This window comes from Rhizorhabdus argentea (genome assembly GCF_037861105.1).
GTDB classification, from domain to species: Bacteria; Pseudomonadota; Alphaproteobacteria; order Sphingomonadales; family Sphingomonadaceae; genus Rhizorhabdus; species Rhizorhabdus argentea.
In genome coordinates this window covers 1-223,863 of sequence record NZ_JBANFK010000003.1, presented here as the reverse complement: position 1 = coordinate 223,863, position 223,863 = coordinate 1, and the positions used below count along the sequence as shown (strand labels likewise).

Here is a 223,863-nt window from a genome sequence, read left to right as displayed (position 1 = left end):
CGCGACGAACACCGCCGACCCGCCGATATAAAAGCCGCGGGCGCCATCATGGACCAGTTCCAACTCCGCGGCGGGCCGGTGACCGCTGATCTGCTGCCCGCGCAGTCGCGCCTGGCTGGAGAGCGTCAGGCTTCCGCCCAACTGTGCGGCCGCGGGAGCCGTGGCAAGGACCGCTCCTAGAAGGGCGATGCTGAAGCTAGTCGCGGCTCGCCGATGCCATGGGCGCACGGCAGACAGCTTCGCATCCCGCCGCCTTGCCCTGCACCGTGGCAAGCGCATCGATGACCCCTCCTGCCGATTTGACGAACATGGATCGCCCCTGCCTATGCCCCCGCGCCTGCTTGATCAAGGCGACGAGGCCGCTCACATGCGCCGCCGCATAGGATGTTCCATCGACCAGCCCCCATCCCCCGCCAGGCCAGGTCGTCGGAATGTCCGCGGCGGGCGCCACATAGATGTCCCCGCGCCTCCCCGGTACCACGGTCCCGGACACGGCGATGATGCCAGGCCAGGATGCCGGGAAACCGCCATCCGGGCGACGGGTGTCATAGGCCGCGACGACGGAAGCGCCGCGTGCCATTGCCGCGTTCAGCAGCATCGCAAGCAACCGGTCCGATGGCCCCCCGAGACTGAGGTTGATGATCGGCGCCTTGTGATCGATGGCATAGTGCAAGGCCTTGGCAAGGCTCAGGCTGTCGCAAACGGCCACCCCACCGGACGAGCCGGTCTGCCAGCAGGCGCGCAGCCCGAGCAGTCGCGCGCCCGGCGCGATCCCCGCTATGCCAATCCGATCGTCGGCCCGCGCCGCAATAATGCCAGCGACCGCCGTTCCGTGGGCTTCGGCAGCCAAAGCGCGATCGCCGACGAGATTGACATTGGCGGCGATCTGCCCCGCCAGATCGGGGTGGTGCGCGTCGATGCCGCTGTCGATTACGGCGACCCGGATGCCGCGCCCCGTCGCCAGCCGGTGCAAGGCGTCGAGATGCCAGATCATCCTGGCGGGCTGGGCCGGGTAGAGCGGATCGTCATGTCCCGACCCTTGCTGCCTCTGGTCCCCCAGCGTCCTGTAGTCATGCATAGGCTGCGACCAGGCGACGTGACCGTCTTTCGAGACCTCCTCCGCCATCACATCCGCCGATACGCCCCTCGGCGCCAGCATCACGAAACAGTCGAGGTCGATCACCGGCATCATCCAATCCGTGATCAGCGTCAGATGATGGTCGCGCGCGATGCGCTGGGCCTGCCGCCTCAACTGGTTGCGGCCGATGCTGTTGCCATAGCCGCTGTCATAGGAACCGCCGGATCGGAAATGCGGCGGCGGAATGCGCAGCATCACCAGGATCTGATCTCCCTGGGCGGCATGGCCGACAACGGGTGTTGCGAGCATCACGAGCGTCGCGATCGGGGAGAGGAGCCGAAAGAGGCGGCGGATCATCGTCCCTGTCCCGGCCCAATCGGCTGGACCAGCATGACGCTGCGCCGCGTGCGCAAGTCCGCCAGCGCAGCGTCCCGCTGCGCTGGCGCGACGTCCAGCACATAGGCCCCAGCGGCGGTAGGACCATCGACCAGCCTCGCGCCCGCGCGGTGGAGAGTGAAGCGCATTTCCTGTTCCAGCGTGTCAGGCCGGAACATGATGATGAGATTGCCGCTGCCCCGCGAAGACGGGGCGCCAAGGGTCCGATAGTCGGCTTGAGGAGCGGCGGGCCAGAACAGCAAAACCGCCGCACACAGCAGTACGGCCTGCGCCGCGGCAAAGGCGGCCAGCGCCGGCCATGTCAGGGTGCGCCAAGCGTTGGGCAGGCTCCGTTTGGCCGTCTGATCGGGCGCGAGGCGGCGTTGCAGCTTTTCCCAGCCCAGGTCGGCCCGGATCGGCAGCTGCGCGATTTCCGCTTTCAGTCGCCTTTCTCGCTCGAGGGCAGCCCGGCATTGGGCGCAAGATCCAAGATGCGCGTCCACCGTGGCCCTGTCCTGGTCGTTCAGCTTGCCGATCGCATACCAGGGTATCAGCATTTCAATGGCCTGATGCGGATCGCTGAGAAAGGAAATGATGTCGGCCATGGGCTTTCAGATCCAGTCGCTGAAATCGCCGGCCAGTTCGCGTCGCAGATGCCGCCGGGCATGGAACATCCGCGTCTTCACCGTGTCCACCGGGCAATCCATGATCTCGGCGATCTCGCGATAGCCGATCTCGTGAAAATAGCTGAGGTCGACCACCGCCCGCTGTTCTGCCGAAAGGCTGGTCAGCGCATCCAGCAATGCCGCTCGCATCCTCCGGTCCCCGGCACTTTGCTCGGGCGAACGGTCGGGACTCATCCGGTTTTCCGCGCAGATATCCTCGACCGGCTCGTCCTGCTTGCGGAGCGCCTTCATCGCCTTGCGCCAGGCAATGGTGAACAGCCAGGTCGACAGCTTGGCTCTGCCGGAAAAACTGTCGGGACGGTTCCACAGCACCAGCAATGTGTCGTCCAGCACCTCCTCCACCAGATGCGGCCGTCGCAGGATGTTCATCAGAAATCGTCCCAGCCGCGGCTGATAGTCGCGATAGAGCGCCTCGAAGGCCTTGAGGTCCCGCCGCTTGATCCGGGCGAGCAGGCGCAAGTCTTCCTCGGCGCGCACGTACGCCTTGATTTCTCCCCGAGCCGCAGTCTCGACGGTCTCCAAAGGCGACTCCTTCGCACCGCTCCATGAGTGTGCGCCAGCCGGCTCCAAGGTTCAAAATTTTTTGCGAAGGCGGTGAACCAGCCACGCTGGCTAGCGACACTCATGCCCGTTCGAAGCGACAGAGGAGGCAGGCATGTCTCGTTGGCAATCCTTTACGGTGCTGGCCGCGCTCATCCTGACGTCATCGGCCGGGGCGCAATCCGCTGCGGACAGCTGGAACGGTGCTCGCCTGCTCACCATCCAGTTGTCGAGCTTCAAGTTCGAACCCTCCGATATCATCCTGGAGCATGGGCAACCCTACACGCTGCATTTCGTGAACAGCTCGTCGGGTGGGCATGATTTTGCCGGAAAAGATTTCTTCGCCCAGGCCCGTATCAAGCCCGAGGATGCCGCAAAAGTCAGCGGCGGGCGTGTGGAACTGGGCGGAGGGGAGAGCGTCGACGTGCATCTGATCGCGCCGCAGCCTGGCAAGTACAAGGTGCGCTGCACCCATTTCATGCACAGCATGTTCGGCATGACCGGGCGGATCGTGGTGCAGTGAAAACATGGCGCACTTTCATCGATCGGCTGGTCTGGGCCGACCCGCGCCGCCGAGCGCGCAAGCTGCTGCAATTCGCCGAAGTCGAGGCGCAGGGGGCGCGTGATCTCTTCCGCGCCGCAGAGGTTGCCGGCGACCCGCAGCTTCGGCGCCGCCTCTTCGCCCATGCACGGGACGAGGTGCGTCATGCCGCGCTGTTCCAGGCACGCGGGCTGGCCCTGCGGCGAACCATGGCTGACCCCGGTCCCGACCGCGTGCTGGGCGACGGGCTCGTCCCCGGCGAACGCGGCTTCGACCGGCTGGCGGTTGAGCAGGAAGGCATGGCCGGGCTGATGGCCTTCATCCATCTGTCGGAACAGGCGGCGTCACGCGCCTTTGCCGGCTATGGCGCGGTGCTGGACCATGATCCGGAAACGCAGGCGGTCATCCGCAAGGTCGCCCGCGATGAGGAGGGGCATATGCGCTATTCGCGCGCGGAACTTAGCCGCCTGACGCCGGACCATGCCCATAGAGCCCTGTGGTCCGCGCGGCTGCGCCGGTTCTGGCGAGCCTATCTCCGCCTGGCGCTGATCCTGGCCGACCTGATCTCGAGGATCATTCTGACGCTGCTCTATTTTCTGCTGCTGGCTCCATTTGCCTGGGTCGCGAAGCGGACGGCGCGAACGGAGGCGCCCGGCTGGCGCGACTGCAGCGCGCGCCCGCGCGACAAGGGGGGAGGGCAATATTGATGAAGATCCTTGGCATTTCCGCCTTCTACCACGATGCCGCCGCTGCCCTGCTGATCGATGGGCTGCCCGTTGCCGCCGTGCAGGAAGAGCGGCTTTCGCGATGCAAGAACGACCCCGCCTTCCCCCTGCTGGCGGCAGAGTGGTGCCTCGACCGGCCCGGGCTGGAACCCGAGCAACTGGACGCGGTGATCTTCTACGAACGCCCCGCGCTCAAGTTCGACCGGGTGTTGATGACCCTGTTGCGCGGTTTTCCGCACAGCTGGCGCATCTTCCCCAAGGCGATGAAGAACATGGTCGGGGAGAAATTATGGGTTCGCGGCATCATCGGCGCGCAGCTCGGAATCCCAACCCGCCGCGTCCATTTCGCGGAGCATCATCTTTCCCACGCCGCAGCAGCCTTCCTGACCGCACCAACGGAAAAGGCCGCGATCCTGACCGCCGACGGGGTAGGCGAATGGGCGACACTTACCGTGGGCCATGCCAGCAAGCGCACGGGCGGACCAGCGGAGATCACCCTGCTGCGGGAAGTGCACTTCCCCCATTCGCTTGGCCTCTTCTATTCGGCATTCACTGCCTGGCTGGGATTCCAGGTCAATGAGGGCGAATATAAGGTCATGGGCCTTGCCGCCTATGGCACGCCGCGCTTCGCCGATGACGTGCGGAGGATAATGCAACGGACACCCGACGGCGCCTTCGCGCTCGACCTCGGCTATTTCGATTATCATCGGGCGGTGGATTCCGCTTATTCCCGCCGCTTCGTGGAACTGTTCGGCCCGCCGCGCGACCGATTCGAACCGATCGATCTGGGCACCATCCAAGGGCGGCATTATGCCGATGTCGCGGCCAGCGCACAGACGGTGCTGGAGGAAGTGATCGTCGATATCGCCGCGTCGCTTCAAAAGGAAACCGGTCTTGCCGACCTCTGCCTTGGTGGCGGCGTTGCCCTGAACGGCGTCGCCAATGCCCGCATCTTGCGCGAGGCCGGGTTCGAACGGCTGTTCGTGCCATCCGCCCCCGGCGATGCGGGCTGCGCGCTGGGCGCGGCGCTCTGGGCCGACCGCATCCTTTTCGGCCAGCCGCATCGCGACTGCCCCGATCATCCCTTCTGGGGACCGGCGGTCGCGCCGGATGATCTTGCGCGCCTTGCTGCCGAGGACGGACTTCCGTTCGAACGGGCGGATGAAGCGGAGCTGATCGGTTGCGTGGCCGATGCCATCGGGCAAGGGTCCATAATCGGATGGATGGAGGGCGCGGCAGAATTCGGCCCCCGCGCGCTGGGCCATCGCAGCATTCTGGCCGATCCGGGCGATGCGACGATGCGCGACCGCATCAACCGCGACATCAAGTTCCGCGAATCCTTCCGCCCCTTCGCGCCGGTGGTGCCTGCCGAGCACGCGGCAACCTATTTCGACCTGTCCTCCGGCAGCGCTCGCCTTGGCCGGTTCATGTCCGGCGTTTTCCCGGTCCGGCCCGAATGGCGGAACAGGCTGAGCGCCGTCACCCATGTCGACGGCACCGCACGCGTCCAGATATTGGAGGCGGACATGGCACCACGCCTCCACGCGCTGCTCGAAGCCTATGGCCATCGGGGCGGGATACCGGTTCTGCTGAATACATCGTTCAACCTCGCCGGCGATCCGATCGTCACGAATGTCGCGGAAGGCTATTCGACATTCCGCCGGGCGGGGATTGATCTGCTCGTCGCGGACGATGTGGTCGTCCACCGCGATCGGGTCCGGCACGAACAATCCGTGGAGGCTATCGCATGATCCGGCGCAAGGGACGCCTGCGGCGTCAGCTCATCATTGTCGGCAGCGCATCCGGCACCATCACAGATCTGGTTCGCGGCATGTGGCACTCGCCGGGCGGGCGGCGATGGATGATCCCGCTGGTGGTCTTTCTCTGTTCGGTGGGCGTCATTCTGACACTGGCCGCCGGTGTGGAGGCCCTGGCGCCCTTCATCTATTCGATTTTCTAGTGATGGATCGCGGTGCGTTGTCCCTGCTCGCCTGCCCCGGCTGCGGCGGATCGCTCGACGGCGCGCTCTGCTGCCAGGACTGCCGGGCCAGCTATGAGGCGACCGACGGAATAGCCAATCTGCGACTGCCAGGCGATGTCCGAACCGAACGGGTGAGGAGCTTCTACGCGGTGGCGCCATTCCCCGGCTATCCGCCACGCGACAGCATCGATTGGTTGCGCGCCCGCGCCGAGCGCAGCCAGTTTGCGCGGCTCCTCGATGCGGCGATCCCCTATGATGCACGGATCGTGGAGGTGGGCTGCGGCACCGGTCAGATGAGCCTGTACCTCGCCCGGGGCGAGCGGATCGTAATCGCCGCCGATCTGTGCCGCGCCTCCCTGACGCTCGGTCGGGAGGCGGCGAAGCGCCTCGGGATCAGCCAGGTCGAGTTTGTCGAAACCGATGTGCATCATCCCGGGCTGCGAGCCGGAGCGTTCGATATCGTCTATTGCTCGGGCGTGCTGCATCATACGCCCGAGCCATGCGTCGCATTCAGTCGCCTCGCACGCCTTGCCCGGCCCGGCGGGTTGGTGATCGTCGGCTTGTACAACAGCTATGCGCGCCTGCCGCACAGGGCGAGGCGACTGATCGCGCGACTCAGCGGCTGGCGCTGGGTTCCCGGAGACCAGGTGCTTGCCGATCGCAGGCAGCAGCCCGAAAGATATCGAGCCTGGCTGCGCGACCAATATCATCATCCGGAAGAACATACGCATACCCTAGCGCAACTACGCCATTGGTTTTCGGCCAACGGCATCGAGTATATCCGGGCTGTGCCGAGCGCACTGCTAGGTCAGGAAGGCGGATCGCAGCAATTGACCGGCATCGAAGAGGACGGCTGGTGGCTGGAAGACATCCTGGCGCAACTGAGCTGGATTGGCAGGATAGCTGCAGAAGGTGGCATGTTCGTTGTGGTTGGTCGTGCGGAGTGCAGTCGGCATTGATATGCGCCTTGCGTTCGCTGTCCGCATATCCGTCAGACTCTCCAAATGGCGGCACCGGGAGCGGTTGGCCCACCACGTGGTGACGCCCCAAGCCCTTGATCGGACCAAGCCGTTTTCGAAAGATGGTGCCGATCCGGACGCGGCGCCTAGTATCTCCACCTCACAAGCCGGTCAGCGCTCGATCAAAATAGTTCCTGTTGCAGAGGCATGACTGGCTGGACCAGCTTCGCGACATTGACCGGGATCGCGCTCATGTGCGGCATGGCGCAGATAGCTTCGAAATTGCGGTCGGCGTCGATCAGGCGGTTGACGGCGCTTCCGCGCAGCGCGGGATCTTCCTCCTCATCCGGCAATCCTCCCCAGCCATGAGACATCGATATGACCCCGGCCCGAAGATCGGGGTCGACACCTGCCACCGCCCGAACACGCCCATGCGCTGACTCGAGTTCGATGAGATCGCCAGCTGCGATATCCATCGCGACAAGGTCCGCCGGGTTGAAAAAGGCTGGGTTATTCGGCGATCGAGCCAATATCGAGTGGATATTGACGCCCGTGCTGTTGAAAAAATCCCGGTGCCGGCGCGTCGTCACCAGATAGTCGTAGGTTTTGCCATCGCGACGCCAGCCTCCTTCTGCCGCCGCTGAATGCAGGAACCGCTCCATTTCTTCCGCCACGTCGGGCGCCATGACGTCGAAGCGGCCAATGTCGCCATCGAGGGCGGGTTGGACAACCACTCCGTCCATGTCCAGCATCAGCCCGTGAGGATGATCTTTCAGGTCGTCCAATGTATATTGGGCGTCGGCGAGATAGATGGAGATGAGCTCTTCCGCGGTGGGCGGCCGTTCGGACGACAGCTTTTGCCGGCCGTTGAAGGTAAGCTGATGCCCGAGACGGGCGGCAAGCGACCAGAACACATACCAGTCGTCGACCACTTCCGATCCGGCGGGCGGCGATATCACCGGGGGCGTGTAGATACCCCACGCACCCGGCCAGAAGGCATATCCCGGCTTCAGGTGAAACTGGATATCGTGGCGTTCGAACTGCATGGTCGGGGGAAGAACATAGTGCGCCAGCCGCGTCGTCGGCGTTTCCCACGGATCGATCGACACCAGCAGCTCGAGCGAGGCCAGCGCCTTGTGCGCGCTTTGCTGATCCGGCAGCGAGGTAAGGGGATTGCCGCCATCGACGATCAGCGCGCGGATCTGTCCCTCTCCGGGCGTCAATATCTCCTCGGCGAGCGTCCCGCTGCACCGTTCGCCGAAGAAATTATTGACGCCGCGGATCCGGCTCGGTCCGTCCTGGTCCCAGGGCCGCGTCGGCGGGATGACGCGCTCATGGATCGGGTAGCGCGGAATGACGGCGTCGACCGCATGAATGGCGTCGCCCGCGCGCAGGAACCGGCCGCAGATAACGTTGAGACAGTCCACCATCTGCTGCGCGAGATTGGAAAAGGGCGCCATATCCGTGCCCGTGCCCGCATAGGCCGCGCCGGTCCTGCCGTCGCGCCCGAACATCTCCGCCACGACGCGCAGCTGTCCAGGAAGCAGGCCGGCGCGCGCTTCGACATGCTCTTCGGTCAGGGGCGCGATCGCCTTGCGCAGCCGCGCCAGCGAGTCAGGATCGACGAACCGCGCGCAGAATTCCTTATCCTCCCAGCCCTCCTCCAGGATGATGCGCAGGATGCCACCGGCGATGGCGGCGTCCTGGCCCGGCAGCGGTTGAAGCGCGAGGTCGGCAAACTGCGCGGTCTCGGTCTTGCGCGGATCGATCACGATGAGCTTCAGCCCGCGGGCCTTGGCTTGCTTGAGCTGCTTTACCGGGTCGAAGGACAGGATTCCCGGGGCGCCAAGTGAAACCAGCGGATTGATGCCGATCAACAGGCATATGTCCATGTCGTCGAACGCCTGGAGGCCGGGAAGCCATGCGCCCATCCGTCCGACCGACACGAACTTCGATGGCTGGTCGATCGTGATCGAGGTGAAATATTGGCGTGAGCCGATGGCGGCCAGAAAGTCGCGTTGCGCCGAGGTGGTGGGGGCATTCATATTCGCCCCGTTACCGCAAAACACCGCAACCGCGTCGGCGCCATCCTGATCGACGATGGAGCCCAGCCTTTCACTGATTTCGCGCAGTGCATCCTCAAGGGCGATGTGCCGGAACGAACCATCGGGCATTCGCTTCATCGGGCGGAGGAGGCGCTTCTCCCCATGATGCGCCTCCTCGGCCTGCAAGCCCTTGAAGCACGCAAAGCCGGCGGTGAGCCGGTTATCCCGGTCGCCCCGTATCGAAACGATCCGGTCATCCTGGTCGATCGTCAGGCGCACGCCGCACCCGCCCGTGCACGTGCGGCAGAAGGAAATCGCTTCGCGCAAGGCCATGTGCCCCTCCAATATGCCATATTTCTATCGCGGCCGGCATCCTGTCCGCGCCGGACTCGGAATACACTTGTCGACCAAGTAGCCGGTGTTGTTCCGGACGGGAAGATCGAGCGGTGGAAGGCGATCTTTATCCTATTACCTCTCGCACGACCGGCAGGAGCGCCTCACAGGCGTCCTCATGTCTCGGAGGTGGATGCGCGCCCATGCCGCGCGCGATGAGGCATTCCGCCTGAGCGTCACAAAGCGTGGGTGCCGGGTGTCGATCCCGGTCCAGCCGGGTCGGGCTAACGAGTCGCAGGATACTGCCGTAAGTCACTGCTAGAGACCGAATCTTGAGGACTCGGCTGGCTGGGGCGGCAGGATTCGAACCTGCGAATGGCGGCACCAAAAGCCGCTGCCTTACCACTTGGCGACGCCCCAGCATCGCGTGGTGAGCGCGCTCTTATAGGGATCGCGGCCGCGATGGGAAGCCTCGAAGATCGGTTTTCCAACGGCAGCTTACCCTCTAAGGTAGGGGCATGACGATCCTGGTCACCGGCGCCGCCGGCTTCATCGGCATGCACTGCACCCTGCGCCTGCTCGCGCGCGGCGAGGCCGTCGTCGGCATCGATAATCTCAACGATTATTATTCGGTCCAACTCAAGCAGGACCGGATCGCCCAAGCCGAGGCAGCGGGTGGCAACTATCGATTCATTCGCGGCGACTTCGCCGACCACGAGGCGCTGGACGCAGCGCTGAACGGCGTGACATTCGACCGAATCATCCACCTAGGCGCCCAGGCCGGGGTCCGCTATTCGATCGAGAACCCACGCGCCTATGCCCAGAGCAATCTGGTCGGTCATCTCAACATGCTCGAACTGGCACGGCAGCGGGGCGCGAGCCATCTCGTCTATGCGTCCTCCTCGTCGGTCTATGGTGGCAATGACAGCCTGCCCTTCCGGGTCGAGGATCGGGTCGATCATCCGCTGTCGCTCTATGCCGCCACTAAGAAGGCGGACGAGCTGATGAGCGAAACCTATGCCCATCTTTATCGCCTGCCGCAGACCGGCCTGCGCTTCTTCACTGTCTATGGGCCGTGGGGCCGGCCCGATATGGCCCTGTGGCTGTTCACCGATGCGATCTTGCGAGATCGGCCGATCTCCGTGTTCAATGGCGGGGAGATGCGGCGCGACTTCACCTATATCGACGACATCGTCAGCGGCGTGATCGCCGCGCTCGATCGTCCCCCGCTCGATGACGGCCGTGAAAAAGCGGGCGGCAGCCGCTCGCCGCATGCGGTCTACAACATCGGTAACCACCGATCCGAGGAATTGACGCAGCTCATCGCGCTGATCGAGGATGCCTGCGGCAAGCCTGCGATCAAGCAGATGAAGCCGATGCAGCCAGGGGACGTGCGCGAGACCTTCGCGGACATCAGCGCGATCGAGCGCGACCTTGGCTTTCACCCCAAAACCAGCATAGCCGACGGCGTACCGCGCTTCGTCAACTGGTTCCGCGACTATCATGGAATATAGCGCGATGGGAGCGGATCCGATGCGTCGATGGCTCATTTCCGGCATGGCGCTGCTGAGCCTGGCCGCCTGCAGACAGCCGGAGCCGAAGCCGGCCGAGCAGGACACGAGTGGTGGTCCCCAGATCGCGACCAGCATCGACGACTATGCGCTGCCGGTGGATCGTTCGGCGGAGATTACCGCGATCGACGCGGCAACCGGAGATGCGGCGGGCATGCCCAAGGATGGCGGTCCAGTCATCGTCATGCCGAAACCAGAAGCGCAACCATCCGTTGAGGCCGCAGCCGCGCCGACCATCGCGGCTCCTGCGCCGGCAACGGCCGCACCGCTGGTGACGCCACCTGCGCCGCCACCGGCCACATCCGTTGCGGGCGACTGAGCCGGCAAGAAAGGCTGAACATCATGGATGAGGATGATCTGAAGGCTCGTGCGATCGCGCTATATGACCGTTTCACCCATGGCACACAGGACCGTCGCAGCTTCATGGCCGATATGACGCGGCTGGCGGGCAGCGCGGCGGCGGCGCAGATACTCGCCGCCTCGATTGCCGCCGACCCTGCCGCAGCCGCAGTGATCGCCGAGGACGACAAGCGTCTGAACGCCAGGATGGTACACTGGAAGGGCGCAAACGGGCACCAGCTATTCGGCTATATGGCTATCCCGAAAAAGCATGCGAAGAAGCCGGCGGCGGTGCTGGTGATCCACGAAAACCGCGGTCTGCAACCCTATACGCGGGACGTCGCGCGGCGGCTTGCAGTTGCGGGGTTTGTCGGCCTGGCGCTGGATTTCCTGTCGCCCCAGGGCGGCACGCCTGCCGATGAGGACAAGGCGCGCCAGATGATCGGTGCCCTGGATCTGGGCGCGGCCACCGCCGACGGGGTCGCGACGATCGACTGGCTGTCGACCCAGAAGCTGCTGAGCGGCAAGGTCGGTGCGGTCGGCTTCTGCTGGGGCGGCGCGATGGCAGACCGGCTCGCCGTGAACGCCGGCGCGGCGCTGAAGGCTGCCTGCGCCTTCTACGGCCCTCCCCCTCCGCCGGCCGATGCGGCCAGGGTAAAGGCGGCCATGCTGCTCCATTATGCCGGTACAGACGACCGGGTGAATGCCGGCGCAGGTCCATGGGTCGATGCACTTAGGGCAGCCGGGGTCGACGTCCGGCGGTTCGACTATCCGGGCACCCAGCACGCCTTTCACAACGACAGTTCGGCCGCGCGCTACGATGCCCAAGCGGCGAACCTCGCCTGGGATAGAACGATCGCGTTTTTCAAGGAGAAGCTGGCATGAGCGACGAGATAGTGTTCTATCATAATCCTCGCTCGCGAGCGCAGATGGCGCACTGGATGCTCGAAGAGGTCGGCGCGCCTTACCGGATCGTCCCGATCGATTTCGAGAAGGGCGAGAACCGCACGCCCGAGTTCCTGGCAATCAACCCAATGGGCAAGCTGCCGACGATCGTCCACCGCGGTGTCGCCGTCACCGAGACGGCGGCGATTATCGGTTATCTTGCCGATGCCTTCCCGACTGCAGGGCTCGCCCCAGCGCTCGACGATCCTGCGAGGGGGACCTGGTTTCGTTGGCTGGTGTTCGGCGCCAGCGCGTTCGAGCCGGCGCTGCTCGACACCATGATGAAGCGGCCGGAGGCGCCACGGGCCAACGTCGGCTATGGCAGCTACGACGAGGTGCTGGGGGCGCTCGAGACGATGCTGGAGCCAGGTCCGTGGATCCTCGGCGAAAGGTTCAGCGCCGCCGACGTTTATTTGGGAGCGGAGTTGGCTTGGGCAGCATCTTTTGGCGCGCCCGGCATCGTCGAGCGCCCCAGGTTGGCCGCCTATATCGAGCGCGCCAAGGCCCGCCCCGCATATCAGCGGACAATCAGCGCCTGAATTTCCAGGCGAGCCGGAAAATGCGCGGCCCGTCCACCAGGTAGCGGCGCCAGAGCCGCCTTGGATTACCCAGCAGCCGGTGCAGCCATTCGAGCGAGAGCCGCTGCATCCAGCGTGGCGCGCGTGCCGCCCGCCCGGTCAGGAAGTCGATCGCGGCGCCGATGCACAATGCGGTGCCGCGTGCGTCGGGCAGCGCCTTGATCGCGGCAGCGATCAGCTCCTGCTGGGGCGAGCCGACTGCGATCAGGATGAAGCGAGCGCCGCTATCGGCGGCAGTCCGGGCCGCTGCTTCGCGGGCAGCCGCATCGCTGCGCAAGTCCATAGGGGGAACATGCTGGACGACCTCTATATCGCGCCTGAGCGCGGCCAGCCTTTCGGCATCGCCAGGATGACCACCGATTACGCAGAGCCGGTCGCCGGGCGCCGCCACATCGATGATCAGCCGCCGGGTCAGGTCGCTTCCAGGCACGACCGGCAGCCTTATCCCCTGCAGCGAGGCGAGCAGCGACAACACCCTGCTATCGCACAGCCGCCACGCCGCATGACGATAGGCGCGCCGCTCTTCGCTATCGCGGCCGAGTTTGGACAACCGCACCACATGGTCGACATTGGGAGTCACAAGATAAGCGAAGGCCTTTTCGGCGGAGCGCTCCCGGAGCAGCTCGACCACCGCCGCTTCGTCGAGTTGTTCGAAGCTCAGGCCCAGATAGTCCATACCCACCCCACCCGGAGACCATAGCGGCGCGCGGACAAAGAAAAAGGCCCGGCGTTTCCGCCGGGCCCGAAAGATTGCGGCTATGCTACGATCAGCGTCGATCGCCCATGAAGCGCAGCAGGAACATGAACATGTTGATGAAATCGAGGTAGAGCGTCAGCGCGCCCATCACCACCGACTTGCCGACGAAATCAGTCCCCGACACATGATAATACATGCTCTTGATCTTCTGCGTGTCGTAGGCGGTAAGGCCGGCGAACAGCAGCACACCGATCGCGCTGATGACCAGGCTCATCATAGACGACTGCAGGAACAAGTTGATCAGCATCGCGACCAGCAGCCCGATGACGCCCATTATAAGGAAGGTGCCGAAGCCCGACAGATCCTTCTTGGTGGTATAGCCATAGAGGCTGAGGCCCGCGAACGCCGCCGCCGAGGCGAAGAAGGTCTGTGCAACCGACGCCTGGGTGTAGCTCACGAAGATCGTCGAGGTCGACAGACCCATCGACACAGCGAACGCCCAGAACAGTGCTTGGGCCGTGAACGTCGACAAGCGATTGATGCCGAAGCTCAGCACCATCACGAACGCGAGCGGCGACAGCACGATCAGCCAATTGAGCATGCCCAGCGACTGCAGATTGGCCGCAGCGATTTCGGGCGACTCATTGAAGCCCATCATCTGAGCGAAGAACAGCGCAACGACGCCCGTCAGCAGAACGCCCGACGCCATGTAATTATAGATCGAGAGCATGTAGGACCGCAGCCCAGCATCGAAAGCCGCCTCGGCCACACCGGCCCTTGTCGCGGCAGGCGCGGCAGTCGCTCGGGGGTCAGACCAGTTTGCCATGATGTAAAAACTCTCCAATGAAAGCGGCGGAATGCCACTCACCGAACAATATCGGCCTAACCCGAAGCTTTTTCAAGCGGATCACGCGTTAAACAGCGGGAACGCCCTTGCGTTACCGTCTCAGCTGGGGCGACAAGAGGCGATGCATCGGCTTTTCGTTGCCCTGCGCCCGCCGCGGCCGATCCGCGATGCGCTGCTCGCCGCAATGGGCGGGATTCAGGGTGCTCGCTGGCAGAGTGACGACCAGCTCCACCTGACGCTGCGCTTTATCGGGAATGTCGACCGCCACGTTGCCGAGGATATAGCCGCGGTGCTCGGCTCGGTTGCCCACCCCGCGATCACCGCCCGACTGGACGGCATCGGCTGCTTCGACCGCCGCGGGCGCATCGATACGATTTGGGCCGGCGTGGCGCCGCGCGACCCGCTGCGCTCGCTCCATGTCGCCGTGACAGGTGCACTGTCTCGCGCTGGCGTCGCACGGGAGGCCCGCGCCTACATGCCCCATATCACTATCGCGCGCTTTGCCCGTGGTTCCGAACCGCCGCTGCCGCTGCCGATGGACAATCTATGGCCTGCGCCGGTGGAAGCGCGGTTCGACCATTTCGTGCTGTACGAAAGCGAACTTGGCGCGGCGGGTGCGACCTATTCGGCTATCGCACGCTACCCGCTAGGCTGAGCCGCCCGCCCCACCGTCCAGCCATGGTCACCAGGCCAAGATCAGTGCGCCTTGACGATGCCGCACGCCAGGCGCCCGCCGGCATTGCCGGTCGGATCGGTCTTGTAGTCGTCCTGCCCGGCGTGGATCACGATCGCTGCTCCGTCGGCGTCCAACAGCGGCTCGCTGCCGCCTTCCAGCGTGGCGCCTTTGATCGTGGTGTCGAGCGTGCCGATGCCATCCGCACCGACCGTCATATTCGGCATGTCACCCATATGGGCGCCTGCGGGGTTGTCATGGCCATGCTGCTTCTTTTCCGGGTTCCAATGGCCGCCTGCGCTGGCGAAGTCCGGACCGGTACAGGTGCCGGTGGTGTGCACATGGACCGCATGCACGCCGGCCGGCAGGCCGACGCCTCTCACCTGTACATGAACGCCGTCCTTCGCCTGCATCAGCATGGCTTGGCCACGAGTCTGGCCCTGCGCATCGACGATGTCCGCCATGGCATGTCCGACAGCAGCGGATGCGGTGGCGGTGGCGAGCAACATGGCGCCGACAGCAACCAGAGACGTGCAAAAGGCGGATTTTGTCCGAGACATTCTCATCTCCTGTCAGGCTATTCGGGGCGGACACGATCATGCCGCATGGAGGGATGCGAATAAAGTCTCGACGCAAAGAAAAAGGGCTGACCCGAAGGCCAGCCCCAATTCTTGCAGTCATCGAGATCGATGACCGTACCGCTTACATGCCAGTGCCGAATGTAATTTCGACGCGGCGGTTCTGCGGCTCGCGGACACCGTCCGCGGTGTCGACCAGCGGGCGGCTTTCACCGAACGCTTCAGTCGCAATCGCGCTGTCCGGAACACCCTTACCGGCAAGGTAAGCCTTCACCGCGTCGGCACGACGCTGCGAGAGACCGACATTGTACTGGTCGCTGCCCGACTTGTCGGCGTGGCCAGCAAGCTGGACCCGCGCCTGGCCGGTCGTGGCATAGGCATTCGCGGCGTTGTCGAGGATCGAAGCAGCTTCCGCCGTGATGTCCGACTTATCCCAGTCGAAGAACACGATGAACGGACCCGGAGCTTCAGCCACCGGCGGCGGCGGAGGCGGAGGGGGCGGCGGAGGCGGAGGCGGAGGGGGCGGCGGCGGCGGCGGCGGAGCAGCCGGTTCGCCGAAGTTGTAGACGAGGCTCAGCAGCAAGCTGTGCGAGCGCCACTTGCCCTTATATTCCGCGTTGGCAACGTCGTGGGTCCTGACCTTGTCGACGTTGAAGAAGCGATACTTCAGGCCGACGTCGACATTGGTCGTCACCGGATAGCGGACACCGGCGATCGCCTGCCAGGCGAACTTGGAGTCGCTGTCGTTCAGGAAGTCGTTGCCCGAGACGTTGTAGCCCGAGAACTTGACGCGAGCGACACCGGCACCGCCGCCGAGATAACCCGAGATACCCTCCTCGCCGCCGAAGTCGAGCAGGCCGTTGACCATGAAGCTGAGCGCGCTGTTCTTGCCCGACGCTTCCGGATAAACTCCGTTAGGTGCGCCGACGCCGCCAGTATTGGCAGGCGTCCGCAGTGGCCCCGTCGTGATGCTGTTGACGCGATTGCGCTTGTAGCCGACTTCGCCTTCCAGACGGAACATGCCGAAGTCGTAGCCGACGATGCCATCGACATCCCAACCGGCCTTGGTATCAACAGTGGTCTGACCAGTACCCGCGCCCGGAAGCGTGGACGGGCCGACGTCGAACTTGATATCCTCCAGGATCATCGCGCCGCCTTCGACACCGACGTACCAGGCGTTATCACGAGCAAAGGCCGGCGCCGCGAGCGCGGTCGAAGCGAGCGCTGCCAGGATGGCTAGCTTGCGCATATAATTCCCCTTTCCAACAAGTTCCAATGCGGAACGTGTGTTTAACTAACCCATTCTCCCGGAGCCGTGCAAGCGGCTCCGTTTCCGGTGCGTACCGATGTGCACTGGAATTCCATTCCGGTAGCGCATCGGATTTCCCAGACAGCCGCTAAACGACCGTTTCGGCAAAGGGTTGCCTGACCCCTGAAAAATATCACGACTGTTCGTATATGTTGCACATATGCAACAGTGTGTAAGGTGATTATTTCGTCAAAGGAACGAGAATTTCGTTGGAGTGGACGGTTCCTGGTTCGAGAGGCGAATTATAATAGGCGTGCTCCGCCGTCCCGGCCGAAGATTTGCGCTGCGCCTTGATCCACCGCTGGAGCTCGGCCGTTTTTGCCGCGAACAGCCGATCGGTCGGCTTGCCCGGCACCGCGATCACCGCCACTTCCCGCGGCGGAATTTCATCGAGCAGGATGTCAGCACCGGGCGGCTCCATCTGCGCGCGATCCTGGCCCTCCGGCAATGGGAACCGGATGCGCCAGGCGCCTCCTCCGATGGGCAGCGTCAATACCGGCATCGTGATCGGAATCTCTTCGCCCTCGCGCCCTTCGCCGAACATGTAGCTGGCCAACAGGCCGAAGCCGTTGCCCAGCGCCCGGTCGCGGGAACCTTGCTGGATCGTTTCGATTATCGGAAGCGCCGGATAGCGGCGGATCTCAAAGGCGCCGTCGGTCAACACGCGTTCGTAACGCGGCGATTTGGCGGCCCGTTGCCTGAGGTAGATATAGGCCGCGCCGGCGGCGGCGGCCGTCGCCACGCCCGCCAGTATCTTGCCCCAACCGATCTTCGCCATGCGCACACACCTCCGCGCCGGCGGATACCCCGCGCCCCGATGAATTGCCAGTTGTTCGGGCTGGTCGGGGATCGAAGCGGGCCAGCTTACATGATTGCCAGCATTCGCAAGCGCGCGCATCATCCTGCCATTGCATAATTTTTCGCAGGATCATCATGTCCAAACCCACCGAAGCAGACCTCAGCGGCACCACGCCGCGTCGTCGCCCCAAGTCGGAGATCCTCGAGATCGGCGGCCGCCGCCTGAGACCATCCACGCTCATGATGGGCCATGGCTATGATCCGGCGCTGTCGGAAGGCGCCCTGAAGCCGCCGATCTTCCTCACCTCCACCTTCGTGTTCGAGAGCGCCGCGGCCGGAAAACGGCACTTCGAGGGCATCACAGGCAAGCGGCCAGGCGGCGCGGAGGGCCTCGTCTACTCGCGCTTCAACGGACCCGACCAGGAGATATTGGAGGATCGGCTGGGCATCTGGGAAGATGCGGAAGATGCGCTCAGCTTCTCCAGCGGCATGTCGGCCATCGCGACGCTGATGCTGGCCCTCGTCCAGCCCGGCGACGTTATCGTCCACTCCTCCCCACTATACGCCGCGACCGAAACGCTGATCGCGCGGATCCTCGGGCGCTTCGGGGTGTCCTGGCTGGATTTCCCGGCTGGCGCCACTGTCGAGGAAATCGGCGTCGTGCTCGAATCCGCCAAGGCCAAGGGCCGCCTGGCGTTCATCTATCTCGAAAGTCCCGCGAACCCCACCAATGCACTGGTGGACGTGGAGGGTGTCAGGGATGCCCGAGCTGCGCTGTTCGACGACGACGAGCGACCGCCGATCGTCATCGACAACACATTTTTGGGGCCGCTCTGGTCGAAACCCCTCAAACACGGCGCGGATTTGGTGGTCTACTCACTCACCAAATATGCGGGCGGACACAGCGACCTCGTCGCCGGCGGCGTGGTCGGCGCCAAGGCGCTGCTCGATCCGGTGCGCGCGATGCGGAACACGATCGGTACGATCACCGATCCGAACACCGCGTGGATGCTGCTGCGCTCGCTGGAAACGCTGGAACTCAGGATGAGTCGCGCCGGCGAAAATGCCGCCAAGGTGTGCGAATGGCTTCGGCACCAACCGCAGGTCGAGCGGGTCGCCTATCTCGGCTTTCTCGATCCCGGTTCACGACAGGCCGACATATTCGATCGCCACTGCGATGGCGCCGGATCGACTTTCTCTCTCTATCTGAAGGGTGGTGAAAGCGAGGCCTTCGCGTTTCTCGACGCTCTCAAAATTGCGAAGCTGGCGGTCAGCCTGGGCGGCACCGAGACGCTGGCGAGCCATCCAGCGGGAATGACCCATTTGTCGGTATCGGACGAGCGCAAGAAGGCGCTCGACATCGGCGACAATCTGGTGCGCATCTCGATCGGCATCGAGGATCCCGACGATCTGATCGCAGATTTCGACCAGGCGCTCAAGGCAATAGGCTGACCGGCTGCTCCACCGGCCGGGTGCTCACGGCCGTTGGAGCAGCGTCGGGACAAAGTTCCGTCGGAACGAAGCTCAACCGCGCGCGCCGCCCGAAGTTGCGGCGAAATAGGACATCATCGCGGTGGCGGCCGCGTCAGTGAGTTCGATGAACACGCGGCGACCATCAACCGGATCGGCCGCCCGCCGCAGCAATCCCGCCTCCGTGAGTTGCTTAATCCAGCGCAATGCGGTGGTCGCCGGGACTGCCGCGGCAATGCAGAGGCTGGACACTGCGACCGACCGGCCTTCGATCTTCGCTGCGCTCAGATCCAGCAGAATGTCCCATGCAGGATCGGCGAAAAGCCCGGCGCCGAAGAGATCGTCACGCAAGCGTCGCGCTCGTATCATCTCGCGGATCGCCCCCGCGCCGGATATCTCATCGTTGTCCACGCCCTGTGGCGGCGCACTACCCGCACTCGCGACCTCCGCCGCCAGCGACGACAGGACGCGTCCGATCTGTGCATCCTCCTCATCGCGAAAGCCTGACACCCGGGGCTCTGCAGCATCGTTGGTCTCGCGCAGCTCCAAAGGCTCTTTGAACAGCCGCCCTTGCATCATCATTGCGAGGGCCTCGGAATCCCGACCGACAAGCACGTCGACATTCTCATGCCCGATTCGTGCGGCGACGATATCCAGCAATGCCGGAGCAACCACCACGACGCTGGAAAACCGGCCAGCCGCGGCACCTTCCTCGACCATTCCAAACAGTTCGTCGAGCAGAGGGCCATGATCCCGGCTGACATCGACGATAACCAGCTCGACCCCGATCTGGCTGTCGAGCCGCTGCCTAGCTTCTCCGATCGGCAATGCCGCAGCAAGCCGCCCGCCAGCCCCCAGGACGCTCGCCGATGCCATGGCGATACCAACGTCGGTATCGCCGAACACCAAAACAGCCGGAGCATTGCTCCATTCCGACATCACGCAACCTCCAGCACGTCCCACAACATGCTCCGCCCCCGCGTGCGATGCCTGTACGAAAATTAGCGCGTCGTCGCGGCATGTCAGCCGGTATTTGGTCCGTTATGGATCAAGTCCCAGATCGGGAACATCGGCTGCGCGCGCTTCGTTCAAGCTCGAACCCGCACTTTCGGAAGGATCGTTGATGTCAGGGAAATATGGTGTACGCAACGGCGAGGGCCATCATGTGATCGCCGAGGATGATCCGCTGGCAATCAGTCTGCTCAAGCAGGAACATCATATATTCCGCACATTGTTCGACGAAGCCGAAGAGGCAGACCAACAACGTCTCGTTGCGATTGCGCGCGAACTCTGCATGCGGTTGATGGTCCACATGACCCTCGAAGAGGAAATCCTCTACCCCGCACTAAAGCTGATCATAGGCGATGATGAAGTCAACGAAGGCATCGTCGAACATCAGTCAGGCAAGCGAATTATCGCCGAGCTCGAGCAGCTCGAAGGCAGCGAGGAGCTTTTCAGCGCCAAGGTCCATGTGCTCGGCGAGGAGACTATCCACCATGTTGACGAAGAGGATGAAGACCTGTTCGAAGACGGAAAGGCCGCGCATGTCGATGGCAGGATCGATCTGAACGCGCTGGGCGAACGGTTACGTGCGCGACAAGCCGAACTTTATGACGAGATCGCAGCGACCGGGGACACCGGCAGGACCTGCGAAGCGCAGCCCGACGAGGTTGCCCGAGCGTAACGGGATCCACACAATTTACAGGGTGACGGCCGCCAGCGATCACGTCTCGATTGCTTCGTACAGAGCGAACTCGTCGAACAGGCGGGTGCCAAGAGCAGCCCCGAACGCCTCGCGAATCGACGTCAGCCGTCGCTCTGGCGCTCGATATCAGCGCCGACCGCGGACAGCTTTTCCTCAAGCCGTTCATAGCCGCGATCGAGGTGGTACACGCGATGCACCTGCGTTTCACCATCGGCGGCGAGGCCGGCGAGGATCAGGCTCATCGACGCCCGCAGATCGGTCGCCATTACTTCCGCGCCGATCAGCCGATCGACGCCCTTAACCACCGCAGTGCGGCCGTGAACCTGGATATCGGCTCCCATCCGCGCGAGCTCCGGCACGTGCATGTAGCGGTTTTCAAAGATCGTTTCCGTGAGCACGCTGGCGCCGCCGGCCAGCGCGAGCATCGCCATGAACTGCGCCTGCATGTCGGTCGGAAATGCCGGGAAAGGTGCCGTCGACAGCGTCAGCGCCTCCATCTTGCCGTCTGCGCGGACATGGATCCCACCGGGGACCTCTTCGATGCCCACCCCGGCGCTGCGCAGGCCGGCGAGGATCGCTTCCATGTCCTCGGCACGCGCTCCGGCAAGCAGCAGATCGCCACCGGTGATCGCAGCCGCACAGGCATAGCTGCCGGCTTCGATGCGGTCTGGCATCACCTCATAATCGGCGCCGTGCAGGCTGGTCTTGCCCTGAATAGTCAGCCGGTCGGTGCCGATGCCCTCGATCTCGGCGCCCATCGCGACGAGACAGCGGGCAAGGTCGACGATCTCCGGTTCGCGTGCGGCATTTTCCATTACCGTCTCGCCCCGCGCGAGCACCGCCGCCATCAGCGCATTCTCGGTTGCGCCGACCGATACCACCGGGAAACTGATCCGGCCCCCCGTCAAACCGCCGGAAGGCGCCGTCGCCTTGACATAGCCCGCGGCCAACTCGATTTCCGCACCGAGCGCTTCGAGCGCCTTCAGGTGCAGATCGATCGGTCGATTGCCGATCGCGCATCCGCCCGGCAGCGACACTTTCGCCTCACCGGCGCGAGCGAGCAGCGGACCCAGCACGAGGATCGACGCGCGCATCTTGCGGACGATGTCATAGGGGGCGACCGTCGATGCGATCGCCTTGGCTGACATTCGCATCCGGCGGCCGATGGTGTCGCCATTGCTGCGGCTGACGGTAGTCGACACGCCGAGTTCGTTGAGGAGATGGCCGAAGCTGTCGACATCCGCCAGACGCGGCAGATTCGTGAGCGTCAGCGGCTCCTCGCTGAGCAGCGCACAGGGCAGCAAGGTAAGGGCGGCGTTCTTTGCGCCCGATATCGGCAGGCGGCCGTGGAGGCGATTGCCGCCCCGTATAGTGATGCGATCCATTGCCTGCGTTTATCGCTTCGCGAGAAACGCGCAATTGTTTGTTAGCCACCAGACGTCGGGTGCCGAGGATCCGCTCGGCTTTCGCGCCTGCCGGTACGACGCCGCGATCGGCGAATGCCGAACGCCCCGCGTCTGGCGGCAATCAGCGGACCTTGAAGCGCTATGCCTTTTCAAGCGTACATTGCAGCGGATGCTGATTCTGGCGGGCGAAGTCGACGACCTGGCTCACCTTGGTCTCGGCGACCTCGTAGCTGAATACCCCACATACCCCGACGCCCTTCTGGTGAACGTGCAGCATGACACGGGTGGCGTCCTCGATGTTCATCCGGAAGAAGCGCTGTAGACACAGCACGACGAACTCCATCGGCGTATAGTCGTCATTCAGCATCAGAACCTTATAAGGTGCCGGCTTCTTGGTGCGCGTGCGCGTGCGCGTGGCGAGACCGAGACCCGTGCCGTTCTCGTCACCATCCTTGCGGATCGCCATGCTGATCGGGGCCGTAGAGGGGGTAAAATGACTCATCGTCGCGACGGGACTCACACATGGGCGGGGCATGCCACTGAATATGGCACCGGTGACGCCTTCGGCAAGGCCCTCGGTGAGTCATATCGCGCAGGGGTTCCCCGAAAAAACAAACCGGCCGCCCCCGCGAGGGGACGGCCGGTTGTTAATCGAACGCTAGATCGCGACGGCGATCAGAGCGACGCGGTCTTGATCTTCTCGGCCGCGAGCGCATAGCGGCTCGAAATCGGCTGGAAGACATCGCCGGCCAGCTTCAGCCAGGCTTCGCTCAGCTTGGAGGCCTCGGCCACCGCGCTGTCGAAAGCCGACTTGGCATAGTCGCTCTGGATCTGGAATAGCTCGGTCGGGGTCTTCACACCGGCGAGGCTCTTCATCGTCGCCGAAGCGGTCTCGAAGCTCTTCTTGCCATATTCAGCCATTTCTTGGCCGAGCGTTTCAGCACCCTTGGCTGCAGTCTTGGCAGAGGCAGCGAACGCCTCCATGTTGCCCTTGGTGAACTCGGAGAACTCTTCGCCGGCCTTGGCGGTCTTCTCGAGCGCAGCCTTCGCACGATCGTTGAAATCAGTAATCATCAATGTAACCTTTTCAGCAGCAGCCTTCGGCTTAGGTGGAACGGTAGTGGCCATCACGGACATTTCCTTCGTTTCCGGCGGTAACGCTGCCGGGGCGGCTTCAACCGGCGGCGCCGAAACACTGGCGACCGGCGACGAACTGGTTTGAGCGGCGGGACCCGTCGCTACAGGAGCAGGAGCAACCACGACCTTGGCGACCGCAGCGGCCGGAACAGGCTTGGGCGCTTCCACCACGGGAAGCGGCTTTGCTTCGATGGGGGCCGAAAGCGGTTCGAGCCGGACAGGGGCAGGAACCGGCTTCGGCGCGGCAGCTTCAGCCGTCACGGCCTTCGCCGGAGCCTTCTCCACTACGGCTGCCGGAGCCGGCTTGCTGGGGGCCGGAGGCGTGGCCGCTGCAGCAGGCTTGGTTTCAACCGCGGGTTTCGCGTCGGAAGTTTTCGACGAAACCGCCTTCGTGACCGCCGGCGCGGTACGAGCAACGTTCGGCGTGCGTGCTGGCTTGCCCTTGGTTGATCTCTTGTCCGTCATCGACTCGCTTCCAGCTTGGATGTTGCGACGCACAATAATCGATTCTGGAAGCAATGCAACAACTATGTTGCAGCGCAACATAGATCAGCAGGGTTCGGCAACATAGATCAACGGGCATGGTGATTTACGGCGAGAATTTGGAGCCGGCCCGCTCAATGCAAACAATGAGCGACCGGTAAAGTTCCGGCTAAATGAAATTATTGCACTGCGCTTGATCAGGCAATTAGCGCGTGCGGACGTAGCGCCCCGGTGCATCCTCGATCGCAGGCAGTGCACCCTGCCCGGGAATCCGCGCGTCCGCGACGGGAACCACGTCCGCGCCGAGCGACTCGATCCAGCGGCGCCAGTCCGGCCACCAGCTGCCCTTGGTTTCGACCGCCATGGCGTCGAATGCCGAAAGATCCGGAGCTGGCGTATCGCTTGTCCAATACTGATATTTATTGGCGTCGGGCGGATTAACCACACCAGCGATATGCCCCGAGCCTGCCAGCACGAAGCGAACCGGACCCGAAAGTTGTTCGGTCAGCTTCCACACGCTTCGGCATGGCGCAATATGATCCTCTCGGCCGGCCTGGACATAGGCCGGCGTTTCGATTCTTCTCAGATCGATCGGCACGCCGTCCACCGAGATCGCATCCGGCTGGACCAGCAGGTTATCGCGATAGAACTTTTCCAGATAGGCGCGATGCCATTTCGCCGGAAGGTTTGTCGTATCACCATTCCAGTGCAGCAGATCGAACGCGGGATAGTCCTCGCCCAGCAGATAATTCTGCACGACATAATTCCAGATCAGGTCGCGCCCGCGCAGCAAATTGAAGGTAAGCGCCATGTAGCGGCCATCGAGCACGCCTGATCCCTGGGTCAGCGTGTCGATCAGCTTGAGCTGCTCGTCATCGACGAAGAGATTGAGATCGCCCGCCTCGGCAAAATCGACCTGGGCAGTGAAGAAGGTCGCGCTCCTCACTTTCGAAGCCTCTCCCCTCGCCGCCAGATAGGCGAGGGTCATCGACAGGGCCGTTCCGGCGACGCAATAACCGATGGTGTGAACCTGCTCGACACCGAGCAGCTTGCGGACCGTATCGATGGCATCGACCTGCCCGCGCACGACATAATCGTCCATCGTCACGTCGGCCATCGTCTCGTCGGCCGATTTCCACGAGACGACGAACACCGACAGGCCCTGATCGACGGCCCAGCGGATGAAGCTGTTCCGAGGATTGAGATCGAGGATGTAGAAACGGTTGATCCAGGGCGGGAAGATAAGGAGCGGCGTCTCGAGCAGCTTATCGGTTGTCGGCGTATAGTGGATGAGCTGATAAAGCGGCGTTTCGTGGATGACCTTGCCGGGCGTCGCGGCAATGTTGACGCCGATCTCGAACGCTTCGGTATTGCTGTGGGTAAGTTGGCCCTTGCCCAGGTCCGCGAGCATATGCTCCAGGCCGCGCAGCAGGTTCTCGCCCCGCGTCTCGACGATGCGCTCCAGCACCAGCGGATTGGTCAGGGGGAAGTTCGAAGGGGACATTGCGTCCGAAAAGGTGCGCATCGCGAATTTCAGCTGCTCACGCTGACGCGGCTCCAATCCTTCTATCGCATCGATGCCTTTAAGCCAGGCGTCGCACATCAGCAGATAGGCATCCGCAATGATGCCGAAGATCGGCGTATCGCGCCACTGCGCCGCCTTGAAGCGGCGATCCTGCGCCGCATTGGCGCCGGGCTGGCCCTCGATCATCTTTCCGAAAAGACCGAGGCTCGACTTCATCAGTTCGCTCTGGTTGTCGGCGAGCTTCTCCGGATCCGCGAACATCGACAAGGACAGCGGCGGCAGCTTCAGCTCGGCCGGCGCGCTCGCCATCGTTTCGGCAACATGCTCCATCATCATCTGCTGCGCCTGCCCTAGCAGACCGGTCCAGTGCTGGACGTCCCCAAGCGAGGGCATTGCAAAGCTCTGATCGTCAGATGAAGCCTGCGGTTTGTCGCCAATCTCAGCCATGTCCAGCTCCCGACCAAGCTTTTTTCACGATGCGCCCTGCAAAGGGGCCGCAGAATCTGTATAGGTGACTATGGCGATCATGGGCGATCGAACCCCGTCCGCCAAGTCCGAAACCCAAAGGAATCGCAATGTCCGAGGAATTTTACCGCATCAAACGCCTGCCGCCCTATGTCATCGCCGAAGTGAACGCGATGCGGGCCGCGGCGCGAGCGCGGGGCGAGGACATCATCGATCTGGGCATGGGCAATCCCGATCTGCCGCCTCCGCCGCATGTGATCGACAAGCTGTGCGAAGTTGCGCGCAAGCCGGACGCGCATGGCTATTCCGCATCGAAGGGTATCGCGGGGCTGCGCAAGGCGCAGGCCGGTTATTATGCGCGACGCTTCGGCGTCGAGCTCGATCCCGACAGCGAGGTGGTCGTCACGCTCGGCTCCAAGGAAGGGCTCGCGAACCTGGCGCAGGCGATCACCGCGCCGGGCGACGTCGTGCTGGCGCCTAATCCCAGCTATCCGATCCACACCTTCGGCTTCATCATCGCAGGCGCCACCATCCGTTCGGTGCCGACCACGCCCGACGAGCGCTATTGGGAATCGCTGGACCGGGCTGTGAAGTTCACGGTGCCGAAGCCGTCCGTGCTGGTGGTCGGCTATCCGTCAAATCCCACCGCCGAGGTCGTTGATCTCGCCTTCTACGAGCGTCTTGTCGCCTGGGCGAAGGAACACAAGATCTGGGTGCTGTCCGATCTCGCCTATTCGGAACTCTATTATGACGGCCATCCGACGCCCTCGATCCTCCAGGTGCCGGGCGGCAAGGATGTGGCCGTCGAGTTCACCTCGATGTCGAAGACGTACAGCATGGCCGGCTGGCGAATGGGATTCGCGGTGGGCAACAAGCGGCTGATCGAGGCGCTGACCCGGGTAAAATCCTATCTCGATTACGGCGCCTTCACACCCATCCAGGCGGCGGCGGTGGCTGCGATCAACGGGCCACAGGACATCGTCGAGAAGAACCGCGAGCTCTACAAGCGCCGCCGCGACGTCCTGGTGGAGAGCTTCAGCCGCGCCGGATGGGATGTTCCACCCTCGCGGGCTTCGATGTTCTGCTGGGCGCCGCTGCCGCCGGCGGTGGCTCATCTCGGCAGCCTGGAGTTTTCGAAGCAACTGCTGACCCATGCCGGCGTCGCGGTCGCGCCGGGGGTCGGCTATGGTGAGGATGGCGAAGGTTTCGTCCGCATCGCGATGGTCGAGAACGAGCAGCGCATCCGCCAGGCGGCGCGCAACGTCAAACGCTACCTGCAGTCGATGGGCGTCAATATAAGCTCGCAGACCGCGGGATGACGACAGCACGGGGAGGCGTCCGACCGCCTCCCCGTCTGGCCCATCCGAAGCTCGAAGGGGAGCATATTCATGATGTCGGCCATGCCGTTCGCACCGGATGGGATAGCGCATAGCATCCAACTGGCGCTGGCGCCCTCGTTCCTGCTGACCGCGATCGGCGCGATCCTCGCGCTGCTGGCTGGGCGGCTTGGCCGCGTGGTCGACCGCTCGCGGTGGATCGAGCAGAATTATGCGCCGAAGGGCGATCCGCGTCACGAATGGCATGTCCAGCAGCTTCGCTGGATCGACCAGCGTATGCGATATGCGAACCGGGCCCTCATCCTCTGCACGGTCAGTGCGGTGCTGATATGTATCGTGATCGCCGGACTGTTCAGCGCCGCCCTGTTCAACCTCGCGCTCGGCCAAGCGATGGCGATCTCCTTCATCCTGGCGATGCTGCTGCTGATGAGCGGCCTCGGCAATTTCCTCTACGAAGTGCGGATATCGGTCCACGCCACGCGCATCCAGGACGATCTGCTCGAACGCAAATGACACGCGAGCGGATCTTCCTGCAGGCGGCGGTCAGCATCGCCTGCCTCGTCCCCATCCTCACCGGTCTGGACGGCGTACTACGGGGGGCAGCGATGTTCCGACTGGTCCCGGTTGCGCCCGATCTAGACAGCCATTTCCGTTATTTGTCGGGCATTTTTCTGATGCTGGGCCTAGCATTCGCCTCGACCGTTCCCGCAATCGAGCGAAAAGGCGCACGCTTCCGCCTCCTCGGTGCAATGGTCGTAACGGGCGGCTTCGCACGCGGGCTGAGTTGGGCGACGGTCGGAATGCCCGGGCTCGGTCATCGCCTTGGGCTGGGCATGGAACTGATCGTGGTGCCGCTGCTGATGCTGTGGCAGGCGCGGGTGGCGCATCTGTCTCGAAGTGCGGCCGGTTAACGCCTACGGACCCAATATCGTTTCGCAGCGTTATCATCTCCTCGATCCAGGAGAGAGACATGGTATCGCTCAAACTGCCACTAGCCGCCGTCATCCTGACAATTAGCGCCGTCGCGCCCGCCGTTGCCCAGGAGCAGATGCATCGCCGCACCGTCGTGACCCACAATGTCGTGACGCGGCATAGCGAGGAGCCTGGCTATCATCACGGCCACAGGGTCTGCTCCAAGCATTGGCGGCATCATCATCGCGTCCGCACCTGTCACTGGATACGCTGAGACGACTGAAGCACTGGCCGGAAATGAAAAGAGTTGCCGAGGCCTGAACCTCGGCAACCCTGAACATGGTCAGCGGCCGGAGTGCCGGCCCGGAGAACCCGTGGCGCGTTAGTCGCGCGTTCCCCGAACGGACAGAACCGACCTCCATGCTGAACCATGAGACATCGGATCACCTCCTTTCGCAATGTTAACGAGACCTGCAGCATCAGCCATCGGCACGATGCGAACAAGGCTTGTTTTACATTTTATTTTCGGCAATCTTCGATCGCTCGCGCCGGCTCCGCCCAGGCCGGAATGGCCAGGCTCGGCAAGCCTGGCGACGCCACCGCGATCCGCCCCCGGCTGAACGCCATCTGGTCCAGGAATGCGTCCATTGCGGCCAGGACGATGCCGGTCATCGGCAAACCGGCCTCTTCCAGATGCCCTGCCGGGAAGCGCCCGGTACCGCCCGAGGTAGTGATCGCGAGTTCGGTCGACACACCCGCTCTCATGATGGTGACGCGCCGTACGGCCGCATCGCACCGGACGATGAACTGGGGTGCCCCTGGCCCGCCGTAGACGGCGGAGGAGATCGGTGCGCCGGGAACATAGCGCCAGCTACCTGCCGTCAACGGCCAGTCCCGCCAATCGCCGCTATGGGGCGGCGGAACGGGTGCCGGCACAGGCGGAGGAACCGGCGCGGGCGGCGGCGGGGCCTGCACGCACGCGCTCAAGGCCAGCGGCAGCAGCAACAGGATCAGCTGCCTGAGGTCGATCGATCGGGATTCCATCAGCGATCCATGGCGGATCGCTTTGGCAATGGGAACCCCCGGCATTCCTCAGGCGCGACCGCGGCAGGCCCTGACGAGACGAACGACAGCGGCATCGACCGGCACGAGTGTCTTGTGCGTCGGCATCAGCTGGACTTCCATAGGCGTGCGACCATCGAGAGCGTTCAGGAACGGGTGCGCGGCCGGCAGCTTCATGCTGATCGTTCCGCCGCTGTCCCTGGCGTAGGTCGCGTCCATTAACAGCCTGACGTTCCCGACACGGAGTGCCTGCTGGTCGAAGTCGCCGGGCGAGCCCGTGCCGACCGCAATGAACTCGATCATCCGCGTCCGCGCATCGCAGGCGAACGCGAAATTCCATTGCCCGCCGTCGCGGCTGTAGATCGCACCGGGGCCGTCACCCAGTCGGGCGACATAATACCAGCGGTTGGGCTTTCGGGCGTCGATCGATGGCTGGACTGCGACGGTGGCGTGGGTCGAACCCTCGACGATCATAGCGGGCGCAGCAACCGGATCAGGAGCTCTTGGCTGTACCCTGCCCTGATCTGGCACAGCCGTATGAAGCGGCTCGCGCTCGAGCGACCGGCCAAGGGTGCAAGTGCCCAGCACCAGCGCGAGGATCAGCAGCGCGGCGGTGGTCGGCATCCGGCCGAACCGCCGGCGCCGCCGGATCAGGGTCGGCGGAGGATAGCCTGCGGGCGCTTCCATATCACTCGGCGTTGAACGCCGCCGCGTCGATGGCAACGGGCTTCACATTGGCGCTCTCCGATACGGAGAGCTGATAGGAGACGCTGGTCCGCTTCACCTCGGTATGTTCATCGTCGTCGATGGTCTGGGTGCGCAGATCATCGGTTTCGGGGAGCTGATTGGCCTTGATGATGCGGGTGAACGACTTGCAGTCCGGGGCGAGCTGGGGACCAAAGGCATATTGGATTCGATAGGTGCCGTCGGGCACGCCCTCGATCGTCATCGTCTCCATCTTGCGGAGGAAGAAGCTGGCCGCGAGCTTGCCGGTATCGGCGTGGCGAATCTTGACCAGCGCGTCGCCGCCGCCGCCATTGTCGATCTGGATGCTGTGGCCTTCTGCGGCAAGCTCCATGTCCCCCGCCAGCTTCTCGCCAGACGGCGGCGGGTCGATACATACCGGAACGCCCGGCTCGGGCGCCGCCGGCAGGCCCGCCGCGGCATCGGCCGCCGCGATCGCCGCGGCGCGCGACGGAGGATCGGCGGCGTGAGCGCCCGACGATGACAAGACGCTCGACGACATGATGACGGCCGCGCCGAGGCCGCTGCCCAGCCTGCCCAAATATCCAGCCATGTTTCCCAACCCCGTCCAGACGCCTGCAGGCGCCCCCGTTCGGTACTTTGCGCGATAAGCAGGCGCCGGGAAAGGGGTGAAAGGTAAAATCTGCCACGGTCCGGGCCCGTTTGGGCTTGTACTTGGCGCTTCCGCACGCGAGCATCGGGCAATGGAAGCCGATCCTCGCATCGATGCCTATATCGCGCGTGCCGCGCCCTTCGCCCAGCCGATCCTCAGCCATGTGCGGGCGATCGTCGCCCAAGCCTGTCCCGACGGCGAGGAAACCCTGAAATGGGGTTCGCCCAGCATCGTCTATCAAGGCAAGATCCTGTGCACGATGGCGGCCTTCAAGACCCATGCGACCTTCGGCTTCTGGCAAGGCAGGCTGGTGACAGGCCAGGCCACTGGTGAGCGGGAGGCTACCGCGATGGGCCAGTTCGGCCGCCTCACCAGCCTTACCGATCTGCCCGACGACGCATCGCTGGCTGCGATGGTGGCGAAGGCAATGGCGCTGATCGACAGCGGCGTCCCGATGCCGCGGCCGGTGAAGCACGCCAAGCCGCCGGCGGAGGTGCCCGAAGACCTTGCGGTGGCGCTTGCCGCGGCGCCGAAAGCTGCGGCCACCTTCGAGAGCTTCCCACCCGGGCAGCGCCGCGAATATATCGAGTGGATCATCGGCGCAAAACGGGCGGAAACCCGCCAGAAGCGCGTCGAAACGACGATCGCCCAGCTCATGGAGGGCAAGCGGCTCAACTGGAAATATGACCGCTGCTGAGATCGCGCACCTGTGCATCGATCGGCGGTGTGGCGGCGCTGGCCCTGGCGCTGACGGGCTGCATTCCAACGGTGCAGGCCCCGCGCGGCGGGAGACGCCCGCCAGTCGAGACTCCCGAGCGCTTCCGGCAGTGCGTCACGATGATGCGGGTAGAGGGCTCGCAGGTGCAGCCCCTGCCCGACCGCACATTCGCAAATGGCTGCTCGGCCACCTCGTCGGTGAAGCTGGTCGCGATTGGCATCCCGGTGACCGATCTCGGCGCCGTCAAATGCACGCTCGCCGCGCCTTTCGCGCGCTGGGTTCGGCAGGACGTGCCGCAGCTCGCCACGCGCTGGCTGGGCGGCTATGTCACCAGGATCGAGAGCTTCGGCTCGTTCGCCTGCCGTCCGATCAACAATCAGGCAGGCAACGGCCTGTCCGAACATGGCCGCGCCAATGCCATCGATATCGCCGCCTTCCAGCTGAGCGGCGGCCGGCGGATCACCGTCCGGGACGGCTGGAACAGCGCCGATCCGCAAGTTCGTGGCTTTCTCCGCGCGCTGCACAAAGCGGCGTGCGCGCGCTTCTCGGTCGTGTTGGGGCCGGAGGCAAATGCATTGCACCACGACCACTTTCATTTCGACATGGGCAGCGGACCCTATTGCCGATAGAAAGGTTGGCGTCTTTCGCGCGCTGTAACCGGATCTACTTAACCCCCATATACCAGTGAGATGATGGCAGACAGAAAAGTACCCCAGCGGGTGTTCGCCCGTGCCAAGGAAGACGCCGCCGTTGCCGAGACCGCGACGGAAACGCCGCAGACCACCAACAACAGCTACAAGCTCGCGTTCCAGGACACCGATTTCCTGCTGCGCGACGATCTGCGGCCGGTCCGGTTCCAGCTCGAACTGCTAAAGCCCGAGCTCCTGCTCGACGAGGCCAATATCGGATCGACGCTGGTGATGTACGGATCCGCCCGCATCCCCGCACCGGACAAGGCGGACGCGCTGGTGAAGGCCGCGGCGACCGAAGGCCAGCGGCATATGGCGGAGCGGCTTCGTGCTAAGAGCAGATATTATGACGAGGCCCGCAAGCTCGCGCAGATCGCCAGCCGGTGCCCGGACGACGCGGATGGCAAGCGCCAGTTCGTGGTCTGCTCGGGCGGGGGGCCCTCGATCATGGAAGCCGCCAATCGCGGCGCCGACGATGTCGGGGCGGAGTCGATCGGGCTGAATATCGTGTTGCCGTTCGAGCAGACACCGAACGCCTATGTCAGCCCGAAGCTGAGCTTCCAGTTCCATTATTTCGCGCTACGCAAGATGCATTTCCTGCTGCGCGCCCGCGCCGTCGCGGCATTCCCCGGCGGCTTCGGCACCTTCGACGAACTGTTCGAGCTGCTGACCCTGGTACAGACCGGCAAGATGGCGCAGCTGCCGATATTCCTGTTCGGCGAGGAGTTCTGGCGCAAGGTCGTCAACTTCGAGGGGCTGGTCGAGGAAGGAGTGATCAGCGAAAGCGACCTCAGCCTCTTCCGCTTCGTGGAAACGGCCGAGCAGGCATGGGACAAGCTGAGTCATTATTACGCAACCCGCGAGCGGGTCCATCTCCATCGGGATCCTCCGCCCAAGGTTGCCTAGGGCGTGCTTCGCGCTTTCTCCGACAGGCTGCGGAAGGTGACGGACCAGCGGGTCGCTGCCATTCCGGCGATGCCGTGCTCCCATTGGTGGCGCGCCTCGCCGCTGAGATGATAAACCGATCGCGGTGCCAGATCGATCGATGCGCGATCGAAGCCACGTTCCCGGCGGCGGCGGAAGCGAAGCTTCGCGGGCCGACCCAGCGAAACCCCCAGCACGTGCTCGAACACCGGCCGGTCGCGATGCCAACCGATGCCTGCCCCCGGATCGTAGCGGATCAGCAGGACATGGGCGAGCTGGTCGGCGGCAAGCCCGGCAAAGGCGGCGGCGCGTTCGCGTAGCGGCAGCAACCATGCCGGGATCGGCTCGGTCGGCGCGAAGCTCGCATCGTCGAAATCATAGCGCCAGCCGAAGGAAGCCGTCAGTCGCTTGCCGAGCCAGCCGTGGAAGCGAAACGGTGACAGCTCGACTTGATCAATCGCCGCGATCAACACTGCCTCCTCGGCCGGGGTGACGATCTCCTCGCGATAGCCGAGCCCCGGCAGCAGCTGCACACCAAACAGATCGCCGGTCATGGCTCAGGCGCGGGCTGCGCCCGTGATCGGCTTGCCTGCGATCGGCGCATCCTCCCCGCGCGAATAGGTGCCGACCAGCATGCCGGCGGCGAGCACCCGTCCGTTGAACGCGCGGACGAGGCCCGATCTGCCCGGATTAGCACCGATATCCAGCGTGTCGCTCAGCGCGAACAGCTGGAATACATAATCGTGCGAGCCGTGGCCGGTCGGCGGGTCCGGCGCCAACCACCCCTCCGCAAAATAGCTGTTGCGGCCGACATCGCGTCCGTCCGGCGTTCCGCCACCGTCGCGGACGATCGCGCCCTCGGCGAGGCGCCGTTCGTCTGCCGGCAGGTTCCACACCAGCGCATGGACCAACGGGTGCAACGCAGGGGCATCGGGGTCCTCGACGATCAGCGCCAAGCTCGACGTTCCGGCGGGCACGTTGTTCCACAGCAACGGTGGCGACACGCCCTCGCCATCGGCGGTGAAGCGCATCGGCAGGCGCGCGCCATTGGCAAAGGCCGGACTGGTGAGATCTATAACGCTTTCGCCCAGGACGAGTTCGGGCTGCGCGATCACGAGCTTCGAATGTCCGGCGCGGAAGTTCCGCAGCATACCGCCAATCCAGCCGGGAAGATGTTCGAGCATCGCCTTGCCTCCTTTGCGAGATGACAATGCTTTAGCAGGGATAAATGTCCGCTCAAGGAACGCTGCGCATCGCCGCTCATTTGCATGACGATGAAGATCGCAACCTATAACGTGAACGGGGTGAATGGCCGCCTGCCGGTGCTGCTGCGCTGGCTCGACGAAGCAAAGCCGGATATCGTCTGCCTGCAGGAACTGAAGGCGCCACAGGAGAAATTTCCCGCCGCAGCGGTCGAGGCGGCTGGCTATCGGGCGATCTGGCATGGCCAGAAAAGCTGGAACGGCGTGGCGATCCTGAGCCGTTGCGGCGAACCGGTGGAGACGCGGCGCGGTCTGCCCGGCGACCCCGGCGATCTCCACAGCCGCTATATCGAGGCGGCGGTGAACGGCTTGCTCATCGCCGGCCTCTACCTGCCGAACGGCAATCCGCGGCCGGGACCCAAATTCGACTATAAGCTCGCCTGGTTCGAACGCCTGATCGAGCATGCGGCCACCCTGATCGAGAATGGCGTCCCGGCCGTTCTCGCCGGCGATTTCAACGTGATGCCGACCGAACGCGACGTCTATAAACCGGAGCGCTGGCTCGACGATGCGCTGTTCGCGCCCGAAGTGCGGGCCGCCTATTTCCAGTTGCTCGGCCAGGGCTGGACCGACGCGTTGCGGACGCTGCATCCAGACGAGACGATCTACACCTTCTGGGACTATTTCCGGAACGCCTTCGCCCGCAATGCCGGCCTGCGCATCGATCATATCCTGCTCAGCCCTGTTTTGGCCGGCCGGCTGGCGGCGGCGGAGGTGGACAGCCATGTCCGCGGCTGGGAGAAGACCAGCGACCATGCCCCGGTGTGGATCGAGCTTGCGCCGGAGAAGAAGCACCGCCAACGGTGACGCCATGGACCTCGACGCGCTGCTGCACCATTATTTCGGAACCGACGATCTCGACATGCTCGACGATCAGGCGATCGAGTCGGGGCGCGAGCGCGTCGCCATCGCCTTCGGCACCGAGCGCGACACCGGCCGGCGCTTCGCGCTGTGGATCGTGCTGCACGCGCTCGGCGCCGCGCCCGATCCGTCGATCGCCTTCAAGAACGAAACCGATCGCAAGGCCGCCGAGGACTATGCCTGGGCAGCGACGCGCATAGGGCGGCGTTGACGGAAACCATTCCGCTCGCCCTCGCCCGCCGGATCGCGCTTGCCGCGCAGGGCTTTGGCGCAGCACGGCCCGCCATCGTGGGTCAGGCGCAGCTTCGGCGTGAGGTCGATCGGTTGGCGCTCCACCAGATCGACAGCGTCAGCGTTCTCGTGCGCGCACATTATCTGCCCGCCTTTTCGCGGCTCGGCGTCTATGACCGCGAACTGTTCGACCGCGCCGCATGGGGGCCGAAGCGTTCGCGCCGGATGTTCGAATATTGGGCGCACGAAGCTTCTCTGCTGCCGCTGGACCTCCATCCGCTGCTGCGCTGGCGCATGGCGGAGGCCGATCGCGGCGAGCGTGGCTGGTCTTCGCTGCGCGTCTTCGCCACCGAGCGGCGAGCCGAGGTCGACGCCGTGCTCGACCGCATTCGCGCCGAGGGGCCACTCGCAGCATCCGACTTCGAGGAGGGCAAAAGCCGTAGCGGCTGGTGGGAATGGGGCGACAGCAAGCGTAAACTCGAATGGCTGTTCTGGGCCGGCCACATCACCACTGCCACGCGGCGCAATAGTTTCGAACGGGTCTATGATCTCCCCGAACGGGTTATCCCCGCGGACATCCTGACATTGCCGACACCGGACAAGGCAGCGGCGCACCGTGCCCTGGTCGAACGCGCCGGCCGCGCGCTCGGTATCGCGACAGAGGCCGATCTCCGCGACTATTTCAGAACGGGTGTCGCGGATACAAAGGCAGCGATAAACGAGCTTTCGGAGGAAGGGCTCCTGGTCCCGGTCTGCGTCGTCGGATGGCGGCAGCCGGCATGGCTGCATCGCGTCGCGCGCCGGCCTCGCAGGATGGCGGCAAGGGCGTTGCTGGCACCGTTCGATCCGCTGATCTGGGAACGCGCGCGGACGGAGCGGCTGTTCGGCTTCCGCTACCGCATAGAGATCTACACACCCGCCGACCGCCGCCAGCACGGCTATTATGTCCTGCCTTTCCTGCTGGGCGATCGGCTGGTCGCGCGGGTCGACCTTAAGGCCGATCGCCAGGCTTCGCGCTTGCTCGTGCAATCGCTCCATCTCGAGTCCGGTGCTCCGGCAGAAACCGATGCCGAGCTGTGCGAGGAGCTGTCGGCGATGGCGCGGTGGCTCGACCTCGATAGCTTCGAGCGCCGCTGACCCGTCGGTCAACGCTTTACCGCGAGATGGTCGAGCGCAACGCCCCTTCAAACATCGCTTCGCTCGCCCTAAAGCGCTGTGATGGATTATCAGGTACATGTAATCGGCGGGGGGCTCGCCGGATCGGAAGCCGCGTGGCAGCTGGCGGAGGCGGGCATCCGGGTCCGCCTGTCGGAGATGCGCGGCATCGAAGCGACCCCTGCCCACCAGACCGACAGCCTGGCGGAGCTGGTCTGCTCGAACAGCTTCCGGTCGGACGATCCGAACAACGCGGTAGGCCTGCTCCACGCGGAGATGCGCGCGCTTGGATCGGTGATCCTGAGAACCGCCGACGCGCACCGCGTTCCCGCCGGCTCTGCGCTGGCGGTCGATCGCGAGGGCTATGCCGAGGGCGTCACCCACGCGATCAGTAGCCACCCTAATATCCAGCTGGTGCGCGAGAGGATCGACCAACTCCCCGCCGAACGTCCTACCATCGTCGCGACCGGTCCGCTCACCGCCCAGATGCTGGCAGGTTCGATCGGCGATGCGACCGGAGCCGATGCGCTGGCCTTCTTCGATGCCATCGCGCCGATCGTCCACCGGGACTCGATCGACATGGACATCGCCTGGATGGCCTCACGCTGGGACAAGGGCGAGACGAAGGACTATATCAACTGCCCGATGGACAAGGAGCAATATCTCGCCTTCCATCAGGCGCTGCTCGACGGCGAAAAGACCGAGTTCAAGGACTGGGAGAAGAACACGCCTTACTTCGACGGCTGCATGCCGATCGAGGTGATGGCCGAACGCGGCGTCGACACAATGCGCTATGGGCCGATGAAGCCGGTCGGGCTCGACAATCCCCGCACGGGCCGCTGGCCCTATGCCGTCGTCCAGCTGCGGCAGGACAACGCCCTGGGCACCTTGTGGAACATCGTCGGCTTCCAGACCAAGCTCAAGCATGGCGAGCAGGTGCGGCTGTTCCGCACCATCCCCGGGCTGGAAAAAGCCGAGTTCGCGCGGCTGGGCGGGCTCCACCGCAACACCTTCATACAGAGCCCGAAACTGCTCGATGAGCGGCTTCGGCTGAAGGCGCGGCCGCATATCCGCTTCGCCGGCCAGATCACCGGCTGCGAAGGCTATGTCGAGTCCGCGGCGATCGGGCTCCTGGCGGGGCGCTTTGCCGCGGCGGAACTGCTGGGCAAGGCCATCGCGCCGCCGCCGCTGACCACCGCACTCGGCGCGCTGCTCGGCCACATCACCGGCGGCGCCGACGCCGACAGCTACCAGCCGATGAACGTAAACTTCGGGCTATTTCCTCCCGTCGAAGGCGCGCGCGGAGGCCGCAAGCGCAAGGCCGATCGCAAGGCGATGTACGCCGAGCGCGCTGAAGAAGACCTGAGGGCGTGGATGGCGGCGAACCAGGAGTCTATCGCCGCCTGATCAGATGATTGAGGCTGGCGACCTGGCCGGTACGCGCATCCTGGCCCTGATCGCACTGCTGCTCCAGGTCGGCGCGGATCTTTTCCAGCTCCTTCTCGGTAAGATGCTCGATTCCGATATATTCGTTACGCGCTTCCCTGTGCGACCGGATCAGCTCGTCCAGCTTGGACTGCATAGACGCCGCGTCTCGGTTCTGGGCATTCTGGATCAGGAACACCATGAGGAAGGTAATGATCGTCGTGGTCGTGTTGACGATCAGTTGCCACGTATCGGAAAATCCGAAGATCGGTCCGGTGGCCGCCCATAGGATGATCGACGACAGCGCCGCTATGAAAGCGAGCGGCTGGCCGACGGCCGAGGCCAGTTTGCCGGCGATATGGGTAAACCAGCGATCCATATATGACGTCCTTCATTATCGCGCGATGAGCTCCGACCCGCGCTTCAGCGCGACCTTACCCTCGTCGGTACAGACCAGATAGGCCGGATTGTCAGGCGTGCCGCGCCGGACGATCCGTGCGCCCTCGATGGTGCGCTGGACCCGTCGCTCGAAGCGCTCGACGATCTCGCCATGCGCCGCGTGCGCGCCCCACTCCCAGCTGATCTTCTGGCCTGTGCGAAAGCTGTTCGCCATGCGGAGGAGCCTTTCGCCGGTCTAACCAATGATAAGGCGCGCTGTTCCGGTTGCCTTTGGTGCTCGACCCGCTAGAGGCGTGCCGATGGACGCTTCCCAGCTTCGCGTTGCCCTGTTCACCGGCAATTACAACTATGTCCGCGACGGCGCCAACCAGGCGCTGAACCGGCTTGTCGGCTATCTCCTCGGCCAGGGCGCCGCAGTCCGCATCTACTCGCCGACGGTGAAACAGCCCGCATTTCCCCCGACCGGCGAGTTGGTCAGCATACCGTCGCTGCCCGTACCGGGCCGAGCCGAATATCGCTTCCCGCTGATGATCCCGCCCAGCATCAAGCGCGACATCAAGCGCTTCGATCCGAATATCCTACATGTCGCCAGTCCGGAGATCCTCGGCCACCGCGCGGTGAGCCTCGCGCTGCGGCGCAAACTGCCGGTAGTGGCCTCGGTTCACACCCGCTTCGAGACATATTTCCGCTATTACGGCCTCGCGTTCCTCGAACCCGTGGTCGAAGCGCTGCTCCGCCGGTTCTACCGCCGCTGCGATGCGATCTTCGCGCCGTCGGAATCGATGGCGCAACTGCTCCGCGAACAGCGGATGAGCTATGATGTCGGCATATGGTCCCGTGGTATCGACCGGGGAATCTTCCAGCCTGGCCGGCGATGCCAGGATTGGCGGCACTCGCTCGGGGTTGCGCCCGACGACGTGGTGATCGGCTTCGTCGGCCGCTTGGTCATGGAAAAGGGCCTGGACGTCTTTGCCGACGCGATCGACCAGCTCGTCCGCCGCCAGGTAAGGCACAAGGTTCTGGTCGTCGGCGAGGGACCGGCCCGCGACTGGTTCGAGAAACGGCTGCCCGGAGCGATCTTCGTCGGCTTCCAGACAGGCGAGGAGCTCGGCCGCGCGGTCGCCTCGATGGACATGCTGTTCAATCCCTCGGTCACCGAGACCTTCGGCAATGTCACGCTTGAGGCGATGGCGGCACGGCTGCCGGTGGTCGCTGCACGCGCGACGGGCAGCGAGAGCCTCATCGAGGATGGGATCACGGGGCGGCTGATCCAGGCGGGCCGGACGCAAGCCTTTGCCGATGCGCTCCAGCATTTTTGCGAGGACGAAGCGCTGCGCCGCAGCGTCGGCGAGGCTGGTCTCAAGTCGAGTGCCCGCTATGGCTGGGATCAGGTGAACCAGGAGCTGGTCGATGCCTATCTGCGCATCGTCCGCCAGCATCGCGCGGGCGTGCGGCTGGCCCGGCAAAGCCCGGTGCCTTGATGAAGCTGGGGCAACGCCCCGGTACGTAATCCCGGCCTAGGCCGAGAGCTCGATGGTTTTTGCAAGCATCATTCGCCGTCCCCTCTGTGCGCCTGCCGATTGCGCGCCTATATCCGCTGCAATGGCCGATCTCTTTGCGCCCGAACCCTCCGCCGCCGTGCCCGCCGATGCCGCCCCGCTGGCCGAACGGCTGCGACCGCGCAGCCTCGATGAGGTGATCGGGCAGGAACATCTGACCGGACCGGATGGCGCGATCGGCCGGATGGTGGCTGCAGGCCGTCTGTCGTCCCTGGTGCTGTGGGGGCCTCCCGGTACCGGTAAGACGACGATCGCGCGCCTGCTCGCCGACGCCGTCGGGCTGCGCTTCGCGCCGGTGTCGGCGGTGTTCTCCGGCGTCGCCGATCTCAAGAAGATTTTTGCCGAGGCGCGCGAGCATGCCCGACTGGGCACCCGAACCCTGCTGTTCGTCGATGAGATCCACCGTTTCAATCGTGCGCAGCAGGACAGCTTCCTGCCCTATGTCGAGGACGGCACCGTCGTCCTGATCGGCGCTACCACCGAAAACCCTTCCTTCGAACTGAACGCCGCCTTGCTCAGCCGCGCACAGGTTCTGATCCTCAACCGGCTGGACGCTAAGGCCCTTGCCCGGCTGATCGCCCATGCGGAGGATGTCGAAGGCCGCGAACTGCCGCTCACCGACAACGCGCGCGCAGCGCTGGTCGCCTCGGCTGATGGCGATGGCCGCTTCCTGCTCAACCAGGTCGAGACGCTGTTCTCCATCGCGATAGATCATCCACTCGAGCCCGCCGAGCTGGCCGCGCTGCTCCACCGCCGCATGCCGGTCTATGACAAGGATCGCGAGGGCCATTACAACCTCATCTCCGCGCTTCACAAGTCGCTGCGCGGTTCGGACCCGCAGGCTTCGCTCTACTATCTTGCGCGGATGCTGACCGCGGGCGAGGAGCCGCTTTACGTCCTGCGCCGGCTGGTCCGCTTTGCCAGCGAGGATGTCGGCCTCGCTGATCCGCAGGCGCTGGTGCAGTGCCTCGCTGCCAAGGATGCCTATGACTTCCTGGGTTCGCCCGAAGGCGAGCTGGCGATCGTGCAGGCCTGCCTCTATCTCGCCACTGCGCCCAAATCCAACGCCGCCTATGCGGCACAGAAAGCGGCGTTCCGGTCAGCCCGCGACACCGGCTCGCTGAGTCCGCCCAAGACGATCCTCAACGCGCCTACCAGGCTGATGAAGGACATCGGCTACGGCAAGGGCTACGCCTATGACCATGATGCCGAAGACGCTTTCTCGGGTGACGATTACTGGCCCGAGGAGATGGGCGCCCAGGCCTATTATACTCCCTCTCCGCGCGGCTTCGAGGCCAAGATTGCCGAACGCCTCGCTTATTGGGAGAAGCTGCGCCAGGAGCGGCGGCAAGGATGAGCTCTGACGGGACCAAGCCCTCCGACTGGGAAGGCGTCACCGCCTGCGTCGCCGGCGCAGCCGCGGTCAGGGCCAACGGCAATGCCGTCACCTCCCCGGCGCGCTCTAGAAGCGGCTGAAGAAGAAGCAATGAATCGCCGCTTCAGTCGCTTCGCCTGCATCGACTGGTCGGGCGCCAAGGGCGAGCGGCAGAAAGGAATCGCGGTAGCGATCAGCGACGGGCCAGGGAGCACGCCGCGCCTCATCGAGCGGCCTTGGTCGCGCGAGGCGGTCCTGGAATGGCTGCTCGACCATGCCGCCCGCAGGAACGATCTGCTGGTCGGCATCGACTTCTCGGCCGCTCTGCCCTTCCTGGACGCCGACGCCTATTTTCCCGGCTGGACAGAAAGCCCGGCCGACGCGCGCGGGCTGTGGCGGCTCGTGGACGAAACCTGTCGGGACGAACCCCATCTGGGGGCCGGAACGCTGGTCGATCACCCCGAGGCCAGCCGCCACTTCCGCCGTCATGGCGGCCGGCAAGGCGATTTGTTCGGGGCGGGAAATGGCCGTCACCGCATCGTCGAACGGATCTGCCGCGATCAGCGCCATGCGCCCGCTACGAGCAGCTTCAATCTGGTCGGCGCGGCGCAAGTCGGCAAATCGAGCTTGACCGGCATGCGCCTGCTCCACAGGCTGAACGGACGCGTGCCGATCTGGCCGTTCGATCCGATTTCCGAGCAGGGACCGGTGATCGTCGAGCTCTACACCACGATTGCCGCGCGGCAGGCGGGCCTGGGCGGCGGCAGCAAGATGCGAGACGCCGAACGGCTGCGCGCGGCCCTCGCCGGCTATGGCATCGATCGGGTGCCGGTGCTGACCAACTATGACGATCACAGCACCGACGCGATCCTCACGTCCGCCTGGCTTGCCCAGGCCGCCCCGCGAGACGAGCTCTGGCACCCGCCTCTGCTCACGCCCGACATCGCCGCAGTCGAGGGCTGGACGTTCGGCATTCCTTGACGCAATAGGGGCGGCGTGTGCCGGCTTAGCTCAGCTGGTAGAGCAACCGCCTTGTAAGCGGTAGGTCAACGGTTCGAGTCCGTTAGCCGGCACCAGTAGATAGCTGTCCGACCCGGACACATAGGTAACAGATTGTACTAAGACATGGGTAACAACCCCGTCCGAACGGGTTGTCGAGGGTTGCGAGGAGCGCGCTTGGACCCCAAGAGAATCGCGATCGACGTCCGGGTGCTACCCTCTTGTTCAACAGCCTGCTAAGACAAGGACGCCTGCCATTCGAAGCGGGATCGAGGATGGGAATCGCGATGGGCGACAGGATTTTCGGAGGGCGAGATAGCGGCCGTAACCGGCGGAACACGCGGCACCGGCAAGGCGATAGCTCCTACCCCGCCGCGACGCTGCGAACGAAGTCGGCAGGCACCCGTGCACAATGTGCCGTTTCGGGAGCGGAATGGAGTGCCCATCTGGATCTGGGGAGCATGGCACAAATCTCCCCTTATTACACCGCGAGCGACCATAGCTTCCACCTGGTCCAACCCGCTGTTAGACGGCTCGGCTGAGAGGTGAGAATGTCGTCTGCGCCTCCCGATAATCGACGCATTGTCATCATTGAACATTTACAGGAAAAGGGAAAGTAGCCGTGAAAATCGAAGACCGCCTGGATATTCAGGATCTCGTGGCTCAATACGCATATTATGTCGACAGCTTGATGATTCCAGAGTGGGTGGCGTTGTTTGCGCCTGATGGCATCCTCGACGAGAGCGAGTTCGGCATGGGAAGGCACGAAGGCCACCAGGGTCTGACCGCTTATGGCGACGCGATCGCCAGCCGGGTCAAGCATCTCCTTCACCTGATGACGAATCACCTGATCTGGGATGCTGAGGAGAACAGCGCGCGCGGTACGTCCTTCGCCATCGTGGAATCGATGCAGAACACTGGCTCAAGGGCTCGCTATTTGGTAGAATATAACGATCAGTATCAAAGGATTGGAGACCGGTGGGTGTTTCAGGCGCGGTATCTGAAGAAAACCTTTCCGCCCGAAGTGATCGCCTCCTGAGTTCGGCCCTTCTCTCTGGCTATCAAATCCTTTGCGATGCCGCGCACTTCGGGAGAAGCGGCGTCGCACTGGAAATGATTTCACATACAGTGCAACGGAAGACGTTGTTGGCGAACATTGGGGCAAATAAGAGCACGGAAATCCTGGTATCTATGCTGGCGCCGGGTTTCTGAGCGCGGACAACCCGGTTAAATTGATCGCGCACTATACTCTTGCGCCAATGGGTCTAGCGCGAGCGGCTATGCCGTGCCGCATCGACGACGGGGGATGCCGTCGCGCACGGCACAAGCATAGCCTGCCGGAAGGCCGTTACCTCGCGACGGCGAGCGCATAGAAACCACCGGCAGAACAGATCAGCCTGGAGGCTGGGCTCCTTTACCGAAACGATAAGCGGAACCGGTGGCCTGAGGAAAGATCAGTTCGCTGCCGCGAGCTGTTTCGCAAAATGTTTATCGAGACTGCGGACAATCATCACATAAACATTGTCAAGCCAGGACGTAACGCCTTCAAGTGTTCCGCTCTCGTCCACGTCGAAGGTGGACTGGATGGTCATCTGACAGCTATTTTCCGAAATCGGATCCAGCGCCCAGCTCGCGATATAATTGCGTATGCCGTGAACGCAGCCATCGTTTGCATCATAATAGAGACGGTAAGCCACCTTGTCCGCCAGCATAAGAACTTCACGGTTCTCAAGTGGGAGACCGGATTCGACAGCATTTGCGCGCTTCATCACGCGCGTCCGAGGGATCGCGTCGACCTCCCCCTCCAGCGTCGACTTGGCGAGAACCGGCCCCTCGGCGTCGACATTGTCGATCCAGGAGATATCGCCCCAATCCATGAACAGATCCCAGACCGCGTCGATATTACCCCCGACCACACCGCTATAATATCTGGAACCCCGGGCAATACGCATCTCATCCATCCTTTCTTATGCCGGACCGCTAACGCGCGATGTTCGGCCGCCAAAGCGTGCGGCAATATTCTAATCCGCGTTTGGATAATATCAAATTTTTTCGTCCTGGCGATAGCCCATACGCACCATGGCCTGATGCTTGTCACGATGGCCTTCTACTCCGATCATACATATACCCGTCGCGACCCGTCGGTTAAATCGAGGCTTCCGCTCTGCCGAACAAATGCCGAGCTGTGAGGATCCGGAAATCGGATGTCGACGGAATTGACTATCATTGTCGCAATATGGAGTGCCACATGAGTGAAGTTGTCGTGACGCTGAACATGAAACTGAAACCCGAAGCTGCGGATGGATTCTGCGGCGTATTGCCCGATCAGATCAAGGACACCGCGCAGCGGCCGGGGTTCATAGACATTCAGATTGTCCGCCATAAGGACGATCCTAGCAACGTCCTCTTCATCGAACGATGGGCGTCCGAGCAGCACTTTCATGATTATGTCGCCTGGCGTACCGAGCGCGGGGACATGGACGGCGCCGCCGACCTCATGGTTGATGCGCCCAAGCTGGACTTCTGGCCGACGACCGCCGCGAAGGGCTGATCTATGCCGGGTGAGTGACTCGCCCGGCATCTCCGGCTTGCCCAACGAGATGGCCGGCCCCGCGGGCGCGATGCGCAGCGCTCCGGCTGCCGGATCAGAAACGCCGCGCAACAATGATAAATGTGCATCGGCATGTCACATTGCTGCCCGCTGCCTCGTCAGGTCCGCGAACCCCTGACACGAGGACACCGATCATGACTGGCCGTACCGATCCCTATGCCGCGGCGCCCGAACTGCTGAAAGCGTGGCTGAACTTTTCTAATCAGGTCGCCGCAAACGGTCTCGAAAAACCGTTGCTTGAACTGGTGAAGATCCGCGCGTCGCAGATAAACGGCTGCGCCAACTGCCTCAACATGCACAGCTATGAAGCGCGGCAGGCCGGCGAGTCGGAGCAGCGCATCGCGGTTCTTGCGGCATGGCATGAAGCCCCCCTTTATACCGAACGCGAGCGCGCGGCGCTCGCCTGGACCGAGCATCTGACGCTGGTTGCCGACAAGCGCGCGCCGCAGCATATCTATGACGCGCTGGACCTCCAGTTCAGCAAGGAGGAGCAGGTGAAGCTGACGATGATGATCAACGTCATCAATGGCTGGAACCGGCTGGCGGTCGGCTTCGACCTATTTGCGCCTGAGCTGGGCTGGAAGCAGTGAGCGATGTCGCGGCCTTCGACGCCCTGAGGCCCCGGCTGCTGCGCGTCGCCTACCGGATGCTCGGATCGATGGCAGATGCCGAGGACGTGGTGCAGGATGCCTGGCTACGCTGGGGAGCCAGCGATCGGGACAGCGTGCGCGTGCCGGAGGCGTTTCTGCGTCGCGTCGTCACCCGATTATGTCTCGACCAGCTCAAGTCGGCGCGGGCGCGGCGCGAGGAATATATCGGCCCCTGGCTGCCGGATCCGGTGATCGAGCCCGACGCGGTGGAAGACATCACGCTCCCCCTCATGCTGGCGCTCGAGCGGCTCTCTCCGCTCGAACGCGCCGCGTTCCTGCTCCACGACGTGTTCGGCGAGAGCTTCGACGACATCGCCGAGAGCATAGGGCGCGATTCCGCCGCCTGCCGGCAGCTTGCGAGCCGCGCCCGCGAGCATGTCCAGGCCGAGAAGCCGCGCTTCCCCGTCGAGCGCGCGCATGGGCTGGAGATCGCGCAAGCCTTCTTCGCGGCATCCCGCGGGGGCGAAATCGGGCGGCTGAGCGAGATGCTGGCGGAAGATGTCAGTCTCTATTCCGACGGCGGCGGCAAGCGGCCGGCGGCGGCGCGCGTCATGAGAGGATCGAGTGAAGTGACGCGAACCTTCGCCGCGATCGCGCGGCTGACGATCGGACGGACGGGAGAGTTGATCCGATACGCTTATGTTAACGGCCTGCCCGGCTTCGTCACGCGTGAAGCAGACGGGGTTCTCCAGACCACCGCGCTGCTGATCGAGAGCGGCCGGGTCAAAGCCGTTTATGTGATGCGCAACCCCGACAAGCTGCGCCATCTGGAAACACGGCTGAATTAGAGACGAGGGGCTGACTTACCAACACGGGAGAACGACGATGCAACGCCAGATCGTATCACGCGATGAATGGCAGATCGCGCGCAAGGCGCTGTTCGAGAAGGAGCGCGCCATGACTCGTGGTCGTAGGCTGCGGGAGCACGCCAATGCGTTTGCCCTGACTGGTGATCGGCAGTATACAGGTTTCATCGAGCGATAAGCTGTCGGAGGCGGAATGACGGCTACGACTTCTCTTCGCGACATACCGCTGGATAGCGCGGTGTGCCAAATCAATGCCTCGCTGGGTGCAGCTGAAGCGCAGCCAATCGTTCAGAGCTTTTTCGACGAAGTGACGAACACGGCGAGCCATGTCGTGTCCGACGCCCGAACACGAGCAGCTGCGATCATAGATCCGGTGCTTGATTTCGACTTCGCCTCGGGGCGGACTGGAACCGCTTCGGCGGACAAAATCCTCGCTTATGTTGCGGACAAAGACCTAACGGTCGAATGGCTGCTCGAGACGCATGCTCATGCCGACCATCTCTCGTCCGCTCCCTATCTTCAGGAACGGCTTGGAGGACGTACCGCAATTGGTAGAGCGATCACGGCGGTACAGGATCACTTCGGCGCGCTTTTCAACGATCGCGCTACGCTCGATCGGTCAGCCGCGCTCTTCGATCATCTGTTCGATGACGGCGACCTGTTCGAGATCGGCGACCTTAAGGCAAGCGTCCTTCACATACCCGGCCATACGCCAGCGGATCTCGGCTATGTGATCGGGAACAGCGTATTCTGCGGTGACACCCTGTTCATGCCCGATTTTGGAACTGCTCGCGCCGATTTTCCCGGCGGCGACGCACGGCAACTCTATCGATCGATCCGCCGCCTGCTCTGCTTGCCGCGAGAAACCCGTCTTTTCCTCTGCCATGACTATAAAGCGTCGGGACGCGACCAATTTTGCTGGGAAACGACCATCGGAGCGGAGTGCGACCATAACGTCCACGTTCGTGACGGCATCAGCGAAGACGCCTTCGTTGCCATGCGAACGGCACGGGACGCCACGCTCGACATGCCCAAGCTGGTTCTTCCGTCGATCCAGGTGAACATGCGCGGCGGTCGGCTGCCCTGTCCGGAATCTAACGGCACGCGCTACTTGAAAATCCCGTTGAACGCCTTTTGACGCGACATCCGTCCCGACCGCAGCTTGGATCCGGGCGGCGATCGAGGAGGTATTACCGGCTGCGCTGGTCAGCGGCGGATAATCGCAAAGTCGCGTCATTGCGTCGATCGCCTGCGAAAAAATCTCTTGAAAGAGCTCACCAGCTTCCTAGATTTTTTAACGCCGGACGCTGAAAACCGGGTCCGGTTGGGACATTTGAGGGCGTCGGCTCTCTCCGGCGCGTCTCATGCCCAAATTGCTCAATGTGGAGGATTTGGAGATGAGAACCACATTCGACTTCGCGCCGTTCAGGCGCTCGACGGTCGGCTTCGATCGTCTGTTCGATCTGCTCGAAACCGGCATGCGCAGTGACGGTACCGAGGGCTATCCGCCCTTCGATATCGAGCGGCAGGGAGAGGATAGCTACCGCATTACGCTCGCGGTAGCCGGCTTCCGCCCGGATGACATCGAAATCGTGGCGCAGCAGAACCAACTTACCGTCACGGCCAAGCGCGCCGAGGACAAGACCGAGGGCGAGTATCTGCACCGCGGTATCGCGACGCGGCCTTTCGAGCGGCGATTCGAACTTGCGGATTTCGTCGAGGTCAGCGCGGCGAGCTTCGACAATGGCCTGCTGAGGATCGACCTCCAGCGGGTTGTTCCCGATGCGATGAAACCGCGCAAGATCGAGATTGGCGGCAATGCTTCCGCCATTGATCGCCTCGAAGCACCCAAGGAAGGGGACCGTCAGGCGGCCTGATCGAACCATTGGCCCGCCGTCCGCTGGGCGGCGGGCTTCCATTATTTTCCAGCCATAAAGGAGATGACATCATGGCAATTCGTGATCTGATCCCCTGGAGCCGGCAGGAGAACCGGCTTCCCGCCACCGTCGGTGCTGAGCGCGACCGGGGCGACCACCCGCTGCTGTCTCTTCACCGCGAGGTGAACCGGCTGTTCGATGATGTCTTCCGCGGCTTCGGCGTGCCGTCGCTCGGAGGTTCCGAGCGCAGCCTGTCATGGCCGAACCTCGAACTGGGCGAAACGGACCGCGAAATCCGTGTCACCGCCGAACTGCCGGGCCTTGAGGAGAAGGATGTCGACATCACTCTCGAAGAAGGCGTTCTGACCCTGCGCGGCGAGAAGAAGTCCGAGGTCGAAGACAAGGACCGCGGCTATACCGAACGCAGCTACGGCCGTTTCGAGCGGCGGATCGGCCTTCCCCGCGGCGTCGAGCGGGACAAGGCGAGCGCGACGTTCAAGAACGGCGTGCTCACCATCACTTTGCCGAAATCGGAGGCGGCAAACGAAAATCGTCGCCATATTCCGATCAACTCGCAAGCCGCATGACAAGCCGGCCCGGGACCCTGCTCCCGGGCCGCGCGCTGTGCGCTTCCGGGCGCCACTACGGCGGCTTACGAAGCGAAGGCCGCTGATGAGAGGCACGCATCACTGAATGGATGGGCAGGAGGATGGCTCGGCCATTCAGTTTGAGATAACCCAGGGAAAGCGACCGAAGCATCACGCGCTTCGGAACGCTCGAATGAGACGGTTGAGGCGAGCGTTGGCAGCCGCTTCGCGTTGGCGGTCATAACTGGGAGAGATGTAAAATGCCTGGGTCGCTCGATAATAAAGCAGCATTGGTGACTGGTGCATCGGGTGGCATCGGCCGTGCCATCGCCAGTCGCCTTGCCGATGCAGGCGCCACAGTGGCAGTGCATTACAATAGCGGAGAGGAACGCGCCCTGGAGACCGTCGCCCTTATCGAGCGGGATGGGGGCAAGGCATTCGTCCTGCAGGCGGATCTCAGGGACGTCGGCTCCATCACGTCCATGTTCGGCGCGCTTGAGGATCAGCTCGCCCGCCGCGGCCATTCCGGACTGGACATTCTCGTCAACAATGCCGGAAAGGGCAGCGGCACGACGATCGCGCAGGTCGACGAGGCACTATTCGACCTCATGATCGATTCCAATATCAAGAGCACCTTCTTCGTCACCCAGGCAGCGCTGAAACAAATGCCGGATGGTGGCAGAATCATCAATATCTCATCGGTGGTGTCGATCGCCGCATATCCAGGCGCAGTGGCTTATTCTCTGGCGAAAGCAGCGGTCAACGCGTTCACTCGCTCGCTTGCCGCTGAGCTGGGGCCGCGCGGCATCGCCGTCAACGCGCTTGCGCCCGGGGCCACCGAGACCGCTCTACTCAGTCCGACTCTGCAGGATCCGACAATGGTGTCGTGGATACATCAGGCGACTGCAATGGGCCGCATCGGGCAGCCCGAAGACATCGCCGCCGTGGCTCTTTTCCTCGCCTCCCCGGAGGGTGGATGGATCACCGGCCAACTTTTGCAGGCGAGCGGCGGAATGCATCTATAGCTACCATTGCACTGCTTTCGATCCGACATGCGAAAACCAGAAGGAGTGAATGATGTTCAAAGTGATGTGGCTCATGAAGCGCAAGGAGGGGACATCCATGCAGGATTTTATTGAGTATTATGAAAGTCATCACGCAGTTCTGGGAGCCAAGTTATTTCAGGATAACAACTTGAAGCCGCTAAAATATGTGAGGAAATACCTTCATCCCATGAGCGATCCCATAGCTGAGGAGGATAATGCGCGCGAACCCGAATATGACGTTGCCATGGAAATGTGGTTCGAATCCCGTGGGGATTTCGACAGGCTGGTCGAGTTCTCGATGCAGGATGCAGTGAGCGAGATGATCATCGCCGACGAACAGCGGTTCCTTAATCGCGAGCAGAAAGCCGTCTTCATTCTTGAAGAGCACGAAACCAAATTCGAATAGGGCGAAGCAGCGCCCTTGGCCCGCGAAGGACCCTACATAGCCGGGCGGTATCAGCCCAGCATCTCCCGGCTCTCCGCGGTCCCGAAGATGATCACGGACACGCCCGTCCTTCCGAAGGTCACCCGATCATGCTCGCCCTGGGGCGAGGCAAAGGCGGCCTCAGCGGCCTCCTTGTCGTCGAACCAGAGGAAGGCGAGCCCATCCTGGCTAGGCTCGCCTTCCAGCTTGCCAGAGACGGCATCGAATGCGTCGGTCGGCGGATGGACGGTGTACCGGCGCAGGCCGGGCAACTTCTTGGCGATTTCCGCATGCTCTTCCAGCCACCAGCTGCGGAACTGGGCGCGGCTCCATTCGGGCGGGCGCTTCAACATGCCGACAATCGCGTACATGGACGGCCCTCCTCTCCTCTCGGCGACCAGGCGAATCTGCACTCCTTCGCGCGCTCCGTCAAATCGATGACGGCGACTGCCCGCAGGAAAGTCACGTCCCCCCTGCCCCATGGAACGCCTTTACCTTCAAGATAGTATTTCTGGAAGGGACGACGGAAATAGCCGCGGCGATCATGTCCACCAGATTGGCGATGTGCAGTTCGCAAGCTTCTCGACTTTCGTGGAAAGACATCGCCTCGACACGAGAGAGCCCCCACACGACATCCTGCCTTAATATCTCTCCACGGACCTTCAAGACGATTGGATCTACGCCCGGAATAGTTTTCATCAGGTCATAAGCCGCAACAAGTGCCGGCGAATACGATTCGAATTCTTCGGAAAAAGATTTGAACTTATCGATAGAAAATAACTGGGAAATGAAGCGTACCCAATAGCAGTTTCGCCAGTTGGAGAAGATCTCGTCCGCCATCGGATGAATCACGATGGACGCGATCGATTCCGGTGAGATCGGACATCCTGGACTACGGTTCACCGCCTTGAGCCGCTTCTCGCGCCTTGCGTTTATCGTCGATATGCGATGGCCGAGAATGGCGCGGATCAAGCCCTCTCTGGAACCGAAATGATAATGCGCGGCCGACTCGTTGCGCTGGCCGGAATCGATTGCGATCTGCCGCAGGGACGCGCCTTCCAGGCCGTGAAGCGCAAAGCGCCGCTCGGCGGCCACGATCATCGCCTCTTTGGTGCCAAGCGGTTTCACCGTCGCCGTCTTCGTCATTTTCCTGCGCCTGCCATCCGAGCCCGAACTTGTACGACCATGAAAAGGGGGCGGTAGAACAACTCCGGGCAGAATACCCATTCGGCCTTGCCTTCGATTAATGAATGTACATTAATTATCGCCATTAACAACCACCACATCCGAACCGATTTATGTAACGCTCGATCATCTGCCAAGGAAGCCAATTCCAGCAAGTCAGCCGACGCTCTCCTCCGGGAATGGCTTGCGGAACGCCCCATGACGGGGCGTGAGCTCTACCGGAAGTTCTCCCAGGGAAGGTCTGCAAACACAATTCATGGTACGCCCAAAGATGTGGCAGACATCATGGAAGAGTGGTTCCTCGGGGGCGTCGCCGACGGGTTCATGATGTTCTTTCCGCTAGTGAGCGGAATGTGTGACTTCGGCACGAAAATCGTGTCGGAGCTTCAGCGCCGCGGACTGTTCCGCACCGAATATGAAGGCACCACGCTGCGCGACCATCTTGGCTTGAAGCGTCCGCCCTTCCGCACTCATCCCTGAATAGTCGCCGCGCATTTTCCGGAGCGCCCTTGCGCCAGGGGCGCTCCGGGAGCTCCGGTCTAGATGACGAAAAAACCGTGGGTCCCGTCCCGCCTCAGTTGATCGACCAGTCCATATTCCCAGTCGAGGTAGGCTTGCATCTGCGCCGCGGCATTATCGGTGCCGACATAAGGACGCTTATAGATGTCATCCGGAGGTGAAAGCGCATCGAAGAAACCCGCTTCCAGCGGATATCCGGCGGCTGCCCAGGCGGCGGTGCCTCCCTTCAGCACGCGAACCTTCCTGTTCGTCTCCAGATCCGCGGCAGCAAATGTCGCCAGTGCGGCATCCGGCGACGTAAGCACAATATCCGCTGTCTCCGGCAGGGCTGCAATCGCCGCATCCAGCCGCGCTCGGATGGCGAAACGGGCGCCAGGCACATGTTCCGAGCGATGGGTCGTCGATGGCGCAAGGTCCACCACGATCGTTTGCGACGACCCAAGTGTCTGCGCCAGTTCCTTGACGGATATGAGGTCCACAGCGGGGAGCGATGGCAGGGTCGGCGTCCATGGACCGGTTGCCGCAGCCTCGTCCGCACGGCCTTCAACGACATAGACCTCCCAGCCCATCTGGGCGAGCCACGAGCCGCTCATGTGCGCGCGGACGCCGAGATTGTCCCAGAGGACGATGCGCGCGCCCCGCACCGGCGCGACCATATCGGTTTCCTGGACCAGCTGGCCGCCGGGCGCGCTTCGGAACCCTGGAACATGACCTGCGGCATATTCCTCGGGAGTGCGTACGTCGAAGCGATAGAGCGTGCGCGTGGCGTCCGCAGCAAGGAGCGCGACTTGTTCGCCAGTCAATACTTTCACGCCAGCGCGGTAAGAAACATCCCGCGCCCGTTCCAGCGCGGCGTTTCTGGCATCTTCCGCGACGTCTGGAGCGCAGCGCGACTGCCCATGCTCCAGTTCCAGTCCCGCAAGCGTCCACCCGATCGTGCCGTTGCACAGGGCGTAGATACGGTTGGGAAGGCCGGCGTTGATCAGCGATTGAGCGCCGATGATGCTCCGGGTTCGCCCGGCGCAATTGACGACGATCGTGGTATCTGGATCAGGCGCCAGCGCCTGAGCCCGCAGAACGAGCTCAGCACCCGGAACGCTGGTCCCCTTCGGAATGCTCATGACCTTGTATTCGTCGTATCTTCTGGCGTCCATGACCGCGACATCGGCATTCGCCCGCAGCATCGCATCGAGTTCCGGGGCCGGAAGGAGAGGCGTATGCCGCCGTCCCTCGACGACTTCACCAAAGGCCTTGCTATAGGAGTTAACGTCCTGAAAGAGCTCCCCGCCATCGGCGGCCCAACCTTTCAGACCACCCTGCAAGATGCGCGTGTTCCTATAGCCGAGTGCCGCTAACCTGCGGACGGCTGTGTCGACGAGCCCCTCGCCATCGTCATATACGACGACCAGGACTTGCTGGCGGGGCAGACGATCCAATGCCTCGATTTCCACGAGTCCGGCGGAAATCTGGGATGCGAAAAGCGGGTGGGAGAGCGCGAATGATGCCTCTTCGCGCACATCCAGCAAGGCAATCTCCTGCCGGGTCAACAGGTGCAACCGCACTTCGGCGGGGGTTATCGTTTCGGTCACTATTGTTCTTTCGACAGGTCCCAGAAGTTCGGGAGTGTGGAACTCGAATAGCCGGAGATGAAGGGCTTGGTGCTCCCATCCTGCTCATAGGCCAGCCGGGTTACTGCGCCGATGTTGGCGCCGTATACGTGGATGCTGATGGATGGGCGGTCCTCGTAAGAATTCCATACCCGATGGATATCGCCGGTCGCCGGCGAGAGCATTTCGACGTCGCCTGCATCGAGACGGACAGTCGGCCCGACAGCCCGGGGTATTCCGTCGTCATCAAGTTCATAACTCTGGTTGACCTCGGAGCCGCGCAGCATCCCGATCAGTCCCCAGGTTCCATGGTTGTGAATCGGCGTGGATTGGCCGGGGCCCCAGACGAAGCTGACCACCGAGAAGCGCTGCATGCTGTCGCAATGCAGCAGATATTGCTGGTAAGTTCGAGGGTTGGGAACAGCGAGGGCTGCGGGCAGCCAGTCGTCGTGCGAGACGAGTTCTGCCAACAGGGGCTTGGCCGTCGCCAGCAGGCTCTGCTCATCGCCAAGCTGCTGGACCGCTTGGGCAAGTGACACAACGAAGTGACGCAAACGGGCTATGCGAGGCGCGTCTGTCATGAACTCGGTTCCCTGATACAATCGTTGCACGGCATCAAAACAGCACCGCCGCCGCCCCTAGCGATAGGAGGAGGGCGACGACGGAGGCGCCGGCGATCACCATCAGTGGTTTTATACCACTGGAAAGCAGAGAGGCCAGCGGAGAGCTGATCCCCGCAGCTGTAATGGCGGAGGCGATCAGGATCGTCGCCAGACTACTCAGGACGGACCCCACAACCTTGGGGATCGCGAGGGTGGAGTTCACAATCACCAGCAAAAGAAATCCGACGAGAAACCAGGGCACCCTGCCGAACTTGCGGCGCTCTCCTCCATCCGCGAAATAAGCAACTACTGCGAGAACCGGCATGAGCAACGCGACGCGGCTCAGCTTTACGATGGTGGCGGTCTGGCCCGCTTTCTCAGAAAAAGAGTAACCGGCGCCGAGCGCCTGTGCGACATCGTGAATAGAAGCGCCGAGGAAAAAGCCGGCTTGCTGATCGTTAAGGCCGAGCGCGTGGGCCAGCATAGGATAAAGTGACATGCCGATCGCACTCACAGCGGCGATCCCGACGAGCACGATCGACAAGTGCGCCGGGTTTTCGCGGCGCGTGTTGAGCACCACCGAGAGCGCCGCTGCGGCCGATGCCCCGCAGATGGCGACGGCGCCGCCGGCAAGCGTGCCAAAGCTGTTGCGGAAACCCAGGACCCGCGCGAAAAAGATGCCAGAAAGCAGGGTAACCGTCGTGATGGCGGCCACCGCGCAAAGCGCAAGGGGACCGAGATCAGCGATTTGCGATGCAGTAATTCTTAGGCCGATCAACATGATACCGACCCGCAAAAGCGGATGCGTTGCGAAGCCCAGACCCTTGCGCAGGCGCGGATCCTGATTGAGGAAGCTGAGCGAGAGGCCGATCAGCAGCCCCATCAAGGCGAGGGGCGCGCCGTAGTGACTGGACAGGAAGCTGGCCGCAAGCACGGCAGCAGCCGTCACCGCGAGGCCTGGCCAGTAGTCTCTTAGCGAACTCGTCTCCTGCTCATAAAACTCGCAGTAGAGATCGGCCGCCGTCACAGAGGTGGAGTCCGCCTCGGGTAGGACAGTCGTCGTGCTGACCGGACGCATCTCCAGTATATTCCTCTCTTCGCCCTCGCACCTTCGCTGGCTCGTGGACGGGCTGTGGTGGCGGCGCAAATGAGAATCGTTAAAACGGATGTTGGGGATGCTCATGCGGCCGCATGCATATTCAGCCTTCCCGCCCGTTCCGCCTCCCGCCCGGCCGCGATCTGGCGCGTTCCCTCACGCCAAGCCCAGAAGGACCACCATCTGGATTTCGCACTTTGCACTACCTGCCCTCGCCCCGAGGAGCTCCCAAAAGAGTGCCTCCGCTCGCACGAAATGAGCAACGCTCATGAACAATCTTAGTATTATTCGATTGAGCGCGTGCCCCAATATTCTCATCAGCGCGAAGAGCGGGGGAAACATGCTGCCGGCTGATGCACTCAACGGAAATGCGGCTACCCCGCATTTAATGCTCAAGGGATTTAGCGATGTCGTTGAAACTTTATGTCGCACCTGGAAGCTGCGCGCTGGTGGCTTTGTGGGCCCTGGAGCGGACGGCAGTCGATTATGAGCTGGTTTCGCTGAATCTCGCAGCTGGAGATCAGCGCAGCGCAGCCTATCTCGCGATCAATCCGCACGGTCGGGTTCCCGCATTGGCGGTGGACGGTACGGTCATCACGGAACTCAACGCAGTCTTGACCTACCTGGCTGCGCGCTTCCCCGACTCCGGCATTCTTCCAATGCGCGATCCCATGCTGCTTGGCCGCGCAATGGAACTGCTGTGCTGGTTCTCCTCCACCATCCACGTCCATGTCGCGCAGACGTTGCGGGGCGAGCGCTTCACAGACGAGGCCGACGTCAAGGAGCGGCTGGCGGCATCCGGCAAGCAGCGACTGGCCTCCGCGCTCGCCGAGTTGGAGGAGCGGGTCGCGCAGTCCGGAAAATATCTCACGTCCGATCAGTTCAACGCTGTCGACATGTTCAGCGTCGTCATCTGGCGGTGGGCACAGAAGCTCCAAATCGACAGCTCGTCGCTCCCCTGCTGGGCGGATAAGATCCAGCGCGACATGGCCCGGCCTGAGGTCGTGCACGCGCTTGAACTGGAACGTTCTGCTCCACCCGCGAAATGGCAGGCCGAGACGGAGATGAGCTAGCCAACCGGTTCACGGACAACGCTGCGATCTCGATCTCTGCAGCAGCCGATCATGCTCGTCACGACCGACGTTTGGAGCAGCTCAATCTCAGGGCCATGCAGCTTGTGCGCGCAGCTTTGACAGCTTAGAAAGGACGGTCCTAGATGCCGCCATCTTGGCAGGAAGCAAGCCTCCTCTTCGGCGGAGGCGCCATCCCGGCGTGATCGGGGGAGGACTAGCAGGAAGCTCCTTCCGACGGACGGCGACATCGAGAATTGAGCCGCGATGACGTGGATGGGATTGACCGATGCAAGTGAACCTGCCCACCAATTTGCTGCGAAGTTTCGTAGCGATAGCCGACAATGGATCGATCGTGCGGGCCACCGAGAAGATTTTTCTTACTCAGTCCGCCCTCAGCCTGCAGATGAAGCGCCTGTCCGAGATCGTACAGGTTCCGCTCTTCAGGCGAGAACAGGGAACGCTGGTTCTCACATCGTCGGGCGAAAGGCTGTTGGATCTTGCGCGCCAGATCCTGGAACTGAACGATCACGCGGTTAAGAGCCTCGACCGAGCAGGTCTGAACGGGCCCGTCCGCATCGGCGTGGTCCAGGACTTCGGGGATGAAATTCTCTCTGGCGTGCTCGCGCGCTTCGTCCAGCTCAATCCGGGCGCAGAGCTTCAGATCCGGGTCGGAAATTCGCGTGAAATCAAGGAATTGTTTGCTACCCACCTGATCGACATCGCAGTCTACTACTCGATCGAGAGGGATGAGTTCACTGTTGCTCCGTCTCGCATGGTCTGGCTTGGCGATCCCAGGCTCGCCGAACGCGAGACGCTGCCGCTGGCTTTCATGACCCGGCCCTGTCTCGCACGCGACTGTGCCGTCGCTGCGCTCGAAGCCGCCAATCGGCCACATCAGGTGATCGTCGAAACATCGAACATTTCGGCTTTGCGGGTAGCGGTCGAGGCCGGTCTCGCCCTGACATGCCGATCATCCGCCTTTTTAGGGCACCGCTTCTCCGCCCTCGAGCTGGAGAGCCTCGCGCTGCCGACATTTTTTATCGCTGTCATGACCTCGCGCTCGGCCCATCGCGCGATCTCCGGGCTGGCTGACCTGATCACCGAGGCGATCGAAAATCTCGTTTGCCCCCCCTTTGATTTGGCAGCGGTTTACAGCAGCAAGGATACGCAGGACGCCTAGCGCCCGGTGTGGAATATCCGCCACGCATCTCGACGCTTCGGGCCATCGCCGACCCCCATCATGAATCATGCAAATGTCAGAGTTTGCAAAACTCACTTGATGCGGCCCGCCCTGTTCGAGCTACAGCTTCTAGCCTGAGTATTCAAAGCCCGAGCACATCGCACTGACAGGACGTCATAGGCGCTTTCGTCCACGAGAGGCAGGAATCACGAAATGCCTAAGATCTCTCGGCCCTCGCCTGCCCGTTCCCGCCATCGACTTGCCACTGCTGCCGCCAACCTTGCAGGTGCTGACGCTTATCCAGGCACCCACAGGAAGGCCGCGCGCCTTGACGAGGCAGGAGCGGAAACGCGCCTTCCTCTAGAATACCCATACGAAGCCGTTTGGAATCGGCCATGAGCTGTATTTCCAACGGTTCGAGGAGTGCCTCGGTGCCTTCCTGGCATTTCTTGCATCGTTGGGTACTGCCTCGCGGCAACATATCTGATCGGCTTCGCTTGGTGCTCCCAGGATCCGTCTATCGGTGCCGTTACGAACAAGGATCATCGTGATGGCGACCGAAGCGGAACCTGCATCAACTCTGACGGCGGTCGAGGAGCGACCGACCCGGCTAGTGCTGGCATCCACGGACGAATCGCCGCGGTGGAGTATGGCGTGGTATGCCTTGGGCATACTGTGCGTCGTCACGCTCCTGTCGCAGCTTGATCGGCACATCACGACGATTATTGTCACGCCGCTGAAGACCGAGTTCGCCATCAGCGACACGCAGTTCGCGCTTCTGCATGGCTATGGTTTCGCGATCACCTACGCTATTTTCGGTATTCCCTTCGGCAGGCTCGTCGATCGCAAGGACCGACGGAACATCATAATGTACGGGCTATTCGCGTGGAGCCTGCTCACGTCGCTGTCGGCGTTCGCAGGTAGCTACATCGAGTTGCTCCTACTGCGGACGGGTGTGGGCATCGGGGAAGCGGTACTCGGCCCCGCGGCCTATTCTCTCCTCATAGATTTTTTCGAGCCCAAACAGCGGGGCCGCGCCACGAGCATCTACTATGTGGCCATGTCATTGGGCTCGGGAGCCTCGCTTCTCCTTGGCGGAGCCTTGCTGAGCCTCATACCGCCAGCGGGCCTGGATATGGCAGGGCTGATAAAGCTGGAGCCGTGGCGCCTCCTGTTTCTGTTTGCGGGTCTGCCCGGCCTTTTTGGCTGTTTGCTCATGCTGACGATCAAAGAGCCTAAGAGGCGGAATGCGGTTCCCGGCGACAATGTCTCGCTCGGCGCATTTCTAAGCTATGTATGGGCACATAAAGCGCTGCTGATCCGGATCTCGGTCGCCAGCACGCTCATGGCGACAGCTGGTTACGGCACCGCCGCGTGGGCGCCGACTCTGCTTGAACGGCGCTTCGGCCTCCCGCCTGCAAGCACTGCATTGGGAATTGGTACGGCCATGATCGTTGGATCTGTGGCAGGCACGTTGCTTAGTGGCGCGATTTCGGATCGTATGATCGCACGCAGGCTCTTGAGCGCTCGAACCCGCCCCATGCTGTTCGGCTACTTGGCTCTGCTGCCTGCGTCCCTGTTCGGGCTGATGCCCGATCCCCGGCTCGCCATCCTGTGCTTTGGGGTGATCCTATTCAGTGTCGCGATGGCCCAGAGCGCAGCCCCTCTCGCGCTGCAGGAGGCGGTTCCAGCCAATATGCGCGGCCAGATCGTAGCGCTCCAGTTCCTGATATTGGCATTGTGCAGCATCGGCCTGGGTCCGGCTATCGTGGGCGTCCTTACGGATTCGGTTTTTCAGTCCAGCGAAATGCTGGGCTGGTCAATATTGGCGTTGATTCTTCCGATCTCCTTGATCGGCATAGTCGTGTGCGGCTTCGGCCTGACCGAGCGCGCTTACCAACTAACGGAAGCCAAAGATTGAGAAGCGAGCGGAGAACCAGGTGAAGTGCTGGTCCGAACAGAACCGGCAAGAAAGCTTCGATGAATGTCAGCGCAGAAGGACTAGGAGATGAATGCCAACGCTAAGTTCGATCCGAACAGCCTGATAGACCCGACGACTTGCGACCCGTGCGTCAATGATCCTGAATTCCCGTTTGAACAGTTCGTTACCCACTTCGTCAGCCAGGGCTCTGTCGTCCACGCCACAGTTTGGATATCGCAGGGGCGGGAGTTGAAGGGAACTGTCATTCTGAGCCCGCAGTGGTTCGGCGGCGACCGGCTGGAGAGCGTCATCATCCCGCTTATGACAGCGGGCATCAACGTGATGACCTTCCATCCCAGGGGCATGTGGGACAACCAGCACAAATACACGCTGACCGGTGCGGTGGACGATCTTCGGGCGGCAGCAGAGTATGTGCGATCGACCTGCGTCGGCGACATAAGGACGGCGAAAGGGCATGCGTGGCGCAGCGACGCTTCACGCATCGCCGTGATGGGATTGAGCGGTGGTGGCGGCAATGTGAGTTTGTCCGCATGCGCCGAGGATCCGCTGATCCAGTCCGCCATCGCGGTCGCTGCAAACAGCATGGCCGATTCACAGAATCTTGAATTGGCGGCGCAAATGAAGGTGCAGTTGGATGCGGTAAAGGCCCTGACCGCTGGTCGGGTAGACGTAGAGGGTACAATGAAGGCGATGACGCCAGCGGAAATCGATCGCATGAGGCCAACTGTCCAGGCGCATAGGCTTGTGGAGAAAAATATCCTTCTCGTCGGGGCGTTGAGAGACAGTGTCGCGCCTCTCGAAACCTGCCATAAGCCGATTGCCCAGGCGATGCGCGATGCTGGCGTGCGGGCATTCGACGAAGTGATCCTCGACTCCGATCACAGCTTTCTGACGAAGCGGATTGCCCTTGCCCGCCTGACTATACAATGGCTGCGGCAAAGATGCGGTTTTTAGCGCCAGCGACCGCTCCCGTCTCGTCGCGGTGGCGCGGATCTGGTCATGACATGCCCGGCTTGCGAGGTGGCCTAAGGGTTCGGACAACCTCGAGGCGGGAATAACAGACGCCAGACAGCGCCGGCGGGTGGCGAGCAACTATCATCTGGAGAATTGGCATGGCTCTCATGGATAAAAAGCAGGATACCGACGGTCTTTTGGATCCTGTCGAGCGGGTCCGATCCTTGCAGCCGCTGATCGCCGAATATGCCGGCATCGCGGAAGAGCAAGGCTGTATTGCGCCGCCTGTTTTCGACGCATTGAAGTCCGCCGGGCTTTTTCGGATGACCGTCGCGCGCCGCGCTGGCGGCGAAGGAGCATCGATGCGCACCTTCGTTGAAACGGTAGCCGAGATAGCCAAGACATGTGCCGGTTCTGCCTGGGCTTACGGCCTCGTCGCAGCAACGACCGGCATGGCGGCTTCCTTGCCGGAGGCACAGGCACAATTGCTTCGAGGAAGAGGCAACGGATTTAGTTGCTTCGTGGGGGCCAAGACCGGGATCGCCACCTGGTCTGAGGGCGGGTATCTCGTTTCGGGGCAATGGCCTTACGCTTCCGGATGCCTCCACGCCGACTGGGCATGTTGCGGCGTCTTGATCCGCGACGAAAACGGAGTGCAGGTGGGTTCCGGCAATGCCTTCCTCGATCTGTCGAATGAAAACGTCGAGATCATCAGGGACTGGAATGTGGCGGGGCTGTCGGCATCCGGCAGCAATAGGGTGAAGGCCGAAGGCCACTTCGTCCCCGCGGCCCTTGTCTTGCTCGACGACCACTTGGCGAACATGTCCAGCTTTATTGGGGAAGGCCACACCGAAGCACGCGATTTTTGGCCAGTCGAACCGCAGTTCGGGCTGACGGTCCTTCCCTCCATGCTGGGCGCGGCCGCTGGGATGTTCGAGGCTGTCCGGCAAAAGATGAACGAGCGCCCGATCATCGGCTGGCAATATCAGCGCCAATCCGATTCGGAACTCTTGCTGGCGAAGCTGGGAGAAGCCGCGATCAAGATCGATTCGGCATGGCTGCACGTATACCGCGCATGCGATATGTTGGACCACATTGCGCAGGAGCGCACCGTTTCCAAGATGGAGAAGGTCCGAACCCAGGCCGACTGCGGCTATGCCATGCGCCTGATACGCGAGGCGGGAGAAATATTGTTGGACATCGCCGGGCCGGGAGCATTCGCACTGACCAATACGATCCAGCGGCAGTGGCGGGACCTGAATGTCGGCTCGCGCCATAATGCGCTCAATGCCGGCCTCTCTCTGGAACTGCTCGGACGGGCTTTGACCGGGGGAAAATCAAACATCCGCAACATGCCGGAAATTTGATCCGTCGCAATCGGCGAGCCAGGCGGCGCATCATCTCACTTCAGATGCATGGGCAGCCCGGCCGCGACAAAGACCACGTTATCACAGATGCGGGCAACCGCCTGGTTGATCGAACCGGCCGCATCACGAAACCTTCTCGCCAGGGAATTGTCCGGCACGATACCGAGGCCGACTTCGTTGGAGACGAGGATGATCGCCCCATCGGCCGCAGCGATCGAGGCCTGCAACCGTTGCGCCTCCTGCTCGACGTCGCGTTCCGCAAGCAGAATGTTGGAGGTCCACAGCGTCAGGCAGTCGACCAGAAGGACGCGTCCGGCTCGCGCTTCGCTCAAGATGCACCCGGGAAGGTCGAGCGGCACCTCGATCGTCGACCAGCGATCGCCTCGATCTGCCCGGTGATGCGCGATGCGGTCCCGCATCTCCTCATCGAAAGGCTGGGCCGTTGCGACGAAGACCAACTCACCGGACCTCCCTTCAGCGCGTTCCTGTGCGTAGCGGCTCTTGCCGGATCGTGCTCCACCGAGAACCAGCAGCCGACCAGTTCCTTCCGCATTCATCAGGCGGCTCCCTTCGCAAGAGCGATGAGCCCATCAATGTCGACATGCTCCTCCAGCATCGCCGCAATCTCATCGAGCGCCTGGTCGACGGAGGCGCGATAATCGCGCCCTCCCCCATCGATCCCCAAGCGTGAGAGAAGCGCCCGGCGCTGATCGGGATCGGACAACAGGCCGTGCACATAGCTGCCCAGCACCATGCCGTCCCCACTGATTGCTCCATCGCTGCGGCCATCGTCGAAGATGGCAAGCGGCCGATGGGTGCCTGGGCCGCTCGTGTCGCCCATATGCATCTCATATCCCTCGAAGCTGGCACCCAGTGCCTCGCCCTTGACCGCCCGCAGCGCCTTGACCGGCGTGAGGACAGTCTCGACATCGAGCAAGCCAAGGCCGGCGACCGCCGCCGGCGCCCCTTCCAGTCCATCCGGATCGCGGATCTGCCTGCCCAGCATCTGATAACCGCCGCACAGGCCGAGAATCATCCCGCCGCGGCGATGGTGCGCCAGAATGTCGATATCCCAGCCCTCGGCGCGCATGGCGGTCATGTCGGCGAGCGTGGCCTTCGAACCAGCCAATATGATCAGCGCGGCGTCCGAGGGTATCGGCTGCCCAGGGGGTATCATGCGAAGTTCGACATCGGGCTCGAGCTTGAGCGGATCGAGGTCATCAAAGTTCGAGATGCGCGGGAGGATCGGGGAGGCGATCAGCTTTCGCCCCTCGCCGCCGGCGATCGGCTTTTCGAGGATGACCGCATCTTCGCTGGGCAGGCGCGCGGTCGCTGCCAGCCATGGCACCACGCCAAAGCCAGGCCAGCCGGATATCGCCTCGATCTGACGATAGCCGTCCTCGAACAGCGCCGGGTCGCCGCGAAACTTGTTGATGATAAAACCGCGGATCATTGCCGCGTCGGCGGCGTCGATGACCGCCTTGGTGCCGACGATGGCGGCGATGACCCCGCCCCTGTCGATGTCGCCGACCAGCAGCACGGGCACATCGGCCGCCCGGGCGAAACCCATATTGGCGATGTCGCCCGCGCGCAGGTTGATCTCCGCGGGCGACCCTGCCCCTTCAATGACGACGATATCGCACTGCGCCTGCAGCCGACGGTAGCTTGCCATCACTTCACCCAGCAGCGCGCCTCGCGCCTCGCGGAAATTGCCCGCGCCCAGCGTGCCGCGGACCTTGCCATTGACTATGAGCTGCGAAATGCGATCGGCCTGCGGCTTGAGCAGGACCGGATTCATGTCGCTGTGCGGTTCGACCCGCGCGGCGATCGCCTGGAGCGCCTGCGCCCGGCCGATTTCGCCCCCATCCACGGTGACGGCCGCGTTGTTCGACATATTCTGCGGCTTGAACGGGCGCACCCGCAGGCCACGATTGGCAAGCGCGCGGCAGATGCCGGCGACGAGCACCGACTTGCCGACATCCGAGCCGGTCCCCTGCAGCATCACAGCAGCCATGCGACGCCTCCTGCTATGAGCCAAAGGCACAGGCAAGCGCGCAGATAAACAAGCAGGCCGCGGTCGACATCCTTCGCGGTCGCATCGTGTCGGCCATCGCCGATCCACGGCTTCTCGTGCAGCACGTCGTCATAGACGATCGGGCCTGCCAGCCGCAGCCGCAGCACGCCCGCCATTGCGGCCTCCGGCCACCCGGCATTGGGCGAAGCATGTTTTCCGGCATCGCGCCACATCGTCCGCCAGCCGCCGAAACCGGCAACGCAGATTACGGCGCCCGACAGCCGCGCCGGTATCAGATTGAGCAGGTCGTCGGTGCGGGCCGCCGCCCAGCCGAAAGCGCGCCAACGCGGCTCGCGGTGGCCGATCATGCTGTCGGCAGTGTTGATTGCCTTGTAGATCCAGATGCCGGGCAGACCTCCCAGCACCAGCCAGAAACCGGGTGCGGCCACGCCATCGCAAAAGCTTTCGGCCAGGCTCTCTATCGCGGCGCGGGCGACGCCGGCCTCATCGAGGCCTTGGGTATCGCGGCCGACGATCATGCTCACGGCTTGGCGCGCAGCCTGAAGGTCGCCCGCCGCGAGGGCCGTCGCGATCGGACGGGCGTGATCGCAGAGGCTTCGTTGCGCAAGACCGGGGGCGCCCAGTACCGCGACCGCCAACCAGCCCCATAGGCCGAACAGCCCGAGCAGACCGCATTGCAGCGCGAACGCCAAGCCGCCGACGAGGAAGACCAGGATCAGGACAGTCACCATCCCGGCTGTACGGCGAAAGGCATCGCTCCGCCCCGGTCCATTCCAACGCGCATCGCACCAGGTTATGATCCGGGCGAAGGCGCCTACCGGATGCCCGACGCGTCGATATAGCCCCGCCGGCCAGCCGATCGCGGCGTCCAGGGCCAGCGCGGCGAGGGCCACCGGTTCAGCCATGGGCGAGCGCCCGGTCTAGTCGCGCCAGCGCCTCGTCACTGCCGGGCAGGCCTATCCGTAGCCAGTGCGGCTGATCGTCGAAAGGCCGGGTCAGGATCGACTGGCGCGCCAGCCCATCGAACAGCGCCGCGGCATCGGGAGTCTCTATCAAACGGAACAATGGGCAGTCGCCGATCGGGACGAAACCATGGCGGTGAAGAACCGCATCGAGGGCCTTCGCCTGCTGGCGCAAACGCTGCCGCGTCGCCTCGATCCACAGCTGGTCGCGATAGGCTGGCGTGCCGATCGCCAGCGCAGCGGCTGTTACCGGCCAGCTGCCGAGCTTGCGGCGGAAGCGCGAGATGATCTCGCGCGGACCCAGCACGAAACCGAGCCGCACACCCGCCAGCCCGAAGAATTTCCCGAAGGAGCGGAAGATGATCAACCGTCGGTCATCCCCGATCTGATCCGTCAGGCTCGTTGCCGGGGCAACATCCGCAAAGGCCTCATCGATCACCAGCCAATGTTCGGACCGCGCAGCCTGCGCCAGTTGCCCGCACAGCAGGTCTCGCCCGAAGGTCCGTCCATCCGGATTGTTCGGATTGGCCAGGATCAGGCTTTCCGACGGCCAGGGCAAAGCGCGCGCCTCGATAGCGACGCGAGACGTAACCAGCTCCGCATGGGTGCGATACGTCGGTGCAATATAGGCAGTTATCGCTACGCCGATGTCGCTCAGCAGCCGCAGGCCGATTTCCGTACCCGGCACGGCACAAACAAAGGCTGGATCGACGCTCAAATAGGCCGCAGCCGCTTCTTCGAGTTCGTCGAGGGCCGTTTGGTCGGGAAGGCGCTGCCAGTCGATATCCAGACTGGCCACCCCTGGCCATGGATCGGGATTGATGCCCGTCGATAGATCGAGCCACGCCTCGCCCCCATAAAAAGCGCGCGCCTCAGCCACTCGGCCGCCGTGAAACGTCCATTGGCTCATCGCAGCGCCGCCTCGGCGACCAGCGCGACGAGGAGTCCGGTTTCTACCAGCTCGATTCCCGCGCCATGCCCGTCGCCAGAGATCCCGCCGACCTTGCGTCCCAACCACCAGCTCCAGCCAGCGATCAGGATCGGCGCGGCGAGCAACGCGGGTGCGAACCATAGCCCGGCAATCAACAGCACGGTCCAGGCGGCTATATCGGCCGGCCGGATCACACCCCTGAACAGCGAACCGAGGCCATCATGCAGCGGCGGCAGCCAGCGCACCCACAGCAGCGGACCTATGCGCGCCGCGAAGGGCACCAAGATCAGCGCGACGAGCAGATCACGCTCGATCATCGCGTGAAGCAGGACGAACTTGACGATCAGTTGCAGGGCGATGGCGACCACGCCGAAGCTGCCGACATGCGGATCGGCGAGTACCGCGAGCAATCGCCTGCGATCCTTATGCGCCGCCCCGATGGCGTCTGCGAGGTCGGACAGTCCGTCGAGATGGAGCGCGCCGGTCACCAGCACCCAGGCGACCAGTCCGGCAACGGCTCCCGTCCACGAGTCGACATGCCTGCCGGCCCAGGCTGCCGCCATCACGAGTGCGCCGACCACCAGTCCGACAGCGGGAAACCAGCGAATCGACCGCGCGAACGCGTCTCCGTCGGCGCGGGCGTTGGGTGTCGGTAACCGGGTCAGGAATTGGAGCGCGAGGATGAAGCCGCTCACGGCCACAACCCCACAATCTGCGCCGCCGCCTTCTCGCCTGGCCACAGCTTCAGCGACAGCAGCGACGCGTAAGGCAGGTCGAACGCCCAGATCTGCCGCTGGTCGAAACAACACAGCACTCCCAAGGCAGCCCGCATCGCACCACCATGGGTGACCACCAATGTCGAGCCGGCAGAGACTTCCTTGATCGCGGCGCCGACCCGCGCAGTGAGGCTCGTCCATCGCTCGCCGTTCGGCGGAGCATGCGCATCGGGATCATCCCAGAAACGGCCGAGCGCGCCGGGATCGATCTCGCTTGCCGCACGGCCATCCCAGTCTCCGAAATCCAGTTCGCGCCATCGCGCATCCGTGATCAGCGGCCGTCCCGACAGGGCTGCAATGGCGTTGGCCGCTTTACCGGCGCGGCTCAGGTCAGAGGAAATCAGAACGTCGATCTCCAGATCGGCAACCTGATCGACGCAGGCGGCGATGCCCTCCGGCGTGGGCGCGACATCGGTACGGCCCATCATCCGCCCCGGAAGTTCGGGCGCGCCATGACGCAGGAGATGGAGCAGGACGCTCATTCGCGCCCTGCCACGCCCGCTTCGGCAAAGGTTGCCATGCCATCATGCGCGGCGAGCGCAGACCGGATGACGGCGACTGCGACTGCCGCACCACTCCCCTCGCCGAGCCGCATGTCCAGGCTGAGCAACGGCTGAAGGCCGAGCCGTTCGAGCAGCCGGATATGGCCTGGTTCGGCCGAGCGGTGTCCCGCAATGCAATGATCGACGATCGCCGGCGATGCGGCAGCAAGCGGTGCCAGGGCTGCGCAGCTGATGAAGCCGTCGAGCACGACCGGTATCCGCCGCTGCCGCGCCTCGATCACCGCGCCGGCGATCGCGGCGATTTCCCGGCCGCCCAGCCGCCGCAGCGTTTCGAATGCCGTCGCCGGGGCATCGCGATGAAAGGCGATGGCGCGATCGACCACGGCGCATTTTCGGCCGATGCCGGCATCGTCGACGCCGGTGCCCGGTCCGACCCATTCGGCCGCGGAACCTCCGAAGCTGCGCAGGCACAGCGCCGCGGCGGCGGTCGAATTGCCGATCCCCATTTCCCCGACAACGAGCAGATCGAGGTGGGGATCGACCGCCGCGCGCCCCGCCGACAATGCAGCAAGGCATTCGTCCTCGTCCATCGCGGGTGCGACGGTGAAATCGGCGGTCGGCCGGTCGAGATCGAGCGCGACGACCTTGAGCTCCAGTCCCGCAGCGCCCGCCAGCGCGTTGATCGCCGCGCCGCCCATCTCGAAATTGCCCACCATCTGGGCGGTGACTTCGGACGGGTAGGCGCTGACGCCATGGACCGTGAAACCGTGATTGCCGGCGAAAACCGCCACCCGGCCGCGATCGATCCGAGGCCGCGCACGTGCCTGCCAGCCGGCGAGGAAGATGGCGATATTCTCCAGCAGGCCGAGCGACCCAGCCGGCTTGGTGAGGTTCGCCTGCCGCGCACGCGCCGCGCCGATCGCGCCCTCGTCGGCCTGGGGGAGATCGACGAGAGCCGCCTCGAAGGCGGCACGATTTGGATATGCGCTCATTCGACGATGAACCCGGCAGGCGGGATGCGGGTAATGAAATGCCCCTTCACCCCCTGCGGCCATTTGGCGAACGGCACCCGTCCGTGCTCGCTCGCCGCATAATGGACTGCATAGTCAAGGATCGCTTGCGCCGCCTCTGCATCGGGCGTGAAGCGGCCGAGCACATAGCCGACCTTGCCCGGCGCGCGCAGGTGCACCGTGCAATGATCCGTGCAGGCGAACAGGCAGGGCATCTCGTGCACGTCGACCGTGTCATAGCCCGGGTCCGCGGCCTTGGCGGCACGCAACGCCTCGACCAGACGAGCACCGCCGAGCGCGCCATGACCGTCTTCGCGCGCTTCCTTGGAGAAACGACAGGTATTGCATACGACGATGGCTGGACCGTCGTTCACTGGCTTCAGCATTGGCTGTCTTCCATTGTAATATGCCGTGACGGAAGGCGTCAGGCTCAACGCGCGCTGACATGGGCTCGCCAATCCTGCCGGGACTGCCAGCCGCGACGCGCCAGTTCAGGGGTTTCGGAGGGAGTTTCGGCATAGCCGAGGCATAGCAATGCCATGAAGTGCCAGTGCGCCGGCGCGTCGAGCAGCTTCGCGACATGCGCTGGATCGACGATCGACACCCAGCCAAGGCCGACGCCACGGCTCTGCGCTGCAAGCCACAGGGTATGGATGGCCAGCACCGTAGAATAGCGCAGCGCCTCCGGCATGGTGGCGATGCCAAGGCCATGGCCTTGGTCCGGTTTCTCGTCCGAGAAGACCGCGAGGATCTCAGGGGCCTCGCGCAGCCCATGCAGCTTGAGCGACTGGTAGAGCGCGCTACGCTCATCGCCGTCATAGCGCTGGCCTGCCAGGCGCGCTGCCGCGTCGACATGATCGGCTAACTCCGATCGCAAGGCAGGCGTGCAGACGCGCACAAAACGCCACGGCTGGGCATTCCCCACCGATGGCGCGAGCTGAACCAGAGCGAACAGCCGGTCCATCTCGGCATCGTCGATCGGGCGGGTCTCGAAATACCGCACGTCGCGCCGCCAGACGAGCAGCCTCTCAATTGCCGAGGCATCAGGGAAACCCGCCAGAGGCGTGGCATCGGCGTCCATCAGAACTCGATACCCGCCTGCGCCTTGACGCCCTGCTCGCGGAACGGATGCTTGACGAGCGTCATCTCGGTAACGAGGTCGGCGGCTTCGATAAGGCGCTCCGGCGCGTTGCGGCCCGTAACGATGACATGCTTCGCCTCGGGCTTCACGCCGAGCACGTCGAGGACCTCATCGAGCGGCAGATAGTCGTAGCGCAGGACGATATTCAGCTCGTCGGCCAGCACCATGTCGTAAGCCGGATCGGCGACCATGCGTCGGACCTCATCCCACGCTTCGCGCGCCAGGGCGATGTCGCGGCTGCGGTCCTGCGTGTTCCAGGTGAAGCCCTCGCCCATCGGCTTGAATTCGACCTGCGACGGGAAAGCGTCGAACACGACCTTTTCGCCCGTCGTCATCGCACCCTTGACGAACTGGACGACACCGATCTTCTTGCCATGGCCGATCGCGCGAATGACCATGCCGAGCGCGGCGGTGGTCTTTCCCTTGCCCTTGCCGGTGTGGACGATCAGCAGGCCCTTCTCGATCGTCTTCGACGCAATGATCTTGTCGTGCGCCGCCTGCTTCTTCTTCATCTTTTCGGCGTGTTGTTCGTCGGTGCGTTCGACCATCGTCATGCTCCCTGGAGCTCGGCGAGCAAGAGGCCCGCGCTGTTGGATTTCGGTTTCCACATCCCGCGGTCGAGTGCCTCGGCAAGGCGGGCCGCAGTTTCGCGCAAGGCGGCGGGATTCGCTTCGGCCATGAACGCGCGCACCGTCTCGTCTTCGATGAAGGCGGCATGGACGGCGTCGAAATGATGGTCGCGCACCGCATGGGTGGTGGCGGCGAAGGCGAACAGATAATCGACCGAGGCGGCGATCTCGAACGCGCCCTTATAGCCGTGCCGCATCACCCCCGCGATCCATTTGGGATTGGTCACGCGTGCTCGCACGACACGGCCGATCTCGTCCTCCAGCGTGCGAACGACCGGCCGTTCGGGCCGGCTGTGATCGTTATGATAAGCGCGCGGGCGCTTGCCCGAGAGATGCTCGACAGCCGATGCGATACCGCCTTCGAACTGGTAATAATCGTCGCTGTCGAGCAAATCATGCTCGCGATTATCCTGATTTTGCACGACCGCGTCGGCCTGGATCAGCCGCTGCGTGAACAGCGCGCGTTCAGCGTCGCCTTCCACACCCGATCCATAGGCATAGCTGCCCCAGTCGAGATAGACATTCGCGAGATCGGCGCGGTCATGCCACAGCTTCTCGTCGATCATCGCCTGAAGCCCGGCGCCATAGGCACCCGGCTTGGATCCGAACACACGATAGCCCGCCCGCAACGCCGCCGGCTTGGCATCGCTGCCTTCGTCGATCAGCCGCGCGGTTTCGGCACGGTGGCGGGCGGCCGCAGGATTATCGTCGGCCGGCTCGTCGAGCGCCATCACCGCACGGGCGGCGGAATCGATCAGGTCGATCTGCTCGGGGAAGGCATCGCGGAAGAAGCCCGAGACGCGAAGCGTCACGTCGACCCGGGGCCGGCCGAGTTCGACAACCTTCATCACCTCGAAGCCGATCACCCGGCCCGAAGTCCAGTCCCAGCGCGGCCGCACGCCCATCAGCGCAAGCGCCTGGGCGATGTCGTCGCCGCCGGTTCGCATGTTCGCGGTGCCCCAGGCATTGAGCGCCATCGCGCGCGGATATTCGCCCTCGCGCTGGAAATAATCATCCACCAGTAGTTGCGCCGAGCGCCGGCCAAGCTCCCAGGCGGTCGCGGTCGGCACAGATCGGGTGTCGACCGAATAGAAATTGCGTCCGGTTGGCAGCACGTCCGGCCGCCCGCGCGTCGGCGCGCCCGACGGGCCCGGCTGGATGAAATGGCCATCGAGGCCGGCGAGCAAGGCGCCTCGTTCGGCATCGCCACAGGCATCGACCCGCCGCGACAGGTCGCCGAGCAGCATCTGCATGACCGCTTCAGACGCTGGCCCCGGCGGGATGGCGCCTTCGACCAGCGCACTTGCCAGGAGCTCCAGGCGCTCGATGGTATCGCCGTGTGTGCGCCAAGGGTCGATGGACAGCTTCATGAGCACGGCAGGCCGCGCACCTGCCCAGGCGTCGCCCATCGTGCAGTCGAGCGGATCGAAATCGAGCTTCAGGTCGTCGGCAAGTGCGCGAAGCAGCGAGGCCTGGCCTGGGAGGTCATGGCCGCGCGGCGTCCGGGCGAGCGCGATCAGCAAATCGGTGCGCAGCCGGCCCGCGGGGGACTGCGTGAAGACATGCAGCCCATCACGGATCTGCATTTCCTTCAGCTCGCACAGATAATTGTCGAGCGCCGCCAGCGCGTCTTCGCCCTCGCCGACAGCCCCTGCATCGGCGTCGAGTCCCTGGGAGCGGGCCAGCGCGAGGATTTCGCCCTTGAGATGATCGATCCGGCGCGGGTCCATGCCCGCCGCCAGATAATATTCGTCGACCAGCGCCTCGAGCTGCTTGAGCGGGCCATAGCTCTCCGCGCGCGTCAGTGGCGGCGTGAGATGGTCGATGATCGCCGCACCGATCCGCCGCTTCGCCTGGGTGCCCTCGCCGGGGTCGTTGACGATGAACGGATAGAGCTGCGGCACTGGCCCGGCACATATTTCGGGAAAGCAGTTCTCCGACAGCGCCAGCGCCTTGCCGGGCAGCCATTCGAGATTGCCGTGCTTACCGACATGGACGACCGCATGCGCGCCGAAATGCTGGTTCAGCCAGATATGGAAGGCGAGATAGCCATGCGGCGGGACCAGCGCCGGATCATGATAGCTGGTCTTGGGATCGATATCATAGCCGCGCGCCGGCTGGACCGCGACCACGACATTGCCGAAGCGATGAACCGGCAGCCGGAAGGCGCCGTTCCGGACGAACGGATCATCGATGGGGTTGCCCCAGCGTTCTGCGACTGCTGCCCGGACGGCCTCGGGAAGCGCATCGAAGGCGATATGATAGTCATCCAGCGACAGCGCGATCCCGCTCCGGTGACTGGCCGATCCCGGCGCGTTGGTCACGCCGGAGAGCATGATGTCCATCATCGCAGCACCGTGTGCAGGCGCGCCTTCCACCGCGTATCCGACGTCTCGCAGAGCCCCAAGGATCGCGGCGGCGCTGGCGGGCGTATCAAGACCCACGCCATTGCCGATCCGGCCGTCGCGATTGGGATAATTGGCGAGCACCAGCGCGATCCGCCGATCGGCCGCGGGCGTCCGGCGCAGCCGTGCCCAGCCGGCCGCGAGATCGGCGACGAAAGCTACCCGGTCGGGCGCGACGCGCGGCACGACGATACCGCACTCGGTGCGCTCGTCGAACCGCTCCGCCGCCTTGAATGCGACGGCGCGGGTGAACAGCCGACCATCGACCTCGGGCAGCGCGACGTTCATCGCCAGATCGCGGGTACCCAGGCCGCGAGGGCTTTCGCGCCAGCTCTTCTCTTCGACACCGGCAAAGACCGTCTGCAATATCGGGCAGTCCGCATTTTCGAGCACGCTGGTGAGCCGGTCGTCGCCCGGAGACGATGCCGCGAAGGACGTCGCGTTCAGGATTATGTCGGGCCGGATCTCACCGATCACACCGCGCAGCCAGTCGATCGCAAATGGCTCGCGCAGCGCGCGGACATGGACCGCGACAACGTTCAGCCCGCGCGCCTCCAGCGCCGCAACCAGTGCATCGACCGCTTCGAGCGTACCTGCCACGGTCAGCGCGCGGTAAAATGTGAACAAGGCAACCGGCTGGCCTTCGATCCAGCGCTTGCGGGCGTCGTCCAGCGTCGGCCGTTCATGCCCCGGCACGTGCAGTCCTGCATCGGCAACAGGCACGGGATCATCCGGCCGCCCGATGTCCTGGCCGACAAGCGCCGCAGCGTGACGCAGGAAGCTCACCGCGTTGGCTATCCCGCCCTGGCGCAGATAATCGCGCAGCCGGGTCAGCGTTTCGACCGGCAAGGTCGAGGCAGCATCGAGCGCGGGATCGGGTTCGCGTCCATCGGCGATCGCCGCGAAGGCGATGCCCTTCTCGCGCGCCACCCGAGCGATCTCGTCGACGCCATAGGGCCAATAGGCCTTTCCCCCGAGCAGCATGACGCAGACGAACCTCGCCTGCGCAATCACCTTCTCCACATAGAGATCGACCGAATAGGGATGCTTGAGCTGGAGCAGATTGGCCAGGCGGATCGTCGGCGCGCCCTCCCCCAGCATCCCGGCCGCCTGCGCGAAGCAGGCGAGTTCGCTGTCGGCCACGGTCAGGAAGACAATCTCGCCCGGCGACTGGGCGAGGTCGATCGCCTCGTCGCCATTGGAGACCGTTCCCGGCGTGGCAGCCAGAAGATGCATCAGGCGGCGACTCCGCCCAGCACCGCCAACAACGCCGCCTCGATCGCCGGCTGACGAAGGCCTTTTTGTCCGATCACGACGAGTTGCGACTGGCGCGCTTCCTGGGCGGTCCAGGCACGATCGAAATAATGCTGGATACGGGGGCCCACCGCCTGGATCACTAGCCGCGCCGGCTTGTCGCGAATTGCGATCATGCCCTTGATGCGCAGGATGTCGTGTGCCGCAATCTGCTCCGACATCGCCGCCAGCAAGGGCGCGACATCGTCTACCTCACCGCCCTTGACCACGAAGCTGTCGAAGTCGTCATGGTCATGATCGGGTTCGGCATCATGATGCGATGGCCGCGCCTGCAGGTCGTCTTCGGCTCCCGCGAACAGGCCGAGCAGCACAGTTGCATCGACCGCGCCATGATCGGCACGCACGATCTTCACGCCGCTGCGGGTATCCCCGGCAATATCGGCCTCGATCTTCGCAAGCGTCGCCGCATCGACCAGATCGGCCTTGTTGAGAATGACGAGATCCGCGCAAGCGAGCTGATCCTCGAACAATTCCTCGAGCGGGCTGTCATGATCGAGGGTCGGATCGGCCGCTCGGGCGAGCGCCAGCGCCGCTTCATCGGCAGCAAAGCGCCCCGCCGACACCGCATCGGCATCGATCAGCGCGATCACCCCGTCGACTGTCGAGCGGGTCCGGATCTCGGGCCATTGAAACGCCTTGAGCAACGGCTTGGGCAGCGCCAGGCCCGAGGTCTCGATGATGATATGCTCGGGCGGATTGGGGCGGTCGAGCAGCTTCTGCATCGTCGGCAGGAAATCGTCGGCGACGGTGCAGCAGATGCAGCCATTGGCGAGCTCGACGATGTCGTCGTCGGGGCACGCCTGGTCGTTGCAGCCCTTGAGCAACTCGCCATCGACGCCGACGTCGCCGAACTCGTTGACGATCAGCGCGAGTCGCCGGCCCCTCGCATTCTGCAGAAGATGGCGGATCAGCGTGGTCTTCCCGGCGCCGAGAAAGCCGGTGATCACCGTCGTCGGTATCTTGCTCATGCGCGGCGCTCCCATCGAGCGGCGGGCAAGCGGACAATATTGGCCTTCATCGGGATTCCCCGGCACCTGAGCGACATCGGTGACGGGGCTTACCGCTCGCGAGCACGAACGGCCGGCACGCGACGACGGGCGGGCGCCAAAGGCACCCATCGTCACACAACCGCGCGGCACCCGCCGCATCGTTCGTCGCTCAGACGGAAGAACCGTGCCCCGGCCAATCCCTGGACCAAAGCAAGAGCGACCAGACGCCGGCAGGTCTCCTGGCTCGCGGGTCGCAGCTCGATGTGCGCCTTCCCGGATCGGATCGATCCAGTGACCGTGCCCTTCCGGATGGAGGAGCACATGCACATCTCGCTCGCCGCTTACAGTTGCAGGGACAGCCGCGGATTTGGGAGGAACCTCCCGCACCGCATTCCCGTTTTAAGCCTCTTGCGAGGCACCGGCGCGATCTAATGGCAGGAGTTACCTCCTGCCTGACGCCGCTCATAACCACATTTGCGGGTCATACCAACTGCTCTTTGTGGCTCGGAGCGGCGCTTCCTAGAAGTTCATCCGGCCGCCGAGGCGCAAAGTGCGTGGCTCTACCACGCGGCTCAGCCGCCCCACGGCTGGTCCCGCTGTATCGAACGAGGGGATATAGGATTCGTAATAATAGGCGATGTCCTTGTCGCGGCTGTTGAGGACGTTGAGCACCTCGCCATAAATCTCGAAATGCCCCAGCTTGCGGGCTGCGCGCAGGTTGACAACCGTGCTGCCCGAGTCCCTGACGCTGTTGTCTTCGATCAGCGGATAGGGGCCGAGGTGGCGGACACGGATGCTAGCCTCCCACGGATCGAACACCAAAGCGACGCCGGCCGATGCGGCGTTTTCGAAGGCGTTCGGGATGCGGTCTCCATTGCCGTATCGCGACCGGCTCGCGGTATAGTTGCCGTCGATCGCCAACCAGGTCTTCGGCCGCCAGAATGCCACCAACTCATAGCCGCGGCGCTTGCTTGCGCCCGTAGGCTCGACCGCGTTGGAGTCGCCGATGAAGCGCAGTTCGCTGTCGACGTTCAACCACCAATAGGTCGCGGTCAGCGCAAAACCGGGCAATTGCCATCTAGCGCCGACTTCACGGCCTTCACCCCGCACGAGCACGGGCACCGGCGCCTCGGCGTTGACCGCGCCCCGCACATCGTTGGAATGAAAGCCGCGGCCCCAGTTGCCATAGAGCTCGAGCCGACGGGTCGGGGAGTAGGCTATCGACACCCTCGGTGAGAAGATTGCATCATTGCCATTGCCCTCTCCGGCGATGCCCGCCGCCTGGTCCTTCGCACGCACGACATAGTGGTAATAGTCGCCGCGCACGCCGCCGATCAGACGAAGGCCAGTGAAGGGCATCCAACTCGCCTCGCCGTATAGCGCTGCCGAGGCTTCCTCGACATGATGGCGACCAAGCGACGCGAGGAATAATCGTGCGCTCGTCCGATAGACGCCAACGTTGCCGATGTGATCGTATCGCTCTTCCGTGCCGAGAGACAAGGTGAGAGCCGGCGTCACGGTCCAGCGCTTCTCGCCCCGCGCACCAACGATCCAGCGCCTGTCGAATTGGCGGATTTGGGCGCTGGTCCCGTCGGGGTCGGTGTAGGTAGGATTGGAATACATCGACCAGTCGTAGAACTGGCCATAGAGGTTCGCGTGCCAGTCGGGCTGGCGAACCGCGACGTTGGCGACGAGCCGACTGGTCTCGCCGCGCGCGGTGGAGTCGGGCGAGCAGAAGACATCTCTGCAGATGGCGGAACCGATGATCCGCTCGGGTATCTGCTCGGTCGGGTGCCACGTTGCATGATAGGCATGAAACGACGCTTCGACCTGTCCCGCACCGGCGGGCGCCGTATATTTGGCGAAACCCGAGCCATGCCGCAGATGTTCGGGTGATTCCCAGGGACCGTTATAGATCTTGGCCTGCGCGACCAGCGTCAGCTTGCCTGAACCTGCGCCGCCTATCGTGCCGCCGGCCGCGATGCGGCCATAGCCGTACGAACCTCCCTCGACCGAGATCCATGGCGTAGCGAAGCCATCGATCGTCGTCATGTAAGCTGCGCCTGCCAGCGCGAAATCGCCGCCATCAGCGCGGTACGAGCCTTTACGGAAATCTTCGCGTGCGACGATTTCGGGGATGAGCCCGTTGAGGTCGAGATAGCCTTGGCCGTGACCGTGGGTACGCAAGTTCATCGGTACGCCATCGATATAGGTCGCGAAGTCGGAACCGTGATCGAGATTGAAACCGCGGAGGAAATATTGATTGGCCTTGCCGCTGCCCGAATGCTGGGCGGCGACCATGCCGGGCACTGCTTCAAGCAGTTCGGCGACACGCAACAAGGGGCGGACGAGCAGGTCAGCGCCGGCAATCGTGCCCTCGCTGGCCGCGTGCGCCACGCCGATCTTCGCCTCGCCGCGGCCGAAGACGACGATATCGCCGGCTGGTTCCGGCGCAGGCGCCGCCTGACCTTCCTGGGTCTGTGCCAATGCCGGTGTCGCGCTGCACGCAATGGCCATAGCTGCGCATCCAGGCCACCACATCCATAAACCGATGATGTTCTTCATTCCCGTCCCCGTCGGCGCCAAGCGACGTCGGGCCGGGGCGTGCCGTTCACGAACGGTCGGCGCGCACGACCGCCGGGCGCCCGAGGGCGACAGACGTGCGCATCCGTGCGGCCCCAGCCGCTCGTTCGTCGCTCAGACGGAAGAAACCGTGCCCCGGTCATCCCCTGGACCAAAGCAAGAGCGACCAGACGCCGGCAGGTCTCCTGGCTCGCGGGTCATCGCTCGATGCACGGCCTTCCCAGGCCTCGCATGACTTAGCGTCCGGCCCAGTGGCTGGCGGCTCGGGACATCTCGTCCGCACCGCACATGTGCATCGCGCTCGCCGCTTACAGTTGCAGGGACAGCTGCGGATTTGGGAGAAGCCCCCCGTACCGCATTCCCGTTTTAAGCCTCTTGCGAGGCACCGGCGCGATCTATGTCCCTGCACGGCCTTGCGGCACGGGCTTGGACGGGGCGGCCATTAGGCGAAGCGATACTGCGCCGCAAGGGGGGCGGCGCGCGCCAGCGATCAATCGACGTTGAGCGACTGAAGCCGCCAGATCCGGTTGAACGACATATGCGTCGCGGCGAGCGGCCCAATGTCGATCCGCATCGTCGATGCCGGAGACAGATCCAGCGCAGCCACGAGCGCTGCCCTGACGACCATCGGGTGGGTTATGGCCAGGATATGCGTGTTGCGCTCCGTCTGCGCCTGCAACCAGCGCGACACACGTGCGACGACATCGGACAGGCTTTCCCCACCGGGCGCACCTTTCGCCGGGTCGGCCAACCACGCCGAGAGCGCGCCTGCATCGCGCCGCTGGATCGCCTCGAAGCCCTGCCCTGCCCACGCGCCATGGTCGATGTCGCGCAGGCTGTCGACGACCGATGCATCGAGAGCCAACGCATTGGCGGTTTGTCGGGCAGCCAGGGCCGGGCTGACCATTACGAGTTCTACGCTGGCGGGCAGTTTATAGCCGGCCGCCTTGCGATTTCCGCCGTCGTCGAGTGGATCTCCCGGACCGGAAAAGCCGCCTTGGCGGGCCGAGGCCGTGGCCGCATGGCAGAGGAATGTCAGTCGGCTGGCCAGGGCTGGTCTCCATGGATCGTTGACGCTGTGGCGGATTTCGGCCTACAGCGATTCCTGCAATGACCGAGGAAGAAGCCGGTGTAATTCCGGCACGGTCGCGCCACTGTTATCGTCAGCCTTTGTCCGCTGTCGAGAGTCAGACCTTCCTCGGACCGATTGGAACACCGGCGGGACGCGGAATCCCGAAAGGAGCATGACAATGGCCACGGCAGCCCTTTTCGCAGACGACATCTTCATCCCGTTGCCGGGAACGGTGGTCATACCGCTGCGAGACATCGTGCCATGGGGTATTTTCGGAACGCTGCTGGCGATGATCTTCCTCTATTTCGTCAGCACCGAACAAGGTGCGCTGTCGCTGTTCAGCGGCATGTACGTTCATGAGTTCGTTCACGACGGACGCCATCTCCTCGGATTCCCCTGCCACTAAGGCGGGGGAATAGGTCATGGTCAGAGATTTGCTCGTTCGCGGGATGCTCGCCGGCATTCTCGCCGCGGTTCTCGTCACCTTGTTCGCGCGCGTCGTAGCTGAACCCCAGGTCGATCTCGCAATTGCCTACGAAGCCTCCCACGCGGCACACGAAGCGCATGACATGCCCGGCATGGTCACGACCGAAGATCCCGAGCTGGTCAGTCGCACCACCCAGAAAGGACTCGGCCTGCTCACCGCACTGACCTTGTATGGCGCGGCAGTCGGCGGCATCTTCGCGCTCGTATTTGCGCTCGTCTATGGACGTGCGGCATCCAGCGGACCGCGGTCATTGGCTCTTCTGTTGGCAATCGGCGCCTTCATCGCCATTGCGCTGGTTCCCGCGCTGAAATATCCGCCGACCCCGCCCGCCGTCGGCCAGCATGAAACCGTGGCTTTCCGGACCGTCGCCTATTTTTCGATGATCGCCCTGTCGCTCGTGGCCATGGTTATCGCGGTGAAGATAAGCCGGCTGCTCAGCGGTCGCCTCGGATCATTCAACGCCGCGCTGATCAGTGTGGCCGGCTACATTGCCATCGTCACCGCGGTGCAGTTCGCGCTACCGGCGATCGACGAAGTGCCGGCCGATTTCCCGGCCGTCGTGCTCTGGAACTTCCGCGTTGCGGCGATCGCACTTCAACTCGCATTGTGGGTGGTGATCGGGGTGGTCTTCGGGGCCGTGGCGGACCGCAGATTACGACGATCTGCCTCGCGCAGCCGATGAAGCGAGGGCTCTGCTCTTCAGTTGAACTTGTACCCCCGACCGATCGTACGGGGTTCGAACTGATCTGATCCAGACCTGACTCAGCAGGCCTGCCCTGCGGCTCGCCTGGCCAGCAGCAGCGCCCCGATCAGGCCCGCTTCCTGTCCCAGCACGGAGCCACGAATGATCTCGGCAAGGTCGGCGCTCTCTGCGAAATAGCCGGCGTTGATCCGCGCAGCGTGGGTCCTGACCCGTTGCAGGAGCCCAGGCGCGTTCATCACGCCGCCGCCGAAGACTATCCGGTTTGGCGAGAGCACGCTCATGACCGCTACCGCAAGATGGGCGAGGTACCAGGCTGCTATCTCATGTGCCGGGTGATCGGCCGCAAGGTCGGAGAGCTTTTGCCCCCACCGCGCCATAATTGCGGGACCACTGGCCAGCCCTTCGATGCAGCCGCCATGATGGGGACAGACGCCGGGAAAATCTTGATCGAGGGGATGACGGGGCGGGGCGATATGCCCCATTTCCGGATGTCGAAAACCATGTACGGGCAGCCCGGCGATAACGGCGCCGCCCCCAATGCCGGTCCCGATGGTGATGTAAACGAGGGTCGAGCGATCGCCGTCTGCCATCTCGGCGGCTTCGGCCATGGCAGCCGCGTTGACATCCGTGTCCAGTCCAACGGGGATAGCGAATTCTGATCGAAGGCTGGCCGCTGGCGACACGCCGCTCCATCCCTTCTTCGGCGTCCTCCGAAGCGCACCCCAATCCGGAGCGCCGGGATCCAGCTGCAGTGGGCCGAAACTGGCAACGCCGATCGAGGCCATCGGGCCGTGACGCGCCTGTGCCTCCTTGAAGAAGGTCAGCGTGGCATTCATAGTCGGGCCAGGGGCTTCGGTGGCTATCGAGGTCCGTTCCAGCCAAGGCTGGCCCGGCTTGCCGACCGAGCACAGGAATTTGGTGCCCCCTGCCTCGAGGCAGCCGTAGAGCAGATCCCCATCATTCTCCTGAACTGCTGGACGCTGCTCGTCAAAGGCCACGGTTGGCCCTGTCGGGGTTGCGTGATCGCTTGATATCATGGGCGCCAACTCCAGCTGAGCAGGAGCTCTATTTCTCCAGCTCAAGCCAGTCCTTCGTCGGCTGGTGATAGAGCATGTCGAAAACTTCGAGCTGCATCCCGGTCGGTTCGACCGCGTTCGAGTTCCAAAGCATGCCTACGCCAGCCTTGAGGATCGGATCGAACAGGATCAGCGAGCGATATCCGTCAACCGCTCCCCGATGACCGATCACCTCGCGGCCGGCATAATGCCAGATCCGCCAGCCGAGGCCGTAGGAAGCATCCTTGAGCACCTGGTCGAGTTCGCGCTGGCGGTGGACGGAGAAGGTGCGAATCCGCGGCGAATGCAGTTGGCGCAAAACCTTCGGCGACAGCACGCGGGGCGCTTCGCCCATCTGGGCGCGCATCCAGATGCCGAGATCAATGATCGACGAGTTGATCCCGCCGGCCGCCGGCGTCCTGTAATAGGCGTCCGCCACCTTCAGCTCGCGCCGGCCCTGATGGGGACGCGCCCAGCTCGGCGAAGACTCCAGGCCCTCGCGGGTCGTGGTCGCCGATTGCATCCCAAGGGGGCCGAATATCTCTTCCTGAACCAGCTGAGCATAGCTTTTGCGGCCGGCATGTTCGGCCGCTTCGCTAGCGGCGTCATAGGCGATGTTCTGATAGCTGTAGCATTTGCCCGGAGGGCACAGCAGCGGGATCTGGTTCAGCCGACTGCGGATCTCCTTCGGATCCTTGCCATCCTCCAGGTCGCGATCATAGGCGTTCTTCCAGATGCCCAGGCTCTGCGACAGGAGGTTGTCGATGGTCGCGACATTCTGCGCATCCTTCGGCAGCTTGAGCGATGGTGCCCAGCGCGAGACCGGGTCGCTCAGCGACAATTTCTTCTCTGCCGCCATCTTGGTGAGCAAGGTCGCGGCCACTCCCTTCGAAACGGATGCCCAGCGGAACACGGTATGCGCATCGACCGGCTTCCCCTCGGGCCCATCGGTGGTGACGCCATAGCCCTTGGCGAAGCTGATCTCGCCATTCTCGATGGTGACGATCGCGACACCCACCACCGACCGTTCGGCGGCAAGCTCACGCATCCGCTGATCGAGCCGGCGATAATCGATCCGGGTCGGGCCGCTCTTGCTGATGCCGATACGGCTGAGGTCGATCGACAGCCGGGCGACCGGCGGCCTGGCGGTCTCCTGCGTCCTGCGCAGATAAAACCCACCGGCAGCGAGAAAGGCGATCAGGAGCGCAACGAGGACCGCGCCGGCCACCACCAGCCCACGCTCGATCTGAACGACAGCGGGCACCTCTGCTTCCGGCGGAGCCAGCGAATTGGCCTTGATATCTTTATCGGACATGAGCGCGGGGACGGGACCAGCAGGCAGGAGGGACGGCAGGCATAGCAGGTCGGGTGGCGAACGCCCGCCCGGCCCACTGCCGCTCAACCCACGACATGCACCATCCAACGCGGCATCGAAAGACCGTCAGCTCAGATATTTGGCAGTGGTCTTCGACGCGAGCTCCTCTGCGGTGACACCCGGCGCCAGCTCGATCAGCCTGAACGGAGAATGGTGGTCGGGCCGCTGGAACACGGCGAGGTCGGTCACGATCATGTCAACCACGTTCTTGCCGGTCAGCGGCAGCGTGCAGGCCGGAATGAACTTCGGATCGCCGTTCTTCGACGTATGCTCCATCACCACGATGATCTTCTTGACGCCGGCAACGAGGTCCATGGCCCCCCCCATGCCCTTCACCATCTTTCCGGGGATCATCCAATTAGCGATGTCGCCCCCTTCGGAGACTTCCATCGCGCCGAGCACCGTCAGGTCGATATGACCGCCGCGGATCATCGCGAAGCTGTCGGCGCTGGAGAAGAAGCTCGTCGAGGGCAACTGGCTGATGGTCTGCTTGCCGGCGTTGATCAGGTCGGCATCCTCCTCGCCCTCGAAGGGGAAGGGACCGATGCCGAGCATACCGTTCTCGGATTGCAACGTCACCGTCATCCCTTCCGGGATGTTGTTTGCAACCAGTGTCGGGATGCCGATGCCGAGGTTGACGTAATAACCGTCCTGAAGCTCGCGCGCAGCGCGCGCCGCCATCTGATTGCGATCCCAGCCCTTCACTGCCGTGGCCATCTTGCTTGTCTCCCTTATGGCCTGATCGGCCGATCTCTTGTCCCAGGAAAAGCCTGGTCCCAGCTACACCTGACTCAGCGGAGGCAGCCGAGCGCCGCCCCACGCCGAGCGATCACGCCGCTTCGCGCGGCCGGGTCGTGCGGAACTCGATCTTCTTGTCATAGGGTGCGCCGAGCACGAGCCGCTTCACATAGATGCTGGGCAGGTGGATCTGGTCCGGATCGATGCTGCCGACCGGCACGATCTCCTCCACCTCGGCGACGCAGATCTTGCCTGCGGTCGCGGCCGGCTGGTTGAAGTTGCGCGCGGTCTTGCGGAACATCAGGTTGCCGCTTTCATCCGCTTTCCAGCCCTTGATGATCGACACATCGGCGCGAATGCCGCGCTCGAGCACATAAGTCTCGCCGTCGAACTCCTTGGTCTCCTTGCCTTCGGCGACAAGCGTGCCCACCCCGGTCTTGGTATAGAAGCCGGGAATGCCGGCGCCGCCGGCCCGCATCCGTTCGGCCAGCGTACCTTGCGGGGAGAACTCGACCTCGAGTTCACCGGAAAGATATTGCCGCTCGAACTCCTTGTTCTCGCCGACATAGGACGCGATCATCTTCCGGATCTGGCGGGTGCGCAGCAGCTTGCCGAGACCCTCGCCATCGATACCGGCATTGTTCGAGGCCGCGACCAGATCCTTCACGCCCGAAGCGACGATCGCATCGATCAGCCGTTCGGGAACGCCGCACAGGCCGAACCCCCCTGCACAGATCGTCATCCCGTCGAACAACAGTCCTTCCAGCGCGGCTTCGGCAGATGCATAAATCTTGGTCATGAACGTCTCCGGATCATCGCCGCCGCTCTACCCCCAGGGGGAAAGAGCGGTCAACGGTGCGATATGGATAAGCCTGTTTCAGCCAAGCCGCCGCGCACCGCAACGAAGATTCTGCGTGGGGGGTGAATATTTGACCGGAATTGCGCCATAAGCGAGCAATCCGGCGTTGACCGCCATTGGCTGTTTGATCGATCATCACGAACGTGCAGGAGGCCCACGATGATCAAGGAATTGGCGGAGATCGATATCAAGCCCGGCCATGAAGGCCCCTTCGAAGCTGCTATGGCGCAAGCCAGGAGCTTGTTCCTCGCATCGAAGGGCTGCCTCGCCTTCCGGCTTTATAGATCGATGGAGCAACCCAGCCGCTATCGGATGTTCGTCGAGTGGGAGACGATCGAGGACCACATGATCGAGTTCCGGAACTCCGATGCCTTCGTCGCCTGGCGGCGGCTGTGCGGTCTCTATTTCCTGCACCCTCCCCGGGTGGAGCATTTGACTGTCATCGTCGAGGGGCGGAATGAGGACGAGGAAATTGTCCATGCGATGGCTTTAGGATAGGGATCTCGCAATATTTCCGCGCCGCCATGGAATAAGCGCGACATCGGCGATTTCTGTGCCAGCGTTCGCCATGTAGAAGCGAGCTAAGGCCATGAAGCCTTGTTGCTACCCCGGCATCTTCTCGACGAACCAGACCCAGGCCTCGATGGCAGCGTACCCCAGCCCTGCCACGATCGCCACGCTCGCGATCATGACCGCGACACCCGCCAGGACGGCGATACCGTCGCGCGCCAACAGCCCGAGCGCGAACAAGGAGATCGCCGCCGCGGGCACCGCATTGCCGAGCGGAACCGGCAAGGCCAGCAGCACCGCAAGCGCGAGACAGAGCAGGCCGAGCATCCGCCGGCCCGCCAGCCCGGTGAGCGCGTCGAGGCGACGGCTGAGCAATATCTCCGCCCTTCGGGTCAACGGCCTGAGCCGCTCGACCGCCTTCGCGAATCTTTCGGTCGTCACCTCGCGACGGCGAATCCAGGCTGGCAGCCAGGGCCTGCGGACGCCCAGAACGAGCTGCGCAGAGAGGATGATCAGCGGCACCGATAGTGCGATATCGCAACCCGGCGGCAAAGGCAGCATGTTCGGGGCAGCCAGCAGGAAGATCAGGCCCGCAAAACATTTCTCGCCAAGGGTCGAGGTCAGGTCGTCGAGCGAGATGCGCGCCCCGGCGCAGCCCGATGCCAGCACGTCGAGAGTGTCGGTCAGCCGCGTAGCGGAAACCGGCGAGACGGCGCAGGCATTCGCATCGGCGGCGCGGGCGGCATCGGGGATAGTGGACACCCATGCTCAACCCCGCACAGCTTCGCGATGTTCCCGCGCCGTTGCTCGCGAACCTCCTCCACGCTACAATTTCGTCCATATCTCGGGCGGCACCGCTATCTACCGCGCGGTGACCGTCGGCACGCCGGGCGCCGCAGTACCGCCGCTCGATTTTCCTGCGCCACCCGCCGATCCGCGGCGCACGGGACGCCTATAGGCTCTATGGCATCACCGTCGACGTGACATGCCAATGTCACGCGAAATCGCTAGCAACCGGCGGCGGGTGTATGAGAAGGATCTGGTTGCGATGAAGAGATATGCCGCCACGTTATTCGCGCTTACAATGGCGGCCAGCGCCAATGCGGCTGCAGCCGGTACCATTGTGGGCGCCAAGGTGGAACGGACGGCCCCCGACGCGCTGACGATTGCTTGGCAGGACGACGATCCGATCGACCTGTTCGTCACGACAGATCCCGCCGGCGACATCACCAAGGCTCAACTGCTGTCGAACGACGATCGCGACGGGCACTTCGACCTTCCCTCCGCCGGGGTCCAGCGGCGTTATTTCCTGCTGCGCGACGAGCGGACCGGACGGACGACGACCGTGGCCGAGCGGCTGCTGCCGCTGGAGCGCGGATCCAATTTTCGCGATATCGGCGGTTACCCCGCGGCGGGCGGCCGGCATGTCCGCTGGGGCATGATCTACCGCTCCGGCGCTACGCCGCTGCTAAGCGATGCCGACGTCCAGCAGGTGCTGGCTCTCAGGCTTGCGAACCTTGTCGATCTGCGGTCGAGCGAGGAACGGGTCCTCGCCCCGACCCGACTCGACGGAATAGCCTATACTGCGGTCGGCTATCCGATAGGGGCGGTGATGAAGCCTTCGGCCGGCAGCGGCGAGTTGAAGAATGGCGGCGCAATATACCGCAACTTTCCGACGCTGCTGGCGCCGCAGCTTCGCATCGTGTTCGCCGATCTGCTCGCGAACAAGGGGCCGATCGCCTATAACTGCTCGGCAGGCCAGGATCGCACCGGCTTCGTGACGGCGATAATCCTGACCGCCCTCGGCACGCCGCGCGATAGCATTATCGCCGACTATCATCTCTCCACCCAATATCGCCGCCCCGTCAACGAACTGCCGAGGATCAACCTGGCCGCGCATCCCGGCGATCCCGTCGCCGCACTCCTCGCCAGATATCAGGACGATCCGCGCGCCGCAGTGCCCCAATCCCTGAAGGAAGCAGACGGCACGCCGTTCCTCGCAGCGGCTTTCGACGAGATCGAGAAGCGCTGGGGTTCGGTCGACATCTATCTCGCGCAGGAAATCGGCGTCGGCCAGACGGAGGTCGCCGCCCTCCGCCGCATCTACCTGCAGTAGCCGGACAAGCGGCCCATCGCTCTGCCAGGGCAGTCCGACAGCGCCAAGGCTCTAATATCCCTGGAACTTGCTTCTCCAGGGGAGTATTTTCAAATGGCGGGGGACTCGGAAAAGGAGGCTTTCATGCTTGTCGAATCCAACCTCGATGAGCTCACCGACCGGTCTCATCAACTCATCTCGTCCGCCCGTGTCGAGGGCACACCGATCTACAACCGGCAGGGCGAGAAGCTGGGCACCGTGCATTCGGTGATGATCCACAAGACCACCGGCCAGATCGCCTACGCCCTGCTCGCCTTTGGCGGCTTCTTCGGCATCGGCTCTCACGTCCACCCCATTCCGTGGCAGATGCTCACCTACGACCCCGCCCGCCACGGCTATGTGGTCGATGTCACGCGCGAGATGCTGGAAGACGCTCCCAGCCTGGAGCTGGACAAGAGCGACCGTCCGACCGAAAGCGAACGGCCGATGTACGACTATTGGAAGTTCGACGCCTATTGGTGAGCCGGTCGACTCTGAGGCGCAGTACGCCGCTTGAAGCAGGCGCCGAGAGCTGGCTAGATCAGCCCTGCCAGCGGGCTGGAGGGGTCGGCATACATGCGCCGTCCCATTCGCCCGGCGCGATAGGCGAGTCGTCCCGACTCCACCGCCAGCTTCATCGCCGTCGCCATCATCACCGGGTTTTTCGCCTCGGCGATGGCGGTATTCATCAGCACGCCCGCGCAGCCCAGCTCCATCGCCACCGCCGCCTCGGACGCTGTGCCGACGCCGGCGTCGACCAGCACCGGCAGCGTGGTGCCTTCGACGATCAGGCGGATCGTCACCTTGTTCTGGATGCCCAGCCCAGACCCGATCGGAGCACCCAGCGGCATGATCGCTACGGCGCCGGCATTTTCCAGCCGCTTGGCCGCAATCGGATCGTCGACGCAGTAGACCATTGGCTTGAAGCCTTCCTTCGCCAGGATCTCAGTTGCGCGTAGCGTCTCGACCATGTCGGGATAGAGCGTCTTGGCCTCACCCAGCACCTCGAGCTTGACGAGATCCCATCCGCCCGCCTCGCGCGCCAGCCGGAGCGTCCGGATCGCGTCCTCGCCGGTGAAGCAGCCAGCGGTGTTGGGCAGGTAGGTGATCCTCTTCGGGTCGATGAAGTCGGTCAGTATCGGCGCCTTGGGATCGGCGATGTTGACGCGGCGCACCGCGACGGTGACGATCTCGGCGCCCGACGCCTCGACCGCGGCTGCGTTTTGCGCGAAATCCTTGTACTTGCCGGTGCCCACGATCAGCCGCGAGCGGAACGTCCGTCCCGCCACCGTCCAGCTGTCGTCGTCCACCGTCACGCCATGATCTCCGCCGCCAACAAAATGGACGATCTCTAGATCGTCGCCATCCTCGACCTGCACCTGGCCCAGCGTCGAGCGCGGTACAACCTCAAGGTTGCGTTCAACCGCGACCTTGGTCGGCTCCAGCCCGAGCTCATTCGCAAGTTCGGCGATGGTCATGCCCGCGATGATGCGGCGATGCTCGCCGTTGATGCGGACCGAGATGGTGCCGTCGGGATTCATGTCGCCTCCAATGCGCTTTCGCTTTGCGTCTGCGCGCCATATAGGGGTGCCGGTCGCACCCTCGCAACGGAAAGGCTTGCCGCGTGGCGGATCGCCCGGTCATCTTCGTCCTCAATGGACCGAATCTCAACATGCTGGGCACGCGCGAACCCGAAATCTACGGATCGGATACGCTCGACGACATCGCCGGCATGCTGGAGGACCGCGCGCTCGAACTCGGACTGTCGATCGACATGCGCCAGTCGAATCATGAAGGACACCTGGTCGACTGGATCCAGGAAGCCAATGCCAGCGGGGCGAAGGCGGTGCTGATCAATCCGGGCGCCTATACCCACACGTCGATTGCACTGCATGACGCGATCAAGGGCGTCTCTGTTCCGGTGATCGAAGTGCATCTGTCGAACCCGCATGCCCGGGAGGCGTTTCGCCATGTCAGCTATGTCGGCCAGGCGGCGAGGGGCTCGATCATGGGGTTCGGCGTGCAATCCTACATGCTTGCGCTGGACGCCGCCGCCCGCATCTGACAATGGCGTCCGCCACGGATCAACTACCGAAGAGCAACTGATGGCCGATCAATCCCAGGGGAAAGCAATGCAGGTCGACCCGGAACTGGTGCGCCAGCTGGCGGTGCTCCTGGACGACACCAACCTGACCGAGATCGAAATCCAGGACGGCGAACGGCGGATCAGGGTCGCGCGGAACATAACCGTCGGCGCGGCGCCGACCTATGCGGCTCCGGCCGCCCCGCCTGCAGCGGCTCCGGTCGCAGCGCCGGCTCCTGAAGCCGCCGCGGATCATCCCGGCACCGTGAAGTCGCCGATGGTCGGCACCGTCTATCTCGCCGCCGAACCGGGCTCCAAGCAGTTCGCCTCCGTGGGCGACAAGGTAACGGCTGGGCAGACCCTGGTCATCGTCGAGGCGATGAAGGTGATGAACTCGATCGCCGCGCCGCGCGCCGGCACGGTCAAAGCGGTGCTGGTCGAGAACGGCCAGCCCGTGGAATACGACCAGCCCCTCATCGTCGTCGAGTAAGCGACGATGGCCATCAGCAAGGTCCTGATCGCGAACCGGGGCGAGATTGCGCTCCGCATCCACCGCGCCTGCCACGAGATGGGCATCCAGACGGTGGCGGTCCACTCCACTGCCGACGCCGATGCGATGCACGTCCGGCTTGCCGACCAGTCGGTCTGCATCGGCCCGGCGCCGGCTTCCGAAAGCTACCTCAACATCCCCAGCATCATCGCCGCCGCCGAGATTTCGGGCGCCGACGCGATCCATCCCGGCTACGGCTTCCTCTCGGAAAACGCGATGTTCGCCGAGATCGTCGAGTCCCATAACCTGATCTGGATCGGCCCGAAACCGGAGCATATCCGGACGATGGGCGACAAGATCGAAGCGAAGACCACTGCGGCGAAACTTGGCCTGCCGCTGGTGCCCGGTTCGCCCGGCCCGCTGACCTCGATCCACGAGGCACGCGAGATCGCGGCCGAGATCGGTTATCCGGTACTGATCAAGGCGGCATCGGGTGGCGGCGGACGCGGCATGAAGGTCGTGACCGAGGAGAGCCAGCTCGAGACCCTGATGGCGCAGGCCGGCTCCGAAGCGAAGTCGGCGTTCGGCGACGCGACCGTCTACATGGAAAAATATCTCGGCGATCCGCGCCACATCGAGTTCCAGGTGTTCGGCGACGGCAAGGGCAATGCGATCCATGTCGGCGAGCGCGACTGTTCGCTCCAGCGCCGCCACCAGAAGGTGCTCGAAGAGGCGCCCTCCCCGGTCATCACCCATGCGCAGCGCAACGAGATGGGCGCGATCGTCGCCCGCGCGATGGCCGACATGGGCTATCGCGGCGCCGGCACCATCGAGTTCCTCTACGAGAATGGCGAGTTCTACTTCATCGAGATGAACACCCGCCTGCAAGTCGAGCATCCGGTGACAGAGGCGATTACCGGCCTCGATTTGGTGCGCGAGCAGATCCGTATCGCCGAGGGTAAGCCGCTGTCGGTGACGCAGGAGGATCTGGAGTTCCGCGGACATGCAATCGAATGCCGGATTAATGCCGAAGACTGGAAGACCTTCGCGCCGAGTCCCGGCACGGTGAAGACGTTCCATGCACCTGGCGGCATGCACGTTCGCGTCGATAGCGGCATCTATGCCGGCTATCGCATTCCGCCTTATTATGATTCGATGATCGCAAAGCTGATCGTCTACGGCCGGGATCGCGCCGGCTGCATCCGCCGCCTTCGCCGCGCGCTCGAGGAGTTCGTCGTCGACGGCGTCAAGACGACGATCCCGATGCACCGCGCATTGCTCGACGAGCCGGACTTCCAGAACGGCAATTACACGATCAAGTGGCTTGAGGAGTGGCTGGCGACGCAGCAGGATCCCGCCGAATGAAGGCGACGATCTGGCATAATCCACGCTGCTCCAAATCGCGCGAGGCGCTGGCTATCCTGCAGGCTGCGCCGGGTGTCGAAGTCGAGATCGTGGACTATCTGAAGGAGCCGCCGAGCCGCGAGGCCATCGCCGCGCTCTACGCAAAGGCCGGCATGACCGCGTCGGAGGGACTCCGCAAGGCCGAGGACGGCGCCAAGGCGCTGAGGGGCGCCAACGATGACGCGATCCTCGACGCGATGGCCGCCAATCCCATCCTGATCGAACGCCCGCTGGTCGAAACCGCCAAGGGTGCAAGGCTGGGCCGTCCGCCCGAGAAGGTCCGCGAAATACTCTGAGCGGGATCGAGCCAGGAGGCGTCCTAGCTCGCCGATACGCGGCAAGGCGCTACTCGGTCAGGTCTTCCCACATGCCTTTCAGGCGAGCGAAAAAGCCGCTCGACCGCGGACTTTCCTCGCCTGTCTCGGTGGCGCGAAACTCTTCGAGCAATTCCTTCTGCCGTGCGGTCAAACGGGTCGGGGTCTCGACGTCGATCTGGATGACGAGGTCGCCATGACCGCGGCCGTTGAGCACCGGCATGCCGGCGCCGCGCTGGCGGATCTGCTTGCCCGACTGGATGCCGGCAGGAATGCGGATTTCGTGGCGTGCCCTGTCAAGACCGGGCACCTCGATCGTGCCGCCAAGCGCCGCCGTGGTGAAGCTGATCGGCGCCCGTGCGAACAGCGTAGTGCCGTCGCGCTCGAACAGCGCATGGTCCGCCAGGTGGAGGAAGATGTAGAGATCGCCAGGCGGACCGCCGCGAGCGCCAGCCTCGCCCTCGCCGGTAAGGCGAATGCGGGTCCCCTCGTCGACACCCGGCGGAATACGGACGTCGAGCGTCTTGGTCTTCTCGACCCGTCCTTCGCCGCGACACGCGTCGCATGGGTCGGAAATGACTTCTCCGGCGCCGTGGCAGGCAGGGCAGGCCCGCTCGACAACGAAGAAACCCTGCTGGGCGCGAACCTTGCCGTGGCCGCCGCAGGTCTTGCACGCCTGCGCGCCGGTTCCCGGCTTGGCGCCGGCACCGTTGCACTTGTCGCATTGTGCCGCGACATCGACCGTGACCGAGGCTTGTTTGCCGACATAGGCATCTTCCAGCGTGATCTCGAGGTCATAGCGCAGATCGGCGCCACGGCGGACGCTCGCTCGGCCACCACCGCCGCGGCCGCCGCCCATGAACTCGCCAAAGATGTTGTCGAAAATGTCCGAAAAGCCTTCGAAGCCGCCGCCGCGCTGGCCGCCGCCGCCATTCTCGAATGCCGCCTTGCCGAATCGGTCGTAGGCCGCGCGCTTCTGCGGGTCCTTCAGACAATCATAGGCTTCGCTAATCGCCTTGAACTTGGCCTCGGCCTCGCTCGATCCCGGATTGCGATCGGGATGAAATTGCATGGCCAGCCGGCGATAGGCCGACTTAAGCACCTTATCATCGGCGGTGCGCTCGCATTCCAGCAAATCATAATAGTCGGTGTCAGTAGCCATCACGCCCCCGCACGATGCTAACCGGTCCCGCTGCTCGCAGCAACGGGACCGGAAAACGCATCACGCCTACCTGCCTTACTTCTTGTCGTCGACTTCCGAGAACTCGGCGTCGACCACGTCGTCATCCTTCGGCCCGTCTTCGGGCGAGGGCGAAGCGGCAGCCGCCTGCTCACGCTCGTAGATCGCCTGGCCGAGCTTCATCGCGACCTGTGCGAGCGCCTGGGCCTTCTCGGTCATCGCACCGGGCTCGCCGCCTTCGACTGCCGTCTTGGCTTCGGCGATGGCTGCCTCGATCTCGGACTTGAGGCTCGCGTCGATCTTGTCGCCATGCTCCTGGAGCTGGCGCTCGGTCGAGTGGATCAGGCTCTCGGCGTTGTTCTTCGCCTCGGCCGCCTCACGACGCCTCTTGTCCTCGTCGGCGAACTGCTCGGCATCGCGGACCATCTGATCGATGTCGGCATCGGACAGACCGCCCGAAGCCTGGATCTTGATCTGCTGCTCCTTGCCGGTGCCCTTGTCCTTGGCGTGAACGTTGACGATGCCATTCGCGTCGATGTCGAAAGTAACTTCGATCTGTGGCACGCCGCGGGGCGCCGGTGGGATGCCGATCAGGTCGAACTGGCCGAGCATCTTGTTGTCCGCGGCCATTTCGCGCTCGCCCTGGAAGACGCGGATCGTGACAGCGTTCTGGTTGTCGTCGGCCGTCGAATAGGTCTGCGACTTCTTGGTCGGGATCGTCGTGTTGCGGTCGATCATCCGGGTGAACACGCCACCCAGCGTCTCGATGCCCAGCGACAGCGGAGTTACGTCGAGCAGCAGCACGTCCTTGACGTCGCCCTGCAGAACGCCGGCCTGGATGGCCGCACCCATCGCGACGACTTCATCCGGGTTGACGCCGGTGTGTGGCTCCTTGCCGAAGAAACTCTTCACGACTTCGCGGACGCGCGGCATGCGGGTCATGCCGCCGACCAGGACGACCTCGTCGATATCGCCGGCCTTCATGCCGGCATCGGCGAGCGCCTTCTTGACCGGCTCGATCGAGCGCTGGATCAGCGGCTCGACCAGCCGCTCCAGATCGGAACGCGTGATCGACTTCACCAGGTGCTTCGGACCGGTCGCATCGGCGGTGATGAACGGCAGGTTGACCTCGGTGGTCTGCGCCGAGGACAGCTCGATCTTCGCCTTCTCGGCGGCTTCCTTGAGCCGCTGGAGGGCGAGACGGTCCTTGGTCAGGTCGATACCTTCGGCCTTCTGGAAATCCGCCGCCAGGAACTCGACGAGCTTGGCGTCGAAGTCTTCGCCGCCGAGGAAGGTGTCGCCGTTGGTCGACTTGACCTCGAATACGCCGTCGCCAATCTCGAGGATCGAGATGTCGAACGTTCCGCCGCCGAGATCGTACACGGCGATCGTCTTGCCGTCGTTCTTCTCGAGGCCATAGGACAGCGCCGCCGCGGTCGGCTCGTTGATGATGCGCAGCACTTCAAGGCCTGCGATCTTGCCAGCGTCCTTGGTGGCCTGACGCTGGGCATCGTTGAAATAGGCCGGAACCGTGATGACCGCCTGCGTCACCGTCTCGCCGAGATAGCTCTCGGCGGTTTCCTTCATCTTCTGCAGCGTGAACGCCGAGATCTGCGAAGGCGAATAATCCTCGCCGCCCGCCTTGACCCACGCATCGCCGTTCGGGCCCTTCACGATGTGATAGGGCACCAGTTCGGTGTCCTTCTTCGTGATCGGATCATCGAAGCGGCGGCCGATCAGGCGCTTCACTGCGAAAATCGTATTGTCCGGGTTGGTGACCGCCTGGCGCTTCGCCGGCTGGCCGATGAGCCGTTCGCCATCCTTGGCGAACGCAACGATCGAAGGCGTCGTGCGCGCGCCTTCCGCATTTTCGATCACCTTGGGCTTGCCGCCTTCCATCACTGCGACGCAGCTGTTGGTCGTGCCCAGATCGATACCGATAACCTTAGCCATTCCAGTCCTTTCAAACCCCCAAGAGGCGATCCCGTCCATGCCCCCAGATGACGAGGCGAGCATGTGGCCGATCGCGTTGAACGGGGGCGATATAGGTGGGGATTCGATTGCTGCAAGACGCAACTGGCCCTAATTGCCCTGCAGTTCGTCACGGAGTCATCGATGCGTCGCTTCCTTGCCACTATCATCGCCCTCTTCGCCCTTTCCGCCTGCCATCCGAAAGGCGGCGAAAAGCCGGTCGTGAAGGATGTATGGGTTCGCCTGGCGGCGGTGCAGGGCCGGCCCGCCGCCGGCTATTTCACGCTGAAGGGCGCGCGCGCCGACGATCGGCTACTGAGGATCGACAGTGCCGTGGTCGACAAGATAGAGTTGCACGAGAGCGGCACGAACGGGGGCGTGATGACGATGCGACCAATGACGGACGTGCCTTTGCCGGCAGGCGCCAGCGTCGAGTTCGCGCCGAGCGGCAACCATGCGATGCTCTTCGGGGTAGATCCCCGGATAACGCCAGGCACGTCGATCCCGATGCTGTTCACCTTCAGCAGCGGCGCCAGGATCGAGGTCGAGGCCAAGACGGTCCCCGCCGGCGGTGACAGCGGCGACATGGCCGGCATGCAGCATTGATGACCGGCCCGCCGCAGCGCTCCTCGCCGGTCTTCCTGGTTGCCGCGCCACAATCGGGCGCTGCGACGCTGCGGCACATGCTGGCGCATCATCCCGATATCGCCTTCGCCCCCGGGTTCGACTTCCTCGGAAACGCGATCAGCCCGGACGGGCGCTTCCTGAAGCGCGACGCTTTCCTGCGAACGCTCGAGTACAACATGGCCTATAAACGGCTGGGCCTGAGCATACCGCCCGCCACCTCGTTCGTCGGCATCGCGCACTCGCTGCTCGACCAGGTGGCGGCGACAAGGCCGGGAGCCACGGTGGTGGGCGTCACCCTTCATCGTCATTTCGACCGGATGCTGTGGCTGTGGCCCGACGCGCGGTTCATCCACCTCGTCCGGGACGGCCGCGATGTCGCCTATGCCAATCTGGTCGAGCACAGGGCCGGCAATCTATGGCACGGGATAGCGGATTGGGTCGAAACCGAAGTCCTCTGGGACCGCATGTCGCACAAGTTGCCGCCGGAACGCCAGTTCACCGTCAAATATGAAGTGCTGGCGGGCGAGCCCGAATATGAGCTGCGGCGCCTGTGCGACTATCTCCGACTGCCCTTCGCTCCGGCGATGCTCGAGCAAGCCGGCAGGCCGGCCCGGGAGGATATCGGCCGCTGGCGCAAGTCGGATGTCCGTGAGCTTTCATCAGCCGAGCACCGCGCCGCACGCTGGCTGCTCCAGAACGGCTATTTTCTGAGCGGAACGGTGCGAGCGCCATCGATACTGCGCCGCGCTGGCCTCAGCCTGAGCAACAGGCTGGCCATCGCCAACCACCAGCGCAAAATGCTGGGCACCGGCAGTTGGATGAAGGGCGGCTATGTGGCCAGGTTCGGCGGCAGAAAGGCGAAGGCGCGCTTGAAGCGCCGGCAGGCTGAACTCCTGTCCCACGATCAGGATTAGGTTCACACCCAAATCCCTTCGCGCAACAGGAGAGGCTGAAGGAATTATTCGGGCGTCTTCGCCACACCTACGAGCGCGGGCCGCAGAAGCCGGTCCTTGATCATATAGCCCGCCTGCATCTCCTGAATGACGGTGCCCGGCTCGGCCTCGGCGTGCGGCAGCTCGATCATAGCCTGATGCCGATTGGGATCGAGCTTGGCGCCAACCGCCTCGATCTTGGTAATGCCATTGCGCTGGAACACATTGTCGAGTTCCTTGACGGTCATCTCGATGCCGGTGAGCATCGGCTTGATGCGCTCGTCGTCGCGCAGTTCGGCCGGAATCGCCTGCAGCGCCCGGCCGAGATTATCGGCCACCGACAGCACGTCGCGTGCGAAGCCGGTGGCAGCATAAGCCGACGCATCGGCCTTTTCCTTTTCGAGGCGGCGGCGGACATTCTGGGTTTCCGCCTGAGCGTAGAGCACCTCGTTGCGGAGCTTCTCGAGCTCGCCTTCGAGGCGCCCAAGCGGATTATCGCTGTCGGGCTGCTCCTCGGCCACCGGGGTTTCAACGTCGTTTTCGCCGATATTTTCTTCGCTCATGCCATCTTCCGGTTCGTTGCGCAGGCCGTGCCCGCCTTCGTTTCGCGGGCTGATATAGTCAAACGAAGCCAATCGACCAGAGGTACCATGCAAATTGCATCACCGCCCGCGTTTCCCTAGGGGAGCAGCATGTCGATCCTCGACGCTCATCGTGAGGCCCTGAGCCTCCTGGCGCACCGGTCGCGCCGCCGCTCGCTGATCGCCCGGCAGGGTCATGACTTCGCGTCCAACGACTATCTCGGCCTCGCCAGCGCGCCGGAGCTGCGCCGCGCGGTGGCCGAGGCACTCGACCGCGGCGTCGCGATCGGCGCGGGGGGATCCCGGCTGCTGCGGGGCAACGATCCCGAGCACGAGGCGCTCGAAGCCGAAGCGGCGGCCTTCTTCGGTAGCGAGGCTGCCCTGTTCTTCTCGACGGGCTTCGCGGCCAACAGTGCGATCTTCTCGACCCTTCCGGCGGGACGCGACCTGATCGTCCACGATGTGCTGATCCACGCCAGCGCGCATGAGGGGATGCGCCTCGGCCGCGCTACCGCAGTGCCGGCGACCCACAACGATGTCGACGCCTATGCCGACGCTATCCGTAAATGGCGGGCAGACGGCAACAAGGGCCGCGTCTGGATCGCCGTCGAAAGCCTGTACAGCATGGATGGCGACATCGCGCCGCTCGAAGCGCTCGCCGAACTGGCGGAACGCGAGCAGGCATTCCTGGTCATCGACGAGGCCCATGCCACCGGCGTGTTCGGCGTCGACGGTCGGGGCCTTGCCGAGGGACTCGACGGCCGCGAATATGTCGTGACGCTTAGGACCTGCGGCAAGGCGCTCGGCTGCGAAGGGGCCCTGGTCTGCTGCCCGCGCGTGCTGGCCGACACGCTCGTCAACAAGGCGCGTGGCTTCATCTTTTCGACGGCCCCGTCGCCGTTGTCGGCAGCGGCGGTACGGGCGAGCCTGCGGCTGCTCCAGACCCAGCCCGAGCGGCGCGACCGGCTGGCGCGGCTGGTCGCCTTTGCCAGAACCCGCCTGCCCGGCAACGGATCGCAGATCATCCCGGTCATCCTCGGCGACGATGCCCGGACCATGGCCGTGGCAGCCGCACTGCAGGACCGCGGCTTCGACGTTCGAGGCATCCGGCCGCCGACCGTACCGGCCGGCACTGCCCGGCTGCGCATCTCGCTTACCCTCAATGTCGACGAGCCGAAGGTCGCCGCGCTCGCCGAAGCCATTGCCGAGCTGTCCGCATGACCCAGGCGATTGTCGTCACCGCGACCGACACCGATGTCGGCAAGACGGTCTTCGCCGCCGGACTGACCCGGGCGATCGACGGCTGTTACTGGAAGCCGGTGCAGGCCGGCCTCGAAGACGGCACCGACAGCGAAACGGTCCGCCGCCTGTCAGGCCTCCCGGCGAGCCGCATTCTCCCCGAGGCCTATCGGCTGGCGACACCCGCCTCGCCGCATCTTGCCGCGGCGATCGACAATGTCGTGATCGAACCTGCCATGCTCGAGCCGCCGAGTTGCGACCGGCGGCTGGTGATCGAGGGCGCGGGCGGACTGCTGGTGCCGCTGGCTGGCGGTCTGCTGTTCGCGGATATCTTCTCGCGCTGGCGTTTCGAGACAGTGGTCGTCGCCCGCACCACGCTCGGCACGATCAACCACAGCCTGCTGACGATCGAGGCGCTACGCGCGCGCGCAATCCCGATCCTCGGCATCGCCTTCGTCGGCGACGCCAACGAGGAAAGCGAACGCACCATTGGCGCCGTCGGCCGGATCAAGCGGCTCGGTCGCCTGCCGCGGCTCGACCCGCTCGATGCCGCCAGTCTTGCGGCGGCGTTCGCGGCAGCCTTCGATCTCAAGGATTTCACGCCATGACCTCGCCGGTCTGGCATCCGTTTACCCAGCATGGCCTGGGCGAAGACATCCCGCTGATCCACCGCGCCGAGGGGGCCGCGCTCTACGGCGCCGACGGACGCCGCTATGTCGATGCGATCTCCTCCTGGTGGGTGACAACGCACGGCCATTGCCAGCCACGGATCATGGCCGCGATCCGCGAGCAGGCCGGAAAGCTCGACCAGCTGATCTTCGCGGGCTGGACGCATGAGCCGGCCGAGACGCTGGCGCGCGGACTGGTCGACATCACCCCAGCGCCGCTCCGCCATGTCTTCTTCTCCGACAGCGGATCGACCAGCGTCGAAGTCGCGCTGAAGATGGCCCTCGGCACCTGGCTCAATCGCGGCGAACCTCGCCACAAGATCGCGGTTATGGCGCACAGCTATCATGGCGATACCATCGGCACGATGTCGGTGGGCGAGCGCGGCGTCTATAACCGCGCCTATGAGCCATTGCTGTTCGATGTCGCGAAGCTGCCCTTTCCGCGCGGGGATGGCGAGACGACCGTCGCAGCGCTCGAAAGCCTCTGCGCGAACGATCCGCCCGCGGCGCTGATCGTCGAGCCACTAATTCTGGGCGCGGGCGGCATGCTGATCTACCCACCGCATGTGCTGAAGGCGCTGCGCGACGTCTGCACCCGCGAAGGCGTGCTGTTCATCGCAGACGAGGTGATGACCGGCTGGGGCCGCACCGGCACGCTCTTTGCCTGCGATCAAGCCGGTATCGCACCCGACATCATGTGCCTGTCGAAAGGGCTGACCGGCGGCGCCATCCCCCTCGCGGCGACGCTCGCCACGAAGGAGATATTCGATGCGCATCTGTCGGACGACCGGGCGCGGATGTTCTTTCATTCGTCCAGCTACACCGCAAACCCGATCGCCTGCGCCGCCGCCAACGCCAATCTCGCGATCTGGCGCGACGAGCCGGTGCGCCAGCAGGTGCTCGACCTGGGTGTGCGCCAGCAGCTTCGCCTCGACCGGCTCGACCATCCGGCGATCGTCGGCAAGCGCCGGCTTGGCACCATCACGGCCATGGAGTTCGTCGACCCCTATGGGGATTATCTCTCAGCAATGGGGCCGCTGCTCGGCAAGTTCTTCCGCCAGCGCGGCCTGCTGCTGCGGCCGATGGGCAACACCGTCTATGTCATGCCGCCTTACTGCATCGAGGATGAAGATCTCGATGCGATCTATGAGGCGATCTTGGGCGCGGCGCGGGAGCTCGCGATCTGAAATCTCCGTAACGGATGATTTGGAGCGCTCGTCATCATTTACACTGTCATGTATATTGGTCATCGAAAGGGCGCACAGGTTTTGGGGACATAGATGGCGCTGCTGACGACGACATATCCGTCCGGTTATCTCGGATCGGTTTCGATGGCCTATCTCAGTGTTGACGCACTAGCCGCCGCTTCTTCGTCAAATCGCACCAGCACGAGCTTTACTATAAACGAAGAAGGCGGAAGCATTCTCGTCAACGGAAACGGATTTTCCTTCGACAACAATGGGATTCCTACGAGAGGTCAGATCACATCCGTAACCGTCACTGGTAATGGCGCACAACTTTTCAGGCTGTCCGGCATGCAGGTCAGCGCGGTCGATGTGCACGCTTGGTTGCTTACCGGCGACATCTATGCCCCATCTCCTTTGCTTGCAGGTAATGACACGCTGAATGGAGGCGCATCTACCGACGATTTATTCGGCGGTCTCGGCCACGATGTGATCTTGGGCGGGGCGAATCAGGATTCCTTATGGGGCGGAGCAGGCAATGATCACCTGTACGGTCAATCTCCAAACGGCGGTGACGATCGAGCAGACGGACTCTACGGCGGCAGTGGCAGCGACTATATTCAGGGCAATGCTGGCAATGACTCGATCGAAGGTGGCGGTGGATCCGACAGACTGAACGGCGGCAGCGACAATGATCTGATCTATGGGGATCAGTCCTATGGCGTGGACAGTTCCGATCCGGACGGCAATGACACGGTCAATGGCAATCGCGGCGACGATACGATCGTGGGCGGCGGCGGAAACGACGCATTGCGTGGTGGCCAGGGTAACGATCTGATCTTCGGCGATGGCGGTAATGATGTACTGATAGGCGATAAGGGCAATGATGCCTTACTCGGCGGCCTTGGCATCGATGTCCTTACCGGCGGCGAAGGCCGCGACGCCTTCCTCATGGCGTCAACCGACAACTCATCAAAAGTCTACGGGGCTTACGGCAGCGGGGAGCTGCGCGACGCTTTCGTTACAACCGGTCCCAATGCCTACATCACCGACGTCATCACTGATTTTTCAGTAGGCGAGGATAGCGTAGGGTTCGGAATCAATTTCCAACACGGCTCTAAATATGTGGTGGGCAACGCGCCCGATATCCAATCCGCCTATCCGCTTGCTCTCCAACTGATGAAAGACAACTACTCGGCCGACAATTTCTCTCCTGATCCAATTGCGGCAATCCAGGTCGGCGCGGACACCTTCCTGTTCGCCGGGACAGGTGCATCGATCGAGACAGCCGTAAAGCTGCTGAATGTATCCGCTTCGGAACTCCGCGATCGCACGGACGGCGTTATCCAGACTGCCAGCGCCAGCAATACGAGCCTCACCGCTGGCCACTATCAAGACATCATGACAGGTCACGACGGTGTCGACCGGTTCATCTTTCCGGCCGACAGCACACATCTGCTGCCCCCCGCTCCGGGTAATCGAGCGGTCAATGGCATTTCCCTGTCTGGCATCCCGTATGACCTGGATGTCATCGACATGTTCGAAAATCACGTCGACAAGATATACCTCCCCAGCGGAATCGGAAGCGGAAGTGGCGAGCTCCTCAGCAGCACCGACGAAGAACTTCCGAACTTCGCGTCAACGATGCAACGCGCCCAAATCATGCTCGATGCGCATGCTGGCACGCACGATGTCGCCGTGCTCGACTGGGCCAGCAGCACCTATCTGTTCTACAATGATGCGGGCGGGACCAGCATCAACGCGATTATCCGGATCTTGCGTCAAACCGGCGGTTTTCACAGCGATGATTTCATAGGCCATCTTTGATGCCGCGAACGATCCCCCGGCAGCCATGAAAAAACAGATCGTCGCCGCGATCCTGCTCCTCGTCCTGCTGCTGCCGATGTTCGCCGGTATCCGGCGGATCAAAGATCTGCAGCGCCACCGCCCCGACGAGGATCAGCAGCCATCTGACGACGACGCATGACGGCGCGATCGTTCGATGCCCTTGTGCGATCGAACGCCGATCAGCGTGCCCTTGCTGCCGGCATTCCGCAGCCGGAAATCGAATTCGGGCCAGCGGGCGCTCCATCTCCGAGCGACGACGCGTTCTCCGGGCCGTGCCGCGTCATCCAGCATGACGCTGCCCCCCGGCGAGATCTTATCGAATAAGGCCTCGGCGGCACCCCGCACATAAGGATGGATGGTCCATGGCGGGCCATCGATCAGCAGCAGATCGATGGGTCGGTCAACCGGCTCATGATCATACCACCGGCCCGGCCATCCGCCCGGCGAGGGACCAAGCGGAACGGCGCGGATATCGGCGTGGACGCCGTAGCTCTTGAGCCAAGATCTGGTCTGGGCGGCGAAGTCGGGGTTCTGGTCGAAACTCACAAGGCGGCCGCCTCCGTGCAGCATGAGCGCTCGTGCGGCGACCAGCGTCGATGCGCCGGCGCCGAACTCCACCACGATCTGAGGTCGCGTTTTCTGGATATGATCCACGATCAGATGAAGAAATCCGGCATCGGCTTTCCAGCTGCCCAGATGCGGCAGCGCATCCTCCGGTAGTTCCAGCCGTGCGCATAGCTGGATCCGCTGTGCCTTGCTCCCGCCTGAGAGGCTTTTCAGCAGCCAGGGCCACCCGATCGCCCCGAAAGCGAGGAGGTGGAACCAATCCGACATGGATCGCCGAGCGGCCGTGGCAGCCAAGGCGCTCGTGATGGGCAGCAGTGGCGTTAGATCGCGCAACGCGTCGGTCCTCCGAAGATCGTACTGGGAAACCCTCGGCTCCGCGAAAAGGAGCCATCGCGGCGACGGGCTCCGGCTCGCGTCCTGAACGGACCGCCGTTCATCGCGCCCCTAACGCTTCATTAACCATGATCAGCGATAATTAAGGGGTGTTAACAGGATCCGCCCCATGACCTTGCCGAGCTTCGGCAACCGCATCGAGCGGGACGTCAACGGCGTCCGTGGCGCGATCAGTCGTGCCGCGCAGAGGGTCGGAGTCGATTTTTCCTATCTGCTGAACCAGGCCAAATCGGAAAGCGGACTCAATCCGAACGCGCAGGCACAATCGAGTTCGGCGGGCGGCCTGTTTCAGTTCATCGATCAAAGCTGGCTCGGCGCCGTCAAGATGTACGGCGCGAAGCATGGCCTGGGCTGGGCTGCCGATGCAATCAGCCGGCGCAGCGATGGTAGCTGGAAAGTCGACGGTAACGTCCGCGACCAGGTGATGGCGCTCAAGAACCAGCCCGACGCCTCCGCGCTGATGGCGGCCGAGTTCGCCAGCGACAATGCCGAAGGCCTGCAGGCATCGCTCGGGCGCCAGCCGCGCGCCGCCGACCTCTATTTCGCGCATTTCCTAGGTCTGGAGGGCGCCACCAAATTCCTCAAGGCTGCCGACGCGCGGCCCGATGCGTCCGCAGCCTCGCTATTCCCGCGCGAGGCGCGCGCCAACCGGACGATCTTCTACGACCAGAGCGGCAGCGCGCGTTCGCTGGGCCAAGTCTATGCGCTGATGGCGAAGAAGATCGACGACAATGGCGGCCCGGTGCAGCCGACGACCGGCAGCGATCCTCTGTCATCGGATCGGATGCGCCTCGCTTATGCGCGGGAGGTTTTCGAAGGCGACGGCAAGGCTGCGCCCGGAACCGGCGAGATGCTGGCGATGATGGGCGCCACCGACCGCCTGAACCTGCTCAAGCCCAACCCGGGCAACGCACGTCTCGCCTATATGCTGCTCGCCTCGGACGGCGACGGCTCTATCAGCGATAGCCCGCTGGAGGGCTGATTTTCCACTTAGATAGGCTCCGGCTCTGACGATCTGATCAGGGTTTTTTCGCAATCACCATCTGCGCCATGGCCGCCGCTGGCATCGCGGTGGGATCGTTCGGTCCGGCCGAGGCCATCAGGTCGACCGGCTTGCGCACGCTTGACTCCGGCTGGGGCGCGCCGGTCCCGCCGCCATCCGACCATGCCAGCGTGATCGACATACGGCGGTTGCGCGGATCATAGGGATCCTCGGGCACATAAGGTTCGCGATCAGCGACACCTTCGATGCGGGCGAAGCGGCTGTTCGGTATGCCGAAGTCGGACAGCGCCCGGCGCGTGGCCTCGGCGCGCGCTGCCGACAACGTCCAGTTGTTGACAGTCCTTCCCTTCGCATAGGGCATCGCATCGGTGTGCCCCCGCACGATCACCGCATTGTCGGCGAGATCGGAGACTTCCGCGACCTGCTTCATCAGCGCGACAGCGGAGGGAAGCAGTTGGTCGGTGCCCGATTTGAACATCGCGAAGTCGGCCTGGTCGACCAGGTCGATCCGCAGTCCCTCACGGGTTTCCACGAAACGGACATTCTTCGCCATCGCCGCCAGGCTGGGCGTGGCCGCCATCTTCTGCTGAAGGATCATCTTGAGCTTCTGGAAAGCGGCGCGATCCTTTGCGCGCATTGAGGCGCCGCCCTCCTTCTCGCCGCCCGATGCATCCTTGGGGATGGTGATCGACTTGGAACCGGTCTGGGACGCGCGGTGCGGGTAGTTATCCTTGTCGATAATCGATTCACCACCGAAGATGCCGTTCGCGCCCGCGCTCTTTTCCTTGAGCTGGACCATCGTCGGCGTGAAATAGTCTGCGATGCCCTTGCGCTGCTTTTCGTTGGTCGCGCCCAGGATCCACATCAGCAGGAAGAACGCCATCATCGCCGTGACGAAGTCGGCATAGGCCACCTTCCAGGCGCCACCATGATGGCCGCCATGTCCCTCTGCGATAATCTTCTTGATGATTATCGGCCGGGGCTCCGGCTCGTTCTTGCCGCGCTTGGAGGGCGATTGCGCCATAGGTCGAGCGTTCCTTCGGAAGCCTGGAACTTAGCGGCCGCGCATGCCGTCGAAGACGTCGGCAAAGGCGGGCTGGTTCGAATGGGTGATGCCCGAGCGCGCGGCCTCGATCACCAGCGGCAGCGGGTGTCCGTGGAGCGAGGCGATGATGATCTGCTTGACCACGCCGTAGATGGCGGCATCGGCCTCGATGACCTGGCGGCAGCGCTGCGCGAACGGCGAGACGATGCCATAAGCCAGCAGAATGCCGAGGAAGGTACCGACGAGGGCCGAGCCGATCATGGCGCCGAGAATCGCCGGCGGCTTGTCGATCGAACCCATCGTCTTGACCACGCCCAACACCGCCGCGACGATGCCGAGCGCAGGCAGCGCGTCGGCCAAGCCCTGCATCATATCAGCCGGCTTGATCTCGTCATGGTGATGGGTCTTGAGCGCGTTATCCATCACGTCCTCCACGGCCATCGGATCGAGCGTGCCGGAGGAGATGACGACGAGGCGCAGCGTGTCGGTGATCATGTGGATCAGCGTGCTGTCCTTGAGCAGCTTGGGATATTCGGAGAACAGCGTCGACGCCTTGGGATCCTCGATATGCGGCTCGAGCGCCACGGGACCTTCGGTACGCAGCTTCTTCATCAGCGTGGACACGAGGAAGATGACGTCGAGATAGTCCTTCTTGTTATATTTCGGCCCCTTGAAGACCTTGCCGAATCCACCGCCGAACGCCTTCAGCTCCTTCATCGAATTGCCGGCGACGATGGCGCCGACCGCGGCGCCGCCGATGATCAGCATCTCGTGGGGAATTGCGTGGAGAATGGGCTCCAGATCACCGCCGGTGATGGCGAACCCGCCGAATACCATGGCAAGGAGGATAACGAGGCCAATGCCTGCAAACATGAACGCTAACTCCCACGCGAATACCGCTTGAGGTCAGGTCGCAGAACCAGCGCCTTTCCCCATCGACGTTAACGGCAGGATAAGCAGGAACTTTATCCAGTGGCCGTGAGATTGTCTTAACTGAGAAAGTCAAACAAAGTGTTGCGATTGACCTTGGCGAAAGCCTGTTGTGCGGCCTGAAGGCTCAGGGTTTTCGCGTTCAGCTTCATGACCGTCGCGGCGACATCTGTGTCTTCGAGCGAACTCCGCTCCTCGGCGAGCTGGGTCTCGACTGCTTCCATCGTGTCGGTGGCGTTATCGAGTTGTGCTGCCCGTACGCCCTGCGCAGCGCGCTGGTCCGTGACGTGCCTGACCGCCACGTCGATGTCGCTCAGGCTGACATCGGCAAGAGCCCGACGCGTCGCTGCGTCGTCGGTCGAAATCGCGGTAATCGCGTCGCCTATCGACGAGTCGAGAGTCGCGGCGCCGTGCTGGAAAGGGATGGCGTCGAACACGTCGGAACGCTGCGCCGTGGCAGCGAGGCGCTGCGTTGCCGACGTCGAGATCAACAGCGGCGAATCGACCGGGAACAGCGACTGACCGGTGGGCGTCGTCGATGTCTGGATGCTGGCGAGCGACGACCGTAGCGAGGTAAGTTCCTGGGTGATTGCCGCCCGGTCGGCAGGCGAGGCCGACTCGGTCGCACCGGCGAGCGTCAGCTCCTTCACCCGGTTGAAGATGTCGGCGACGTTGGTCATCGCCGTGTCGACTTCGGCAGCCACCGACTTGGCGGTCTCGATGTTGCGTGACCAGACGGTCTGGTCGGCCTGCGCGCGGCGGATTTCGGTGATCCGCGCAGCGGCGATGGGATCGTCCGAAGGCTTGTCGATGCGCTTGCCGGTGGAGATGTCCGACTGCGCACGCGCGATCTCCGCGCCGAGCTTGGCCTGCCGGTTTATTTCCGCGATCGCGCGATATCGAGTTGCGGTGATCACCGGACAGTCCTTTTATCTGAAGAGGTTCATGATTTCCTGCAGCGTATCGCGCGCGACCTGAATGATCCGCGCGGAACCGCTATAGGCTTGCTGGAAACGCAGCAGTTGGGCCGCCTCGACGTCGAGGTCGACGCCGGTGACCTCGTCGAGCGCCTGCAATGCTCCGTCGCGCTGGCTGGCCGTCGCCGATTGCTCGGCTTTCGCCGCCGAGACGCTCTGGGCATGTGTCGACACCAGTAGCGCCCATTTCGCTTCGGGACCGGACGAATTGCGATAGCCCTTGAGCGCCAGTGCATTGCCGTTAGCGACACCTGCAATCGAAGCCGCTGCGATTTTCGCGCCGTCGGTGGTGGCTACGGCGAGGCTGGCCGCGGTCGTTCCGCTGACCAGCGCAGCACCGGCCGTGCCATTGCCGTCGACGCCCGCCTGATTCCAGGTGTTGATGACGCTGGCAAAGGTCGCCGCCGTCGCATCGAGCGCTTCGCGGCGCGAAGCGATCGTGTTGGACACATCCACATAGCCCGCCAGCGAGCCCGACTGAGGCGTGATGATGGCCTGCGCCTGCAGCCCAGACGCTACCAGCGAAAGCCGACCATCGTTGGCCTGGACCAGACCGACGAAAGAAGCGTTCGGCTTCTCCGAATCAACCAGCTTCGTGACGCTGTCACCGAGGATCCTGACCTCGGCGCGCCCATCATTCTCGAGTCGGACCTCGACGCCCATGGCATTCGAAATGCTCTTCAGCGCCGCATCGCGCTGATCCATCAGCAGCGCCTGACCGGCGGATCCAGGACTGGCCCGGCGCAGCCCAATGTTAATCTGGGCAAGTTGCTTGAGGTCGGCGTTGAGCTTGGCAACGGAGTTCTCTGCGGAAGCGGCAACGCCGTCGGCGACAGATTTCAGTGCTCCGGCGGTACTGTTGAACTGATTGGTCGCGTCGCCGAGCGCAGTCAGCATCGCCCTGCGGTTGGTATCGCTGCTCACGTCGGCGCTGAGCGCCTCGGCCGAGGTGAACACGCTCGCCATCTTCACGCCAAGCCCGACGTCGGAATCATCGAGCGCGCCCTCGGCCGTATCCAGCCAGGTCGCTTTCACGTCGGATCGCGAGGCTTCCGAATTGGCGAAGCGCGAATAGGCGCTGCGGTAATTGTCGAACACGCGCTGGACGCTGTCCACATTGACCCCGCCGAACACGGCCGACGACCGGTAGCGGAAATCGTTCGAGGTCGAGACCGCCGACTCCCGCAGCGTGACCGTGCGGCGCGTATAGCCTTCGGTTTCCGCGTTGGAGACATTCTCGCCGACCGTCGACAGCGCCGCGCGATAAGCGACGACGCCCGATCGGCCAATATTGAGAAGGTCGGTCATTTGCTGGTTCCGTCAGGCTTCGGCGCGACATCGACCGCGCCAGCGGCGCCAGGAGCCCCAGCCGCAGTCCCAGCCGCGGGCGTCTTCGAGACGCGCGCCTGGAACTGCTTGACCAGAAGGTCCGCGATACCGATCGCTCCCTTCCCCGCCATCTGATCGGCAAAATTGGAGTCCTGCATCTCGCGGAACTGGTCCGTTGCATCACTGCCGAACAGATCGTCGTCGCTCAGCTTCGCGTCACGCATCGACTTTAGCATCTGGCGCGTGAACACCGCCTCGAACTGCTTCGCGGCGGCCTTCAGCTGCTCGAGCTCGCTGGCCTTGGGGTCGGCGAGCGCGCCGGTCTTTATGGAGACGCTGCCGATCATAGCACGACCAGCTCGGCCTTCATGGCTCCGGCTTGCTTGAGCGCTTCGAGGATGGCAACGAGGTCGGCCGGCGACGCGCCGATGGCGTTGACGGCCTTGACGATCTCCGCGAGCGAAGCGCCGGGCTGGAACTCGAACATCGGATGCGCCTCCTGCTCGACCTTGATCGCGCTATTCTGCTGAACCGCGGTCCTGCCCTGCGAAAAAGGATTGGGCTGGACGACCTGCGGCTTCTCGTCGACCTGCACGGTCATCTTGCCATGGGTGACGGCAACCGGCGCGATGCGGACGGCGCCGTTGATCACGACGGTTCCGGTGCGGGCATTGACGACGACCCTGGCCGGCGCATCGGCGGTGTCGACCTCGACATTTTCGATGCGGCTCATCAGCGCGGTGCGATATTCCGCGCCCTGCGCGGCATCGATAGTGATCGTGGTGGCGTCGATCGAACGGGCGATATTCTGGCCAATCTTGCCGTTGATTGCGGCGGCGACGCGCTGGGACGTGGTGAGATCGCCATCGGAAAGATCAAAGCGGAGCTGCGGCGAGTTGGCGAAACCGGCGTCGACGCTGCGTTCGACGGTCGCCCCGCCGGGGATGCGGCCGGCGGTCGGCACGTTGATAGTGAGCTTCGACCCGTCGGCTGCGTCGATACCGAGGCCGCCCACTGCGAGATTGCCCTGCGCCATCGCATATATCTGTCCGTCGGCGCCCTGCAGCGGCGCCATGATCAAGGTGCCGCCGCGCAGCGACTTGGCCTTGCCGAGCGCGGAAATGGTTACATCGAGCCGCTGACCAGGCTTCGCGAAGGCCGGCAGTTCGGCCGTCAGCATCACCGCGGCGGCATTCTTCAGCGCCGGGTTGACGCCCGCTGGAAGCTGCAGGCCGAAGCGCGAGGCGACGCCCTTCATGCCCAACGTCGAATAGTCGAGGCTGTCATCGCCAGTGCCGGCGAGCCCCACGACGATGCCATAGCCGGTCAGCTGGTTGGCGCGCAGTCCCTGGAAGGTGCCGATGTCCTTGATGCGCTCGGCATGGCCCACGCCGGACAGCGCGAGACCCGAAAAGCAGACCAGGAAGGTGATCAACGCGCGATACATGAACGGCTTATCCTCGAAATCTTTAATCAGAATGGACTCAAGATGGAAAAGAAACGGTTAAGCCATCCCTGCCGCGAGCCGCGCGCGATCTCGCCCTTGCCCGAATAGGTGATCCGGGCATCGGCGACGCGGGTGGAGGCGACACGGTTGTCCGGGCCGATATCGGCCTGGCGGATCATTCCGCTGATCGAGATATTTTCTTCGCCACGGTTGAGCGTGAGCAGCTTCTCGCCGCGCACCAGCATCGTGCCGTTGGGATATATCCGCGCGATGGTCACGCTGATCTCGCCGCTGAGCTGGTTCGACTGGGCCGCCCCGCCCTTGCCCGCGAAGGTGCTGCCGCCGCTCGCGCCGATGTCGGTCGGGTTGAAGAAGGACGCCGGGCCGGTAGTCGGCGGGGTGAGGCTGATGTCGCCCGAGCGGTCGGTGGACGCACTGTTCGACTTCGACGCCTGGGTGCGCTCGACCAGCGTGATGGTGACGATATCGCCCACCATCGCTGCCCGCGCTCCGTTGGTCAGCGCCGAATAGCCATTGGCGGCCTGGAATATCGCGCCATTGGCAACCGGCGGCAGCGGCTCCTGCGCATAGGTCGGCGCATATTCCATGTCGCGCTTGCGCGGCTTCTTGGCATCGACCGGCCCGGCCCCCAGGCCGATCAGCAACGCGGCGCAGAGGCCGAGCGTCACCAGCGCGTTCGCGTCCGGGCTATATGTTCTGGTTGGCATATTGCAGCATCTGGTCGGTGGCCGAGATCATCTTGCTGTTCACTTCATAGGCGCGCTGGGTTTCGATCATATCTACCAGTTCCTCGACGATATTGACGTTCGAGGATTCGAGCGCGCCCTGACGGATGTTGCCGAGGCCGTCAGTGCCGCCGGCGCCGGTCTGCGGCTGGCCCGAGGATGCGGTTTCGGTGAGGATGTTGTTGCCTTCGGACTGGAGCCCCGCCGGATTGACGAAGCGCGCGAGCTCGATCTTGCCTACCTCGGTCGACTCGGTGGCTCCCGGCATGCTGACGCTGACGGTGCCGTCATTGCCAATCGTGATCTTGTCGGCGCCTTGCGGGATCTGGATCTGCGGCTGCAGCTGATAGCCGTCGCTGTTGACGATGTTGCCCTCCGACGAGAGCGTGAAATTGCCGTCGCGGGTATAGCCGGTGCGGCCGTCCGGCATCTGGATCTGGAAATAGCCCGCGCCCTCGACGGCCATGTCGAGCGCGTTGTCGGTGGTCTGCAACGACCCTTGCGTCTCAATCTTGGCGGTGCCGTTGATCTGCACGCCTGTGCCGAGGTTGGTGCCGGTCGCGAATTTTGTCGACTCGGAGGAGGCGGCGCCCGGGGCGGTCATTGCCTGATAGGCGAGCGTCTCGAAGCTGGCGCGGTCACGCTTGAAGCCGGTCGTGTTGACGTTCGCCAGGTTGTTGGCGATCACCTGCATCCGCATATTCTGGGCGTCGAGGCCCGTCCGCGCGACGTGCAATGCTGCGTTGCTCATCTAAGCTACTCCGTCTTCGGTTTAATCGAAACGCATCAGGTCGGCCGAAGCCTTGTCGATGTCCTGCGCGCTGCTCATCATCTTGACCTGCATGTCCCAGTCCCGGCTCGCCTCGATCATGTCGATCAGCGTGGCCGAGGCATTCACGTTGGACCCCTCGATCGCACCCTGGCGGACATTCGCCTGTGGATCGGGCGCCAGCGTTCCGCCGTTGCGTGGGCGGAACAGTCCATCGAGACCCTTGGCGATGTCGGTGCCGTTCGTCGCCACCAGCTTCAGCCGGTCGACCGTTTGGATCTGGCTGGGATCGGCGCCCTGCGGCACGATCGAAATCGTCCCGTCAGACGCGATCGTCAGCTTGTCATAGGGCGGCAGCGTGATCGGCCCGCCATCGCCTAAGACGGGAAGTCCGTCGCCGGTGGTGAGCAGACCGCTGTCGCTCAGCTTGAGGTCGCCCCGCCGCGTATAAGCCTCGTCGCCCTCGCGGCTCTGCACCGCCAGAAACGAGTCCTTGCCCTGGATGGCGACATCGAGATTGCGCCCGGTCTCGCTGACCGTGCCCTCGGACATGTCGGCGGAAACCACCTCGCCCGAGTTGGTCGCGCGAGCTTCGAAACCGTCGCCCTTGAGGTACAGCGCCGTGCTCGAGCTCATCTCGCCGCGAAAACCCGCGGTGTTGATGTTGGCGAGATTATTGGCCGTCGTCGTCTGACGCGCCATCGCCGCCCGCATCGCGGATAATGAGCTGTAGATGAGCTTGTCCATGGCCGGGCTCCGCTAGCTGTTACGATCAGGAGCGCAGGTTGACGATGGTCTGGGTCATCGTGTTGGCCGCTTCGATCGCCTTCGCATTGGCCGAGAAGTTGCGCTGCGCCTGGATCAGCGCGACCAGCTCCTCTGTGATGTCGACATTGGCCTGCTCGAGAGCACCCGACTGGATCAGGCCGGTGCCGTTGGAATTGGCCTCGCTGATCAGCGGCTCGCCGGAAATGCCAGTCGATCCCCATTTGCTGTCGCCGAGCTGGCGCAGGCCCTCCGGGTTCGAGAAGGTTGCCAGCACGATCTTGCCGAGCGCCTGGGTGTCGCCGTTCGAGAAGGTGGCCGAGACGAGGCCGTCGGCGCCGACCGAGACGTTGTCGAGTTGGCCGGCGGCATAGCCGTCCTGGGTGAAGCTGGTCAGCGTGAACGGGGCCGACGCCATTTTTGTGTTGGCGCCATAGGTCAGCGAGAAGGCGATCGGGCCGGTGGCGCCGGTCGGGCTGACCTGTGCAGTGGTGAGCGCCGCGGGGGTCGCACCGTTGACCTTGCTCAACGTGCCGAACTGATCGAACAGCAGCGTCACCGGCGTCGGCGGCGTCGGCGTCGCGGCGTCGGAGCTGATCTCCTTGTCGCCGATGAACGTGCGTGCGGTCCACGTCGTGTCGGTGACCGCGCCGGCCGGGATGTTCTGGCGAACATAGTAGGTCGTCATCGGAAAGGCGGTGCCCGATGCGTCGTACACGGTCGTCGTTGTCGACTGGTTATAGCTGTTCGCATCGAACCGGTCGAAGGCATAAGGATTCGCGGCGGTGTACACGGCCCGAGCCGCTGGCAGGTCAGCATCCGCCGGAAAGGTCACGGCGAGATCGACCGACTGGGTCGAACTGGATGTACCCGAGGTCAGCGGCAACTGCAGCGACCGGGTCGAGTTCAAGCCGGTTGCCGTCACGGTGCCGGTGGAGTCGGTCGGCAGGACCTGGAGATAGGCGCCGCCTGAGTCGACCACATATCGTTCGGAGTCCACGCGGAACGAGCCGTTGCGGGTATAGGCGACGTTCGAGTTGGACGACGAGGTACGCGTCACGAAGAAGCCCTGGCCTGAGACGGCGAGATCGAGCGAACGTTCGCTGTTCTCGAAGCCGCCCTGGGTGAACTGCTGCGCGATGCCGCGCAGGCGGGTGCCCTGCCCCGCGACGGTCGCGCTCTGCAGCGGCGCCGAGGAGACGATGTCGCCAAATTCGGCCGAGCTTTTCTTGAAGCCGGTGGTGCCGACATTGGCGACGTTGTTCGCGATCACCGCGAGCTCGGTCTGCGAAGCCTTGAGGCCGGAAAGTGCAGTGTAAAAGGACATGGTCTAAGCTCCGTTACCGAAAATCAGGAAAGCTGCAGGGCGTCGGCGGGGTCGATATTCCCCAGTGGCGTGACGAGCTTGGTGGAACCGCTCGCCGGCGACTGGACGCCTGACACGGTGGTCCAGCTCGATGTGGTGGTGGCGATCTGCTCAGCCGCGGTGTTTTTCGCGCTGACCGAGATGGTGAGCGGCCCGGAAACGGCAGTGCCGTCCTTGCCCTTGCCATCCCAGTAGAAAGGCACGTCGCCCTTGGCGACGTCGGTGGCCGAGCCGGTGTAGACAACCTTGCCCGTTGAATCGACGAGGCTGATGTCGACCCGCGACGCGTCCTCCGGCAAGGTGACGTTGCCGGCGAAAGCGCCGTCCGCCAGCGCGGTAGCGGTCTTCGACTGGACCAGCGCCGACTTTCCGATCCAGCTCGCGGCATCGCCGACCCGCGAGGCGGCGATGCCCGCCGAGATCGTCTTGAGCGAGGCGTTCATCTCGGCGATCCCGGTGGTCGACGAGAATTGCGCCATCTGCGCGACCATCTGGGTATTGTCGACCGGATTGAACGGGTCCTGCGTCTGCATCTGGGTGGTGAGCAGCTTCAGGAAGGCGGTCTGGTCGAGCGCGTTGTTGGTCTTGTTGGTTGTGGTTGTGGCGCTGGCCGCCTTGCCGTTCAGGCCGTCGAGATAGCTGCTTCCAGTTGATATCGTCATTTGCCGAGCCTCAGCGTGTCGAGAGTGAGCGTCTTGGCGGTCTGCATGACCTGCACGTTGTTCTGGTATTGACGGGCGGTCTCCATCATCTCGACCAGCTCCTGCGCCTGGTCGACCCCCGCTTCCCAGACATTGCCGTCCTTGTCGGCTTTGGGATGATTGGGGTCGTAGCGCTTGGTGGGTTCGATGTTGGAGGCGACCACCTGGTCGACCTTGACGGTCGCGACGCCGGGGCTGTCGGTGACCGAGGAAAAGACCGGCTTGATCGCCCTGAAGGCTTCAGCCTTGCTCCCCGCGACCGACCCGGCATTGGCCAGGTTCGAGGCCGAGGTGTTGAGGCGCACCATCTGTGCGGACATTGCGCGGCTGGCGATGTCAAAGACCGAGAGATTGTTGGCCATGGCTTATTCTCCCCGCAGCGCTTGCATGACCGTCCCGATCCTTCCCTCCAGGAAGGACAGCGTGGTCTTGTACTGCAGGGCGTTCTCCGCGAACTGGTTCTGCTCGGTCGACAATTCGACGGTGTTGCCGTCGATCGAGGTCTCGAGCGGAATGCGATAACCGACATTGCTCTGCGCGGCCTGGCCGGCAGACAGGCCACCATTGTCGGTGGCGTCGGACAGCGCCTTCTGGAAATCGATGTCGCGCGCCTTGTAGTTGGGCGTGGCGGCGTTCGCGATGTTGGAGGCCAGCATCGCCAGCCGCTGGGATCTTATCTCCAGCGCCTTGCCATGTACCCCGAAAAGCGGATCAGCCATTTTTCGCTTGTCCTCTAAAACTCTGCCGCCATCGGCCGTTAATCATGTTCGAACAGGCTCGACGGCTGCCTTGCGACCCTCCCAAGCAACTGCCGTGCCAAACGTGGTTAACGAGGGCTGTGCCGCCGCATTTTCTGGGATTTGGCGCTGCTCCGGCAATTTCCTGCCGGGGGCGGCAATTTCCTGCCGGTCGATATTGCCGGGTCCGTTAGCCATGTCCGGCAACGGTGCCTTGACCAATTATGGGCATTGGGGAAACGATGTTCCTGCTCGAAGAAATTGCCCGCTATGTCGACCCGGCCGCCATCGGCATCGTGTTCGGAGGAACCGCGCTCACCACCCTGTTCCGCTCGACCCGGGCCGATATCGGACACGCCCTCGGGGCGCTCGGGCTGCTCGGCAAGGCGGACCCGGCCGCAGATGCCGCCGCCGCCCGCGTGTCCGTCAGCCGCATCCGGGAACTGGCGGAAGTCCGCAGCATCAGTTGCGTCGATCGGGTCGAGACCGCCCAACGCTTTCTGCTGCGCGCCGCTCGGGAGCTTTCGGATGCACGAACCTCCAGCGAATTCGCCCGTTGGGCCGATGATGAGATCGAAGCTCGACGCGTGCGTCACCAGGCCGTCGCTGGCGTGTGGCGATCGGTTGCCGAAACAGCGCCGGCAATGGGCATGATCGGCACGATCGTCGGGCTCGTGCAGATGTTCGCCAACATGGACGACCCATCCAAGATCGGGCCGGGCATGGCCGTGGCCATGCTCACCACCCTTTATGGCGTAATCCTGTCTTCCGGCATCGCAGCCCCTATCGCCGGTCGGCTGGAGAGCCTGTCCGAAACCGAGCTGGCCTGGCAGAACGCCGCGTGCAAACAGCTCGAGTTGCTTGCACGCCAGGAACTCGACACGCTGCCCCATGCGGTCAGGCCCAGATTGCGGACGGTGCCGTGATGCGGCCGATTTCCCAGCGCTGGATTCTAAGCTTCGCCGATCTCACCCTGCTGCTGCTCGCCTTCTTTGTGATGATGCAGGCGCAGGTCAACGATCGACTGAAGCTCGCCGCCGGTATGCGCGGAGCGTTTGGCGGCAGCGGCGATGCGGCCGGAGCGGCGGTGCAGGGGCTGGTTGCGGCGAGTATCTTCGAGGCAGGCGAAGCGATCTTGAAGCCGAACGAGTCCGCGCGGCTCGCCGCAGTCGGCGCCTTGGCCGCCAAGGCGAAAAATCGCGTCATTGTCTCCAGCCAAGGCCGCGAGGGTCAATCGGCGCGACTCGACAGCTGGGAACTGTCGGCGGCGCGCGCGACCGCAGTCGCCCGCGCCATCAGAACGGGCGGCCTACCCGATGCGATGATCGAGATCGCCATACCGCCGATGCGCGCGAGCGATCCCGCCACGGGCGGCCAGCGCATCTCCGTGCAACAGATTCCGGCCGCGAGCCGCTAGCCTGCCGGACCGTCGCTCCGCAAAATGCCCGGAAACAGCGTCACCGCGCCGTTAACCATTTGTTTGCTGATTGCCGGGTATAGATCGCGACATGATCCGAAGCCCCGTCATCAACCGCATCGCGCTCATCGTCCCCGCCCTGCTGGCGGCGGCGCCTTCCTATGCGCAATCGGCACTCCCGCCGGCGCAGGACCTCAACCAGCTCGAACAGATCGTCGTGACCACGCTCGGCGCCGATGTCGGCCAGCCGGGTGGACCGATGGTGCCAATCGACCGGCGCATGCGACTCGCCGCCTGCCCGATCGGCATCCAGGTCGATCCGCCGACGGCCGGCGCGGTCACCGTGCGTTGCACCACGGCTGGCTGGCGCTTGCGAGTACCGCTGATGCGGCAGAACCTGTCGGCAGCGAACGGCGGTGCCGCAGGGGATCGTGCAGGCGCGTTCGGAAGTGCGGATATACGCAAGGGCGATCCCGTACAGCTTATTGCGCAAGGATCGTCCTATTCGATCAGCGTCGATGCAACGGCGATGGAAGATGCCAATATCGGCAATCGAATTCGCGTCGCAACCACTTCGAAAGGTTCTACAGTTTTCGCCGAGGTGATCGATGTCGGCCGGGTTCGCCTCCTCGGATTTAAATAGTTTCTAAACCTGTCGTTATTAGCGGCAGAGGTGAAACGTGAACGACAGGCCAGATTTGAAGGGACCGGCAATGATCAATGGGGTAGGTCCGACCAGCCCGATCCGCATCGGTCAGGTCAAGGACGACAAGATTGCGGCGCCAGCGGCAACCGAGTCTGCCCCGGCAGCGACAGGCGCGGCTGCGACGCCGTCGCTGGTGGCGGCGTTGACCGAAGCCGGTCCGCCGATCGACGCCGACAAGATCCGCGCGATCCGCGAAGCTATCGCGGCCGGGAAATATCCGATCGACGCCAAGGCCATCGCCGCCAAGATGATCGCGCTCGACCTCCCCCAGGAGACCATGTGAGCGAAGCCGCCGTCGAACGCCTGATCCTGTCGAGCGAGGCCTTGATAACCGCGCTGGACAGCCATGACGTGGACGCCCTCGAAGCGGTGATGCCGCTGTTCGGCGAAACCGTCGAGGCGCTGAAGGCCCTCTGCGGCGGGCCTCGACCGGCGGCGCTTTCGCCGCGCCTGGCGGAGGCGCTCAAACTCGCCGACGCCGCACGGGCGCGGGTGCGCTATCTCAGCGACCGAACCCAGCAGCGGATCGACATGCTGGCCGTTGCGACCGGAAGGTTCGACTGCACGCCTGCGACCTATGGACGACAGCGTTAACCGCCCCTCCTCGTCAAACCACCAGAAAGTTCGACCACGATATGCTGGCCAGGTTGGTCAGCGTCGCGAACTGCGATGCCGCGCCTCCACCATTGCCATCGGCATCGAAGTAGAGCGAACCGCTGCCCGCGTCGTAGATGATCCGATGATCGCTGCTCGCGGCTTCGGTGCCGACGTTGAACTGGTTCGCCGCCAAGGTGCCGAGCGACAGGCCCTGGAACACCGTCTGGTACAACCGGATCATGTCCGAGACGCTGTTGAAGTCGGTAATGCTGTCGACATTGTCGGCACCGAGCGCGGTCGAGAAGACGAACACATCCTTGCTCGATCCGCCCGTCAGCACGTCGCTGCCCGCGCCGCCGTCCAGGGTGTCATTGCCTGCGCCGCCCGATAGCGAGTCCGCGCCACCCGCACCAACCAAGACGTTGGCCCCGCCGTTGCCGGTGATCGCATTGGCATCGCCATTACCGCTGCCATTGATCGCGTTCGTCCCGGTCAGGACCAGATTGTCGACATTGTCGGTCAACGTGTAGCTGATCGACGCGCTGACGCTGTCGGTACCTTCCCCCGCCTGTTCGACGACGACGTCCGTCGAATTGGTGACGACATAGGAATCATTGCCCTGCCCGCCGCTCATCTGGTCGGCGCCGGCGCCGCCATCGAGCGTATCGTTGCCGTTGCCACCGGAGAGCGTGTCATTGCCGCTACCGCCATCGAGCAGGTTGTTGCCGTCGTTGCCGGTCAGCACATTGGCGGCGCTATTGCCCGTGCCGTCGATCGCGCTGGTACCCGTGAGCGTCAGATTCTCGACATTGCTGCCCAGCGTCAGACTGATCGAAGACCGCACCGTATCGGTGCCCTGATCCGCCGCTTCGACGACGGTGTCGCCGGTGCTGGTGACCGAATAGACATCGTCGCCGTCGCCGCCGACCATGCGATCCGATCCGGCGCCGCCGGTCAGCGAGTCATTGCCCGAGCCTCCATCGAGCGTGTCGTTGCCGTTGCCGCCCGACAAGCTGTCGTCGCCGTCGAGGCCGGTCAGGACATTGGCGCCATCATTGCCGCTGAGCGAATTGGCATCGCCATTGCCGGTGCCGTTGATCGCGGTGGTACCGGTCAGCGTCAGGTTCTCGACATGGTCGGACAGCGTGTAGCTGGCGGTCGACGTGACGCTGTCGGTGCCCCCGCCGTCCTGCTCGATCACGGTATCGGCCGAGCTGCCGACGACATAGGAGTCGTCGCCCTGGCCGCCGGTCATCTGATCGCTGCCCGATCCGCCGTCGAGCGTATCGTTGCCGTTCCCGCCGTCGAGCACATCGTTGCCGTTGCCGCCGCTGAGCAGGTTGCTGCCCTCGTTGCCGGTGATGTGGTTGTCGAGCACATTGCCCGTCGCGTTGATTGCGCCGGTGCCGGTCAGGGTCAGATTTTCGACATTGGCGGTCAGCGTATAGCTGATCGAGGAACTCACCGTATCGGTGCCCTCATTCGCCGCCTCGATGACGACGTCGCCGGTGCTGGTCACCGAATAGCTGTCGTCGCCGGTGCCGCCGCTCATGCGATCCGATCCGCTTCCACCGATCAGCGCATCATTGCCGGCCCCGCCGGTCAGCGTATCGTTACCGTTCCCGCCGCTGAGCGTGTCGGCGCCGTCATCGCCGGACAGCGCGTTCGCGGCGTCGTTGCCGGTGATGACATTGTCTCCGCCATTGCCGGTCCCGTTGTTCGCGCCGGTACCCGTCAGGGTCAGGTTCTCGACATTGGCGGTCAGCGTATAGCTGATCGTCGAGCTGACGCTGTCCGTGCCCTCGTCGGCATTCTCGACGACGATATCCGACGGATTGCCGACCAGATAGGAGTCGTCGCCCTGACCGCCGCTCATCTGGTCGGCTCCCGTACCGCCGTCGATGATGTCGTTGCCGTTGCCGCCATCGATGACATCATTGCCGGAGCCGCCTTCGAGCAGGTTGCTGCCTTCATTGCCGACGATGTGATTGTCGAGCGTGTTACCGGTGCCGCGCACATCATCTCCACCGGTCAGCGTGAGATTCTCGACATTGCTACCCAGCGTCTGGCTTATCGACGAGACGACCGTGTCGGTGCCCTGGCTGGTGGCTTCGGTGACTGTATCGCCGGTGCTGTCGACGATATAAATATCATCTCCGTTACCGCCGCTCATTCGGTCCGATCCGTTACCGCCGTCGAGCAGATCATCGCCATCGCCACCGGACAGCGTGTCGTTGCCGCTGTCGCCGAACAGCACATCGTTGCCGCCGAGGCCGCTCAGGCTGTTGGCGCCGCTGCCGCCGACAATCTGGTTGTCGAGGCCATTGCCGGTGCCGTTCACCGCATTCGAAGTGGCCAGAAGCAGATTTTCGACGTTGGCGCCCAGTGTCTGGCTGATCGTCGAGTAGACCGTGTCGCTGCCGCCATCCACGTCCTCGACGATGACGTCGCCCGAGCCGACGCCGAGATAGATATCGTTGCCGTTACCGCCGACCAAACGATCGTTGCCGGCGCCGCCCTCGAGCGCGTCGTCGCCCTCGCCGCCGCTGAGCGTGTCGTTGCCCGCGTCGCCGTACAGATAGTCATAGCCGTCCTGGCCCGACAGCGAGTTGGCGCCGCTGTTGCCGATCAGAAAATTGTTGAGCTCATTGCCGGTGCCGTTGATGTTGACCGTGCCGGTGAGGACGAGGTCCTCGACATTCGCACCGAGCGTGTAGCTGATCGAGGCGTCGACCTCGTCGATGCAACCGCAGTCACCATCTTCCTGAACGACGTCGCCGGCGCTGGTGACGATATAGGTGTCACCGCCTTCGCCTCCGGTCATCAGATCCGAGCCGCTGCCGCCGTCGAGCGTGTCGCCGCCCGCACCGCCATCGAGCGTATCGTTGCCCGCTCCACCGGCGAGCGCATCGGAGCCTTCGCCGCCCGCCAGCACATTGGCCGCGCCGTTTCCGGTGACGACATTGTCCAGTTCGTTGCCCGTGCCGTTGATCGCATTGGTGCCGGTCAGCGTCAGATTCTCGACATTGTCGCCGAGGCCGTAGCTGACCGAGGCGCTGACTGTGTCGATGCCCTCGCCATATTCTTCAATCACCGTGTCGCTTGGATTGCCGACGACATAGCTGTCGTCGCCGGCTCCGCCCAGCATCACATCCGCGCCGGTTCCGCCATCGATCGAGTCATCTCCCGCTCCTCCCTCGATGTGATCGTCGCCCGATCCACCATCGAACGTGTCGTTGCCCTCCTCGCCGAACAATGCATTCGCGCCGCTGTTGCCGGTGATGACATTGGCAAGCGCATTGCCGGTTCCGCTGAGCCCGCTACTTCCCGTCAGCGTCAGATTCTCGACATTGTCGCTCAGCGTGACGGAGATAGAGCTGTTGACCATATCGCGACCTTCGCCGGCCTGCTCGATCACCTGATCTCCAAGATTGTCGACAGTGTAGCTGTCATTGCCGGTGCCGCCGACCATATAGTCTGCTCCGGTGCCGCCGTTCAGCGTGTCGTTGCCGGCACCGCCCTCGAGATAGTCATCGCCGCCATTGCCGGTCAGCACGTTCTTGCCGCTGTTGCCGATAAGGTCGTTGGCGGAGCCGTTGCCGGTGGCGTCGATGTCGCCGGTGCCGAGCAGTGTCAGATTCTCGACATTGGCGGCGAGTGTATAGCTGACCGTCGAGAAGGCGCTGTCGGCGCCTTGGTTGGCGGCTTCGACGATCACGTCGCTTGCAGTGCTCACTTCGTAGCTGTCGTCGCCATTGCCGCCTGACATCCGGTCCGCGCCGGCGCCGCCATCGAGGCTGTCGTTACCTCCGCCGCCCGCGAGCGTGTCATTGCCGTTGCCGCCGGAAATCTCGTCATAGCTCGATGTACCGGTGATGATGTCGTTGCCGTTCCCGCCCTCGATTTCGAAGCCGACATCGGCGTCGTCATCGAACACATAACCGGACCCGTTAAAGCTGTCGCCATCCGCGACATTGACCGAGATCTCGCCGACGCCGCGGATCGCCAGGTTCGGACCCAGGCCGTTGATGATCGTGCTGCTGATGTCCAGATCGGCATCCGTCTGGCTCGACGTGTTGGAGCTGGTGGCGGTAAAAGCCGCCTGAAGATCGATGCCCTCGATCGACTGAAGCTGGCCCTGGAAGCTCACATTGCCGCCGACCGACAGATAATCGAAGCCGTTGCCGCCATCGAGCAGGTTGTTCGCGAAGGTGAAATTGGTTGGGCTGCCGCCGAAGGGTGTGATGTTCGCTATGTTGAGCAGGTCGTTGCCGCCCCCGGCATGGATGGTGTTAGCCCCGCCGCCGCCGTCCAGTATCTCGCTGCCACTGCTGCCGTTGAGCGTGTCGTTGCCGACGCCGCCGAGCAGCGCCTCGACACCCTCATGACCCGCCGAAGCGTTGAGCGTGTAGTTGCCGGGCGCGACCGCGATCAATCCCACCGTATCGCCGGGATTGAAGACATCATCGGAGCTGTTCCAGCTCGCGTCGCGCACGAAAGGCGAGAGGGTGTAGGTGCCGGGTGCCACGGCAAGAAGGAGGAGCGTATCGTCCCCTTCGCCGCCCTGCAACACGGCCGTGCTCGATATCCCGGCGCCGACCTGGGAGGTGAAGGCCGCGGCGACCAGCCTAGAGCCGGCATCGGAATCGAATTGGAGCTGTTCGATCGACGACAAGGACGTGCCGTACAGCCCGACGGAGTCGATGCCGCCGGCCGAGCCAGTGCTGTGGAGGCCCGCCGACGCGACGATCCGCAGCGTGTCGGTGCCGTCGCCGCCGTCGATGGTGTCGTTGCCCCCGCCGCCGGCGAGCGTGTCATTGCCATTGCCGCCGGAGATCTCGTCATAGCTCGACGTGCCGGTGATGTTGTCGGCAGCATTCGAGCCCTCGATCTCGAAACCGACGTCGGCCTTCCGCGAACACATATCCGGATCCGTCGAAGCTGTCGCCAGCCTGGACGTTGACCGAGATCTCACCCTCGCCGCGGACGGTCAGGTTCGGCCCAAGCCCGTTGAGCGTCGTGCTGCTGATATCCAGATCGGAATCCGTCTGGCTCGACGTGTTGGGGCCAGTGGCGGTAAAGGCCGCCTGAAGATCGATGCCCTCGATCGACTGAAGCTGGCCCTGGAAGGTCACATTGCCGCCGACCGACAGATAATCGAAGCCGTTGCCGCCATCGAGCAGGTTGTTCGCGAAGGTGAAATTGGTCGGGCTGCCGCCGGAGGGGGTGACGTTCGCGATGGTGAGCAGATCGTTGCCGCCGCCGGCATGGATCGTGTTGGCCCCGCCGCCGCCGTTCAGTATCTCGCTGCCACTGCTGCCGTTGAGCGTATCGTTGCCGAGGCCGCCGAGCAGCACCTCGACACCGTCATGATCGGCCGCAGCATTGAGCGTGTAGTTACCGGGCGCGGCCACCACCAATCCCACCGTATCACCGGGATTGAAGACATCATCGGAACTGTTCCAGCTCGCGTCCCGCATAAAGGCCGAGACGGTGTAGCTGCCGGGCGCCACGGCAAGAAGGAGAAGCGAATCGTCCCCTTCGCCGCCTTGCAACGTGGCCGTGCTCGATATCCCGGCGCCGACCTGGGAGGTGAGGGCCGTGGCGATCAGCCTCGAGCCCGCATCGGATTGGAATTGCACTTTTTCGATCGACGACAAACTTACGCCGAACAGCCCAACCGAGTCGATGCCGCCCGCCGGAGCAGTGCTGTGTGCGCCCGCCGAAGCACTAATCTGCAGCGTATCGATACCCAAGCCGCCGTCGAAGACCTCGCCATTGGCCGGCGCGTTGGCGACGGTCAATATATCGTCACCTTCCCCGCCATGGAGCACGTCCGCGCCGGCGCCGCCATCAAGCGTGTCATTGCCCTCGTCGCCGAAGAGATTGTCGTTGCCCGCGCCGCCATCGAGCGTGTCGTTGCCACCGCCGGCTTCCAGCGTGTCGTTGCCGCCCAGACCGCTCAGGCTGTCGCCGAGCTCTCCACCGTCGAGGTAATCGGCATTTTCGGTGCCGGTCAGGAACCTCGGCGTCGCGAAGATGAAGTCGTTCGCGGTCAGGCTCGCCTTCGCGACGCCCTGCAGCGTATAGCTGATCACCTCGCCGTCGTCGGTCGTACCAATCACCGCGTTCCCGCCGACGTCCGACAGATAGGGCTGCAGCGCCGCGAAGCTGTCGACGCTCGTCGCCGACAGATCGATCTTGTCCGCGCCAACCGTGAAATCGGTGATGATCTTGATGCCGTCGCCATCGACAACGAAGACGTCAGTGCCCGCGCCACCGGCCATCGTGTCGTTGCCGTCGCCGGCATCGAGCGTGTCGTTGCCCGCGTTGCCGTTCAGGACTTCATTATTATCGCCGCCGATCAGCACGTCGTTGCCGACATTGCCCGCCAGGCCTTGAATCCCGGCATGCGTCGTCGCCGCCACCAGCGTGTAATTGGGCGCGGTGCCGTTCTGGTTGGCCGAGCCGTTCAGGAGGACGATATCGCTCGTCGCCGCATCCGACGTCGTCGTCCAGTTGGTCAGCGTGAAGGAGGGCAACTGGTAGGTGCCGGCGACGGTCGGGGTCAGCACGACCAGCAGGTCATGACCATCGCCCCCCACCAGTTCGGCGTTATTGGCAAGGCCGCTGCCGAGCTGACTCCTTGCGATTAAGACGCCAAAATCCGTACCCGCAACCGAATTGAACTCGAGCCGTTCGATTGAATTGAGTGTGCTGCCGACAAAAAACGAGCCAAGCAGCGATCCGCTGATCGCCTCGCTCGAAGACACACGCAGCGTATCGGTGCCGTTGCCGCCGTCGAAGGTTTCGGACAAGGGGAACGCGCCGGTCTGGATCAGGACGTCGTCGCCATCGGAACCATAAAGCTGATCGACACCCGCGCCGCCGTCTAGCGTATCGTTGCCTGCGCCGCCCGAGATGCTGTCATTGCCGGCGCGGCCGTTGAAAAAATCGTTGCCGCCCAGGCCAATCAACGTGTCATTATATGCGCCCCCCGCCACGACCGATCCGCTGGCATTTCCCTTGAAGATGGTCGCTTCGAAGTTCGAGAGGTTGAACCTATCGCCGCCTGACGTCAGGCTCGAAATGCCATTGGGATTGTCGCTGCTACTGAACCAAGTGTTCCCGGTGGCCGACAGATCGAGATAAACGGTATCGACACCACCGCCCCCATCTAGTTCGATCGCGGGTCTGTTCCCGGAGGATGACAATGGAGAAGTGCCGTAGGCGCCGCCTAGCAGATCATCCCCGCTGCCGCCGACGATGTTGACGTCCTCAACGTTGGTGATCGAAGCATCAGCAACGCCCCCGACGGTCGCTCCGTAAGTGACTCCGCTCACGCCGCCATTGATGAGGATCACCGAGGCTGAGCGATCGGAAAAGTCCAGATAGGCCGTATCGAAGCCAGCCCCGCCGTCGATCGTATCTCTTCCCCCACCACCTGCCAGATAGTCGTTGCCGCCAGCGCCGAATATGCTGTCATCGCCAGCGCGGCCGTTGAAGACATCTGCATCATCGAGACCGACCAGTATGTCGCTATAGGCACCCCCGACCACTACCGATCCATTGGCATTTCCCTTGAAGTTGATCGCTTCGAAGTTCGAGAGGGTGATCTTCGAACTCCCACCCATAAGGCTGGAGATACCGCTGGGATTATCGCCGATGCTGTACCAGGAGAGGCCGGTGGCCGACAGATCGAGATAAACGGTATCGACACCACCGGCCCCGTCCAACGAGACGGCTTGTGGGAAGACCGTATAGACGCCACCGAGAACATCTGCGCCCGATGTCCCGGTGATATTGTCATTGGCTCCCGAGCCGTTGACGACGAAATTCACATTCGAGCCGGGCGCAAAGCTATAGGCAGAACCATCGAACGTCTGACCAGCCGCTAAATTGACGGTGACAGTGCCGACGCCATCGAGTTGGAGATTAACGGGCAGTGCGGAGATCGTGGCGCCCGAAATCGTCAGTGCGGCCGGCCCCTGATAGGCCGTGGTGGCAGCGTTGGCGCCGGCAGGGAGCGGAACGGCGGGCGCGAGGTAGATGCCCTCGACCGACTGGAGCGTTCCCTGGAAATTGACCGTGCCGCCGACCGACAGGAAATCGGTGCCACTGCCGCCATCGAACAGGCTGCCGATACCGGTGAAGCTCGTTTCTGCGCCGTTGGTGATGGTGTTGCCGATCTGCAGGACGTCGTTGCCGCCATTGCCGTGCAGCACGTTCGTGCCGGTGCTGCCGTTCAGCCGGTCGGTACCCGACGAACCGTTGAGCGTGTCGTTTCCGCCGTTGCCGCTCAGCACCTGGATAACGCCGCTGGCGGCGTTGGCCTCCGACGCGGTCAGCGTGTAATTGGAATTCCCCTGTGCATTCAGGATGATCACGTCGCTTGCCGTCGGCACATAAGGTTTCGACGCGGTCGTCCAGTTGGAAAAGGTGAAGGTCGGCAGCACGAGATTCGTGTCCGTCCCCATGCCGCCTTGGGCCAACAGGACCAGCGAATCGATGCCATTGCCGCCGTGCAGCGCCCCCGGAATGGCGTTGGTGACGCCGGTCCCGGCGTTCACGAAATGATAGGTGAGCGCCATCGATATGCTGGTCCCGGCGGTCGACTGGAAATCGATCGCTTCGATATTCAGCAGCGGAGGCGTATTGTAGGACGAGCCGATAATCCCATTGCCGCCCGCGGTGGCACCCGCGATGTTGTGCAGTTCGAGCGTGTCATAGCCGGCGCCGCCATCGTAGAAGCCGTTCGTCTGCTGGATATCGAGCACGATGATGTCGTTGCCCGCCCCGCCGATCAGGCCGTCGGTGCCGCCCTTGCCGTAGAGCACGTCGTCGCCGTCATTGCCGATGAGCGTGTTGTTGCCTGTCGTCCCGGTGAGCGTGTCGGCATAATCCGATCCGCCGACGCCTTCGACAGTGGTGATCGTGTCCAGCCCGCCGCCGCCGGTGTTCTGCTGTGTGGTGATGCGTAGGTCGACCGAAACGCCGGATTCGGCATCCACATAGCCAATCTGGTCGTTGCCGGCGCCACCGTCGATCAGGTCATTGCCGTCGCCGCCGCTGATGAAATCGTCGCCGTTGCCGCCGCTCAGCGTGTCATCGCCTTCCTCGCCGAAGATATTGTCGCCGCCGCCGAGCCCGCTGATGCTGTCGTTGAGGGCGCCACCCTCAAGGATGTCGGGATTTTCCGTGCCGGTGATATTCTTCGGTGTCGCGAAGATGAAGCTGCTGGCATCGAGGCTTGCGAGCGCCACGCCCTGCAGGGTGTAGCTCGTGTCGTCACCCGCGATGATCGCATCACCGCCGCTCGACGACAGATGGGGCTGGAGTGCCGCGAAGCTGTCGACATTGGTATCTGAAAGATCGATCTTGTCCTGACCGACGGTGAAGTCGGTAATGATGTTGCTGCCGCCTTCGCCTTCCAACACGAAGACGTCATTGCCGGCGCCGCCCGTGATCAGGTTATTGCCATCTTCCCCGATGATCGTGTCGTTGCCGTTGCCGCCGATCAGCGTGTCGTTGCCGTCATCGCCGTTGATATAATCATTACCATCGCCGCCGGTAATCAGGTCGTTGTTTATGGTCGCGGATATGCTGTCGCCGCCGGTGCTGCCGTTGATGGTGAACCGGATGTCCGAACCCGCGTCGAAGACATAATTCGCGCCATTGAAACTGTCGCCAGGCTGCAGGGTGACGATGATGTTGCCGGTGCCGTCGAGCTCGAGGTTCGGGCCCATCCCGCCGATGGTGGCGCTGCCGATGGTGAGCTGGGCCGCCGCCTGGCTGAGGGCACCCGGAGCGCTATTGGTGTATGCCGGTTGAAGATAAATGCCTTCGATCGACTGGACCGTACCCTGAAAGTTCACATTGCCGCCGACCGACAGGAAGTCGGTGCCATTACCGCCATCGAAGAGCGTGCCGGCCCCGGTCAAAGTGCTCTCGACACCGTTGAGGATCGTGTTGCCTATGAACAGAGAATCGTTGCCGCCATTGCCGTGAAGTTGGTCGACGCCGCCGCCGGAGGAGAGCTGGTCCATCCCCGACGACCCGTTGAGGGTGTCGTTGCCGCCCGATCCGATCAGCAACTGGCGCAGCCCGTTCGCGGCATTGGTCTCGGTGGCGCTCAGCACATAGTTGAAATTGCCGGCGCCGATCAGTCCGACCGAGTCGCCCGGCAAATAGGCCCGTGTCGGACTGGTCCAGTTGGTCACGCTATAGGTCGGGACGGAAATATTGAGATCCGAACCCATGCCGTTCACGGCTACCGTCAGGAAATTATCATAACCGGCGCCGCCGTCGAGGATGGTCGGCACGGCGAAATTGAGGGTGGTGGCGCCGTTGACGAAATGCTGCGTCGCGATCACGCTGACGGCGGTTCCGGCATCGGACTGGAAGTCGACCTGCTCAATGCCATTGAGGCCGAAGCCGCCATAGGAGGTGGTCGGGCCGAAAAGGCTGTTGCCCGCGCCGCTGATCGAATGAACTTCGAGAGTATCGATGCCGTTACCGCCGGTGAAGGTGCCGCCGGTGATCGCTGTGTCGAGGACGATGGTGTCGTTGCCGTCGCCGGCCGAGATCGTGTCGTTTCCACCTCGGCCCAAGATCACGTCGTCGTTGCCGGTTCCAACGATGCTGTCTGCGCCGGGCGTGCCCTCGATATTGGGGGGATAGACGAAGCCGGGCGAGAGCGTGACGTTCAGGTCGGAGTTATCGTTGAAGACAACATTATCGGCGTTGACGACAGTCTGCAGGGTTGCGCTGTTAAAGAACAGCGACTTGCCGTTGGCGGTAAGCGATGTCGTGGTGGCGCCCGTGGCAATCCTCAGATTGGCGGCATTGATGGATTGGTTGGCGAAGACAATGAGGTCGTTTGACTGCACACCATTGGCTTGCGCCTGCGTCATGTTCTCAAAGACATAGATAGTCATCGCTTAATCCCCCGCCAACCGTATAGGGCGCGCTCCCGCGCCAGACATGATGATATCTAGATGCCGACTCTGTCGCTGGATGAACCGCACGCTCCGCCGCGCATTGCGCTACTCATGCATAACCCCCAAATATCTCGCGGCACGAATCGCACCGTCGAGAAACCGCGATCGAAAATCCGCGTATTTTCGCGAAAACTCAAAAATCAACGGTTCGACAGGATTTTCCGCCCCTGCGGACTATTAATTGAATATTAACGTTCGTGCCACGGAAACTAGCTCCATAGCTGTCCCTATATGTTACTTCGGCGATACGATATTCGTGTAGCGACCGAGCCCGGATTACGGGAAGGTGCGGCGGATGCTGATCCGGCTGTCCTACCAGTAGGCTGACACTCTTCCGGCCGCGGTTGCTTCAGGCGAAATGAAACCGGAGGTCCGCTTCCGCCAATGGTCGACGGCGGATCGGAATCTTCCCTTCCGCGACATAGCAACGTGCTTGAGGCAGCAGTTGCGAACCCATTCCATATTTGGGTTTTGTCGCGCTGCCTCCCTTTTTTCTCGCCCTCTGGATGGCCGACCTACAGGTGCAGAAACCAAGGCGCGATTTGGTCAGCGGTGCTTCTTAGCGATGGTCGCCGTGAAATCTGGGGCCTTGTTTGCCACCCAATCGACAAATTTGCGTATGTTTGGATCAGACCGCAGGGCCTCCACATCCATCCCATGGCGTTGCAGTTCGGAATTCGTGAAATTCGTGATCAGCGTCTGCTGGCAAATGGAGTGCATGGGCACAACGTCGCGCCCGCCCCGGCTCTTCGGCACCGGATGGTGCCAGACGATAGTCTTCCCAGTGGGCCGGCCACAGAGCCAGCAATGTACCACCACCGCTGGAGCCTCCTCCTCGCGATGCGAGTCTCCATAGGGATCATATTTCGAATGCTTGCGGGCCATGGGTCTGCCTGAATTGCCTGAACTTGCGCTGCCCACCTATCGCTGTGCGGTCAGCATTACCATATCAGCATCTCCGACTTCGGAGCTCAGCTTCTCAACCGTCAATGTCTGCCATCAGGAACCTCACCCAGGCGCAAACGTTAACGATGCGTCAGGTCGAGACAGATTCATCGGGCGACACCAGCTCGAAGCCCTGTTTCGCGGAGAGTTTCGATGTCCGTGTCTTTGCGTACCACCGTCCTCGCCCTTGCCGCGTCGCTCAGCCTCACCGCCTGCTACGATGACGGCTACAGCTATGGCGGAATGTCGGTGGGCTATGGTGCCAGCTACCCGGCCTATTATGGCTGGTATGACGACTATTATTACCCCGGCACCGGCTATTATATCTACGACCGGGGCGGCCATCGCCACCGCTGGAATGACGACCACCGGCGCTACTGGCAGGATCGCCAGCGGACGTTCCGAGGAGCCGATCGCGGTGATCGGCGCGAGCTTCGCGAGAACTGGCAGGGCTTTCGCCAGGACCGACGCGGAGACAACCGCGCTTTCTGGCAGGACCGGCGGGAAGGTCGCGAGGCGCTGGCACGGGGCGATATGACCCGTCAGCAATTCCGACAGGACCGGCGAGCTGACCGGCAGTCGTTCCCACAGGAGATGCGTCAGGACCGGCAATCGTTCCACCGCGAGAACCGCCGCGGCCGCCGCGACTGAGGTGGAGCACCACCGGAGCGGGCACCGTCTCCCTACCTCTCCTGAAGGTACAGATGGTGGGGAGCCTGTGGCCCCTAAACTTTTATCCTTAATCGCCGTGCTTAACCGCCTCTAACCCAAAATTAACCAGATCTGGCGCACTCCTCGCTTTGCAACCACGCCAAGGCGATCGAGGACGACATGCCCAGAGCATCAGTTTCCGCCAGTTTCCGGAACTTTCGGCGCCCCGCGCGCCAGGAGGCCTGAGTCATGGCGGCGCCGGTGTCGATGAGCCGGAAATTGTGGGCCGCGACCGGCCGCAGCGCGATCCTGCCGATGGCGACGCTGATGCTGGTCGGCCTGATGGTGATCCCGGTCCCTGCGTTCGTGCTCGACATGGGCTTCATCGCCAACATCATGATCAGCCTCGCGGTGCTGATGGTGGCGCTCAATGCCGCCAAGCCGCTCGACTTCTCATCCTTCCCGACCGTGCTGCTGTTCGCCACCTTGTTCCGCCTCGCGCTGAACGTCGCTTCGACCCGCGTGGTGCTGGTCGACGGACATCAGGGACCAGCCGCGGCTGGCCATGTCATCGAGAGCTTCGGCAACTTCCTGATCGGCGGCGACTACGCCGTCGGCCTGTTCGTGTTCGGCATCCTGATGGTGATCAACCTGGTGGTGATCACCAAGGGTGCGGGCCGGGTCTCCGAAGTTTCCGCGCGCTTCACCCTCGACGCGATGCCCGGCAAGCAGATGGCGATCGACGCCGACCTGAACGCTGGTCTGCTCACCCCGGAAGAGGCCAAGCTGCGCCGCCAGGAAGTCGCTACCGAGGCCGATTTCTACGGCTCGATGGATGGCGCCTCGAAGTTCGTGAAGGGCGATGCCGTCGCCGGCGTCCTTATCCTGGTGATCAACATACTGGGCGGCCTCATCCTCGGCGTCATGAGCCACGGCCTGTCACTGAGCGAAGCCGCCTCGACCTACATCATCCTCGCCATCGGCGACGCACTGGTCGCACAGGTACCGGCGCTGCTGCTGTCGATCGCGGCCGCCGCGATCGTCACCCGCGTTTCCTCGCCACTCGACCTGGCGGGCCAGATCACCAGCCAGTTCGGCTCGGCCCGCGCCTGGGCGCCGGTTTCCGGCATCCTCGCGCTACTCGGCATCGTGCCGGGCATGCCGCATTTCATCATCCTGTCCGCCGCCGGCGTGGCGGGTTTCGCCGCCTGGAAGATGAGCACGTCGAAGCGGGTCGAGACTGCCCTCGAGGTTGCCGCCGCGGAAGCCGCAGCCGCGCCCGCCCCGGTTTCACCCAACAGCATCGACTGGAACGACATATCCGATGGTGCCGCCCTCGGCCTCGAGCTCGGCTATGGCCTCGTCGGCCTGGTCGACGAGCGCAAGGGCGCACCGCTCATGGCGCGGATCACCGGTATCCGCCGCCAGCTCTCGCGCGAACTCGGCTTCGTCGTACCGCTGGTACGGGTTCGCGACAATCTGAGCCTGCCGCCCAACGCCTATCGCATCACCGTCGCCGGCGTGATCATGGGCGAGGACGAGGCATTTCCCGAACAGCTGCTCGCGCTTGACAGCGGCGATCTCGAAGGCACGGTCGACGGCCGCGTCTGCCGCGATCCCAGCTTCGGCCTCGAAGCCGTATGGATCACCCCCGAGAAGCGCGGCGACGCGATCGTCGCGGGCTATACCGTCGTCGACCCCGCCACGGTGGTCGCGACGCATCTCAACCAGATCATTGCCGCCGCCGCCGCCGACCTGTTCGGCATGGACGAGGCGCAGCGCCTGCTCGACGCACTCAAGGAATCGGCGCCCCAGCTGGTTGGCGGCCTGACCCCCTCCCCGCTCAGCCTCGCCCAGATTGCCGCGGCCTGCCGCGCGCTGCTCGCCGAAGGCGTCCCGCTCAAGGATTTCCGCCGCATCGCCGAATCCATGGTCGATGCCGCCGCACAGTCGAACGACGCCCCCGCTCTGGTCGAGAATATCCGCTCGCGGATCGGCGCGCTGATCGTCCAGACGCTGGTTCCTGTGAAACTGCCGCTGCCGGTGGTGACGCTCGATGCCGGCCTCGAATCGCTGCTCGCGCAGGCGGTGCGGACGTCGCCCGGCGCGGCACACCCGTTCGAGCCGGCGCTCGCCAACCGGATCGTATCTGCGATCGCCGAGGCTTCCGCGCCGATGGTGAACAGCGCGACCCGCTTTGCCATCGTAACGTCGCCGATTGCGCGGCGCGCACTGGCACGCCTCCTCAAACCCCATTTGCCGGAAACGCCCGTCATGTCCTTCCTCGAGATCCCCGATGGGAAAGCCGTCGAAGTCGCGGCGGTGGTCGGTGGTGGCCCATCCCCTAACGGCACTGCCGGCGCCCTGGGCGCGCGACAGATGGAGACCGCAGCATGATCCGCGACCGCATCGACGTGACCAATCCGTTGACCTCGCCGGCCCGGCAGCGCAGCGCCCGCGTCATCAGCATTGCCTGCGGCCGCAGCGGCGTCGGCAAGACGACGATCGCCGCCAATCTGGCGCTGTCGCTGTCGACGATGCACCGCCGCGCCATGCTGGTGGATTGCGATCCCGGCCCCGGCGATGCGACGCGGATGATGGGCTTCGACCCGGCGGAATCGATCAACGACGTGATCGGCGGACGGCTGACGATCGATCAGATCGTGGTAGATGGGCCCGAGGCATTGTTCGTCGTGCCCGCGGGACCGGCCGATGCCGCCGGCCGCGTCGACCTTGCCGCGCGGCTCAAGCTGGCCGATGCTTTCCGCCCGCACCGCCGCTCGCTCGACTATGTCATCGTCGATACGCCCGGCAGCGCCGATCCCGACACGCTCGACATGGTGGCGTCGGCCGACCTGCCGGTGGTGGTGCTCGCGCCCGACGCCGATCGCTTCATGGATGCCTATGGCACGGTGAAGCTGCTCGCGCTCGACCATGGTATTCGCGACATTGCGATCGTGACCAACCGGATCAGCGACGAAGCGATGGGCCGCGAGCTGTTCCGACGCTTCCGCGAAGTGTCGGGCCGGTTTCTTGCAGATACCACGCTAAGCTATCTGGGCGGCATTCCTCGCGACGAACGCGTGCTGACCGCGGTCGCGCGCCGGCGCCTCGTCGTCGATCAATATCCCAGCGCCCGTGCGGCACAGGCGCTGAGCCACCTCGCCCGCACCATCGACGCGCTCGACATCCGCGCCCAGGCTGGCGGCGACTGCTTCTTCGGTATGGAGGCGGTTGCCCGTGCTGGCTGAAACCCGCAACTCCACGCTGCACACCTATGGCCGCAAGCCGCAGAAACCGCGGCCGGAGGATCTGGTGCGCAGCCATATGCAGCTTGTCCGCAAGATTGCCTGGCACGTCCATGGCCGGGTCTCCTCGGCGATCGACATCGAGGACCTGATCCAGATCGGCATGATCGCGCTGGTCGAAGCCGCCAATGGCTATGAGGATCGCGGGCACGCCTTTTCCACCTATGCCTCGCTGCGGGTGCGCGGAGCGATGATCGATCATCTGCGCCGCCACGCCTCGATGAGCCGATCGGCGATGGGCAAGCGCCGGGAAATGCTCAAGGCGAAGTCCGATTTCGAGAAGCGCTACGGCCGCAGCCCAAGCGATTCTGAACTGGCCCAGGCGATGGGCCTCGACGGCGCCGCTTTCCGCGCACTGGTCGATGAAACGGCGGCCACCTACCAGGAATCACTCGACGAGGTGTATTCGGACCAGTCGATCTGGTTCGCCGACGTTGAGGAGCGCGCCGACCAGGGGATCGAGCGCGAGGAATTGGCTGCGGCGCTCGGCGAGCATATCGCGGAACTGCCCGAGCGCGAGGCGATGGTGCTCCAGCTCTATTTCGTCGAGGAGATGAATCTCGAAGAAATCGGCCAGACGCTGAACATCGGCGCAGCGCGAGTCTGTCAGATCAAGAAGGTAGCGCTCGACAAGCTGCGCGCGTCGTTGAAAGACTGGCGCTAAAGCCCAATCTTTGGCGCGATCCCCGCCCAACAGCCATCGCTGCAAGGCAGCACTCCAGTCAAGACAGCGGAAATCCCGGATCAGACAGCTTTGGCATGGCTCGTGCAACAGCGCTCGCATCCAGCGGACGCGGTCCGCTCCACGAAGGAACAGGTTCGATGCAACGCTCTCAACCGTCGCTCTTTGCCCGGCACGACACCTTCTTCGGCGTTTGCGAGGCGATCGGCCAGGACTTCGGCTTTCCCTCCAATTATGTCAGGGTGGCGCTAAGCCTCGGTCTGCTCCTGAGCCCACTCGCCACGGTGGCCGTGTATGTCGGCGCTGGCCTGCTCGTTGCAATCTCCCGCTGGATCTACCCGGCCCAGGTGGCGAATGTGGAGGCCCAACCGACCGTGCCCGCGAAAGCAGGGCGGACCGACAACGACCAGGGCGCGAGCGTCTTGGCCGAAGCGGCTTAAAAGCCTCTCGCGGGCCTGCGCGAGAGGTAGGAGTCTACCGCCCGTCGAGCGCCGCTTCGACGCGCGCCATCTTCATGCCAAACTCGTTGAAGCGAGCGTTGGTATCGGCATGCCCGCTCTGGATCGCCTTCAATACCGTGTTCATCGGATCATGCTCGACCAGGCCCGCTTGGAGAACTTCCATGCGGTGCTTGAGCTCCTCGCTGCTGACCGGTGCATTGGCAAGCTGCGCGCGCTGTGCCTGTAGCAGTTCGATCTGCCGATCACGGACCAGCCGCAAGTCGTGGATCAGCGCATTAGCTGTCGCGAGCTGCTGCTGCCGCTCGCGCGCATCGGCGACCACGAGCTGCGCGGACATGATCGTACGCTCCGCGACGATCAGGCCGGCGCCCGAGACCAGACTGGATATAAGACCGACGCCGATGGCGATCTGGCTCATCCTGCTCGGCGACCTCGGTGCCGAAGCCGGCTGCACGACCTCAGGGACAGCGACTGGTGCGGGCGCAATAATATCAGCAGGTGGCGTAGGAACGGGCTGCATCGCCAGTGGTTGGACGGCAGGCTGATCTATCGCGCCCGCCACGAGCGCGTCGAGGTCATCGAAGTCGTCGATCTGGATCGACATGATCCCGACGGGCGCACTCTCCTCGTCCGGTGCGGAGAAATCGATGGGCCCGATGCCCCCGACATTAGCGGCGGGCGGATCATCGCGCGTCTGGACGACGCTGGTTTCGAGATCTTCGAGAGCCTTGAGCGCTGCGTCGAAACCGCTGCCGCTGTCCGAAACCGAGATCGTATCCATCGAACTTGTCCTGTCGACCGCTAGGGGCACTTCAAGAAAAAGGCCCCCGGCGCGGGGAAACTAAGCGCCGGGGGCCCGAGAGACGGCCGCCTGAGGAGGCCAGCTATCGTTTAGCGGAGCAGGCTCAGCACATTCTGCTGGCTCTGGTTCGCCTGGGCGAGCATCGCCGTCGAAGCCTGTGCCAGGATCTGGGACTTGGCGAGCGACGTCGATTCCACCGAGAAGTCCGCGTCCTCGATCCGCGAGCGGGCCTCGGACAGGTTGTTGACGTTCGCGGTCAGCACGTTGACGGCGGCGTCGAGGCGGCTCTGGGTAGCACCGAGACCGGCACGGACCGTGTTGACCTGGGTCACAGCGGCGTCGAATGCGGTGATCGCGGTACCCGCGTTTGTCGTGGTATCAACCTTGATCGTGCTGGCATAGGCCGCAGCAACCTTGTCGAGACCGCCGACCGAGATCGAGGTCGTGTCACCCGAATTGATGCCAGTCTGGATCGAGAAGCTGGTCGCCACGGAGGTAGCGCCGAACAATGTGTTACCGTTGAACTTGGTCTTGGTGACAACATCGCTGATCTGCGACTGCAGCGCCGCGACTTCCGTCTGAAGGTTGTCACGATCGCTCGACTGGTAGGTGCCGTTCGAGGCCTGCACAGCCAGTTCGCGGACGCGCTGCAGCATGTTGGTGACTTCGCCCAGCGCGCCTTCGGCGGTCTGCGCCAGCGAGATGCCGTCGTTCGCATTGCGGATCGCGACCGACATGCCGCGGACCGAAGCGGTCATCGAAGAGGCGATGGCGAGGCCGGCTGCGTCGTCCTTGGCGCTGTTGATGCGCTTGCCGCTCGACAGGCGCTCCATGGCAGTCGCCTGCATCTGGCCGGCGAGCCGGCCGGCATTCTGTGAACGTAGCGAGGAAATATTGGTGTTGATGACAGACATGAGTGAATCCTTCCGCTGTTACTCGGCGTGCCGGCCAACTCCGCCGTTCTCGCCACGATCCGGTTAACGACCCCCCGAAACTATGCTTAAGGAAGAAAGATGGTTAAGCGCCATTAACCATAATTTAATTTAGATGGACGGGCGTGGTGCTTACGCGCGGGGGTACAGAACTGCGTATTTCGCGAGGCGTTCTGGTCGTACTGCATCCGGAAACGGTGACGGTTAAGTGTCGTCATTTACCGTCATCCTGGCGGAGTCGGCGGCTCTAGCATCGTCCTCTGCCGTCATTACCGCGGAGGCGGGAATCCACCGGAAAGCACAAACCGACCAGCAGAGTGTCGACCACGCCGCCAAGTGGATTCCCGCCTCCGCGGTAATGACCACGGAGGATAGCGCACAAACTGGGCCTCCGCCGGAGGTGCCGGCGGTTGCGTGATAGGAGCTACGCCTGGCCTCCTAAACGGAAACAGCCCCCGATGCGGATGCACCGGGGGCCGTCTCGGCCAGCAACTTGGGGGGAAGAAGCTCTTATTTGAGGAGGCTGAGCACGTTCTGCTGGCTCTGATTGGCCTGGGCCAGCATTGCCGTCGAGGCTTGGGCCAGGATCTGCGACTTGGCGAGGTTGCTCGATTCCAGCGAGAAGTCGGCATCCTCGATCCGCGAACGTGCTTCCGAGAGGTTGTTGATGTTGGCGGTCAGCACGTTGACCGTCGCTTCGAGGCGGTTCTGGTTGGCGCCGAGATTGGCCCGGACGTTGGCGACCTGGGTTAGAGCCAGATCCGAAGCGGTCAGCGCGAGGCCGGCATTGGCCGTGGTGTCGACCTTGATGGTGCTGGCGTAAGCTGCAGCGACCTTGTCGAGACCGCCGACGGTGATGGCCGTCGTGTCGCCCGAATTGATGCCGGTCTGGATGGCGAAGCTGGTCGCCACCGAGGTCGCTGAGAACAGCGTGTTGCCATTGAACTTGGTCTTGGTGACGACATCGGAGATCTGCGACTGGAGCGCAGCAACTTCGGTCTGGAGGTTGTCCCGGTCGGTCGACTGGTAGGTGCCGTTGGCCGCCTGGACGGCCAGTTCGCGGATACGCTGCAGCATGTTGCTGGCTTCGCCGAGCGCGCCTTCCGCAGTCTGCGACAGCGAGATGCCGTCATTGGCGTTGCGGATGGCGACCGACATGCCCCGGACCGATGCGGTCATCGAAGAGGCGATGGCGAGGCCGGCGGCGTCGTCCTTGGCCGAATTGATGCGCTTGCCGCTCGAGAGGCGTTCCATCGCGGAGGCCTGCATCTGATTGGCGAGGCGACCTGCATTCTGGGCGCGGAGCGAAGAGATGTTGGTGTTGATGACGGTCATGTGGATCAGTCCTTGTCCTGTTAAGGGGCGATGATCCGGTGCTGGCCGTTCTCGCCTCGATCCCATTAACGGCCGTGCTTACCCCGGCTTTAACCAGGAAAATTCACTACGATCGATTTTTTCCCGATTTTTCTGTCAAGATATTGTAATCAAAGAGATATTATTTTTGATGTTTCCGCTTTAAGCTGTGTTTGGCCGTTGGCTGACCGTGCCGGTCTCATCCGAGGCTCCCCTGCCCGGCAAGTTTTTGCCGCCTTCGACCAAAGGATGAGCGGCCTCTTGCCGCTCGTTTGAAACGCCCGTTTTTCAGAGTGTTTCTGCTGCCCCTCGCGCGCACGCGCACGGGCGTGCCGTCACGGGCAGGCGCGGCGCGCGGTCTATTAAGACTTTCGTAGTTAATTCGCCGGTAAGGATGTCCGGCAAGGAATTGGCGTGGCTGGCACGTCGGATCCGCGAGGACGGCCATGACGACGATCGGTATCAGCGAGAAGGCGCAAGGTTCCCACCCCACGCTGGTCGCGTGGCTGGGCGGCGCGGGCATCGAAACCGCACAGATCGACCCCTCCACCGCGCCCGCCCGTGATGCCCAGCGCATCCTCCACGTCACCGAGATCGGCCTCGCACGCCAGCATGATATTCTGATCGACTTCGCGGATGGCCAGCCGGTGTTGCGCCGCGCCAAGGTCGGCCGTCCCACGACGGTCGTCTTCGGCTTCGAGGACATGGCGTTCGGCCATGCGCTGATCGCCGAGCTGATCCGCCCGCGCATAATGCCGGCCTGTGGCGAACCCGAGAGCACCCGCTTTCTTGCGCTGGCGGCCCGCGTCGCGCGCAGCGATGCCACCATGCTGCTGCTGGGCGAAACCGGCACCGGCAAGGAGGGCGTCGCCCGCTTCGTTCACGCAGTCTCCGCGCGCAGCGACAAGCCCTTCGTTGCGGTCAATTGCGCCGCGCTTCCCGAAACCATGCTCGAAGCCATGTTGTTCGGCCATCAGAAGGGTGCCTTCACCGGCGCGACCGGATCGGGCGAGGGCCTGTTCCGCGCTGCCGAGGGCGGCACACTGCTGCTGGACGAAATCTCCGAGCTGCCGCTACCGCTGCAGGCCAAGCTGCTCCGTGCGCTGCAGGAGCGCGAAGTCCTTCCCGTCGGCGCCACCGCGCCGATCGCGATCGACGTTCGCATCATCGCCGCCGGCAACCGCGATCTCGCCGCCGAAGTCGAGGCCGGCCGGTTCCGCGCCGATCTCTACTGGCGGCTCAACGTGATGCCGATGACGCTGAAGCCGCTCGGCCAGCGCCGTCAGGATATCCGCGCAATCTCCGCCGCGCTGCTGCTGCGTCACACCCCCGACCATGAGGATCTCGCCTGGCCGACCGCCAATGCCCTGGACCGGCTGATGACGCATGGCTGGCCCGGCAATGTCCGCGAGCTCGAAAATGTTCTGCAGCGCGCAATGCTGATGCGCGACGGTAGCCGGATCGAGGCCGCCGACCTGATGATCGATCCCGCGCCGAACGCGCCCGCCTACCGCATGGCATCGGTCGAAGCCGCGCCGATAGCGTCCACGCCGCTCCAGGCGCCCGTTCGCCTGGCCGACGCGCGCCGCCTGAGCCAGGCACAAGCGATCGAGGAAGCGCTCGCAGCCACCGGTGGCCACCGTCTCCGCGCCGCCCAGCGGCTCGGCATCTCCGAACGCACGCTGCGCTATCGCATCGCCGATATGCGCGCCGTAGCTTGAGGGAGGTTTAGATGACCACCATCAACACCAGCAACCTGATGGCCATGCGCAATGCCATCCTGCAGCAGAATTCGGCCCTGCAGAAGGCGGCCGCCGCCCCCGCACCCAATCCGGTCGACGGAGTCGCCTCGGTAGGCACCACGACCGGCGCGCCCGATGGCGGCTTCGCATCCACCCTGCGCGGCGCGCTGGGCGAGGTTAACAACCAGCAGGCCAAGGCCGGCGCGATCAGCGAAAGCTATGAGCGTGGCGAAACCACCGACATCGCGGCCGTGATGCTCCAGCGCGAGCAGGCCAATGTCGGCTTCCAGGCCACCCTGCAGGTCCGCAACAAACTCCTGTCCGCCTATAAGGACATCATGAGCATGCCGGTATAATCGATGGCTGACATCATCACCTCCCCCGCCCCGAACGCTCCTATGCTGTCCGCCCCGACGGGTGCGGGCGGCGTCGGCACATCGGCGATCCTCGAGCGGGTAAAGGATTTCACCGCCCAGCCGGCGATCCAGCGCAGCCTGCCGATGATCGGCCTGATCGCGCTGCTCGGCGTCGCCGCCCTGCTATGGTCGACGATGTCGGGCGCGCCGCAGCGCGACCTGTTCGCCGGCATGGGCGATGCCGACAAGGCCGCTGTCGCCGACGCGCTGAAGGCCGCGAACATTCCCTATCAGGTGGATCGCGATACCGGATCGCTGACCGTGTCGGAGACCAGCTTCTACCAGGCCAAGATGCTGCTCGCGCAGCAGGGCCTGCCGAAATCGGCGCCCGATGGCGACGCGATGATATCCTCGCTTCCGCTCGGCGCGAGCCGCGCCGTCGAAGGCGAGAAGCTGCGCACCGCGCGCGAGATGGATCTCGCCCGCACGATCGAAGCAATCGATGCGGTCGAAACCGCCAAGATTCACATTGCGGCCGATCAGCCCAGCGTCTTCCTGCGCGACGAGGCCAAGCCCCAGGCATCGGTGATGCTGCGCCTGCGCGCGGGCCGTGCGCTGTCGGACTCGCAGGTCCAGGCGATCGTCCATCTCGTGGCCTCGTCGGTACCGAACCTGGCGCCCGATGGCGTGTCGGTCGTCGACCAGGCCGGCCGACTGCTGTCGGCGTCGGGCAATGACCCGATGAGCGAGGCCTCCAACCGGCAGGTCGACATCCAGAGCAAGATCGAGCAGCGCTATCTCGACGCCCTCAACAAGATTCTGACGCCAATCGTCGGCCCCGGCAACTTCACCGCCGAAGTTCATGCCGATGTCGACTTCACCGAAACCCAGGCGACGCGCGAGAGCTATCCGAAGGACACCGCCGTGGTCCGCTCCGAACAGGGCGGCTGGACCGGCGACAAGAATGGCGGCGAAGCCTCCGGCATTCCCGGCGCCCTGTCGAACCAGCCCCCTTCCGCGAGCCAGGTGGCCGCGGCACCGCAGCAGACCATGAACGCCACCGCCGGCACCACCGCCGCCGCGGAAGCCGGCAAGACCTCCGAACAGTATAACCGCACCTATGAACTTGGCCGCGAGGTCTCGGTCACCCACAATCCGATCGGCCAGGTGAAGCGCCTCTCGGTCGCCGTCGCCCTGCGTGAAGGCGGCCGCAAGTTCAGCCGCGCCGAGCTCGCCTCGATCGAATCGCTGGTGCGCGGTGCGATCGGTGCCGATCAGGCGCGCGGCGATGTCGTCGCCCTCTCCGCCCGCAGCTTTGCGGTGGCGCAGGATGCCGAGGTCAAGTCCAACTGGTGGGAGGCCCCATGGGTCTCCACCCTGGCACGCAACCTGTCTGCGCTGCTCGTCGTCGCGCTGCTCGTCTTCGGCGTCGCCAAGCCGATGCTTAGGCGCCGCGCCGCCTTCGCCGAAGAGCGGAAGACGGCAATGCAGGCGATGATCAGCTCGGGCGGCCGCATCCCGGAGGGCACCAGCCCGGCCGTCCGCAACGAGATCGCCTCGGCACTCGCCCAGCAGGCGCTGCATGATCCCAACAAACCGGTGACCCTCGACATGATCCAGGCGACGCCAGGCTATGCCAATCGCGCCGAGCTGATCCGCAACTTCGTACGCCAGGATCCGGACCGCGCCGCCCTGGTGGTGCGCGACCTTATCCGCGCCGACATGCCCGGAGCCGAATAACCATCATGGCCGAAGAAACCCCCATCGATACCGAAAACGCCAGCCCTGTGCCGCCCAGCGGCAGCCAGGCCGCCGCAATCCTGCTGATGCTGCTCGGCGAGGAAGAGGCCGCCACCGTACTGAGCCGGCTCGAGCCCGACGAGGTCCAGCATCTCGGAGGCGCGATGTTCGGCGTCGCCAACATCTCGGAAGACCAGATCGACGACGTATTCGACGTATTCGTCGATCGCGCCCGCGTCCGCACCACCCTGGGTTTCGGCGTCGAACGCCAGATCAAGGGGATGATGCACAAGGCGCTGGGGCATGACAAAGCCGATCAAGTGCTTCAGCGGATCACGCCCGTCCAGCATGTCAGCACGCTCGAAAATCTCAAATGGCTGGACGCCCGCGCCATCGCCAACCTGATCGAGTTCGAGCATCCGCAACTCGCCGCGATCGTGCTGGCCTTCCTGGAGGCGCAGCGCGCGGCCGATGTGCTGCAACTGCTGCCAGAAGAGATGCAGGCCGACCTGGTCTATCGCGTTGCGACCATGGGCCCCGTCACCGAGGCCGCTCTTTCCGAGCTCGACGAACTGCTCAACCGGCCGCCGACCGAGCAGTCCACCGGCGCGACCACGCGCCGCGGCGGCGCCGGCGAGGCGGCAAAGATCGTTAATTCTTCGCGGAAGGCCGCCGAGCAGCGGATCATCAAGGCGCTGCAAAAACTCGACAAGTCGGTCGCGCGGAACATCGAGGAAGAGATGTTCATCTTCGACAACCTGATGGCGGTTGGCGACAAGGACCTCGGCACGCTGCTGCGCGCAGTCGACAATGATGTTCTGGTGGTGTCGCTCAAGGGTGCCGACGAGAAGCTGCGGCAGAAGATCTTCGGCTGCATGTCAAGCCGCGCCGCCCAGTCGATCCAGGACGAAATCGCCGATCGCGGCCCAATGCGGCTCGCCGATGTACAGGAAGCGCAGAAGGCGATGCTCTCAGTCGCGCGCAAGCTTGCCGCCGAAGGAACCATCAGTCTCGGCGGAAAGGGCGACGACTTTGTCTGATCTCTGGACAACCGATGTCAGCGTCGACGCGACCCGGGTCGATGCCTGGGCACGCCCTGCCCCGTCCGGCCAGTTCACGCCCTGGGGCGACAATCCGCATCCCAAGCGCCGCGCGAGCGATTTCGCGCCGAGTCCGCGCCAGCCCCAGGCAGCACCGGTCACCGATATCGAGACGCTGCGCGCCGAGGCTTTTGCGGAAGGGTTCGAACATGGCCGCCAGGCCGTCATGGTCGAGTTCGCCCGCGAGCGAGAGGCGCTGGCCCACCTCATCCGCTCGGCCGAGGCGATCAAGCCAGAACCCGCCGGCCCGCTCGCCGCGGTGCTGGCGGAAACCGTCGCACGACTGGTCCGGCAGATCGTCGGCGAAGTGAAGATCGACCCCGAAATGCTGCAGCAGCGCGCCGAGACGATCGCCGAGATGGTCACCGCCGAGTCCGGTCCCGCCCGGCTGCGCATGCACCCTGAAGACATCGCCATGCTCGAGGGCGTCGACCTCGGCCTGCCGATGGCGCCTGATCATCACCTCACCTCGGGCACGATCGTCCTCGAAACTGGCGAAGGCTGGATCGAGGACGGTCCGCAGGTACGCCTTGCGCGCCTGCGCGCTCAACTCGACAATATGGGCCTGCCGCGATGACCGTCGCGGCGCGCGCCCAGGCGATGCTCAGCACCATAGAAATCGATCCCACCGGTCCGCGCCGGATTGGCCGGCTCGCTTCCTATGACGGGCTGATGCTCGAGGCGACGGGCTTCCCGGTACCGGTCGGATCGAACGCGCGCGTCATCGATGCCGACGGTCACGCCGCGCTCGCCGAAGTTGTCGGCTTTCGCGGCAACCGCACCCTGCTCATGGCGTTGGACGCCGACGCTCCGCACAGCGCGGGCGCACGCGTCGAGCCCGACCGCCGCGGCGGCTCCGTGGATGTCGGCGACACTCTGCTCGGCCGGGTGGTTGATGCGCTGGGCAATCCGATCGACGGGCTCGGGCCGATCGCCACCGCCGAGCGCTGGCCGCTGGCCGGCAAGCGCGGCAACCCGCTGGATCGCGCCCGGGTAACCGAGCCGTTCGACATGGGCGTGCGCGCGATCAATGCGCTGCTGACCGCCGGCGTCGGCCAGCGCATCGCCATCGCCGCCGGCTCGGGCGTGGGGAAATCCGTGCTGATGGGCCAGATGATCTCCGGCGCCGACGCCGACGTGATCGTCGTCGGCCTGGTCGGCGAACGCAGCCGCGAGGTCAGTGACTTTCTCGCCACCAAGCTGGCCGGGCCAGTGCGCCAGAAGAGCGTGGTCGTCGCCGTTCCCGCCGATCATCCGCCGGTGCTGCGGCTGCGCGCAGCCATGCGCGCGACCGCCATCGCCGAATATTTCCGCGCGCAAGGCAAGCGCGTGCTGCTGCTGATCGACAGCCTCACCCGCGTCGCCCATGCCCAGCGCGAGATCGGCCTGTCGCTGGGCGAGCCGCCGACGATGAAAGGCTATCCGCCATCAGCGCTCGGCATGATCCCGCGGCTGATCGAGCGCGCCGGCGTCGATGCCAGCTCGGGGGGATCGATCACAGCGCTCTACACCGTCCTCGCCGATGGCGACGACACCGACGACCCGATCGTCGACACCGCACGCGCCATCGTCGACGGCCATATCATCCTGTCGCGCAGCCTCGCCGAACAGGGCGTGTTTCCGGCAATCGACGTGGGCAAGTCGCTGAGCCGCGTGATGAACGACATCGTCGGTCCCGAACATCTCCAGGCCGCGCAGATCCTGCGCCGGCTGTGGGCGGTCTATGAGGAAAACCGCGACCTGATCCTGATGGGCGCCTACCGCACCGGCAGCGACCCGATCATCGATATCGCCATCGCCCGGCACGATCATATCCTCGAGTTCATCAGCCAGGGTCAGAAGGACCGGGTCGACTTCGACGATTCGATCAAGGCGCTGATTGAGGCGTTCGGCGGGTGAAGGCACTGGTCGCAAAGCGCGCGCGGATCACCCGGGTAAGGGACGTGCAGCACATGCTCGCCACCTCGGCCGCAGCCAGCGCGGAGGCGCAGGTCGCTTCGCTGGAAAATAATGCGGCCAAGCTCGCCTCGCTGCGCGACAGCCTGACCCTGCCGAGCGGCCCCTCGACCGGCGCGATCCTCCAGAACCGCGGCGAACTGGCGCAGCGCCTCGACAAGGCCCGGAACGGCCTTACCGACGCCATCGTCACGGCACGCGCCGCGGCCGAAAAAAAGATCGCAGAGCGGCTCGAAGCGCGCCAGCGCCAGGAAAGCGCGGCGAAGCTCGATGCCCGCGCCGTGCAGGCGCTCGCGGAATGGACCGAGGCCCGCATCGCCGCGAATTTCCGTCCGAAAGGACCAAGACATGCAGAGCAAGGTGAAGACTGACATGGCCGTTGCAGCACTTTCCACCGCCTCGATCGCGTTGAACACGAGTCCGGCTCCGGCGATCCAGCAGGCTTCGGAGGCTCCTCAGGCCTTCGCGAAGCTGATCGAGCGGGCCAAGCCCGAAGACAAGGCACCCGAAGACGGCACCCGCCCCCAGGCCACGCCCGATGGCGATGCCGAATCCGCCGCCGCCGAGGACAGTTCCGTCAACCTGCCCGAAGGCGAGGCAAAGGCGCTGCCCTCCGACCAGCCGGTGGACCTGCTCGCGGAGATCGAGGCCATGGTCACTGCCGCCAGCCAACTCGGTATCAACCAGCCGATGCCGCTTGCGCCCGCGCCACTGGCGCCGGGACCGCTGCCATCCGATACAGCGGCCGCAACCGTGACCATGCCCGCGGCCATTGCGACCACCATGGCCAAGTCCATGTCAGCGATCAAATCCATGCCAGCTATGACGCCGGCGGCCTCCGATGGACCTGACAGATCGACCGGCACCGATGCCCATGCCGCGCTGGCCGCCGTGACGGCGCCGGTTATCACCTCGACGCCGGCGGCACCGATCCCGGCAGCGGACAGCCCGGTGGAAGCCGCGGAAGCTTCTCCCGCCGCAGCGCCGTCGGCGCAGGTCGAAAATGGCAAATCGCCGGGAATTGCCGACGATGCCAAGAGCGGCTCCGCCGTGCGAAGCGACATCGCCGCGCTGCTCGCTTCGCTCAAATCGGTCTACCAGCCTGCCAAGGCTGGCGACGCCGCGGCGCCCGACGCCCTGCCTGCGCCATTGCCGGCCGAAAAGCTGGCTGAACTTGCTGCCGGTACCGCGCCAGCCGCTGTCGCGGCTGCCATCGCCGCTGAAACGCAACCGGCCGCCGCGGTCATGGTTCAGCCGGCCCTTGCAGCGGCCATGCCTGCGGTGACTGCACCGAAAACCGCCAGGCCCGCCGCCGGCGCGACAGCTGTCGGCATTGTCGATCCGAGCGCCCTGACCGCGACGCCGCTGCCCGACACCAGGATAACCCAGGACAGCGACGCACCTCTTTCGGAGGCAAGCACCGCTGAAGCCGATGTCTCCGCGCCGCTGCCAGCCAACCCGGCAGCCGGCCCAGCGCCCGCCGCCGCGGCCGATACGACACCGGCCCCGATCGCCGTCAGCGCATCCACCCCTTCAGCAGCGGCCCCGACCGACGGGGTCCCGGTAACGACGCAGGCCGAGCAGAGCGTCGCTCGACACCTCGATCTCGCCCGCGATAATCAGTGGCTGGATCGGCTCGCACGGGACATCAGCCAGGCCGCCAGCCAGCAGGGTCACCTCAAATTCCAGCTCAATCCCGAACATCTCGGCGCACTGACCGTCGAAATCGCAAACAGCGCGTCGGGGACCGCGATCCGCATGACCGCGGACACCGACCAGGCCCGCACGATCATCGCCGACGCCCAGCCGCGTCTGCTCGCCGAGGTCCGCGCACAGGGGCTGCGCGTCTCGGAGTCGCATGTCGACCTTAATCAGCAGGGCGGCGGCAGCTCGGCCTCCGCGCAGGGGCAACGGCGCCAGTCGTCAGAAAATCATAAACCTTTTGCCGCTACACAGGCGGCGATCCGTGACGATGCCGGCGATTCGGCAGCGCGCGACGATGGTGAACTTTACGCCTGATCCATAGGATTTGAACGATGAGCAGTGCCGCCGCACCCGCCGCCGAGGCGCCCAAGAAGAAGGGCAAGATGAAGGGCATCCTGATGATGCTCATAATGGCGATCGTCCTCGCGGGCGGGGGCGTCGGCGCCGGCATGTACGCCGCTGGCGCGGGCTTGGCCGGCGGGCACGAGAAGGCAGCGGAGGAAGACCCCAACGCGCCGAAGCTCGTGGCGAAGGAAGGCCTTGAAGAAGGTGGGCATGTCGAGAAGAAGACGCTGCCGCTCGGCATCGAATCGGACCAGTCGCCCGATCCCACCAAATATAAGGCGACCTACTACACCTTTGAGCAGCCGTTCACCGCCAACCTGCGCGACTCCGACGGCTTCACCCAGATCGGCCTGGGAACGTCGACCTTCTACGACCAGAAGGTGCTCGATAACCTGAAGGACAATGAATTGCCGATCCGCTCGGCGATCCTGATGGTCATGTCGCAGCAGGACAGCTTCACCATCTCGACGCCCGAAGGCAAGCTGGCGCTCCAGAAGCAGCTCAAGGACGCGATCAACGGCGTGCTCAAGCAGCGCACCGGCTTCGGCGGCATCGACAATGTCTATTTCACCACGATAGTCGTGCAGTAGCGCCAAGGTCGCCGCGGTTTCGTTCGGCGGCGCTTCACCAGCGAACATCTGGAGATTACCGGGTTTTTCTCGCCGATCGAACCGGCTAGAGGGGCGAATGATCGATCAGGATCGCCGCCGCCTTGTCCGTTTGTTATCGCTGGCCGGATCGTCTTTCGCGCTCTCGCCGTTCCTCCCCGGCTGGGCAGCGAGCGCCGCAACGAGGCAACCGGTGCTTTCCGGCCCTGACCTTGCGCTCACCATCGATCATGTGACGATGACCGTCGATGGCCGCAAGAGCCATGCGATCGGTATCAACGGCTCCGCCCCCGGTCCGCTTATCCGCCTGCGCCAGGGGCAGCGGGCACGGATCGCGGTTACCAACAATCTGCATGAGGACAGCTCGATCCACTGGCACGGCCTGCTGCTGCCCTTCCAGATGGACGGCGTGCCGGGCATCAGCTTTCCCGGCATCAGGCCCGGCGAAACTTTCGTCTATGAGTTTCCGCTGCTTCAGTCGGGAACCTACTGGTACCACAGCCACAGTGGCCTGCAGGAGCAGATGGGGCATTATGGACCGATCATCATCGATCCGGCCGACGCCGGCCCGATCGCGGATGGGCGCGAGCACGTCATTCTGCTGTCCGATCATAGTTCGCTCCACCCGCATGAGATCTTCCGGCGCCTCAAGCTCGATCCCGGCGGCTTCAACCAGCAGAAGCAGACCATTGCCGAGCTGCTCGCCGGTCGCGACCAGCCGCTGAAGGATCGCCTCGCATGGGGCCGGATGCGGATGGAGCCCACCGATGTCTCCGACGTAACCGGCACCATCTACAGCTATCTGGTCAACGGCCACGGCCCCGCGGACAACTGGATCGGCCTGTTCACGCCGGGTGAGCGGGTGCGGCTGCGCGTTATCAACGCATCGGCGATGACCAACTTCAATGTCCGCATACCCGGACTGCCGCTTGAGATTGTCGCCGCGGATGGGCTCGACATACAGCCGGTGACTGTCGACGAGTTTCAGATCGCCGTTGCCGAGACCTATGATGTAATCGTGCAGCCGGGCGATGCAGCCTACACCATCGTCGGCGAGACGATCGACCGCTCCGGCATGGCCCGCGCCACGCTTGCTCCTCGCCCCGACATGGCCGCGCCGATCCCCCCGCTGCGCCGCCGCCCGATCGCGACGATGAAGGAGATGGGGATGGATATGGGCGGCATGCGCATGGAGGGCATGGACATGGACATGGACATGGAAATGCGCAGCGCCGCCAATGCGCCGCAGGTGAAGCTCGGCCCCGGCGTCCAGACGATCTCGCCCATGCCGGCCGATCGCACCGGCGAGCCGCCGCAGGGGCTGGAGGATGCCGGCCACAAGGTGCTGGTCTATCGCGATCTGGTCGCGGCTCGGCCAAACCCCGACAGCCGCGCGCCGTCCCGATCGATGGAGATCCATCTGACCGGCAACATGGAACGCTATATGTGGTCCTTCGATGGCGAGAAGCTCAGCGATGTCACGGCGCCCATCCCCTTCACGACCGGGGAGAGGGTGCGGATCACGCTGGTCAACGACACGATGATGAACCATCCGATCCACCTTCATGGCCATTTCTTCGAGCTGGTCACCGGCCACGGCGACCATGCGCCGCGCAAGCATACCGTGAACGTCGCGCCAGGCGGAAAGCTGAGCCTCGACCTGACCGCCGACGCACCGGGCGACTGGGCGTTTCACTGCCACATGCTGTACCACATGCACGCCGGCATGTTCGAAGTCGTCACGGTCCGCGCGGCATGAAGCGCACGCTGCTCTGCGGCCTGCTGCTCGCCAGCCCCGCAGTGGCGCAGGAGATGGACCATAGCCAGCACGGCATGACGATCCCGTCAGACCCGCATGCCGGCCACGATATGCCTGCCCCCGAACAGCCGACAAGGACTACCGCGCCCGCGCCGTCTGGAGACCATGCGGCAGATCGCTTCTACCCTGGAGCGGACATGGCCGCCGCACGGGCAGCGCTGCTCCGCGAACATGGCGCGATGACACTCAGCCAGCTGATGGTTAACTTTGCCGAATATCGTCCGGATCAACGGCGCGATGGCTATGCCTGGAACGCAGAGGCCTGGATCGGCGGCGACATCGACCGGCTCGTGCTCAAGAGTGAGGGCGAAGGCAGCAAGCGACTCGATCATGCCGAGGTCCAGGCGCTGTGGGGCCACGCTCTCGATCCCTATTGGAACCTCCAGCTCGGCGTGCGTCAGGGCATCCGCCCTCGGCCGGGCCGGACTTATGCCGCCCTGAGCATCGCAGGGCTCGCTCCCTATTGGTTCGAGGTGGAGGCTAGCCTGTTCCTGTCCAACAGGGGCGACGTTTCAGCACGGATCGAAGCGTGGCATGACATGCGGCTGACCCAGCGCCTGATCCTCCAGCCACGGCTCGAGGCCAATGCCGCCTTGACCGACGACCGCGCCACCGGCAGCGGTTCAGGCCTGAGCGACGCCAAATTAGGCCTGCGGCTCCGCTACGACATCAGCCGCCGCTTCGCGCCCTATGTCGGCATCGTCCACGAACGGCGCTTCGGCGAAACCGCACGGTTCGCCGCCGCATCCGGTGAGGGGCGGCGTCAGACACGCGCGGTGTTTGGTGTTCGCGGCTGGTTCTGAAGGTCGGTCGCCGGGATCAGCGTCAACCACCGGTCAACAACGACCCCTGCGAGAATTCAACCTTCGGGACAGTCCTCCTCGGTCGATAGAAAACCGCAAAAATCAGATATGGATGGGTTTTCCGGTCACCGCCATCGCCGCTTCCTTGATCGCTTCCGAATGGGTCGGATGCGCGTGGCAGGTGTAGGCGATGTCCTCGCTGGTCGCGCCGAACTCCATGGCCTGCGCGGCCTGAGCGATCATGGTGCCCGCCAGCGAGGCGATGATGTGGACGCCGAGCACCCTGTCGGTCTTCGCATCGGCGATCACCTTCACAAAGCCTTCTGGCTCGTGATTGGTCTTGGCGCGCGAGTTGGCCATCATCGGGAATTTGCCGACCTTGATCTCGCCGCGTTCCCTGGCCTGGTCCTCGGTCAGGCCGACAGCGGCGATCTCCGGCATGGTGTAGACCACGCCGGGAATGACGTCGTGGTTCACGATGCCCGTGAGACCGGCGATGTTCTCCGCGACGGCGATGCCCTCGTCTTCGGCCTTGTGGGCGAGCATCGGGCCGGGCACCACATCGCCGATTGCCCAGATCCCCGGCACCGCGGTGGCGAAGTCGTGGTGGATTTCGATCTGGCCACGCTTATTGGTGATGAGCCCTGCGCGTTCGAGGGCGAGGCCTTCGGTGTTCGGCCGCCGGCCGATCGACACGAGCACCGCATCCGCCTCGATCGTCTCGGAAGCGCCGCCGGCAGACGGCTCCACCGTGACGGTGGCCTTGCCGCCTTCGACTACGACGCTGGTCACCTTGGTCGACAGCTTCAGAGCCATGCCCTGCTTCTTGAACAGCTTGGCGGATTCCTTGCGGACCTCCTCGTCCATGCCGGGCAGCAGCTGATCGAGGAACTCGACGACGGTCACCTTCGCGCCGAGCCGCTTCCAGACCGACCCGAGCTCCAGCCCGATGACACCGCCGCCGATCACGACGAGATGGTTCGGCACCTTGGACAGCTCCAGCGCGCCGGTCGACGAGACGACGATCTTCTCGTCGATCTCCACCCCAGGAAGCGGAGTGACGCTCGACCCGGTGGCGATGATGATGTTCTTCGCACGGTAGTTCTTGCCGGCAACGTCTATGCTGTCCTTGCCGGTGAAGGACGCCAGGCCCTTGAGCCATTCGACCTTGTTCTTCTTGAACAGATATTCGATGCCGCCGGTCAGGCCCTTGACCGCATCGCGGCGCTGGCCATGCATCGTCTCCAGGTCGAGTTCGACGGTCGTCTTGATCCCGAGCTTGGCAAGCTTACCGCTTGCGGCCTCGTCATAGAGCTCCGAGGCATGGAGCATCGCCTTGGACGGGATGCAGCCGACGTTGAGGCAGGTTCCGCCCAATGTTTCGCGGCTCTCCGCGCATGCGGTCTTGAGACCGAGCTGCGCAGCGCGGATGGCGGCGACATAGCCGCCCGGTCCCGCACCGATGACGATCACATCGAAATCATAGTCGGACATCACAGCTTCCTTATTACGTCATGCCAGCGAAGGCTGGCATCTCATGCGGCAAAGGTGCGCCTCCGCCTCCTGAGACCCCGGCCTGCGCTGGGGTGACGATTTGTTTTACAGGTCGATCAGCAGACGGGTCGGATCCTCGATCGCATTCTTGAGCGCGACGAGGAAAGTGACCGCCTCGCGGCCGTCGATTAGGCGGTGGTCATAGCTCAGCGCCAGATACATCATTGGCCGGGCGACGATCTGACCGTCGCGGACCACCGGGCGGTCCTCGATGCGATGCAGGCCGAGCACGCCCGACTGGGGCGGGTTGATGATCGGCGTCGACATCAGCGAACCGAATACGCCGCCGTTCGAGATGGTGAAGGTACCGCCCTTCATCTCTTCCAGCTTGAGGGTCCCGGCCTTGGCGCGGGCGCCGAAATCGCCGATCGTCTTTTCGATCTCGGCGACCGACAAGGTCTGCGCGTCGCGGATCACCGGAACCACCAGCCCGTTCGGCGCCGACACCGCAACCGACACGTCAACATAGTCGCGATAGACGATCTCATCGCCCTCGATCGAGCCGTTGACCGCTGGCACGTCGCGCAGCGCCATGCAGGCCGCCTTCACGAAAAAGCCCATGAAGCCCAGGCGCACGCCGTGCTTCTTTTCGAACAGGTCCTTGTACTTGTTACGCGCCTCGATCACCGCCGTCATGTCGACGTCGTTGAAGGTGGTGAGCATCGCCGCAGTGTTCTGCGCCTCCTTGAGGCGGCTCGCGACAGTCTTGCGCAGCCGGGTCATGCGGACCCGCTCTTCCTTGCGGTCGTTGGCCGCGGCCGAAGCAGGCGCCGATGGGACAGCTACAGGCGCAGCAGGCGTCGGCGCAGTCCGCGCCGCGGTGATGACATCCTCCTTGGTCAGCCGGCCATCCTTCCCGGTGCCCCTGATCTTGCTGGGGTCGACGCCATGCTCGAGCACCGCGCGGCGCACCGATGGGGACAGGGTGAGCGGATCGCCCGATCCAGCGTCCGCCGGCGCCGCGGCGGGTTCGTGTGGCGCAGCGGCCTCGGCCTTGCCGACGGCGGTGCGATCCTCGACGGCGGGCGTCGCCGCCGTCGCCGCCGTGGCGCCGGCTTCGATCCGCGCGATCACCGCGCCTACGTTCACCGTATCGCCTTCGTCGACGACCAGTTCGCCAATCACTCCGGCAACCGGCGACGGCACTTCGACCGCGACCTTGTCGGTTTCGAGACTGGCGATCGGCTCGTCAACTTTAACCGCGTCGCCCGGCTGCTTGAGCCATTGGCCGAGGGTTGCCTCGGTGATCGATTCGCCGAGCGTCGGTACCACCACATCGGTAGCCATCTTACTTACCCTTTAGTTCGTGGCCGAGTGCCTCGGCGATCAACATCGCCTGCTGCACGGCATGGTTACGAGCGAGGCCGGTCGCGGTCGCTGCAGCTGCCTTGCGGCCCGCATAGACGGCGCGCGTCACCTTGCCATCGACTTCGGTGAGGACCTTTTCCAGATAAGGCTCGACGAACGTCCAGCTTCCCTGGTTCTTGGGCTCCTCCTGAGCCCAGACCACCGTCTCTATGCCGGGCATGCGGCTGAACGCCGCGATCAGGGCGTCGGCGGGGAACGGATAGAGCTGCTCCAGCCGCAGGATCAGCGTGTTGGCGTCGCCGGCCGCATCGCGCGCCTCGGCAAGCTCGTAGAACAGCTTGCCCGACACCAGCACGACACGGCGAACGTCCTTGTCCGCCGGCGCATTGGGATCGCGCAGCACCCGCTGGAAGCGGCTTTCGCCAGTGAAGTCCTCCGCCGTCGACACTGCCGCCTTGTGGCGGAGCAACGACTTCGGGGTCATTATGATCAGCGGCTTGCGGAACTTGCGAACCATCTGCCGGCGCAGAATGTGGAAGTAATTGGCCGGCGTGGTGCAGTTCGCGACCTGCATATTGTCTTCGGCGCACAGTTGCAAATAGCGCTCGAGACGGGCCGAGCTATGCTCTGGCCCCTGCCCTTCATATCCGTGCGGCAGCAGCATCACGAGGCCATTCACGCGCAGCCACTTTGCTTCGCCCGACGAGATGAACTGATCGACGATCACCTGCGCCCCGTTGGCGAAATCGCCGAACTGCGCTTCCCACATCACCAGCGTGTTCGGTGCGGCGGAGGCATAGCCATATTCGAAGCCGAGCACGCCGAATTCGGACAGCGGGCTGTCGAGCACCTGGAAGCGCCGGTCCATCGCCGAGAGCGGGATATATTTGTGGCCATCGGTCTGATCAACCCAGACCGCGTGCCGCTGGCTGAAGGTGCCGCGTCCCGAGTCCTGTCCCGACAGGCGGACGGCATAATCGTCCTTGAGCAGCGAACCGAAAGCTAGGGCCTCACCGGTCGCCCAGTCGAAACCGGTGCCCGTCGAGAACATCTCCTTCTTCGCGTCGAGGATGCGCCCGAGCGTCTTGTGGATCTTGAGGCCGTCGGGAACCGTGGTGAGGTGCCGACCAAGGTCGGCCAGCATGTCCTGTGAGATCCCGGTCTGGGCGGCGCGGCGCTCGGTGATCGCCTCGCGCGGCGAGGCAAAGCCGGTCCAGTCGCCCTCGAACCAGTCGGCCTTGTTGACCTTGTAGCTCTTGGCCGACGCGAACTCACCTTCGAGATGCTCGATGAAGGCAGCTTCCTTCTTGCTAGCATAGTCGGCATCGATCACGCCTTCCTGGACCAGCCGGGCGCTATAGACGGCGCTGATCGGCGGATGCTGACGGATCGCATCGTACATGAGCGGCTGGGTGAAGCCCGGCTCATCGCCCTCGTTGTGCCCGAAGCGGCGATAGCACCACATGTCGATCACGACATCGCGCTTGAAGGTGTGGCGGAACTCGGTGGCCACCTTGCACGCGAACGTCACCGCCTCGGGATCGTCGCCGTTCACGTGCAGGATCGGCGCCTGCACCATTTTCGCAATGTCCGAGGGATAGGGCGACGAGCGCGCGAACTGCGGCGAAGTCGTGAAGCCGACCTGGTTGTTGATCACGAAGTGGATCGTGCCGCCGGTATGATAGCCGCGCAGGCCGGAGAAGCCGAAGCACTCCATGATGATGCCCTGGCCAGCGAAGGCGGCGTCGCCATGCAGCAGGATCGGCAGCACCTGCTCGCGCTCGAGGTCGTCGAGCTTGGTCTGCTTGGCCCGCGCCTTGCCCAGCACGACCGGGTTGACGGCTTCCAGATGCGATGGGTTCGGCGCCAGGCTGAGGTGGACGACGTTGCCGTCGAACTCGCGGTCGGTCGAGGTGCCGAGATGGTATTTTACGTCGCCCGAGCCACCGACATCTTCGGGATTGGACGATCCGCCCGCGAACTCGTTGAAGATGGCACGATATGGCTTGGCCATGACGTTCGACAGGATATTGAGGCGGCCGCGATGGGCCATGCCGATCACAACCTCGTGGACGCCATAGGATCCTGCATATTTGATCACAGCTTCCAACGCGGGGATCATGGATTCGCCGCCATCGAGGCCGAAGCGCTTCGTGCCGACATATTTGCGGCCGAGGAATTTCTCCCACTGCTCCGCTTCGATCACCTTATTGAGGATCGCCTGTTTGCCCTCGGGCGTGAACGAGATCTCGGCGTCCTTGCCTTCCATCCGCGCCTGGAGGAAGCGACGCTCCTCGACATCGCCGATGTGCATATATTCGATGCCGACGTTGCCGCAGTAATTGCGGCGCAGGATGGCGAGGATTTCGCGTGGGGTGGCGCGTTCAACGCCCAGAAAACCGCCGACATAGACCTCGCGGTCCATGTCGCTTTCCTTGAAGCCGTGCCATTCGGGTGTGAGGTCCGCGGGCTCGTCGCGCTTCGACAGCCCCAGCGGATCGAGATTGGCGAGGAGATGGCCGCGCACCCGATAGGTGCGGATCATCATGATCGCCAGGATCGAATCCAGCGCCCGCCGTTCGATCTCCGCCTGACCCGCAGCAGTAGCGGCAGGCACAGCTGTCGGCGCCTGCTTCGCAGGCTTCGGCGCCGCGGCCATCTGCATCGGGTCGAGGCCGGCAGTCAGCGCATCGGTCGTGGCAGGCGGCCAATCCGGCCGGGCCCAGCTCGGACCCGACACGACCGCTTCGACACCAGCAAAATAATCTTGCCAGCCCTGATCTACGCTCGACCTATCCGTACGATATTGACGATAAAGCGATTCTACGAAGGAAGCACTGACTCCCTCCGGTCCGTCGATTACGACGCCTTCGATACCCATCACACCATCCTTGGCTGCACCCACCCCGGGACAAGGCCCGAAGTACAGCAATTGCGGTTGATAACATGTCTACTCACCCGTCCGAAGACGGGTGTACTCAGCCCTTGAGGACCTCCGCCAGGGTGGTGCCGAGCTCCGAAGGGCTCGCCGCCACCTTGATACCTGCGGCCTCCATCGCCGCTATCTTGTCTTCGGCGCCGCCCTGGCCGCCGGAGACGATCGCGCCGGCATGGCCCATGCGGCGGCCCGGAGGCGCCGTGCGGCCCGCGATGAAGCCGGCCATCGGCTTCGAACGGCCGCGCTTGGCCTCATCCCGCAGAAATTGCGCTGCTTCCTCTTCGGCCGAGCCGCCGATCTCGCCGATCATGATGATCGACTTGGTCGCATCGTCGGCGAGGAACAGCTCGAGCACGTCGATGAAGTTCGTGCCGTTAACCGGATCGCCGCCGATGCCGACCGCGGTGGTCTGGCCGAGGCCGATCGCCGTCGTCTGGAAAACCGCCTCATAGGTAAGCGTCCCCGACCGCGAGACAACCCCGACGGTACCCTGCTTGAAGATCGAGCCGGGCATGATACCGATCTTGCACTCGTCCGGAGTCAGCACGCCGGGGCAGTTCGGACCGATCAGCCGCGACTTGGAACCCTGGAGGGCGCGCTTGACACGGATCATGTCGATGACCGGGATACCCTCGGTGATGCAGACGATCAGCGGCACCTCGGCATCGATCGCTTCGAGAATCGAGTCCGCTGCGAAGGGCGGCGGCACATAGACGACGCTGGCGTCCGCGCCGGTAGCGGCAACCGCCTCGTGGACGGTGTCGAAGTTCGGCAGGCCGATATGCGTGGTGCCGCCCTTGCCGGGCGTAACGCCGCCGACCATCTTCGTGCCGTAAGCGAGCGCCTGCTCGGTGTGGAAGGTGCCGGTATTCCCGGTCATACCCTGGGTTATGACCTTGGTGTTCCTGTTGACGAGGATACTCATATGGCTGTCGAACCTTGCTTTAGCCGGGAGGCGGAGTGTGTGAGCGGCCTTACGCCAGCGAGCTGTCGATGCCCTTGCAGGCAACCAGCAATTCCTTGACGGCATCGACCGAGACCTGAAGGTTGGCCTTGGCTTCGTCGGAAAGCTCGATCTCGACAACCTTCTCGACACCGTTGGCGCCGATGATCACCGGAACGCCGACATAGAGATTGTCGACGCCATATTGACCAGTCAGATAGACCGCCGCGGGCAGCACCCGCTTCTTGTCCTTGAGATAGCTCTCCGCCATCGCGATTGCTGACGTGGCCGGCGCATAGAAGGCGGAGCCGGTCTTGAGCAGGGCAACGATCTCGCCGCCGCCGCTGCGGGTGCGCTGGACGATCGCGTCGATCCGCTCCTTGGTGGACCATCCCATCTTGATCAGGTCGGGGATCGGGATGCCGGCGACCGTGGAATATTCGACGACCGGAACCATCGTGTCGCCATGACCGCCCAGCACGAACGTCGTGATATCCTGAACCGAGACATTGAACTCTTCGGCGAGGAAGGCCGCGAAGCGCGACGAGTCCAGCACGCCGGCCATGCCGACCACCTTGCTGTGGGGAAGGCCCGAAAATTCGCGCAGCGCCCAGACCATCGCATCGAGCGGGTTGGTGATGCAGATGACGAAGGCATCGGGCGCGTTGGCTTTGATGCCCTCGCCAACCGCCTTCATTACCTTCAGGTTGATGCCGAGCAGATCGTCGCGGCTCATGCCTGGCTTGCGGGCGACGCCGGCAGTGACGATGATGACATCGGCACCCGCGATATCGGCATAATCGTTCGTACCCTTGAGCTTGGCATCAAAGCCTTCGACGGGCGCGCATTGCGACAGATCCAGCGCCTTGCCCTGCGGGATGCCTTCGACCACGTCGAACAGCACGACGTCGCCGAGTTCCTTAGATGCCGCGAGATGGGCAAGAGTGCCGCCGATATTGCCGGCGCCAATCAGCGCAATTTTAGTACGAGCCATTCGACTCCTCCGATATAAATCGCCAGGGAGGACGCCCGCTCCGATGCAGTCGCCCCAAAGTGCGGTGCCCGCTTAGCCTCGGCAAACCCGTGGGGCAACCTTATGCTGCAGCGCCCTCAGAAGTTTTTTAATGGCAGCGTCAAGTTGCATTGCTGGATACGGTTTCATTTCTTGGCTGAGCACCCCGATGGCTCCACCGAATAAAGGAGCGTTCGAACCGAAAGGTGGAAACATGCGCGGCGAAGAATGTGAGCGCAATCGCAAGCGGCCGCTTGCAATAGCGAATCAAGGTGTCGCCATCGCCAAGCCATCCGCGCACCGTGAAGGGATGGATGATGTACAGCGCGTAGGAAATCCGCGCGATATAGCCCATGGAACGTGACTCCAGCACAGATCGGATCCGACGCCCCGGCTGGTAGAGCAAGGCTCCCACCATCGTAGCTGCGAGATAGGGGCGCGCATAAGCCAGCGCCCCGGCATCGGCATGGCAGGCGGCGAGCGCCAGCCCGCACACCGGCCAGAAGGGCAACGCGGCAAGCATCCTGACTGAATACGAACGGGCTGGGCCGAGATGGATCAGCGCAAGGCATCCGCCAGCCAATATGTCGTCCACTCTATAGAGCGTGACGATAGTCGTCGGCATCCCGGCACAGATTCGCAACAGCGTGATCGCCAGCGCGACGGGTGGAACGAGCCACAAGCCGCGCCGCCCAAACGCCGCGACCACGACGGCGATGCCGAGATAGAATTGCATCTCGACGCCCAGGCTCCAGAAATGGCCGGCATGATCGAGATGCTGGGGCGGCAGGTTTGCATAGAAGAAGAGGTTCGCGAGCCAATCCGCCGCTGGCGCCCCTTCCAGCGAAAAGACGATCAGGACGGCGAGCCAGGCGAGCGGAACGATCCGCGCGAGGCGTCGGGCCAGGAAACGGCCGACATGCTGGTCGCGCCACAAGATACTGACGATCAGAAAGCCCGACAGGACGAAGAAGATACTCATCCCGAAGCGGGCGACCATGTCGTTGCCCAGCCAGCGGTGGGGGCCGAGCGGCAGGAGGTGCCCCGCCAGCACCGCCAATATGCTCACCGCCCGCCAGCCGTCGAGAAGCTTCAGCCGCTCGACGCCGCGTTGCGTCACGCCTCGCTGCCGTGTCCGGCGGCGAGATAATCAAGGCTCTGCATCTCCATCAGGCGCGAAACGGTGCGCTCGAATTCGAATGCGCCGTCGCCTTCCGGGTAGAGATTGGCCGGGTCGGCCTCGGCGCTCGCCAGCAGCTTTACCTTATGCTCGTACAATGCGTCGATCAGCACCTTGAAGCGGGATGCCTCGTTGCGGTTTTCGGGGCCGAGCAGCGGGATGCCGACGACGATGACGGTGTGGTAGTTGCGGGCGATCGCCAGATAGTCCGCAGCGCCACGCGCCTCTGCGCAGAGGCGCTTGAACGAGAATACCGCGACCCCTTTCAGGCTCTTGGGGACGTGAAGGGTGCGGCCACCCGAGATACCCAGTTCTGCAGTGGGGACATGCGCCTTGTCCTCGGGCGGATAATCGGTCAGGCGGAAGAACGCCCGCGACAGCGCCTCGCTGGCCGCCGGTCCGTTCGGCGTATACCAGACGGGGTGGCCGCCAAGCCGCTCCAGCCGGTAATCGGTGGGGCCGTTGAGCGACAGCACGTCCAGTTTAGCCTCGATCAGGTCGATGAACGGCAGGAACAGCTCGCGGTTGAGGCCGTCCTTGTAGAGATCGCGCGGCGGTCGATTGGAGGTGGTGACGATGGTCACCCCCGCGTCGAGGATCAGCCCGGTGAACAGGCGGCTGAGAATCGCCGCGTCGGCCATGTTGTTGACGACCATCTCATCGAACGCCAGCACCTTGGCCTGTGCGGCGATCGCCTCGACCACCGGTGGAATCGGATCGCCCTTTTCCTTAAGACGCTCGACACGGAGCCGGTCGTGAACCTCGATCATGAACTCGTGGAAGTGCACCCGCCGCTTGGATTCGATCCGGACGCAATCGTAGAACAGGTCCATCAGCATCGATTTACCGCGGCCGACCCCGCCCCACATGTAGAGGCCACGCGCAGGCACCGGGGCCTTGCCGAGCATTCGCCAGAGCAAGCTGCCCTTGACCGGCTGCTCGGCAAGCGTAGCGGCCAGACGGTCGAGCCGCTCGACGGTCTGGCGCTGATCGGAATCCGGCCGCAACTCACCCGATGCCAGTAGTTCGTCATAGCGGGCGACGACGCTGGTCATCGGTCCAACCCGCGGATGAGCCCGCCGAAACTCGCCACCATTTTTCCCGAACGAAGGATCAGAGCTGGCGCTCGACCACCATCTTCTTGATCTCCGCGATCGCCTTCGCCGGGCTCAATCCCTTCGGGCAGACATTCGCGCAGTTCATGATCGTGTGGCAGCGATAGAGGCGGAACGGATCCTCGAGTTCATCGAGGCGCTCGCCGGTCATCTCGTCGCGGCTGTCCGCGAGCCAGCGATAGGCCTGCAACAGGATCGCCGGTCCGAGGAACTTGTCACTGTTCCACCAATAGCTCGGGCAAGAGGTCGAACAACAGGCGCACAGGATGCACTCGTATAGACCGTCGAGCTTGTTGCGGTCGTCGGGCGACTGGAGGCGTTCCTTGCCCGACGGGTCGGGCGTCACTGTCTTCAGCCAGGGCTGAATGGAGGCATATTGCGCGTAGAAATGGGTGAAGTCGGGAACCAGGTCCTTGATCACGTCCATGTGGGGGAGCGGGGTGATGCGAACCTCGCCCTTGCAATCCTCGATCGCCGTGGTGCAGGCGAGGCCGTTCTTGCCGTCCATGTTCATCGAGCATGAACCACAAATGCCCTCACGACACGAACGGCGGAAGGTGAGCGTGGGATCCTGCTCGCTCTTGATCTTGATAAGCGCGTCGAGGACCATCGGCCCGCACTCGGCAAGGTCGATCTCGAACGTATCGTAACGCGGATTCTCGCCGCTGTCGGGGTCGTAGCGGTAGATCTTGAAAGCCTTCGGATCCTTGGCGCCCGAAGCTTTCAGGGTCCTGCCCTTCTTGATCTTGCTGTTTTTGGGAAGCGCGAACTCGGCCATGACTCGGAACCCCCTGCCTTTGTCCCACCGCCGATAGCGAATAGCGGCGCGCGGCTCAACGCCTAAGCGAATGATTTATCCGCGCCATTTCTCTTCCTGCTCCCCTCCCTTGAAAGGAAGACGGGATAAACTAAAGCATGCCGATGGCCTCTAATCCCCCCGACGCTCCCCCCGGCGCGCGCCAGGTCGCCAAGGGCGCGGGGACGGCGCTGCTCGCGCGCGCCGGCGGCGTGATCGAGATCGTCTCGCAGCCGCTCTATGTCTGGCTGTTCGGCCTGCCGACCTATGGCCTTTACATGGTGCTCTGGTCCGCGGTGAACCTGGCTGAGAATTTCGCGGATCTCGGCATGACCGGTGCACTGCAACGAGTCGTGCCCCAAGCCAAGGACGATGCCGAACGCGCAATGGCGCTGCGCGGCGCGATGGTGATGGGCCTTGTCCCCTGCCTCCTCCTCGCACTCGCCGTCAGCCTGGGCGCACACTGGATCGCGGCGATCATCAACGTCGCAGCCAAGGATCGCGACGAACTTGCCACCGGCATCGCCCTGTTCGCCTGGGCGCTACCTTTCTGGGCCTATCTCGAAATCTCCACTTCGGCGCTCAGGGCGCGCAAGGCATTCGGGCCCGAGATCCGCCTGCGCGTGATGTGGGAACAGCTGTTGCGAATGGTCGCGGCGGTCCTGCTCTGCTGGCTGGGCGCGAGCACGCTCGGGCTGCTGATCGCGCATATCTGTTCGCTCGCGATCACCTGCGTCTTCTCGACGCGGCTGCTGGCGCGCTATTACCGCTTCGATCTCGTATTGCGCGGCCATCCCAGCGGCGGGATCACCGCGAAGACGCTATATGCCGGGCTGTCGGTTCTCCCGCCCAACATCATCAGCCGGCTGTTCTCCGACGCTCCGCCGCTGATCCTTAACCTGCTGATCCCGGGCGCGGCGGGCGCCAGCGCGGCGGGCCTGTTCGCGATCGCCCGCAAGATCGCAAGCGGAGTGCAACTCGTGCGCCAGGCGTTTTCCTATGTGATGGCGCCGCTCGCATCGGAGGCGGTTCGTCATGACCTGCGCTATGTCGCCGAAATCTACGGTTTTGCGACACGCCTGACTATCATCGTCGCGACGCCTGTGGTCTGTACGATCGCGGGCGGAGGGCGGGCGCTGCTGGCCCTGTTCGGCCAAGCCGCGCAAGCCGCCTATCCGGCGCTGGCCCTGCTGACCTTCACCCGCCTGATCGAGGCGATTGCCGGACAGGCCGGCGTGATCCAGTCGGTGATCAGCCGCTATCACCATCCATTGGTGGGGAGTTTCCTCGGTCTGGCGGTGGCTTTGTCGGTCGGCGCGCTGCTGCTGCCGCAGGGGGGTATGAACGGCATGGCGGTCGCGGTTTCCGCCGGAATCGCGGTGTCGGTGCTGACACCGATGGCGCAGCTCTGGTTCAACGCCCGGCTGCATCCCTTCGCACCGCCCTTTGGCCGCGCCGCGGCGGTGGCGGCGGGCGTTGGTGTAGCGATCTTCCTGCTGTCAGAAGCGCTGTCCCCATTCCACCATCTGGTTCGCATCATATTCGGTATCGCGATGCTACTCGCGGGAATTTGGCTGTCGGGCCGTTTCGGCCTCTCCCACGACGACAAGATTGCACTTGGCCGCACCGGGCGGAAGCTGCGCCTATTCTGATCGCCGGGCTCACCAATCGGCAGGAAGAGCTGTCGTGCCCGCCTCTACCCCAGCGCCGACAAGGCATCGACATGGCTACGGATGCCATTCTCGATCGAATATCGACTGGCGACCGGCGCCAGGTGCTTGGGCTTCGGTTCCGCAAGGCTCTGGTCGATCATCCGGGCGAGCAGATCGATATCCGCTCGCTCGATGATTGCGCATCCCTCCGCGCCTCCGACCATGTCGCGCGCTGCTGGAAAGCAGTCGGTTGCGAGGACCGGGCAATTGGCCGCCATGGCCTCGAGAACAACCGCCGGGAGCCCCTCATAGACCGAGGGAAGGACGAGGAGCTCGGCCCGGTGCAGCCATTCGGAAATATTTGGGACGAAGCCGGGCATCGAAACGCGCGCGCCGATGCCCAGATCCCGGACGATCTGCTCGAGTTTTGCCCGGCCGCTGCCCTCGCCCAGCAGCAGCAGATGCGAGTCGGGGGTGGTGACCCTGGCGAAAGCGCGGATCAACAGATCCATCCGCTTCTGGGGAGCGAGGCGCCCCACCGCGATCACATACCGACGACCGTCCTGGCCGGCGGCGCGGCCGGGCGGAATCAGCATCTCGGGCGTCACATAAGGATTGGTCACTGTACGAAAACGGTCGGCCGATGCCGGGAATGCTGCCCGGAGCTGCGCCGTCTCCGCATCGCTAAGCGTCCATATGGCATGGGCAGCGGCGAAGGCCCGCCTGTAGCCGGCCATCCGCCAGAAACGGGTGGCAGCACCATCCCTCGAGCGGACGATGGGATTGGTCGTCTTCAGCGCCAATCGCGAGGGGACCCTGGAAAGCGACAGGCCCATCGCCGTAATCCAGTTCATATTGTTGCCGGTGGAGACGACATAATCGGGCCGTTCCCGACGCAGATGCCGCACATAGCGGGGCAGACCGCTTAGCAGATCGCGCGGGCGCGAACCGCTCGTGCGGCCCAATGTCGTCACCCGCACCCCTTTTTCGAGCAAACCGTGCAGCGCGCTTTCGCCCTGTCCGCCTGCGCAGAAATTCAGGATCTCGGTGTCGAAGCCCGCCCTCATGAAGCCTCCGGCGAGATGGGCACAGACGCGGTCCGTCCCACCTTGGCCGAACATGTGCAGCGTGAGCACGACCTTCTTTGCGCGCGCGGACGTTTCCGAAATTTGCCCCATGCCGATGATCGCCCCCCAGGCGGAACCGTTACGTCTCCATGCCACTTCCCGGGCGGCTGGGGAAGGCCTCGCGTCCATGTAGGATCGTCTCGGCCATGCTATGATCGGAAAGTTTGTCGACGTCGATGCAGGCCTCCGCATAAGGCAGTATGACCGCCCGCGAGATGAGCCCGAGCCTGCGACCGGCCCGCGCGATCGCCTGTTCCAGCGTCAGCAGCCGAACCGCAATCATCAGCGCGAGGCCGATGCCGAAAGCGCCGAGAACGGCGCGCGCCTTCTTGCGCCGTTGCTCGACACTGCGCCAAACGGCAAGCGCATCGAGCGCGGCAGGACTGCCCAGCCAAAACAGGTTCGCTCCCGAATAGGCCCCCCCGCGAAAACGCAACCAGGTGCGGCGATTGCGCGGATAGGCGGCGAGGAGCGTCCTGCGTTCGACCAGCGCCACCGCAATGTCGGCATTTCGGGCGCCGGCGACGAACGCGTCGATAATCGCCTCATCCAGCAGGACATTGTCCGCGGTGGTAAGCAGGAAGGGGTAGGCGCCGGGCATCGCCAGCAGCGTGGCTGTGATCGCCTCCACGATCGAATCGCCGCATTCAAGCGGTACGACGCGCGGTTCGTCGCGCAGCCACTGAATTCGAGGATCATCCAGCACCGCCGCGCTGTCCTGCGCCAGAATGACGATTCGATTCACATCGCTGCGCGCGGCAAGGGTGGCGCCCACCCAGGCGAGCATCGGCTGGCCGGCAACCTCGATCAGTGCCTTAAATGGCTGACCAAAATGCGCAGCAAGCGGGTCGATGCCGGGCCGCTGCCCGGCCAGAATAATCGCTGTGAAGCCCGTATCGTTCATCAGCCCGCCCTTGCCAGTCCGTTACCCGGTCGGCAAGAAACCTCGCCATCTTCGACCGGTGCCAGGATAACATGACCTCTGATTCGCTAGCCGTTCGATCGATCGGAACCAATCCAACGCTTGCCTGGGGCATGACCAGCACCGAACGCCTTCGGCGGATCGCCAAGGCGCAGGGGCTGGCCTTCGGGGCGAGCCAGAATGGCCCCACGTTGCTCGTAGCGGCAAGTCATGTGTTCGAGCCGGCCTGGCTGAAGTTCATGGCAGCGCATCCGAATTCCGTGCTGACGCTGGGCGGCGACAATGTGATCGCACACGTCGCCAGCGGGTGGACCGGAGATAGCTTTCCGCAAGGATTAACCGAGATCCGCGCCGAAGATCATCGTCTTTTTTATAATGAGACGCTGCGCAAGCGCGAGGAACCGGTTCTGGAGCGGCTCGAACCCGGCAAGGTCCGCACTATCGAACGCAAGACCTATTTCGGCGCGTATAAAGGCGTAACCGATCTGCTCACCAAATATCTGTGGCCCGAATGGGCGCTGGTGCTCACCCGAGTCGCCGCGCGGATCGGCATGACCCCCAATCAGGTGACAACGATCGGGGCGATCCTGTGCGTCGTCGCGACGTGGCTGTTCTGGCGGGGCGATTATTGGGCGGGGATGGCCGCCGGGCTCGGCTTCATGGTGCTCGACACGGTCGACGGCAAGCTCGCCCGCTGTACGATCAGCTCAAGCGCCTGGGGCGATGTTTTCGACCACGGGCTCGATCTGGTCCACCCGCCCTTCTGGTGGTGGGCTTGGGGGGTTGGATTGGCGAACTGGGGACTGGCGCTCTCGGACACGATCTTCACCACGGTGATGGTGGCGATCGTCGGCGGCTATGTCGTGCAACGCCTGATCGAGGGTATTTTCATCCAACGCTATGCAGGCATCCATATCCATGTTTGGGAGAAGCTCGACAGCGACTTCCGGCTGATCACCGCGCGGCGCAATCCCAACATGGTGATCCTGTTCGCGGCAACGCTCCTGCAGCGTCCTGACATCGGGCTGATCGCAGTGGCCGGCTGGACCGTGCTATCCTGCCTTTTCCATGCCGTGCGGCTTGTTCAGGCGATGGTGCGACAGGCACGCGGCGAGACGATAACCTCCTGGCTGGCGGTGTGACATGGTGAATGCGACGATCGAGAAATTCGGCTATCCGGAGACGCTGATCCGCGAATACCGCTATTGGGTTGTGCTGCTACGCCTTGCCCAGCCGACGCTGGGATCGCTGGTGCTCGCCGCCAGGTCGGACGCCACGGCGTTCGGTGCCCTGCCGCGCGAGGCGCATGCCGAGTTGGGAACCATCACCGCCGACATCGAATCCGCCTTGGCCAAGGCGGTCGCCTATCAGCGGATCAACTATCTAATGCTCATGATGGTTGATCCGCACGTCCATTTCCACGTCATCCCCCGCTATGAGGGCGAACGCGAGTGGCGCGATCTGTCGATCACGGACGCGGGCTGGCCAACTGCACCCGCGCTGGGGCAGGCGGTCGCGCTCACGCCGGAACAGGTGGCCGCGGTAGTGGTGTGGCTGAAGGAGTCGTGGCCTGCCTAGCTAGCGTTACGCGTTCTGTGGCAAGTCGTCCTTTATCTCGTACCACTCGGCCTTCGAGGCGACGAAATAATGCGCGGTCGGCGGCGCCGGCAGCGGCGTATCGAGCGTCCCCACCCGCAAGCGCACGACGTCCGGCATCGCCTCGCGGCGACTAAAGATCAGCGAACCGCAGTTGGAACAGAAGAGGCGATGAACGCCTGGCGAAGAATTATATGCCTTCAGCGCAGACTCGCCCTCAATGATGACGAAGTCACTGGTCGCGACGGGCGCATTGGTCGCGAATGCGGTAGCGGTCGCCTTGCGACAACGCGAACAGTGGCAATAAATCGCCGCACCAACCTGGCCGCGAACTTCGTATTTCACCGTGCCGCAGAGACAACTGCCTTTGTGCATAAAAGCCCCCCTCATTGATTCGCTATCACAGCGTGAAATTAGGCTGAGGATACCAAGAAGCCAAGAGGTCGGACCGGCGGGGGCGAGCGCTAACGCCGGGACTTCGTCCACGCTTCGGTCAGCGCTCGCGCAATCGGCAGATCTTCGGGGAAATCCACCTCGGCCCACGGCAGGCCCTCGATGGACACGGTGCCGACCACGCCCGACGGCGCCAGTGCATGGATCGCCTTGAGGTACCAGTTGAGCACTCCTTCGGGTGTCCGCATCATCGCCTCGACCTGCTGGCGGAAGATCGTCGGCCCCTCACCCTTGAAGGCGAGCATGCCGATCGACTCGGCATTGCTTTCATGCGGATCGAGCCGCTTGCCAATCTGGAGCAACCGATCGCCCTCACGCTGGACCTTCATGTCATCGAGATCGTAACTGTCCTTGACGTCGATCGACACGGTGATCGGCATCGTCGCGTTCGCGATCAGCCGAGCGACAATCTCTGGCGAGACGAGCGTGTCGCCATTGAGGATGATGAAATCCTGGTCCATTTCCCCGCGGACGATCCAGCACGAGCCTAGATTGTCGGCGACCTTGTAAAAGGGATTGAAACACGTCCGTATCGAAACCGACGACTGCGCAACCTCCGCAAGCGCGGTGTTCATTATGCCATCGCGGAAACCCGTTACGACGACGATCTGATCGACACCGTTCGCCACAAGCGACTCGATCTGCCAGGCGATGAGACTCTTGCCGGAGAAATCGATCAGGCATTTCGGCCGATCCGCCGTGAGCGGCAGCAAACGGGAACCCTGGCCCGCGGAAAGAATTACAGCCTTTTTCATAGGCGCGCGAGATAGTCGCGAAATATGGCGGGATCGAGGATTTTGGATGACCGGCGACAGGTCGCCTTCGTATTCGTCGGCGGCATGCACCAGGCGCTACATATCGCACCGGTCGCCGCAGCACTCCACGCCAGCGGAGCGGCACAGGTGGAGGCGTTCGTCCTCGACGAGGATGCGACCCCGAAACTGACCGAAATGTTTGTCGCTTTAGGTGCAGGAGGCATCCCTATCGTGGTGATGAAGTTGCCACCGCCAGTTGCTGCGCTGGCGAGCTGCTCGGGGCGTTTCAAGACGATGAAGCTGCCGAAGCTGCTCTACTGGCAGCGCCGGCTGCGCCGATTCGACGCGATCGTCACCGCCGAACGCACCACGACCATCCTCAAGCGCCTGCCGGGCCGGCAGCCGCTACTCGTCCATATTCCACATGGCGCCGGCGATCGGGCGAAGGGCTTCGAGCCGCGGCTGGGCTTGTTCGACGAGGTGATCACCGCCGGCGAAAAGGATCGACGCCGAATGGTGGCGGAGGGGCTGGTCCGGCCAGAGCATTGCCACGCGGCAGGCTATATCAAGCTGGCGGCGGTAGAGCGACTCTCGCCCGTGCCGGATATCGGGGCGCCGCTTTCGCGGGAGCGGCCGACCATCCTTTACAATCCCCACTTCGCGAGGAAGATGTCGTCCTGGACGCGGTTCGGCGAAGCGCTGGCCGATCGCATCATCGCCGAGGGGCGCTACAACCTGATCGTTGCGCCGCACGTCCGACTACAGGAGAGGCTGAGCGCGGAGGAGGCGAACGCCTGGCGGCGCAAGGCGGTGCCAGGGCGCGTGACCGTCGACCTCGGATCCTGGAGATCACTCGACATGAGTTACACCCGAGCCGCCGACCTTTATATCGGCGATGTCAGCAGCCAGATCTATGAGTATCTGGTCACACCCAAGCCTTGCCTGTTTCTTGACGCGCATGGCGTGAACTGGCGCGGCAATCCCGATTACGCAATGTGGGGTTTCGGGGAGGTCTGCACCTCCGTCGATGCCGCCATGGCGGCGATCGGCACCGCGGCGGCACGGCACGGCGAGTTCGCAGATATTCAGCGGGCAGCCGTTGCGGACGCGCTTGGCGATACCGGCGCGCGCGCACCTCATCTCGCTGCGCTATGGATCATGGCGCGGCTGGCAGGGGCGACCGAAGTGCCGGTCGAGGTGGGCTCCGGCGTGCCCGATATCAGCTCGGCGGCGATCCGATGAGACTTTGCAACTGCAAGATTGTGAACGGCTTTTGCAGGAACAAGGTTTCCGGCGGCAGATCGAGGGGCATCGGATAGCCGGACACGATTACGATCCGCATATCAGCGTTTTCTGTCCTGATTTCGGTGGCCAAGGCAAGCCCTGCAACCTGATCATTCTGCAATTTCAGATCTGTCAGCAGGAACTGGAACTCGCGATCATGGATCGCCTTTCGCGCATTTTCGGCATCCTCGGCCGAAGTGACCGAATAGCCCATCTCCTCGATCAGCTCGGCGAGCAGCCGCTGAAGCATCGGATCGTCTTCGACGATCAACGCTCGCCCCAAGCTCTGCCCCACCAAATGCTCCATACACTACAGGCCGCTTATAAGCCGCTCGCAAAACCGCTCGCTGCCTCCGGCGTTCCGCCCAATGCGGCGAAACGGGCCAAAGAGGAGGCGACAGGTCGATCCGCTCCGGAGCCGGAGCCCTCAGATTCACTGGCGGAGCCGGAGCGGCACGGGCAACCCGCTCCTCTCTCGAGTCGGCAGCCATGACAGGCACAAAAAAGAGGGCCGAAGCCCTCTTTTCTGTCCGGCGAAGCGGCGCGATCAGTAGACGCGCGGCTTGGGCTTCACATATTCGGCCTCATCGGTGAGTGTATATTCATGCACCGGGCGATAATCGATGGTGACCGCGCCCTTGTCGAACCAGGTGATGGTATGCTTCATCCATTCCGCGTCGTCGCGGTTCGGATAATCCTCATGCATGTGGGCGCCGCGGCTTTCCTTGCGGTTGGCGGCCGAGTGCATCGTCACCACCGCCTGGGGCAGCATGTTGTCGAGCTCGAGCGTCTCGATCAAGTCGGTGTTCCAGATTAGCGAACGATCGGTGACACCAACGTCCTGCAGTTCGGAATAGACATTGTCGATCAGGCCGAGGCCCTCGCGCAGCAGCTCGGTGTCGCGGAACACAGCGCAATGCTTCTGCATCGTATGCTGCATGTTGAGACGGATCTTCGCCGTGGGGGTCCCACCCTTCGCGTTGCGATAATGATCGAGCCGGCCGAGCGCCTTATCATCGGCTTCACTGACCACCGCGCCATGCTTGCTGTTCGGCTTGATCAGCTCGGCCAGCCGGAAACCGGTGGCGCGACCGAACACGACAAGATCGATCAACGAGTTGGAACCCAGGCGATTTGCGCCATGAACCGAGACGCACGCCGCCTCGCCGACCGCGAAGAGGCCGGGGACGACGGTGTCCGGGTTGCCGTCCTTCAGGGTCACGACCTCGCCATGATAGTTACACGGCACGCCGCCCATATTGTAGTGGACGGTCGGCGTCACCGGCAGCGGCTGGCGGGTTAGGTCGACATTGGCGAAGATCTTGCCGGTCTCGGTGATCCCGGGAAGCCGCTCCGCCAGCACCTTGGGATCGATATGATCGAGGTGCAGATAGATATGATCGCCATTCTTGCCGACGCCACGGCCCTCGCGCATCTCCATAGCCATCGAGCGCGACACGACGTCCCGGCTGGCGAGGTCCTTGGCCGAAGGCGCATAGCGCTCCATGAAGCGCTCGCCCTGCGAGTTGGTGAGATAGCCGCCCTCGCCGCGGGCGCCTTCGGTGATGAGCACGCCCGCACCGTAGATGCCTGTGGGGTGAAACTGGACGAACTCCATGTCCTGCAGCGGCAAGCCTGCGCGCAGCACCATACCGCCGCCGTCGCCGGTGCAGGTATGCGCCGACGTCGCCGAGAAATAGGTCCGGCCCGAGCCGCCGGTCGCGAGTACCACCGCGTGGCTGCGGAAGCGATGGATCGAACCATCCTCCATGCAAAGCGCGATCACGCCTTTGCACTCGCCGCCTTCCATGATGAGATCGAGCGCGAAATATTCGATATAGAAGTCCGCGTCGTACTTCAGGCTCTGCTGGTAGAGCGCGTGCAGCATGGCGTGGCCAGTGCGGTCGGCGGCGGCGCAGGTGCGCTGTACCGGCGGGCCGGCGCCCATATTCTGCATGTGGCCGCCGAACGGGCGCTGATAGATCTTACCCTCGTTGGTGCGGCTGAACGGCACGCCGGCATGTTCCAGCTCGATCACTGCGGCCGGCGCCTCGCGCACCATATATTCGATCGCGTCCTGGTCGCCCAGCCAATCCGATCCCTTGACGGTGTCGTACATGTGCCAGGTCCAATGATCCGGGCCCATATTGCCGAGCGAGGCGGCGATACCGCCCTGGGCCGCGACCGTATGGCTGCGGGTCGGGAACACCTTGGTGATGCAGGCCGTCTTGAGACCGGCACCGGCAGCGCCCATGGTCGCACGCAGGCCCGATCCGCCTGCGCCCACGACCACCGCGTCATAGAGGTGGTCGATGATCTTGTAAGCCGAACCGGCTGAAGAATTAGGCATCAGGCGGGCACTCCCCCGAACGCGATCTTGAGGATCGAGAAAATCGACAGCGCAGCGCCTGCGATCGCGTAGAAATTGAGCAACAGCACGAAGAAGACCTTGCCCCCCTCTTCATGCACATAGTCTTCCATGATCACCTGCAAACCGAGCCGCAGATGATAGAAGACCGATATGGTCATCAAGATCAGCGGCACCGCGACGATCGGCGATCCGATCCACTGCACCATCGCGGCATGCTCATAGGATGGCAGCCGGAACAGCGAGACGACGAACCAGGTGACCAGCAGCAGGTTGCCGACCGCGGTCACCCGCTGCCGCCACCAGTGCATCGAGCCATGCCTGGCCGAGCCGAGACCGCGGACGCGGCCGATACCCGTTCCCGAACCCATTATAGCGCTCCCGCGGCTGGACGGGCGAGGATCACGCCCCAGATTAGCAGCGTGACGAGAATGGATCCCACCATCGTCGCAACCGCGCCCATCTTGTTGGTTCTCAGTTCGTAGCCGGCGCCTACGTCCATTACGAAGTGGCGCAGCGCCGAGAACATGTGCTGGAAGAAAGCCCAGGTCAGCCCGATGGCGACCAGATATCCGAGTGGAGACGTCGCCGCCCACAGGAATGTAGCGTAGGCTTCCGGCCCGCTGGCGGCGGAAACGAGCCACCAGACAAAGCTGAGCCCGGCCACTACGGCCATGCCAGCACCGGTGGCACGGTGAAGAATCGAGACCAGCATGTGCGGGCCCCACTTCCAGATGGTGAGGTGTGGCGATAGCGGACGCCCTGGATTGCGCGACATGATGCCCTCCCTCTGTCGACGGCCCGTTCTTAGCCTATGCGCCACGCCATGCAAGGCGCTTGGCAGCCTCGGAACGTAATAAGGTGGCTGATTTACAAACAGCCTAAACGGGCTGTTTACCATTGCTGCGTAGAACTGCGCTTGTTCGCCGATACACAGGGACTGCGCAAAAACCATGATGAACGCTCACGAGGTCGAGGCGATCGGACTTACCGATCAGGAAATCGCCCGCCGGCTGGCGATCTACGATCCAACCGGCACGCTCGACGCGCGCCTCAAGGCGATCGGCGCGAGAGTGGGTAACGTCATGGACATTCTCCGCCCGTTAGATGCGAAGATGGCTTTGATGGAATTCCGAGGTTCAGTGAACCCGGCCAGCGTCATCTGGCAATCGTTGCTGACCCAAGGCCTTTCGGTATCGCTCCTGCGTGGCGCCGTCGCAAACGCGTCTCAACAGGTTGAGGAAGGAAGTGACCATGTCGTCATCGCGCAGCTGACGACGGAGGGGGTTGCGGTCATGTGCGGCTTCATGATCGAGCGGTTCCCCGACGAACCCGATTTCGTATCGACCAGCTGCCAAGCGCTGCTCGCAGTCAACTCGATCTATTATGACCTCACCTTCACGGTTGCTGGAGCGCAGATCCGTGCATCGCGACACAGAGGCCTCGCCGATCAAGGACGCAAGTTCCGCACCAACATCTCCGAGACCCTTGTTCGCGCTCTGGACGACTCCCGCGGCCTGCGTGAACGGACCGGCCATACGTCCCATGCCGCGCGGGGCATGCTCGGCAAGACCTCCGAAGTGGCCGCCGCCGCCGAGCAGTCCGCTCTCGCCATGCGCGAAGCCGCGCATACCGCAGCCGGGCTGATCCGAGCGATCGAGGAAAGCCGCTCCGAAGTCGAAGTTGCCGCACAAATCGCTACTCGGGCCGCAGACCGCTCGATCCACGCCGTGGCGATCTCCGAAGTCCTGTCGGAACATGCCCAGGCGATCGAATCGATCCTCGGCCTGATCCGCGACATTGCCGGCCAGACCAACCTCCTCGCGCTTAACGCGACGATCGAAGCAGCTCGGGCCGGCGACGCAGGCCGCGGCTTCGCTGTGGTCGCGCAGGAGGTGAAGAGCCTCGCCAGCCAGACCGCGCGCGCCACCGATGACATTGCAGCCAAAATCGCCGCGATTCAGGCTGCAACGCGCCAGACGGTGGAAGCAAACGGCGCGATCCGCGATATCGTCGGGGAGGTCCAGACTTCGGCCGAGCGCATCCGGGTGACCATGGAAACCCAGGCGCTGACGGTCACCATGATTACTGCCGCCGTCGACGAGACGGCGCTGGCCGCCGACTCGATGTCGACCACGATTTCGGCAATACGCGTCGACACCGAGAATGTCGCCGGCGAGATCGATCAGCTCGAGGCTGGTTTTCGCCGGGTGGACGGCGAGCTTTCGAAGCTGGAGACGATCACCGGCGATTTCGTCAGCCAGATCGCAGCGTAGAGCGCGACGACGCGGCCGAAATTGCCGCTCCCGGAGTGATTTCAGAACAGCGGGATCACCTGACGGCTCGGAAATCGCGAAAATCAGGGAGAGTTGGACTCAATCCCCGTTCCATCTAGGATCGAGCCCAGACGCATATCCCCATCGCCGTGGCTTGAACGGCGGGGGCCAGCAATTGCGAGATCGGCGGAGCGCAAGACGATTCCGCCCCCATACACGCAGAAGCCGCGCCATCTCGTTGAGATAGCGCGGCTTGTCCGGTCATTGTCGGGAGATCAGGCGGGCTGAGGGTCGGCCCAGCCGCTCGAGCCGCTGCCTGGCCGCTTGCTCTTGGGGATCGAGGATCCGCCGGTGCCGAGCGCGGCAGGATTACGCGAATTGCCATCGTCGCGGCCGATATCCTCACCCTTGATGATGCGCTTGGCTTCCTCGCCCGACAGCGTCTCATATTCGAGCAGCGCCGAACCCAGCCGATGGAGCTGATCGAGATTATCTGTAAGGACCTTGCGGGCGGTATGCTCGGCTTCCTCGATCAGGCGGCGGACCTCCTGGTCTATCATCTGGGCAGTCGCTTCGGAGACGCTCTGGTTGCGTGACACCGAATGGCCGAGGAACACTTCGTCCTGATTGTCGCGGTAGCGCAGCCAGCCGAGCTTCTCGGACATGCCATATTCCATCACCATCGAACGGGCCATGTCGGTGGCCTGCTGGATGTCGTTGGAGGCGCCGGTGTTGAGCTCGTCGTTGCCGTAGATGATCTGCTCGGCAATGCGGCCGCCAAAGCAGAGCGCGAGCCGCGCCTTCATCTGCTTCATCGTCATCGAATAGCGATCGCGCTCGGGCAAGTTCCAGGTGACGCCCAGCGCCCGGCCGCGCGGGATGATGGTGACCTTGTGGAGCGGATCGCAGCCGGGGACGTGGAGCGAGACGAGGGCGTGACCGGCCTCATGATAGGCGGTCGCCTTCTTCTCGTCCTCGGTCATGACCATGGACTTCCTCTCGGCGCCCATCATGACCTTGTCCTTGGCTTCCTCGAACTCCTTCATCGCGACGAGGCGCTTGCCCTTGCGCGCGGCGAGGAGCGCGGCCTCGTTGACGAGATTGGCGAGATCGGCGCCCGAGAAGCCCGGTGTGCCGCGGGCAATGGTGCGCGGGTTGACATCCGGGGCGAGCGGGATCTTCTTCATGTGGACGGCGAGAATCTTGTCGCGGCCTTCGATATCGGGACGCGGCACGACGACCTGACGGTCGAAACGGCCCGGACGCAGCAGCGCGGGATCGAGCACATCGGGACGGTTGGTCGCCGCGACGATGATGATCCCCTCATTGGCCTCGAAGCCGTCCATCTCTACCAGGAGCTGGTTGAGCGTCTGCTCGCGTTCGTCGTTGCCATTGCCGAGGCCTGCCCCGCGATGGCGACCGACCGCGTCGATTTCGTCGATGAACACGATGCAGGGCGCATTCTTCTTGGCCTGCTCGAACATGTCGCGGACGCGGCTGGCACCGACACCGACGAACATCTCGACGAAGTCGGACCCCGAAATGGTGAAGAACGGGACATTGGCCTCCCCCGCGATCGCCCGGGCGAGCAGCGTCTTGCCGGTGCCGGGGGAGCCGACGAGCAGAGCGCCCTTCGGGATCTTGCCGCCGAGGCGGGCGAATTTGGTGGGATCCTTGAGGAAGTCGACGATTTCCTGGAGCTCCTCGCGCGCCTCGTCGATGCCGGCAACGTCATCGAAGGTGACCTTACCGTGCTTTTCGGTGAGCATCTTCGCCCGCGATTTGCCGAAACCCATCGCGCCGGAACCAGCATTCTTCTGCATCTGGCGCATCACGAAGAAGGCGATGCCGAGGATCAGCAGGAACGGCAGCGACTGATACAGCATGATCATCCAGAAGCTGGTCTGCTCGGCCGGCTTGGCGCGGAAGGTGACGTTCTTGCTCGCAAGCCGCTGGATCAGCATAGGATCATTGGGCGCATTCGTCGTGAACGCGCTGCCGTTGGTGTATTTTCCGTTGATGACGCCTTCGCCGATATCGGCTTCGCGCACCGTGCCTTCATCGACCCGCGCGAGAAACTCGGAATAGGCGATCTGGTCGCCAGCGGCACCGCGCGACGAACTTTCGAACATCGATACGAAGACGACCAAAGCCAGGAGAATGCCCATCCAAATAGCGAGGCTCTTCATCCAGGGATTGGGCTGTTTCGGCTCTTTATCGTCACTCATGCGTCTGTTCCGCCTTTCACAGGCCAAGATAGGCACCGCCGAATTAATAACAATGGAGCAGACCGCCAGAGCCCACGGTTTCAACGTCGCGGGCGCGCTTTTTCGATCAGGATGCGGCGCCCGGGCGACAAAGTCAGGCGGCCCACGCTCGCATTCAGCCCCGCGTCGAGCCGCGCCATCGCGGTCTCCAAGGTGGGGCCATCCACCGGCGAATCGGCATCGCCGATCAGCCGCGCCAATATCCGACGCTGCGCCTCGCGCGGCAAGCCCTCCAGATCGACTGCCAGGCGCCCTTCTTCAAGCCGGTCGACCCGCGACCGAATCCCCTCTCCCGCAAGCCAGTCGAGCGCCGCATCGGCATCGGCGAGATGCGCCGCAGCTGCGGCGAGCCGCAACGGGTCGAGCTGATCGCCCGCGGTCGCAAGCAGGATGCGGGCATGGGTGCGATCGTAATGCGGGTCGGCGTTGCTCGGGTCGGCCACCGTGTCGATATCCGCGACGATAGCGGCCAGATCGGCGCGCCGCCAGCCGAGTAACGGTCGGACGAGCAGGACGCCAGCCAGGTCACGACGTTCGCGGATGCCGGACAGCCCGGCCAGCCCGGCGCCGCGAGCAAGGCGCATCAGCAGCGTCTCAGCCTGATCGTCGGCATGGTGCGCCGTGAGGAGCGCGGCCAGACCATGATCGCGGGCCCAGCCGGCAAGCGCCTGGTAACGGGCGCGGCGTGCCGCGGCCTGAACGCTGGCCTCATCCGCGACAGTGACGCGCAGCGTAGAATGGGCGACGCCGAGCGCGGCGCAAGTACAAGCGACGAGTTCCGCCTCGGCCGCCGCCTCGGGCCGCAGGCCGTGGTCGACCGTCGCGGCCTCGATACGGCCTGGAAAGGCAGCGGCGGCGAGGTGCAGGAGCGCCATGCTGTCGGGACCACCCGAAACAGCAAGCCCCAGCCTGGTTTCCTCAAGTTGCAGCAGGCGCGCGAGATCGTTCCGGAAGCGATCGATGAGGGATGAAGCAAGGTTCACTCCGCTATTCGTCACGCTGGGCGAGCCCGGGGCTTCGATCGTTGGGAATGACGCACAGGGTCGGCCAAGCAGTCACCCTACCGTCGAACCTTTGAAGGTATCGAACCGAAGATCGATTCGACTACCCTATCCTCACTGGCACTTCGCATCGGCCTTTCCCTTGGCGACGAGGTCGGCAAGCCCGCCTGTCACCTTGTCGGGATATTTGGCCATGAGCACCTCATAAGCCTGGCAGGCCTTCTCGGGCAGCGGCGGCTTCCGCTTCATCAGAGCCTGCGCCATATAGACGTAACTGTGCGGAGCACGCTCGCCGGCCTCGTCCTTGGTGTTGTCGAAGAACTCCCGGATCGCCTCGTTATACTGGCCATTGTCGAGATAGGCGCGGCCGGCGAGGTTCCGGGCATAGCTGGCATATTTGTGCTTGGGATATTTGGCGACCATCGCCTTCAGGGCGGCGATAGCCTCGGGATATTTCTTCTGCTCCCACAGCGCATAGCCGGCCATATATGCGTCCTTGCCGGCATCGCCGCTGGGCGCGACGATCGCAGCAGCAGGGGCGGATGCAGGAGCGGACGCGCCGCCGGCAGGCGCCTTCGTGGCGGGCGGCACTACGTAAGGCAGGGTCGCACTCGCTGCGCCGCCGGTCGGCGGGGTGCCACCCTTTCCTTCGAGCGCGTTCAGGCGGAACTCCGCATCGCCCTTCATCCTGGCGAACTGGTCCTCGAGCTTGCGCAGATTATAGCTGTTCTGCTCGACTTGGCCGGTCAAGCCGGCAAGCGCCCTTTCGAGGGCATCGACGCGACGCGAGAGATCAGCAACCGGGGTCTCTGCGGGCGCACCGGCTGGCGCAGGCGGCGGCGTCTCCGCCTTTATCTCCGGCTCGAAATATTGCTGCGCGCCGCCGGGGAAGACCTTGCGCTGGACGGCCTTCATTTCTTTCTCGAGCTTGCCGACACGGCCCTCGATCGGCAGTTGCGGTTCGGCGGCAAGAAGGGGCAGGGAGGTGCCGGACAGAAGCAGGAGGGCGAGGATCGCCTTCTTCATGATGGTGGATCTCCATGGGATCGGTTCGGTAGCATGATGCAGCGCCAGTATAGCCCGGATCAAGGCTAAGGGCGCTGGTTGGAGTCGGTTATAGGCCGAGCCTGGTCCGGACGGCTACCCGCCGGATCATCGCCCGGCGGCGCAGGGCGCACGAGGCGGCGCGGCGGATCACTGGAGATCGGGGCAGCGGGGGTCGGGAGCGCAGCATTGCTCGCGGCGGCGGAGTTATCCCCGGGGAGAGCCGGCTGCGCCGTGGCGATCGCCACCAGCGCATCGCGCTTCAGGCTATAGTCCCGCACGAGCCGGTCAGGTTCCCCGACCGGGGGCAAGGCGGTTGCACCTATCAGCACCCTCACGGACTGGGGACGGCCGGTGCGCAGGATCGGGTCGATGGCCGTGTCGGGAACGGTGAAGCTCTGCCCGGCTTTCATAACGTCCATGTAATATGTTCGGCTACCGTCACGCTCGGATATCTTCAACCAGACATCATCGGCAGCGGCGATGCTGATCGGACCGGTGGGCGCCGCAGGTTCGACGGGAAGGCTGGCGGGCGGCGGCGCGACAGGCCTTGGCACGACGGGACGGGTGTCCGGCACCGTGTCGGCGGCGAGCTTGGCCAGGTCGCTATTGTCGCCCTCGAAGCGAAGCAGCAGATAGCCCATGCCGAGAAGCAGCGCGACGCCAAGCGCGATCATGGCAAGCAGCCGCGACGGCACTCGCGAGGGATCGACCGGCTCATAAGCCTCCGGCTCGAAATAGCCGCGGCGCGCATCGCCGATCTCGTCGCGGAACGCCCGGGACAATGCCTGGCCGTCAAGTCCGAGCATCGTGGCGTAGCTTTTTACGAAGCCGGCCGAATAGGGAATGGCAGGGAGCCCGCCATGATCACCGCTCTCGATTGCCTCAAGATGGCGCAGCGGAATGCGGGTACGTGCGGCAACGTCGCTTAATTCCAGCTTCTGGCGCAACCGTTCGGCAGCGAGTTGCTCACCCACATTATGTGGGAACAAGCCCCGTTCATCCGCGCTTTCGCCCATTGAGCTCTCCTTCACGCTTCGGCACGATCGCGCAAGCGGCCAAATAAGTGGCCCGCAAACGCGCCATCGGCGTCACCATCCCCCTGGCGACGCACGGTTTGCCGCGCAATTCAGGTGATCGCAACCCTATTGCGCTCGGCCCAGCCGGTCAGGTCGTCGCGAAGGCTGCGCGAGGCGCGCGCGAGGAAGCCGCCCATCTGCGCCCGCAGGGCCGCTGCATCCAGCGATCGAATCATTGCCTTGACCGGGCCGATCGCCGCTGGAGTGATCGACAGCCGATCGATGCCGAGGCCGATCAGCGCCATCGCTTCCAGCGGGCGACCGCCCATTTCGCCGCACACGCCGATCGGAACGCCGGCGGCGCGGGTCTGCTTCGCCACGCGGGCGATGAAGCGCAGGATCGCGGGGCTCAGCCAGTCGTAGCGCTCGGCCAGCTTCGGGTTCGAGCGATCCGCCGCAAACAGGAACTGGGTCAGGTCGTTCGTGCCGATCGACAGGAAATCGAGCCTCGGCAGGATCATGTCGAGAGTCTCGGCAAGCGCTGGGACTTCAAGCATCGTTCCGTAGCGGATGACATTGGGCACCGCGCGATTGCGGTTGTGGATCCATTTGCGCTGGGCTTCGAACAATGCGACCGCCTCGTCATATTCCCACGGCTCCGACACCATGGGAAACATGACGTTGAGCGTCCGTCCCGCCGCCGCTTCGAGCAGCGCGCGCGCCTGCACCTTCATCAGAGCGTCGCGTTCCAGAGCGAGGCGGATCGCGCGCCAACCGAGCGCCGGGTTCTCCTCGAGCGAATCGCCATCGGTGTTCATATAGGGAAGCGCCTTGTCGCCGCCGATGTCCACGGTGCGGAACACCACCGGCCGGTCACCGGCGGCATCGAGCACTTCCTTGTAGAGCCGCTGCTGGCGCTCGCGCTGCGGCAGCGTTGCCGAGACCAGAAACTGGAATTCGGTGCGGAACAGGCCGACGCCATCGGCGCCGGTTACGTCGAGCGCCGCCATGTCGTCGCGCAGACCGGCATTGACCATCAATTCGAGGCGCAACCCGTCCTTGGTCTGGGCCGGCAGGTCACGCATCGCAGCGAACTCGGCGCGGCGCTTCTGGCCGACCATCATCTTCGACTCGAACGCCTCGTCCATCGTCGCGTTGGGACGCACGACGACCGACCCCATGGTTCCGTCGAGCAACATCGCGTCGCCATCGGCGACAAGGCGGCGGATATCCTTAACGCGGCCGAGCACCGGCACCCCCATCGCGCGGGCGACGATGGTGACATGGGCGGTGAGAGAGCCCTCTTCGAGCACAACACCCTTCAGGCGGCGACGATCATATTCGAGCAGTTCGGCGGGACCGAGATTGCGCGCGATGAGAATAGAATCCTGCCGGAGCCCTAGCTGCGCCGCGGTGCCGAGCTGGCCCGACACGATCCGCAGCAGCCTGTTGGAAAGATCCTCGAGGTCGTGCATGCGATCGGCCAACAGCGGATCGCCAATCTCACGCATCCGCATGCGGGTCCGCTGCTGGACACGCTCGATTGCCGCTTCGGCGGTAAGGCCGCTCTCGATGGCCTCGTTGATGCGGCGAATCCAGCCTTCGTCATAGGCGAACATCTTGTACATCGCGAGGATGTCCTGGTGCTCGCCGGCGACACCGAAGTCGGCCTCCCTGGTCATGCGCTCGATCTGATCGCGCATCTTGGCGAAGGCAGATATGACGCGGTGGCGCTCGACCTCGATGTCTTCGGCGACGGTATGCTCGATCTCGATGCGAGGTTGGTGATAGACCGCCCTGCCCCTGGCCATCCCCTCGACGAGCTTGAGGCCGGCCAGTCGCACTGGTCCGGTGTCGCGGGTACCCGTCGCGCCAGCGCCGCTATCGTCGATCAGACCGGCGCCAGCGATCAACTCGGCCAGCACCATCGCGACGGTCTGCAGCGCCTCGATCTCGACATCGTCGAACTTGCGCTGTTCGCGATGCTGCACGGCGAGCACGCCCACCGCCTGCTCGCGCCGTACGATCGGCACGCCCGCGAAGCTGTGGAACAGCTCCTCGCCGGTTTCCGGCTTATAGGCGAAATCAGGGTGGCTCGTGGCTTCGTCGAGATTGAGCGTCTCGACATCCTCCGCGATGGTCCCGACCAGACCTTCGCCAAGCGACATCTTGGTGACGTGGACAGCTTCCTGCTTCAGGCCGCGGGTTGCGAACAGCTCGAGTACGCCGTCCCGCAGCAGGTAGATCGAGCAGACCTCGGTGTCGAGCGCCTCGCCGATGATCTGCACCACCCGGTTGAGCTTCGCCTGCGCAGCCGACCGAGACGCCATGACGTCATGCAGACGGGTGAGAATTTCACGTGCGGCGGAAGTTGCAGTCAGCGGTGCCATCTGCGCGCGCTATCAGAAAGCGGGCGAGGTTTCCAATGATGGAATCTCCGGGGGTGCCGACGCGCGCGCCGAGCGATCACTCACGCGGCGCGGCGCTCCAGCGCCGTTGCCGCCTCTTGAAGCAGAGTTGCCACGATTTCCGACAGCGGTTCTTCCTTCGTGACCATGCCGACCGACTGTCCCGCCATCAGCGAGCCATGTTCCACATCGCCGTCGACGACGGCGCGGCGCAGGGCGCCCGCCCAATAATGCTCGATCTGAAGCTGGGCCTCCATCATCTCGACCTTGCCCTCGTCGAGCAGTTGCGCGACCTCGCGCTGCTTGGCGGTGAACAGTTCGCTCGACGCGTTCTTGAGCGCGCGAACCGGAATCACCGGCAGCCGTGGATCGATCTGGACGCTGGCGATAGCGTCGCGCGCCGAAGCGCGGATGAAGGCCTTCTTGAAGTTGGGATGCGCGATCGACTCATGAGCGCAGACGAAACGAGTGCCGAGCTGGACGCCCGCGGCGCCCATCTCGAGATAGCCCGCGATTGCCTCGCCGCGGCCGATTCCGCCCGCCACGAAAACGGGGAGCTGGGCGGCGATGGTCGGGAGAATTTCCTGCGCGAGTACCGAGGTCGAGACCGGGCCGATATGACCGCCGGCTTCCATCCCCTCCACGACCAGCGCGTCCACGCCAGTACGGATCAGTTTCTTCGCCAGCGCGAGCGCAGGGGCGAAGCAGATCACTTTGGCGCCCGACGCCTTGATCTTCTCGATCGCCCCGCCCGGCGGCAAACCGCCGGCGAGCACGACATGGCCGACCTGGTGCTTCGCGCAGACATCTATCAGCGCGTCGAGATCGGGGTGCATGGTGATAAGATTGACGCCGAAGGGCTTCGCGGTCAGCGCCTTCGTGCCCGCAATCTCGGCATCGAGCAATGCGGGGGTCATGGCCCCGCATGCAATCACGCCGAAGCAGCCCGCATTGGACATCGCCGCAACGAGGTTGCGCTCGGACACCCAGCTCATCGCCCCGGCGAGGATCGCATGCTCACAGCCGAAGAAGGCCGCGCCGCGCGCCATTAGCGAGGCGAGGCGGCCATGGCCGCTCAAGCGGCGTCTTCCGCGTCAAGGCCGTAGGCGGTGTGGAGCACCCGGACCGCCAGTTCGGTATAGTCCTCGTGGATCAGCACCGAGACCTTGATTTCCGAGGTGGTGATCGCGAGCACGTTTATGCCGCGCGCGGCGAGCGCGCTGAACATCTTCGATGCCACGCCCGCATGGCTGCGCATGCCGACGCCGACCACGGAAATCTTGGCGACGCTGGCGTCGTGGATCAGCCGCTCATAGCCGATCGCGCCGCGTTCGCGCTCGAGCACGTCGAGGGAGCGGGCGAGTTCGGCGGACGGCACAGTGAAGGTAACGTCGGTGGAGCCGCTGTCATGCGCGACATTCTGGACGATCATGTCGACATTGATGCTGGCGTCGGCGAGCGGGGCGAAGATCGAGGCCACCGCGCCCGGCCGATCCGGCACCGCGATCAGCGTGACCTTGGTTTCGTTCTTGTCATAGGCGATGCCGGTGATGAGCTGACGTTCCATGGCGCTTCCTTCAAGTTCTTCCTCGCCGACGATCATCGTGCCAGGCGTGGGATTGTCTGTCGGCTCGTCGAAGGAAGAAAGCACCTGGACGCGCACCTTTTCCTTCATCGCGAGCCCTACCGAACGGGTCTGCAGCACCTTGGCGCCGACCGAGGCAAGCTCGAGCATTTCCTCATAGGTCACCTTGGACAGCTTGCGCGCCTTGGGCACGATGCGGGGGTCGGTCGTGTAGACGCCATCGACATCGGTGTAGATGTCGCAGCGATCCGCCTTCATCGCCGCAGCGACCGCTACCGCCGAGGTGTCCGATCCGCCACGGCCGAGCGTGGTGATCCGTTCGTCCTCGGTAAGGCCCTGGAAGCCGGGGATCACCGCGACCTCGCCCGCCGCCATCGCCAGGCCGATCGCGTCCGAATTGATAACCTCGATGCGCGCGGAGGCGTGGGCGTCGCTGGTGCGGATCGGCAGCTGCCAACCGAGCCAGCTACGCGCATTGACGCCGAGCGCCTGGAGCGCGATCGCCAACAGGCCGCTCGTCACCTGCTCGCCAGATGACACCACCACATCATATTCGCGCGGATCATAGAGCGGGGATGCCTCACGGCAGAAATTCACCAGCCGATCGGTTTCGCCCGACATGGCCGAGACGACGACCGCCACTTCGTTGCCAAGATCGACCTCATGCTTGACGCGGCTCGCCACGTTGCGAATTCGCTCGATCCCCGCCATCGAGGTTCCGCCGAATTTCATAACGATGCGCGCCATGTGAAAACTGTGTCCTCAGCAGGCCTTGGGGAGGCCGGAAAAGCCCTTTGGTTCGAGGGCGCGGTCCTGATAGAGAGGGGGCGCAATGAACGCAAGCGCACAGCAGAACGGCTCGATCGTAGCGAATGAAGCTGCGCATTTCGGTAAATTGGCGGCCGATTGGTGGGATCCGAGGGGATCCTCAGCGATGCTGCACAAGCTCAATCCGCCGCGACTCCGCCACATCAGGGCGTCGATCGACGCGCATTGGGGAAGCGATCCGGCAGCCTTGAAGCCGCTTGCCGGTCGGAGCGCGGTCGATGTCGGATGCGGCGCGGGACTGCTCGCCGAGCCGCTCGCGCGACTAGGTGCCAGGGTGACGGCGATCGACGCGGCCCCTGAGAATATCATGGTCGCCAGGGCTCATGCGGAAAGGCAGGAGTTGGCGATCGACTATCGCATCGGCGGCGTCGAGGGGCTGATCGGCGAGACGTACGATCTGGTCACCTCGATGGAGGTGATAGAGCATGTCGCCGACCCGGCGGCTTTCGTCAAAGGATTGGCCGGGCTGCTAGCACCGGGCGGGATCATGATCCTGTCGACGCCGAACCGAACCCCGCTTTCGCGACTGGCGATGATCCAGGCCGGGGAAGGCCTGGGTCTCGTTCCCAAGGGCACGCATGATTGGAACAAGTTCCTCACGCCTGACGAGCTGACAGGCCATCTCGTCGATGCCGGACTGCAGGTGATCGAGCGCATGGGCCTGAGCTTTTCGCCTGCGAAGGGTTTTCACCTCAGCGACAACCTTACGCTCGATTATTTTCTGACCGCCGTCCGGTGATCGCGTTCGCCGACACACTCGACGCCTACTGGCCGCCCGAACGCGCCATGGTCGAGAACGGCTATCGCGACATCGCCCTGCCCTTCGAGCCTGTCGAGGCGCCGGCGTTCACCATGGATGCCGAGTGGCCGCTGCCGGCGCTGATCGGCTATCTCGATACCTGGTCGCCCGTGCGGGCGATGGAACAGCGCGTCGGGCGCAGCCGTTTCGATGCGGTAGCCGCCGAACTGGCCGATGCGTGGGGCGATCCGGTCTCCTGCCGGACGATCAGCTGGCCGCTCACGATCCTCGCAGGCCGCAACTGACGAAAGCCGCATGTCCGACGCCATCCCAGCCGCCACCCTGATCCTGCTGCGCGACGTGCCCGGCGGTGCGCCCGAACTCCCGATGGTAGGGCGAGGCGCTCACCTGGCCTTCGCAGCCAGCCGGATGGTCTTTCCAGGCGGTCGGGTGGATCCGGATGACTATTTCATCGCCGGCCGTGCGGAACTGCTCGTGGGTGGGGAGGCTATCGATCGGGACGACCTGGCGCATCGCATCGCGGCGGTGCGAGAGACGATCGAGGAAATCGGCCTGGCTCCTGGCATAGAAGACCTGGCCGATGTCGAGACGCTCTGCGCGATCCGTGCCGACCTCCATGGCGGGCAGCCGTTGAGCGCGATTCTCGCGCGACGATCGCTCCGCATCGATCCTCACGCCCTCCATCCTTTTGCGCGATGGCGCCCGGACCATGAACTGTCGCGGCGGTTCGACACCCGCTTCTACATAGCGCGCGCGCCCGAGATCGGCGAAGCGATGGCGGATGGCGTGGAAAGCAGCCACTGCGCCTGGAGAACCGCCGAAGCGCATCTCGCGTGCGGGAGCCTGATCTTTCCGACGGTGCGCAACCTGGAACGGATCGCACTGGCCGGTGACTTCGACAGTGCCGTCGAACTCGCCAGGCGGCATAGCATCGATGTGATCACGCCCTGGATCGAACGGCGGCACGGGACCGACTGGCTGTGCATTCCCGAAGGGCTGGGATATCCGGTGACAGCTCAGCTGCTCAGCAAGGCGGACCGTGCACCCGGCCCGAGCAGGCCGCCGATGACGTCCACGCCGGGATAGGCCACGTACACGGTGCTGCCGGCCGCAATGTCGATCGCTGCAGCGCCCTCTAAGATGACAGCGTCGCCGAGCGTGGCCGGTTCGCCATCGAGGACAACCTGCCCTTCGACGGGAAGCACCCAGACGGTGGTGCTCCCGGCTGCGACCGGGAAGTGTCCGGTCGCCGTCCAGCGCTCGAGGACGAACTTCTGCCGCTCGGCCAGGATGGTGCGGCCGGGGCTGATCTCCCGCGGAGCCGGGTTGCCGGCAAACGGACCGAAATCAGACACCGATATCGCCTCGTCCAGATGCAAATCCCGGTCCGAGCCATAGTCGTAGAATCGGTAGGTGAGGTCGAGATTCTGCTGGATCTCGACAACCCTGAGACCCTTGCCGATCGCGTGGATGGTGCCCGCTGGCGAGTAGATGACCTCGCCAGTGCTAACCGGCTTCCAATGGAGCATCCGCTCGATCGAGCCATCCAGGGCCGCTGCGCGCACGGTATCGCCATCCATCTGCTCGGTCAGACCCAGCGCAATCGTCGAGTCGGGTTCGGCTGAAAGGATGATCCACGCCTCGTCCTTGCCGCGCGGGAAGCCGCAGGCCTGGGCGGCAGCATCATCGGGATGGACCTGAACCGAAAGCCGCTCGCTCGTGAACAGATATTTCACGAGCAACTCACGCGGCTTTCCGGCCGGATCGTCGTACCATATCTCGCCGATCGCCGGCCGATCGGTGGGCTGATCGTCGAAGAGCGGGGCAAGATCATGACGACCCCAAGGCTTCTCGACGCGATGGTTGGTGAGCTTAATGGCCGGCAATATCATTCTCCCGCAGCCGTCGGCACAATTTGGGATGCGAGGATTTGTTCCGCATGTCCAACCGAAAAGCCCGGGATTTCACCCGCGAAGAGCCGTCGCCTACCCCACCGCGACGATCTCTTCCAGCCGGCAGGCCTCAGTTCGGCAGGCGGACTTCGACCTTGTCGACCCACTCGGGGTAAAAGACGGGCTCGCGGTTCGACCAACCCGGCGCGGTCGCCGCGGCCTCGCTGATCGACTGCAGCAGGATGCGCCGCTTCTCGGGATGGAGGTGCGGCAGCGCCGCGGCAGCGCAGAATGCGCCGGGAAGCCAAGGCCGCACATTTGCGCCGATCAGCCGCTCGTACAGGAAGCGATAGGCGCCGAAGCTGATGAGGCGATCCTGGCCGAGATCGAACGCCGAGATCGTCACCAGCGGCGCGAGGAACGGCTCGACGGCATCGAGGCCGCTGTCGTCGGGTACGAGATCGCGAATATGATCGAGCCGATGGTAGATCCGCGCCTGGGCCATGATGCTGGCCGACTCGATGACATCGCGCGACCAGCGCGTGAGTGCATCCTCTCGGCCCAGGCCTATGTCGAGTGATCGGCGAATGTAGCGCTGCGTGGCGGCCGGGAAGCTGGCGAACTCTTTCATTTCCGCCAGCGTCATTGCGCCGTCTGCAGGTTTCATATGCGTGCCCATACCAAACCCCCTTAAAGTGGAAGCCTAGTGAGGGATCTTGCACCCATATGGTTTATGGACGCTTAAGCCCTTTGAAGGCCTCTGTTCAGGATCGGAACATTTTTCTTGCTGCAATGCAACAAAGAATAAGTCGTAAAGGTTCCGAGCAGCCCATTATTCTGTGGATAAATGCCTACCCCCATTGCGCTTTGCTGCGGCCCCTCCGGCGCAGCAAGGTGGCAAGAGGTCACTCGCCTCCTTTCATGCGCGCCTTCTCGGCCTCATCGTCATAGCCGGACGATGGCGCCGGATCCTTGCCCTTGCCCGGCTGGGTGTTGGAAGGCGGGTCGGACGTGGGAAAGGTCTCGTCCAGCGCCACATCGAGCTTGGCATCCTCGTCGCGAGGATTTCGCGCCAGCTTGGGATTTTCCGAAGCGTCATGGGCAGTGCGAATATGCGGCGTAGTGGTGTCGCTTTTGGTCGATGTATCGGTCGTCATGACCCTAGTTCCTTCGCAGTATTCGGTGCCTACCAACGTCCGGCGATGACCGCTGTTCCGGGCTGGAATCGGTGCTAGAAAGCTGAACTTTCGATGGACGGCATGGCCAGTTCGACCAACACCACGGGGCCGCGGCAGCATAGTTACATCCGTGAATATATATAGGGGGACATGACTTTGAACTCCGAAGGCCCGCGCGGTTCGACCGTGAGCCCGCGCGTGGCGCTGCTGTCGATCCTGTGCTTCTGGCTGGTATATTTCGCGGTCGCCACCGTCCGTTCGCTGATGATCGACTGGGGTCATCAGACCGAGATGCTGGCGGCGCGCGCCTTCGTGACCGCCGGCTCGATGGTGGCCACCTATATCGTCTATCTCGCCATGCGACCGCTGGCCGGCAAGTCGCTCGCCGCCAATGTCACGGCGGTCGCGCTGCTCGCGATCCCGGCGGCTGTGGCCTATAGCTCGATGAACTGGATGGCATTCCGGCAGGTCGACAAGCAGATCACCGCCGACAAGGCCCGCGACGCGGCGATGCTGAAGACCACCGACCGCAGCGTCGCGGAGGCACGCCGGCAGGCGCAGATCGCGATCGCCGCCGCCCGCGACGCCATCCGCGAAGCCGCCGAACAGGCCCGGGACGCCGCCGAAGCCAAAGCGGAGGCGCAGCGCGAAGCCGCCGCGGCGAAGCGCGAGATCGCCCGCAAGAACGCCGAGATGCAACGCGAGAAGGCCGCCGCGCAACGGGGTTGGAACGAGGACAAGGCGGCCGCGATCCGCGAGGCCGAGGAGGCGAAGCGCGAGGCCGCACGCGAAGCCTATCAGGCGCAGCGCGAGGCCTATCAGGAGCGGCGCGAAGCCTATCGCGAGGCCTATGACAGCTATAAGCAAAGCATAGCGGAAGCGCGCGCGGCCGCCGAGGAAGCCAAGCGGCAGGGCGTCAACATCGACATCGGCAGCATCCTGTCGAGCATTCCCGCTCCGCCGGTGCCGCCCGTACCGCCCGCCCCTCCAGGCGCAGGCAAGGCCGACGGGCTCATCAAGCCCGCACCCCCGGCCCCGGCTGCGCCGACGGAACCCGCGCCGAAGGCCACGCCCGCTCCGGCACCACCGAAGCCGATCGCCATCCCGACTCCGGTGATCAGCGAGCCCACGCCCGGCACGGTGATGATCCAGGTCGGCGAGCCGCCGGACACACACAAGGACCTGTCCGTCATCGGGCAGATCGGCGACCAGGCGCTTAACGGCTATTTCTTCTTCGCGGCGTGGGGCGCGCTGTTCCTCGCCCTGTCCTACGCCGCTGCGGTCCGCGCGGCCGAGCGCGAGGCGGCAGGCTACCGGGCCGCCGCCCGCGACGCCGAACTGCGCGCGCTGCGCTATCAGGTCAACCCGCACTTCCTGTTCAACACGCTCAACTCGCTGTCGACCCTGATCCTGAAGGACCGGCGCGACGACGCGGAGTCGATGATCCTCAACCTCTCGACCTTCTTCCGGACCAGCCTCACCGCCGACCCGACCGAAGACGTCGTCCTGTCCGAGGAAATCCGGCTGCAGCGGCTCTATCTCGACATCGAGGCGGTGCGCTTTCCGGAGCGGCTGATCGTCGACATCACCGTGCCGCCCGCGCTGGCCAATGCCTGTGTGCCCTGCCTGATCCTGCAGCCACTGGTCGAGAATGCGATCAAATATGGCGTGTCGCGGGCAAAACGCCCGGTGACGATCCGGATCTGCGCGCGCGAGGATTCGCATGGGCTGGTGCTCACCGTCGAGGATGACGGCGAGCCGCTGGGCGAGGACGCGAAGCTGCGCGGTGCCGGCGTGGGCCTCAAGAACGTGACCGACCGGCTCAAGGCGCGCTTCGGCGACGATGCCGCCTGCCGCTATGGTCCGCTTGCCAATGGTGGTTTTGGCGTGACGCTTTTCATGCCATTGATCCGGCATGGTTTCTGATTCACCGATAAGAACGCTGGTCGTCGATGATGAGCCGCTGGCGATCGAGCGGCTCCAGATCCTGTGTGCGCGCGAGCCGATGATCGACCTCGTCGGCACCGCTTCGGACGGCGAGGCCGCCTTGCGACTGCTCGAGGCGCTCAAGCCCGAAATGCTGCTGCTGGACATCGCCATGCCGGGCCTGGACGGCATCGGCGTCGCCAGGGCGATCGACACGCTAGACAAGAAGCCCGCCATCATCTTCTGCACCGCATTCGATCAATATGCCGTCGCCGCCTTCGACCTGGCGGCGACCGACTATCTGCTGAAGCCGGTCGCGCAGGACCGGCTCGGCCGTGCCGTCGGGCGCGTGGTCGAGCGGCGGCGGGCACCGGTGGAAGAAGCCGAGACGTCCGAGCATGCCCAGGAATTCTGGGTGCCGCATCGCTCCGAGATGATCCGCATCGCGGCGCAGGATATCGACCGGATCGAGGCCGAACGCGACTATATGCGGCTCCATGTCGGCACGCGCAGCTTCCTGCTCCACCAGACCATCACCGAGCTGGAGCGGCGGCTCGATCCCGCCCAGTTCATCCGCCTCCACCGCTCGACCATCGTGCGGCGCGACCGGATCGCGAAGCTCAGCCATGACGGCATGGGCGTGTGGCACGCGGTGATGACCGACGACGAGCGCATCCGGATCGGCCGCACCTACCTGCCGGCGGCGCGGACGCTGATGGGGCGGTAACGCGACCACGTCATCCCCGCGCAAGCTGGGATCTCCCTTCTCCAGGTGCGACGGAAGAAGCCATTGAGATTCCAGCTTTCGCTGGAATGACGACTGTCGCTGCCCCGCCCGCATCCGGCCGCGCGCGTTCGGCCGACATCCGATAGCCCAGCGCCGTCATCACCCTGGCCAGCGTATCGAGCGTCGGATTGCCGTTCGCGCCGAGCGCGCGATAGAGCTGCTGGCGCTTCATGCCCGTCGCGGCCGCCAGCCCGGACATGCCGCGCGCCCGCGCGACCAGCCCGAGCGCGCCGGCGATCGTGCCCGCATGGCCGGTAGCGAGCGCCTCGTTCAGCACCTGCCGCTGCACCTCCTCGCTCTCGAAGAAGGCGGCAAGGTCGACGGGGAAGCTCTCGAGCCCCATCGCCGTCAGGCGACCGCGCCGTAGGGCACATCGTCAACATAGAAGTGACGTTTTCCCGGGTGCATGGGGTTGTTCGCTCGTTTTTTCATTTTCTATTTCCTGCCCACCTTCCGCCGTGGGCGCGTACGCCCGGTTTCCAGGCCGTGAGGTAGCGGAAATGGGCGGAAAACGCAAGAACATATCAAGAACACTGCTTGCCGGGCAAGGCTGCGCTGGTGGGTGAAGATATAGGGCATTGGGGTTCTTGTCGTGTCGGGCGGACGGGGGGAAAGCCACCGCTTCGCGCAACTTCCTATCCAAGGTCGGCTCTGCCTGATTTCCAACGCTGTCAACGCGCTGCGCCCTTAACGGCATTTCAATGAAGGAAACCACCATGGCACTTGATCAATATTTTACGCTCCGCCGCTCGGGCCTGCGCGTCAGCTCGCTTTGCCTCGGCACGATGACCTTCGGCGAAAGCCGCGGCTGGGGCTCGCCCGTCGACGAATGCCAAGACATCATGGACCGCTTCATCGATGCGGGCGGAAATTTCATGGACACTGCAAACGGCGATACGGCGACGGCGTCGCGGGTGGACCTTCGATGATCATCAAGCCCGACGAAAAACCGTATTGAGATGTGGAATCTCGCGCACGCCGCGCTCCAAAAAGTGCGTGCTTGGCGATCGGCCTGCTGATGATAGTTGTCGTAAATGCGCAAACAGGACGGCGGCGGTGTCACAACCGCATAAGCAATGGCCTGCTTCGCTACGCCCTACGGGCTCCGCTGCGCAAGCCATTGACCAACCCGCGCTCATGCGCAACAAAGGTGCGGGGCTCTAATCCGTGCTGGTGGAAAGCAGGGGCGACGTCAGCATCTGTCAATGATACTATTGAGATTACTCATTGATAATGTAATTGACTGTTCTGCGAAATAAATATTTAACACAATCCTAGTCTCGCGATCTGATGCCGCGCTGCTAGATAAAGAATTTGTCGCCAGGAGAATGAGATGCCGTATGTGAAGGTAAATGGTGTCTCGTTTTATTATGAGGATGACAATTTCACCGATCCATGGTGCGAACCGGAGGTCGTTTTCATCCAGCACGGATGGGGTAGAAGCTCGAAGTTCTTCTACCATTGGGTACCGCCATTGGCGGGGAGATACCGCGTATTGCGCCGCGACATGCGCGGCCACGGGCTGTCCGACGATCCCTTGCCGGGAGTCGAGTGGTCGGTCGATGAGCTGGTCGAGGATATGGCTGGATTTCTCGACGAACTGGGAGTCGACCAGATTCATTATATCGGCGAGTCCGCCGGAGGCGTTCTGGGCGTGGCGTTCGCAGTTCGATTTCCGGAAAGGGTGCGGTCCCTTACATTACTCTCGTCGCCGCTGTCGGATCCGACCCGCAATTCCGAGGATTATGGATACAGCGATCTCGCTGGGATGATCGCGACAACACCGATCGACGAGTTCCTTGATATGAACATCAAAGGGCGGGGAGTCGTGGCGACGGGCCCGGCACATGAAAAATGGTTGAGAGCCGAATGGCGCAAGAACCGCTCGGAGAATCTGGCCGCTCTCGCACGGCTTTTCCCCAGCATAGATTTGACGCCGGCGGTTTCGACCCTCGAAATGCCTACTCTCATCCTCGCCCCGGCGAATAGCAGAACCGCTCCGCTCAGCGACCAACAGAAAATGCACGATCTGGTTCCCGATTCTCGCATCAAGGTGATCGAGGGTACCGGCCACGAGCTATTTTTCGAGAAGTTCGACGAATGTATCGCTGCTGTTACTTCCTTTCTGCGATCGGTTGAAAAAAAACCTAGCAACGCCTGAGCACATTTTCTTGCGAAGCCCTCCGCTGCGCGGCCAGCTATCCTGTCGCGTCCGAAAGCTCTGGCTTGAGGACAAGCAACGTGGCAGCGGAGGTAATGTCAGGGTCAAATTCGCTGTCGCTGGTCGCTGCCGGCACATCATACACGCTAACGCGGGAAGACGAGGGAGAGCTATGTTTCGTCATCGCTGGTACATGGTCGGTCTGCTCGCAACGCTGTATGTTTTGTCCTATATCGATCGGGTTACCATCTCCTTGATGGTAGAGCCGCTCAAATCTGAGTTCCACCTGAGTGATATGCAAATGGGGCTGCTCATGGGGCCGTCCTTTGCATTTATCTTTGCGTTGGCGGCGCTGCCCGTGGCGTGGCTGGTGGATCGGGGAAACCGAAAGAGATATCTCGTGCTCGGGGTGGCCCTGTGGAGCATCTGCACCACGCTCTCCGGTTTCGCGACTTCGTTTCCGATGCTTTTCGGTTTGCGCATGGGACTTGCAGTCGGCGAAGCCGTGTTGTCGCCCGTGGCGCTGTCGATGATCGGCGATCTCTTCAAGCCATACGAACGTGCAACGCCGAGTGCCGTTTATCTCTCGTCGGCCCCCATTGGAATCGTACTGGCGTATGTCATAGGCGGCGCAGTCATCGAACTCGCCAGTCAGGCTTGGCTGGCCAGCGCGTTGGGGTTGGCGCCGGTTGCCTCCTGGCGCCTCTCGTTGGTGCTAGTGGGGCTTCCTGGCCTGCTTCTCGCAACAATCATCGCTTTCACGACCCAGGAGCCACCGCGCACGCATGCATCGCCTGCTCCGGATAGTGCGGAGCCGCAGGATTCCGAGCGCTTCGGCATATTCGCTTCGTTGCGGGAGTCGCTTCAATTTTACGCCCCTGCAGTGAGCGGTCCCGCGCTGCTATATGCCGTATCGAATGGCGCAGTGGCGTGGTATCCGACCCATCTCATCCGTACACAGGGCGTCAGCGCGTCGGTTGCAGGCTATATCTTCTCCACTGCACTTCTGATGACAGCAATCCTGTTACTTACTATTCCCATCTTCGCCGAACGCATTGCCCGCACCGGGCGCAGGGATCTGTTGATGCTCATTCCATTAATCCTGATCCCGATAGGATTGGGCTGTTTCATCCTCGCGCTGTTGCAATCATCCCTTCTTTTTGCATCGATCTTTATGGCAGTGGGCTTCAGCATTATCTCTTCGGTTGGCGCATTTCCCCAAGTCACCTTACCCGTGATCGCGCCACCGGCATTTCGAGGAAGGCTGATGGCAATCATGGCATTCGCGAACAACGTCATCGGTCTTGGCCTCGGTGTCTTTCTGGTCGGGTTTCTCGCCGATACCGTCTTCCGTGGCCCGGGATCCATCGGCCGTTCCTTGCTAGCCATCGTCTGTGCGGTAGGACCGGCCGTCTGGCTGCTGTTCTTCCTCGCCTGGAAGCCGTACCGGGCCGCTACCTTCCGTCAATCGGATGCTCCTATCGCCTGAGCGGCGGTCTCAGAGCGGCTCTGTGGCGAAAAAACTGCGTATTGGTCGCGTTAAGTGCGGCACCGGATGACCTGACCGTAGGGCTGCTTCCCGGATCAGCGATTTAGAGGCTGAACGACGAGATGGGCGCGCAGCTGCCGCGACGTAGCTCGGCACCAGCACGAGCAATCAGCGCAGCGACGTGTCTGTATGAGGTTTCACCAGCTCGGCCGCGAACACCGAGCGAAATCCTTCTAACCCAAGTTGATCCAAAGCGCCGTTCGGGCGTTTCATCCGCTGTCGACGGGCGACGCAGGAGAGATGCGATGAGAATATATATCACCGGCGTAGCGGCCGCGCTTATGCTGATAGGTTCCGGGGCCTGGGCCCAGAGCGCGACAAGCCAGGTTGCGAGTTCGACCAAGACGACGACCAACGGCAAGGTCACCAGCGCACACGCAACCAGCAAGACCGCGTCCTGTCGCAACGAGAAGAAGCAGTTCATCAAATGCTCGTCGGCGACGAAGGTCAGCACGACGGCGACCGTGACCAAAGGCAGCGACGGCAAATGCCGGTTCGCCGCTGGGCCCAAGAAGGGGCAGTTCACGAAATGCCCTTGATGCTGGGGGCTGGCTGGCGGAGCATGTGCTGAAGGATGATCCTTCGATACGCCATTTCGACAAGCTCAATGGCTACTCTGGATGAGCGGAGTGTTGTTTTAGCCTGAACGAAGCGGACTCTAGCCACGTCCCTCGTGCTGCGGACAGGCTCCACCCCAATCGCTCCCCCGAAGGGGCGCTATCGCTTTGGAATTTTCGTCATCCCGGGCTCGATCCGGCATCTCTTTTCTCTTCCTTGCCCGGCGGTTTGCGCGCCGGATCAAAGGCAGCGGGATCCCGGATCACGTCCGGGATGACGATTTTCCGGAGGAGAGCGCACGAGCTCAATTCCGTCCTTGCCGCCCGATATCCCAGCTTTCGCTGGGATGACGCCCGTTTTTCAAAGCGCGGCCAGCACCGCGTCGCCCATTTGGGAGGTGCTGAGCGTGCCGCCTAGGTCGCTGGTGCGCGCGCCGCTTGCGAGGGCCTTGGCGACGGCTGCGTCGATGCGGTCGGCTTCGGCCGGCATCTTGAGCGAATAGCGCAGCATCATCGCCGACGAGAGGATCGTCGCGAGCGGATTGGCCTTGGCAAGGCCTGCTATGTCCGGAGCCGAGCCGTGGATCGGTTCGTAGAGGCCCTTCTGGTTGGCATCGAGCGAGGCCGAGGGCAGCATGCCGATCGATCCGGCGCACATCGACGCCTGGTCCGACAGGATGTCGCCGAACAGGTTGCCGGTGACGATAACGTCGAACTGTCCGGGGTTGCGGACCAGCTGCATCGCGGCGTTGTCGACATACATGTGGCTCAGCTCGATATCGGGATATTCGGCGGCGGTCTCGATCACCACGTCGCGCCAGAGCTGCGAGGTTTCGAGCACATTGGCCTTGTCGACCGAGCAGAGCTTGCCGCGCCGCGCGCGCGCCGTTTCGAAGCCGACGCGCGCGATGCGGCGCACCTCGTCCTCGTCATAGGACATCACGTCATAGCCCTGGCGGCGGCCGGTCGCCGTCTTGCGCATGCCCTTTTCGCCGAAATAGACGTCGCCATTGAGTTCGCGGACGATCACCATGTCGATCGCGCTGGCGACTTCGGGGCGCAGCGCCGAGGCGTCGGCGAGTTCCTTGAACAGGGTGGCGGGGCGGAGATTGGCGAACAGCGTCAGCTCCTTGCGCAGGCCGAGGATCGCCTGCTCCGGCCGCAGTTGGCGCTCTAGACCGTCGCAGTCGGGATCGCCGACGGCGCCGAACAGGATCGCGTCGGCGCGCCGTGCAAGATCGAGCGTTTCCGCCGGCAGCGGATGGCCGCCCGCCTTGTAGGCGGCGCCGCCGACCAGGCCGATCTCATATTCCAGCGTATCGCCGCACACCACTTCGAGCACCCGCACCGCTTCGGTGATGACCTCGGGACCGATGCCGTCTCCGGGCAACAAGGCAATGAGCATGTTCCAACCTCTTTTGATATGTCGCCGCCCCCTGCCCTGATGCAGCCGGCGGTGCAATGGCGTTTGACGTCAGCGGAGCCTGCGCAGGCGATCGATCAGCCGTTCGCGCGCGTCGAGCGCATCGGCGCGGCGCTCCACCAATATGTCACGCGCCAGAAAATGGCCGGTGAGGCGCAGGCCGTCGATAATATCCGGCCATCCCGCCTCGACACCGGCCTGCGTCAGAAAGGCCGGCAGCGGCAGCAGCCGATCCGCATAGGGCGCGCCTGCGTTGCGCGATACGGCGGCGGCGCTCTTGGGGCTGACGAAGGCGAGATCGTCGCGGGCGCCGGTGACGGTGCAGGCCGAGAGATCGAGCGCATAGCCGAGTTGCGCCATCAGCAGCAGCTCATAGCGCACCGCGGCCGCAGCCCAGCCGCGTGCCGAGGGAGCATATTCCACCGCCGCGAGCGTGGCATCGAGGCTTTCGTACACGCCGCCATGCGGCTGCCCTTCGGCGAGCGAGACGGCGGTCAGGGTGCATAGCCAGTCGATCGCGGCCGCGGCGAGCGGCTCGGCGAGCAAGGCGGCGCGGCTATGCGACAGTTCGACCGTCAGGCCGGGAAGCTGCTCCGCCGTGCGGGCGCGGAATTCCGCCTCGACCAGGTTGCCCGGCACCAGCACCGGGCGCAGCCGCCGCGACCGGCCGCCGCGCACATAGCCGGCCAGCAGCCCATGTTCCGGCGTGAGGGCGCGGACGATCGCACCATGTTCGCCATGCGCGCGCATCGAGCAGATTATGGCGGGGGTATTTACCTGCATCGCAGAACCTTCAAGCGCGGATAGGCGACGGCTGCAAGGGGCTGCGCGAGCGGGTCGAAACCGGGCAGGCAGGCCGCCGCAACTCTCGTCCGAAATGGAGCAGATAACCCGTCATAATAGTCAGACTTCGACTCCGCCTGGTCTTTCCAACGGGTAATTTGTGCGTATTATTTTTTGCTCCGGGGGGAAAATATGAACCATCATGCGATCTTTCGCGCGGCATCCCACGCCGCTATTCTTCTTGCCGCCGTTCTTTCCGTCGCGACACCTGTTCAAGCGCAGGAAAAGACCGGCAGCAAAGCGGGCTTCGTCCTGAAGTCTGGGACGGCGCGAATAATTCTCGTGCGGCCAAACATTCGCGTTGGCGCGCAATCGACTGGCGGCCTGAACGAACCGAATGCCGATTGGACGCAACAGGCGCGCGAGAACATCGCAGCTGCACTGCGCACCGCACAGGCCGGGCTGGGCAACGTCGTGGTCGAATATGACGAAGGGGCCAGCGGCGAAGGCGCGGTGATGGCCAACTATGCGAAGCTTTTTGGCGCAGTTGCCGATTCGGTGATCGAATATCAGTTCTTCGTCGGCAACCGACTGCCCACGAAGAAGCGCAAGGACAGCTTCGAGTGGAGCATCGGGCCAGAGATCGGAAAGCTCCATTCACTGGAGGGCGCCGATTACGCGCTCTTCATAAACACCCATGACGAATATGGCTCCACCGGCCGCAAGGTGCTCCAGGTCGTCGCAATGATGGGGGGAATCGGCATGACCGCGGGCGTACATGCCGGCCATGCGGGGCTGGTCGACCTTCGCACCGGCGAACTTGTGTGGCTCAACGCCGATCGCGAGATGGGCGGCGACGTGCGAACCGCGGAGGGCGCCGCCAAGCGGGTAGCCCAACTGCTGGAAGGTTTCCCGGGCCGGCCGGCGCAGACAGCGATAGCGGCGCACTGACGTGCGGCGGATAGCCCTCCCTCTCGCGACCATGGCGATGATGCTGGCGCAGCCGGCGGCCGCCGCGGATCCTGGCCTGGCGCTGCCCACCTATACGCCAGCCTATGAGCCGACCACCGTCGACGAGCGCGGCATGTGGATGGAGGCCGACGAGCGGGAGCGCATGCTGCGCGACAGCCCCCTGCGCATCCGCGAGGGCGGACTGGAGAAATACGTCCGCGACGTTTTGTGCCGCGAGGTGGGCGCGGACCGCTGCCAGGGGGTGCGGGTCTATGTGATGGAAATTCCGGCATTCAACGCCAGCATGATGCCCAATGGCTGCATGGAGGTCTGGTCTGGCCTGCTGCTGCGCGTCCGCAACGAAGCCGAGATGGCAGCGGTGCTGGGACATGAGTTCAGCCACTTCGAGTTGCGGCACCAGCTGAAGGGCTTCAAGGCGCAGCGCGGCGCCACCGACGCGACGGCCTGGCTCAGCGTGATCGGCGCGATGACCAACACCAACTTCAATGGCGCGATCAATTCGATCGTCGGATCCTTTTATCGCTTCAGCCGTGAGCAGGAAACCGAAGCCGACCTGCTGGGCTTCAAATATATGGTTGCGTCGGGATATCCCTCGAAGGCCGCAGCGGAGGTCTGGCAGCATCTGATGGCCGAACAGGATGCCACCGCGATCGGGCGTGGCCAGAAGCCGAAGCATCAATATAGCGCCGGTTTTCTCGACGATCATCCGAGCGATCTGAAGCGCGCGCAATATCTGGGAGCCGCGGCGGCAGCGACGCCCGGCGGTACCGAAGCGCGCGTCATGGAGTATCGCGAAGCGATCGCGCCTTACCTGCCCCGGCTGCTCAACGCCCAGATCAAGACCAATGATTTCGGCGGATCGGAATTCATTCTGTCCTCGATCGCCGCCCAGGATGGATGGACAGGCGACCTGCTGTTCGCGCACGCAGAGCTTTACCGCGCAAGGGGCAACCCCCGCGACCTGCAGATGGCGACGATCTGGTATCGTGAGGCGAAGGCGGCGGGATATGCAGCACCGGAACTCGACCGGGATCTGGGCCTGACGCTGTTGCGCGGCGGGCAGATCGAGGAAGGCCGCCGGGCGTTGAGCAGCTATCTGGCGCTCAAGCCCGACGCCAGCGATGCCAAGATGATCCAGACACTCCTGACCGATTGAGGAACAGCGATGAAATACGGCAATTTCCCGATCGCCTTTTCGATCCTGGTGATGGCAGCGGCGGCGCCGTCCCCTGCCAATTCCCTGATCTCGCCGGGCCGGACGACAGGCATCGCCGATTCACGGCTATCGGCATCGCCCGACCGGGAGTGGAACCATCTCAGCCGCAACGACGGCAAGAATGTCGAGCTCTGGACGCTCGACGGCGACGCCTTGAACAAGGTCACCTTTTTTGGCGGCATCGCGAGCGGCAAGCCGCTGCTGCGCGAAGTGGACAAGAAGCATCAGCCGCTGCCGAAGGTCTCGCGGACGATGCTGATGACCGACATCCCGGCCCTGCTGGAGTCTACCTACCGCAGCCAGCAGGCCGTCAACCAGATGAGCATAGACAGCCAGGAACCTGCGACGCTGGCCGGACACAAGGCGATACGCTTCACCTATAGCCTTGTCGGACCGGACGAGGTGCGCAGAAATGGCGAGGCCATCGGTGCGCTGGTGGAGGGGAAGCTCTATCTCGTAACCTACGAGGCCCCGGCGCTTCATTTCTTCGACAAGGATATCGAAAAATATCGCACGCTCGCGGCAACGCTCGCTCTTTAACGACAACAATCGGCCATCCGGCCCAGCGCGATCAACGAGGATAGGAAGAAAACAAACAAAAGCCGCTCATGGCATCGGTTCGGTCGAATTACGGAGCAGCGGGCCATCGCCTTGGCTCTACCGCTCCTCGACCTGGTTGGACCAGATCTGCTCGATGAGCCGTCCGACGCGGCGAAAGCGGGCCTTGGGCAGCATCACGGACGGCGTATCGAGGGGCATGTCGTCCAGATCGCTGAAGTACACCGTGGGATAGCTGCGGCGCTCGCTGGAGAGGAAAGCGCACAGATCCTCGAAGCGCTTGACGTGCACCTTGTTCGGCGCCGTCCCGGCGCGATTGGCCAGTTCGAAGCTATGGGTGACGATGTTGACGATCGGCAGGCCCACCAGACCGGCATGCTCGATCGCCGCCCTCAGTTCGCCCAGCGACACTGCGCAGATCTGAAGATGGCGCGATCCGCGGCCCTCGGCAATCAGGGTGACCGGTATCTCGATCACGCCCTGGTGGACGATCGGAGTGATGTGATCGCGCGGCAGATCGATCGCGCTGGGCCAGGGATGCTGGTGTCCATTATGGCTGCTGTCGAAGCGGAAGCCCAACTCCGCCAGCGCACGCAGCGTATCGTCATTGGCCGAGTAATTGCCGGCGCGAAACGCGACCGGCTCGGGAACACCGGCCTCGATCAGCATATCGCGGGCACGGGCGATCAGGTCGCGCTGCGCCTGCCGCCCATAACGCGCCAGCTGACGTTCGCTGCCGGTCTGGCCATCGCTCGCGCCGACCCACAACGGGTGGAGATGGAGCTGTACCTCCTGCCCCGCCTCCAGAATCGGCTCGACCATGCGCCGGATCGGATCGATGCCGAACACGCAGGCCGGCATCGGATCGACGAAGAAGCACGCCTTGAGAGCGTGGCGCGCCAACACGCGAAGCTGGTATCGGACGCCGACTCCCGCAGCCTCGTAGCAGCGCTCATAGGCGGTCTCCCAACGGTCCCAGCCCGGCCCCGGCCGCCAGGTGAGCTCCGTGTCGATCGTCAGCAGAACGCGGGTCAGGGCAGCAGATTGAAGACGAGATCCGAAAGAAGGCGCGCCGCTCGCCATCATCCGGCCGCATGGAAATGATCGTGGATCGCGCGCGCCATCGCCTTGGAAACGCCGGGCGCGCGTTCGAGGTCCTCGAGCGAAGCGGCACGCACCGCGCGCGCCGTTCCGAAGTGCATCAGCAGCGCCTTCTTCCGTGCGGGGCCGATGCCGGGAACGCGATCAAGCGGGCTCCTGGTGAAATTGGCCGCGCGCTTGGCCCGGTGGACGCCGATCGCAAAACGGTGCGCCTCGTCGCGCAGCCGCTGGAGATGGAACAGCAGCGGCGAGTTGAGCGGAAGCATCGCCTCACGCCCGCCGGGCAGGTGAAAATGTTCGCGGCCGGCGTTGCGGTCCGGACCTTTCGAGATGCCGACGACAGGCACATCGTGCACGCCGAGATCTTCGAGCACTTCGCAGACGGCGCCAAGCTGGCCCTTGCCGCCATCGATCAGCAGCAGATCAGGCCACTCGTCGCTGCGACGCTCGGGATCTTCCTTCTCCAGCCGGGCAAAGCGCCGTTCGAGCACCTCGCGCATCATGGCGAAATCGTCTCCCGGCGCAGTCTCCGGACGTTTGATATTGAACTTGCGATAGCTGCCCTTCCGGAAACCTTCGGGCCCGGCGACGATCATCGCCCCGACCGCATTGGTGCCCATGATATGGCTATTGTCGTAGACTTCAATACGGTCCGGCGGGCCTTCCAGTTCGAACAGGTCGGCCATTTCCTGGAAAATGCGGCCCTGGGTGGTCGATTCGGCGAGGCGGCGATCAAGCGCCTCATGTGCGTTGCGGCGGGCCTGGTCCATCAGCCGCCGCTGTTCGCCGCGCTGAGGCACCTTGATCTGCACCTTGCGGCCGGCGCGTTCGCCGAGCGCCTGGGCAAGCAGTGCACATTCGGCCGGCTCGCGGTCCACCAGGACCAGCCGGGGCGGAGGCACCTCCTCGTAAAACTGCATCAGAAAGCTCGCGAGCACCTCATCCTCCGGCACGTCGGCGGTGTGCGCGGGGAAGAAGGCACGATGGCCCCAGTTCTGGCCGCCGCGGATGAAGAAGGCCTGGATGCAGACGGTGTTCGCCTTGGTGTCGAACGCGAATACATCGCCATCGGCAACGCCCTCGGCGTTGATGGCCTGGCTCCCCTGGATGTAGGTCAGCGCGCGAAGACGATCGCGGTAGACCGCGGCCAGCTCGTAATCCATCGCCTCGGCGGCAGCGCTCATCGCCTCGCCCAGCTTCTTCTGGACCTGTGTCGACTTGCCGGAGAGGAAGGCCTTGGAGTCCTCCACCAGTTCGGCATAGGCCGCTGCGTCGATCCGGCCGACGCACGGCGCCGAGCAGCGTTTGATCTGGTACAGCAGACAGGGCCGATCGCGGTTCGCGAAGAAGCTGTCCGTGCAGGAACGCAGCAGGAAGAGCTTCTGCAGCGCGTTCAGCGTGCGGGTGACCGATCCTGCGCTGGCGAAGGGCCCGAAATACTGCCCCTTGGCGCGCCGCGCGCCGCGATGCTTCTGGATGCGCGGAAAGGCGTGATCCTCGCGCAGCAGGATGAACGGGAAGCTTTTGTCGTCGCGCAGCAGGACATTATAGGGCGGGCGATACCGCTTGATCAGTTGCGCCTCGAGCAGCAGCGCCTCGGCCTCGCTGTTGGTCGTGACGATCGTCATCGAACGGGTCTGGGCGACCATGCGGCTCAGCCGCTTGGGCATGCGGCCGATCTGGACGTAATTGGCCACCCGGTTCTTGAGCGCTCGTGCCTTGCCGACATACAGCACGTCGCCGCGGGCATCCTGCATGCGGTAGACGCCGGGACGCGCCGGCAAGGTCTTGAGGACATTGCGGATCGCTGCGATTCCAGCATCCAGGTCGGGCGTGTCGGAGCCGCGCACGGTATACGCGCTCTTCTCTTCGCTGAATCTGTCGGTGGGGATCGTGTCGCTCACCCTACTGATCTAGGTCGCGTGACCGACCGCCGCAACGGCAGGATCGTTCGGCACGACGGATCTGCCCGTTATCGACTGGATCAGGCGGCAGCCAGACCCGCCATAGCATCCGGATGGGCTATAGCCGCGATGACCAGCACCAGCACCGCAAGCCCAGCGCGGACGAAGCCGGAGGGCGCGATGGCAGCGAACAGGCCGTCCTTGCGGTTCCATAACAGCGGCAGCGCGGCTGTCCCCGACAGGATCATGGCCGCAATCACACCAGATGGCAGCGCATGAGCCAGGTGTGCGCGCACGCCGCCCAGCAACATCAGCCATGCCCAGATCCAGCCGATCGCAACCATGACCGGCGCTTACGGCAACATGGTGAGGAAATGGTAAACCCTGGCGCCGGCGGCGATCGAGCATCCCCGATCGCGGCCATGCCAGGAGAGCTGGATCAGCTAAGCCGAGCGGTCCCGAGCGCGGTGATCGCGTCGTCCACCAGAGGCTTGTCCGAACTCGCGTCGTGACGCTCCGCGATCAGCTTTGACGCAGCGGCAGCGGCAACCGATGCCGCGGTGGCGCGAACCTGGGCGATGGCAGTCCGTTCGGCAGCAGCGATCTTGTCCTCGGCCATCTTGCCGCGGCGCTCGATCAACGATGCCGCATCGGCCCTGGCCTGGCTTACGATCGTATCGGCTTCGTCGCGGGCGTGCGCCAGCATAGCCTCGGCCTCCTGCGCGGCGGCCTTGGCCTTGGCCTCATATTCCGCCTTGATCTTCTCGGCGTCGGCACGGAGCGCAGCGGCTTCAGCGAGATTGGCCCGGATCGAGGCAATCTTCTTGTCGAGCGACGAGCCGATGACCGATGGCACCTTCTTCCACATCAGCAGGACGATGACGACGATCATCGCCAGCGACACCCAGGCGGTGGCGGTCATACCCAGTGCGGTGGGGTCGACATGATGCTCTTCAGTGCCCGCAGCGGCGTGCTCGGCGCTGGCGTTCTGCGGCAGCCCCTGAAGCTGGGTGGCTTCGGATAGGTTGTCGGCGGCGAGTTCGGAGCCGTTTACAGACATCATGGGTCTCCGTTACGCCGCCAGAGCGGCCTTGACCGCGCTCTCGGCGGCAGCCTTGTCGACGGCCAGGCCAGACACCTTGGCGACGATTTCCTGCGCAGCCTCAGCGGCGACGCTTTCGATCTCGGCTAGCGCCCTGGACTGCGCAGCCTTGAGCGACGCGTCTGCCGTAGCGGCTTTCGCAGCGAGTTCGGCATCCACTGCCTTGACGCGCTTTTCGGCCTCGACCGTGGAAGCGGTCTTGGCTTCCTGCGTAGCCTTCAGCGCGGCGGCGCGCGCTTCCTCGATCCGTGCCCGATACGCGGCTTCGGTCTCGTCAGCCTTGGCGCGAGCGGCTTCGGCGGCGGCGAGATCGGCGGCAATCTTCTGGTCGCGCGCGTCGACGGTCGCTTCGATCTTGGGCAGCATCCCCTGCCCGATCACGAAGTAGATCAGGCCGAAGACAACCAACAGCCAGAAGATCTGCGAAGCATAGGTCGCGGTGATCTGGGCGATCTGAGGCATCGATATTCCCTGTGGTCGTTGCAAGCGGGGGCCGGCGCACCGGCCCCGCCCTGCAACTGTTAGGCGACGAACAGCAGGATCATTGCAACGACGAACGCCAGCAGGCCGAGAAGCTCGGCGGCGGCGAAGCCGATGAACAGACGGCCCTGCTGGCCGTCGGCAGCGGCGGGATTGCGCAGCGCGGACTCGAGGAACGAGCCGAACACGTTGCCCACGCCGAGTGCGGCCATGCCAACACCGATCGCGGCCAGACCGGCACCGATCAGCTTTGCGGCTTCTGCGTCCATGATAAACTCCTTAGCATTAAACAGGTTGATGGTGGTGGTAGGTGGAAATCAGTGCAGGTTGACCGCGTCGTTCAGGTAGAGCGAGGTCAGCAGTGCGAACACATAGGCCTGGATGGCGCACACCAGCAGTTCGAGCAGGGTGATGCCGATCATCAGGATGAAGCTGGGAACCGATACGATCGCGACGGTCAGCGCACCGGCGTTCATGCCATTGATCACGAAGCCGGCAAGCACCTTCATCAGGATATGCCCCGCGGTCATCGCGACGAACAGTCGCAGGCCCAGCGAGAACGGGCGGATCAGGAAGGAGAACAGCTCGATCAGGAAGATCAGCGGGATCATGTAGCCCGGCGTGCCATGCGGAATGAACAGCGAGAAGAAGTGGAAGCCGTGCCGCGCAAAGCCGACGATCAGGACGATGGAGAAGCTGATGATCGCCAGAATGCCGGTCACCGTGAGATGGCTGGTGACGGTGAAGGGATGCACGCCAACGATACCCGTCGGCATCATGCCCATCAGATTGGAGATCAGGATGAACATGAAAAGCGAGAACACATAAGGCGTGAACTTCTTGCCCTCCGGGCCGATGTTCGTCGCCATCATGTTCGAGATGAAGCCGGTGAAGCTTTCAACCGCGGCCTGCCAGCGGCCAGGCACGAGCTCGCGCTTCATGCCGCCAATCATGAACAGCAGCATCGCCGCCAAAGTCACCACCATCCACATCGCGGAATTGGTGAAAGCTATGTTATGGCCCGCAATTGCCCAATCCTTCCCGAACAACGGTTCGATCAGGAACTGGTGCATCGGATCGATCTTGCCCGATTCGGCTGCCACGCTTGCGTTACCCCTGCTTATGCCAAAAGCGTCCGAAAGCTATTTCGGGCGCTCCTGAGAAATCCGTATGATGTTCCTGAAGGCGACGCCGATCCCGAGGAAGAGCATCACCAAGAGGAGCCAGGGCTTGGTTCCGAGCCAGCTGTCGAACAGCCAGCCCATTAAACCGCCACCGGCAATTCCCGCGATCAGTTCGGTCAGCACGCGATTGCCCTGGGAATATCCCTTGTCAGGCTTTTTCTGCGCTGTCCCCGTCCTGACCTGTTCAGCCTGCTGGATCGTCCGCAGCCGCTCATCGAGCGACGTAAGCCTTTGATCCTCCACGCTGTCCGGGTCTTGCCCGGGATCTTTCACCGTCATGTCGCCGCCTCTCCTCTTATCGGGAAGCCAACGCCATGCCGACGAGCCATCCCGCCAAGGCGAGGCCCCTTTAGGAAGGGGGTCTTCCCGAGTCAACCGCGCTTACCGATGCCGCGGCGCAATCGGGTGAACGCCCGAACCTTCCCCATCCGTCATTGCGACGAAAGTCGGGACCTATACGCGCTGAGATGAGAGGAAAATGCCGGACTGCATCCTCATATCCGTCTTCGGTGCGGCTATGGGTCCCGACTTTCGTCGGGATGACGATGTGGGAGGCGAGGCATGACGCCCAATAACCGTTACAATATCTGAACGACCGCAAAAAACCAGGCGTTCGCAAAAAGCCCGCCTGTGCCCCCGGACATCCCGCAACCTACGTGTTTTCCGTGGCTTGATGTCGCTGATCGCTAGTGGGCATCACGGTGGTGGGACATCCAGGACAAGGGGGCTGGAGCCACATGCGGTCGGGTGACGGACGGCGAATTTCACAGCGGACATGTGCCTGGACGGCAGTGCTCGCTTGCCTGCCCTTCATCTCGACAACCGCCGAGGCAGCGCTCGATCTCAACAGTCTGTCGATCGAGGAACTAGCCCAGATCGAGGTGACCTCGGTTTCCAAACGCGCCGAGCCGCTGAGCAACGCTCCGGCAGCGATCTACGTCATCACCCATGACGACATATTGCGATCCGGCGCCCGGCGCCTTCCGGAGATGTTGCGCCTCGCACCGAACCTCCAGGTGGCGCAGATCAACGCCAATCGCTACGCGATCTCGGCGCGCGGCTTCAACGCCGGCGCCTCCGACAAGCTGCTGGTGCTGGTCGATGGACGCAGCATCTACACGCCCTTTTCATCGAGCGTGAACTGGGACCTGCAGGAAGTCCCACCCGACGATATCGAGCGGATCGAAGTGATCAGCGGCCCGGGCGGCACTCTATGGGGCGCCAATGCCGTCAACGGCGTGATCAATATCATCACCAAAAAATCGAGCGACACGCCGGGAGCGACGGCCGAGATCGGGGGAGGCAACACCGTAATCGAAGGCCGGCTGCAATATGGCGGCAAACTGACCGACGAGCTGAGCTACCGTGCCTATGTCGGCGGCTTCAAACAGCGCAACAAGAACCGCACCGGCACAGGCGCAAAGGCGCGCGATGCCTGGAACAAGGTGCAGGGCGGTTTTCGGGCCGATTGGCAGTCGGCCGATGACGTGATCACCGTCCAGGGCGACATCTATGAGGGATCGGAGCAGCAACTCAGTAGTGCGAAATCGGATATCAGCGGCCACAATCTGATCGCCCGATGGACACGGGCGATGGGCAGCGATTCGAGCCTGCAGCTCCAGGCCTATTACGACCATATCGATTTTTCGGTGCCCAACCGGTTCGCAAACCACCTCGATAGCTACGATCTCCAGGCGCAGTATAACCTCACTCTCGGCGGCCATGCCCTCGTCGCGGGCGGTGGATACCGCGCCATGAAGGACGATTTTCCGACCGTTCTTTCCGAGACTCAAGCCGTGCAGTTCATTCCTCAGAGCCGTACGCTCACGCTCTGGAATCTTTTCCTGCAGGATTCTGTTTCGCTTACCGACAGGCTTAAACTCACGGTCGGCCTGAAGATGGAGCATGAGCCATATACGGGCATCGAGCTGATGCCGAACCTGCGCCTCTCCTGGACGATGGCCGACGATAGCCTGCTCTGGCTTGCCGCATCGCGCGCCGTACGCGTGCCGTCCCGCCTCGATCGGGACGTCACGCAGCGGATCGGCTCGCTCGTTGCGATAACCGGAGGCAATATGCAGCCCGTCAAGGTGACCGCCTATGAACTCGGCTATCGCTCACAACCGCTGGCGGGCCTCTCCTTCTCGGTCTCGTCCTTCTACAATGTCTATTCGGACCTGCGCAGTGCCGAGCCCACCAATGGCGGCTTTCCACTGACGTTCGAAAACGGCATGGAGGGAGAAACCTACGGCGTTGAAGCGTGGGCGAACTATCGCGCAAACAGCTGGTGGCGCCTCGCCGCTGGCGCGAACTGGCTGCACAAGGACCTGCGCTTCAAGCGAGGCGATCCCGGCCTGGGCGGGCTGCAGATTGCCGGCAACGATCCGAAATATCAGCTCTCTTTACGCTCCACCATGGACCTGGGCCGGGGCGTCCTGCTGGATCTCGACCTCCGCCGGATCGGCGCATTGCCCGCGCCCCCGTCGCCCGCTTATGTCGAGCTCGGCGCCAGGATCGCCTGGGCGGCTTCGGACAATCTCGAATTTTCGCTGACCGGCTCCAACCTCCTTCACGCCTATCATGCCGAGTTCGGCACCACGACCAACACCCTGCAGGTGGGCCCCGTGGGCGTTGAAGTAAGACGAAGCGTTTTCCTCGCCGCGCAGTGGCGATTGTGAAACTCCGCGGCGGAAATCTTCAGCGCCTCGGCCGTTGCCTCGGTCTCCTAGTGGCTGCCGGCAGCCTCGCCGCGGCCGATGCGGCGCCGAAATCGCTCGAGGCTCAGGTCAAGGCCGCCTTCCTTCCCAAGTTCGCTGCCTATGTGAACTGGCCGCCAAGTGCCCTTGGAGCAACCGCCGATCCCCTTGAGCTGTGCATAATCGGCCGCGACCCCTTCGGCACCGATGTCGACGCAGCCGTTGCCGGCCAGCATGTCGATCAGCATGCGCTTCTGGTGCGCCGGCTGGATAGCACAGCAGGTGCCGCCAGCTGTCATGTCGCCTTTCTCGGCGGGTCGGCCAAGCAAAGCGTCGCCGCCATGCAGGAGGCGCTACGCGGACAGCCGATCCTGACCGTCACCGATGCCAGCCTGGGCAGCGGACGCGGCATGGTGCATTTCGAACTGAAAGATGGTCGTGTACGCTTCCACATCGACGATGCCCTGGCGGCGCGCAGCAACCTGTCGATCAGCGCCCGCCTGCTGAGCCTCGCGCTCAGCGTCAAATCGCGTGTGCGGCAGTCATGAGCCAGTTGCCCACGCTCAGCCGTCGAGCCCTGACGATGCTGGTGTCGCTAACCGTTCTGTTGCTGCTGAGCGCCGGCTTGTGGATCATCTTCCAGAACGAGCAGAACTATCGGGAAGGACGGCAGAACGCTGCCCAGATACAGGGGGAGATATTGGCGGCAAGCGTCACCGCCGCGCTCGACTTCCAGGATCAGGCCGCAGCGCAGGAGTCCACCGATGCGCTACGGGTCAGCCCGCAAACATTGGCGGCGGGCGTCTATGATTCGACCGGCAGCCGGTTCGCCGGCTATGCCCGCTCGCCGACGCTGCTGCCCACGCGCTTCTCGGATATTCGATCGTCGGACAGCGTGCCGATCCAGGTCACCGTACCTGTGATGCGAAGCGGCACGAGGATCGGCACGGTCTTCCTCGCAGGCGATATCGAGCCATTGTCACGCCGGATCGCGCGTTATGCGATGATCGTGCTCCTGGTGGTGATGACATCGCTGATCCTGGCGGTTCTCGGCTATGGCCAGGCGGCGCTGCGCCGTGTCAACCAGACGCTTGCGGAGGCCAACCGTGAGCTCCAGTTCCAGATGGAGGAGCGCAGCCGCACCGAGCAGCAGCTCCGCGAGGCACAGAAGATGCAGGCGCTCGGCAAGTTGACTGGTGGCGTCGCCCATGATTTCAACAACCTGCTGACGGTGATCCAGGGCTCGGCGGAGATGTTGCAGCGGCCGGGCCTGTCCGAAGATCGCCACATGCGATTCACCAAGACGATCATCGACGCATCGGCGCAGGGCGCGCTGCTGACCGGGCAACTGCTGGCCTTCGCGCGCAGGCAGCCGCTCAAGCCCGAGCTTCTCGATCTCAACACCAGCATATTGAAGATGCTGGTGATGCTTCAGCCCACGCTCGGCCCGAACATCATCCTCAACACGCATCTCGAAAAAGCGCTGCTGCCGGTCGAGGTCGATCCCGGGCAGTTCGAAGCGGCGCTCCTCAACATCGTCGTCAACGCCCGGGACGCCATGCCCGACGGCGGCGAAGTGACGATCCGCACGCGCAACGCGACGCCCGAGGAAGCCGAGGGGCGCGAGCGGGCCGTGGTGGTTGCAATAGAAGATAGCGGCATCGGGATCGCGCCGGATCAGCTCGCCCATGTTTTCGAGCCATTCTTCACCACCAAGGTAATAGGCAAGGGCACCGGACTGGGCCTCAGCCAGGTCTATGGCTTTGCCGCGCAATCGGGTGGCGAAGCGCGGATAGACAGCGTCGCTGGCAAGGGCACCACTCTTTCGATGCTGCTACCGGCAAGCAAAAAGCCGCTGCCACAGCGGGCGCCGACCGCTCGGCCGTTGGCCGCGCAAAAGAATTGCGGCCGCGTGCTGCTGGTCGAGGATAATGACGAGGTCGGCGATTTGGCGGAAAGCCTGCTCGGCGAGCTCGGTCACGCGGTGGTGCGCGCCCGCAACGGCCCCGAAGCACTGAACATAGCCGATGAGGGCGACCAGTTCGACATCGTCTTCAGCGATGTCGTCATGCCCGGGATGAGCGGGCTGGAACTTGCCAGCGCCCTTCAGTCACGCCGCCCGAAGCTACCGATCATATTGACGACGGGCCATAGCGACCGGATCATCGCAGCGGGGTCGCAGGGTTTTCCGGTCGTCCGCAAGCCCTATCGAATGGAAACCCTTGCCGTGGCCGTCGACGAAGCAATGGCCACGGCGCTGCACTGAGCGGGTTTAGCCGCAATAATCCGGGGTGATCGATTCCGATCCCTGCCGTTTGCGCCAGCCGCCATCCTTCAGCTTATAGGCTTGGCCGGGCTTGACCGCGCGCAAGGTCGAGCAGGCGGTGGTCTGCGCGAACTGGTCGACGGTGACATTCCGGGCGGCCGCGATCTGGGTGTAGCCCGCGCGGCGCTTGATGTTGATCGCGTCGACCGCAGCCTTCAGATCGGCCGAGGGCGCCGCGACAAAACCGAGATAGCCGTCCCATTGCTCGCCGACCGTGCCGTTCGATAGCGCCGATTCGACGATCGGATCGGCGGCGAGCACGGGTGCGGCCACAGCGAGGGCCGCAGCGACAGCGATGATATTGGAAAGCTTCATCATTGCGGAAACAGCTCCGGATTGTTGGCGATGAAATCCTCGGCATCCTTCTGAAGCCGAACGACCACCTCCTGCTTGACGTTGACGTTCAGGTTGATCTCGATCGGCTTGTCGGGCGCGGAGACCTGGATACAACCTGGCAGCATCAACGCGAACACCAGAGCGCCATAAGGCGCAGGGACCATCTTGTTCATGGCCTGAGGCTCGCATTGCAACGCTTCGTCGTCAATGTCGGGGTGTTCATCGCATGATCTCGCTTTACCGGGGCTGAATGGGGGTCGGCGGGGCAGGCGCCGCCTCGACGGCGCCTGAGGTGGCGTTGCGGAGCACGATCGAGGGATCGATGAAGGTCTGCGCCGAATTGACCAGCCCGCGGAACGGCGCGGTGATGGTTATGTTGAAGCGGAACGGGAGCCGGGTGACCGGCGCGAGCAGGTGCCCGACGATCCCGCCGGATTTGGCGGTTTGCTCGGGCTTGTCGTTGGTGCCGTCGAAGCGGACCTTGCTGACGATCTCGCCATCGAGATCGCCGTTCAGGTCTATGGTCAGCCGGTCGTAGCGCATCGACTTGAGCGCATCGAAGGCGATCCGCGCAATCCGGCCGAGATCGGCATTGGTGACGTCGCCGACATAGGAGAGCGTCCCCCCGCCGGGCCGAACCGTCAGCGCGCCATTTTCGATGCGGCCACCGCGGGCGTCGAAGACGATCGGCAGCACGCCATCGAACTTGCCGGTGACGGCGATATTCTTGAACTCGAGCTGCTGGACGAAGGTCGCGGCGTCGAGCCCGGTGATACGGAAGGTCAAGCGACGGGCGACCGGCTGGCCCATGTCGAGCACCGAGGGTTCCAACGCGAGCGTTCCGCCCGCGAATGGCCACACCCCGCCTTCGACCGCCAGCCTGCGATCGGGCAGCAGACGGTAGCGGACCGTGCCGTCGTTGACGGCGATGCCCGGATTAACCTCGGCGATCGTCACCCGTTGGTCAGGCGCCGTCACGAGACCGAGCAGATCGGTGAAGTGGATCGATCCCTTGAGGCCGGTCACCGGGCCGAAGGCGGCTGCGAAATCGAGCTTCTCCGTCCGGAAGTCGCCATCGCTGGTGACATTGCCGCCCGACCAGCGGATGCGCCCCTGCCCCGTCACGGCGCCCTCGACATTGGCGATCATGCCGAGCGTGAGCGGCGTCACCGCCTCCGGCTGGAGCGCGTTGCCGAAGCGCAGATCGGCGACATCGAGCAGGGCATCGCCGGCCCCGCTCGACAGATCATGGCGGATCGTCACGCGTGCCACGGCGGAGGAGGATCGCGGTTCGCGCAAGGTAGCGGTGGCGCCGATGCGCCCGTTTTTCAGCGTCAGGTGGACATCGTTGGCGGCGAGCTGGTGGAAACGCGGCGACGCCTGCTCTGCGTCCTCGACCTTCACGGCCCCGCCGAGAACAAGCTCGCTCGATGCCAGCCGCCAATCACCGGTGCCGCTTGAGATCAGGAGAGGCACTGCGCCGATCTTGCCCGACGCGCCATCGAAACGGCCGGAGAATCCTTTCGACCCCGCTGACCCGCCGAGGGTTGCGACGTCGAGCCGCGTCGGCGACGCCGGATCGCCCAGTCGTATCGCCAGCGTATCGATCCGGAAGCCAGGCCGGCCTATGCCGACCGCCAGGGAGCGGGCCGCCATCGTCAGGGGCTGATCGCCGACACGCCCGCGCAGCCGTGGCGCTGCGATGCTGGCCCCGCCGTACAGCGCACCGCCAGCCCGCCGCCCGACAAGGGCGCCGCCTGCGGGGCACAAGGGAAGGCGTGTGTTGGCGATGACAGTGCCGGCGATGGCCAGGCGGGCGAAGCCGAGTGGCGCGCAGTCGCCGTTGACCGCGAAGCTGCCGTTGCGGCCAATGGCGACCGAGATCGGCAGATCGAGTCCCTCGATCCGGCCGTCGGCGAGCGGGCCATCGAGTGTCATGCGCGTGACTATGCCGGTCACGCCCTGGCGCCGGGCCCCGAAACGCAGGGGTGCCAGCCGCAACAGCGCATCGCCGGCCCGATAGGGAGCGATCGTCGCAGAACCCGCGAGCGGCGCCCCCGGTGCTTCCTGCCGCAGGCTCATCGAAATATCCGGAAGGCTGCCGCCGGTCAGTTCCAGGCTGCCGTTGACGACGGGGCGGGCCTCGGGCCAGCGCCAGCCCAGTCCCTCCGCCCGATCGGCGCGGATCGCCAGCCTCCCGCCGCCAAATGCCGATGCGTCGATTCGCTCGATCCGCAACGCGCCGCCTTCTGGCGCATGGTCCAGCGCGAACCGCGCCGATCCATCGATGTTGCGCCCGGCTTGCAGGGCCGCCCGCCCCCAGGCAGCCAATATGGGGCCGATCGGCGTTCCAGCGGCACCAGCCGACAGACGCGCCAGACGATCGGCCAGGGCGGAGTCCAGCCGGGCCTGCGAAACCTTGAGATCGCCATCGACCGCGGCGCGGCGCGTCGCCGGATCGAAGCGGTAGGATCCGAGAAGGGCGGCTCGTCCGATCGTCCCGCTGGCATGTCTGACCTGATCGGCTCGGAGATCGCCCCTGCCGGAGACCTGCCGCGCCGCAGCGTCGAACCTGAGCCGGCCGCCAAGCCGGGCTATATCGGCCTGAAATGCCGCGAGTTGTCCGCGCTGGAAGTCGACGTCGCCACGCCAGCGGGCCAGATCGGCGTCTCCCTGGGCGTCGATTGCCAACCGCGGCGCGACCAGCCTGACATCGGGGCATGTGACCGAACTCGCTTCGACCGGGCCACGGACACGCGGCCGACCTGCGTCGACGGCGAGGGTGAGCTCCGCGACGGGGGCAAGGATGGCACAGCGACCGGCGGCCAATCCATCCGAAGCGACGCGAAGCCTGCCGCCGAAATCATCGTGGAGATTGCCCTTGCCGTCGAGGGTGGCCCGGACGAGACCCTGCGGCGTGGCGAGATCCAGCCGGATAGCGCGGGCGGTCAGCCGGATATTGGGGAGAGCGAAAGGCTGGCCGGTGCTGGTCGCCGGCAGCAACCGGTCGATCGCCCCGAGCGACAGCTTGCCATCGGCCAACCGGCCGCGCAGGCGCACCCCACCGGCATCGACAGCGCTGACCCTCACGCCCGTCAACCCGACCGCCAGCTCGACCTCGGCCCAGTCGGCGACCAGATCCGGATGCCCGGGATCGCCGATACGGATGTGCTCGATGCGGTGCGTGCGGAAGCCGACATGCGCAAGGCGATAGCTGGCAGGCACAGCGCGAGCTTTGAGCGCATCGTCGATATAGGATGTCGCGATCGGCGTTCGCTCGCTCCACAACCAGACGGCCCCGCCAGCAAGCGCCAGGCTACCCAGGCCAGCGGCAAGCAAAAGGCGCGAACGACGTCTTAGAGCTTCCTCCATCGCGCGACGCTTACCCTGTCGTTCGGCGCGCGTCACCCCGCCGATCCCGCGGCGAACATGGTTAACCAACCCTCAACGCTTGCGGCCTAATCCGGCAGCGACCTGGCGAACGCCCAAGGTTCAGGGAGAAGCGAGTGACCATTCAATGTGCCAACGCAATCATCCAGCGATTGGGTCCTTGCCGGATCGCACTGGACCAGGCGGCTCATCTCGAACTGGCGCGTGAGCTGGCCCTGATGGGATGCGAACTGGTCGACCTGCCGACCGGCGGAGCCTTGCCAGCTGGCAACAACCCCACCGCCGGCTTCCTGAGCTGGATCGATGCTGCGCCGAAAATGTCTTTCGCGAATGCCCTTCGTCCGTTCAAGCGGATGAACGCCCTTGTCCTTCAGTCGGCGGGGCATGACCGACGCTCGCTGGAGCGCGCCTTGTTCGATGCCGGGTGGCAGCGCCATTCCGGCGGGATGACGTTGGGCGAATATCCCGGCTGGTCGGCACAGGCGCTGCCGGTGATCAGCTATTATCAGCGCGCGCCGCACGGCGGCGCCGGCGAATTGCAGAAGGGCAGCGTCGAGGCCGATGCGACCATCGCACGCTACGCGATGGCGGCCAATCACGTCCGGCCCGGCGATCATGTGCTGATAGATGGCATCGGATCGGCGGATGGCGCGGCCGTACTGATGTCGTTGTCCCGGGCCGGATCGATAATGCGTGTCGCCGCGCCGCCGAAGCCGGGCCACTGGAGCGGGCGCCGCGATATCGACCGTGTCGACGCCGATCTTGCCCGGGTTGCGGACAATTCGCTCGACCTCATCGTCGCCCTGGAGCCGGCAGTGCCGGCCGACTGGATAGCGCGGCTCGACGACTATGCCCGCGTCCTGAAGTTCGATGGACGGCTGATCCTCGGCTTTCGGCAGGGCAAGGCCGATAGCAGCCGACCGTGCGACTGGGCGGCATTGATCGAAGCGGTATCCGAGCACTTCCTGCCGGAGATGCGCTATGTCCAGATGCCGGTCAGCCCCAATCCCGAAGGCCCGCACGCGCTGTTCCCGGTCGCGCTCGACCAGTCCGTCGACACCGAATGGTTGCTCCTGGTCGCCTCCGCGAACCCGCTGATGGGCGAGGGCCGGGCGGCCGAATATGATCATCCGGCTTTCCCGAAAGCGGCCGCTCCGCAGCCCGCGCTGGTGGATTTCGGCGCCGCCTATGACAATCCCTATCTCTACCGTTCGATGGTGCAGATGGGCGAAAGGCTGAGCGACGACATGAAGCTCGCCCGGCTCGCTGAATGCGTGATCGAGGATTCGCGCGAAGATTCGGCGGACCGGGGAGCGGCGATCGCCGTGCTCGGCTATCGGGTGCTCGAACTGCGGCTCGACAATCTGGTGCCCTCGATCCTGCCGCTGATCCTCGCTTACACCGAACAGCCACTCCGCGAGGACACGCCGGCACATGTCCGGCGCTGGCGGATCTCGCTGGCCTTCCTGGCGGGCCGGCTCAGCGAGCTGATCGGCGAGCGCGATGCCGCTAGGCGCTGGTATCGCGCCGCCGCCGAGGGCGAATGGCAGGCCTTTTCGCCGCTGCTGGCGACAAAGGCCATCGCCGCATCCTTCTATGAAGCGCGGCTGTGCCTGGCAGATGGCGACAGCCAGACCGCGCTCGCCCGCTTCCAGCACGGCGTCGACGCAGCGCTCAAGGCTGCCGCCTTCCCGCACGAGATCCAGATCGGCACGGCCGATCGGCCCCTGCCCTTCTACCTGACCGAGTTGGCCGAAGTGATCGACATGGGATCGCAATGCGCCAACGCGGTTGCGCACTTCGATCTGTGGCATCGCGACCCCGGCCTGTTCTGGCGGCAGGTCGACATAAGGCGCTTCGGCCTGGCTTCGTGGGCGCGCGACCTGGAGCGCGAGAATGAGCGGCTGCGCGCAGCCTGACTCCGAACATGGTTAACGAAGGCTTCAGCAATTCGCATTACGCCAGCGCGACCGGCGATGGGAGATTGATCGATGCACGTCATGGCCAAGGATCTCGCTGCGGCGGGCTTCAAGACGCTCAACGCCAATGGCCATCTGATCCATTATGCCGAACAGGGTGCCGGCTGGCGCTACGACACGTTGCTCGACAAGGAACCGGAGACGATCGCCTGGATCGACACCTTCCAGCCGGGCGAAACCTTCTGGGATGTCGGCGCCAATGTCGGCATCTACAGCATCTACGCGGGCGCGCGCGGCATCCGGACCGTGGCGTTCGAACCGCATTTCGCCAATTATCATCAATTCTGCATCACCATCGCCGCCAATGGGCTGCAGGATCTGGTGACTCCGCTCTGCCTGGCCTTCGCCGAGGGCAAGTCGATAGCGGAAATGAACCTGGCGAGCCTCGATATCGGCACGTCGATGAGCAACTTCGGAGCAGCGCTGGACTTTCGCGGCCAGCCGTTCGAGCCGGCTTTTCGCCAGGGGATGATCGGCTATGACATCGACGGCTTCGTCGCTGACTTCGGCGTGGAGATACCGACCCACTTGAAGATCGATGTCGACGGCATCGAACTCGCGATCGTGAAAGGCGCGCGGGCGACGCTGGCCAGCGAAAAGCTGCGGTCGGTATCGATCGAATTGATCGAGAGCGATGCGGCGCAAGTGGCGGCGGTCACCGCGATCCTCGAAGGCGCCGGGCTGCACTTCATCCACAAGCAGCAGAATGCGGCCTTCGCGACGCCCGAAACGCGCGACGTGCTCAACTATCTATTCCATCGCGACCCTGTGGCGCTTGCCGCCCGGATCGGCGCAATCATGCGGCAGCCGGTCGCTGAAGACGAGCCGGTGACGACCGATGCGATCATCGAGCGGATCGTCGACCGGATCGCGGCTGCACGGGTCGATCCTGCACCCAGCGGCAATATCTTCATGGAGGATATGCTGCCCGCCAATGTCTATCGCGAACTGCTGTCGCGCCTGCCCGGGGACGAGGCGCTCGACCCGATCGATCATCCCGATGCGATCGGTGCCGATGGCAAGCCGACCCGCTTCCTGCTCGATCTTACCCCCGCATCGCTTTCACGTCTCGCACTCGACGATCAGCCCTTCTGGGAGGCGATGATCGAGGTCTTCACCGCGCCTGCCATCGCCGACGCGATCATCGCCAAATTTGCCCCGACGCTCCACGAACGCTTCGGAGAAGAACTGCCCGATCTCGTCGCGGTGCCGATCCTCTATCGCGATCATCCCGGCTATCGCATCGGCGTCCATCCCGATGCGCCCAGCAAGATCGCCACGCTGCAATTCTATCTTCCCGAGGATGACTCGCAGCGGCATCTGGGAACCTCCTTCCATCAGCGTTCCGGCGATGGGTTCGAACGGCTCAAGACCAACGACTTCAGGCCGAACGCAGCCTATGCCTTCGTACGCACCGAAGAAAGCTGGCACAGCGTCGACGAACTCGGTCCCGACGAACAGCCGCGCAATTCGATCGCACTGACCTTCTACATCCGCGGCCAGGAATATCGCTCCGAGGCGATGCCCGAGACTGCATCCTGCTACGACGAGGAAATGAGCCGGACCCTGCAGACGCTGGCCAAGACCTTTACCCGGCGGGACGACGTGGCGACCCTGTTCCGCGAAGGCGGCGTCGGCGTCGAGCTCGGCGTTGCGGCCGGTGATTTCTCGGAGCGCATATTGCAATATGACCATGTCGGCTATCTGTTCAGTATCGACATGTGGGCGGGAGATCGCGGGCATGGCGTGGACCAGTATCGCGAGGCAATCGGGCGCCTGAGTCCCTATCGCGATCGCAATGCCATCCTCCGGATGCGCTTCGACGAAGCGCTCCATCTGTTCGGCGAAGAGTCGTTGGATTTCATCTATGTCGATGGCTACGCCCATGATGGCGAGCTGAACGGGGCGACTTTCAGGGATTGGTTACCGAAGCTGCGCCGGGGCGGCATCATCGCGGGCGACGACTATGCGCCCGATTGGCCATTGGTCATGGCTGCGGTAGACCGGTTCGTCGCCGAGAACGGCCTCGAGCTCCACGTTATCGACTGCCACGAGGATAGTTGGAACTCGATGTATCCGACCTGGTTCGCGATGAAGCCCTGAGATGCTCCACGATGCCCGCCTCCATTCGGCACGCTCGGCTCGCGAGGCCATTCTCGATCATGGCCGGGCCGTGCTGGATGTCGAAGCGCGGGCGCTCGCCACTCTGGGCGAGCTGCTCGACGAGCAATTCGCGCGCGCGGTCGAACTGATCGTCGAGACGCGCGGCCGGGTCATCGTCAGCGGCATGGGCAAGTCGGGGCATATCGCACGCAAGATGGCAGCGACTTTCGCCTCCACCGGGACGCCGGCCATCTTCATACATCCCGGCGAAGCCGCGCATGGCGATCTCGGCATGGTCATCGCCGGCGATCTGCTGGTCGTGCTCTCCAATTCCGGCGCGACGCCGGAACTGCGACCGATAACCCATCATGCCCAGAGGCTGGGCTGCCCGATCATCGGCATCACGTCGCAGCCGGATTCACCGATCACCCAGATATCCAGCGCCTGCCTCACATTGCCGAAGGTGCGCGAAATCTGCCCGCTCAATATCTCACCGACGACATCGACCACGCTGATGCTCGCGCTGGGCGATGCCCTGGCGGTGGCAACGATGAGTGTGCGCGGCATCTCTCGCGAGCAACTCGAACTGCTGCATCCCGGCGGGGTAATCGGTTCGCGCCTGCTGCCCGTCAACGACATCATGCACGCGGGCCAGCAACTGCCGCTTGTCGCCGCGGAAACGCCGATGCGCGACGTGCTGGTGACAATGACGGAAAAGAGCCTCGGCATCGCTGGCGTCGTCGATGCCGCCGGGCGCCTGATCGGCACGATTACCGATGGCGATTTGCGCCGCAATATCGATCGGCTGCTGATCAGCATCGCCGCCGATGTGATGACGCGCAGTCCCAAGACCGTGCCCGATGGGACATACGCCGAAGATGCGCTGGCGATCATGACGGCCAAGAAGATCACCGCACTGTTCGTCATGAATCATGATGCGCCGGAGGTGCCGATCGGTCTGGTGCATATTCATGACTTCAATCGGCTCGGCCTGAGCTGAAGGCCGCGGAGGCGAGCCAGCCGCTCAGGATGGCGTCCGGCTAAAAATGGTTTAGCCTGTGTAACAATGACCATCAGCCCACCCGATCCGGCCAACGACGCCAGCGGCCATCGCGCCCGTCTGCGAGGACGCTTGATCGAAGGGGGGCCGGAAGCCCTGCTCGACCACGAACTCATCGAATATCTGCTGGCGCTGGCGATCCCACGCAAGGACACCAAGCCGATGGCGCGCGCACTGCTTGCCGAATTCGGCGGCCTCGGCCCGCTACTGTCTGCGGATACCGGCGCGCTGGCTCGCGCGGGCCTCACCGACGGCGTGATCGCCGCTCTCAAGATCGCCGAGGCGTCGGCGCTGCGGCTGCTCCGCACCGAAATCAGCCAGCGCGATGTCCTGTCAAACTGGCAGGCGCTGAACAACTATCTTCACGCCGACATGGCGCACAGGGCGGTCGAGCGCGTGCGCGTCCTACACTTGAACAGCAAAAACGTGCTGATCCGCGACGAGCTCATGTCCGAGGGTTCGATCGATCAGGCGGCGATCCATGTCCGTATGGTCATCAAGCGGGCGCTGGAACTTGGATCGGCGGCGCTGATCATTGTCCACAACCATCCCTCGGGAGATCCCGAGCCGAGCCGACAGGATGTCGCCTTGACGAAGGAACTGATCGCCGCGGCCAAGCCGCTGGGGATCAGCGTCCACGACCACATCGTCGTGGGCGCAAAGGCTCAGGCGAGCCTGCGCGCGCTGGGGCTTATATAAGAGGGGCGGGGCGACCACAGACCGCCCCTCCTGTCGTTTGCTCCTTCCCGATCAGGCCGACAGATAAACGGCCAGCTCGTTCGGCGAGATCATGTGATCCTTGTCAGTGTCGGCCTTGGCGAAATCGCCGGCCGTGGCATTGAGGACCTTGACCGCCGGCAGATTGGCCCGCTTGCTGGTCTTGCTCTTCTCGACCTGCGCCATCACGTCCTGGCCACGCGCCGCGAGGACCCAGCTGCCGAACTCGAGCGGCGTGAGCTTGCCCTTCCCGCCGGTGTCGTATTTCGCCCAGTCGGCATTGACCTTGGCAGCGGCGTCGGCGCTCGCGGTGGCCGTAGCAGGCGCGGCGGGTGCCGTCGCTGCAGCATTGGCACCTGCGGTCGCGGTATCGGTCGGCGCCGGTGTGGTGGCAGCGGCATCGGCGGCCGGCGCCGTTGTCTGAGCGACAGCATCAGACCCAGGAGTGCCGGTTGCCGGGGCCGTCGCGGACCCATTCGGCGTGCCGGTCGATGCGGTCGCATCATTGGGCGTGGTGGCAGAGGGCGTGGTGGCATCAGGGGTAGCGGCCGCATCCGGTGCGGGCTCGCTGCCAGCCGTCTGCGCCATCGCGGTTCCGGATAGGGCGAGCAGCGCGGCGCCGCCCAAGAGTATCAACTTGTTCATCTCGTCTCTCCTGACAGGCGAATCGATCAAATCCTTCGGGTCGCAAGCGTCCCCAGCCGGTCGAACCCCTAACCTTGCGCGGGGTTTCCCGATCCGCGGCCGCAACGGTTCGCCCGGATCATTTCCACGACGAATCGGTTGCTGCGGTGATCGCGAGGACGCAACCGACGCGATTGCCGCTGTCCGCCCCCTCTGCTAGGCGCCCGGTCGATTGCCAGCTTAGAGACGAGGACGTTCGATGATTCCCCGCTATTCACGGGCCGAAATGGTCAAGATCTGGGAGCCGGAGACACGGTTTCGCATCTGGTTCGAAATCGAGGCGCACGCGACCGATGCGCTCGCCGAACTCGGCGTGGTGCCCAAGGAAGCGGCCAAGGCGATCTGGGAAAAGGGCGCCTTCGAGGTCGACCGGATCGACGCGATCGAAGCCGAGGTGAAGCACGATGTGATCGCCTTCCTCACCAATGTCGCCGAACATGTCGGGGAACCGGCGCGGTTCATGCACCAGGGCATGACGTCGTCGGACGTTCTCGACACCTGTCTCGCGGTGCAGCTCGCCCGTGCGTCGGACATTTTGCTGGCGGATCTCGATGGGCTGCTCGAGGTGCTCAAGCGCCGCGCGTTCGAGCATAAGCTGACGCCGACGATCGGCCGCAGCCATGGCATCCACGCCGAGCCGGTAACGTTCGGCCTGAAGCTCGCCCAGGCCTATGCCGAGTTCGCGCGCAACCGCGAGCGGCTGGTCGCCGCGCGCAAGGATGTCGCGACCTGCGCGATCTCGGGCGCGGTCGGCACCTTCGCGAACATCGATCCGCGCGTGGAGGAATATGTCGCCGAGAAGCTCGGGCTTACGGTCGAGCCGGTCTCCACCCAGGTAATCCCGCGTGATCGCCATGCGATGTTCTTCGCGACGCTGGGCGTGATCGCCTCATCGGTCGAGCGGCTGGCGACCGAGGTGCGTCATCTCCAGCGCACCGAAGTCCTTGAGGCGGAGGAATATTTCTCGCCGGGCCAGAAGGGCTCGTCGGCAATGCCGCACAAGCGCAATCCGGTGCTCACCGAGAATCTGACCGGCCTCGCACGGCTGGTGCGCGGCTTCGTCACGCCTGCGCTGGAGAATGTCGCCTTGTGGCATGAACGCGACATCAGCCACTCGTCGGTCGAGCGGATGATCGGCCCGGACGCGACGGTGACGCTCGATTTCGCGCTGGCGCGCCTGACCGGCGTTATCGACAAGCTGCTCGTCTATCCCGCGCGGATGCAGAAGAATCTCGACCGCATGGGCGGTCTCGTGCATTCGCAGCGCGTGCTGCTCGCGCTGACCCAGGCCGGGATCAGTCGCGAAGACGCTTATCGCATCGTTCAGCGCAACGCGATGAAGGTGTGGGAATCCGACGGCGCCTTGTCGCTGCTCGAGCTGCTCAAGGCCGATCCGCAGGTCGGCGAGAAGCTGAGCGCGAAGGAGCTCGAGGACAAGTTCGACCTCGGCTATCACTTCAAGCATGTCGACACGATCTTCGCGCGGGTGTTCGGCTGAGGTCGGGGCGCCGAGATTGTCTTCGGGCGTGATGCCGGGCATGTGTCGGGCATCCGCCGCTCGTCGGGAGCCGGATCAGGGAGCGACCGGCAACGCATGATCTTCGCGCCGATTCTGGTGCTCATCGTCAACTATCGCACCGCCGCGCTGACGGTGCGCGCGGTCGGGGCGATCCTCGATGAGGTGCGGGCACGCGGCGATACGCAGATCCTCGTCGTCGACAACGGCTCGGGCGACGGATCGGCGGGGATCATCGAAGCCGCCATCGCGCCGGAAAATACCGGGCTGTGCTCGGTGCTGGCGCTCGACGACAATCTTGGATTTGCCGGCGGCAACAATGCCGGGCTCGAGCATTATGCGTCGAGCACCGGTCGGTCGCCGGAGTTCGTCTGGCTGCTGAATCCGGATACGATCGCCGCGCCGGACGCGCTGGCTACGCTGGTGGATTTTTTAGGGGGCCGTCCAGGAGCCGGCATCGCCGGCGGGCTATGCCTGCGGCCGGACGGCACCGTGCGGCACAGCGCCTTTCGCTTCCACTCGCCGCTGGGCGAGTTCGCCGCTGCGCTGGACTTCGGCCCGCTGCGCCGCCTGCTGTGGCGGCACGATGTGGTGGTGCCCGCCGGCGACAGCGCCTGCCGCGTCGACTGGGTGTCGGGCGCGCATTTCATGATCCGCGGCACGCTGCTCGATCGGATCGGTTCGCTGGACTCGCGCTACTTCCTCTATTTCGAGGAGACCGATTTCTGTGCGCGCGCTGCCGATGCCGGGTTCGAGACGTGGCATGTCCCGGCCAGCCGCGTGACTCATATCGGCGGCCAGGCCACCGGCGTCACCGAAGCTGGCGAGAAACTGCGCCGGCCGCGCTACTGGTTCGCCTCGCGGGCGCGCTTTCTGCTGCGCCGTCATGGACTTGCGGCGACACATTTCGCCAACCTGCTCTGGTTGCTGGCGTCGCCGCCCGGTGCCCTGCTCGCCCGGCTGCGCGGGCGGCCGCGCCACGATCCGCCGCGGCTGTGGCGCGACTTCCTGCTGCATTATTACGGCCCGGGCGGTTTGATGTACCGCGCGCGCGACCTCGCGACCTAACCGCGCGCCGCTGCCGCCAGTTCGGCATTGCGCTTTGCCGACGCCGCGAGCGTGGCCCGCATCAGCGCCTTGAGCGCGTCGCCGTCATCCAGCACGTTCAGCCCCTCGCGCGTGCTGCCGCCCGGGCTGGCGACGCGGTCGGCCAGGATCGCCGGTCCTTCGTCTGATCGCGCCGCGAGCAGCCCCGAACCCTTGACGGTTGCGGTCGCAAGACGCAGCGCCTGTTCGGGCGGCAGGCCCAGCGCTTCGCCGGCCTCCGCCATCGCCTCGATGAAGCGGAACAGGAAACCGGGTCCGCAGCCGGAGAGCGCGGTGACCGCGTCGAACAGCGCCTCGTCGTCGATCCACTCCACCAGGCCGAGCGGTGACACCAGGCCCGCAGCCTCGTCCCGCGCCGCGTCATCGGCATCGTCGGAATAAAGCGCCGTCACGCCCTCGCCGATCGACACCGGCAGGTTCGGCATCGCGCGCACCGTGAGCTGCGCTGAAAAAGCGTCGCGCAGCGTTGCCGTCTCAACGCCGGCCAGGATCGAGAGCAGAAGGCGCGGCGGCCCCGCCTTCCCGGCGAAAGCCGCCCGCACGTCGCCAAGCTGCTGCGGCTTCACCGCGAGCACCAATATATCGGGCTGTTCCGCACCGGCCGGTATCTCACGCCGCAGCGACACGCCCTCGGGAACGCCAGCTATGAAAGGGTCGATGACCGTGATCGGGCGCTTCGGGCCGCTCGCCGCGAGCCACCCGTTCAGCATCGCGCCGCCCATATTGCCGGCGCCGATCAGCCACAGCGCGCCGTTCGTCCTGCCATCGGGCGCGGACACGCTGTTCAGGCCTCGCCCTGCGTCTCGATCATGGCGGCGGCGATCGCCTCCTGCGGGGTCTTGTCGCTCCACAGCACGAACTGGAACACCGGATAGAAGCGCTCGCATTCGTCGATCGCCGTCTCGATCAGCGTTTCCGCCTGGTCGAGCGTCAGCGCGGCCTCCTCGCCCTGTGCATCGAGCAGCGCAGCATGGCGGAACAGCACCATCGACGAGCTGGTCCACATCTCGAAATGGCCGAGCCAGAGCTGCTCGTTGATGAGCCCGATCGTCTCGTACATCGCGGCTTTCTTGTCGGCGGTGACGCGAATGTCCGGCAGCGCCAGAAACTGGAGCACGCGATCTTCGTCGCGCCACACGGCGCGCAGCTCATATTGCGCCCAGCTACCCTGGAACTGCGCGACGATCTCCTCGTCGCCCGCGCGCTGGGATTCCCATCCACGTGCTGCGAAATATTGTTCCAGCATGTCGATCGGAGCGCTTACGTCGCGCGAGGATTCAAAGTCGTCCACGTTCATCAGGGGCCATACTCCGCTGCCCAGGCATGTTTCCGTGGCCCGGAACGCCAGCCAGTTCAACCCGTAACAGCCACAAAATTGTGGATAGCTGCCCGTCAGCCTTTTGACTTGCCGCTCGCCGCCACCAGCGCATCGAGCCGCGCCTTGAGCAGCTCAACCTCCTCGCGCGCCGTCGCCGCCATCGTCTTCACCGCTTCGAATTCCTCGCGGCTGACGAAATCGAGCCCGCCGATCCAGTCCTTCGCGCGCTCCTTGATCGAAGCCTCGGCCTCGCGCCCGACGCCGGCCAGCGTCCCGGCGGCGCCGTTCACCATCTTCACGAAATCGTCGAACAGGCGGTTTTCGGACTGCATCGTCACTTCCTCGATTTGCTGCCGCGCGCACGCGGAGTCATTGAATGATAATCTGGGTATCGCCGGTCGACGGCACAAGGGTCAGCCCGTTGGGATTGAGGCGGTGGACCTGCCAGTTCAGCATAGCCGCAAAGATCAGCCATGCCAGATAGGGCAGCATCAACAGCCCGGCCGCGCGCCGGATCCGCCAGAACAGCCAGGTTGCCGCGCCCGCCCATAGCAGCATCGCCAGGATCAGTCCGAACGCCAGCATGATCCGGTGCATCGCGAAGAACACCGGCGACCAGCAGAGATTGAGCGCCAGCTGGACCAGGAACAGCAGGATCGCGATGCCACGCCCCCGCGCGCCGCGCGCGTTGAGGATCATCGCCAATGCGAAGCCCATCATGATGTAAAGGATCGACCAGGCAAACGGAAAGACCCAGCCCGGCGGCATCATCGCAGGCTTGGCCAGTCGGTCGAACCAGACATTGCCATAGCCCGAGTCGCCGATCCTAGCCGATAGCAGCCCCAGCAGCAGGATCGCCGGCACGGTCACCAGCGCCCAGCGCATATAGGCGATCCGCAACTGTCCTGCCGACGCGATCTGTCCCATCAACCGCTCCTCGCCGTCTCGTCCGGCCCGCTCAAGCCAGCACCACGTAGAGGATCAGCAGGATGATGCAATCGAGCGAGATCAACAGCGGCGCCGCCGGGTGCCAGAGATTGGCGCCCACCGGGAAATTCTTCGCCGGATCCTTGCGATCATAGGCGACCGCGATCGTCCCGCCGACCCTGCGCGCCTCACCCTCGGGGCATTTGCGCGAGTGGTTGACGATCGTGCGGCCATCGGGGCCCCTGAACTGGTAGGTCAGGTGGCATGTGTTCTTTCGCGTCACCTTGAACTTGGTGATCTGCGCGGCGGCGCGTCCGCCGTCGGTCAGGATGGCGACGTTGTGGCGGCGATGGAGATAGGCCGCGCCATGGGTAAGGATCACCACCAGCGCCGCGACCACGTAGGCGGCCTTCCGCTTGCGGAGATGCGCAAGCCACCCGCTCTGCACCGCTTCGGGCCGGCCGGAGAACTGTGGCGCGGGTTCGGACTGGGGCTGGGCTGTAGACATCCGCGCTCCTGTTCAGATCGGCATTGACGGCAAGGGGGCGGCCTTCACCGCACCCATCAGGAATTCGATATTGCCTTCGGGTCCGGTGATCGGGCTCGGCGTCACGCCCATGCTGCGC

223 protein-coding genes, 2 tRNA genes, 2 pseudogenes and 2 riboswitches (1 of these 229 only partly in view) are annotated in these 223,863 nt (G+C 63.9%); of the genes and pseudogenes, 109 read left to right on the top strand and 118 right to left on the bottom strand.

Annotated features, from left to right (window positions below; translation table 11 throughout):
* The 4 genes in view from AAC645_RS04040 to AAC645_RS04025 are tightly spaced (at most 6 nt apart) and all read right to left on the bottom strand, a layout consistent with a single transcriptional unit that may run on beyond the window.
* On the bottom strand, nt 1-279 hold the start of the coding sequence (locus tag AAC645_RS04040; RefSeq protein ID WP_340314036.1) for a TorF family putative porin. 492 nt of this gene lie to the left of the window's left edge; 279 of the gene's 771 nt are visible here — the first part of the coding sequence; it begins with the start codon at nt 277-279; the stop codon falls past the left edge of the window.
* Entirely contained in the window at nt 197-1,435 is a 1,239-nt protein-coding gene (locus tag AAC645_RS04035) for a S8 family peptidase (RefSeq protein WP_340314035.1), read from the bottom strand. The genes AAC645_RS04040 and AAC645_RS04035 overlap by 83 nt, the downstream gene beginning before the upstream one ends.
* Nucleotides 1,432-2,058 (bottom strand): zf-HC2 domain-containing protein, encoded by a 627-nt coding sequence (locus tag AAC645_RS04030; RefSeq protein ID WP_340314033.1) that lies wholly within the window; start codon nt 2,056-2,058, stop codon nt 1,432-1,434. The genes AAC645_RS04035 and AAC645_RS04030 overlap by 4 nt, the downstream gene beginning before the upstream one ends.
* A 6-nt stretch (nt 2,059-2,064) precedes the next feature.
* Nucleotides 2,065-2,661, bottom strand: coding sequence for an RNA polymerase sigma factor (locus AAC645_RS04025; RefSeq protein WP_340314032.1), 597 nt, complete (start codon nt 2,659-2,661; stop codon nt 2,065-2,067).
* Nucleotides 2,662-2,794: 133 nt separating this feature from the next.
* On the opposite strand from AAC645_RS04025, the gene AAC645_RS04020 reads away from it, so the two are divergent.
* The 5 genes from AAC645_RS04020 to AAC645_RS04000 are packed head-to-tail and all read left to right on the top strand — an operon-like array spanning nt 2,795 to nt 6,885.
* Nucleotides 2,795-3,202, top strand: a complete 408-nt coding sequence (locus AAC645_RS04020) for a cupredoxin domain-containing protein (protein ID WP_340314031.1) — start codon at nt 2,795-2,797, stop codon at nt 3,200-3,202.
* On the top strand, nt 3,199-3,927 hold the full coding sequence (locus AAC645_RS04015; RefSeq protein ID WP_340314029.1) for a ferritin-like domain-containing protein: 729 nt from the start codon (nt 3,199-3,201) through the stop codon (nt 3,925-3,927). The genes AAC645_RS04020 and AAC645_RS04015 overlap by 4 nt, the downstream gene beginning before the upstream one ends.
* Nucleotides 3,927-5,696 (top strand): carbamoyltransferase family protein, encoded by a 1,770-nt coding sequence (locus AAC645_RS04010; RefSeq protein WP_340314028.1) that lies wholly within the window; start codon nt 3,927-3,929, stop codon nt 5,694-5,696. Before AAC645_RS04015 ends, AAC645_RS04010 begins: the two co-directional genes overlap by 1 nt.
* A complete protein-coding gene (locus AAC645_RS04005) occupies nt 5,693-5,905 on the top strand; it encodes a DUF5989 family protein (protein ID WP_340314027.1) in 213 nt (70 codons plus the stop codon). Before AAC645_RS04010 ends, AAC645_RS04005 begins: the two co-directional genes overlap by 4 nt.
* Before the next feature lie 17 nt (nt 5,906-5,922).
* Nucleotides 5,923-6,885: a class I SAM-dependent methyltransferase gene (locus AAC645_RS04000; protein ID WP_340314025.1), complete on the top strand. Its 963-nt coding sequence runs from the start codon at nt 5,923-5,925 to the stop codon at nt 6,883-6,885.
* Between the two features lie 182 nt (nt 6,886-7,067).
* Here the strand turns inward: AAC645_RS04000 and AAC645_RS03995 are convergent, their stop codons facing one another.
* Complete coding sequence (locus tag AAC645_RS03995; protein WP_340314023.1) at nt 7,068-9,263, bottom strand: molybdopterin-containing oxidoreductase family protein; 2,196 nt, start codon at nt 9,261-9,263, stop codon at nt 7,068-7,070.
* A gap of 345 nt (nt 9,264-9,608) precedes the next feature.
* Nucleotides 9,609-9,683 (bottom strand) — tRNA-Gln (locus AAC645_RS03990).
* A 98-nt stretch (nt 9,684-9,781) separates the two neighbouring features.
* On the opposite strand from AAC645_RS03990, the gene AAC645_RS03985 reads away from it, so the two are divergent.
* From AAC645_RS03985 to AAC645_RS20385, 5 genes and pseudogenes are all read left to right on the top strand, one after another.
* Nucleotides 9,782-10,777: a GDP-mannose 4,6-dehydratase gene (locus AAC645_RS03985; RefSeq protein ID WP_340314021.1), complete on the top strand. Its 996-nt coding sequence runs from the start codon at nt 9,782-9,784 to the stop codon at nt 10,775-10,777.
* Between the two features lie 19 nt (nt 10,778-10,796).
* On the top strand, nt 10,797-11,153 hold the full coding sequence (locus AAC645_RS03980; RefSeq protein ID WP_340314019.1) for a hypothetical protein: 357 nt from the start codon (nt 10,797-10,799) through the stop codon (nt 11,151-11,153).
* 23 nt (nt 11,154-11,176) lie between these two features.
* Nucleotides 11,177-12,058, top strand: a complete 882-nt coding sequence (locus tag AAC645_RS03975) for a dienelactone hydrolase family protein (RefSeq protein ID WP_340314018.1) — start codon at nt 11,177-11,179, stop codon at nt 12,056-12,058.
* Nucleotides 12,055-12,273 (top strand): annotated as a pseudogene (locus AAC645_RS20390) (glutathione S-transferase N-terminal domain-containing protein); the annotation flags it as partial. The gene AAC645_RS03975 and the pseudogene AAC645_RS20390, both read left to right, overlap by 4 nt.
* Nucleotides 12,274-12,396: 123 nt before the next feature.
* A complete protein-coding gene (locus AAC645_RS20385; RefSeq protein WP_422785790.1) occupies nt 12,397-12,657 on the top strand; it encodes a glutathione S-transferase C-terminal domain-containing protein in 261 nt (86 codons plus the stop codon).
* On the opposite strand, the gene AAC645_RS03965 is transcribed toward AAC645_RS20385, so the two are convergent.
* Nucleotides 12,647-13,372 carry a WecB/TagA/CpsF family glycosyltransferase gene (locus tag AAC645_RS03965; protein WP_340314016.1) on the bottom strand — a complete coding sequence of 242 codons (726 nt, stop codon included), beginning with the start codon at nt 13,370-13,372 and terminating at the stop codon, nt 12,647-12,649. The genes AAC645_RS20385 and AAC645_RS03965 overlap by 11 nt on opposite strands.
* A gap of 91 nt (nt 13,373-13,463) precedes the next feature.
* Nucleotides 13,464-14,219, bottom strand: coding sequence for a Bax inhibitor-1/YccA family protein (locus tag AAC645_RS03960; protein ID WP_340314015.1), 756 nt, complete (start codon nt 14,217-14,219; stop codon nt 13,464-13,466).
* Between the two features lie 142 nt (nt 14,220-14,361).
* Between AAC645_RS03960 and thpR the strand changes: the two genes are divergently transcribed.
* A complete protein-coding gene (thpR, locus tag AAC645_RS03955; RefSeq protein ID WP_340314014.1) occupies nt 14,362-14,895 on the top strand; it encodes an RNA 2',3'-cyclic phosphodiesterase in 534 nt (177 codons plus the stop codon).
* Nucleotides 14,896-14,936: 41 nt separating this feature from the next.
* Here thpR and AAC645_RS03950 read toward each other — a convergent pair whose 3' ends face one another.
* From AAC645_RS03950 to AAC645_RS03940, 3 genes are all read right to left on the bottom strand, one after another.
* Entirely contained in the window at nt 14,937-15,473 is a 537-nt protein-coding gene (locus tag AAC645_RS03950) for a superoxide dismutase family protein (RefSeq protein WP_340314012.1), read from the bottom strand.
* A gap of 142 nt (nt 15,474-15,615) precedes the next feature.
* Nucleotides 15,616-16,740, bottom strand: a complete 1,125-nt coding sequence (locus AAC645_RS03945) for an OmpA family protein (protein WP_340314010.1) — start codon at nt 16,738-16,740, stop codon at nt 15,616-15,618.
* 241 nt (nt 16,741-16,981) lie between these two features.
* Entirely contained in the window at nt 16,982-17,578 is a 597-nt protein-coding gene (locus AAC645_RS03940) for an SOUL family heme-binding protein (RefSeq protein WP_340314008.1), read from the bottom strand.
* Between the two features lie 155 nt (nt 17,579-17,733).
* Between AAC645_RS03940 and AAC645_RS03935 the strand changes: the two genes are divergently transcribed.
* Nucleotides 17,734-19,050 (top strand): cystathionine gamma-synthase family protein, encoded by a 1,317-nt coding sequence (locus tag AAC645_RS03935; RefSeq protein ID WP_340314006.1) that lies wholly within the window; start codon nt 17,734-17,736, stop codon nt 19,048-19,050.
* A gap of 72 nt (nt 19,051-19,122) precedes the next feature.
* Here the strand turns inward: AAC645_RS03935 and AAC645_RS03930 are convergent, their stop codons facing one another.
* A complete protein-coding gene (locus tag AAC645_RS03930) occupies nt 19,123-20,007 on the bottom strand; it encodes a winged helix DNA-binding protein (protein ID WP_340314004.1) in 885 nt (294 codons plus the stop codon).
* Between the two features lie 184 nt (nt 20,008-20,191).
* Here AAC645_RS03930 and AAC645_RS03925 point away from each other — a divergent pair, with 184 nt between their 5' ends.
* On the top strand, nt 20,192-20,752 hold the full coding sequence (locus AAC645_RS03925) for a hemerythrin domain-containing protein (protein ID WP_340314003.1): 561 nt from the start codon (nt 20,192-20,194) through the stop codon (nt 20,750-20,752).
* Between the two features lie 122 nt (nt 20,753-20,874).
* Here AAC645_RS03925 and murA read toward each other — a convergent pair whose 3' ends face one another.
* The 4 genes from murA to AAC645_RS03905 all read right to left on the bottom strand — a co-directional run bounded on the left by murA (nt 20,875) and on the right by AAC645_RS03905 (nt 25,771).
* Nucleotides 20,875-22,158 carry a UDP-N-acetylglucosamine 1-carboxyvinyltransferase gene (murA, locus tag AAC645_RS03920; protein ID WP_340314002.1) on the bottom strand — a complete coding sequence of 428 codons (1,284 nt, stop codon included), beginning with the start codon at nt 22,156-22,158 and terminating at the stop codon, nt 20,875-20,877.
* Between the two features lie 160 nt (nt 22,159-22,318).
* Nucleotides 22,319-22,645, bottom strand: a complete 327-nt coding sequence (gene clpS, locus AAC645_RS03915) for an ATP-dependent Clp protease adapter ClpS (protein WP_340314156.1) — start codon at nt 22,643-22,645, stop codon at nt 22,319-22,321.
* Nucleotides 22,646-22,854: 209 nt separating this feature from the next.
* The gene (locus AAC645_RS03910) at nt 22,855-23,862 is read right to left on the bottom strand and encodes a phasin family protein (protein WP_340314001.1); all 1,008 of its coding nucleotides are present in this window, start codon (nt 23,860-23,862) and stop codon (nt 22,855-22,857) included.
* A 142-nt stretch (nt 23,863-24,004) separates the two neighbouring features.
* Nucleotides 24,005-25,771 (bottom strand): PHA/PHB synthase family protein, encoded by a 1,767-nt coding sequence (locus tag AAC645_RS03905; protein ID WP_340313999.1) that lies wholly within the window; start codon nt 25,769-25,771, stop codon nt 24,005-24,007.
* A gap of 128 nt (nt 25,772-25,899) precedes the next feature.
* Here AAC645_RS03905 and AAC645_RS03900 point away from each other — a divergent pair, with 128 nt between their 5' ends.
* The 4 genes from AAC645_RS03900 (at nt 25,900) to AAC645_RS03885 (ending at nt 28,312) form a co-directional block, all read left to right on the top strand.
* Nucleotides 25,900-27,108, top strand: coding sequence for an LL-diaminopimelate aminotransferase (locus AAC645_RS03900; protein ID WP_340313997.1), 1,209 nt, complete (start codon nt 25,900-25,902; stop codon nt 27,106-27,108).
* 69 nt (nt 27,109-27,177) lie between these two features.
* Nucleotides 27,178-27,639, top strand: a complete 462-nt coding sequence (locus tag AAC645_RS03895) for a DUF2721 domain-containing protein (RefSeq protein WP_340313995.1) — start codon at nt 27,178-27,180, stop codon at nt 27,637-27,639.
* Nucleotides 27,636-28,037 (top strand): DUF4345 domain-containing protein, encoded by a 402-nt coding sequence (locus AAC645_RS03890; protein WP_340313993.1) that lies wholly within the window; start codon nt 27,636-27,638, stop codon nt 28,035-28,037. The genes AAC645_RS03895 and AAC645_RS03890 overlap by 4 nt, the downstream gene beginning before the upstream one ends.
* A gap of 59 nt (nt 28,038-28,096) precedes the next feature.
* Complete coding sequence (locus AAC645_RS03885; protein ID WP_340313991.1) at nt 28,097-28,312, top strand: hypothetical protein; 216 nt, start codon at nt 28,097-28,099, stop codon at nt 28,310-28,312.
* 245 nt (nt 28,313-28,557) lie between these two features.
* On the opposite strand, the gene AAC645_RS03880 is transcribed toward AAC645_RS03885, so the two are convergent.
* The 3 genes from AAC645_RS03880 to AAC645_RS03870 are packed head-to-tail and all read right to left on the bottom strand — an operon-like array spanning nt 28,558 to nt 30,397.
* Nucleotides 28,558-29,082, bottom strand: coding sequence for a hypothetical protein (locus tag AAC645_RS03880; protein WP_340313989.1), 525 nt, complete (start codon nt 29,080-29,082; stop codon nt 28,558-28,560).
* Between the two features lie 48 nt (nt 29,083-29,130).
* Complete coding sequence (locus AAC645_RS03875) at nt 29,131-29,787, bottom strand: hypothetical protein (RefSeq protein WP_340313987.1); 657 nt, start codon at nt 29,785-29,787, stop codon at nt 29,131-29,133.
* 1 nt (nt 29,788) lies between these two features.
* The gene (locus AAC645_RS03870; RefSeq protein ID WP_340313986.1) at nt 29,789-30,397 is read right to left on the bottom strand and encodes a hypothetical protein; all 609 of its coding nucleotides are present in this window, start codon (nt 30,395-30,397) and stop codon (nt 29,789-29,791) included.
* A gap of 151 nt (nt 30,398-30,548) precedes the next feature.
* On the opposite strand from AAC645_RS03870, the gene AAC645_RS03865 reads away from it, so the two are divergent.
* The 3 genes from AAC645_RS03865 (at nt 30,549) to AAC645_RS03855 (ending at nt 32,770) form a co-directional block, all read left to right on the top strand.
* A complete protein-coding gene (locus AAC645_RS03865; RefSeq protein ID WP_340313985.1) occupies nt 30,549-31,154 on the top strand; it encodes a YdeI/OmpD-associated family protein in 606 nt (201 codons plus the stop codon).
* Between the two features lie 29 nt (nt 31,155-31,183).
* Complete coding sequence (locus AAC645_RS03860) at nt 31,184-31,804, top strand: extensin family protein (protein ID WP_340313983.1); 621 nt, start codon at nt 31,184-31,186, stop codon at nt 31,802-31,804.
* A 63-nt stretch (nt 31,805-31,867) separates the two neighbouring features.
* Nucleotides 31,868-32,770, top strand: coding sequence for an LOG family protein (locus AAC645_RS03855; RefSeq protein WP_340313982.1), 903 nt, complete (start codon nt 31,868-31,870; stop codon nt 32,768-32,770).
* Here the strand turns inward: AAC645_RS03855 and AAC645_RS03850 are convergent.
* Together AAC645_RS03850 and AAC645_RS03845 are read right to left on the bottom strand one after the other, a co-directional pair.
* Nucleotides 32,767-33,342 carry an alpha-ketoglutarate-dependent dioxygenase AlkB gene (locus tag AAC645_RS03850; RefSeq protein ID WP_340313981.1) on the bottom strand — a complete coding sequence of 192 codons (576 nt, stop codon included), beginning with the start codon at nt 33,340-33,342 and terminating at the stop codon, nt 32,767-32,769. The genes AAC645_RS03855 and AAC645_RS03850 overlap by 4 nt on opposite strands.
* A gap of 3 nt (nt 33,343-33,345) precedes the next feature.
* On the bottom strand, nt 33,346-33,972 hold the full coding sequence (locus AAC645_RS03845) for a YbhB/YbcL family Raf kinase inhibitor-like protein (RefSeq protein WP_340313980.1): 627 nt from the start codon (nt 33,970-33,972) through the stop codon (nt 33,346-33,348).
* Nucleotides 33,973-34,062: 90 nt separating this feature from the next.
* On the opposite strand from AAC645_RS03845, the gene xth reads away from it, so the two are divergent.
* The 4 genes from xth to trmFO all read left to right on the top strand — a co-directional run bounded on the left by xth (nt 34,063) and on the right by trmFO (nt 37,704).
* Entirely contained in the window at nt 34,063-34,857 is a 795-nt protein-coding gene (gene xth / locus AAC645_RS03840; RefSeq protein ID WP_340314154.1) for an exodeoxyribonuclease III, read from the top strand.
* Nucleotides 34,858-34,861: 4 nt separating this feature from the next.
* Entirely contained in the window at nt 34,862-35,122 is a 261-nt protein-coding gene (locus tag AAC645_RS03835) for a hypothetical protein (protein ID WP_340313979.1), read from the top strand.
* Nucleotides 35,119-36,279 carry a winged helix-turn-helix domain-containing protein gene (locus tag AAC645_RS03830; protein WP_340313977.1) on the top strand — a complete coding sequence of 387 codons (1,161 nt, stop codon included), beginning with the start codon at nt 35,119-35,121 and terminating at the stop codon, nt 36,277-36,279. The genes AAC645_RS03835 and AAC645_RS03830 overlap by 4 nt, the downstream gene beginning before the upstream one ends.
* An 81-nt stretch (nt 36,280-36,360) precedes the next feature.
* A complete protein-coding gene (gene trmFO, locus AAC645_RS03825; RefSeq protein WP_340313975.1) occupies nt 36,361-37,704 on the top strand; it encodes a methylenetetrahydrofolate--tRNA-(uracil(54)-C(5))-methyltransferase (FADH(2)-oxidizing) TrmFO in 1,344 nt (447 codons plus the stop codon).
* Here the strand turns inward: trmFO and AAC645_RS03820 are convergent.
* The gene (locus AAC645_RS03820) at nt 37,691-38,101 is read right to left on the bottom strand and encodes a low affinity iron permease family protein (RefSeq protein WP_340313974.1); all 411 of its coding nucleotides are present in this window, start codon (nt 38,099-38,101) and stop codon (nt 37,691-37,693) included. The genes trmFO and AAC645_RS03820 overlap by 14 nt on opposite strands.
* A 15-nt stretch (nt 38,102-38,116) precedes the next feature.
* Complete coding sequence (locus AAC645_RS03815; protein ID WP_340313972.1) at nt 38,117-38,335, bottom strand: hypervirulence associated TUDOR domain-containing protein; 219 nt, start codon at nt 38,333-38,335, stop codon at nt 38,117-38,119.
* A gap of 85 nt (nt 38,336-38,420) precedes the next feature.
* On the opposite strand from AAC645_RS03815, the gene AAC645_RS03810 reads away from it, so the two are divergent.
* The 6 genes from AAC645_RS03810 to AAC645_RS03785 all read left to right on the top strand — a co-directional run bounded on the left by AAC645_RS03810 (nt 38,421) and on the right by AAC645_RS03785 (nt 43,093).
* A complete protein-coding gene (locus AAC645_RS03810) occupies nt 38,421-39,602 on the top strand; it encodes a glycosyltransferase family 4 protein (protein ID WP_340313971.1) in 1,182 nt (393 codons plus the stop codon).
* A 121-nt stretch (nt 39,603-39,723) separates the two neighbouring features.
* Nucleotides 39,724-41,037 (top strand): replication-associated recombination protein A, encoded by a 1,314-nt coding sequence (locus tag AAC645_RS03805; RefSeq protein ID WP_340313970.1) that lies wholly within the window; start codon nt 39,724-39,726, stop codon nt 41,035-41,037.
* The gene (locus tag AAC645_RS03800; RefSeq protein ID WP_340313969.1) at nt 41,034-41,156 is read left to right on the top strand and encodes a hypothetical protein; all 123 of its coding nucleotides are present in this window, start codon (nt 41,034-41,036) and stop codon (nt 41,154-41,156) included. The genes AAC645_RS03805 and AAC645_RS03800 overlap by 4 nt, the downstream gene beginning before the upstream one ends.
* Before the next feature lie 10 nt (nt 41,157-41,166).
* Complete coding sequence (locus AAC645_RS03795) at nt 41,167-42,036, top strand: hypothetical protein (RefSeq protein ID WP_340313967.1); 870 nt, start codon at nt 41,167-41,169, stop codon at nt 42,034-42,036.
* Between the two features lie 19 nt (nt 42,037-42,055).
* Nucleotides 42,056-42,131: transfer RNA gene (locus AAC645_RS03790), tRNA-Thr, on the top strand.
* Nucleotides 42,132-42,676: 545 nt separating this feature from the next.
* Complete coding sequence (locus AAC645_RS03785) at nt 42,677-43,093, top strand: nuclear transport factor 2 family protein (RefSeq protein WP_340313966.1); 417 nt, start codon at nt 42,677-42,679, stop codon at nt 43,091-43,093.
* Between the two features lie 415 nt (nt 43,094-43,508).
* Here AAC645_RS03785 and AAC645_RS03780 read toward each other — a convergent pair whose 3' ends face one another.
* Nucleotides 43,509-44,015, bottom strand: coding sequence for an SRPBCC family protein (locus tag AAC645_RS03780; RefSeq protein WP_340313964.1), 507 nt, complete (start codon nt 44,013-44,015; stop codon nt 43,509-43,511).
* Between the two features lie 287 nt (nt 44,016-44,302).
* On the opposite strand from AAC645_RS03780, the gene AAC645_RS03775 reads away from it, so the two are divergent.
* The 9 genes from AAC645_RS03775 (at nt 44,303) to AAC645_RS03735 (ending at nt 50,037) form a co-directional block, all read left to right on the top strand.
* Complete coding sequence (locus tag AAC645_RS03775; protein WP_340313962.1) at nt 44,303-44,605, top strand: putative quinol monooxygenase; 303 nt, start codon at nt 44,303-44,305, stop codon at nt 44,603-44,605.
* A gap of 194 nt (nt 44,606-44,799) precedes the next feature.
* Nucleotides 44,800-45,255 carry a carboxymuconolactone decarboxylase family protein gene (locus AAC645_RS03770; RefSeq protein ID WP_340313960.1) on the top strand — a complete coding sequence of 152 codons (456 nt, stop codon included), beginning with the start codon at nt 44,800-44,802 and terminating at the stop codon, nt 45,253-45,255.
* A gap of 56 nt (nt 45,256-45,311) precedes the next feature.
* Complete coding sequence (locus AAC645_RS03765; protein ID WP_422785795.1) at nt 45,312-46,103, top strand: sigma-70 family RNA polymerase sigma factor; 792 nt, start codon at nt 45,312-45,314, stop codon at nt 46,101-46,103.
* A 37-nt stretch (nt 46,104-46,140) separates the two neighbouring features.
* A complete protein-coding gene (locus AAC645_RS03760) occupies nt 46,141-46,299 on the top strand; it encodes a hypothetical protein (protein WP_340313956.1) in 159 nt (52 codons plus the stop codon).
* Nucleotides 46,300-46,314: 15 nt separating this feature from the next.
* Nucleotides 46,315-47,259 carry an MBL fold metallo-hydrolase gene (locus AAC645_RS03755; protein WP_340313954.1) on the top strand — a complete coding sequence of 315 codons (945 nt, stop codon included), beginning with the start codon at nt 46,315-46,317 and terminating at the stop codon, nt 47,257-47,259.
* 259 nt (nt 47,260-47,518) lie between these two features.
* Nucleotides 47,519-47,998 carry an Hsp20 family protein gene (locus tag AAC645_RS03750; protein ID WP_340313952.1) on the top strand — a complete coding sequence of 160 codons (480 nt, stop codon included), beginning with the start codon at nt 47,519-47,521 and terminating at the stop codon, nt 47,996-47,998.
* Nucleotides 47,999-48,069: 71 nt separating this feature from the next.
* Nucleotides 48,070-48,585, top strand: a complete 516-nt coding sequence (locus AAC645_RS03745; protein WP_340313950.1) for an Hsp20/alpha crystallin family protein — start codon at nt 48,070-48,072, stop codon at nt 48,583-48,585.
* A 260-nt stretch (nt 48,586-48,845) separates the two neighbouring features.
* The gene (locus AAC645_RS03740; RefSeq protein WP_340313948.1) at nt 48,846-49,610 is read left to right on the top strand and encodes an SDR family NAD(P)-dependent oxidoreductase; all 765 of its coding nucleotides are present in this window, start codon (nt 48,846-48,848) and stop codon (nt 49,608-49,610) included.
* Nucleotides 49,611-49,659: 49 nt separating this feature from the next.
* Nucleotides 49,660-50,037 carry an EthD domain-containing protein gene (locus AAC645_RS03735; RefSeq protein ID WP_340313947.1) on the top strand — a complete coding sequence of 126 codons (378 nt, stop codon included), beginning with the start codon at nt 49,660-49,662 and terminating at the stop codon, nt 50,035-50,037.
* Nucleotides 50,038-50,087: 50 nt separating this feature from the next.
* Here AAC645_RS03735 and AAC645_RS03730 read toward each other — a convergent pair whose 3' ends face one another.
* Nucleotides 50,088-50,426, bottom strand: a complete 339-nt coding sequence (locus AAC645_RS03730; protein WP_340313946.1) for an EthD family reductase — start codon at nt 50,424-50,426, stop codon at nt 50,088-50,090.
* A 91-nt stretch (nt 50,427-50,517) separates the two neighbouring features.
* Nucleotides 50,518-51,201 (bottom strand): TetR/AcrR family transcriptional regulator, encoded by a 684-nt coding sequence (locus AAC645_RS03725; RefSeq protein WP_340313944.1) that lies wholly within the window; start codon nt 51,199-51,201, stop codon nt 50,518-50,520.
* A gap of 237 nt (nt 51,202-51,438) precedes the next feature.
* Here AAC645_RS03725 and AAC645_RS03720 point away from each other — a divergent pair, with 237 nt between their 5' ends.
* Nucleotides 51,439-51,720, top strand: coding sequence for a hypothetical protein (locus AAC645_RS03720; protein ID WP_340313942.1), 282 nt, complete (start codon nt 51,439-51,441; stop codon nt 51,718-51,720).
* 59 nt (nt 51,721-51,779) lie between these two features.
* Here the strand turns inward: AAC645_RS03720 and AAC645_RS03710 are convergent, their stop codons facing one another.
* From AAC645_RS03710 to AAC645_RS03700, 3 genes are read right to left on the bottom strand one after another with little or no spacing between them, the layout of a single operon-like run.
* Nucleotides 51,780-53,348 carry a rhodanese-like domain-containing protein gene (locus tag AAC645_RS03710; protein WP_422785789.1) on the bottom strand — a complete coding sequence of 523 codons (1,569 nt, stop codon included), beginning with the start codon at nt 53,346-53,348 and terminating at the stop codon, nt 51,780-51,782.
* The gene (locus tag AAC645_RS03705) at nt 53,348-53,947 is read right to left on the bottom strand and encodes a cysteine dioxygenase family protein (protein ID WP_340313940.1); all 600 of its coding nucleotides are present in this window, start codon (nt 53,945-53,947) and stop codon (nt 53,348-53,350) included. Before AAC645_RS03705 ends, AAC645_RS03710 begins: the two co-directional genes overlap by 1 nt.
* Before the next feature lie 34 nt (nt 53,948-53,981).
* Nucleotides 53,982-55,151: a YeiH family protein gene (locus tag AAC645_RS03700; RefSeq protein WP_340313938.1), complete on the bottom strand. Its 1,170-nt coding sequence runs from the start codon at nt 55,149-55,151 to the stop codon at nt 53,982-53,984.
* A gap of 320 nt (nt 55,152-55,471) precedes the next feature.
* Between AAC645_RS03700 and AAC645_RS03695 the strand changes: the two genes are divergently transcribed.
* From AAC645_RS03695 to AAC645_RS03675, 5 genes are all read left to right on the top strand, one after another.
* Nucleotides 55,472-56,137, top strand: coding sequence for a glutathione S-transferase family protein (locus AAC645_RS03695; protein ID WP_340313936.1), 666 nt, complete (start codon nt 55,472-55,474; stop codon nt 56,135-56,137).
* A gap of 286 nt (nt 56,138-56,423) precedes the next feature.
* Nucleotides 56,424-57,317, top strand: a complete 894-nt coding sequence (locus AAC645_RS03690; RefSeq protein ID WP_340313934.1) for a LysR substrate-binding domain-containing protein — start codon at nt 56,424-56,426, stop codon at nt 57,315-57,317.
* A gap of 550 nt (nt 57,318-57,867) precedes the next feature.
* Nucleotides 57,868-59,238, top strand: a complete 1,371-nt coding sequence (locus tag AAC645_RS03685) for an MFS transporter (protein ID WP_340313932.1) — start codon at nt 57,868-57,870, stop codon at nt 59,236-59,238.
* An 87-nt stretch (nt 59,239-59,325) separates the two neighbouring features.
* The gene (locus AAC645_RS03680; protein WP_340313930.1) at nt 59,326-60,213 is read left to right on the top strand and encodes an alpha/beta hydrolase family protein; all 888 of its coding nucleotides are present in this window, start codon (nt 59,326-59,328) and stop codon (nt 60,211-60,213) included.
* Between the two features lie 158 nt (nt 60,214-60,371).
* On the top strand, nt 60,372-61,580 hold the full coding sequence (locus AAC645_RS03675) for an acyl-CoA dehydrogenase family protein (RefSeq protein ID WP_340313928.1): 1,209 nt from the start codon (nt 60,372-60,374) through the stop codon (nt 61,578-61,580).
* Between the two features lie 35 nt (nt 61,581-61,615).
* On the opposite strand, the gene cobU is transcribed toward AAC645_RS03675, so the two are convergent.
* The 14 genes from cobU to AAC645_RS03605 form a co-directional block, all read right to left on the bottom strand.
* Entirely contained in the window at nt 61,616-62,137 is a 522-nt protein-coding gene (gene cobU, locus AAC645_RS03670) for a bifunctional adenosylcobinamide kinase/adenosylcobinamide-phosphate guanylyltransferase (protein WP_340313926.1), read from the bottom strand.
* Nucleotides 62,137-63,594: a cobyric acid synthase gene (locus AAC645_RS03665; protein WP_340313924.1), complete on the bottom strand. Its 1,458-nt coding sequence runs from the start codon at nt 63,592-63,594 to the stop codon at nt 62,137-62,139. The genes cobU and AAC645_RS03665 overlap by 1 nt, the downstream gene beginning before the upstream one ends.
* Complete coding sequence (gene cbiB, locus AAC645_RS03660) at nt 63,582-64,520, bottom strand: adenosylcobinamide-phosphate synthase CbiB (protein WP_340313922.1); 939 nt, start codon at nt 64,518-64,520, stop codon at nt 63,582-63,584. Before cbiB ends, AAC645_RS03665 begins: the two co-directional genes overlap by 13 nt.
* The gene (locus AAC645_RS03655) at nt 64,513-65,487 is read right to left on the bottom strand and encodes a threonine-phosphate decarboxylase (protein WP_340313920.1); all 975 of its coding nucleotides are present in this window, start codon (nt 65,485-65,487) and stop codon (nt 64,513-64,515) included. Before AAC645_RS03655 ends, cbiB begins: the two co-directional genes overlap by 8 nt.
* Nucleotides 65,484-66,203: an adenosylcobinamide-GDP ribazoletransferase gene (cobS, locus tag AAC645_RS03650; RefSeq protein ID WP_340313918.1), complete on the bottom strand. Its 720-nt coding sequence runs from the start codon at nt 66,201-66,203 to the stop codon at nt 65,484-65,486. The genes AAC645_RS03655 and cobS overlap by 4 nt, the downstream gene beginning before the upstream one ends.
* Nucleotides 66,200-66,766: a histidine phosphatase family protein gene (locus AAC645_RS03645; RefSeq protein WP_340313916.1), complete on the bottom strand. Its 567-nt coding sequence runs from the start codon at nt 66,764-66,766 to the stop codon at nt 66,200-66,202. Before AAC645_RS03645 ends, cobS begins: the two co-directional genes overlap by 4 nt.
* On the bottom strand, nt 66,763-67,779 hold the full coding sequence (gene cobT, locus AAC645_RS03640) for a nicotinate-nucleotide--dimethylbenzimidazole phosphoribosyltransferase (protein WP_340313914.1): 1,017 nt from the start codon (nt 67,777-67,779) through the stop codon (nt 66,763-66,765). The genes AAC645_RS03645 and cobT overlap by 4 nt, the downstream gene beginning before the upstream one ends.
* Entirely contained in the window at nt 67,776-68,183 is a 408-nt protein-coding gene (locus AAC645_RS03635; RefSeq protein WP_340313912.1) for a DUF1636 domain-containing protein, read from the bottom strand. The genes cobT and AAC645_RS03635 overlap by 4 nt, the downstream gene beginning before the upstream one ends.
* A gap of 44 nt (nt 68,184-68,227) precedes the next feature.
* Complete coding sequence (bluB, locus tag AAC645_RS03630; protein WP_340313910.1) at nt 68,228-68,878, bottom strand: 5,6-dimethylbenzimidazole synthase; 651 nt, start codon at nt 68,876-68,878, stop codon at nt 68,228-68,230.
* Nucleotides 68,878-69,486, bottom strand: coding sequence for a cob(I)yrinic acid a,c-diamide adenosyltransferase (gene cobO / locus AAC645_RS03625; protein WP_340313908.1), 609 nt, complete (start codon nt 69,484-69,486; stop codon nt 68,878-68,880). The genes bluB and cobO overlap by 1 nt, the downstream gene beginning before the upstream one ends.
* 2 nt (nt 69,487-69,488) lie before the next feature.
* Nucleotides 69,489-73,208, bottom strand: a complete 3,720-nt coding sequence (cobN, locus tag AAC645_RS03620) for a cobaltochelatase subunit CobN (RefSeq protein WP_340313907.1) — start codon at nt 73,206-73,208, stop codon at nt 69,489-69,491.
* Nucleotides 73,208-74,254 carry a cobalamin biosynthesis protein CobW gene (gene cobW, locus AAC645_RS03615; protein WP_340313906.1) on the bottom strand — a complete coding sequence of 349 codons (1,047 nt, stop codon included), beginning with the start codon at nt 74,252-74,254 and terminating at the stop codon, nt 73,208-73,210. The genes cobN and cobW overlap by 1 nt, the downstream gene beginning before the upstream one ends.
* 233 nt (nt 74,255-74,487) lie before the next feature.
* A riboswitch (cobalamin riboswitch) is annotated at nt 74,488-74,713 on the bottom strand.
* An 81-nt stretch (nt 74,714-74,794) separates the two neighbouring features.
* Nucleotides 74,795-76,792 (bottom strand): TonB-dependent receptor, encoded by a 1,998-nt coding sequence (locus tag AAC645_RS03610; RefSeq protein WP_340313903.1) that lies wholly within the window; start codon nt 76,790-76,792, stop codon nt 74,795-74,797.
* Between the two features lie 224 nt (nt 76,793-77,016).
* Nucleotides 77,017-77,263, bottom strand: a riboswitch (cobalamin riboswitch).
* A gap of 85 nt (nt 77,264-77,348) precedes the next feature.
* Entirely contained in the window at nt 77,349-77,897 is a 549-nt protein-coding gene (locus tag AAC645_RS03605) for a histidine phosphatase family protein (protein WP_340314153.1), read from the bottom strand.
* Nucleotides 77,898-78,108: 211 nt separating this feature from the next.
* Between AAC645_RS03605 and AAC645_RS03600 the strand changes: the two genes are divergently transcribed.
* Together AAC645_RS03600 and AAC645_RS03595 are read left to right on the top strand one after the other, a co-directional pair.
* Nucleotides 78,109-78,336, top strand: a complete 228-nt coding sequence (locus AAC645_RS03600; protein WP_340313901.1) for a CbtB domain-containing protein — start codon at nt 78,109-78,111, stop codon at nt 78,334-78,336.
* Between the two features lie 16 nt (nt 78,337-78,352).
* Nucleotides 78,353-79,099, top strand: coding sequence for a CbtA family protein (locus AAC645_RS03595; protein ID WP_340313899.1), 747 nt, complete (start codon nt 78,353-78,355; stop codon nt 79,097-79,099).
* An 80-nt stretch (nt 79,100-79,179) separates the two neighbouring features.
* On the opposite strand, the gene AAC645_RS03590 is transcribed toward AAC645_RS03595, so the two are convergent.
* The 4 genes from AAC645_RS03590 to AAC645_RS03575 form a co-directional block, all read right to left on the bottom strand.
* The gene (locus AAC645_RS03590; protein WP_340313897.1) at nt 79,180-80,157 is read right to left on the bottom strand and encodes an ROK family protein; all 978 of its coding nucleotides are present in this window, start codon (nt 80,155-80,157) and stop codon (nt 79,180-79,182) included.
* A gap of 28 nt (nt 80,158-80,185) precedes the next feature.
* Nucleotides 80,186-81,490: a serine hydrolase domain-containing protein gene (locus tag AAC645_RS03585; protein ID WP_340313895.1), complete on the bottom strand. Its 1,305-nt coding sequence runs from the start codon at nt 81,488-81,490 to the stop codon at nt 80,186-80,188.
* A gap of 126 nt (nt 81,491-81,616) precedes the next feature.
* The gene (locus AAC645_RS03580) at nt 81,617-82,267 is read right to left on the bottom strand and encodes a CoA transferase subunit B (RefSeq protein ID WP_340313894.1); all 651 of its coding nucleotides are present in this window, start codon (nt 82,265-82,267) and stop codon (nt 81,617-81,619) included.
* 112 nt (nt 82,268-82,379) lie between these two features.
* A complete protein-coding gene (locus tag AAC645_RS03575; RefSeq protein WP_340313892.1) occupies nt 82,380-83,087 on the bottom strand; it encodes a CoA transferase subunit A in 708 nt (235 codons plus the stop codon).
* Nucleotides 83,088-83,306: 219 nt separating this feature from the next.
* Here AAC645_RS03575 and AAC645_RS03570 point away from each other — a divergent pair, with 219 nt between their 5' ends.
* A complete protein-coding gene (locus AAC645_RS03570) occupies nt 83,307-83,645 on the top strand; it encodes an antibiotic biosynthesis monooxygenase family protein (protein WP_340313890.1) in 339 nt (112 codons plus the stop codon).
* 105 nt (nt 83,646-83,750) lie between these two features.
* Here the strand turns inward: AAC645_RS03570 and AAC645_RS03565 are convergent, their stop codons facing one another.
* Nucleotides 83,751-84,419, bottom strand: a complete 669-nt coding sequence (locus AAC645_RS03565; RefSeq protein WP_340313889.1) for an exopolysaccharide biosynthesis protein — start codon at nt 84,417-84,419, stop codon at nt 83,751-83,753.
* A gap of 229 nt (nt 84,420-84,648) precedes the next feature.
* Here AAC645_RS03565 and AAC645_RS03560 point away from each other — a divergent pair, with 229 nt between their 5' ends.
* Nucleotides 84,649-85,773: a tyrosine-protein phosphatase gene (locus tag AAC645_RS03560; RefSeq protein ID WP_340313888.1), complete on the top strand. Its 1,125-nt coding sequence runs from the start codon at nt 84,649-84,651 to the stop codon at nt 85,771-85,773.
* Between the two features lie 123 nt (nt 85,774-85,896).
* Entirely contained in the window at nt 85,897-86,274 is a 378-nt protein-coding gene (locus AAC645_RS03555; RefSeq protein WP_340313887.1) for a PRC-barrel domain-containing protein, read from the top strand.
* A 53-nt stretch (nt 86,275-86,327) separates the two neighbouring features.
* Here AAC645_RS03555 and thiS read toward each other — a convergent pair whose 3' ends face one another.
* Nucleotides 86,328-87,332, bottom strand: coding sequence for a sulfur carrier protein ThiS (thiS, locus tag AAC645_RS03550; RefSeq protein WP_340313885.1), 1,005 nt, complete (start codon nt 87,330-87,332; stop codon nt 86,328-86,330).
* Nucleotides 87,333-87,463: 131 nt separating this feature from the next.
* Here thiS and AAC645_RS03545 point away from each other — a divergent pair, with 131 nt between their 5' ends.
* The 4 genes from AAC645_RS03545 to arsC are packed head-to-tail and all read left to right on the top strand — an operon-like array spanning nt 87,464 to nt 90,064.
* Complete coding sequence (locus AAC645_RS03545) at nt 87,464-87,856, top strand: type II 3-dehydroquinate dehydratase (protein WP_340314152.1); 393 nt, start codon at nt 87,464-87,466, stop codon at nt 87,854-87,856.
* A gap of 40 nt (nt 87,857-87,896) precedes the next feature.
* A complete protein-coding gene (gene accB / locus AAC645_RS03540) occupies nt 87,897-88,364 on the top strand; it encodes an acetyl-CoA carboxylase biotin carboxyl carrier protein (protein WP_340313883.1) in 468 nt (155 codons plus the stop codon).
* Nucleotides 88,365-88,370: 6 nt separating this feature from the next.
* Nucleotides 88,371-89,729, top strand: a complete 1,359-nt coding sequence (gene accC, locus AAC645_RS03535; RefSeq protein WP_340313881.1) for an acetyl-CoA carboxylase biotin carboxylase subunit — start codon at nt 88,371-88,373, stop codon at nt 89,727-89,729.
* A complete protein-coding gene (arsC, locus tag AAC645_RS03530) occupies nt 89,726-90,064 on the top strand; it encodes an arsenate reductase (glutaredoxin) (protein WP_340313879.1) in 339 nt (112 codons plus the stop codon). The genes accC and arsC overlap by 4 nt, the downstream gene beginning before the upstream one ends.
* Nucleotides 90,065-90,113: 49 nt before the next feature.
* On the opposite strand, the gene dnaJ is transcribed toward arsC, so the two are convergent.
* Nucleotides 90,114-91,244: a molecular chaperone DnaJ gene (gene dnaJ / locus AAC645_RS03525; protein WP_340313877.1), complete on the bottom strand. Its 1,131-nt coding sequence runs from the start codon at nt 91,242-91,244 to the stop codon at nt 90,114-90,116.
* A 75-nt stretch (nt 91,245-91,319) separates the two neighbouring features.
* Nucleotides 91,320-93,215 carry a molecular chaperone DnaK gene (gene dnaK / locus AAC645_RS03520; RefSeq protein WP_340313876.1) on the bottom strand — a complete coding sequence of 632 codons (1,896 nt, stop codon included), beginning with the start codon at nt 93,213-93,215 and terminating at the stop codon, nt 91,320-91,322.
* 162 nt (nt 93,216-93,377) lie between these two features.
* Here dnaK and AAC645_RS03515 point away from each other — a divergent pair, with 162 nt between their 5' ends.
* Together AAC645_RS03515 and AAC645_RS03510 are read left to right on the top strand one after the other, a co-directional pair.
* A complete protein-coding gene (locus tag AAC645_RS03515; RefSeq protein ID WP_340313875.1) occupies nt 93,378-93,839 on the top strand; it encodes a copper chaperone PCu(A)C in 462 nt (153 codons plus the stop codon).
* Nucleotides 93,839-94,774: a sulfotransferase family protein gene (locus AAC645_RS03510; RefSeq protein ID WP_340313873.1), complete on the top strand. Its 936-nt coding sequence runs from the start codon at nt 93,839-93,841 to the stop codon at nt 94,772-94,774. The genes AAC645_RS03515 and AAC645_RS03510 overlap by 1 nt, the downstream gene beginning before the upstream one ends.
* 44 nt (nt 94,775-94,818) lie before the next feature.
* On the opposite strand, the gene grpE is transcribed toward AAC645_RS03510, so the two are convergent.
* Nucleotides 94,819-95,355 (bottom strand): nucleotide exchange factor GrpE, encoded by a 537-nt coding sequence (gene grpE / locus AAC645_RS03505; RefSeq protein ID WP_340313872.1) that lies wholly within the window; start codon nt 95,353-95,355, stop codon nt 94,819-94,821.
* Between the two features lie 129 nt (nt 95,356-95,484).
* Here grpE and AAC645_RS03500 point away from each other — a divergent pair, with 129 nt between their 5' ends.
* The 5 genes from AAC645_RS03500 to AAC645_RS03480 all read left to right on the top strand — a co-directional run bounded on the left by AAC645_RS03500 (nt 95,485) and on the right by AAC645_RS03480 (nt 100,451).
* Nucleotides 95,485-96,594, top strand: a complete 1,110-nt coding sequence (locus AAC645_RS03500) for an 8-amino-7-oxononanoate synthase (RefSeq protein ID WP_340313870.1) — start codon at nt 95,485-95,487, stop codon at nt 96,592-96,594.
* Nucleotides 96,591-97,220, top strand: a complete 630-nt coding sequence (bioD, locus tag AAC645_RS03495) for a dethiobiotin synthase (protein WP_340313868.1) — start codon at nt 96,591-96,593, stop codon at nt 97,218-97,220. The genes AAC645_RS03500 and bioD overlap by 4 nt, the downstream gene beginning before the upstream one ends.
* The gene (locus AAC645_RS03490; RefSeq protein WP_340313867.1) at nt 97,217-98,467 is read left to right on the top strand and encodes an adenosylmethionine--8-amino-7-oxononanoate transaminase; all 1,251 of its coding nucleotides are present in this window, start codon (nt 97,217-97,219) and stop codon (nt 98,465-98,467) included. Before bioD ends, AAC645_RS03490 begins: the two co-directional genes overlap by 4 nt.
* Before the next feature lie 93 nt (nt 98,468-98,560).
* Nucleotides 98,561-100,291 carry a calcium-binding protein gene (locus AAC645_RS03485; RefSeq protein WP_340313866.1) on the top strand — a complete coding sequence of 577 codons (1,731 nt, stop codon included), beginning with the start codon at nt 98,561-98,563 and terminating at the stop codon, nt 100,289-100,291.
* Nucleotides 100,292-100,316: 25 nt separating this feature from the next.
* A complete protein-coding gene (locus tag AAC645_RS03480) occupies nt 100,317-100,451 on the top strand; it encodes a hypothetical protein (RefSeq protein ID WP_340313865.1) in 135 nt (44 codons plus the stop codon).
* On the opposite strand, the gene AAC645_RS03475 is transcribed toward AAC645_RS03480, so the two are convergent.
* Nucleotides 100,424-101,146 carry an O-methyltransferase gene (locus AAC645_RS03475; RefSeq protein ID WP_340313863.1) on the bottom strand — a complete coding sequence of 241 codons (723 nt, stop codon included), beginning with the start codon at nt 101,144-101,146 and terminating at the stop codon, nt 100,424-100,426. The genes AAC645_RS03480 and AAC645_RS03475 overlap by 28 nt on opposite strands.
* 235 nt (nt 101,147-101,381) lie before the next feature.
* On the opposite strand from AAC645_RS03475, the gene AAC645_RS03470 reads away from it, so the two are divergent.
* Nucleotides 101,382-102,254: a hypothetical protein gene (locus AAC645_RS03470; protein ID WP_340313862.1), complete on the top strand. Its 873-nt coding sequence runs from the start codon at nt 101,382-101,384 to the stop codon at nt 102,252-102,254.
* Between the two features lie 37 nt (nt 102,255-102,291).
* Here AAC645_RS03470 and AAC645_RS03465 read toward each other — a convergent pair whose 3' ends face one another.
* The 13 genes from AAC645_RS03465 to flgB all read right to left on the bottom strand — a co-directional run bounded on the left by AAC645_RS03465 (nt 102,292) and on the right by flgB (nt 113,069).
* Entirely contained in the window at nt 102,292-103,299 is a 1,008-nt protein-coding gene (locus AAC645_RS03465; RefSeq protein WP_340313861.1) for a flagellar motor protein MotB, read from the bottom strand.
* A 30-nt stretch (nt 103,300-103,329) separates the two neighbouring features.
* Nucleotides 103,330-104,193, bottom strand: a complete 864-nt coding sequence (motA, locus tag AAC645_RS03460; protein ID WP_340313860.1) for a flagellar motor stator protein MotA — start codon at nt 104,191-104,193, stop codon at nt 103,330-103,332.
* A 116-nt stretch (nt 104,194-104,309) separates the two neighbouring features.
* The gene (locus AAC645_RS03455; protein WP_340313859.1) at nt 104,310-105,167 is read right to left on the bottom strand and encodes a flagellin; all 858 of its coding nucleotides are present in this window, start codon (nt 105,165-105,167) and stop codon (nt 104,310-104,312) included.
* A gap of 12 nt (nt 105,168-105,179) precedes the next feature.
* Nucleotides 105,180-106,535, bottom strand: coding sequence for a flagellar hook-associated protein FlgK (flgK, locus tag AAC645_RS03450; RefSeq protein ID WP_340313858.1), 1,356 nt, complete (start codon nt 106,533-106,535; stop codon nt 105,180-105,182).
* Complete coding sequence (locus AAC645_RS03445) at nt 106,532-106,903, bottom strand: rod-binding protein (protein ID WP_340313857.1); 372 nt, start codon at nt 106,901-106,903, stop codon at nt 106,532-106,534. The genes flgK and AAC645_RS03445 overlap by 4 nt, the downstream gene beginning before the upstream one ends.
* Entirely contained in the window at nt 106,900-108,003 is a 1,104-nt protein-coding gene (locus AAC645_RS03440; RefSeq protein WP_340313856.1) for a flagellar basal body P-ring protein FlgI, read from the bottom strand. Before AAC645_RS03440 ends, AAC645_RS03445 begins: the two co-directional genes overlap by 4 nt.
* A gap of 26 nt (nt 108,004-108,029) precedes the next feature.
* The gene (locus tag AAC645_RS03435; protein WP_340313855.1) at nt 108,030-108,731 is read right to left on the bottom strand and encodes a flagellar basal body L-ring protein FlgH; all 702 of its coding nucleotides are present in this window, start codon (nt 108,729-108,731) and stop codon (nt 108,030-108,032) included.
* A complete protein-coding gene (gene flgG, locus AAC645_RS03430) occupies nt 108,712-109,500 on the bottom strand; it encodes a flagellar basal-body rod protein FlgG (protein WP_340313854.1) in 789 nt (262 codons plus the stop codon). The genes AAC645_RS03435 and flgG overlap by 20 nt, the downstream gene beginning before the upstream one ends.
* 21 nt (nt 109,501-109,521) lie before the next feature.
* Nucleotides 109,522-110,265 (bottom strand): flagellar basal-body rod protein FlgF, encoded by a 744-nt coding sequence (gene flgF / locus AAC645_RS03425; protein WP_340313853.1) that lies wholly within the window; start codon nt 110,263-110,265, stop codon nt 109,522-109,524.
* Between the two features lie 25 nt (nt 110,266-110,290).
* Nucleotides 110,291-111,610 (bottom strand): flagellar hook protein FlgE, encoded by a 1,320-nt coding sequence (locus AAC645_RS03420; protein WP_340313852.1) that lies wholly within the window; start codon nt 111,608-111,610, stop codon nt 110,291-110,293.
* A 23-nt stretch (nt 111,611-111,633) separates the two neighbouring features.
* Nucleotides 111,634-112,311: a flagellar hook assembly protein FlgD gene (locus AAC645_RS03415; RefSeq protein ID WP_340313851.1), complete on the bottom strand. Its 678-nt coding sequence runs from the start codon at nt 112,309-112,311 to the stop codon at nt 111,634-111,636.
* Nucleotides 112,308-112,712, bottom strand: coding sequence for a flagellar basal body rod protein FlgC (gene flgC / locus AAC645_RS03410; RefSeq protein ID WP_340313850.1), 405 nt, complete (start codon nt 112,710-112,712; stop codon nt 112,308-112,310). The genes AAC645_RS03415 and flgC overlap by 4 nt, the downstream gene beginning before the upstream one ends.
* A gap of 3 nt (nt 112,713-112,715) precedes the next feature.
* Nucleotides 112,716-113,069: a flagellar basal body rod protein FlgB gene (gene flgB, locus AAC645_RS03405; protein WP_340313848.1), complete on the bottom strand. Its 354-nt coding sequence runs from the start codon at nt 113,067-113,069 to the stop codon at nt 112,716-112,718.
* Nucleotides 113,070-113,329: 260 nt separating this feature from the next.
* On the opposite strand from flgB, the gene AAC645_RS03400 reads away from it, so the two are divergent.
* From AAC645_RS03400 to AAC645_RS03380, 5 genes are all read left to right on the top strand, one after another.
* A complete protein-coding gene (locus AAC645_RS03400; protein WP_340313846.1) occupies nt 113,330-114,013 on the top strand; it encodes a motility protein A in 684 nt (227 codons plus the stop codon).
* A complete protein-coding gene (locus AAC645_RS03395) occupies nt 114,013-114,504 on the top strand; it encodes a flagellar motor protein MotB (protein ID WP_340313844.1) in 492 nt (163 codons plus the stop codon). The genes AAC645_RS03400 and AAC645_RS03395 overlap by 1 nt, the downstream gene beginning before the upstream one ends.
* 91 nt (nt 114,505-114,595) lie before the next feature.
* Nucleotides 114,596-115,147 (top strand): flagella basal body P-ring formation protein FlgA, encoded by a 552-nt coding sequence (locus tag AAC645_RS03390; protein ID WP_340313842.1) that lies wholly within the window; start codon nt 114,596-114,598, stop codon nt 115,145-115,147.
* A gap of 70 nt (nt 115,148-115,217) precedes the next feature.
* The gene (flgM, locus tag AAC645_RS03385; protein WP_340313840.1) at nt 115,218-115,493 is read left to right on the top strand and encodes a flagellar biosynthesis anti-sigma factor FlgM; all 276 of its coding nucleotides are present in this window, start codon (nt 115,218-115,220) and stop codon (nt 115,491-115,493) included.
* Complete coding sequence (locus tag AAC645_RS03380) at nt 115,490-115,804, top strand: hypothetical protein (protein WP_340313839.1); 315 nt, start codon at nt 115,490-115,492, stop codon at nt 115,802-115,804. The genes flgM and AAC645_RS03380 overlap by 4 nt, the downstream gene beginning before the upstream one ends.
* A 13-nt stretch (nt 115,805-115,817) precedes the next feature.
* On the opposite strand, the gene AAC645_RS03375 is transcribed toward AAC645_RS03380, so the two are convergent.
* From AAC645_RS03375 to AAC645_RS03365, 3 genes are all read right to left on the bottom strand, one after another.
* Nucleotides 115,818-120,731: a beta strand repeat-containing protein gene (locus AAC645_RS03375; RefSeq protein WP_340313838.1), complete on the bottom strand. Its 4,914-nt coding sequence runs from the start codon at nt 120,729-120,731 to the stop codon at nt 115,818-115,820.
* Nucleotides 120,649-126,744 (bottom strand): hypothetical protein, encoded by a 6,096-nt coding sequence (locus tag AAC645_RS03370; protein WP_340313837.1) that lies wholly within the window; start codon nt 126,742-126,744, stop codon nt 120,649-120,651. The genes AAC645_RS03375 and AAC645_RS03370 overlap by 83 nt, the downstream gene beginning before the upstream one ends.
* A 609-nt stretch (nt 126,745-127,353) precedes the next feature.
* Complete coding sequence (locus AAC645_RS03365; RefSeq protein ID WP_340313836.1) at nt 127,354-127,692, bottom strand: hypothetical protein; 339 nt, start codon at nt 127,690-127,692, stop codon at nt 127,354-127,356.
* A gap of 213 nt (nt 127,693-127,905) precedes the next feature.
* Between AAC645_RS03365 and AAC645_RS03360 the strand changes: the two genes are divergently transcribed.
* From AAC645_RS03360 to AAC645_RS03340, 5 genes are all read left to right on the top strand, one after another.
* A complete protein-coding gene (locus AAC645_RS03360) occupies nt 127,906-128,403 on the top strand; it encodes a hypothetical protein (protein ID WP_340313835.1) in 498 nt (165 codons plus the stop codon).
* Between the two features lie 249 nt (nt 128,404-128,652).
* Nucleotides 128,653-130,800, top strand: a complete 2,148-nt coding sequence (gene flhA, locus AAC645_RS03355) for a flagellar biosynthesis protein FlhA (protein ID WP_340313834.1) — start codon at nt 128,653-128,655, stop codon at nt 130,798-130,800.
* Nucleotides 130,797-131,654: a MinD/ParA family ATP-binding protein gene (locus tag AAC645_RS03350; protein WP_340313832.1), complete on the top strand. Its 858-nt coding sequence runs from the start codon at nt 130,797-130,799 to the stop codon at nt 131,652-131,654. The genes flhA and AAC645_RS03350 overlap by 4 nt, the downstream gene beginning before the upstream one ends.
* On the top strand, nt 131,647-132,375 hold the full coding sequence (locus tag AAC645_RS03345) for a sigma-70 family RNA polymerase sigma factor (protein ID WP_340314150.1): 729 nt from the start codon (nt 131,647-131,649) through the stop codon (nt 132,373-132,375). Before AAC645_RS03350 ends, AAC645_RS03345 begins: the two co-directional genes overlap by 8 nt.
* A 158-nt stretch (nt 132,376-132,533) precedes the next feature.
* Nucleotides 132,534-132,833, top strand: a complete 300-nt coding sequence (locus tag AAC645_RS03340) for a PspC domain-containing protein (RefSeq protein WP_340313830.1) — start codon at nt 132,534-132,536, stop codon at nt 132,831-132,833.
* A gap of 34 nt (nt 132,834-132,867) precedes the next feature.
* On the opposite strand, the gene AAC645_RS03335 is transcribed toward AAC645_RS03340, so the two are convergent.
* From AAC645_RS03335 to AAC645_RS03325, 3 genes are all read right to left on the bottom strand, one after another.
* Nucleotides 132,868-133,635 carry a hypothetical protein gene (locus AAC645_RS03335; protein WP_340313828.1) on the bottom strand — a complete coding sequence of 256 codons (768 nt, stop codon included), beginning with the start codon at nt 133,633-133,635 and terminating at the stop codon, nt 132,868-132,870.
* Between the two features lie 110 nt (nt 133,636-133,745).
* Entirely contained in the window at nt 133,746-134,570 is an 825-nt protein-coding gene (locus AAC645_RS03330; protein ID WP_340313826.1) for a flagellin N-terminal helical domain-containing protein, read from the bottom strand.
* Between the two features lie 528 nt (nt 134,571-135,098).
* On the bottom strand, nt 135,099-135,923 hold the full coding sequence (locus AAC645_RS03325; RefSeq protein ID WP_340313824.1) for a flagellin N-terminal helical domain-containing protein: 825 nt from the start codon (nt 135,921-135,923) through the stop codon (nt 135,099-135,101).
* 464 nt (nt 135,924-136,387) lie between these two features.
* Between AAC645_RS03325 and AAC645_RS03320 the strand changes: the two genes are divergently transcribed.
* The 11 genes from AAC645_RS03320 to AAC645_RS03270 all read left to right on the top strand — a co-directional run bounded on the left by AAC645_RS03320 (nt 136,388) and on the right by AAC645_RS03270 (nt 148,114).
* On the top strand, nt 136,388-137,662 hold the full coding sequence (locus AAC645_RS03320) for a sigma-54 interaction domain-containing protein (protein WP_340313822.1): 1,275 nt from the start codon (nt 136,388-136,390) through the stop codon (nt 137,660-137,662).
* Between the two features lie 11 nt (nt 137,663-137,673).
* Nucleotides 137,674-138,039, top strand: a complete 366-nt coding sequence (fliE, locus tag AAC645_RS03315) for a flagellar hook-basal body complex protein FliE (RefSeq protein WP_340313820.1) — start codon at nt 137,674-137,676, stop codon at nt 138,037-138,039.
* Nucleotides 138,040-138,042: 3 nt separating this feature from the next.
* Nucleotides 138,043-139,779 carry a flagellar basal-body MS-ring/collar protein FliF gene (fliF, locus tag AAC645_RS03310; RefSeq protein WP_340313818.1) on the top strand — a complete coding sequence of 579 codons (1,737 nt, stop codon included), beginning with the start codon at nt 138,043-138,045 and terminating at the stop codon, nt 139,777-139,779.
* Between the two features lie 5 nt (nt 139,780-139,784).
* Nucleotides 139,785-140,819: a flagellar motor switch protein FliG gene (fliG, locus tag AAC645_RS03305; RefSeq protein ID WP_340313817.1), complete on the top strand. Its 1,035-nt coding sequence runs from the start codon at nt 139,785-139,787 to the stop codon at nt 140,817-140,819.
* Nucleotides 140,812-141,456 carry a FliH/SctL family protein gene (locus tag AAC645_RS03300; RefSeq protein WP_340313815.1) on the top strand — a complete coding sequence of 215 codons (645 nt, stop codon included), beginning with the start codon at nt 140,812-140,814 and terminating at the stop codon, nt 141,454-141,456. The genes fliG and AAC645_RS03300 overlap by 8 nt, the downstream gene beginning before the upstream one ends.
* Nucleotides 141,453-142,778, top strand: coding sequence for a FliI/YscN family ATPase (locus AAC645_RS03295; RefSeq protein WP_340313813.1), 1,326 nt, complete (start codon nt 141,453-141,455; stop codon nt 142,776-142,778). The genes AAC645_RS03300 and AAC645_RS03295 overlap by 4 nt, the downstream gene beginning before the upstream one ends.
* Nucleotides 142,775-143,206: a hypothetical protein gene (locus tag AAC645_RS03290; RefSeq protein WP_340313812.1), complete on the top strand. Its 432-nt coding sequence runs from the start codon at nt 142,775-142,777 to the stop codon at nt 143,204-143,206. The genes AAC645_RS03295 and AAC645_RS03290 overlap by 4 nt, the downstream gene beginning before the upstream one ends.
* Nucleotides 143,184-144,854, top strand: a complete 1,671-nt coding sequence (locus tag AAC645_RS03285; protein WP_340313811.1) for a flagellar hook-length control protein FliK — start codon at nt 143,184-143,186, stop codon at nt 144,852-144,854. The genes AAC645_RS03290 and AAC645_RS03285 overlap by 23 nt, the downstream gene beginning before the upstream one ends.
* Nucleotides 144,855-144,871: 17 nt before the next feature.
* Nucleotides 144,872-145,474 (top strand): flagellar basal body-associated FliL family protein, encoded by a 603-nt coding sequence (locus tag AAC645_RS03280; RefSeq protein ID WP_340313810.1) that lies wholly within the window; start codon nt 144,872-144,874, stop codon nt 145,472-145,474.
* Nucleotides 145,475-145,571: 97 nt separating this feature from the next.
* Nucleotides 145,572-147,251 (top strand): copper resistance system multicopper oxidase, encoded by a 1,680-nt coding sequence (locus AAC645_RS03275; protein WP_340313809.1) that lies wholly within the window; start codon nt 145,572-145,574, stop codon nt 147,249-147,251.
* Nucleotides 147,248-148,114 (top strand): copper resistance protein B, encoded by an 867-nt coding sequence (locus AAC645_RS03270; protein ID WP_340313807.1) that lies wholly within the window; start codon nt 147,248-147,250, stop codon nt 148,112-148,114. Before AAC645_RS03275 ends, AAC645_RS03270 begins: the two co-directional genes overlap by 4 nt.
* Nucleotides 148,115-148,216: 102 nt before the next feature.
* On the opposite strand, the gene lpdA is transcribed toward AAC645_RS03270, so the two are convergent.
* From lpdA to AAC645_RS03230, 8 genes are all read right to left on the bottom strand, one after another.
* Nucleotides 148,217-149,608, bottom strand: a complete 1,392-nt coding sequence (gene lpdA / locus AAC645_RS03265; RefSeq protein ID WP_340313805.1) for a dihydrolipoyl dehydrogenase — start codon at nt 149,606-149,608, stop codon at nt 148,217-148,219.
* A gap of 105 nt (nt 149,609-149,713) precedes the next feature.
* Nucleotides 149,714-150,955 carry a 2-oxoglutarate dehydrogenase complex dihydrolipoyllysine-residue succinyltransferase gene (gene odhB / locus AAC645_RS03260; RefSeq protein ID WP_340313803.1) on the bottom strand — a complete coding sequence of 414 codons (1,242 nt, stop codon included), beginning with the start codon at nt 150,953-150,955 and terminating at the stop codon, nt 149,714-149,716.
* Between the two features lies 1 nt (nt 150,956).
* Complete coding sequence (locus AAC645_RS03255) at nt 150,957-153,857, bottom strand: 2-oxoglutarate dehydrogenase E1 component (protein WP_340313802.1); 2,901 nt, start codon at nt 153,855-153,857, stop codon at nt 150,957-150,959.
* A 97-nt stretch (nt 153,858-153,954) separates the two neighbouring features.
* Nucleotides 153,955-154,839 (bottom strand): succinate--CoA ligase subunit alpha, encoded by an 885-nt coding sequence (gene sucD, locus AAC645_RS03250; protein ID WP_340313801.1) that lies wholly within the window; start codon nt 154,837-154,839, stop codon nt 153,955-153,957.
* A 49-nt stretch (nt 154,840-154,888) separates the two neighbouring features.
* The gene (gene mdh / locus AAC645_RS03245) at nt 154,889-155,851 is read right to left on the bottom strand and encodes a malate dehydrogenase (RefSeq protein WP_340313800.1); all 963 of its coding nucleotides are present in this window, start codon (nt 155,849-155,851) and stop codon (nt 154,889-154,891) included.
* Nucleotides 155,852-155,990: 139 nt separating this feature from the next.
* On the bottom strand, nt 155,991-156,989 hold the full coding sequence (locus tag AAC645_RS03240) for an acyltransferase family protein (protein ID WP_340313799.1): 999 nt from the start codon (nt 156,987-156,989) through the stop codon (nt 155,991-155,993).
* Nucleotides 156,986-158,104 carry a cell division protein ZapE gene (gene zapE / locus AAC645_RS03235; RefSeq protein ID WP_340313797.1) on the bottom strand — a complete coding sequence of 373 codons (1,119 nt, stop codon included), beginning with the start codon at nt 158,102-158,104 and terminating at the stop codon, nt 156,986-156,988. Before zapE ends, AAC645_RS03240 begins: the two co-directional genes overlap by 4 nt.
* 58 nt (nt 158,105-158,162) lie before the next feature.
* Entirely contained in the window at nt 158,163-158,942 is a 780-nt protein-coding gene (locus tag AAC645_RS03230) for a succinate dehydrogenase iron-sulfur subunit (protein WP_340313796.1), read from the bottom strand.
* Between the two features lie 143 nt (nt 158,943-159,085).
* Between AAC645_RS03230 and AAC645_RS03225 the strand changes: the two genes are divergently transcribed.
* Nucleotides 159,086-160,612, top strand: a complete 1,527-nt coding sequence (locus AAC645_RS03225; RefSeq protein WP_340313794.1) for a lipopolysaccharide biosynthesis protein — start codon at nt 159,086-159,088, stop codon at nt 160,610-160,612.
* 44 nt (nt 160,613-160,656) lie between these two features.
* Here the strand turns inward: AAC645_RS03225 and AAC645_RS03220 are convergent, their stop codons facing one another.
* Together AAC645_RS03220 and AAC645_RS03215 are read right to left on the bottom strand one after the other, a co-directional pair.
* Nucleotides 160,657-161,790 carry a glycosyltransferase gene (locus AAC645_RS03220; RefSeq protein ID WP_340313792.1) on the bottom strand — a complete coding sequence of 378 codons (1,134 nt, stop codon included), beginning with the start codon at nt 161,788-161,790 and terminating at the stop codon, nt 160,657-160,659.
* A 28-nt stretch (nt 161,791-161,818) separates the two neighbouring features.
* A complete protein-coding gene (locus AAC645_RS03215) occupies nt 161,819-162,643 on the bottom strand; it encodes an NTP transferase domain-containing protein (protein ID WP_340313790.1) in 825 nt (274 codons plus the stop codon).
* Between the two features lie 71 nt (nt 162,644-162,714).
* Here AAC645_RS03215 and AAC645_RS03210 point away from each other — a divergent pair, with 71 nt between their 5' ends.
* Complete coding sequence (locus AAC645_RS03210) at nt 162,715-163,803, top strand: CDP-alcohol phosphatidyltransferase family protein (protein WP_340313788.1); 1,089 nt, start codon at nt 162,715-162,717, stop codon at nt 163,801-163,803.
* 4 nt (nt 163,804-163,807) lie between these two features.
* Complete coding sequence (locus tag AAC645_RS03205) at nt 163,808-164,239, top strand: HIT family protein (protein WP_340314149.1); 432 nt, start codon at nt 163,808-163,810, stop codon at nt 164,237-164,239.
* Nucleotides 164,240-164,245: 6 nt separating this feature from the next.
* Here the strand turns inward: AAC645_RS03205 and AAC645_RS03200 are convergent, their stop codons facing one another.
* Nucleotides 164,246-164,632, bottom strand: a complete 387-nt coding sequence (locus AAC645_RS03200; RefSeq protein ID WP_340313783.1) for a GFA family protein — start codon at nt 164,630-164,632, stop codon at nt 164,246-164,248.
* An 89-nt stretch (nt 164,633-164,721) separates the two neighbouring features.
* A complete protein-coding gene (locus AAC645_RS03195) occupies nt 164,722-165,465 on the bottom strand; it encodes a phosphocholine cytidylyltransferase family protein (protein WP_340313782.1) in 744 nt (247 codons plus the stop codon).
* Between the two features lie 42 nt (nt 165,466-165,507).
* Between AAC645_RS03195 and AAC645_RS03190 the strand changes: the two genes are divergently transcribed.
* Nucleotides 165,508-166,707, top strand: coding sequence for a glycosyl transferase (locus AAC645_RS03190; protein WP_340313781.1), 1,200 nt, complete (start codon nt 165,508-165,510; stop codon nt 166,705-166,707).
* Here AAC645_RS03190 and AAC645_RS03185 read toward each other — a convergent pair.
* The 4 genes from AAC645_RS03185 to sdhC all read right to left on the bottom strand — a co-directional run bounded on the left by AAC645_RS03185 (nt 166,685) and on the right by sdhC (nt 169,895).
* Nucleotides 166,685-167,044, bottom strand: a complete 360-nt coding sequence (locus tag AAC645_RS03185) for a response regulator (protein ID WP_340313780.1) — start codon at nt 167,042-167,044, stop codon at nt 166,685-166,687. The genes AAC645_RS03190 and AAC645_RS03185 overlap by 23 nt on opposite strands.
* Before the next feature lie 252 nt (nt 167,045-167,296).
* The gene (gene sdhA, locus AAC645_RS03180; RefSeq protein WP_340313778.1) at nt 167,297-169,099 is read right to left on the bottom strand and encodes a succinate dehydrogenase flavoprotein subunit; all 1,803 of its coding nucleotides are present in this window, start codon (nt 169,097-169,099) and stop codon (nt 167,297-167,299) included.
* Nucleotides 169,099-169,488, bottom strand: coding sequence for a succinate dehydrogenase, hydrophobic membrane anchor protein (sdhD, locus tag AAC645_RS03175; RefSeq protein WP_340313776.1), 390 nt, complete (start codon nt 169,486-169,488; stop codon nt 169,099-169,101). Before sdhD ends, sdhA begins: the two co-directional genes overlap by 1 nt.
* Nucleotides 169,488-169,895, bottom strand: a complete 408-nt coding sequence (gene sdhC / locus AAC645_RS03170; RefSeq protein WP_340313774.1) for a succinate dehydrogenase, cytochrome b556 subunit — start codon at nt 169,893-169,895, stop codon at nt 169,488-169,490. The genes sdhD and sdhC overlap by 1 nt, the downstream gene beginning before the upstream one ends.
* A gap of 175 nt (nt 169,896-170,070) precedes the next feature.
* On the opposite strand from sdhC, the gene AAC645_RS03165 reads away from it, so the two are divergent.
* Nucleotides 170,071-171,393, top strand: a complete 1,323-nt coding sequence (locus tag AAC645_RS03165) for a methyl-accepting chemotaxis protein (RefSeq protein ID WP_340313772.1) — start codon at nt 170,071-170,073, stop codon at nt 171,391-171,393.
* Nucleotides 171,394-171,668: 275 nt separating this feature from the next.
* Here AAC645_RS03165 and ftsH read toward each other — a convergent pair whose 3' ends face one another.
* The 7 genes from ftsH to AAC645_RS03130 form a co-directional block, all read right to left on the bottom strand.
* A complete protein-coding gene (ftsH, locus tag AAC645_RS03160) occupies nt 171,669-173,621 on the bottom strand; it encodes an ATP-dependent zinc metalloprotease FtsH (RefSeq protein ID WP_340313771.1) in 1,953 nt (650 codons plus the stop codon).
* A gap of 80 nt (nt 173,622-173,701) precedes the next feature.
* A complete protein-coding gene (tilS, locus tag AAC645_RS03155; RefSeq protein ID WP_340313769.1) occupies nt 173,702-174,658 on the bottom strand; it encodes a tRNA lysidine(34) synthetase TilS in 957 nt (318 codons plus the stop codon).
* Nucleotides 174,659-174,775: 117 nt separating this feature from the next.
* The gene (locus tag AAC645_RS03150; RefSeq protein ID WP_340313767.1) at nt 174,776-175,687 is read right to left on the bottom strand and encodes a tetratricopeptide repeat protein; all 912 of its coding nucleotides are present in this window, start codon (nt 175,685-175,687) and stop codon (nt 174,776-174,778) included.
* 65 nt (nt 175,688-175,752) lie between these two features.
* The gene (locus AAC645_RS03145) at nt 175,753-176,724 is read right to left on the bottom strand and encodes a helix-turn-helix domain-containing protein (protein ID WP_340313765.1); all 972 of its coding nucleotides are present in this window, start codon (nt 176,722-176,724) and stop codon (nt 175,753-175,755) included.
* 110 nt (nt 176,725-176,834) lie between these two features.
* On the bottom strand, nt 176,835-179,114 hold the full coding sequence (gene ptsP / locus AAC645_RS03140; RefSeq protein WP_340313763.1) for a phosphoenolpyruvate--protein phosphotransferase: 2,280 nt from the start codon (nt 179,112-179,114) through the stop codon (nt 176,835-176,837).
* An 80-nt stretch (nt 179,115-179,194) separates the two neighbouring features.
* Nucleotides 179,195-180,181 carry an NAD(P)H-dependent flavin oxidoreductase gene (locus tag AAC645_RS03135; protein ID WP_340314148.1) on the bottom strand — a complete coding sequence of 329 codons (987 nt, stop codon included), beginning with the start codon at nt 180,179-180,181 and terminating at the stop codon, nt 179,195-179,197.
* A gap of 26 nt (nt 180,182-180,207) precedes the next feature.
* On the bottom strand, nt 180,208-181,464 hold the full coding sequence (locus tag AAC645_RS03130; RefSeq protein ID WP_340313761.1) for an aspartate kinase: 1,257 nt from the start codon (nt 181,462-181,464) through the stop codon (nt 180,208-180,210).
* 85 nt (nt 181,465-181,549) lie between these two features.
* On the opposite strand from AAC645_RS03130, the gene ubiG reads away from it, so the two are divergent.
* Genes ubiG through AAC645_RS03115 form a run of 3 tightly spaced genes read left to right on the top strand, consistent with a single transcriptional unit; the run spans nt 181,550 to nt 183,391 of the window.
* Nucleotides 181,550-182,284, top strand: a complete 735-nt coding sequence (gene ubiG / locus AAC645_RS03125) for a bifunctional 2-polyprenyl-6-hydroxyphenol methylase/3-demethylubiquinol 3-O-methyltransferase UbiG (RefSeq protein ID WP_340313760.1) — start codon at nt 181,550-181,552, stop codon at nt 182,282-182,284.
* Entirely contained in the window at nt 182,281-182,589 is a 309-nt protein-coding gene (locus tag AAC645_RS03120; RefSeq protein ID WP_340313759.1) for a hypothetical protein, read from the top strand. The genes ubiG and AAC645_RS03120 overlap by 4 nt, the downstream gene beginning before the upstream one ends.
* A 10-nt stretch (nt 182,590-182,599) precedes the next feature.
* Nucleotides 182,600-183,391, top strand: a complete 792-nt coding sequence (locus AAC645_RS03115) for an NUDIX hydrolase (RefSeq protein ID WP_340313757.1) — start codon at nt 182,600-182,602, stop codon at nt 183,389-183,391.
* Here the strand turns inward: AAC645_RS03115 and AAC645_RS03110 are convergent.
* From AAC645_RS03110 to AAC645_RS03100, 3 genes are all read right to left on the bottom strand, one after another.
* Nucleotides 183,322-184,191, bottom strand: coding sequence for a class I mannose-6-phosphate isomerase (locus tag AAC645_RS03110; RefSeq protein ID WP_340313756.1), 870 nt, complete (start codon nt 184,189-184,191; stop codon nt 183,322-183,324). The genes AAC645_RS03115 and AAC645_RS03110 overlap by 70 nt on opposite strands.
* A gap of 136 nt (nt 184,192-184,327) precedes the next feature.
* Nucleotides 184,328-184,876, bottom strand: coding sequence for a hypothetical protein (locus AAC645_RS03105; RefSeq protein ID WP_340313755.1), 549 nt, complete (start codon nt 184,874-184,876; stop codon nt 184,328-184,330).
* Nucleotides 184,877-185,102: 226 nt separating this feature from the next.
* On the bottom strand, nt 185,103-185,354 hold the full coding sequence (locus AAC645_RS03100; RefSeq protein WP_340313754.1) for a hypothetical protein: 252 nt from the start codon (nt 185,352-185,354) through the stop codon (nt 185,103-185,105).
* A gap of 1,221 nt (nt 185,355-186,575) precedes the next feature.
* On the opposite strand from AAC645_RS03100, the pseudogene AAC645_RS03095 reads away from it, so the two are divergent.
* Both AAC645_RS03095 and AAC645_RS03090 read left to right on the top strand, forming a co-directional pair.
* Nucleotides 186,576-187,301 (top strand): annotated as a pseudogene (locus AAC645_RS03095) (sensor histidine kinase); the annotation flags it as partial.
* Nucleotides 187,291-188,028, top strand: coding sequence for a LytR/AlgR family response regulator transcription factor (locus AAC645_RS03090; protein ID WP_340313752.1), 738 nt, complete (start codon nt 187,291-187,293; stop codon nt 188,026-188,028). The pseudogene AAC645_RS03095 and the gene AAC645_RS03090, both read left to right, overlap by 11 nt.
* Before the next feature lie 10 nt (nt 188,029-188,038).
* Here the strand turns inward: AAC645_RS03090 and AAC645_RS03085 are convergent, their stop codons facing one another.
* Nucleotides 188,039-188,431, bottom strand: coding sequence for an addiction module antidote protein (locus AAC645_RS03085; RefSeq protein ID WP_340313749.1), 393 nt, complete (start codon nt 188,429-188,431; stop codon nt 188,039-188,041).
* A 373-nt stretch (nt 188,432-188,804) separates the two neighbouring features.
* Here AAC645_RS03085 and AAC645_RS03080 point away from each other — a divergent pair, with 373 nt between their 5' ends.
* The 4 genes from AAC645_RS03080 to AAC645_RS03065 all read left to right on the top strand — a co-directional run bounded on the left by AAC645_RS03080 (nt 188,805) and on the right by AAC645_RS03065 (nt 192,337).
* Nucleotides 188,805-189,017, top strand: a complete 213-nt coding sequence (locus AAC645_RS03080) for an aldo/keto reductase (RefSeq protein WP_340313748.1) — start codon at nt 188,805-188,807, stop codon at nt 189,015-189,017.
* A gap of 404 nt (nt 189,018-189,421) precedes the next feature.
* Nucleotides 189,422-190,249, top strand: a complete 828-nt coding sequence (locus AAC645_RS03075; protein ID WP_340313747.1) for an alpha/beta fold hydrolase — start codon at nt 189,422-189,424, stop codon at nt 190,247-190,249.
* Nucleotides 190,250-190,421: 172 nt separating this feature from the next.
* Nucleotides 190,422-191,738 (top strand): MFS transporter, encoded by a 1,317-nt coding sequence (locus tag AAC645_RS03070; protein WP_340313745.1) that lies wholly within the window; start codon nt 190,422-190,424, stop codon nt 191,736-191,738.
* Between the two features lie 305 nt (nt 191,739-192,043).
* Nucleotides 192,044-192,337 carry a hypothetical protein gene (locus AAC645_RS03065; protein ID WP_340313743.1) on the top strand — a complete coding sequence of 98 codons (294 nt, stop codon included), beginning with the start codon at nt 192,044-192,046 and terminating at the stop codon, nt 192,335-192,337.
* A gap of 379 nt (nt 192,338-192,716) precedes the next feature.
* On the opposite strand, the gene leuB is transcribed toward AAC645_RS03065, so the two are convergent.
* Complete coding sequence (leuB, locus tag AAC645_RS03060) at nt 192,717-193,760, bottom strand: 3-isopropylmalate dehydrogenase (RefSeq protein WP_340313742.1); 1,044 nt, start codon at nt 193,758-193,760, stop codon at nt 192,717-192,719.
* Between the two features lie 69 nt (nt 193,761-193,829).
* The gene (gene recO / locus AAC645_RS03055) at nt 193,830-194,561 is read right to left on the bottom strand and encodes a DNA repair protein RecO (RefSeq protein ID WP_340313741.1); all 732 of its coding nucleotides are present in this window, start codon (nt 194,559-194,561) and stop codon (nt 193,830-193,832) included.
* Between the two features lie 192 nt (nt 194,562-194,753).
* On the opposite strand from recO, the gene AAC645_RS03050 reads away from it, so the two are divergent.
* From AAC645_RS03050 to AAC645_RS03040, 3 genes are read left to right on the top strand one after another with little or no spacing between them, the layout of a single operon-like run.
* Nucleotides 194,754-195,512, top strand: coding sequence for a hypothetical protein (locus tag AAC645_RS03050; protein ID WP_340313740.1), 759 nt, complete (start codon nt 194,754-194,756; stop codon nt 195,510-195,512).
* Between the two features lies 1 nt (nt 195,513).
* Nucleotides 195,514-196,689, top strand: a complete 1,176-nt coding sequence (locus AAC645_RS03045) for a M48 family metallopeptidase (RefSeq protein ID WP_340313739.1) — start codon at nt 195,514-195,516, stop codon at nt 196,687-196,689.
* Between the two features lie 9 nt (nt 196,690-196,698).
* Nucleotides 196,699-197,289, top strand: coding sequence for a hypothetical protein (locus AAC645_RS03040; RefSeq protein ID WP_340313737.1), 591 nt, complete (start codon nt 196,699-196,701; stop codon nt 197,287-197,289).
* Nucleotides 197,290-197,406: 117 nt separating this feature from the next.
* Here the strand turns inward: AAC645_RS03040 and AAC645_RS03035 are convergent, their stop codons facing one another.
* The 8 genes from AAC645_RS03035 to AAC645_RS03000 form a co-directional block, all read right to left on the bottom strand.
* Complete coding sequence (locus AAC645_RS03035) at nt 197,407-198,393, bottom strand: polysaccharide deacetylase family protein (protein WP_340313735.1); 987 nt, start codon at nt 198,391-198,393, stop codon at nt 197,407-197,409.
* A complete protein-coding gene (gene uvrC / locus AAC645_RS03030) occupies nt 198,390-200,312 on the bottom strand; it encodes an excinuclease ABC subunit UvrC (RefSeq protein WP_340313733.1) in 1,923 nt (640 codons plus the stop codon). The genes AAC645_RS03035 and uvrC overlap by 4 nt, the downstream gene beginning before the upstream one ends.
* 80 nt (nt 200,313-200,392) lie before the next feature.
* A complete protein-coding gene (locus tag AAC645_RS03025; protein ID WP_340313731.1) occupies nt 200,393-200,656 on the bottom strand; it encodes a hypothetical protein in 264 nt (87 codons plus the stop codon).
* Nucleotides 200,657-200,751: 95 nt separating this feature from the next.
* Nucleotides 200,752-201,372 carry a F0F1 ATP synthase subunit B family protein gene (locus tag AAC645_RS03020; RefSeq protein WP_340314146.1) on the bottom strand — a complete coding sequence of 207 codons (621 nt, stop codon included), beginning with the start codon at nt 201,370-201,372 and terminating at the stop codon, nt 200,752-200,754.
* 12 nt (nt 201,373-201,384) lie between these two features.
* Entirely contained in the window at nt 201,385-201,876 is a 492-nt protein-coding gene (locus tag AAC645_RS03015; RefSeq protein WP_340313729.1) for a F0F1 ATP synthase subunit B family protein, read from the bottom strand.
* Between the two features lie 59 nt (nt 201,877-201,935).
* Complete coding sequence (locus tag AAC645_RS03010; protein ID WP_012050658.1) at nt 201,936-202,163, bottom strand: F0F1 ATP synthase subunit C; 228 nt, start codon at nt 202,161-202,163, stop codon at nt 201,936-201,938.
* Between the two features lie 48 nt (nt 202,164-202,211).
* Nucleotides 202,212-202,997: a F0F1 ATP synthase subunit A gene (locus AAC645_RS03005; RefSeq protein ID WP_340313725.1), complete on the bottom strand. Its 786-nt coding sequence runs from the start codon at nt 202,995-202,997 to the stop codon at nt 202,212-202,214.
* Between the two features lie 39 nt (nt 202,998-203,036).
* Nucleotides 203,037-203,357 carry an AtpZ/AtpI family protein gene (locus AAC645_RS03000; protein ID WP_340313724.1) on the bottom strand — a complete coding sequence of 107 codons (321 nt, stop codon included), beginning with the start codon at nt 203,355-203,357 and terminating at the stop codon, nt 203,037-203,039.
* A 458-nt stretch (nt 203,358-203,815) separates the two neighbouring features.
* Between AAC645_RS03000 and AAC645_RS02995 the strand changes: the two genes are divergently transcribed.
* The 3 genes from AAC645_RS02995 to AAC645_RS02985 are packed head-to-tail and all read left to right on the top strand — an operon-like array spanning nt 203,816 to nt 208,040.
* Nucleotides 203,816-205,756, top strand: coding sequence for a TonB-dependent receptor plug domain-containing protein (locus AAC645_RS02995; protein ID WP_340313723.1), 1,941 nt, complete (start codon nt 203,816-203,818; stop codon nt 205,754-205,756).
* A 50-nt stretch (nt 205,757-205,806) separates the two neighbouring features.
* The gene (locus AAC645_RS02990) at nt 205,807-206,322 is read left to right on the top strand and encodes a YfiR family protein (RefSeq protein WP_340313722.1); all 516 of its coding nucleotides are present in this window, start codon (nt 205,807-205,809) and stop codon (nt 206,320-206,322) included.
* Entirely contained in the window at nt 206,319-208,040 is a 1,722-nt protein-coding gene (locus tag AAC645_RS02985) for an ATP-binding protein (protein ID WP_340313721.1), read from the top strand. The genes AAC645_RS02990 and AAC645_RS02985 overlap by 4 nt, the downstream gene beginning before the upstream one ends.
* Before the next feature lie 6 nt (nt 208,041-208,046).
* Here the strand turns inward: AAC645_RS02985 and AAC645_RS02980 are convergent, their stop codons facing one another.
* The 3 genes from AAC645_RS02980 to AAC645_RS02970 form a co-directional block, all read right to left on the bottom strand.
* Nucleotides 208,047-208,418, bottom strand: a complete 372-nt coding sequence (locus AAC645_RS02980; protein ID WP_340313719.1) for a YdbL family probable chaperone protein — start codon at nt 208,416-208,418, stop codon at nt 208,047-208,049.
* Nucleotides 208,415-208,609 (bottom strand): YnbE family lipoprotein, encoded by a 195-nt coding sequence (locus AAC645_RS02975; protein ID WP_340313717.1) that lies wholly within the window; start codon nt 208,607-208,609, stop codon nt 208,415-208,417. Before AAC645_RS02975 ends, AAC645_RS02980 begins: the two co-directional genes overlap by 4 nt.
* A gap of 64 nt (nt 208,610-208,673) precedes the next feature.
* A complete protein-coding gene (locus AAC645_RS02970; protein ID WP_340313716.1) occupies nt 208,674-211,877 on the bottom strand; it encodes an intermembrane phospholipid transport protein YdbH family protein in 3,204 nt (1,067 codons plus the stop codon).
* Nucleotides 211,878-211,942: 65 nt separating this feature from the next.
* On the opposite strand from AAC645_RS02970, the gene AAC645_RS02965 reads away from it, so the two are divergent.
* From AAC645_RS02965 to radC, 4 genes are all read left to right on the top strand, one after another.
* Nucleotides 211,943-213,745: a hypothetical protein gene (locus AAC645_RS02965; RefSeq protein ID WP_340313715.1), complete on the top strand. Its 1,803-nt coding sequence runs from the start codon at nt 211,943-211,945 to the stop codon at nt 213,743-213,745.
* A gap of 72 nt (nt 213,746-213,817) precedes the next feature.
* Nucleotides 213,818-215,908 carry a class I SAM-dependent methyltransferase gene (locus AAC645_RS02960; protein WP_340313713.1) on the top strand — a complete coding sequence of 697 codons (2,091 nt, stop codon included), beginning with the start codon at nt 213,818-213,820 and terminating at the stop codon, nt 215,906-215,908.
* A gap of 1 nt (nt 215,909) precedes the next feature.
* Nucleotides 215,910-216,908, top strand: coding sequence for a KpsF/GutQ family sugar-phosphate isomerase (locus AAC645_RS02955; protein ID WP_340313712.1), 999 nt, complete (start codon nt 215,910-215,912; stop codon nt 216,906-216,908).
* Nucleotides 216,909-216,974: 66 nt separating this feature from the next.
* Nucleotides 216,975-217,667, top strand: coding sequence for a RadC family protein (gene radC, locus AAC645_RS02950; protein WP_340313711.1), 693 nt, complete (start codon nt 216,975-216,977; stop codon nt 217,665-217,667).
* 51 nt (nt 217,668-217,718) lie between these two features.
* Here radC and AAC645_RS02945 read toward each other — a convergent pair whose 3' ends face one another.
* On the bottom strand, nt 217,719-218,330 hold the full coding sequence (locus tag AAC645_RS02945; RefSeq protein WP_340313709.1) for an EF-hand domain-containing protein: 612 nt from the start codon (nt 218,328-218,330) through the stop codon (nt 217,719-217,721).
* Between the two features lie 238 nt (nt 218,331-218,568).
* Here AAC645_RS02945 and purB point away from each other — a divergent pair, with 238 nt between their 5' ends.
* Nucleotides 218,569-219,867, top strand: coding sequence for an adenylosuccinate lyase (purB, locus tag AAC645_RS02940; RefSeq protein ID WP_340313707.1), 1,299 nt, complete (start codon nt 218,569-218,571; stop codon nt 219,865-219,867).
* 96 nt (nt 219,868-219,963) lie between these two features.
* Nucleotides 219,964-220,953 carry a glycosyltransferase family 2 protein gene (locus tag AAC645_RS02935; protein WP_340313706.1) on the top strand — a complete coding sequence of 330 codons (990 nt, stop codon included), beginning with the start codon at nt 219,964-219,966 and terminating at the stop codon, nt 220,951-220,953.
* Here the strand turns inward: AAC645_RS02935 and proC are convergent.
* From proC to AAC645_RS02910, 5 genes are all read right to left on the bottom strand, one after another.
* Nucleotides 220,950-221,771 (bottom strand): pyrroline-5-carboxylate reductase, encoded by an 822-nt coding sequence (gene proC, locus AAC645_RS02930; RefSeq protein ID WP_340313704.1) that lies wholly within the window; start codon nt 221,769-221,771, stop codon nt 220,950-220,952. The genes AAC645_RS02935 and proC overlap by 4 nt on opposite strands.
* A gap of 5 nt (nt 221,772-221,776) precedes the next feature.
* The gene (locus AAC645_RS02925; RefSeq protein WP_340313702.1) at nt 221,777-222,289 is read right to left on the bottom strand and encodes a type III secretion system chaperone family protein; all 513 of its coding nucleotides are present in this window, start codon (nt 222,287-222,289) and stop codon (nt 221,777-221,779) included.
* A gap of 95 nt (nt 222,290-222,384) precedes the next feature.
* Nucleotides 222,385-222,642 (bottom strand): accessory factor UbiK family protein, encoded by a 258-nt coding sequence (locus AAC645_RS02920; RefSeq protein ID WP_340313701.1) that lies wholly within the window; start codon nt 222,640-222,642, stop codon nt 222,385-222,387.
* Nucleotides 222,643-222,679: 37 nt separating this feature from the next.
* Entirely contained in the window at nt 222,680-223,237 is a 558-nt protein-coding gene (locus tag AAC645_RS02915) for a TspO/MBR family protein (RefSeq protein WP_340313700.1), read from the bottom strand.
* A 31-nt stretch (nt 223,238-223,268) separates the two neighbouring features.
* Nucleotides 223,269-223,745, bottom strand: a complete 477-nt coding sequence (locus AAC645_RS02910) for a DUF3592 domain-containing protein (RefSeq protein ID WP_340313698.1) — start codon at nt 223,743-223,745, stop codon at nt 223,269-223,271.
* Nucleotides 223,746-223,863 lie beyond the last annotated feature (118 nt).

What these genes read in the sequence shown, in the direction of transcription:
- dnaK (WP_340313876.1), bottom strand. Translation starts at nt 93,215, where the DNA reads ATGGCTAAGGTTATCGGTATCGATCTGGGCACGACCAACAGCTGCGTC.
- AAC645_RS03050 (WP_340313740.1), top strand. Translation starts at nt 194,754, where the DNA reads ATGAACCATCATGCGATCTTTCGCGCGGCATCCCACGCCGCTATTCTT.
- AAC645_RS04005 (WP_340314027.1), top strand. Translation starts at nt 5,693, where the DNA reads ATGATCCGGCGCAAGGGACGCCTGCGGCGTCAGCTCATCATTGTCGGC.
- AAC645_RS03580 (WP_340313894.1), bottom strand. Translation starts at nt 82,267, where the DNA reads ATGGCCACGGCAGTGAAGGGCTGGGATCGCAATCAGATGGCGGCGCGC.
- zapE (WP_340313797.1), bottom strand. Translation starts at nt 158,104, where the DNA reads ATGACCAGCGTCGTCGCCCGCTATGACGAACTACTGGCATCGGGTGAG.
- AAC645_RS03375 (WP_340313838.1), bottom strand. Translation starts at nt 120,731, where the DNA reads ATGTGTTCGCGGAAGGCCGACGTCGGTTTCGAGATCGAGGGCTCGAAT.
- AAC645_RS02975 (WP_340313717.1), bottom strand. Translation starts at nt 208,609, where the DNA reads ATGAACAAGATGGTCCCTGCGCCTTATGGCGCTCTGGTGTTCGCGTTG.
- AAC645_RS03515 (WP_340313875.1), top strand. Translation starts at nt 93,378, where the DNA reads ATGCGTCGCTTCCTTGCCACTATCATCGCCCTCTTCGCCCTTTCCGCC.
- motA (WP_340313860.1), bottom strand. Translation starts at nt 104,193, where the DNA reads ATGTTTGCAGGCATTGGCCTCGTTATCCTCCTTGCCATGGTATTCGGC.
- AAC645_RS03440 (WP_340313856.1), bottom strand. Translation starts at nt 108,003, where the DNA reads ATGTATCGCGCGTTGATCACCTTCCTGGTCTGCTTTTCGGGTCTCGCG.
- AAC645_RS03950 (WP_340314012.1), bottom strand. Translation starts at nt 15,473, where the DNA reads ATGTCTCGGACAAAATCCGCCTTTTGCACGTCTCTGGTTGCTGTCGGC.
- AAC645_RS03720 (WP_340313942.1), top strand. Translation starts at nt 51,439, where the DNA reads ATGACGGGGCGTGAGCTCTACCGGAAGTTCTCCCAGGGAAGGTCTGCA.
- AAC645_RS02915 (WP_340313700.1), bottom strand. Translation starts at nt 223,237, where the DNA reads ATGGGACAGATCGCGTCGGCAGGACAGTTGCGGATCGCCTATATGCGC.
- AAC645_RS03480 (WP_340313865.1), top strand. Translation starts at nt 100,317, where the DNA reads ATGAAAAAACAGATCGTCGCCGCGATCCTGCTCCTCGTCCTGCTGCTG.
- AAC645_RS03590 (WP_340313897.1), bottom strand. Translation starts at nt 80,157, where the DNA reads ATGATATCAAGCGATCACGCAACCCCGACAGGGCCAACCGTGGCCTTT.
- AAC645_RS03925 (WP_340314003.1), top strand. Translation starts at nt 20,192, where the DNA reads ATGTCAGGGAAATATGGTGTACGCAACGGCGAGGGCCATCATGTGATC.
- AAC645_RS04020 (WP_340314031.1), top strand. Translation starts at nt 2,795, where the DNA reads ATGTCTCGTTGGCAATCCTTTACGGTGCTGGCCGCGCTCATCCTGACG.
- flgM (WP_340313840.1), top strand. Translation starts at nt 115,218, where the DNA reads ATGATCAATGGGGTAGGTCCGACCAGCCCGATCCGCATCGGTCAGGTC.
- AAC645_RS03645 (WP_340313916.1), bottom strand. Translation starts at nt 66,766, where the DNA reads ATGAGCGTCCTGCTCCATCTCCTGCGTCATGGCGCGCCCGAACTTCCG.
- AAC645_RS03775 (WP_340313962.1), top strand. Translation starts at nt 44,303, where the DNA reads ATGAGTGAAGTTGTCGTGACGCTGAACATGAAACTGAAACCCGAAGCT.
- AAC645_RS03635 (WP_340313912.1), bottom strand. Translation starts at nt 68,183, where the DNA reads ATGCTGAAGCCAGTGAACGACGGTCCAGCCATCGTCGTATGCAATACC.
- xth (WP_340314154.1), top strand. Translation starts at nt 34,063, where the DNA reads ATGAAGATCGCAACCTATAACGTGAACGGGGTGAATGGCCGCCTGCCG.
- AAC645_RS03135 (WP_340314148.1), bottom strand. Translation starts at nt 180,181, where the DNA reads ATGGCGCGCGGCGCGGCCTTCTTCGGCTGTGAGCATGCGATCCTCGCC.
- thpR (WP_340314014.1), top strand. Translation starts at nt 14,362, where the DNA reads ATGCATCGGCTTTTCGTTGCCCTGCGCCCGCCGCGGCCGATCCGCGAT.
- AAC645_RS03835 (WP_340313979.1), top strand. Translation starts at nt 34,862, where the DNA reads ATGGACCTCGACGCGCTGCTGCACCATTATTTCGGAACCGACGATCTC.
- AAC645_RS04010 (WP_340314028.1), top strand. Translation starts at nt 3,927, where the DNA reads ATGAAGATCCTTGGCATTTCCGCCTTCTACCACGATGCCGCCGCTGCC.
- AAC645_RS03465 (WP_340313861.1), bottom strand. Translation starts at nt 103,299, where the DNA reads ATGGCGCAATCGCCCTCCAAGCGCGGCAAGAACGAGCCGGAGCCCCGG.
- flgF (WP_340313853.1), bottom strand. Translation starts at nt 110,265, where the DNA reads ATGGACAAGCTCATCTACAGCTCATTATCCGCGATGCGGGCGGCGATG.
- AAC645_RS03700 (WP_340313938.1), bottom strand. Translation starts at nt 55,151, where the DNA reads ATGAGCATCCCCAACATCCGTTTTAACGATTCTCATTTGCGCCGCCAC.
- bioD (WP_340313868.1), top strand. Translation starts at nt 96,591, where the DNA reads ATGACCCAGGCGATTGTCGTCACCGCGACCGACACCGATGTCGGCAAG.
- AAC645_RS03610 (WP_340313903.1), bottom strand. Translation starts at nt 76,792, where the DNA reads ATGGCCATTGCGTGCAGCGCGACACCGGCATTGGCACAGACCCAGGAA.
- AAC645_RS03900 (WP_340313997.1), top strand. Translation starts at nt 25,900, where the DNA reads ATGTCCGAGGAATTTTACCGCATCAAACGCCTGCCGCCCTATGTCATC.
- AAC645_RS03075 (WP_340313747.1), top strand. Translation starts at nt 189,422, where the DNA reads ATGCCGTATGTGAAGGTAAATGGTGTCTCGTTTTATTATGAGGATGAC.
- AAC645_RS03010 (WP_012050658.1), bottom strand. Translation starts at nt 202,163, where the DNA reads ATGGACGCAGAAGCCGCAAAGCTGATCGGTGCCGGTCTGGCCGCGATC.
- AAC645_RS03100 (WP_340313754.1), bottom strand. Translation starts at nt 185,354, where the DNA reads ATGACGACCGATACATCGACCAAAAGCGACACCACTACGCCGCATATT.
- AAC645_RS03490 (WP_340313867.1), top strand. Translation starts at nt 97,217, where the DNA reads ATGACCTCGCCGGTCTGGCATCCGTTTACCCAGCATGGCCTGGGCGAA.
- AAC645_RS03815 (WP_340313972.1), bottom strand. Translation starts at nt 38,335, where the DNA reads ATGGCGAACAGCTTTCGCACAGGCCAGAAGATCAGCTGGGAGTGGGGC.
- AAC645_RS03545 (WP_340314152.1), top strand. Translation starts at nt 87,464, where the DNA reads ATGCTGGGCACGCGCGAACCCGAAATCTACGGATCGGATACGCTCGAC.
- AAC645_RS03935 (WP_340314006.1), top strand. Translation starts at nt 17,734, where the DNA reads ATGTCCAAACCCACCGAAGCAGACCTCAGCGGCACCACGCCGCGTCGT.
- cobU (WP_340313926.1), bottom strand. Translation starts at nt 62,137, where the DNA reads ATGAATGCGGAAGGAACTGGTCGGCTGCTGGTTCTCGGTGGAGCACGA.
- AAC645_RS03560 (WP_340313888.1), top strand. Translation starts at nt 84,649, where the DNA reads ATGTCACGCGAAATCGCTAGCAACCGGCGGCGGGTGTATGAGAAGGAT.
- AAC645_RS03675 (WP_340313928.1), top strand. Translation starts at nt 60,372, where the DNA reads ATGGCTCTCATGGATAAAAAGCAGGATACCGACGGTCTTTTGGATCCT.
- AAC645_RS03875 (WP_340313987.1), bottom strand. Translation starts at nt 29,787, where the DNA reads ATGGAAGCGCCCGCAGGCTATCCTCCGCCGACCCTGATCCGGCGGCGC.
- ubiG (WP_340313760.1), top strand. Translation starts at nt 181,550, where the DNA reads ATGAACGCAAGCGCACAGCAGAACGGCTCGATCGTAGCGAATGAAGCT.
- AAC645_RS03200 (WP_340313783.1), bottom strand. Translation starts at nt 164,632, where the DNA reads ATGCACAAAGGCAGTTGTCTCTGCGGCACGGTGAAATACGAAGTTCGC.
- AAC645_RS03765 (WP_422785795.1), top strand. Translation starts at nt 45,312, where the DNA reads ATGCTCGGATCGATGGCAGATGCCGAGGACGTGGTGCAGGATGCCTGG.
- cobO (WP_340313908.1), bottom strand. Translation starts at nt 69,486, where the DNA reads ATGGTCGAACGCACCGACGAACAACACGCCGAAAAGATGAAGAAGAAG.
- AAC645_RS03570 (WP_340313890.1), top strand. Translation starts at nt 83,307, where the DNA reads ATGATCAAGGAATTGGCGGAGATCGATATCAAGCCCGGCCATGAAGGC.
- AAC645_RS03230 (WP_340313796.1), bottom strand. Translation starts at nt 158,942, where the DNA reads ATGGCCGAGTTCGCGCTTCCCAAAAACAGCAAGATCAAGAAGGGCAGG.
- AAC645_RS03685 (WP_340313932.1), top strand. Translation starts at nt 57,868, where the DNA reads ATGGCGACCGAAGCGGAACCTGCATCAACTCTGACGGCGGTCGAGGAG.
- AAC645_RS03760 (WP_340313956.1), top strand. Translation starts at nt 46,141, where the DNA reads ATGCAACGCCAGATCGTATCACGCGATGAATGGCAGATCGCGCGCAAG.
- AAC645_RS03445 (WP_340313857.1), bottom strand. Translation starts at nt 106,903, where the DNA reads ATGATCGGCAGCGTCTCCATAAAGACCGGCGCGCTCGCCGACCCCAAG.
- AAC645_RS03755 (WP_340313954.1), top strand. Translation starts at nt 46,315, where the DNA reads ATGACGGCTACGACTTCTCTTCGCGACATACCGCTGGATAGCGCGGTG.
- AAC645_RS03975 (WP_340314018.1), top strand. Translation starts at nt 11,177, where the DNA reads ATGGATGAGGATGATCTGAAGGCTCGTGCGATCGCGCTATATGACCGT.
- AAC645_RS02945 (WP_340313709.1), bottom strand. Translation starts at nt 218,330, where the DNA reads ATGAACAAGTTGATACTCTTGGGCGGCGCCGCGCTGCTCGCCCTATCC.
- AAC645_RS03470 (WP_340313862.1), top strand. Translation starts at nt 101,382, where the DNA reads ATGACCTTGCCGAGCTTCGGCAACCGCATCGAGCGGGACGTCAACGGC.
- AAC645_RS03780 (WP_340313964.1), bottom strand. Translation starts at nt 44,015, where the DNA reads ATGGATGAGATGCGTATTGCCCGGGGTTCCAGATATTATAGCGGTGTG.
- AAC645_RS03225 (WP_340313794.1), top strand. Translation starts at nt 159,086, where the DNA reads ATGGCCTCTAATCCCCCCGACGCTCCCCCCGGCGCGCGCCAGGTCGCC.
- AAC645_RS02920 (WP_340313701.1), bottom strand. Translation starts at nt 222,642, where the DNA reads ATGCAGTCCGAAAACCGCCTGTTCGACGATTTCGTGAAGATGGTGAAC.
- AAC645_RS03360 (WP_340313835.1), top strand. Translation starts at nt 127,906, where the DNA reads ATGTCCGTGTCTTTGCGTACCACCGTCCTCGCCCTTGCCGCGTCGCTC.
- bluB (WP_340313910.1), bottom strand. Translation starts at nt 68,878, where the DNA reads ATGGACGCCGATGCCACGCCTCTGGCGGGTTTCCCTGATGCCTCGGCA.
- grpE (WP_340313872.1), bottom strand. Translation starts at nt 95,355, where the DNA reads ATGAGCGAAGAAAATATCGGCGAAAACGACGTTGAAACCCCGGTGGCC.
- dnaJ (WP_340313877.1), bottom strand. Translation starts at nt 91,244, where the DNA reads ATGGCTACTGACACCGACTATTATGATTTGCTGGAATGCGAGCGCACC.
- AAC645_RS03680 (WP_340313930.1), top strand. Translation starts at nt 59,326, where the DNA reads ATGAATGCCAACGCTAAGTTCGATCCGAACAGCCTGATAGACCCGACG.
- AAC645_RS03585 (WP_340313895.1), bottom strand. Translation starts at nt 81,490, where the DNA reads ATGTCCGATAAAGATATCAAGGCCAATTCGCTGGCTCCGCCGGAAGCA.
- flgB (WP_340313848.1), bottom strand. Translation starts at nt 113,069, where the DNA reads ATGGCTGATCCGCTTTTCGGGGTACATGGCAAGGCGCTGGAGATAAGA.
- AAC645_RS03880 (WP_340313989.1), bottom strand. Translation starts at nt 29,082, where the DNA reads ATGGAATCCCGATCGATCGACCTCAGGCAGCTGATCCTGTTGCTGCTG.
- AAC645_RS03400 (WP_340313846.1), top strand. Translation starts at nt 113,330, where the DNA reads ATGTTCCTGCTCGAAGAAATTGCCCGCTATGTCGACCCGGCCGCCATC.
- AAC645_RS03965 (WP_340314016.1), bottom strand. Translation starts at nt 13,372, where the DNA reads ATGGACTATCTGGGCCTGAGCTTCGAACAACTCGACGAAGCGGCGGTG.
- AAC645_RS03000 (WP_340313724.1), bottom strand. Translation starts at nt 203,357, where the DNA reads ATGACGGTGAAAGATCCCGGGCAAGACCCGGACAGCGTGGAGGATCAA.
- AAC645_RS03750 (WP_340313952.1), top strand. Translation starts at nt 47,519, where the DNA reads ATGAGAACCACATTCGACTTCGCGCCGTTCAGGCGCTCGACGGTCGGC.
- AAC645_RS03115 (WP_340313757.1), top strand. Translation starts at nt 182,600, where the DNA reads ATGTCCGACGCCATCCCAGCCGCCACCCTGATCCTGCTGCGCGACGTG.
- odhB (WP_340313803.1), bottom strand. Translation starts at nt 150,955, where the DNA reads ATGGCTACCGATGTGGTGGTACCGACGCTCGGCGAATCGATCACCGAG.
- accC (WP_340313881.1), top strand. Translation starts at nt 88,371, where the DNA reads ATGGCCATCAGCAAGGTCCTGATCGCGAACCGGGGCGAGATTGCGCTC.
- murA (WP_340314002.1), bottom strand. Translation starts at nt 22,158, where the DNA reads ATGGATCGCATCACTATACGGGGCGGCAATCGCCTCCACGGCCGCCTG.
- sdhD (WP_340313776.1), bottom strand. Translation starts at nt 169,488, where the DNA reads ATGGGTTCGGGAACGGGTATCGGCCGCGTCCGCGGTCTCGGCTCGGCC.
- AAC645_RS03165 (WP_340313772.1), top strand. Translation starts at nt 170,071, where the DNA reads ATGATGAACGCTCACGAGGTCGAGGCGATCGGACTTACCGATCAGGAA.
- AAC645_RS02995 (WP_340313723.1), top strand. Translation starts at nt 203,816, where the DNA reads ATGCGGTCGGGTGACGGACGGCGAATTTCACAGCGGACATGTGCCTGG.
- AAC645_RS03500 (WP_340313870.1), top strand. Translation starts at nt 95,485, where the DNA reads ATGTCGATCCTCGACGCTCATCGTGAGGCCCTGAGCCTCCTGGCGCAC.
- AAC645_RS03600 (WP_340313901.1), top strand. Translation starts at nt 78,109, where the DNA reads ATGGCCACGGCAGCCCTTTTCGCAGACGACATCTTCATCCCGTTGCCG.
- AAC645_RS03390 (WP_340313842.1), top strand. Translation starts at nt 114,596, where the DNA reads ATGATCCGAAGCCCCGTCATCAACCGCATCGCGCTCATCGTCCCCGCC.
- AAC645_RS03895 (WP_340313995.1), top strand. Translation starts at nt 27,178, where the DNA reads ATGATGTCGGCCATGCCGTTCGCACCGGATGGGATAGCGCATAGCATC.
- AAC645_RS04030 (WP_340314033.1), bottom strand. Translation starts at nt 2,058, where the DNA reads ATGGCCGACATCATTTCCTTTCTCAGCGATCCGCATCAGGCCATTGAA.
- AAC645_RS03910 (WP_340314001.1), bottom strand. Translation starts at nt 23,862, where the DNA reads ATGTTGCGCTGCAACATAGTTGTTGCATTGCTTCCAGAATCGATTATT.
- cbiB (WP_340313922.1), bottom strand. Translation starts at nt 64,520, where the DNA reads ATGGCTGAACCGGTGGCCCTCGCCGCGCTGGCCCTGGACGCCGCGATC.
- fliE (WP_340313820.1), top strand. Translation starts at nt 137,674, where the DNA reads ATGACCACCATCAACACCAGCAACCTGATGGCCATGCGCAATGCCATC.
- AAC645_RS03740 (WP_340313948.1), top strand. Translation starts at nt 48,846, where the DNA reads ATGCCTGGGTCGCTCGATAATAAAGCAGCATTGGTGACTGGTGCATCG.
- AAC645_RS03220 (WP_340313792.1), bottom strand. Translation starts at nt 161,790, where the DNA reads ATGGGGCAAATTTCGGAAACGTCCGCGCGCGCAAAGAAGGTCGTGCTC.
- AAC645_RS03770 (WP_340313960.1), top strand. Translation starts at nt 44,800, where the DNA reads ATGACTGGCCGTACCGATCCCTATGCCGCGGCGCCCGAACTGCTGAAA.
- AAC645_RS03195 (WP_340313782.1), bottom strand. Translation starts at nt 165,465, where the DNA reads ATGAAAAAGGCTGTAATTCTTTCCGCGGGCCAGGGTTCCCGTTTGCTG.
- sdhA (WP_340313778.1), bottom strand. Translation starts at nt 169,099, where the DNA reads ATGCCTAATTCTTCAGCCGGTTCGGCTTACAAGATCATCGACCACCTC.
- AAC645_RS03800 (WP_340313969.1), top strand. Translation starts at nt 41,034, where the DNA reads ATGAGCTCTGACGGGACCAAGCCCTCCGACTGGGAAGGCGTCACCGCC.
- sucD (WP_340313801.1), bottom strand. Translation starts at nt 154,839, where the DNA reads ATGAGTATCCTCGTCAACAGGAACACCAAGGTCATAACCCAGGGTATG.
- AAC645_RS03735 (WP_340313947.1), top strand. Translation starts at nt 49,660, where the DNA reads ATGATGTTCAAAGTGATGTGGCTCATGAAGCGCAAGGAGGGGACATCC.
- AAC645_RS03275 (WP_340313809.1), top strand. Translation starts at nt 145,572, where the DNA reads ATGATCGATCAGGATCGCCGCCGCCTTGTCCGTTTGTTATCGCTGGCC.
- AAC645_RS03595 (WP_340313899.1), top strand. Translation starts at nt 78,353, where the DNA reads ATGGTCAGAGATTTGCTCGTTCGCGGGATGCTCGCCGGCATTCTCGCC.
- AAC645_RS03285 (WP_340313811.1), top strand. Translation starts at nt 143,184, where the DNA reads ATGCAGAGCAAGGTGAAGACTGACATGGCCGTTGCAGCACTTTCCACC.
- AAC645_RS02980 (WP_340313719.1), bottom strand. Translation starts at nt 208,418, where the DNA reads ATGATGAAGCTTTCCAATATCATCGCTGTCGCTGCGGCCCTCGCTGTG.
- AAC645_RS03905 (WP_340313999.1), bottom strand. Translation starts at nt 25,771, where the DNA reads ATGGCTGAGATTGGCGACAAACCGCAGGCTTCATCTGACGATCAGAGC.
- AAC645_RS03280 (WP_340313810.1), top strand. Translation starts at nt 144,872, where the DNA reads ATGAGCAGTGCCGCCGCACCCGCCGCCGAGGCGCCCAAGAAGAAGGGC.
- AAC645_RS03040 (WP_340313737.1), top strand. Translation starts at nt 196,699, where the DNA reads ATGAAATACGGCAATTTCCCGATCGCCTTTTCGATCCTGGTGATGGCA.
- ftsH (WP_340313771.1), bottom strand. Translation starts at nt 173,621, where the DNA reads ATGAGTGACGATAAAGAGCCGAAACAGCCCAATCCCTGGATGAAGAGC.
- AAC645_RS03745 (WP_340313950.1), top strand. Translation starts at nt 48,070, where the DNA reads ATGGCAATTCGTGATCTGATCCCCTGGAGCCGGCAGGAGAACCGGCTT.
- AAC645_RS02935 (WP_340313706.1), top strand. Translation starts at nt 219,964, where the DNA reads ATGATCTTCGCGCCGATTCTGGTGCTCATCGTCAACTATCGCACCGCC.
- leuB (WP_340313742.1), bottom strand. Translation starts at nt 193,760, where the DNA reads ATGCTCATTGCCTTGTTGCCCGGAGACGGCATCGGTCCCGAGGTCATC.
- AAC645_RS03330 (WP_340313826.1), bottom strand. Translation starts at nt 134,570, where the DNA reads ATGTCTGTCATCAACACCAATATTTCCTCGCTACGTTCACAGAATGCC.
- AAC645_RS03930 (WP_340314004.1), bottom strand. Translation starts at nt 20,007, where the DNA reads ATGTCGGAATGGAGCAATGCTCCGGCTGTTTTGGTGTTCGGCGATACC.
- AAC645_RS03035 (WP_340313735.1), bottom strand. Translation starts at nt 198,393, where the DNA reads ATGATGGCGAGCGGCGCGCCTTCTTTCGGATCTCGTCTTCAATCTGCT.
- AAC645_RS03510 (WP_340313873.1), top strand. Translation starts at nt 93,839, where the DNA reads ATGACCGGCCCGCCGCAGCGCTCCTCGCCGGTCTTCCTGGTTGCCGCG.
- AAC645_RS03210 (WP_340313788.1), top strand. Translation starts at nt 162,715, where the DNA reads ATGACCTCTGATTCGCTAGCCGTTCGATCGATCGGAACCAATCCAACG.
- arsC (WP_340313879.1), top strand. Translation starts at nt 89,726, where the DNA reads ATGAAGGCGACGATCTGGCATAATCCACGCTGCTCCAAATCGCGCGAG.
- AAC645_RS03665 (WP_340313924.1), bottom strand. Translation starts at nt 63,594, where the DNA reads ATGGCTGCTGTGATGCTGCAGGGGACCGGCTCGGATGTCGGCAAGTCG.
- radC (WP_340313711.1), top strand. Translation starts at nt 216,975, where the DNA reads ATGACCATCAGCCCACCCGATCCGGCCAACGACGCCAGCGGCCATCGC.
- AAC645_RS03695 (WP_340313936.1), top strand. Translation starts at nt 55,472, where the DNA reads ATGTCGTTGAAACTTTATGTCGCACCTGGAAGCTGCGCGCTGGTGGCT.
- AAC645_RS03945 (WP_340314010.1), bottom strand. Translation starts at nt 16,740, where the DNA reads ATGCGCAAGCTAGCCATCCTGGCAGCGCTCGCTTCGACCGCGCTCGCG.
- AAC645_RS03105 (WP_340313755.1), bottom strand. Translation starts at nt 184,876, where the DNA reads ATGGGCACGCATATGAAACCTGCAGACGGCGCAATGACGCTGGCGGAA.
- AAC645_RS03325 (WP_340313824.1), bottom strand. Translation starts at nt 135,923, where the DNA reads ATGACCGTCATCAACACCAACATCTCTTCGCTCCGCGCCCAGAATGCA.
- AAC645_RS03985 (WP_340314021.1), top strand. Translation starts at nt 9,782, where the DNA reads ATGACGATCCTGGTCACCGGCGCCGCCGGCTTCATCGGCATGCACTGC.
- lpdA (WP_340313805.1), bottom strand. Translation starts at nt 149,608, where the DNA reads ATGTCCGACTATGATTTCGATGTGATCGTCATCGGTGCGGGACCGGGC.
- fliG (WP_340313817.1), top strand. Translation starts at nt 139,785, where the DNA reads ATGGCCGAAGAAACCCCCATCGATACCGAAAACGCCAGCCCTGTGCCG.
- AAC645_RS03810 (WP_340313971.1), top strand. Translation starts at nt 38,421, where the DNA reads ATGGACGCTTCCCAGCTTCGCGTTGCCCTGTTCACCGGCAATTACAAC.
- AAC645_RS03070 (WP_340313745.1), top strand. Translation starts at nt 190,422, where the DNA reads ATGTTTCGTCATCGCTGGTACATGGTCGGTCTGCTCGCAACGCTGTAT.
- AAC645_RS03995 (WP_340314023.1), bottom strand. Translation starts at nt 9,263, where the DNA reads ATGGCCTTGCGCGAAGCGATTTCCTTCTGCCGCACGTGCACGGGCGGG.
- AAC645_RS03420 (WP_340313852.1), bottom strand. Translation starts at nt 111,610, where the DNA reads ATGTCCTTTTACACTGCACTTTCCGGCCTCAAGGCTTCGCAGACCGAG.
- AAC645_RS03065 (WP_340313743.1), top strand. Translation starts at nt 192,044, where the DNA reads ATGAGAATATATATCACCGGCGTAGCGGCCGCGCTTATGCTGATAGGT.
- AAC645_RS03940 (WP_340314008.1), bottom strand. Translation starts at nt 17,578, where the DNA reads ATGGCGAAGATCGGTTGGGGCAAGATACTGGCGGGCGTGGCGACGGCC.
- trmFO (WP_340313975.1), top strand. Translation starts at nt 36,361, where the DNA reads ATGGATTATCAGGTACATGTAATCGGCGGGGGGCTCGCCGGATCGGAA.
- accB (WP_340313883.1), top strand. Translation starts at nt 87,897, where the DNA reads ATGGCCGATCAATCCCAGGGGAAAGCAATGCAGGTCGACCCGGAACTG.
- AAC645_RS03145 (WP_340313765.1), bottom strand. Translation starts at nt 176,724, where the DNA reads ATGGGCGAAAGCGCGGATGAACGGGGCTTGTTCCCACATAATGTGGGT.
- flgG (WP_340313854.1), bottom strand. Translation starts at nt 109,500, where the DNA reads ATGAGCAACGCAGCATTGCACGTCGCGCGGACGGGCCTCGACGCCCAG.
- AAC645_RS03025 (WP_340313731.1), bottom strand. Translation starts at nt 200,656, where the DNA reads ATGGTTGCGATCGGCTGGATCTGGGCATGGCTGATGTTGCTGGGCGGC.
- AAC645_RS02960 (WP_340313713.1), top strand. Translation starts at nt 213,818, where the DNA reads ATGCACGTCATGGCCAAGGATCTCGCTGCGGCGGGCTTCAAGACGCTC.
- AAC645_RS20385 (WP_422785790.1), top strand. Translation starts at nt 12,397, where the DNA reads ATGATGAAGCGGCCGGAGGCGCCACGGGCCAACGTCGGCTATGGCAGC.
- AAC645_RS03365 (WP_340313836.1), bottom strand. Translation starts at nt 127,692, where the DNA reads ATGGCCCGCAAGCATTCGAAATATGATCCCTATGGAGACTCGCATCGC.
- AAC645_RS03080 (WP_340313748.1), top strand. Translation starts at nt 188,805, where the DNA reads ATGGCACTTGATCAATATTTTACGCTCCGCCGCTCGGGCCTGCGCGTC.
- AAC645_RS03805 (WP_340313970.1), top strand. Translation starts at nt 39,724, where the DNA reads ATGGCCGATCTCTTTGCGCCCGAACCCTCCGCCGCCGTGCCCGCCGAT.
- AAC645_RS03730 (WP_340313946.1), bottom strand. Translation starts at nt 50,426, where the DNA reads ATGTACGCGATTGTCGGCATGTTGAAGCGCCCGCCCGAATGGAGCCGC.
- AAC645_RS02955 (WP_340313712.1), top strand. Translation starts at nt 215,910, where the DNA reads ATGCTCCACGATGCCCGCCTCCATTCGGCACGCTCGGCTCGCGAGGCC.
- AAC645_RS03130 (WP_340313761.1), bottom strand. Translation starts at nt 181,464, where the DNA reads ATGGCGCGCATCGTTATGAAATTCGGCGGAACCTCGATGGCGGGGATC.
- ptsP (WP_340313763.1), bottom strand. Translation starts at nt 179,114, where the DNA reads ATGGCACCGCTGACTGCAACTTCCGCCGCACGTGAAATTCTCACCCGT.
- fliF (WP_340313818.1), top strand. Translation starts at nt 138,043, where the DNA reads ATGGCTGACATCATCACCTCCCCCGCCCCGAACGCTCCTATGCTGTCC.
- flgK (WP_340313858.1), bottom strand. Translation starts at nt 106,535, where the DNA reads ATGACCGACCTTCTCAATATTGGCCGATCGGGCGTCGTCGCTTATCGC.
- AAC645_RS03885 (WP_340313991.1), top strand. Translation starts at nt 28,097, where the DNA reads ATGGTATCGCTCAAACTGCCACTAGCCGCCGTCATCCTGACAATTAGC.
- cobT (WP_340313914.1), bottom strand. Translation starts at nt 67,779, where the DNA reads ATGAGCGCATATCCAAATCGTGCCGCCTTCGAGGCGGCTCTCGTCGAT.
- purB (WP_340313707.1), top strand. Translation starts at nt 218,569, where the DNA reads ATGATTCCCCGCTATTCACGGGCCGAAATGGTCAAGATCTGGGAGCCG.
- AAC645_RS03335 (WP_340313828.1), bottom strand. Translation starts at nt 133,635, where the DNA reads ATGGATACGATCTCGGTTTCGGACAGCGGCAGCGGTTTCGACGCAGCG.
- AAC645_RS03340 (WP_340313830.1), top strand. Translation starts at nt 132,534, where the DNA reads ATGCAACGCTCTCAACCGTCGCTCTTTGCCCGGCACGACACCTTCTTC.
- clpS (WP_340314156.1), bottom strand. Translation starts at nt 22,645, where the DNA reads ATGGCGATCCGCAAGGATGGTGACGAGAACGGCACGGGTCTCGGTCTC.
- thiS (WP_340313885.1), bottom strand. Translation starts at nt 87,332, where the DNA reads ATGAATCCCGACGGCACCATCTCGGTCCGCATCAACGGCGAGCATCGC.
- AAC645_RS02910 (WP_340313698.1), bottom strand. Translation starts at nt 223,745, where the DNA reads ATGTCTACAGCCCAGCCCCAGTCCGAACCCGCGCCACAGTTCTCCGGC.
- AAC645_RS03435 (WP_340313855.1), bottom strand. Translation starts at nt 108,731, where the DNA reads ATGCCAACCAGAACATATAGCCCGGACGCGAACGCGCTGGTGACGCTC.
- AAC645_RS02985 (WP_340313721.1), top strand. Translation starts at nt 206,319, where the DNA reads ATGAGCCAGTTGCCCACGCTCAGCCGTCGAGCCCTGACGATGCTGGTG.
- AAC645_RS03015 (WP_340313729.1), bottom strand. Translation starts at nt 201,876, where the DNA reads ATGCCTCAGATCGCCCAGATCACCGCGACCTATGCTTCGCAGATCTTC.
- AAC645_RS03395 (WP_340313844.1), top strand. Translation starts at nt 114,013, where the DNA reads ATGCGGCCGATTTCCCAGCGCTGGATTCTAAGCTTCGCCGATCTCACC.
- AAC645_RS03575 (WP_340313892.1), bottom strand. Translation starts at nt 83,087, where the DNA reads ATGACCAAGATTTATGCATCTGCCGAAGCCGCGCTGGAAGGACTGTTG.
- AAC645_RS03255 (WP_340313802.1), bottom strand. Translation starts at nt 153,857, where the DNA reads ATGGGTATCGAAGGCGTCGTAATCGACGGACCGGAGGGAGTCAGTGCT.
- AAC645_RS03850 (WP_340313981.1), bottom strand. Translation starts at nt 33,342, where the DNA reads ATGACCGGCGATCTGTTTGGTGTGCAGCTGCTGCCGGGGCTCGGCTAT.
- recO (WP_340313741.1), bottom strand. Translation starts at nt 194,561, where the DNA reads ATGCAGGTAAATACCCCCGCCATAATCTGCTCGATGCGCGCGCATGGC.
- AAC645_RS03475 (WP_340313863.1), bottom strand. Translation starts at nt 101,146, where the DNA reads ATGTCGGATTGGTTCCACCTCCTCGCTTTCGGGGCGATCGGGTGGCCC.
- cobW (WP_340313906.1), bottom strand. Translation starts at nt 74,254, where the DNA reads ATGAGCAAGATACCGACGACGGTGATCACCGGCTTTCTCGGCGCCGGG.
- AAC645_RS03960 (WP_340314015.1), bottom strand. Translation starts at nt 14,219, where the DNA reads ATGGCAAACTGGTCTGACCCCCGAGCGACTGCCGCGCCTGCCGCGACA.
- AAC645_RS03855 (WP_340313982.1), top strand. Translation starts at nt 31,868, where the DNA reads ATGGCAGACAGAAAAGTACCCCAGCGGGTGTTCGCCCGTGCCAAGGAA.
- flhA (WP_340313834.1), top strand. Translation starts at nt 128,653, where the DNA reads ATGGCGGCGCCGGTGTCGATGAGCCGGAAATTGTGGGCCGCGACCGGC.
- AAC645_RS02925 (WP_340313702.1), bottom strand. Translation starts at nt 222,289, where the DNA reads ATGAACGTGGACGACTTTGAATCCTCGCGCGACGTAAGCGCTCCGATC.
- mdh (WP_340313800.1), bottom strand. Translation starts at nt 155,851, where the DNA reads ATGGCTCGTACTAAAATTGCGCTGATTGGCGCCGGCAATATCGGCGGC.
- AAC645_RS03090 (WP_340313752.1), top strand. Translation starts at nt 187,291, where the DNA reads ATGGTTTCTGATTCACCGATAAGAACGCTGGTCGTCGATGATGAGCCG.
- AAC645_RS03215 (WP_340313790.1), bottom strand. Translation starts at nt 162,643, where the DNA reads ATGAACGATACGGGCTTCACAGCGATTATTCTGGCCGGGCAGCGGCCC.
- AAC645_RS03150 (WP_340313767.1), bottom strand. Translation starts at nt 175,687, where the DNA reads ATGAAGAAGGCGATCCTCGCCCTCCTGCTTCTGTCCGGCACCTCCCTG.
- sdhC (WP_340313774.1), bottom strand. Translation starts at nt 169,895, where the DNA reads ATGTCGCGCAATCCAGGGCGTCCGCTATCGCCACACCTCACCATCTGG.
- AAC645_RS03370 (WP_340313837.1), bottom strand. Translation starts at nt 126,744, where the DNA reads ATGACTATCTATGTCTTTGAGAACATGACGCAGGCGCAAGCCAATGGT.
- AAC645_RS03890 (WP_340313993.1), top strand. Translation starts at nt 27,636, where the DNA reads ATGACACGCGAGCGGATCTTCCTGCAGGCGGCGGTCAGCATCGCCTGC.
- AAC645_RS03295 (WP_340313813.1), top strand. Translation starts at nt 141,453, where the DNA reads ATGACCGTCGCGGCGCGCGCCCAGGCGATGCTCAGCACCATAGAAATC.
- AAC645_RS03845 (WP_340313980.1), bottom strand. Translation starts at nt 33,972, where the DNA reads ATGCTCGAACATCTTCCCGGCTGGATTGGCGGTATGCTGCGGAACTTC.
- AAC645_RS03485 (WP_340313866.1), top strand. Translation starts at nt 98,561, where the DNA reads ATGGCGCTGCTGACGACGACATATCCGTCCGGTTATCTCGGATCGGTT.
- AAC645_RS03270 (WP_340313807.1), top strand. Translation starts at nt 147,248, where the DNA reads ATGAAGCGCACGCTGCTCTGCGGCCTGCTGCTCGCCAGCCCCGCAGTG.
- AAC645_RS03980 (WP_340314019.1), top strand. Translation starts at nt 10,797, where the DNA reads ATGCGTCGATGGCTCATTTCCGGCATGGCGCTGCTGAGCCTGGCCGCC.
- AAC645_RS03705 (WP_340313940.1), bottom strand. Translation starts at nt 53,947, where the DNA reads ATGACAGACGCGCCTCGCATAGCCCGTTTGCGTCACTTCGTTGTGTCA.
- AAC645_RS03870 (WP_340313986.1), bottom strand. Translation starts at nt 30,397, where the DNA reads ATGGCTGGATATTTGGGCAGGCTGGGCAGCGGCCTCGGCGCGGCCGTC.
- AAC645_RS03725 (WP_340313944.1), bottom strand. Translation starts at nt 51,201, where the DNA reads ATGACGAAGACGGCGACGGTGAAACCGCTTGGCACCAAAGAGGCGATG.
- AAC645_RS03555 (WP_340313887.1), top strand. Translation starts at nt 85,897, where the DNA reads ATGCTTGTCGAATCCAACCTCGATGAGCTCACCGACCGGTCTCATCAA.
- AAC645_RS03320 (WP_340313822.1), top strand. Translation starts at nt 136,388, where the DNA reads ATGACGACGATCGGTATCAGCGAGAAGGCGCAAGGTTCCCACCCCACG.
- AAC645_RS03865 (WP_340313985.1), top strand. Translation starts at nt 30,549, where the DNA reads ATGGAAGCCGATCCTCGCATCGATGCCTATATCGCGCGTGCCGCGCCC.
- AAC645_RS03350 (WP_340313832.1), top strand. Translation starts at nt 130,797, where the DNA reads ATGATCCGCGACCGCATCGACGTGACCAATCCGTTGACCTCGCCGGCC.
- cobN (WP_340313907.1), bottom strand. Translation starts at nt 73,208, where the DNA reads ATGCATCTTCTGGCTGCCACGCCGGGAACGGTCTCCAATGGCGACGAG.
- AAC645_RS03655 (WP_340313920.1), bottom strand. Translation starts at nt 65,487, where the DNA reads ATGAGCCAATGGACGTTTCACGGCGGCCGAGTGGCTGAGGCGCGCGCT.
- AAC645_RS03690 (WP_340313934.1), top strand. Translation starts at nt 56,424, where the DNA reads ATGCAAGTGAACCTGCCCACCAATTTGCTGCGAAGTTTCGTAGCGATA.
- AAC645_RS03085 (WP_340313749.1), bottom strand. Translation starts at nt 188,431, where the DNA reads ATGGGGCTCGAGAGCTTCCCCGTCGACCTTGCCGCCTTCTTCGAGAGC.
- flgC (WP_340313850.1), bottom strand. Translation starts at nt 112,712, where the DNA reads ATGGCCAACAATCTCTCGGTCTTTGACATCGCCAGCCGCGCAATGTCC.
- AAC645_RS03795 (WP_340313967.1), top strand. Translation starts at nt 41,167, where the DNA reads ATGAATCGCCGCTTCAGTCGCTTCGCCTGCATCGACTGGTCGGGCGCC.
- AAC645_RS04035 (WP_340314035.1), bottom strand. Translation starts at nt 1,435, where the DNA reads ATGATCCGCCGCCTCTTTCGGCTCCTCTCCCCGATCGCGACGCTCGTG.
- AAC645_RS03415 (WP_340313851.1), bottom strand. Translation starts at nt 112,311, where the DNA reads ATGACGATATCAACTGGAAGCAGCTATCTCGACGGCCTGAACGGCAAG.
- AAC645_RS03020 (WP_340314146.1), bottom strand. Translation starts at nt 201,372, where the DNA reads ATGTCTGTAAACGGCTCCGAACTCGCCGCCGACAACCTATCCGAAGCC.
- AAC645_RS03820 (WP_340313974.1), bottom strand. Translation starts at nt 38,101, where the DNA reads ATGGATCGCTGGTTTACCCATATCGCCGGCAAACTGGCCTCGGCCGTC.